Annotated in this window: 200 protein-coding genes and 1 other RNA gene (1 of these 201 running past the window's edge); 72 read left to right on the forward strand and 129 right to left on the reverse strand. The window is 31.7% G+C overall.

Going from position 1 to position 230,686, the window contains the following annotated elements; translation table 11 throughout:
• Nucleotides 1-354, forward strand: partial view of a hypothetical protein gene (locus tag QBK95_RS08045; protein WP_280932412.1) — the 3' portion only. It extends 75 nt beyond the left edge of the window; the window shows 354 of its 429 coding nt (coding positions 76-429); its start codon lies beyond the left edge, outside the window; its stop codon occupies nt 352-354.
• Between the two features lie 90 nt (nt 355-444).
• Here the strand turns inward: QBK95_RS08045 and QBK95_RS08050 are convergent, their stop codons facing one another.
• The 3 genes from QBK95_RS08050 to QBK95_RS08060 all read right to left on the reverse strand — a co-directional run bounded on the left by QBK95_RS08050 (nt 445) and on the right by QBK95_RS08060 (nt 2,447).
• Entirely contained in the window at nt 445-1,056 is a 612-nt protein-coding gene (locus QBK95_RS08050; protein ID WP_280932414.1) for a hypothetical protein, read from the reverse strand.
• A 5-nt stretch (nt 1,057-1,061) separates the two neighbouring features.
• Nucleotides 1,062-1,550 (reverse strand): RNA polymerase sigma factor, encoded by a 489-nt coding sequence (locus QBK95_RS08055; protein WP_280932416.1) that lies wholly within the window; start codon nt 1,548-1,550, stop codon nt 1,062-1,064.
• A gap of 252 nt (nt 1,551-1,802) precedes the next feature.
• Nucleotides 1,803-2,447, reverse strand: a complete 645-nt coding sequence (locus QBK95_RS08060) for a hypothetical protein (protein WP_280932418.1) — start codon at nt 2,445-2,447, stop codon at nt 1,803-1,805.
• A 199-nt stretch (nt 2,448-2,646) separates the two neighbouring features.
• Between QBK95_RS08060 and QBK95_RS08065 the strand changes: the two genes are divergently transcribed.
• Nucleotides 2,647-3,879 carry a response regulator gene (locus tag QBK95_RS08065; protein ID WP_280932421.1) on the forward strand — a complete coding sequence of 411 codons (1,233 nt, stop codon included), beginning with the start codon at nt 2,647-2,649 and terminating at the stop codon, nt 3,877-3,879.
• Between the two features lie 42 nt (nt 3,880-3,921).
• Here QBK95_RS08065 and QBK95_RS08070 read toward each other — a convergent pair whose 3' ends face one another.
• Both QBK95_RS08070 and QBK95_RS08075 read right to left on the reverse strand, forming a co-directional pair.
• Nucleotides 3,922-5,124, reverse strand: a complete 1,203-nt coding sequence (locus QBK95_RS08070) for a sensor histidine kinase (protein WP_280932423.1) — start codon at nt 5,122-5,124, stop codon at nt 3,922-3,924.
• Between the two features lie 91 nt (nt 5,125-5,215).
• Entirely contained in the window at nt 5,216-6,181 is a 966-nt protein-coding gene (locus QBK95_RS08075; protein WP_280932424.1) for a M23 family metallopeptidase, read from the reverse strand.
• Nucleotides 6,182-6,525: 344 nt separating this feature from the next.
• Here QBK95_RS08075 and QBK95_RS08080 point away from each other — a divergent pair, with 344 nt between their 5' ends.
• Nucleotides 6,526-7,359: an OmpA/MotB family protein gene (locus QBK95_RS08080; protein WP_280932427.1), complete on the forward strand. Its 834-nt coding sequence runs from the start codon at nt 6,526-6,528 to the stop codon at nt 7,357-7,359.
• Nucleotides 7,360-7,443: 84 nt separating this feature from the next.
• Here QBK95_RS08080 and QBK95_RS08085 read toward each other — a convergent pair whose 3' ends face one another.
• Together QBK95_RS08085 and QBK95_RS08090 are read right to left on the reverse strand one after the other, a co-directional pair.
• Nucleotides 7,444-8,499 (reverse strand): MJ1255/VC2487 family glycosyltransferase, encoded by a 1,056-nt coding sequence (locus QBK95_RS08085; protein WP_280932428.1) that lies wholly within the window; start codon nt 8,497-8,499, stop codon nt 7,444-7,446.
• A gap of 4 nt (nt 8,500-8,503) precedes the next feature.
• A complete protein-coding gene (locus QBK95_RS08090) occupies nt 8,504-8,692 on the reverse strand; it encodes a hypothetical protein (RefSeq protein WP_280932429.1) in 189 nt (62 codons plus the stop codon).
• Between the two features lie 238 nt (nt 8,693-8,930).
• Here QBK95_RS08090 and QBK95_RS08095 point away from each other — a divergent pair, with 238 nt between their 5' ends.
• The 4 genes from QBK95_RS08095 to QBK95_RS08110 all read left to right on the forward strand — a co-directional run bounded on the left by QBK95_RS08095 (nt 8,931) and on the right by QBK95_RS08110 (nt 13,167).
• The gene (locus QBK95_RS08095) at nt 8,931-9,380 is read left to right on the forward strand and encodes a hypothetical protein (RefSeq protein WP_280932431.1); all 450 of its coding nucleotides are present in this window, start codon (nt 8,931-8,933) and stop codon (nt 9,378-9,380) included.
• 321 nt (nt 9,381-9,701) lie between these two features.
• Complete coding sequence (locus QBK95_RS08100) at nt 9,702-10,538, forward strand: M57 family metalloprotease (RefSeq protein WP_280932433.1); 837 nt, start codon at nt 9,702-9,704, stop codon at nt 10,536-10,538.
• Nucleotides 10,539-10,757: 219 nt separating this feature from the next.
• Nucleotides 10,758-12,614, forward strand: coding sequence for a lipase family protein (locus QBK95_RS08105; RefSeq protein ID WP_280932436.1), 1,857 nt, complete (start codon nt 10,758-10,760; stop codon nt 12,612-12,614).
• 145 nt (nt 12,615-12,759) lie between these two features.
• Nucleotides 12,760-13,167, forward strand: a complete 408-nt coding sequence (locus QBK95_RS08110) for a DUF2541 family protein (RefSeq protein ID WP_280932437.1) — start codon at nt 12,760-12,762, stop codon at nt 13,165-13,167.
• Between the two features lie 94 nt (nt 13,168-13,261).
• On the opposite strand, the gene QBK95_RS08115 is transcribed toward QBK95_RS08110, so the two are convergent.
• Nucleotides 13,262-14,476: a class I SAM-dependent rRNA methyltransferase gene (locus QBK95_RS08115; RefSeq protein WP_280932439.1), complete on the reverse strand. Its 1,215-nt coding sequence runs from the start codon at nt 14,474-14,476 to the stop codon at nt 13,262-13,264.
• A 924-nt stretch (nt 14,477-15,400) separates the two neighbouring features.
• Between QBK95_RS08115 and QBK95_RS08120 the strand changes: the two genes are divergently transcribed.
• The 3 genes from QBK95_RS08120 to QBK95_RS08130 are packed head-to-tail and all read left to right on the forward strand — an operon-like array spanning nt 15,401 to nt 17,140.
• Nucleotides 15,401-15,712: an ArsR/SmtB family transcription factor gene (locus QBK95_RS08120; protein ID WP_280932441.1), complete on the forward strand. Its 312-nt coding sequence runs from the start codon at nt 15,401-15,403 to the stop codon at nt 15,710-15,712.
• 41 nt (nt 15,713-15,753) lie between these two features.
• Nucleotides 15,754-16,350, forward strand: coding sequence for a short chain dehydrogenase (locus QBK95_RS08125; RefSeq protein WP_280932443.1), 597 nt, complete (start codon nt 15,754-15,756; stop codon nt 16,348-16,350).
• A gap of 4 nt (nt 16,351-16,354) precedes the next feature.
• Nucleotides 16,355-17,140, forward strand: coding sequence for a PhzF family phenazine biosynthesis protein (locus tag QBK95_RS08130; RefSeq protein ID WP_280932445.1), 786 nt, complete (start codon nt 16,355-16,357; stop codon nt 17,138-17,140).
• A gap of 203 nt (nt 17,141-17,343) precedes the next feature.
• Here the strand turns inward: QBK95_RS08130 and QBK95_RS08135 are convergent, their stop codons facing one another.
• Complete coding sequence (locus tag QBK95_RS08135) at nt 17,344-18,858, reverse strand: DEAD/DEAH box helicase (RefSeq protein ID WP_280932446.1); 1,515 nt, start codon at nt 18,856-18,858, stop codon at nt 17,344-17,346.
• A 180-nt stretch (nt 18,859-19,038) separates the two neighbouring features.
• Between QBK95_RS08135 and QBK95_RS08140 the strand changes: the two genes are divergently transcribed.
• The 5 genes from QBK95_RS08140 to lpdA all read left to right on the forward strand — a co-directional run bounded on the left by QBK95_RS08140 (nt 19,039) and on the right by lpdA (nt 22,990).
• Nucleotides 19,039-19,908 carry an alpha/beta hydrolase gene (locus QBK95_RS08140; RefSeq protein WP_280932448.1) on the forward strand — a complete coding sequence of 290 codons (870 nt, stop codon included), beginning with the start codon at nt 19,039-19,041 and terminating at the stop codon, nt 19,906-19,908.
• A gap of 67 nt (nt 19,909-19,975) precedes the next feature.
• A complete protein-coding gene (gene msrB / locus QBK95_RS08145; RefSeq protein WP_280932450.1) occupies nt 19,976-20,464 on the forward strand; it encodes a peptide-methionine (R)-S-oxide reductase MsrB in 489 nt (162 codons plus the stop codon).
• Nucleotides 20,464-20,859, forward strand: a complete 396-nt coding sequence (msrB, locus tag QBK95_RS08150) for a peptide-methionine (R)-S-oxide reductase MsrB (RefSeq protein WP_280932452.1) — start codon at nt 20,464-20,466, stop codon at nt 20,857-20,859. Before msrB (QBK95_RS08145) ends, msrB (QBK95_RS08150) begins: the two co-directional genes overlap by 1 nt.
• Before the next feature lie 77 nt (nt 20,860-20,936).
• A complete protein-coding gene (locus QBK95_RS08155; RefSeq protein WP_280932454.1) occupies nt 20,937-21,407 on the forward strand; it encodes a hypothetical protein in 471 nt (156 codons plus the stop codon).
• A 191-nt stretch (nt 21,408-21,598) separates the two neighbouring features.
• The gene (lpdA, locus tag QBK95_RS08160; protein ID WP_280932456.1) at nt 21,599-22,990 is read left to right on the forward strand and encodes a dihydrolipoyl dehydrogenase; all 1,392 of its coding nucleotides are present in this window, start codon (nt 21,599-21,601) and stop codon (nt 22,988-22,990) included.
• 81 nt (nt 22,991-23,071) lie between these two features.
• On the opposite strand, the gene QBK95_RS08165 is transcribed toward lpdA, so the two are convergent.
• The 5 genes from QBK95_RS08165 to QBK95_RS08185 all read right to left on the reverse strand — a co-directional run bounded on the left by QBK95_RS08165 (nt 23,072) and on the right by QBK95_RS08185 (nt 27,233).
• Entirely contained in the window at nt 23,072-24,907 is a 1,836-nt protein-coding gene (locus QBK95_RS08165; RefSeq protein ID WP_280932458.1) for a hypothetical protein, read from the reverse strand.
• Between the two features lie 4 nt (nt 24,908-24,911).
• The gene (locus tag QBK95_RS08170) at nt 24,912-25,337 is read right to left on the reverse strand and encodes a hypothetical protein (protein WP_280932459.1); all 426 of its coding nucleotides are present in this window, start codon (nt 25,335-25,337) and stop codon (nt 24,912-24,914) included.
• A gap of 107 nt (nt 25,338-25,444) precedes the next feature.
• Nucleotides 25,445-26,173, reverse strand: coding sequence for a Dph6-related ATP pyrophosphatase (locus QBK95_RS08175; RefSeq protein ID WP_280932461.1), 729 nt, complete (start codon nt 26,171-26,173; stop codon nt 25,445-25,447).
• Between the two features lie 9 nt (nt 26,174-26,182).
• On the reverse strand, nt 26,183-26,596 hold the full coding sequence (aroQ, locus tag QBK95_RS08180; protein WP_280932463.1) for a type II 3-dehydroquinate dehydratase: 414 nt from the start codon (nt 26,594-26,596) through the stop codon (nt 26,183-26,185).
• Between the two features lie 4 nt (nt 26,597-26,600).
• A complete protein-coding gene (locus tag QBK95_RS08185; RefSeq protein WP_280932465.1) occupies nt 26,601-27,233 on the reverse strand; it encodes a porin family protein in 633 nt (210 codons plus the stop codon).
• A 195-nt stretch (nt 27,234-27,428) separates the two neighbouring features.
• Between QBK95_RS08185 and QBK95_RS08190 the strand changes: the two genes are divergently transcribed.
• The 4 genes from QBK95_RS08190 to QBK95_RS08205 all read left to right on the forward strand — a co-directional run bounded on the left by QBK95_RS08190 (nt 27,429) and on the right by QBK95_RS08205 (nt 30,872).
• Complete coding sequence (locus QBK95_RS08190; protein ID WP_280932468.1) at nt 27,429-28,010, forward strand: outer membrane beta-barrel protein; 582 nt, start codon at nt 27,429-27,431, stop codon at nt 28,008-28,010.
• Between the two features lie 70 nt (nt 28,011-28,080).
• Nucleotides 28,081-28,977 carry a site-specific tyrosine recombinase XerD gene (gene xerD / locus QBK95_RS08195; RefSeq protein ID WP_280932470.1) on the forward strand — a complete coding sequence of 299 codons (897 nt, stop codon included), beginning with the start codon at nt 28,081-28,083 and terminating at the stop codon, nt 28,975-28,977.
• A 1-nt stretch (nt 28,978) separates the two neighbouring features.
• Complete coding sequence (locus QBK95_RS08200) at nt 28,979-29,935, forward strand: hypothetical protein (RefSeq protein ID WP_280932472.1); 957 nt, start codon at nt 28,979-28,981, stop codon at nt 29,933-29,935.
• Nucleotides 29,928-30,872 carry a leucine-rich repeat domain-containing protein gene (locus QBK95_RS08205; RefSeq protein ID WP_280932474.1) on the forward strand — a complete coding sequence of 315 codons (945 nt, stop codon included), beginning with the start codon at nt 29,928-29,930 and terminating at the stop codon, nt 30,870-30,872. The genes QBK95_RS08200 and QBK95_RS08205 overlap by 8 nt, the downstream gene beginning before the upstream one ends.
• A 56-nt stretch (nt 30,873-30,928) precedes the next feature.
• On the opposite strand, the gene QBK95_RS08210 is transcribed toward QBK95_RS08205, so the two are convergent.
• Together QBK95_RS08210 and QBK95_RS08215 are read right to left on the reverse strand one after the other, a co-directional pair.
• Nucleotides 30,929-31,801: an anti-sigma factor gene (locus tag QBK95_RS08210; protein ID WP_280932475.1), complete on the reverse strand. Its 873-nt coding sequence runs from the start codon at nt 31,799-31,801 to the stop codon at nt 30,929-30,931.
• 107 nt (nt 31,802-31,908) lie between these two features.
• Complete coding sequence (locus QBK95_RS08215) at nt 31,909-33,450, reverse strand: NAD(P)H-hydrate dehydratase (RefSeq protein WP_280932477.1); 1,542 nt, start codon at nt 33,448-33,450, stop codon at nt 31,909-31,911.
• A 430-nt stretch (nt 33,451-33,880) separates the two neighbouring features.
• Between QBK95_RS08215 and thrA the strand changes: the two genes are divergently transcribed.
• Genes thrA through thrC form a run of 4 tightly spaced genes read left to right on the forward strand, consistent with a single transcriptional unit; the run spans nt 33,881 to nt 38,942 of the window.
• Nucleotides 33,881-36,325: a bifunctional aspartate kinase/homoserine dehydrogenase I gene (gene thrA / locus QBK95_RS08220; RefSeq protein ID WP_280932479.1), complete on the forward strand. Its 2,445-nt coding sequence runs from the start codon at nt 33,881-33,883 to the stop codon at nt 36,323-36,325.
• Between the two features lie 14 nt (nt 36,326-36,339).
• Entirely contained in the window at nt 36,340-37,263 is a 924-nt protein-coding gene (locus tag QBK95_RS08225; RefSeq protein WP_280932481.1) for a homoserine kinase, read from the forward strand.
• A gap of 1 nt (nt 37,264) precedes the next feature.
• On the forward strand, nt 37,265-37,630 hold the full coding sequence (locus QBK95_RS08230; RefSeq protein ID WP_280932483.1) for a RidA family protein: 366 nt from the start codon (nt 37,265-37,267) through the stop codon (nt 37,628-37,630).
• Nucleotides 37,631-37,652: 22 nt separating this feature from the next.
• Entirely contained in the window at nt 37,653-38,942 is a 1,290-nt protein-coding gene (thrC, locus tag QBK95_RS08235) for a threonine synthase (RefSeq protein ID WP_280932485.1), read from the forward strand.
• A gap of 41 nt (nt 38,943-38,983) precedes the next feature.
• On the opposite strand, the gene QBK95_RS08240 is transcribed toward thrC, so the two are convergent.
• The gene (locus QBK95_RS08240; protein ID WP_280932487.1) at nt 38,984-39,871 is read right to left on the reverse strand and encodes a M28 family metallopeptidase; all 888 of its coding nucleotides are present in this window, start codon (nt 39,869-39,871) and stop codon (nt 38,984-38,986) included.
• 105 nt (nt 39,872-39,976) lie between these two features.
• On the opposite strand from QBK95_RS08240, the gene QBK95_RS08245 reads away from it, so the two are divergent.
• From QBK95_RS08245 to QBK95_RS08260, 4 genes are all read left to right on the forward strand, one after another.
• Nucleotides 39,977-40,567: a hypothetical protein gene (locus QBK95_RS08245; RefSeq protein WP_280932489.1), complete on the forward strand. Its 591-nt coding sequence runs from the start codon at nt 39,977-39,979 to the stop codon at nt 40,565-40,567.
• Between the two features lie 101 nt (nt 40,568-40,668).
• A complete protein-coding gene (gshB, locus tag QBK95_RS08250) occupies nt 40,669-41,700 on the forward strand; it encodes a glutathione synthase (RefSeq protein ID WP_280932491.1) in 1,032 nt (343 codons plus the stop codon).
• A complete protein-coding gene (locus tag QBK95_RS08255) occupies nt 41,693-42,529 on the forward strand; it encodes an N-formylglutamate amidohydrolase (protein WP_280932493.1) in 837 nt (278 codons plus the stop codon). Before gshB ends, QBK95_RS08255 begins: the two co-directional genes overlap by 8 nt.
• A 50-nt stretch (nt 42,530-42,579) precedes the next feature.
• Nucleotides 42,580-43,737 carry a peptidase MATCAP family protein gene (locus QBK95_RS08260; RefSeq protein ID WP_280932495.1) on the forward strand — a complete coding sequence of 386 codons (1,158 nt, stop codon included), beginning with the start codon at nt 42,580-42,582 and terminating at the stop codon, nt 43,735-43,737.
• A gap of 22 nt (nt 43,738-43,759) precedes the next feature.
• On the opposite strand, the gene aspA is transcribed toward QBK95_RS08260, so the two are convergent.
• The 11 genes from aspA to QBK95_RS08315 form a co-directional block, all read right to left on the reverse strand.
• Nucleotides 43,760-45,178: an aspartate ammonia-lyase gene (gene aspA / locus QBK95_RS08265; protein WP_280932496.1), complete on the reverse strand. Its 1,419-nt coding sequence runs from the start codon at nt 45,176-45,178 to the stop codon at nt 43,760-43,762.
• A 128-nt stretch (nt 45,179-45,306) separates the two neighbouring features.
• Entirely contained in the window at nt 45,307-46,629 is a 1,323-nt protein-coding gene (locus QBK95_RS08270) for a dicarboxylate/amino acid:cation symporter (protein WP_280932499.1), read from the reverse strand.
• A gap of 146 nt (nt 46,630-46,775) precedes the next feature.
• Nucleotides 46,776-48,062 carry a M20/M25/M40 family metallo-hydrolase gene (locus QBK95_RS08275; RefSeq protein ID WP_280932501.1) on the reverse strand — a complete coding sequence of 429 codons (1,287 nt, stop codon included), beginning with the start codon at nt 48,060-48,062 and terminating at the stop codon, nt 46,776-46,778.
• A 45-nt stretch (nt 48,063-48,107) separates the two neighbouring features.
• Entirely contained in the window at nt 48,108-50,909 is a 2,802-nt protein-coding gene (locus tag QBK95_RS08280) for an alpha/beta hydrolase family protein (protein WP_280932505.1), read from the reverse strand.
• Between the two features lie 145 nt (nt 50,910-51,054).
• The gene (locus QBK95_RS08285) at nt 51,055-52,509 is read right to left on the reverse strand and encodes a hypothetical protein (protein WP_280932507.1); all 1,455 of its coding nucleotides are present in this window, start codon (nt 52,507-52,509) and stop codon (nt 51,055-51,057) included.
• Nucleotides 52,510-52,616: 107 nt separating this feature from the next.
• Complete coding sequence (locus tag QBK95_RS08290; RefSeq protein WP_280932509.1) at nt 52,617-54,311, reverse strand: IPT/TIG domain-containing protein; 1,695 nt, start codon at nt 54,309-54,311, stop codon at nt 52,617-52,619.
• Between the two features lie 41 nt (nt 54,312-54,352).
• Nucleotides 54,353-55,513: a hypothetical protein gene (locus QBK95_RS08295; protein ID WP_280932511.1), complete on the reverse strand. Its 1,161-nt coding sequence runs from the start codon at nt 55,511-55,513 to the stop codon at nt 54,353-54,355.
• A 14-nt stretch (nt 55,514-55,527) separates the two neighbouring features.
• The gene (locus tag QBK95_RS08300) at nt 55,528-57,126 is read right to left on the reverse strand and encodes a SusD/RagB family nutrient-binding outer membrane lipoprotein (RefSeq protein ID WP_280932512.1); all 1,599 of its coding nucleotides are present in this window, start codon (nt 57,124-57,126) and stop codon (nt 55,528-55,530) included.
• A gap of 144 nt (nt 57,127-57,270) precedes the next feature.
• On the reverse strand, nt 57,271-60,573 hold the full coding sequence (locus QBK95_RS08305) for a SusC/RagA family TonB-linked outer membrane protein (protein ID WP_280932514.1): 3,303 nt from the start codon (nt 60,571-60,573) through the stop codon (nt 57,271-57,273).
• A 155-nt stretch (nt 60,574-60,728) separates the two neighbouring features.
• The gene (locus QBK95_RS08310) at nt 60,729-61,703 is read right to left on the reverse strand and encodes a FecR family protein (protein WP_280932515.1); all 975 of its coding nucleotides are present in this window, start codon (nt 61,701-61,703) and stop codon (nt 60,729-60,731) included.
• Between the two features lie 67 nt (nt 61,704-61,770).
• A complete protein-coding gene (locus QBK95_RS08315; protein WP_280932517.1) occupies nt 61,771-62,343 on the reverse strand; it encodes an RNA polymerase sigma-70 factor in 573 nt (190 codons plus the stop codon).
• Nucleotides 62,344-62,538: 195 nt separating this feature from the next.
• Between QBK95_RS08315 and QBK95_RS08320 the strand changes: the two genes are divergently transcribed.
• On the forward strand, nt 62,539-63,486 hold the full coding sequence (locus QBK95_RS08320; protein WP_280932520.1) for a DUF547 domain-containing protein: 948 nt from the start codon (nt 62,539-62,541) through the stop codon (nt 63,484-63,486).
• Here QBK95_RS08320 and QBK95_RS08325 read toward each other — a convergent pair.
• The 4 genes from QBK95_RS08325 to QBK95_RS08340 all read right to left on the reverse strand — a co-directional run bounded on the left by QBK95_RS08325 (nt 63,483) and on the right by QBK95_RS08340 (nt 68,850).
• On the reverse strand, nt 63,483-64,604 hold the full coding sequence (locus QBK95_RS08325; protein ID WP_280932521.1) for a metallophosphoesterase family protein: 1,122 nt from the start codon (nt 64,602-64,604) through the stop codon (nt 63,483-63,485). The genes QBK95_RS08320 and QBK95_RS08325 overlap by 4 nt on opposite strands.
• 96 nt (nt 64,605-64,700) lie before the next feature.
• Nucleotides 64,701-65,258: a hypothetical protein gene (locus QBK95_RS08330; protein WP_280932524.1), complete on the reverse strand. Its 558-nt coding sequence runs from the start codon at nt 65,256-65,258 to the stop codon at nt 64,701-64,703.
• Nucleotides 65,259-65,445: 187 nt separating this feature from the next.
• The gene (gene sthA, locus QBK95_RS08335) at nt 65,446-66,873 is read right to left on the reverse strand and encodes a Si-specific NAD(P)(+) transhydrogenase (protein WP_280932525.1); all 1,428 of its coding nucleotides are present in this window, start codon (nt 66,871-66,873) and stop codon (nt 65,446-65,448) included.
• A 6-nt stretch (nt 66,874-66,879) separates the two neighbouring features.
• A complete protein-coding gene (locus QBK95_RS08340) occupies nt 66,880-68,850 on the reverse strand; it encodes an adenylate/guanylate cyclase domain-containing protein (protein WP_280932527.1) in 1,971 nt (656 codons plus the stop codon).
• Between the two features lie 204 nt (nt 68,851-69,054).
• Between QBK95_RS08340 and QBK95_RS08345 the strand changes: the two genes are divergently transcribed.
• Complete coding sequence (locus QBK95_RS08345; protein WP_280932529.1) at nt 69,055-69,423, forward strand: DUF3307 domain-containing protein; 369 nt, start codon at nt 69,055-69,057, stop codon at nt 69,421-69,423.
• Nucleotides 69,424-69,431: 8 nt separating this feature from the next.
• On the opposite strand, the gene QBK95_RS08350 is transcribed toward QBK95_RS08345, so the two are convergent.
• The 3 genes from QBK95_RS08350 to QBK95_RS08360 all read right to left on the reverse strand — a co-directional run bounded on the left by QBK95_RS08350 (nt 69,432) and on the right by QBK95_RS08360 (nt 73,816).
• On the reverse strand, nt 69,432-71,027 hold the full coding sequence (locus tag QBK95_RS08350) for a phytoene desaturase family protein (RefSeq protein WP_280932531.1): 1,596 nt from the start codon (nt 71,025-71,027) through the stop codon (nt 69,432-69,434).
• Between the two features lie 274 nt (nt 71,028-71,301).
• Nucleotides 71,302-72,039: a YARHG domain-containing protein gene (locus QBK95_RS08355; protein ID WP_280932533.1), complete on the reverse strand. Its 738-nt coding sequence runs from the start codon at nt 72,037-72,039 to the stop codon at nt 71,302-71,304.
• A 331-nt stretch (nt 72,040-72,370) separates the two neighbouring features.
• Nucleotides 72,371-73,816 (reverse strand): glycosyltransferase family 2 protein, encoded by a 1,446-nt coding sequence (locus QBK95_RS08360; RefSeq protein ID WP_280932535.1) that lies wholly within the window; start codon nt 73,814-73,816, stop codon nt 72,371-72,373.
• A gap of 337 nt (nt 73,817-74,153) precedes the next feature.
• Between QBK95_RS08360 and QBK95_RS08365 the strand changes: the two genes are divergently transcribed.
• Nucleotides 74,154-75,170, forward strand: a complete 1,017-nt coding sequence (locus QBK95_RS08365) for an adenylate/guanylate cyclase domain-containing protein (RefSeq protein WP_280932537.1) — start codon at nt 74,154-74,156, stop codon at nt 75,168-75,170.
• A gap of 32 nt (nt 75,171-75,202) precedes the next feature.
• Here the strand turns inward: QBK95_RS08365 and QBK95_RS08370 are convergent, their stop codons facing one another.
• The 3 genes from QBK95_RS08370 to QBK95_RS08380 all read right to left on the reverse strand — a co-directional run bounded on the left by QBK95_RS08370 (nt 75,203) and on the right by QBK95_RS08380 (nt 79,145).
• Nucleotides 75,203-75,874, reverse strand: a complete 672-nt coding sequence (locus QBK95_RS08370) for a hypothetical protein (protein ID WP_280932539.1) — start codon at nt 75,872-75,874, stop codon at nt 75,203-75,205.
• 48 nt (nt 75,875-75,922) lie between these two features.
• On the reverse strand, nt 75,923-76,357 hold the full coding sequence (locus QBK95_RS08375; protein ID WP_280932541.1) for a hypothetical protein: 435 nt from the start codon (nt 76,355-76,357) through the stop codon (nt 75,923-75,925).
• 178 nt (nt 76,358-76,535) lie between these two features.
• Nucleotides 76,536-79,145 (reverse strand): S8 family peptidase, encoded by a 2,610-nt coding sequence (locus QBK95_RS08380; RefSeq protein ID WP_280932543.1) that lies wholly within the window; start codon nt 79,143-79,145, stop codon nt 76,536-76,538.
• Nucleotides 79,146-79,445: 300 nt separating this feature from the next.
• On the opposite strand from QBK95_RS08380, the gene QBK95_RS08385 reads away from it, so the two are divergent.
• Nucleotides 79,446-79,871 (forward strand): hypothetical protein, encoded by a 426-nt coding sequence (locus QBK95_RS08385; RefSeq protein WP_280932545.1) that lies wholly within the window; start codon nt 79,446-79,448, stop codon nt 79,869-79,871.
• A 110-nt stretch (nt 79,872-79,981) separates the two neighbouring features.
• Here QBK95_RS08385 and QBK95_RS08390 read toward each other — a convergent pair whose 3' ends face one another.
• Both QBK95_RS08390 and QBK95_RS08395 read right to left on the reverse strand, forming a co-directional pair.
• Nucleotides 79,982-80,377 carry a lipocalin-like domain-containing protein gene (locus tag QBK95_RS08390; protein ID WP_280932547.1) on the reverse strand — a complete coding sequence of 132 codons (396 nt, stop codon included), beginning with the start codon at nt 80,375-80,377 and terminating at the stop codon, nt 79,982-79,984.
• Nucleotides 80,378-80,465: 88 nt separating this feature from the next.
• Nucleotides 80,466-80,873, reverse strand: coding sequence for a DUF3052 domain-containing protein (locus QBK95_RS08395; RefSeq protein WP_280932549.1), 408 nt, complete (start codon nt 80,871-80,873; stop codon nt 80,466-80,468).
• A gap of 200 nt (nt 80,874-81,073) precedes the next feature.
• Here QBK95_RS08395 and gcvT point away from each other — a divergent pair, with 200 nt between their 5' ends.
• The 3 genes from gcvT to QBK95_RS08410 all read left to right on the forward strand — a co-directional run bounded on the left by gcvT (nt 81,074) and on the right by QBK95_RS08410 (nt 83,545).
• Nucleotides 81,074-82,156, forward strand: coding sequence for a glycine cleavage system aminomethyltransferase GcvT (gene gcvT, locus QBK95_RS08400; protein WP_280932551.1), 1,083 nt, complete (start codon nt 81,074-81,076; stop codon nt 82,154-82,156).
• 94 nt (nt 82,157-82,250) lie between these two features.
• Nucleotides 82,251-83,066: a sugar nucleotide-binding protein gene (locus QBK95_RS08405; RefSeq protein ID WP_280932552.1), complete on the forward strand. Its 816-nt coding sequence runs from the start codon at nt 82,251-82,253 to the stop codon at nt 83,064-83,066.
• Nucleotides 83,067-83,125: 59 nt separating this feature from the next.
• Nucleotides 83,126-83,545, forward strand: a complete 420-nt coding sequence (locus QBK95_RS08410) for a thiol-disulfide oxidoreductase DCC family protein (RefSeq protein ID WP_280932554.1) — start codon at nt 83,126-83,128, stop codon at nt 83,543-83,545.
• On the opposite strand, the gene QBK95_RS08415 is transcribed toward QBK95_RS08410, so the two are convergent.
• The 5 genes from QBK95_RS08415 to QBK95_RS08435 all read right to left on the reverse strand — a co-directional run bounded on the left by QBK95_RS08415 (nt 83,542) and on the right by QBK95_RS08435 (nt 86,895).
• Nucleotides 83,542-83,688: a hypothetical protein gene (locus tag QBK95_RS08415; protein WP_280932556.1), complete on the reverse strand. Its 147-nt coding sequence runs from the start codon at nt 83,686-83,688 to the stop codon at nt 83,542-83,544. The two genes, QBK95_RS08410 and QBK95_RS08415, sit on opposite strands and share 4 nt — an antisense overlap.
• A 355-nt stretch (nt 83,689-84,043) precedes the next feature.
• On the reverse strand, nt 84,044-84,223 hold the full coding sequence (locus tag QBK95_RS08420; RefSeq protein WP_280932558.1) for a hypothetical protein: 180 nt from the start codon (nt 84,221-84,223) through the stop codon (nt 84,044-84,046).
• 238 nt (nt 84,224-84,461) lie between these two features.
• Entirely contained in the window at nt 84,462-84,851 is a 390-nt protein-coding gene (locus tag QBK95_RS08425) for a hypothetical protein (protein ID WP_280932560.1), read from the reverse strand.
• 82 nt (nt 84,852-84,933) lie between these two features.
• Nucleotides 84,934-85,329 (reverse strand): hypothetical protein, encoded by a 396-nt coding sequence (locus QBK95_RS08430; protein WP_280932562.1) that lies wholly within the window; start codon nt 85,327-85,329, stop codon nt 84,934-84,936.
• A gap of 123 nt (nt 85,330-85,452) precedes the next feature.
• Nucleotides 85,453-86,895 carry a pyridoxal phosphate-dependent decarboxylase family protein gene (locus tag QBK95_RS08435; RefSeq protein ID WP_280932565.1) on the reverse strand — a complete coding sequence of 481 codons (1,443 nt, stop codon included), beginning with the start codon at nt 86,893-86,895 and terminating at the stop codon, nt 85,453-85,455.
• 98 nt (nt 86,896-86,993) lie between these two features.
• On the opposite strand from QBK95_RS08435, the gene QBK95_RS08440 reads away from it, so the two are divergent.
• Nucleotides 86,994-87,875: a LysR family transcriptional regulator gene (locus tag QBK95_RS08440; RefSeq protein WP_280932567.1), complete on the forward strand. Its 882-nt coding sequence runs from the start codon at nt 86,994-86,996 to the stop codon at nt 87,873-87,875.
• Nucleotides 87,876-87,894: 19 nt separating this feature from the next.
• Here QBK95_RS08440 and QBK95_RS08445 read toward each other — a convergent pair whose 3' ends face one another.
• The 3 genes from QBK95_RS08445 to QBK95_RS08455 all read right to left on the reverse strand — a co-directional run bounded on the left by QBK95_RS08445 (nt 87,895) and on the right by QBK95_RS08455 (nt 91,700).
• Nucleotides 87,895-89,217 carry a dicarboxylate/amino acid:cation symporter gene (locus QBK95_RS08445; RefSeq protein WP_280932569.1) on the reverse strand — a complete coding sequence of 441 codons (1,323 nt, stop codon included), beginning with the start codon at nt 89,215-89,217 and terminating at the stop codon, nt 87,895-87,897.
• A 108-nt stretch (nt 89,218-89,325) separates the two neighbouring features.
• Nucleotides 89,326-90,390 carry a chorismate synthase gene (aroC, locus tag QBK95_RS08450; protein WP_280932571.1) on the reverse strand — a complete coding sequence of 355 codons (1,065 nt, stop codon included), beginning with the start codon at nt 90,388-90,390 and terminating at the stop codon, nt 89,326-89,328.
• A 146-nt stretch (nt 90,391-90,536) separates the two neighbouring features.
• Nucleotides 90,537-91,700 (reverse strand): pyridoxal phosphate-dependent aminotransferase, encoded by a 1,164-nt coding sequence (locus QBK95_RS08455; RefSeq protein ID WP_280932573.1) that lies wholly within the window; start codon nt 91,698-91,700, stop codon nt 90,537-90,539.
• A 153-nt stretch (nt 91,701-91,853) separates the two neighbouring features.
• Between QBK95_RS08455 and QBK95_RS08460 the strand changes: the two genes are divergently transcribed.
• The 5 genes from QBK95_RS08460 to QBK95_RS08480 all read left to right on the forward strand — a co-directional run bounded on the left by QBK95_RS08460 (nt 91,854) and on the right by QBK95_RS08480 (nt 96,538).
• Complete coding sequence (locus QBK95_RS08460; protein ID WP_280932575.1) at nt 91,854-94,154, forward strand: type IA DNA topoisomerase; 2,301 nt, start codon at nt 91,854-91,856, stop codon at nt 94,152-94,154.
• A gap of 177 nt (nt 94,155-94,331) precedes the next feature.
• Nucleotides 94,332-94,787 carry a hypothetical protein gene (locus tag QBK95_RS08465; protein WP_280932577.1) on the forward strand — a complete coding sequence of 152 codons (456 nt, stop codon included), beginning with the start codon at nt 94,332-94,334 and terminating at the stop codon, nt 94,785-94,787.
• A 36-nt stretch (nt 94,788-94,823) separates the two neighbouring features.
• Complete coding sequence (locus QBK95_RS08470) at nt 94,824-95,327, forward strand: SLATT domain-containing protein (RefSeq protein ID WP_280932579.1); 504 nt, start codon at nt 94,824-94,826, stop codon at nt 95,325-95,327.
• A gap of 55 nt (nt 95,328-95,382) precedes the next feature.
• Complete coding sequence (locus tag QBK95_RS08475) at nt 95,383-95,976, forward strand: hypothetical protein (RefSeq protein ID WP_280932581.1); 594 nt, start codon at nt 95,383-95,385, stop codon at nt 95,974-95,976.
• 28 nt (nt 95,977-96,004) lie between these two features.
• Nucleotides 96,005-96,538 (forward strand): hypothetical protein, encoded by a 534-nt coding sequence (locus QBK95_RS08480; protein ID WP_280932583.1) that lies wholly within the window; start codon nt 96,005-96,007, stop codon nt 96,536-96,538.
• 32 nt (nt 96,539-96,570) lie between these two features.
• Here QBK95_RS08480 and QBK95_RS08485 read toward each other — a convergent pair whose 3' ends face one another.
• From QBK95_RS08485 to QBK95_RS08505, 5 genes are all read right to left on the reverse strand, one after another.
• Nucleotides 96,571-97,323, reverse strand: coding sequence for a hypothetical protein (locus QBK95_RS08485; protein WP_280932585.1), 753 nt, complete (start codon nt 97,321-97,323; stop codon nt 96,571-96,573).
• 146 nt (nt 97,324-97,469) lie between these two features.
• Entirely contained in the window at nt 97,470-98,513 is a 1,044-nt protein-coding gene (locus QBK95_RS08490) for a helix-turn-helix domain-containing protein (protein WP_280932587.1), read from the reverse strand.
• Between the two features lie 109 nt (nt 98,514-98,622).
• Nucleotides 98,623-99,966, reverse strand: a complete 1,344-nt coding sequence (locus QBK95_RS08495) for a GntP family permease (RefSeq protein WP_280932589.1) — start codon at nt 99,964-99,966, stop codon at nt 98,623-98,625.
• 5 nt (nt 99,967-99,971) lie between these two features.
• Nucleotides 99,972-101,879 carry an NADP-dependent phosphogluconate dehydrogenase gene (gene gnd, locus QBK95_RS08500; protein WP_280932591.1) on the reverse strand — a complete coding sequence of 636 codons (1,908 nt, stop codon included), beginning with the start codon at nt 101,877-101,879 and terminating at the stop codon, nt 99,972-99,974.
• 13 nt (nt 101,880-101,892) lie between these two features.
• Nucleotides 101,893-104,094 (reverse strand): glycoside hydrolase family 3 N-terminal domain-containing protein, encoded by a 2,202-nt coding sequence (locus QBK95_RS08505; protein ID WP_280932592.1) that lies wholly within the window; start codon nt 104,092-104,094, stop codon nt 101,893-101,895.
• A 439-nt stretch (nt 104,095-104,533) separates the two neighbouring features.
• Here QBK95_RS08505 and QBK95_RS08510 point away from each other — a divergent pair, with 439 nt between their 5' ends.
• From QBK95_RS08510 to QBK95_RS08520, 3 genes are all read left to right on the forward strand, one after another.
• On the forward strand, nt 104,534-105,364 hold the full coding sequence (locus QBK95_RS08510; protein ID WP_280932595.1) for a UDP-2,3-diacylglucosamine diphosphatase: 831 nt from the start codon (nt 104,534-104,536) through the stop codon (nt 105,362-105,364).
• Nucleotides 105,365-105,489: 125 nt separating this feature from the next.
• On the forward strand, nt 105,490-106,074 hold the full coding sequence (locus tag QBK95_RS08515) for a MiaE family protein (protein ID WP_280932597.1): 585 nt from the start codon (nt 105,490-105,492) through the stop codon (nt 106,072-106,074).
• A gap of 274 nt (nt 106,075-106,348) precedes the next feature.
• On the forward strand, nt 106,349-107,350 hold the full coding sequence (locus QBK95_RS08520) for an adenylate/guanylate cyclase domain-containing protein (protein WP_280932599.1): 1,002 nt from the start codon (nt 106,349-106,351) through the stop codon (nt 107,348-107,350).
• Between the two features lie 55 nt (nt 107,351-107,405).
• Here the strand turns inward: QBK95_RS08520 and QBK95_RS08525 are convergent, their stop codons facing one another.
• From QBK95_RS08525 to QBK95_RS08545, 5 genes are all read right to left on the reverse strand, one after another.
• Nucleotides 107,406-109,073: a serine hydrolase gene (locus QBK95_RS08525; protein WP_280932600.1), complete on the reverse strand. Its 1,668-nt coding sequence runs from the start codon at nt 109,071-109,073 to the stop codon at nt 107,406-107,408.
• A 211-nt stretch (nt 109,074-109,284) separates the two neighbouring features.
• On the reverse strand, nt 109,285-109,836 hold the full coding sequence (locus QBK95_RS08530; protein ID WP_280932602.1) for a DUF4494 domain-containing protein: 552 nt from the start codon (nt 109,834-109,836) through the stop codon (nt 109,285-109,287).
• A gap of 186 nt (nt 109,837-110,022) precedes the next feature.
• A complete protein-coding gene (locus QBK95_RS08535) occupies nt 110,023-112,116 on the reverse strand; it encodes a prolyl oligopeptidase family serine peptidase (protein WP_280932604.1) in 2,094 nt (697 codons plus the stop codon).
• Nucleotides 112,117-112,220: 104 nt separating this feature from the next.
• Entirely contained in the window at nt 112,221-115,142 is a 2,922-nt protein-coding gene (locus QBK95_RS08540; protein WP_280932606.1) for an FAD-binding and (Fe-S)-binding domain-containing protein, read from the reverse strand.
• Nucleotides 115,139-115,618 (reverse strand): Lrp/AsnC family transcriptional regulator, encoded by a 480-nt coding sequence (locus QBK95_RS08545; protein WP_280932607.1) that lies wholly within the window; start codon nt 115,616-115,618, stop codon nt 115,139-115,141. The genes QBK95_RS08540 and QBK95_RS08545 overlap by 4 nt, the downstream gene beginning before the upstream one ends.
• A gap of 162 nt (nt 115,619-115,780) precedes the next feature.
• Between QBK95_RS08545 and QBK95_RS08550 the strand changes: the two genes are divergently transcribed.
• The 3 genes from QBK95_RS08550 to QBK95_RS08560 all read left to right on the forward strand — a co-directional run bounded on the left by QBK95_RS08550 (nt 115,781) and on the right by QBK95_RS08560 (nt 117,878).
• On the forward strand, nt 115,781-116,593 hold the full coding sequence (locus QBK95_RS08550; protein WP_280932609.1) for a DUF1338 domain-containing protein: 813 nt from the start codon (nt 115,781-115,783) through the stop codon (nt 116,591-116,593).
• 121 nt (nt 116,594-116,714) lie between these two features.
• Nucleotides 116,715-117,206 (forward strand): hypothetical protein, encoded by a 492-nt coding sequence (locus tag QBK95_RS08555; RefSeq protein ID WP_280932611.1) that lies wholly within the window; start codon nt 116,715-116,717, stop codon nt 117,204-117,206.
• Between the two features lie 135 nt (nt 117,207-117,341).
• Nucleotides 117,342-117,878 carry a hypothetical protein gene (locus tag QBK95_RS08560; protein ID WP_280932613.1) on the forward strand — a complete coding sequence of 179 codons (537 nt, stop codon included), beginning with the start codon at nt 117,342-117,344 and terminating at the stop codon, nt 117,876-117,878.
• A gap of 84 nt (nt 117,879-117,962) precedes the next feature.
• Here QBK95_RS08560 and bshA read toward each other — a convergent pair whose 3' ends face one another.
• The 3 genes from bshA to QBK95_RS08575 form a co-directional block, all read right to left on the reverse strand.
• Complete coding sequence (gene bshA, locus QBK95_RS08565; RefSeq protein ID WP_280932615.1) at nt 117,963-119,090, reverse strand: N-acetyl-alpha-D-glucosaminyl L-malate synthase BshA; 1,128 nt, start codon at nt 119,088-119,090, stop codon at nt 117,963-117,965.
• Nucleotides 119,091-119,189: 99 nt separating this feature from the next.
• Nucleotides 119,190-119,501, reverse strand: an RNA gene (gene rnpB, locus QBK95_RS08570) — RNase P RNA component class A.
• Between the two features lie 45 nt (nt 119,502-119,546).
• Entirely contained in the window at nt 119,547-120,008 is a 462-nt protein-coding gene (locus tag QBK95_RS08575) for a hypothetical protein (RefSeq protein WP_280932618.1), read from the reverse strand.
• Nucleotides 120,009-120,171: 163 nt separating this feature from the next.
• On the opposite strand from QBK95_RS08575, the gene QBK95_RS08580 reads away from it, so the two are divergent.
• The 3 genes from QBK95_RS08580 to QBK95_RS08590 all read left to right on the forward strand — a co-directional run bounded on the left by QBK95_RS08580 (nt 120,172) and on the right by QBK95_RS08590 (nt 123,676).
• Entirely contained in the window at nt 120,172-121,971 is a 1,800-nt protein-coding gene (locus QBK95_RS08580; protein WP_280932619.1) for a DNA polymerase III subunit gamma/tau, read from the forward strand.
• 58 nt (nt 121,972-122,029) lie between these two features.
• Complete coding sequence (locus QBK95_RS08585; protein WP_280932623.1) at nt 122,030-123,013, forward strand: SAM-dependent methyltransferase; 984 nt, start codon at nt 122,030-122,032, stop codon at nt 123,011-123,013.
• Between the two features lie 81 nt (nt 123,014-123,094).
• Nucleotides 123,095-123,676: a MiaE family protein gene (locus tag QBK95_RS08590; protein WP_280932625.1), complete on the forward strand. Its 582-nt coding sequence runs from the start codon at nt 123,095-123,097 to the stop codon at nt 123,674-123,676.
• A 67-nt stretch (nt 123,677-123,743) separates the two neighbouring features.
• On the opposite strand, the gene QBK95_RS08595 is transcribed toward QBK95_RS08590, so the two are convergent.
• From QBK95_RS08595 to QBK95_RS08610, 4 genes are all read right to left on the reverse strand, one after another.
• Nucleotides 123,744-124,301 carry a porin family protein gene (locus QBK95_RS08595; protein ID WP_280932629.1) on the reverse strand — a complete coding sequence of 186 codons (558 nt, stop codon included), beginning with the start codon at nt 124,299-124,301 and terminating at the stop codon, nt 123,744-123,746.
• A gap of 126 nt (nt 124,302-124,427) precedes the next feature.
• A complete protein-coding gene (locus tag QBK95_RS08600; protein WP_280932631.1) occupies nt 124,428-125,327 on the reverse strand; it encodes a Ppx/GppA phosphatase family protein in 900 nt (299 codons plus the stop codon).
• A 5-nt stretch (nt 125,328-125,332) separates the two neighbouring features.
• The gene (gene ppk1 / locus QBK95_RS08605) at nt 125,333-127,438 is read right to left on the reverse strand and encodes a polyphosphate kinase 1 (protein ID WP_280932633.1); all 2,106 of its coding nucleotides are present in this window, start codon (nt 127,436-127,438) and stop codon (nt 125,333-125,335) included.
• Nucleotides 127,439-127,924 (reverse strand): SixA phosphatase family protein, encoded by a 486-nt coding sequence (locus QBK95_RS08610; protein ID WP_280932634.1) that lies wholly within the window; start codon nt 127,922-127,924, stop codon nt 127,439-127,441.
• A 413-nt stretch (nt 127,925-128,337) separates the two neighbouring features.
• On the opposite strand from QBK95_RS08610, the gene QBK95_RS08615 reads away from it, so the two are divergent.
• Complete coding sequence (locus QBK95_RS08615) at nt 128,338-130,494, forward strand: OmpA family protein (RefSeq protein ID WP_280932636.1); 2,157 nt, start codon at nt 128,338-128,340, stop codon at nt 130,492-130,494.
• Nucleotides 130,495-130,525: 31 nt separating this feature from the next.
• On the opposite strand, the gene pdxH is transcribed toward QBK95_RS08615, so the two are convergent.
• From pdxH to hisG, 21 genes are all read right to left on the reverse strand, one after another.
• The gene (gene pdxH / locus QBK95_RS08620) at nt 130,526-131,176 is read right to left on the reverse strand and encodes a pyridoxamine 5'-phosphate oxidase (RefSeq protein WP_280932638.1); all 651 of its coding nucleotides are present in this window, start codon (nt 131,174-131,176) and stop codon (nt 130,526-130,528) included.
• A gap of 60 nt (nt 131,177-131,236) precedes the next feature.
• The gene (locus QBK95_RS08625; protein WP_280932641.1) at nt 131,237-132,142 is read right to left on the reverse strand and encodes a ribonuclease Z; all 906 of its coding nucleotides are present in this window, start codon (nt 132,140-132,142) and stop codon (nt 131,237-131,239) included.
• A 63-nt stretch (nt 132,143-132,205) separates the two neighbouring features.
• Nucleotides 132,206-132,658 (reverse strand): thioredoxin family protein, encoded by a 453-nt coding sequence (locus QBK95_RS08630; RefSeq protein WP_280932643.1) that lies wholly within the window; start codon nt 132,656-132,658, stop codon nt 132,206-132,208.
• Nucleotides 132,659-132,712: 54 nt separating this feature from the next.
• Nucleotides 132,713-133,045 (reverse strand): ribonuclease Z, encoded by a 333-nt coding sequence (locus tag QBK95_RS08635; protein WP_280932645.1) that lies wholly within the window; start codon nt 133,043-133,045, stop codon nt 132,713-132,715.
• Between the two features lie 4 nt (nt 133,046-133,049).
• The gene (locus QBK95_RS08640) at nt 133,050-133,979 is read right to left on the reverse strand and encodes an aspartate carbamoyltransferase catalytic subunit (RefSeq protein WP_280932647.1); all 930 of its coding nucleotides are present in this window, start codon (nt 133,977-133,979) and stop codon (nt 133,050-133,052) included.
• Nucleotides 133,980-134,043: 64 nt separating this feature from the next.
• A complete protein-coding gene (gene pyrR, locus QBK95_RS08645; RefSeq protein WP_280932649.1) occupies nt 134,044-134,583 on the reverse strand; it encodes a bifunctional pyr operon transcriptional regulator/uracil phosphoribosyltransferase PyrR in 540 nt (179 codons plus the stop codon).
• Nucleotides 134,584-134,762: 179 nt separating this feature from the next.
• On the reverse strand, nt 134,763-136,589 hold the full coding sequence (gene rpsA, locus QBK95_RS08650; RefSeq protein ID WP_280932651.1) for a 30S ribosomal protein S1: 1,827 nt from the start codon (nt 136,587-136,589) through the stop codon (nt 134,763-134,765).
• Nucleotides 136,590-136,762: 173 nt separating this feature from the next.
• Nucleotides 136,763-138,799: an OmpA family protein gene (locus QBK95_RS08655; RefSeq protein ID WP_280932653.1), complete on the reverse strand. Its 2,037-nt coding sequence runs from the start codon at nt 138,797-138,799 to the stop codon at nt 136,763-136,765.
• A 3-nt stretch (nt 138,800-138,802) separates the two neighbouring features.
• Nucleotides 138,803-139,720, reverse strand: a complete 918-nt coding sequence (locus tag QBK95_RS08660) for a PorP/SprF family type IX secretion system membrane protein (RefSeq protein WP_280932654.1) — start codon at nt 139,718-139,720, stop codon at nt 138,803-138,805.
• Nucleotides 139,721-139,723: 3 nt separating this feature from the next.
• Nucleotides 139,724-142,498 (reverse strand): T9SS type B sorting domain-containing protein, encoded by a 2,775-nt coding sequence (locus tag QBK95_RS08665; RefSeq protein ID WP_280932656.1) that lies wholly within the window; start codon nt 142,496-142,498, stop codon nt 139,724-139,726.
• 155 nt (nt 142,499-142,653) lie between these two features.
• Nucleotides 142,654-143,250 carry a bifunctional phosphoribosyl-AMP cyclohydrolase/phosphoribosyl-ATP diphosphatase HisIE gene (gene hisIE, locus QBK95_RS08670; protein WP_280932658.1) on the reverse strand — a complete coding sequence of 199 codons (597 nt, stop codon included), beginning with the start codon at nt 143,248-143,250 and terminating at the stop codon, nt 142,654-142,656.
• Between the two features lie 80 nt (nt 143,251-143,330).
• Entirely contained in the window at nt 143,331-144,086 is a 756-nt protein-coding gene (gene hisF, locus QBK95_RS08675; RefSeq protein ID WP_280932660.1) for an imidazole glycerol phosphate synthase subunit HisF, read from the reverse strand.
• On the reverse strand, nt 144,086-144,601 hold the full coding sequence (locus QBK95_RS08680) for a DinB family protein (protein WP_280932663.1): 516 nt from the start codon (nt 144,599-144,601) through the stop codon (nt 144,086-144,088). The genes hisF and QBK95_RS08680 overlap by 1 nt, the downstream gene beginning before the upstream one ends.
• Before the next feature lie 2 nt (nt 144,602-144,603).
• Nucleotides 144,604-145,332: a 1-(5-phosphoribosyl)-5-[(5-phosphoribosylamino)methylideneamino]imidazole-4-carboxamide isomerase gene (gene hisA / locus QBK95_RS08685; protein WP_280932665.1), complete on the reverse strand. Its 729-nt coding sequence runs from the start codon at nt 145,330-145,332 to the stop codon at nt 144,604-144,606.
• A 2-nt stretch (nt 145,333-145,334) separates the two neighbouring features.
• Nucleotides 145,335-145,943 carry an imidazole glycerol phosphate synthase subunit HisH gene (hisH, locus tag QBK95_RS08690; RefSeq protein WP_280932667.1) on the reverse strand — a complete coding sequence of 203 codons (609 nt, stop codon included), beginning with the start codon at nt 145,941-145,943 and terminating at the stop codon, nt 145,335-145,337.
• Nucleotides 145,944-146,029: 86 nt separating this feature from the next.
• Nucleotides 146,030-147,166, reverse strand: a complete 1,137-nt coding sequence (hisB, locus tag QBK95_RS08695; protein ID WP_280932669.1) for a bifunctional histidinol-phosphatase/imidazoleglycerol-phosphate dehydratase HisB — start codon at nt 147,164-147,166, stop codon at nt 146,030-146,032.
• A gap of 83 nt (nt 147,167-147,249) precedes the next feature.
• Nucleotides 147,250-148,296: a histidinol-phosphate transaminase gene (gene hisC, locus QBK95_RS08700; protein WP_280932670.1), complete on the reverse strand. Its 1,047-nt coding sequence runs from the start codon at nt 148,294-148,296 to the stop codon at nt 147,250-147,252.
• Nucleotides 148,297-148,361: 65 nt separating this feature from the next.
• Nucleotides 148,362-149,222: a DUF3667 domain-containing protein gene (locus QBK95_RS08705; protein ID WP_280932672.1), complete on the reverse strand. Its 861-nt coding sequence runs from the start codon at nt 149,220-149,222 to the stop codon at nt 148,362-148,364.
• A 50-nt stretch (nt 149,223-149,272) separates the two neighbouring features.
• Nucleotides 149,273-150,556: a histidinol dehydrogenase gene (gene hisD / locus QBK95_RS08710; RefSeq protein ID WP_280932674.1), complete on the reverse strand. Its 1,284-nt coding sequence runs from the start codon at nt 150,554-150,556 to the stop codon at nt 149,273-149,275.
• A complete protein-coding gene (locus QBK95_RS08715) occupies nt 150,553-150,972 on the reverse strand; it encodes a GNAT family N-acetyltransferase (RefSeq protein ID WP_280932676.1) in 420 nt (139 codons plus the stop codon). Before QBK95_RS08715 ends, hisD begins: the two co-directional genes overlap by 4 nt.
• Nucleotides 150,972-151,829, reverse strand: coding sequence for an ATP phosphoribosyltransferase (gene hisG / locus QBK95_RS08720; protein ID WP_280932678.1), 858 nt, complete (start codon nt 151,827-151,829; stop codon nt 150,972-150,974). Before hisG ends, QBK95_RS08715 begins: the two co-directional genes overlap by 1 nt.
• A 336-nt stretch (nt 151,830-152,165) precedes the next feature.
• On the opposite strand from hisG, the gene QBK95_RS08725 reads away from it, so the two are divergent.
• The 4 genes from QBK95_RS08725 (at nt 152,166) to QBK95_RS08740 (ending at nt 156,426) form a co-directional block, all read left to right on the forward strand.
• Nucleotides 152,166-153,080 carry an OmpA family protein gene (locus QBK95_RS08725; RefSeq protein WP_280932680.1) on the forward strand — a complete coding sequence of 305 codons (915 nt, stop codon included), beginning with the start codon at nt 152,166-152,168 and terminating at the stop codon, nt 153,078-153,080.
• A gap of 12 nt (nt 153,081-153,092) precedes the next feature.
• On the forward strand, nt 153,093-153,581 hold the full coding sequence (locus QBK95_RS08730; protein ID WP_280932682.1) for a helix-hairpin-helix domain-containing protein: 489 nt from the start codon (nt 153,093-153,095) through the stop codon (nt 153,579-153,581).
• Nucleotides 153,582-153,706: 125 nt separating this feature from the next.
• Nucleotides 153,707-155,485, forward strand: a complete 1,779-nt coding sequence (locus QBK95_RS08735; RefSeq protein WP_280932683.1) for a sodium:solute symporter family protein — start codon at nt 153,707-153,709, stop codon at nt 155,483-155,485.
• An 89-nt stretch (nt 155,486-155,574) separates the two neighbouring features.
• Complete coding sequence (locus QBK95_RS08740) at nt 155,575-156,426, forward strand: hypothetical protein (RefSeq protein ID WP_280932685.1); 852 nt, start codon at nt 155,575-155,577, stop codon at nt 156,424-156,426.
• Between the two features lie 10 nt (nt 156,427-156,436).
• On the opposite strand, the gene QBK95_RS08745 is transcribed toward QBK95_RS08740, so the two are convergent.
• The 17 genes from QBK95_RS08745 to QBK95_RS08825 all read right to left on the reverse strand — a co-directional run bounded on the left by QBK95_RS08745 (nt 156,437) and on the right by QBK95_RS08825 (nt 185,434).
• Nucleotides 156,437-157,060 (reverse strand): hypothetical protein, encoded by a 624-nt coding sequence (locus tag QBK95_RS08745; RefSeq protein WP_280932687.1) that lies wholly within the window; start codon nt 157,058-157,060, stop codon nt 156,437-156,439.
• 221 nt (nt 157,061-157,281) lie between these two features.
• The gene (locus QBK95_RS08750; RefSeq protein ID WP_280932689.1) at nt 157,282-159,492 is read right to left on the reverse strand and encodes a tetratricopeptide repeat-containing hybrid sensor histidine kinase/response regulator; all 2,211 of its coding nucleotides are present in this window, start codon (nt 159,490-159,492) and stop codon (nt 157,282-157,284) included.
• A 313-nt stretch (nt 159,493-159,805) separates the two neighbouring features.
• Nucleotides 159,806-160,621, reverse strand: a complete 816-nt coding sequence (locus tag QBK95_RS08755; RefSeq protein WP_280932691.1) for a prohibitin family protein — start codon at nt 160,619-160,621, stop codon at nt 159,806-159,808.
• A 23-nt stretch (nt 160,622-160,644) separates the two neighbouring features.
• Nucleotides 160,645-162,675 (reverse strand): VWA domain-containing protein, encoded by a 2,031-nt coding sequence (locus QBK95_RS08760; RefSeq protein ID WP_280932694.1) that lies wholly within the window; start codon nt 162,673-162,675, stop codon nt 160,645-160,647.
• Nucleotides 162,676-162,804: 129 nt separating this feature from the next.
• Complete coding sequence (gene fabG / locus QBK95_RS08765) at nt 162,805-163,551, reverse strand: 3-oxoacyl-[acyl-carrier-protein] reductase (RefSeq protein WP_280932695.1); 747 nt, start codon at nt 163,549-163,551, stop codon at nt 162,805-162,807.
• A gap of 158 nt (nt 163,552-163,709) precedes the next feature.
• Nucleotides 163,710-166,694, reverse strand: a complete 2,985-nt coding sequence (locus tag QBK95_RS08770; RefSeq protein ID WP_280932698.1) for a M16 family metallopeptidase — start codon at nt 166,692-166,694, stop codon at nt 163,710-163,712.
• A 188-nt stretch (nt 166,695-166,882) separates the two neighbouring features.
• Entirely contained in the window at nt 166,883-167,695 is an 813-nt protein-coding gene (locus QBK95_RS08775) for a glycine zipper family protein (RefSeq protein ID WP_280932700.1), read from the reverse strand.
• A gap of 93 nt (nt 167,696-167,788) precedes the next feature.
• Nucleotides 167,789-167,986, reverse strand: a complete 198-nt coding sequence (locus QBK95_RS08780; protein ID WP_280932701.1) for a hypothetical protein — start codon at nt 167,984-167,986, stop codon at nt 167,789-167,791.
• Nucleotides 167,987-168,322: 336 nt separating this feature from the next.
• Complete coding sequence (locus QBK95_RS08785; RefSeq protein WP_280932704.1) at nt 168,323-168,523, reverse strand: hypothetical protein; 201 nt, start codon at nt 168,521-168,523, stop codon at nt 168,323-168,325.
• A gap of 311 nt (nt 168,524-168,834) precedes the next feature.
• Nucleotides 168,835-169,479 carry a hypothetical protein gene (locus tag QBK95_RS08790; protein WP_280932705.1) on the reverse strand — a complete coding sequence of 215 codons (645 nt, stop codon included), beginning with the start codon at nt 169,477-169,479 and terminating at the stop codon, nt 168,835-168,837.
• A gap of 384 nt (nt 169,480-169,863) precedes the next feature.
• A complete protein-coding gene (locus QBK95_RS08795; RefSeq protein ID WP_280932707.1) occupies nt 169,864-170,355 on the reverse strand; it encodes a hypothetical protein in 492 nt (163 codons plus the stop codon).
• A gap of 9 nt (nt 170,356-170,364) precedes the next feature.
• Nucleotides 170,365-175,635, reverse strand: a complete 5,271-nt coding sequence (locus QBK95_RS08800; protein WP_280932709.1) for an RHS repeat domain-containing protein — start codon at nt 175,633-175,635, stop codon at nt 170,365-170,367.
• Nucleotides 175,636-175,781: 146 nt separating this feature from the next.
• Nucleotides 175,782-180,983, reverse strand: coding sequence for a hypothetical protein (locus tag QBK95_RS08805; RefSeq protein ID WP_280932713.1), 5,202 nt, complete (start codon nt 180,981-180,983; stop codon nt 175,782-175,784).
• 4 nt (nt 180,984-180,987) lie between these two features.
• Nucleotides 180,988-181,623 carry a hypothetical protein gene (locus QBK95_RS08810; RefSeq protein WP_280932715.1) on the reverse strand — a complete coding sequence of 212 codons (636 nt, stop codon included), beginning with the start codon at nt 181,621-181,623 and terminating at the stop codon, nt 180,988-180,990.
• Nucleotides 181,613-182,146 carry an OmpH/Skp family outer membrane protein gene (locus QBK95_RS08815; protein ID WP_280932717.1) on the reverse strand — a complete coding sequence of 178 codons (534 nt, stop codon included), beginning with the start codon at nt 182,144-182,146 and terminating at the stop codon, nt 181,613-181,615. The genes QBK95_RS08810 and QBK95_RS08815 overlap by 11 nt, the downstream gene beginning before the upstream one ends.
• Nucleotides 182,147-182,276: 130 nt before the next feature.
• The gene (locus QBK95_RS08820) at nt 182,277-185,039 is read right to left on the reverse strand and encodes a CHAT domain-containing protein (RefSeq protein ID WP_280932719.1); all 2,763 of its coding nucleotides are present in this window, start codon (nt 185,037-185,039) and stop codon (nt 182,277-182,279) included.
• Entirely contained in the window at nt 185,039-185,434 is a 396-nt protein-coding gene (locus QBK95_RS08825) for a hypothetical protein (RefSeq protein ID WP_280932721.1), read from the reverse strand. Before QBK95_RS08825 ends, QBK95_RS08820 begins: the two co-directional genes overlap by 1 nt.
• A 134-nt stretch (nt 185,435-185,568) precedes the next feature.
• On the opposite strand from QBK95_RS08825, the gene QBK95_RS08830 reads away from it, so the two are divergent.
• Together QBK95_RS08830 and QBK95_RS08835 are read left to right on the forward strand one after the other, a co-directional pair.
• Nucleotides 185,569-186,111, forward strand: a complete 543-nt coding sequence (locus tag QBK95_RS08830; RefSeq protein WP_280932723.1) for an RNA polymerase sigma factor — start codon at nt 185,569-185,571, stop codon at nt 186,109-186,111.
• Nucleotides 186,108-186,908 (forward strand): tetratricopeptide repeat protein, encoded by an 801-nt coding sequence (locus QBK95_RS08835; RefSeq protein ID WP_280932726.1) that lies wholly within the window; start codon nt 186,108-186,110, stop codon nt 186,906-186,908. Before QBK95_RS08830 ends, QBK95_RS08835 begins: the two co-directional genes overlap by 4 nt.
• A gap of 83 nt (nt 186,909-186,991) precedes the next feature.
• On the opposite strand, the gene sucD is transcribed toward QBK95_RS08835, so the two are convergent.
• From sucD to QBK95_RS08875, 8 genes are all read right to left on the reverse strand, one after another.
• Nucleotides 186,992-187,864 (reverse strand): succinate--CoA ligase subunit alpha, encoded by an 873-nt coding sequence (gene sucD, locus QBK95_RS08840; RefSeq protein WP_280932728.1) that lies wholly within the window; start codon nt 187,862-187,864, stop codon nt 186,992-186,994.
• Nucleotides 187,865-188,029: 165 nt separating this feature from the next.
• Nucleotides 188,030-188,437, reverse strand: coding sequence for a nuclear transport factor 2 family protein (locus QBK95_RS08845; protein WP_280932730.1), 408 nt, complete (start codon nt 188,435-188,437; stop codon nt 188,030-188,032).
• On the reverse strand, nt 188,430-189,368 hold the full coding sequence (locus QBK95_RS08850) for a UDP-3-O-(3-hydroxymyristoyl)glucosamine N-acyltransferase (protein WP_280932732.1): 939 nt from the start codon (nt 189,366-189,368) through the stop codon (nt 188,430-188,432). The genes QBK95_RS08845 and QBK95_RS08850 overlap by 8 nt, the downstream gene beginning before the upstream one ends.
• A gap of 31 nt (nt 189,369-189,399) precedes the next feature.
• On the reverse strand, nt 189,400-189,966 hold the full coding sequence (gene efp / locus QBK95_RS08855) for an elongation factor P (RefSeq protein WP_280932734.1): 567 nt from the start codon (nt 189,964-189,966) through the stop codon (nt 189,400-189,402).
• Nucleotides 189,967-190,012: 46 nt separating this feature from the next.
• On the reverse strand, nt 190,013-190,795 hold the full coding sequence (gene lpxA / locus QBK95_RS08860; protein ID WP_280932736.1) for an acyl-ACP--UDP-N-acetylglucosamine O-acyltransferase: 783 nt from the start codon (nt 190,793-190,795) through the stop codon (nt 190,013-190,015).
• A 56-nt stretch (nt 190,796-190,851) separates the two neighbouring features.
• Nucleotides 190,852-192,255, reverse strand: coding sequence for a bifunctional UDP-3-O-[3-hydroxymyristoyl] N-acetylglucosamine deacetylase/3-hydroxyacyl-ACP dehydratase (locus QBK95_RS08865; RefSeq protein WP_280932739.1), 1,404 nt, complete (start codon nt 192,253-192,255; stop codon nt 190,852-190,854).
• Complete coding sequence (lpxD, locus tag QBK95_RS08870) at nt 192,248-193,276, reverse strand: UDP-3-O-(3-hydroxymyristoyl)glucosamine N-acyltransferase (RefSeq protein ID WP_280932741.1); 1,029 nt, start codon at nt 193,274-193,276, stop codon at nt 192,248-192,250. Before lpxD ends, QBK95_RS08865 begins: the two co-directional genes overlap by 8 nt.
• A gap of 25 nt (nt 193,277-193,301) precedes the next feature.
• A complete protein-coding gene (locus tag QBK95_RS08875; protein WP_280932744.1) occupies nt 193,302-194,531 on the reverse strand; it encodes an HD domain-containing protein in 1,230 nt (409 codons plus the stop codon).
• A gap of 243 nt (nt 194,532-194,774) precedes the next feature.
• Here QBK95_RS08875 and porX point away from each other — a divergent pair, with 243 nt between their 5' ends.
• The 5 genes from porX to QBK95_RS08900 all read left to right on the forward strand — a co-directional run bounded on the left by porX (nt 194,775) and on the right by QBK95_RS08900 (nt 199,559).
• Entirely contained in the window at nt 194,775-196,325 is a 1,551-nt protein-coding gene (gene porX, locus QBK95_RS08880; protein ID WP_280932747.1) for a T9SS response regulator signal transducer PorX, read from the forward strand.
• Nucleotides 196,326-196,418: 93 nt separating this feature from the next.
• The gene (gene tsaE / locus QBK95_RS08885) at nt 196,419-196,823 is read left to right on the forward strand and encodes a tRNA (adenosine(37)-N6)-threonylcarbamoyltransferase complex ATPase subunit type 1 TsaE (RefSeq protein WP_280932750.1); all 405 of its coding nucleotides are present in this window, start codon (nt 196,419-196,421) and stop codon (nt 196,821-196,823) included.
• A 262-nt stretch (nt 196,824-197,085) separates the two neighbouring features.
• The gene (locus QBK95_RS08890) at nt 197,086-197,277 is read left to right on the forward strand and encodes a hypothetical protein (RefSeq protein ID WP_280932752.1); all 192 of its coding nucleotides are present in this window, start codon (nt 197,086-197,088) and stop codon (nt 197,275-197,277) included.
• A 582-nt stretch (nt 197,278-197,859) separates the two neighbouring features.
• Nucleotides 197,860-199,059: an alanine dehydrogenase gene (locus tag QBK95_RS08895; protein WP_280932754.1), complete on the forward strand. Its 1,200-nt coding sequence runs from the start codon at nt 197,860-197,862 to the stop codon at nt 199,057-199,059.
• 125 nt (nt 199,060-199,184) lie between these two features.
• Nucleotides 199,185-199,559 carry a hypothetical protein gene (locus tag QBK95_RS08900; RefSeq protein ID WP_280932756.1) on the forward strand — a complete coding sequence of 125 codons (375 nt, stop codon included), beginning with the start codon at nt 199,185-199,187 and terminating at the stop codon, nt 199,557-199,559.
• Here the strand turns inward: QBK95_RS08900 and QBK95_RS08905 are convergent.
• From QBK95_RS08905 to QBK95_RS08915, 3 genes are all read right to left on the reverse strand, one after another.
• On the reverse strand, nt 199,556-200,080 hold the full coding sequence (locus QBK95_RS08905) for a GNAT family N-acetyltransferase (protein WP_280932759.1): 525 nt from the start codon (nt 200,078-200,080) through the stop codon (nt 199,556-199,558). The two genes, QBK95_RS08900 and QBK95_RS08905, sit on opposite strands and share 4 nt — an antisense overlap.
• A gap of 89 nt (nt 200,081-200,169) precedes the next feature.
• A complete protein-coding gene (locus tag QBK95_RS08910) occupies nt 200,170-200,460 on the reverse strand; it encodes a DUF1272 domain-containing protein (protein ID WP_280932761.1) in 291 nt (96 codons plus the stop codon).
• 114 nt (nt 200,461-200,574) lie between these two features.
• On the reverse strand, nt 200,575-201,237 hold the full coding sequence (locus QBK95_RS08915) for a pyridoxamine 5'-phosphate oxidase family protein (protein WP_280932762.1): 663 nt from the start codon (nt 201,235-201,237) through the stop codon (nt 200,575-200,577).
• Between the two features lie 73 nt (nt 201,238-201,310).
• Between QBK95_RS08915 and pdxR the strand changes: the two genes are divergently transcribed.
• Nucleotides 201,311-202,822, forward strand: coding sequence for a MocR-like pyridoxine biosynthesis transcription factor PdxR (gene pdxR, locus QBK95_RS08920; protein WP_280932765.1), 1,512 nt, complete (start codon nt 201,311-201,313; stop codon nt 202,820-202,822).
• 4 nt (nt 202,823-202,826) lie between these two features.
• On the opposite strand, the gene QBK95_RS08925 is transcribed toward pdxR, so the two are convergent.
• Genes QBK95_RS08925 through QBK95_RS08940 form a run of 4 tightly spaced genes read right to left on the reverse strand, consistent with a single transcriptional unit; the run spans nt 202,827 to nt 205,925 of the window.
• Nucleotides 202,827-203,735, reverse strand: a complete 909-nt coding sequence (locus QBK95_RS08925) for a TolB-like translocation protein (RefSeq protein ID WP_280932766.1) — start codon at nt 203,733-203,735, stop codon at nt 202,827-202,829.
• 12 nt (nt 203,736-203,747) lie between these two features.
• Nucleotides 203,748-204,320 carry a pentapeptide repeat-containing protein gene (locus tag QBK95_RS08930; protein ID WP_280932769.1) on the reverse strand — a complete coding sequence of 191 codons (573 nt, stop codon included), beginning with the start codon at nt 204,318-204,320 and terminating at the stop codon, nt 203,748-203,750.
• A 42-nt stretch (nt 204,321-204,362) separates the two neighbouring features.
• Complete coding sequence (locus QBK95_RS08935) at nt 204,363-204,740, reverse strand: VOC family protein (protein ID WP_280932772.1); 378 nt, start codon at nt 204,738-204,740, stop codon at nt 204,363-204,365.
• 9 nt (nt 204,741-204,749) lie between these two features.
• A complete protein-coding gene (locus tag QBK95_RS08940) occupies nt 204,750-205,925 on the reverse strand; it encodes a proline dehydrogenase family protein (RefSeq protein ID WP_280932774.1) in 1,176 nt (391 codons plus the stop codon).
• Between the two features lie 166 nt (nt 205,926-206,091).
• On the opposite strand from QBK95_RS08940, the gene aroB reads away from it, so the two are divergent.
• Together aroB and QBK95_RS08950 are read left to right on the forward strand one after the other, a co-directional pair.
• Nucleotides 206,092-207,162, forward strand: a complete 1,071-nt coding sequence (gene aroB, locus QBK95_RS08945) for a 3-dehydroquinate synthase (RefSeq protein ID WP_280932776.1) — start codon at nt 206,092-206,094, stop codon at nt 207,160-207,162.
• Between the two features lie 148 nt (nt 207,163-207,310).
• Complete coding sequence (locus QBK95_RS08950; RefSeq protein ID WP_280932778.1) at nt 207,311-207,925, forward strand: hypothetical protein; 615 nt, start codon at nt 207,311-207,313, stop codon at nt 207,923-207,925.
• A 45-nt stretch (nt 207,926-207,970) separates the two neighbouring features.
• Here QBK95_RS08950 and QBK95_RS08955 read toward each other — a convergent pair whose 3' ends face one another.
• Nucleotides 207,971-209,413, reverse strand: coding sequence for an SLC13 family permease (locus QBK95_RS08955; RefSeq protein ID WP_280932779.1), 1,443 nt, complete (start codon nt 209,411-209,413; stop codon nt 207,971-207,973).
• Nucleotides 209,414-209,938 (reverse strand): DUF8685 domain-containing protein, encoded by a 525-nt coding sequence (locus QBK95_RS08960; RefSeq protein ID WP_280932781.1) that lies wholly within the window; start codon nt 209,936-209,938, stop codon nt 209,414-209,416. It lies immediately after the preceding gene.
• Between the two features lie 153 nt (nt 209,939-210,091).
• Between QBK95_RS08960 and uvrA the strand changes: the two genes are divergently transcribed.
• From uvrA to QBK95_RS08980, 4 genes are all read left to right on the forward strand, one after another.
• Nucleotides 210,092-212,935 (forward strand): excinuclease ABC subunit UvrA, encoded by a 2,844-nt coding sequence (gene uvrA / locus QBK95_RS08965; RefSeq protein WP_280932783.1) that lies wholly within the window; start codon nt 210,092-210,094, stop codon nt 212,933-212,935.
• 94 nt (nt 212,936-213,029) lie between these two features.
• Entirely contained in the window at nt 213,030-213,719 is a 690-nt protein-coding gene (locus QBK95_RS08970) for an LOG family protein (protein WP_280932786.1), read from the forward strand.
• 38 nt (nt 213,720-213,757) lie between these two features.
• Nucleotides 213,758-215,008, forward strand: coding sequence for a T9SS type A sorting domain-containing protein (locus QBK95_RS08975; RefSeq protein ID WP_280932787.1), 1,251 nt, complete (start codon nt 213,758-213,760; stop codon nt 215,006-215,008).
• Nucleotides 215,005-217,830 carry a gluzincin family metallopeptidase gene (locus QBK95_RS08980; protein WP_280932789.1) on the forward strand — a complete coding sequence of 942 codons (2,826 nt, stop codon included), beginning with the start codon at nt 215,005-215,007 and terminating at the stop codon, nt 217,828-217,830. Before QBK95_RS08975 ends, QBK95_RS08980 begins: the two co-directional genes overlap by 4 nt.
• Nucleotides 217,831-217,881: 51 nt before the next feature.
• Here QBK95_RS08980 and QBK95_RS08985 read toward each other — a convergent pair whose 3' ends face one another.
• Nucleotides 217,882-218,586: a hypothetical protein gene (locus QBK95_RS08985; RefSeq protein WP_280932792.1), complete on the reverse strand. Its 705-nt coding sequence runs from the start codon at nt 218,584-218,586 to the stop codon at nt 217,882-217,884.
• Nucleotides 218,587-219,101: 515 nt separating this feature from the next.
• Here QBK95_RS08985 and QBK95_RS08990 point away from each other — a divergent pair.
• Nucleotides 219,102-221,516, forward strand: a complete 2,415-nt coding sequence (locus tag QBK95_RS08990; protein WP_280932794.1) for an alpha-ketoacid dehydrogenase subunit alpha/beta — start codon at nt 219,102-219,104, stop codon at nt 221,514-221,516.
• A gap of 5 nt (nt 221,517-221,521) precedes the next feature.
• On the opposite strand, the gene QBK95_RS08995 is transcribed toward QBK95_RS08990, so the two are convergent.
• From QBK95_RS08995 to QBK95_RS09005, 3 genes are read right to left on the reverse strand one after another with little or no spacing between them, the layout of a single operon-like run.
• Nucleotides 221,522-222,133, reverse strand: a complete 612-nt coding sequence (locus QBK95_RS08995; RefSeq protein ID WP_280932795.1) for a hypothetical protein — start codon at nt 222,131-222,133, stop codon at nt 221,522-221,524.
• Nucleotides 222,134-222,166: 33 nt separating this feature from the next.
• Nucleotides 222,167-222,943, reverse strand: coding sequence for a hypothetical protein (locus tag QBK95_RS09000; protein WP_280932797.1), 777 nt, complete (start codon nt 222,941-222,943; stop codon nt 222,167-222,169).
• Between the two features lie 31 nt (nt 222,944-222,974).
• On the reverse strand, nt 222,975-223,817 hold the full coding sequence (locus QBK95_RS09005) for a 1,4-dihydroxy-2-naphthoyl-CoA synthase (protein WP_280932798.1): 843 nt from the start codon (nt 223,815-223,817) through the stop codon (nt 222,975-222,977).
• Nucleotides 223,818-223,981: 164 nt separating this feature from the next.
• Here QBK95_RS09005 and QBK95_RS09010 point away from each other — a divergent pair, with 164 nt between their 5' ends.
• Nucleotides 223,982-224,467 carry a hypothetical protein gene (locus tag QBK95_RS09010; RefSeq protein ID WP_280932800.1) on the forward strand — a complete coding sequence of 162 codons (486 nt, stop codon included), beginning with the start codon at nt 223,982-223,984 and terminating at the stop codon, nt 224,465-224,467.
• Nucleotides 224,468-224,510: 43 nt separating this feature from the next.
• Here the strand turns inward: QBK95_RS09010 and QBK95_RS09015 are convergent, their stop codons facing one another.
• From QBK95_RS09015 to QBK95_RS09035, 5 genes are all read right to left on the reverse strand, one after another.
• Nucleotides 224,511-225,344, reverse strand: coding sequence for a CvfB family protein (locus QBK95_RS09015; RefSeq protein WP_280932802.1), 834 nt, complete (start codon nt 225,342-225,344; stop codon nt 224,511-224,513).
• A gap of 106 nt (nt 225,345-225,450) precedes the next feature.
• Nucleotides 225,451-225,792, reverse strand: coding sequence for a DUF2853 family protein (locus QBK95_RS09020; RefSeq protein WP_280932804.1), 342 nt, complete (start codon nt 225,790-225,792; stop codon nt 225,451-225,453).
• 103 nt (nt 225,793-225,895) lie between these two features.
• Nucleotides 225,896-227,620, reverse strand: coding sequence for a 2-succinyl-5-enolpyruvyl-6-hydroxy-3-cyclohexene-1-carboxylic-acid synthase (gene menD / locus QBK95_RS09025; RefSeq protein WP_280932806.1), 1,725 nt, complete (start codon nt 227,618-227,620; stop codon nt 225,896-225,898).
• 55 nt (nt 227,621-227,675) lie between these two features.
• Nucleotides 227,676-228,755 carry a chorismate-binding protein gene (locus QBK95_RS09030; RefSeq protein WP_280932808.1) on the reverse strand — a complete coding sequence of 360 codons (1,080 nt, stop codon included), beginning with the start codon at nt 228,753-228,755 and terminating at the stop codon, nt 227,676-227,678.
• Nucleotide 228,756: 1 nt separating this feature from the next.
• On the reverse strand, nt 228,757-229,182 hold the full coding sequence (locus tag QBK95_RS09035; RefSeq protein WP_280932810.1) for a PaaI family thioesterase: 426 nt from the start codon (nt 229,180-229,182) through the stop codon (nt 228,757-228,759).
• Nucleotides 229,183-229,268: 86 nt separating this feature from the next.
• Between QBK95_RS09035 and QBK95_RS09040 the strand changes: the two genes are divergently transcribed.
• The gene (locus QBK95_RS09040) at nt 229,269-229,832 is read left to right on the forward strand and encodes a TetR/AcrR family transcriptional regulator (protein ID WP_280932812.1); all 564 of its coding nucleotides are present in this window, start codon (nt 229,269-229,271) and stop codon (nt 229,830-229,832) included.
• 2 nt (nt 229,833-229,834) lie between these two features.
• Entirely contained in the window at nt 229,835-230,683 is an 849-nt protein-coding gene (locus QBK95_RS09045) for an alpha/beta hydrolase family protein (RefSeq protein WP_280932814.1), read from the forward strand.
• The last annotated feature ends 3 nt before the right edge of the window (nt 230,684-230,686 follow it).

The following is a 230,686-nucleotide window of genomic DNA, read 5'->3' on the forward strand; positions in this document are numbered from 1 at the left end:
GTCCTTGCTTATATTGGACAAGCTTATATGACAGAAGAAGTTCTTAATGCAATGCCAGAAGCAGATCAAAATTTTTACAATAATCTCCCAGCATGGGTAACTGCAGTTTTTGCAATTGCCGTTTTTTCTGGAGTATTGGGTTGTATTGCGCTTCTTATAAAAAAGAAATTTGCACTACCCCTATTTATAATATCATTATTGACAGTATTAGCACAACAAGTGTATAATTTCTTTATTCAAGATTTTATAAACTTGACAGGAGAAAGATTATATATGCCCATTGTAATAGTAGTAATGGCTATATTTTTAGTTTGGTTTTCCAAGTTTTCTAAGAGTAAATCCTGGATTTCATAAAACGATTAAATAAACTATAAATAAACTATAAATAAACCTGAATCTTACCAATAAGATTCAGGTTTTATGTTTTTATAAAAACTGATGGCGTTATTCTTCCGCCTGTAAATCTTTTAGAATATTTTCAGCTTCATTTATATTATTACCATAACATTTACGTACCCATTTTGTAAAAAACACAAAGAACAGGATACCAATAGGAATAAAAATTATCAAAGCCCAAAGATTTTTTATTCCTGTAAACATATCCTTACCTCCCATAATTTTTGATGTAACTGGAAGAATTAAAAATATCAAGATAAAACTTAGATAATACGCTACTTTCTGAAGGGACTGAAACTGTTTCTTATTCTTTGTGTATTGTATTAAAGTATCCTTATAGCTATTATTAGAAAAATTAATCCCACTCATTTTATTAATTGATCTTAAAGATAATATCGGTAAGGTGATTAGAATACTAGCAGAAGCTAATCCAAATAAAATGTTATACCAGGTCTCTAATTTATCAATGTTTATAAAGATTAATAGTGCAACGCTAAAGCAAATTATACTTCCGAATATTTCTGGGTAAGCAATTTTATTCCATTTTTTTCTATACTGTTCCTGTGTCATCATAATTATCATTTTATCCGTTAACTTTTTTTGTTTTTCTAATTGGCCACTTATTTCAGACCATACCGATTGCATTTCTTCTAATTCCATAGCCCTTATTTTTTTATTATTTGAGTTTTCAATTTTTGTTTAATTCTTGATATCCTTGTACCTACATTTGATGGAGTTAGACCAGTAATTACTGCAATTTCTTCATATTTCTTCCCTTCTAGAAGTAATAGAATCAGTCCTTTTTCCAGATCGTTAAGCATTTTAATGTGTCTATAAAGAATTTTTAATTTCTCCTCAAACTCTGTATTATAGTGTTCGGTTTGTTTTAAAATAACCTGATCGATTCCAACTCTATTTCCGTTCCGTTTTTCTTTTTTTAACCTTGTAATAGCCGTATTTAATGCTACACGATACATCCAGGTACTAATTTTGGAGTCTCCTCTAAAAGAATCATAAGCTTTCCATAATTGATATACAATCTCTTGATATAGATCTTTCTGATCTTCAGATCCATCAGTATATATGGTTGTTATTTTAAAAATAACCGCCTCATTATCCTTAATAATCTGAGTAAACTCTTTCTCTTTACTCATATTGAGTTTGTTTTTTTATTATTAGTATACCCTAGTTCAAAAAAATCACAAAAAATTAAAAAAATATTCTTTAAATGAATCTAAACTACTGTAAATCATATTAAATTATCATAGTAAAGAAATGAAATTGGTATAATTAATACCGTATTGTAGTAACTATCATATGTAGAAATAATATAATAGGGAATTATTTACTTTATAGTAATAAAAAAAATGTAGTTACAAGAAAATTTAGCTGGGATAGTAAAATAACTAATCTTTAACTATGATCATGGTTGCTTTAACGCCAGTAGTAAGATTCCATTCATTAGCAGTAATCAAATTACCCAGATCATCATATAACTGAAACTCTGCAGTATTAGGCCCAGAAGTACCTTGGTTTAATGCCTGAATATCAATTTTATTAAAACCTTTTATTAGATCAATTCTCAATCCTTGGAAAGTAGCGTCTAAAAAAACATTAGATCTTATCACATCGTCATTTACATAGATTCTAACTAAATCTCCATCTACAGATTCATGATCTCTATATAAAAGATGTACATATGTCGAGGAACTCTTAAAATCACCTAGATATTGATCAGTTTTGTACTCCTCCTTTATTTCTTTATCTTTTTTAAACCATTTAGGGATTACTTTATGATTGGGCTGTAATAAACCATTATTACCAGTCATATCAAAAGGTTTCTGAGTTCGGTTAAAACGCAAAGAATCTTTTGGGTTATTATATAAAGAGAAGTTGTTTTTAGGCTTGTTCAACCCAGAAGAAAGACTGTATTTACTTGTCTTCAAATTACTATTATCATCAATTTTTAGTGATGATAAAGGTTTTTCTATTTGAGCATTCATAGAAATCACAAAAAACATTGATAATATAGATATAAATGCAGATTTCATAATCATTATTCCTTTATACTATAAGGTCGTTAAATATAACCAATCCCTTACTTTTTTTCGTTATATCTATGCAAAAACTCGACCAAAGTACGTTGTTACTAAAATAAAAACGATAAAAATTTGAACTTATGACAAAAAATACAGTTTTAAACTTGTAAGATAAATCCGATATCTCTTATTTTGTTTAAAAATTACATCTATGTTTTATTATATCATCGGAATTCTGCTTGTTGCAATAATTCTTTTTTTAAGTTACAGATGCTATATCTTACATTCTAAACTTAATAATAGAAAAAAAGAATTAAGTGTTTTACGAGATGAAACAGAGAAAAAAGCACAGATCAATCAAGAATTTATTTCTTCTCTAAGTCAAGAATTAAGAACTCCCTTATATGGAATCATGGGATTGACAAATATTCTTGCTGATGAATACCCAGAAATCGAAAATAGCAAAAACCTAAAATCTTTAAAGTTTTCAGGAGATTATTTGTTAACACTGATTAATAACATATTACAAGTTAATATTATTGAGTCTAAGGCAGTAATTCCGGATAAAAGATCATTTAACCTAAAAGAACTAACGGAAAACATTATACATTCGTTTAGCTATGCAACCGAAAATAGTGATAATACTTTAGACCTAGATTTTGACAATGAGATTCCAGAAACATTAAACGGTAATCCTTTAATTTTATCACAAATATTAATGAACCTTATTAGTAATGCGCTAAGGTTTACGAAAAATGGAAATATTGTGTTTTCTGTAAGTCTTATTAATAAAAAAGGTAATGTTAATAATATTTCTTTTAAGGTAACACATGACGGAAACGAAGTTTCTGAGGAAGACGAAAACTCTATATATCAAGAATTTATAGATATTGAAAAGGTTAAAAAATCATATCTAGGTACTGGACTTAACTCTTCGATAGTAAAACGACTTGCAAAATCATTGAATGGTGAAATTATATTTCAGAATAACGTACAAGCTGGATCCGAATATGCTTTTGTTTTAGATATTGAAACTATTAATCAGCCTAATAAAACATCAAATTCTTCTGAAGGTGATCAGAATAAACCAAAGGCCCTAATAGTAGACGATAATAAACTCAACTTATTAGTCGCTGATAAAATACTCTCCAAAGAAAATTTTGATTGTACAACTATAGATAATGGTTTTGATGCTATAGAATTAACAAAGGAGAACTCCTATGATATCATTCTTATGGATATCAATATGCCAAAACTTAATGGTATCGGAACTACAAAAAGGATTCGAGAATTTGATAATAAAACTCCAATTATAGCATTAACCGCTGTAGATGTTACTCAGTTAAATAAACAGATTATACAAGCGGGTTTAAATGACTATATATTAAAGCCTTATGATAAAAAGAATTTATTAGAAATGATATCCAGACATATTCATAATTAAGAGCGTCACAGCTGTTAGCTATATCTTGCAATAGAAGACGTATTAATTTTTACATACGGTGAAACAAAATTCACTTCCTTTATTAATCGTTGAATCTACTGTAATCGCTCCATCTAAATAGCTTACGATCTTTTTGACCGTAGCGAGACCAATTCCACTACCTTGGTTTCCATTTCTATCTTGTTTTCCTAAAGTAGTAAACAGCTCAAAAATTTTGCTTTTATCGTCTTCAGAAATGCCATCGCCATTATCTAATATTGAAAACTTATAATGTTTTTGATCCTCTTCAAAGGAAATCTTCACCAAAACATGATCCTTAGAATTGTATTTTACAGCATTGGTTACAAGATTAAGAAATACTTGTTGTAATGCCGCTTTGTTTACAAAAATGACTGTTTCATCTTTCGGATATTGATATTCAACATCAATTCCAATGCCTGATAATTCCCTAATTTGTTCAAAAAAATGAATTAAATCAACATCTTCCTTTTTGTTATTAAGTGCATTATCACTTTTATAGAATTTTAACAAACCATCTATATAATCTCTTAAGGACAAGGAAGATGATTTTAAATACTCTAGATATTGTAAAGATTCTTCATTTAAATTGTCTTTATTTTCCTCTTCAAGAAGCTCTGTTAACGAGATGATATTTGCAAGCGGAGATTTAAGATCATGAGATACAATACTTGCAAATTTTCTTAAATTATTGTTGCGTTCTTCTAAACGGGTCTGAAATCTTTTTAACTCGTTGTTTTTATACTTTTGTTCATATAAGCTCATCACCTGCTTAGATAACGTAAGCATGGCTCCTATCTGGTTTTTTGTTAGTTTTCTTGGTTTATGATCATATACACATAATGTACCTAATTTATATCCATCTCGATCTACCAATGGAACTCCTGCATAGAATATAGCTCCATAATCAGCAACCAATGGATTGTCATGAAACCGTTCATCTTTCCTAGAATCTTCGACGATCATAATCTCATCCTCGCAGTTAATTGCGTGTCCACAAAAAGAGATTTCCCTTGGGGATTCATTAAAAGGTACACCGTGATGAGATTTCAAGAAATTACGATCTTTATCTAAAAGTGTTATTAGGGATATCGGTGTATCACAGATATAGCTTATAAGTTTTGTTATATTATCAAAACTTTCTTCTGGCAAGGTATCAAGAAGCCCATATTTTTCTACAGCTCTCTGCCTTTCAATCTCATTATCCGGGAATTGTGGGGCAATCATAGTTGGATTTTTTAGTTTGTACAAAATTACAAAATCAACCGATCAAATCACCTTAAAATGCATTGTTAACAATTACTTAGCTATATGAAGATTAATTTATTAAAATCTCCTGTCCAACATTCAAAACTGAATTATATCGAATCGCATTAATTTTGCATATTTCAGATACTTCTACATCATGTTTATTAGCAATAGCATGTAATGTATCACCTCTTTTAACAACATAAATACTTTTAACAGAAGCATCTTCTTCGATTTCCTCAGTCGTTTTATATATAACTATCTTACTTTTACGAGTAGATTTATGTGATCTAGGTGACATCCATTTTTTAGTTACTGCTATATCATTAGATCTTATTTTGGTTTCTTCTGAAAAATCAAAAAGATATTCTGGATGAACACTTTTACCATGATATCGTACCTCAAGGTGTAAATGACTTCCTCTAGCATTACCAGAAACACCGCCTTTACCTATAATCTGACCTTTTTCAACGATATCATTTTCCTTTACCAGATATTTAGAAAGATGTGCATATACCGTCTCTAATCCATTATTATGACGTATTACAATGGTTCTGCCGTGTCCTCCATGATATTTAGCATACCTTACTTTACCTGCTAATAAAGACTTTACATTATCTCCTGTTCTAAGATCAATGTCTATTCCCTGATGCGCTCTTCCCCTTCTCCATCCATATCTTGAGGTTACTACCATTTTATGTTCAACTGGAGAAGAAAAAACAGTATCTTCAAAATGTAACTCAAAAGGAATCGCTACACTCTTTTTACCATATGTATTAAAAACCGAGTTACTCCAAGCTTCATCAAAGACTATGCTTGCTGGTATATCATTTTGCACATCAGATTTTTCGGTTTTTAAAACTTCAATTTGCTTTGGTACCTTATACAAAGGCATAAACATTATTGTACCATCTAGTACCAATTCTTTATAATCTAATAATAAATTATCCTCTTGTTGTATTGATTGCTGCGCACTAAGCGTAGTAAATGAAATACACACCAGAATACCTAGTAGTGATCTTTTTCCTTTATTCAAAAACATGAATTTTCAAAAATTTTTAAATTTAAAGTAAAGCTGATTCTGGGCGTTGTGCTTTGTAATAAGACGACATAATTTTCATCTCGTTACAAAAGTAAAAAAATATGTGATTTATGAAATATATTTTAAACACTTAAGAAGTAAAATACAGAACGCTGGAATTCAATATTTTACAAAATAATACGAGATAAATTTACCGTAATAACAATACGGTAAATTCATTTATAAGACTTTTTTTAACACTTTTTAAGAATTTGATATGAAAAGTTTAGTAGGTAATATTATAATAAAACTAATCACTAATAGTTTTAGATAACGTATAAAAGATTAATTAAATAACCATGAAAAAAGTATTCACATTAATTGTATTATCAGGGGCTCTGATGACCACGTCTTGCGTATCGAAGAAGAAGTATTTAGCTTTAGAGACAGATTTGCAAAACACCCGAAGTACATTACAGAAAACAACCGTTGAAAAACAAGAATTAGAATCTAAATTTGCAAAAATTGAAGCAAGAGTTGCTGATTATAATGCAAAGATCAATTCGTTAAGAGATGCCAATAATGAACAAATGGTAATGGTTGATGACCTAGCTGTTATTTCTAATAACACAAAAGAAAAAATGAAGGAAACCTTAGCACAGGTTGATCCCGAAAAACTTCAAGGTGCGAGAACACTAGAAGATTCAATGAATCTAGCAGTTTCTCATAACCTAAAAAGCTCTTTGGATGATAGTCTAAAAGAAGACGATGATATTTCTATCGATATTGATAATACAGTTGTTATGATTTCTATATCTGATAAAATGTTATTTAATAGCGGAAGTTATAGAATAAGTAACAAAGCGAATGATGTTTTAGAAAAATTAGCACAAGTAATTAATTCTGAACCTAGTCTTGATGTAATGATTGAAGGACATACAGATCCTAGAACCATCAATACTCCTGCACTAGAAGACAATTGGGATTTAAGTGTAAAAAGAGCTACATCTATTACAAGGTTGCTACAGAAAAAATATAATGTAGATCCGGCTAAATTAATAGCTTCAGGAAGAAGTAGCTACCAACCACTGGTAGAGAACGATTCTGAAGAAAACATGGCAATAAACAGACGTACAAGAATTGTTTTATTACCAAACCTAGACAAGTTTTTCGCGATGTTATCATCAAATTAGGAAAAATCAACAATATAAATTTAAAAGAGGGATGTACTCAATAAGATACATCCCTCTTTTTATTTTGCATAATAAAGTACATAATTAGTGATCATACGCTTGTAAAAAATCATCTAGTATATGGAATAGTTCATTATTATCCTTTTGTTGAAACTGCTTTACATTATTACTAAATACTGGAAGATCGTTTAAAAACGCCCTGATTCCGTCCAATTCAAAATCTTTTAGCATTTTTCCGTATCCTAATTTTTGAATGTAGGCTCCATTAAGGTATTGTTCAAACTGATTTTTAATTGGGACTGTACAGATAGGTTTATTTAAGAACAATGCTTCAGAGATGAACGAATATCCTGCATTACAAAATACGGCCTTAGCTGTTCTAAAATGATCTATAAAATCAATTTCACTAAACTTTTTAAGCGTTACATTATCGTGGTTTGCTTCTTTATTAAAGCCATATACAATGAAATTCTCATTAGAAAGAGTATTAAGTAACTTAATTAGCTTTTTCTGACTACAAGAGGATTGGTATATTAGTATATGATTTTTGGTATCTCGTTTTGCGTTCAGAATTTCTGTTCTAATAATTGGTTGTACTAAAACACTATTTTTTTTCTTCAATTTAGCGTCAAAAAAAGTAGAAATCAAATATTGATCACAAAGTGGAAGTTTTGCTTTAACTACAGTTTTAGCAATATTGTAATTAACCCTTTCGGATTCAGGTATTTTAATATCTAAAATAGCTCGATCTAGAATTTGCATATTATCAATACTAAGTATGGGAAGCTTATAATATTTAGCATAGAAATAGGTAAAAGATTCAAAATCAGATATTATTATATCCGGCTTAAAATCTGTCTGAAGATCTTTACATTTCTTAAAATTAACTATTAAACTTTCAGGAAGGTTTTTAATAATATCAGTAGACGTTTTGGATTTAGAAACTACTCCATCCTTATAGGCAAAATTAAATCCCTTTATTTGATGTGTTTGATTTGGGAATATTTTCTTAAGAAACAAATATGCTTTCCCGCTGGATACTATTCTTATGTCATGATTTGTTATTAGGTGCTCTAGAATTACTTTTGCTCTAGTTGCATGTCCCATACCTTCTCCTGGAACTCCGTATAATATTTTCAAACTATTATCCTATATATGTATTCACACTAGTAGTTAATCTACAAGAATTATGCAGCATTTGTTTAAATTTTAAAGCCAAATTTTCATCATTAAACTTCATTGCTTCACTAATGCTATTTGACAAAATCAATTCTCCTATAAGATATTCTACAAAATAAGTTTGATCGTCAGTTAACAATACGTATTCTGTCATATTAAATCCCTGTTTTCGAGTTATAACTATATTTTAAATTTTTATTTAAAAATACAGAGCTCTTTTATTAAGAATCAAATTTAACTTTTAAGACGATCTCTTTTAATCATATTAACATAGGTTATCAAATTCTTATTCACAATCCCTCTCTTAAAGAAATAATAAAGCCAATTTAAAACAAATAAATCTCATCATTTTTTCGTAACTTATTGATGTTCAAAACTTAAATCACACAGTCATGAAAATATTTGTATTGATTCTACTCAGCCTCTTTTCTATTACAACTATTGACCATAAGAATACTAACACTCCTATTGATCTGTATAACCTAGAAGGTGTTTGGGAACTAAAGCATCAGTTTCTATATGATAGCGATAACCAGATTTCGGACACCATTTTTAATACTAATGGATATCGTCAGGTAAAAGTGTACAGTAAAGGTAAGGTCATGTGGACTCGTTTTGATCCTACGGATAGTAACGAATGGTTTGGATATGGTTCGTATATAATCAAAGGTAATATCTTAGAAGAAAGATTAGAATATGCATCAGGGCCAATGATGAAAATAGTAGATACTACACAAGTTTTTGTGTTTGAACTTGTAATGGATAAGAACTCCTATCAACAAATCACTGTAGATGAAACTGGTCATTTCTCGCAAGCAGAAAATTACGATAAGATAGAATAAAGCATATCTAAACTGGTTCCCATAATATGTTCTTTTGATGTAGAAATTCAAGAGAACATTTTTTTTGTCATAACTTATATTCACATTCTAAAATAAAGTTGATTACCCCCTGTTTTTGGGGCTTACACCTCTTTTTATACATGTAATTTCGTTCTATTTTTGATTCCAATATTAAATGTAGATTTCATACATTCTTATATATCCATCCTTATAACTTTTTTTATACATGCTGTTATTAATAGGTCTGTATAAAAAATCTACGTAAAAATAGTATCACAGCCAAGAACGAATTAATAATTAACCATAACTAAATATATTACAATGAAAACAATGAAATCGTTAGCGCTATTTGCGATCGTTTCGGTAATGATTATTTCTTGCCAAAAAAAAGAAATTACTGATGAAGTACAACAAGTTTCATCAGAACCTACAAAGGAACAACTTGATAAACTATTTAATATGGGAGTTAACATCGATGCTGTAACTATAGAAGAAATTACGATGTTGGATGGAAGCATTAATAAATACTTAGTATCAGGAGATATTTTAATTCCTGTAACAGATTTTGATAAGTATCCTGAATTGAAACCTCTTAGTGGAGATAATAAACAATATCGAGATGATAATATCGTATCTCCTAATTATAGAAACATCGATATTCTAGGATATACAGGTGGTAGTTTTGCTTTAACATCAAAGATGCAAACAGCATTACGTTGGGCCGTTAACAACTATAATGCACTATCTAATAGTTTAAATTTCAACTTGACTTTTGGAACCAGTTATGGCCCTGCAGATATTGTAGTATATAAAATTAATGTTGCTGGTGGAGGTGGAAATGCCGGATTTCCTAATCTTCTTGGACAACCTTATAAATGGGTACGTATTAATGCTGGAACAGATGGATTCAGTACGAATGTAAATGAACATGTAATTGGTCATGAAATAGGACACTGTTTAGGATTAAGGCATCAAGATTGGTATAATCGTCAAAGTTGTGGTTATACAGGTCCACTTCCTGCAGAACCGCCAGCAATTTGGATACCAGGAACCCCTATTTCTCCGTTTGCAGACTCTATTATGTTAGCATGTTTTGGTGCTGGCGAAGATGGAGAATTCACAGAAACTGATAAAAACGCTTTAAACATACTTTATTAGAAAAGAATATCAACTATAATATTATACTGCTTATTTATATTGTAGTTATTAAACAACTCACTCTAGATATGGTGTAATATCAAGGTTGTATCTAGAGTGAATTTTAATGATTTTTGTTTTATCAATCAAAGTAAAAAGTATCTTTTAACAGATTATTTTCTCATAATACTATCAAATATTTTATCGATCTTTAAGGAATTAAGAGTAAAGTCAATTTCAATGAAAGACGATATTTGGATTATTATTCCTGGAATAGGAAACCACCAACCAGGTGAAAATCTAACTGCTTTAACCAGAAGCCTTGGTGCTATAAACAATTCTCCTGTTCAAATTAACAAAGAATGTCATCTTATCGAACAGATAGAAAACAACCATCAAACAATAACATTCGAAGTACCTTTAACCACAGGAAAGGTCAATACACATACTACCCATTTCATGGAACTCTATTGGAATGATCTTTCTACTGTTAAATCATCTTGGTTAGGGATTGCCAAAGCTTTAATTAAAGTTATACTTGGTTTACGCCACCTTATTCCTCCTGTACAATCTGAGACTATACTAGGTAAACAAATACACTTAATCCAATTTTTTTTCTTGCTTTTACGTGGTCCTATTTTAGCAGGTTCTGCCTTAGTATTTATACTTTGGTTTCTTCTATTGACCATTTTTTCTGTTATGAAAATGACTATGAAAACAGGGAACGAAGAAATTATTTTGAATGAGAATTTAATCTGGATATTTCCTGTATTGTCAGCTTTAATAGGAATTGGAATATTAGTATTTCCTTTTAAGATTGGAGGTCAAAAACTCTTGAAAAACTGGACATTCCGATGCATGGCATTGCTAGCTTTTGCACTTATTATTGCGCTACCAATAGCTCTTAAAATAAATATAACTTGTTGCTGTTTTGTAACAGAAGTGATAAAAACATTACTCATTCAGCCATTGAAAATGTTGTGGGGATTGGCAAATATTACACTCATTTTGTTATTTATCACTATGATGATTCAATCAATACGTTATAAATTGACAGAGAAACCTTTTATAATAATTCCTTCTTTATTGGCAATGACTACTATGGCATTTTGGATTGCAGTGATCCCAATAGTTTTAATTGCCTCCAACTATTTTACACCAGAAAGTTTAAAATTTCAAGGAATGGAAGTTATTGTTAGAAATAGTATGCCTACTGTAGGATGGGTATGGATTGGAACGATGATATTAATACTTAGTGCAGCAATACTTTGGTATAATAGATCTATATGGTTTAAAAAGAATAAAAATGGAAAGAGTACTGCAAACTCTTCTCCAAGATTAGTTTTTAACAAGGCTCTTTTTTGGGTTATGATTTTCATCTCTATTAGCGTAATCATAATATTTCTTTTAACCAATGTACCTATTTTGAAAACAACCTTTATAGGAAACTTACTAGGAGAACAAACAGATGTTCTTAGAAATATTGTAATCATTTCGGTACCTATTTTGTTACCATTATTTGTTTATGGTAAACAAAACATTAGTCTGGGCTTGGATATTACTTTAGACATTATTAATTATTTCCGGCCAAGTGGATCACAAGAAAATATGGCTATAAGTAACCCTTATTCTTCACTTGATTTTGATCTTAGAAATCGTATTATTAATCGATTGGATAAGATTATTCAAATGGCAAATGAAAATTTTGAAATAAGAAAAATTGTTTTAGTTACACATAGCCAAGGCACAATATTTGGGTTAAATTATCTTTCTAATCCAATAAATAAAAAAAGATTCAAAGATTTAAAGGTCAAGTTAGTAACCATGGGATCTCCGTTTACACATATCTACCAACACTATTTTCCAACTCATTTTAATAACGATACTATTTATAAAAATATAAAAAACGTAGTCGGTGAAAATAACTGGACAAATATATATTGTTCTGATGATTATATAGGTACCTATATAAAGAATGCTCCTTCACAGCAAGATAAAAATGATCAAAGTTTTCCTAAAAATATTAAAAAAGAACTAGGTGGCCATACAGGTTATTTTCAAGATAATAGAGTTCTCAAAGAGTTATTACGAATTTGATTACCAAACATATAAGAATCAAACAACAAGATTAGATTTAGTTTTTTGTGAATATTTATTAATGAATGTAGTTATTTTAAAACTTCCTTAATTAAACCTTTTTTGAATTACAGAGTCTTAACATTAAACACTAAAGTTTAATATTATGAGATCTATAAAAATTCAAAAAATAGCATTACCATTATTAGTAATTATCTTTTTTATTGGAAGTAGTTTTACCACTAATATAGCAAAATGGGAACATTTAGGTTCTAGAACAGTAAATTATAAAATAGATCGAGATGTAGTAAAAGTGACAGCTAGAGATGGAGCTTTTAAAAAATTAAAAATAAAAGTTACTAATGGTTCTTTGAATATGCATAGGCTTGTAGTTCAATATGGAAATGGAGAAAAACAATTAATACAAGTAAGAAAGAACTTTGCCAAAGGTGGATCAACAAAACTTATTGATCTTAAAGGAAATAGAAGAATAATTAGAGACATTACATTTTACTACGACACAAAAAACATATCAAGAAAACGTGCTAAAGTTCATGTTTTTGGAAAACATTAAAAAAACAAAATAAGCTAGGCAAACGGTTGGGATATATCATACGTAATCTAATTATTCCCAACCAAGCTTGGCTTGTTTTACTTTGTTTACGTTTCTAGCTTAATTCATAATATCCACATTTCAAGTAAGCACCTTCAGGAAAACTAATTGGATGATCAATATCATGATATGTTTTATCTATTACATTAAAACTTCTACCGCTCATGGTAATATTCTCTTCAGAAATTTTAAAAAACTCTTCTGCAATTACTCTAGAAGAGCAAGATGCTAGCACTAAAACTCCCTTTCTAGTTACCAATTGCGCTCCAAGCTTAGCTAGTCTGGCATAACTATTTTTAGCTTTTTGTATCTCATTTTCTCTTTTAGCAAAAGATGGCGGATCAATTACTACAATATCAAATTTCTTACGTTGATTGATTAAATGTTGTAACCCTTCAAATGCATCCGCAACCATAATAGTATGTGTACCAGAATGTTCATTTAAAGCTGCATTATGTTTAGCCATTTCTAACGCATGCTTACTGATATCAAGACTTACAACTTCCCGCGCATCACCAGCCAAAGCATGAACAGAAAATCCTCCTGCGTAAGAAAACACATCTAATACTGTCTTACCTTTAGCAAAATCCCCTACTCTTTTACGGTTATGTCTATGGTCCAAAAAATAACCAGTTTTATGTCCTTTAATTACATTTGCCGAAAATCGAACACCGTGTTCTCTAAATACTACTACTTCTTGTTCAAGTTTTCCGTAAATAACTGAGCCATCTGTTAGGTTATAGGTTTTTCCTGAAGATTGTAAAGACCTGCTTAACCTCATAATTACAGATTTACAGGCTGTTTGTTTGATTAAATGTGGAATAACATCATTCAAGTAAGGAAACCAAATATGTGAATATAGTTTTACTACCAAAACTGTATCATATACATCCGCTATAAAACCAGGCATATGATCATTTTCACCAAATAATAATCGGTAACTATTAGTATCTGTTTCTAATAAAGGTTTTCTTTTATCATATGCTTGTTGAATACGGTTGCCAAACCATTCATCATTAATTTGAGCAGCTTTCTTAAATTGAATTAATTTTATTCTTATTGGAGAATATGGGTCGAATAACCCAATAGCCAAAATAATGTTCTTTTTATGATCATAAACAATCGCAAGATCACCTGCATTTCCTTTTACATTTTGTTTAGCTATACTATTTTCGAAAACCCAAGGATGCCCTTTTTTAACCATCTTTTCGCCAGCTGGTCTAAGTTTTATAGCTAATCGTTGAGTTGTAATATCTGGCACTATGTTCATAATATGCAAGATTAATAATATTTTTCAGCTTATTACAACATATAGTAAATAAAAACGGGACTGCTATTAACAATCCCGTATGTACCAAAACTTTTAAGTGTGCTAACCTAATTAATACCAATACATTGATTAAACTTCCCAATACACTCAATAGCTGATGTTTAGATTTTAAGAGATTTTTACATGCAATATAACATTGGTTAATGAAAATAGAATTTCATACAAAGCTTGGTGATGCAATAAAAGTATGACATTTATTCAACTTTTACCTGCGTGTAAACCTCAAAAAAAGTACTATAAATCGCTTGTTGAGAGTACAAAAAAGTAAAAGCGCTCATCCCAAGGTGTATCAGGATAAACGCCCAAAAAGTATTGTTCGAACTTGTAGTTGTTTGTAAAGAAAATCTCGTTTTTTGATCGTTAGATTACCTTATCATACCTTTTAGTTAAAAGCATCAATCCCAAGAAGTATCAGGATAAACCCTCTTTTCAGTATTTTAGCAAATCATATATCTATCGTAAATTGATATTGTTGATTTCTCTACTGCTTACACTTACTAGACGCATGTACCTATATTTTGTTACAGATTTATTTTATTTTTTTTAAAATTAAATTACTTAAAACTAGCCGTATACCATTTATAATAGGGGTTTCAAGAGTATAAAATATATTAAAAAAAATGTGATATTTAAATAAATCATATATTCAAAAGTTAATAACAGATAACATTTCGTAGCATTTTAACTTGGTATTTATGTATTATTATAACGATATATCTAGTTCATTAAGTAAGATTTTATCCTTTGCATTATGAAATAATATCTTTAATATATAATAGACCATATCTAAACCATTTTGTTTTAAATAAATCATAAAATCACATTTAATACATATTTATAAAATTAAATATGTATATTTGAACTGTGAATAAAGACAAAATCTTAGAAATTAATAAAGCGCTTGGCAATGCCACTCGATTGGATATTTTAAAATGGTTAAAAGATCCTGCATCAAATTTTCCTCCTCATTCTGAACTAGGTCACTTTGATTTCGGAGTATGCGGGCAATATATTAAAGATAAGTCTGGATTATCACAACCAACTATTTCACATTATTTAGCAATTATGAATAAAGCAGGTTTACTTACACCAACAAGGCATGGTAAATGGACCTATTTTAAAAGAAATGAACAAACTATACAAGAATATATTAAGCAAATAACGGACAGTCTATAAAAAATTTAATACAACATATTTATAAAATTAAATATATAATTATGAAAATACTAATTATCGGTGCAACAGGAACTATTGGCAAAGAAATTTATGATCATTTAAAGGAAAATCATGAAGTATATGCTGCACATAGAAATAGTGACTCCTACCCTATTGATATTACAAATAAGGATTCTATAAAATCACTTTTTGATACACTCCCAAAACTTGATGCAGTTATAAATGCAGCTGGTACAGCTTCCTGGAAACACTTTTCAGATCTTAGTGAAGAAGATTACTATGTAGGTATAAAAAGTAAATTAATGGGGCAGGTTAATCTCGTACATATCGCAAAAGATTATTTGAACGAAAATGCTGTTATCACCCTTACTACAGGGATTCTTGCAGAACACTATGAACCTAACACGACTGCACTTTCATTGGTAAATGGAGCCATCCATAGTTTTGTGAACAGTGCTGCAAAAGAATTGGAACGTGGCATACGACTCAATGTAGTTGCTCCTGGAGCAATTGCCGGAGATTTTCCAGAAGATCAAAAATTTGCAGGTTACCTACCTGTTCAAATTCAAGATGTTGTAAAAATATATGAATATACGCTCACGAGCACGAATACTGGTCAAATTCTAAAAATATACTAATCAAATGAAAATTCCGATATATCAAATCGATGCTTTTACGCAAAAACTGTTTGGAGGAAACCCTGCAGCTATATGTCATTTACCACATTGGTTGGATGATGAAACTTTATTAAAAATCGCTATAGAAAACAACCTTGCAGAAACAGGGTATTTTGTTAAGAAAAATGATAATTACGAGATTCGATGGTTCATGCCATATGCAGAAATTGATTTATGCGGTCACGCTACTCTAGCCGCTGCTTATGTAATTTTTAATTATATAGATACTTCAATTGATCTAATTTCCTTTTCTTCTAAAAGCGGTATACTTAAAGCTAAAAAAGAAGCTAATGGAGCTATAACCTTAGATTTTCCTTCGCGTCCGCCAGAACCTATTGATATTCCTAAAGAAGTGTTTAAAGCATTTAAATCTAATCCAACACACGCTTTTTCTGGAAGAGATTTAATAATCACTGTAGCTTCTGAAGAAGAAGTCTTAAATGAAGAACCTAAGTTAGAGTATTTAAAAGGATTACCATATTTATGTACAGTCATCACTGCTAAAGGAAATAATTCTGATTTCGTCTCAAGAGTGTTTGATGCTAATCCTGAAATCCCTACAGAAGACCCCGTTACTGGTTCTGCTCATACTGCTTTGGTTCCGTTTTGGGCAGAAAAACTTGGTAAGAAAGAACTAAAGGCATATCAATTATCAAACCGAGGAGGTGAATTAGATTGCAAACTAGAAGGAGATCGTGTTTTTTTAAGCGGATACGCTGTTCCTTTTTTGGTTGGAGAGATAGAAATATAAACCCGAACAATGAGTTAGAAATTTTCTTCGATAAAGTATCAATTAGCTAATAATAAAGCAAAAAACACTTTACGTCATCATACTGCAAAATCACTTATGGTTTCTGCTGATTTTGCAGATGTTGAAAAGGTTACCAGAAGCACTAAACATGCTATTTTTTGGAAAAAATATGGGTAAGCTTATTGTAAAAACTTAAAACTAAATTACAAAAACATTTGATTGATTTTGGATCTTAGTTTTCGACCATAATCTTCCTGTAACCATTCCCTATAGTTTTTAGTACTTTTGCTTATGCAGTAAGAATATCTTCGAACTCTATATTCAATATCCTGATCTAATAATTTACTAAGAATTCTGGCATCAAATACATCTTCACTATTTTCAGCACACATTTTTGCATGTTGTTCAATAGATTTTTCGAGTACGCTTTTACTACGTAAACCATATTTTTTAGTTTTTGCATATTCATTTTCAATATTAAAATCTATATCGATTGAATTGCTAAACTCTTTACGGATTTCTTCAGGCATAACGTACTTAAAATTACGCTCTATCTCATCATCACTAACCAGGCTTTCATAATAGAAATCTGGTGATTTAAAAATAGATTGCCAATCCATATCCCCACTCCATAAACCAAAACGAGCAGTATTATTTCCCATGTCAATAATTGAAAATTCTGGTTTCTTTGGTAATACCCTAGATCCCCTACCAATCATCTGAAAATATAATGTTAAGGACTTAGTTGCTCTATTAAGAATCACGGTTTCAACTGTAGGTTCATCAAAACCTGTTGTTAATATACTCACAGAGGTAAGAATCGCATTATCAGTATGTTTAAACCACTTAAGAATATCCGATCTTTCTTGTTTACTATTTGTATTGTCTAAATGTCTTATTGGGTATCCCGCTCTCTGAAAAACATCATATACCTGTACAGAAGTATTAATTCCATTATTAAAGATTAAAGTTTTTTGTCCTTTAGATCTTTCCTCGTATGCTCTCAATAGCTTATCCTGCATTAAGGCATTTGTATATAAATCTTCAGAAGATTTCACTGTATAATCTCCATTCATTCCAATCTTAAGAGATCCTAGTCCAACGTCATACGTATATGTAACTGGTTTAGCGAGAAAACCATTTTTAATCAAAGATGCAATCGTATCTCCTACAATTAACTCATGATAATTATCTTTCATTGGTAGTTTCATATTAGAACTTAGTGGCGTAGCTGTTACCCCTAAAATGAAACAAGAATCAAAAAAACGAAATAACTTTCTAAATGAATTATAATGTGCTTCATCGATAATAACCATACCAACATTATCAATTTCTAATTGATCATCATTGAGTCGATTATTAAGCGTTTCTACCATTGCTACAAAACACATATATTCATGTTGATCCTCTAATTTCTTTACATTACTGTTAATGATTTTGTTTTTTACATTAAACTCTGTAAGCATATTAGAGGTCTGATCACATAACTCTATGCGATGTGTAAGCACAACAACTTTCTTCTGTGTTGTCTCTATATATCTTCGTACGATTTCAGAAAAAATAACAGTTTTTCCTCCTCCAGTAGGTAATTGATATAGTAAATTGTAATTTTTAGGAAATTCTTGCAAACGTCCAAAGATTTTATCGATATCTCTGGCCTGATAGTCATAAAGTACTTTTTGCCTTTTTTTTTCTATTTCAGTGGGATTCACCCCCATTTGCTTTAGATTAAAAATAAGCTACAAAATTAAGCACTTTATAAAGTTATTTACAAGAATTATCGAAATATATTTTGTGTATAATAATTACATTTTCTTTAAAAATGTTAATTATTCATAATATTTCTTACCACTGCTATGGTTCTCTTTATTTTTAAAACTAAAACTGATAATTAATTAATGGCCAAAATTGATAAAAATTTAGTCCCTGTTCAAACATTACTGATTCCTAAATCAGTAATGTATGTAGGTAAATTTCTAAACTTAATTTCTCCTTTTTTAGCTTCTAGATTTGGTGCTCGAATATTTCTAACTCCGTTTAAATACAAAAGACCAGAACGAGAAAGAAATATGGCAGAAGAAAGTCTTAAAGAGAAAATTAAAATTGAAAATATCAATAGAGAAGTAATCGTGTATAACTTTGGTAATTCTAATAAAAAAGTGCTGCTGGTACATGGATGGTCTGGTAGTGGAACACAACTATCAAAAATTGCAGATCAATTATTAGAAAAGGGGTTTAGTACTGTCAGTTTTGATGCTCCTGCTCATGGAGAAGCTCCTGGTAAAAGAACTAATATGCCACATTTTATTGAAACTATTTATCAATTAGAAAAAACTCATGGCCCTTTTGAAAGCGCTATTGGTCACTCTTTAGGAGGAATGTCATTATTAAGAGCTACAAAATTTGGTCTAGGAATTAAAAAATTAGTCGTTATTGGTACAGCCAATAGTATCACCAAAATCACAAAAGATTTTACGAGAAATTTACAATTAAGTCAGAAAACAGGACGATTAATAAAGCTATATTTTGATAAACATTACGGAGAAGACCTTGATAATTATTCTGGTGGTGTATCTGCTGCTGGAGTAACTGTTCCTACATTGGTAGTTCATGATAAAGACGATATCGATGTGCACTATAGCGCTGCGCATGAAATTACTGAAAAACTAGCACAAGGAACATTATTAATAACAGAAAAATTAGGACACAGAAAAATATTAGGTAATAAAGATGTTATTGATAAGATAGTTCATTTTGTTTCAGAATAACTGTGATATATGTTATCGATTGGTGTTTTATACGACTATATAAATACTAAAATTTAATTAGAAAAAAATGAAAAAATTCGTATTACTTTTCATCAGTATACTGACTATAAGTTGTGCTGGTAACGCGCAGAAAGAAACAACCCAAGAAAAGAAAGAATATAAAGTTTCAAAAACAAATAAGGAATGGAAAGAAATCCTTACCAATGAACAATATTATATTCTTAGGCAAGCAGGAACTGAAAGACCATTTTCAAGCCCTCTAAACAAGATATATGCTTCAGGTACATTTCATTGTGCAGGTTGCAATACTGCATTGTATGAAAGTGAACATAAATTTGATAGTGGTACAGGATGGCCAAGTTTTGATCGTGCAGTAAAAGGAAATGTATCTTATGACACAGATCACAAACTAGGATATGCCAGAACTGAGTTATTATGTGCTACATGTGGAGGACATTTGGGTCATGTTTTTAGTGATGGTCCAAGAGAAACTACTGGAAAAAGACATTGTATAAATGGAGATGCATTAATTTTTGAACCAAAAAACACTAAATAATGAGCACGTATCCTTATAAAAAAACAGAAGAAGAATGGAAAAAAGAACTCACCGAGGAACAATATAGAGTATTAAGACAAAAAGGAACTGAACGTCCTTTTACTGGTACATATAATATACATTCAGAAGATGGTACTTATAAATGTCTGGCATGCCATGTTCCATTATTTGAAAGTACTTCCAAATTTGATTCTGGTTGTGGATGGCCTAGTTTTGATGAGTCTATAGAAGGAAGCGTAGAATATTTAAAGGATACTACCCATGGAATGATAAGAACTGAAATTTTATGTGCCAATTGTGGAAGTCATTTAGGCCACGTATTCAATGATGGACCTACTGAAACTGGTCAACGTTATTGTGTGAACTCGGTTAGTATTGATTTTGATAAATCGTAAAAAGATTTAAAATTAATATTTTTGGAACGCTTATTGATAACTACATAGAATATCAAAACAACAAATAATTACTTGCTATGAAAAAGATTTTCGCACTTTTATTTTTATCAACCTTTTTATTTACTTCTTGTGTAGATGATGATGATTTCGATACAATTGGGCTTACATTCGAATTTACTACAACGTTTAATAACGCAAATGGTTATGCAGATCGTTTCTTTTTTAATGAGAATATATTTGATTCAGACGTAGTATTAGTATATCGTTTAGAAGATGTTGATAACGGTCTTGATGTATGGGAACCATTACCTACTGCAACTATTTTATTAAATGATGTTGATGATACTACAGTACTGTATCGATTTAACTTTACTTCTGGAGATGTTGATATACTTCTCGAAAGTAATAATCCAGATTTAGTTCCTGCTGATTTAACCAATAATCAAACCTTTAGAATTGTAGTTGTTCCTGCATCTTTTGCTGAAAACACAGAAATAGATTTATTAGATTTTAAAGCGGTACAATCTGCTTTAAATCTAGAATTTTAAGAAAATATATAATTAAATTATTTATAATTGTATTCTAAAAAATTAGAATAGGACTTAAAAAATTAACACTATCATTACGATAGTGTTTTTTTATGCATTTATATTCTCATAAATGTAAAAATGGAATCCTTAAATCCTTTTTAGGTTAACCGAATTATGCGTAAATTCGTGTCTTCAAAAAATTCACATTTATGAGCGCATATGATATTATCGTATTAGGAAGTGGACCTGGTGGTTATGTTACTGCTATTAGAGCTTCTCAATTGGGGTTTAAAACAGCTATTATCGAAAAAGAAAGTCTTGGTGGTGTATGTTTAAATTGGGGATGTATACCTACTAAAGCATTATTAAAAAGTGCTCAGGTATTTGATTACCTTAAACATGCTTCTGATTATGGCTTAACCATTGAAAAGTTTGATAAAGATTTTGACGCGGTAGTAAAACGAAGTCGTGGTGTTGCTGAAGGAATGAGCAAAGGTGTTCAGTTCTTAATGAAAAAAAATAAAATTGATGTAATATCTGGTTTTGGTAAGCTTAAAGCTAATAATAAGGTTACTGTTACAGATCAAGATGGTAAAGCTACTGATTACGAAGGAAAACATATTATCGTTGCAACTGGTGCTAGATCCAGAGAATTACCAAACTTACCACAAGACGGTAAAAAAGTAATTGGGTATAGAGAAGCAATGACCTTAGAATCGCAACCTAAAAAATTAATTGTAGTAGGTTCTGGAGCTATTGGTGTTGAATTTGCACATTTTTATAATGCAATGGGTACAGAGGTAACCATCGTAGAATATCTTCCTAATCTGGTTCCACTAGAAGATGAAGAAATTTCTAAACAGTTCGGAAGAAGTTTTAAGAAAGCTGGAATTAAAGTAATGACTAATTCTTCTGTTGAATCTGTAGATACTAGTGGTAATGGAGTAAAAGCAACTGTAAAAACCAAAAAAGGCGAAGAAATTCTTGAAGCTGATATTGTACTATCTGCAGTAGGTATCAAAACTAATATAGAAAATATAGGGTTAGAAGAATTAGGAATCGCTACAGATAGAGATAAAATTGTGGTAAATGACTGGTACCAAACTAATATTCCTGGAGTTTATGCTATAGGTGATGTAGTATCTGGTCCTGCCTTAGCGCACGTTGCTTCTGCTGAAGGTATTACTTGTGTAGAAAAAATAGCTGGTATGCACGTAGAAGCTATTGATTATGGTAATATTCCTGGATGTACATATGCCACTCCTGAAATAGCAAGTGTTGGAATGACTGAAAAACAAGCTAAAGAAGCTGGTTATGAGATCAAAGTAGGTAAGTTTCCGTTCTCTGCTTCTGGAAAAGCGAGTGCTGCAGGAACCAAAGATGGTTTTGTAAAAGTTATTTTTGATGCCAAATATGGTGAATGGTTAGGATGTCATATGATTGGTGCTGGAGTTACAGATATGATTGCTGAAGCTGTATTAGGAAGGAAATTAGAAACTACTGGACACGAAGTATTAAAAGCTATTCATCCTCACCCAACTATGAGTGAAGCAGTAATGGAAGCGGTAGCAGATGCTTATGATGAAGTAATTCATTTATAGTAGTAACAATATATATTTAAAACAAAAAACACCTTACCAATTTTAATGGTAAGGTGTTTTTATATACAACAATTGTTTATTTTAATTTGAAGAGGTAGGTATAGAACCTATATTAAATGATGGTATCGGTAGTCTCAATCCAAAATACCAGTATGGATCACCTGTAAATACATTAATAGCAGCTCCAGTCTGAACATAATCGTGTAATATAGAAATTACTAACCCTGCTCCTAATTCTGGAACATCATCTCCATCAAAATCCGGAGCAGAAATATGAAGACCGATTCCCCAATCAAAGATTCTATTATACGTTACACTTGTTCTTCTTAATTTCTGATCCCAAAGTCCTTTTAGAATTAGATTATAATAAGGAGCCATTTGAAACTGAGTTTTTACGTTTGTTCTTGCAATTGGATCTGCAAAAATAACTCCAACAGTACTTTCAATATGGGGTAAAATTCTAAACATATATACTTCCCTATTCTCATTGTATATAGTTTTCTCTTTAGTAGCTACCTCAAACTTAAATGCAATTCGATCTCCACTTTGACGTATCCCAGCGGTATACAAATCCAAATCAGCCTCTTTAGGTAAATCTTTTAGTGATAATTTAAATACCTTATCACTAAACTTTAATAACTCAAAATCCACAGGAGTTCCTGCTAACAACTCCTTTATCTTAGAAATATTAGTTTTTTCTAGTGTAGTATTAAACCATGTTTTTAAATATTCAACAACTTTATTGGAGAATTTTTCTAATTCGTCAATATCATTAATAGTGCTATTCACTAAAGTTTTAATGTCATTATATAATTTAGAAGCTTGATCTAAAAGTTCCTGACCATCTAGTTTAATAAAATCTATGTCACTTTCGATTTGCGTGAGCACCTGTATTACAGAGGTTTGAGAGTTAATACTTAAATCTTCATAGTAAGAAACTCGTTGTTTGATTCCATTTTTAAAACTCTCAAGGTTATCTTTAAAAGATTTTAATTCTGTAGTGATCGGTTTGATTCTATCATCTATTATTTGTTGCGCTTGTGTATCTAAAGAATCTACAAGTGTGTTGAATTGACCTGTAAGTACTTCTTCTAATTGTTGTACCTGTATATCAATAGTTTCTTTAAGAACAGACAACCCTTGATTACTATTCTCTTGCGCCAGAGCACTTGCTTCTTGTAATTGTGTTAATTGATCTTTTGTTGGGAGTATCCTCCATCGATCCACCTCATATGGTGTTTGTGGTTTAATAGAATCAAAACCTGGAATATGTAATGCAATATCTTGATTATTCTTTTTATATAACCAAGCACCAAATTGCACATAAATTCCTTGGGTATCTGCAAATTCTTCTACCTCTTTAGTCATACGTTCCAGTTCAATCTGAGCTCTTTTGTATGTTGGACCAGGCCTTGCACTAACATTAGTATCATTAGGATCTCCAGATTCTATAAAAGGACTTACATCCCATAGATCCACTACAGAAATTGCTGATTGTTGCATCGCAGCTGCCCATTTTTTATTTAGATCATCAGATTTCTTGAATGCTTCATAATCATAACTTCCTAATAAACTATCAAACGTCTTTAGAACTTTTTTACGTTCTTTTAGTGCTTCAGTGAGTTTAGTAATTTTCTCACCAATTCCCTCAGGTAATCCAGTAGTATTATTCTCTACTTGTTCAGTAATTGCACCAAGATTTAAATTTATTTGTAGCACGCTATTGATGTCTACTATAGGATTATCAATATAGGTAGAATCTTTATCCTGATAGTTGCCGTCTCTATCTCTTTCTAAAATCGAAAACACTGATTTTTGATCTTCGCTATCACTTTTATCCTGAGCATATGATATAGTTATTGAAATACAATAACAACAGATGAAAATAAGTGCGCGGAAATTTATTTTTATGCTCATAAATTTATGTGTTTAAATTTTGGTCATAGGCCATCGCCAACATAATTGATTTTTCTATATAATAGGTTGATCGATTATCATACTTAGAAGCTAAAACAACATTCCCTATGTTATTAAAAACATTAGAAATTGATAATAACACATATGAATCGACCGAACTCCAATTTATAGCATCTAATCTCGGGCTAACCTTTAACTCTTCTAAAGTATCAAGAATAAAACTAATCGTGGGAGCTTGTACTACACGTACTGAATTATAAAAATGATCTTCAGAATTGATCAAAGAAGAAAGTTTTTGTACTGCACCATTAGATCGAGTACTATCCCCTATTACTAATATAATGGTAACAGGTTCATTAGTTATCGCATTTTTAAAGGTACTATTAGCAGCTGTGGAATCTGTTTTGGATAAAATAATAGGTTCTATCATAAGAGTATATTTTAGAATGTAAGATGATTAGCTAAATGTATGTAAAAATACTACCATAAAAAAGGGGGAAAACACCCGATTCTGTTGAAGAAAATACTACACCGATATTAGCATGGCACCAAATCACAATACCAAAATGAAGTATCCCAATGTTGATCATTATCATTGGTAAAACAATTGTCGTTATCGTCTTTAGAAGGCTGATAGTTACGTAACACCTTCTCTCCTATCTTAAAACGAATAGGGTTGTTAAATATAGGACCGTCAAAAACAAACGTATGAAACTCTCCATTTTCGCCGCAAGGATCTACATTTTCTGGTAAATCTTCTAAGAAACTCTCATCTAATATTCTTCCACAAAAAGATTCATCAAGATACTTAGCATTTACACATACCGTAATTGCTTTAAAACCAAGATTAATAAATTCAAGGAATAATTCTTTTGTATTTCTCTTCCATAACGGAAAAACACCTTTAATGCCAATACTATCTAGTTGATCTTCTCTATATTTCCTAAGATCTTCCAGGAAAATATCTCCAAAAACACAATGCGTATATCCTTCATCTTTTAATTCTTCTATGTTATCTTTCATAGCCTCATTATAAGAAGACATAGAAACATCAGCTGGAAGTTTAATTTTTTTTATGGGAAGATTTAAACTTGCTACTTGTAAGTCTAATAAGGATTCTCTTAAACCATGCATCGACACACGTTCAAAATCTTTATTTACTGTTGTAAGTAATTTGGTAATTTTATATGCATCCTGTTGTAACACATAGTACAATGCTACAGAAGAATCTTTACCACTGCTCCAATTAAAATAAGTTTTATGCATCTCTTTTAGCTATAAAAAACTTTGGATAGCTAACGCATAACTTTGCATACCAAAACCAAGAATAACACCTTTAGCATTAGGAGATATATAGGATTGATGCCTAAATTCTTCTCTACCAAAAGTATTTGATATATGCACTTCAATAACTGGTACAGATACCGCTTTTATTGCATCTCCTATACCAATAGAAGTATGCGTATAAGCGCCTGCATTAAGAATCACACCGTCAAAAACACCATCTGCATCTTGTATGGTAGTGATTAATTCTCCTTCTATATTAGATTGAAAATATGTTAATTCTGTATTGTTATAATGCGACTGTAACTCTTTATAGAATTCTTCAAAGGTTTGACTACCATAAATACCTGGTTCTCTCTTACCTAATAAGTTTAAGTTAGGTCCATTAATAATTAAAAGCTTCATATGTTTATTGTTCCTGTATTCTTCTTCGGTTATTTTTGGTTTTAAAAAGATAACCTATTGATAACTGAGCTATTGAATTTCTATTAGTTACATTAATAACTCCTGTATCATTAATATTTGTAATACCTAAATTATATCGTAGTTGAAAAAACATCCCACTTTCAAGCTTATATCCCACTCCAAAAGCCCAGCTAAAATCAAAATCATTGAAAGCATCGAAAAAAGGATCATTATCAGGCACATCTTCATTGGATACCGTACTTAATAAAGAAAACTGAGGGCCTGTTTCTAGGCTAATAGGGGTTGTAATATGAATCTTCGCTATAATGGGTAATGTAATATAATTCAAGCTAATTTTTTGCTCTACTCCACTTATATCAATCTTATAACCTTGAGAAGAGTACAATAATTCTCCTTGTAAAAAGAATTTTTGAGAAATTGGATATTCTATTACTGCACCTAAATGTATTCGAACTCTACCTTCTGGACTATCAGCATCTCCAATAATACTACTATAATTAACACCTCCTTTAAATCCTGCACGGGCATATAATGGATCCTCATCATCTAACTTCTGCGAATTAACAGTAATAAAGCTAAAAATCATGAGTACCAACAAAAAAATATTTCTCTTCATACTAAGAATGGTTTACAATCAAAAATAGTTTTATTTTTTAAGAACTAACACTTCCATATTACAAAATTCATTATTAACTGAATATTAGTAGATTAGAATTTAAGGATATTTTTATTCTAAATTTCTTTAAAAATACTAGTAACAAATTTGATCTTAATGTTACTAATGGATGTATTAACAAAAAAAACATACATCATGAAAAAAATGCTTTTAACTGCAGTTGCAGTATTTACATTAAGTTTTGTCCAAGCACAAGACGGAGGATTTGCTAAAGGAGATATTTTTGTATCTGGATCTGTTGGATACAATTCTCAATCTACAGGTGACGCTAAAACTAATTCATTTGAAATTACTCCTAGAGTAGGTTTTTTCGTAAGTGAAAACTTAGTTGTTGGAGCTAGAATCGGATATAATACACAAAAACAAGAAGTGCCATTTGCTGATGAAATAAAGCTAAACACTTTTACTGGAGGTGCATTTGGAAGATATTACTTTACTCCATCTAACAAGTTTTCAATCTTTGGCGAACTTGGAGTTAATTATTTATCTATCAAAGCAGACGTTGGAGCCGTTGACACAACTACTGATGGTTTTGGAATTGGTGGTGGACCAGGTGTTAGTTATTTCATTAGTGATAATTTTGCACTTGAAGCTTTTTGGGGTGCATTATCTTATGCATCTACGAAACCAGACGTAGATGGTGCAGACTCAACTGATTCATTCGCTATCGGAGTAAATCTAGATGATATTAACTTAGGATTAGTATACAAGTTCTAAAATTCATAGTATTCATTATAAAAAACCATCTTAATCATTTTAAGATGGTTTTTCTTTTTATATTAGAATAATGAAATGGAATCATGCTATCAAAGACTACGAGCATTATCTGCGCATTGAAAGAGGACTTTCAGACAATTCCATAATTAATTATAGTTTAGATATACAAAGGTTGCTAAAGTTTTTGGATGAAAATGATGATACTTCTACTCCACTTTCCATAGAAAAAGATGTGCTCCAGAAATTTATATATGAAACGGCAAAACTGGTCAATGCCAGATCACAAGCTAGAGTAATTTCTGGTTTAAAAAGTTTTTTTAATTATTTAGTTTTTGAAGATTATCGAGAAACCAATCCTATGGAATTGATAGAATCTCCAAAAATTGGCAGAAAATTACCAGACACATTATCTCTGGAGGAAATAGACACCATTATCGCTCAAATAGATCTGGGCAAACCCGAAGGAGAACGTAACCGAGCAATTATAGAAACATTATATGGTTGTGGGCTTCGTGTTACTGAATTAATAGAGCTAAAACTATCCAACCTCTTTTTTGATGAAGGTTTTATTAGTGTTACAGGAAAAGGTAATAAACAACGATTTGTACCTATTGGTGAGGTAACTCAGAAGTTTATTAATATTTATAAAAATGAAATAAGAAATCATCTCAATATCCAAAAAGGACATGAGGATACACTTTTTTTAAACCGGAGAGGTAAACAGCTCACCAGAGCCATGATTTTTACTATTGTCAAACGCTTGGTAGAAAAAGCTGGAATACATAAAAAAATAAGCCCACATACATTCAGACACTCGTTTGCAACGCACTTATTAGAAAATGGAGCGGATCTAAGAGCTATTCAGCTCATGTTAGGTCATGAAAGTATTACGACTACAGAAATATATATGCATATCGATAGAAGTCATTTAACCGAAGTTATAAATACCTTTCATCCCAGAAGATAATATGTCAATACATAACTTAAGAAAAAACCTTATCTACATACTATTCTTAAGTGGCTATATTATGTTTTCTCAGCGATTTAATGCTGATGGAGGCGTCATGCTGAAAGCTGAAATAACACTTGGAAATCAAAACCAATGGCTAAAAATTAGCACTTTTGCTTTTGGAACTTTAAATTATGGAGACATTTCTGTAGAAAGTGGATTGTCTTTTGCTACATATCAATTTTTAAAACGTCATACAGTAAATACATCTGGATTAGCATATTCCTATGAGTTTTTTGCATTAGGAGGCATCGGTAAAAACACTAATCTTTTAGGATCATCTGTTTCTAATATGAATACTTCCATTATATTCAATCCAAAAGGAAAAGGAGGATTTAATGGGTTAGGATTTGGTTTTAGCAAAGATTATCTGCCTAATTCCTTAAAAAGCTATGGATTAAAACGAGGAGCCTTTTTAATGCGCTTTAGTAATGCTTCGCATAATATTCACTTATCATTTCAAAATGATTTTAGTGTTGGTTGGTTTAGTGGTGCAGGTACAGATTATGGTGTTACAGGTTCCTTAGATATTGGTTTTACAAAAATTAATAATTTTCGAACAGTTCAACAACTTGGTATTGGGATCGATTTGTTTACTGCAAGACCTGATTATAGCCAATCTCCAAGAAATCCTATAAACTCTGATGATGGGCGCAAAAATGTGTGGTATACCTTACCTCCTTTTAAAGATCTTTTTTATGGGAATTTATATGCATATGCAACACATCAAGAACATAATTACACCTTACACAGTAAACTAGGTATCAATAGTCAAAAAACAGGTGCATACATACAAAACATATTACACGACGGGCTTGGGTTGAATCCCAGATTCCCTTGGCTTGTAGAAACCAAGGATAAAATTTATATCGAAGTAAGCGGAAACCTATTTGTTAAAGAGACTACCAATGATTAGAAAACTGCTATTCTTATTATCCATAACTATTATATTAAGTGGTTGTACTACCTACACTACTTTTTATGGTAAGACACATAAAGCTCTTGATTCTAAAAAACTAGCAAAGATTCATCGCTTAGACTTAAGTAACCAGCAATTAGAAATGTTACCATCTTCTATTCAAGAATTAGAAGATTTAAGAATGATAAATTTAAGCAATAACCATAAATTAAATATTGATAATGTTTTAGAAAAGCTAGCTATTCATAAGAATTTAGAAGTATTAATTTTGGATAGTCTACAAATCAAAACAATTCCAAAATCTATTACATTATTCCCTAAGTTAAAACAACTTTCTTTAGTCAATAATCCTGATTTAGATCTATCACACCTCTTTACACAGATTGCTGGGTTACCTATTGAGTTTTTGAATCTAAAGAACAATAAACTCTCTACACTTCCAGAAAATATAACTTCTCTGAAAAGCCTGAAAGATCTAAACTTATCCTATAATGCTATACATGATTCTAATAGCTATTCATACCTGGGAAAATTGCCTAAACTATACTCATTGTGGATCGATCATAATAACTTATCAGAATTGCCACAAACAATTGGAAGTTTGGATCAAATTAGGTTTTTATATATAGATCATAATAAACTAAAAACTTTGCCTGATCAATTAAAGCAAATGAAGAAAGTTTGGGTAATCCATGCAGGTTATAATCAATTCGCAGAACTGCCTTCGGTTTTTACAAAAATGAAAGCATTATTGATGGTACATATAAATAATAATAACATCACAACTATTCCAGAACTATATGAAACAGAAAAATATCCGTTAGCAGGATTAATTCTGGATAGCAATCCATTATCTGAACACGAAATAACTAAGGCAAAAGAGATTTTTGATGGCTTCTTTCTTTTATCCTTTGAACAAAAAGTCTATAAATAATAAACCCTTTGATATGTGTATATCAAAGGGTTTATTATGTATACTTTAGAAGTGCACTACATACTTGGTCTGGTAGCTCTACCAGAAGGCACTGATGTATCCGAAATCATTAAAACAGGATTCGCAGAACCTGTAGTAATTCCTGCAGTTCCACTAAGTGGTTCGATAAAAAATGGAGCAGGATCTTTATCTTCAAAAGGTTCTACAGTTATAAATACTCTTTTGCTTGTTACCGCTGCTGGAAACGTTATTCCAGTTAAAGGAATCTGACTAGGAATAATTAAAAAATCTTCACCAGGAAAATTCGGAACCACACCTCCAGATCCTTTAAAGAAATTAGCATCATCTGTAACATCAACATCAGAGAAAGTTCCTGTAGAGACTATTTTGTTTCCAAAATCAACCCATCCTTCATATTTCCAACCACTTGCTAATGCTGGAAGTGATAAACCTGCTGCAGATCCATTCATAAACCATACACCAAATTCGTCATTATCCGCAACATCATCTGTTGGTGTTGCAAGGAAAAATTGTCCTGATGTACTAGAAAGATCAGCAACAACTGGAGCAAAATTTAGCGTCGCAGAATTAGATCCATTAAAACTACCTGTCAATATTTTCGCATTAGAAGGTACATTATCAGTATCACCTACTGGTTCTATCGTTAGTACAAACTCTGAAGCGTCTTCTAAATCAGAAGCTAATACTGTTAGATTTACGGTTCCTGTTGGATTTGTAAATCTACTAGTAGGTACTGCTTGTCCATTAACTATTAACCATCCCTGATACGTTGATCCTCCAGTAAGTGTCTCTAAACCTATGGTTTCAATCGATACATTAGCAACTGGTGGTCCATCATCACTAGAACAGGAAACACCTAATAATCCCAAGGCAATTGTCATAATTGCCATCATCTTTTTTTTCATCATTTTTTGCTTTTTAAGTTTAATAATTGACAGTATAGATATCAATACTCAAATTAACTACAAAAAGTCAATAAAATTGTACGCGAAAACCACTATTTTTTTAGGTATAATCAGGCTTGCGGATTGATTTGCTCTGGTTTTTTAAATAACTCCAAATATGATTTTCCTATATTAGAAACTATATCACTTGCTAACAAACCCTGATAACCAGTTTCTTGTATAGCAATATCACCAGAACTACCATGAAGATATACTCCAAAAATAGTTGCATATAACGGTTCGTATCCTTGAGAAATCAATCCTGTAATTATTCCAGTCAGAACATCTCCACTTCCTGCAGTAGCCATTCCAGGGTTTCCAGATGTATTTACATATATATTATCTTGATATATTACTAAGGTATTAGCTCCTTTAATAACAACGATCGAATCATATTTCTTAGAAAATTCTTTAGTTTTTTTAATCTTATCAAAATCATCATTCCATGATCCCAACAACCTTTTTAATTCACCTGGATGTGGTGTTAATACCGTTTGTTTAGGTAAATACTCTAAGAATGTAGCTTCTTTAGATAAAATATTAATCCCATCTGCATCAATAACCAGTTTTGCTTTATTTTGTTTTAAAAACTCTTCAAAAGCACTTATAGTTTTTTCATGAGTTCCTAATCCTACTCCAATTGCTATAGCGGCAGGGTTTAAATCAAAATCAATTTTAGTAATATAATCATCCTCCTTGTCCGTAATTACCATAGCCTCAGGAACAGAAGTCTGCAGAATATCATATCCACATTCTGGAATGTATGTAGTGGCCAAACCTGCTCCTATTCGTAAAGCAGATTTAGTAGTTAACACTATACTACCTATTTTACCATAGCTTCCACCAATCAAAAGACAATGTCCGTAATCTCCTTTATGCGCAAACTTATGTCTTGGTCTATATAGAGAAAGTGCTTCATTTTTTCCTATCAAATCTGCAAATCCTGGAGTTTGAGCGATAAATCCTCTATCCAAACCAATGTCAATCACCTCTAAATCCTGAGAATACTGTCCAGTTTCAGGTAAGAAAAATACTAATTTTGGTAATTGAAATGCAACCGTTGTAGATGCATAAATTACTCCTTCTGGGTTATCAGGAGCTTTATCTGCGTATAAACCAGAAGGAATATCAATAGATAGTGTAAAACATCTAGAGGCATTAATTTTTTTAATTAATGCTACAACCCATGGTAATAATGGTCTATTCAATCCAATTCCAAAAATGGCATCAATAACCATATCCTCTTGTTTAATAGCAATATCAGAAAGATCATCTTCGGATTTTAATTGTATAGGCCATTCTGATAGAATAGCTTTTAATCGGTCATAATTTTCTAAAAAGTCTTTTGATCGGTTATCACTAAAGTTAACGATATAGGTTTTTACATGATACCCATGTTCAACTAACAATCTAGAAATCACCAATCCATCACCCCCATTATTTCCTAAACCACAAAATACATGAATTGGAATTGGAGCTCCTTGTAGTCTTTGATGTAATACATTGAATATTTGGGTGGCAGCACGCTCCATTAATTCTAAAGAAGTTATCTTTTGAGATTCTATAGTAACCTCGTCTGCTTTTCGCATTTGTTCTGCAGAGAATATTTTCACAAGTCTAAATTTTATTAATAATTAAATAATAGATGTTCTATAAAACTGAGCATATATATTCGTTTTAAAATCTATTACGATTAGTTTCATTTATTTTTAGGAATATTTTAACGAATCAATACATAAATTGTAGGATCAACAAAAGTTTATGATTACCTTCGTTTTTTATTTTGTTCAAATGTAAAAAATTATACATTTGAACCTTAATATAAAGCAAACTAATGTTTAGTACGGTTTCAATCTCGGTTTTACTTTTCGCGTTGGGAACAATTGTGGCTTCTGCTTATACTTCTATTACACGTACTACAATTACTATTATTACCCTTAGGGGTTAATCATTTATATATCATAGAAATCGAGTAGGTAGTTTGTTTTAAGTAAAGAAACTATCGAAAAGCTTTATCAATTACATCAATTTAAAAATTACAATATGAACGTTCTAAAATTTGGAGGTTCCTCTGTCGCAAATGCAGCGACTATAGAAAAAGTTATAGATATTATCAAAGAGCAATCTAATACTAAACCGCTATACGTAGTGGTATCTGCTCTTGGTGGAGTTACTGATCTTTTAATTCAAGCAGGAAAAGAAGCTTCTTCTAATAATGATATTTATAAAAACACCCTTGCTACTATTGAAACAAGACACCTTGAAGCTATCAAAGAATTAATACCTATTGTTTCTCAAAGTGCCATAATCAGTAAAGTAAAATCTGAACTAAATAAGCTAGAATCTCTATGTGAAGGAGTATTTTTATTAAGTGAATTATCTCCTAAAACAGAATCTGTTATTGCTAGTTTTGGTGAGATGTTATCTTCTTTTATAATTTCTGAAGCAGCTAAGATAAAAGGGCTGGACATTGTACTGAAAGATGCTAGAGACTATATCATTACTATTGATGGAACTAAAGTTACTATAGATTATGAAGAAACTAATTTTAGAATACAAAGATATGCTCAGGACAATAAACATCAGATTAGCCTTTTTCCTGGTTTTGTAGCTAAAACATCTGAAGGAGAACCAACTACGTTGGGAAGAGGTGGTTCAGATTTTACAGCTGCCATATTAGCTGCTGCAGTAACAGCAGATGCATTGCAAATATGGACTGATGTTAGTGGTATGTATACTGCTAACCCTAAACTAGTAAAACAGGCAAAACCTATATCTCATATATCGTATCAGGAAGCGATGGAATTATCTCACTTTGGTGCAAAAGTTATTTATCCACCTACTATTCATCCAGTTTTGGATAAGGATATTCCAATTGTCATTAAGAATACATTCCAACCAGAAGAAGTAGGGACTTTGATTACCAGAGAGGTTGGTAATAGACAAAAACCTGTAACAGGAATTAGTCATATTGATAATATTTCTGTGATATCACTAGAAGGAAGTGGAATGGTAGGTATACCAGGTTTTTCTAAACGATTATTCGAGGCTTTATTTCTGGAAAATATAAATGTAATCCTTATCACGCAAGCTTCTTCTGAGCATTCGATATGCTTAGCTGTTGAGGAAACGGATGCAGAAAGAGCTAAAATTATTTTAGATACTACTTTCGAATTTGAGATAACCAAACATAAGGTAGATCCCGTAAAAATTGAGAACAATGCAGCTATAGTAGCATTAGTAGGTGATAATATGTATCATCATCAAGGGTTGAGTGGTAAAATGTTTAGTACACTTGGTAAAAACAATGTAAACATTAGAGCAATTGCCCAAGGAGCTTCTGAAAGAAATATTTCTGTAGTTATAGAGAAAAAGGATATTAAAAAGGCCTTAAATATTTTACACGAACGCTTTTTTGAAGTAAAAACAAAACAACTCAATCTATTTGTTACTGGTGTAGGTAATGTTGGTAGTAAGTTACTTGATCAGTTAGCCCAACAAAAAACATATCTAAAAGAGAAATTACGTCTTAAGATCAGAGTTGTTGGAATCTCTAATTCCAGAACAATGGTTTTTGATGAAGGAGGAATAAAACTTGATTCATGGAAAGAAAAACTTTCGCAAGGAGAGAAAGCAGATTCTGAAGAATTCTTCAAAACTGCTCAAAAAATGAATATCCGTAACTCTATTTTTGTAGACAATACTGCTAATCCAGATATAGCGAAAGTCTATAAACATTATCTAGCAGAAAGTATGGCTGTAGTTACATGTAATAAAATTGCTTGTGCTGATGAATATGCCAATTATGAAAACCTGCAAGAACTATCTAGAAAGTTTAATGCCTCTTTTTTATATGAAACTAACGTTGGTGCTGGATTGCCAATCATTGATACTTTAAACAATTTAATTGCCTCTGGAGATCACGTTCGTAAAATTCAAGCAGTATTATCGGGTAGTCTTAATTTTGTTTTCAATAACTATAAACAAGGAGTTAACTTTTATGATGTTGTGAAACAGGCACAAGAAGAAGGATATACTGAACCAGACCCAAAAATTGATCTTAGTGGTGTAGATGTGGCTCGTAAAATTTTGATTTTAGCAAGAGAAAGTGGAAATGTCATTGAATTAAACGATATCGAAAAAGAAGCATTTTTACCACAAGAGAGTTTAGATACTACTAGTGTTGATAGTTTCTTTGATTCTTTAAAAGCTAATGAATCTCATTTTAAACAAATTCTAAATGAAGCTGATAAAAAAGAATGTCGCTTAAAGTATGTTGCTCAATATGAAGAAGGAAAAGCTAAAGTTGGATTACAACATATTCCTGCTGATCATCCTTTTTATAATTTAGAAGGGAGTGATAATATTGTTCTTTTTTATACGGATCGATATCCTGAAAATCCGCTAATAGTTAAAGGTGCAGGTGCTGGAGCAGAAGTTACTGCTTCGGGAATATTTGCTGATATTATAAGAATTGGTAAAAAGTAAATCCATTAAGTAAGATGAAAAGTATAAAAATCTTTGCTCCCGCAACCGTTGCCAATCTTTCTTGTGGATTTGATGTATTAGGATGTTGCCTTGATACTGTTGGAGATGAAATGATTATTACAATAACTTCTGTACCTGGCGTAAGAATCACTAAAATAGAAGGGGCAGATTTACCATTAGATACTAAAACGAATGTTGCTGGTGTGGCTGTAGAGGCCCTATTGAAAAATTATGAATCTGAGGTAGGTGTTGATATTGAAATTTACAAAAAAATAAAAGCTGGCAGTGGTATAGGTAGCAGTGCCGCCAGTAGTGCTGGTGCTGTATGGGCTGTAAATCATCTTTTGGATAAACCTTTTACAGCACAAAAATTGGTAGAGTTTGCTATGGAAGGAGAAAAACTAGCAAGTGGTAATGCACATGCAGATAATGTAGCTCCTGCTCTTCTTGGTGGATTTACATTGGTAAGAAGTTATGAACCATTGGATGTTATAAAGTTACACACTCCAAAGGATCTTGTAATGACTGTTATACATCCGCAGATTGAAGTAAAAACTTCGGATGCCAGGTCTGTTATCAAACAAAATGTTAGTCTTAAAAAAGCAATTCATCAATGGGGAAATCTTGGAGGTTTAGTATCTGGACTCTTTACAGAAGATTATGATCTTATTGGTCGTAGTCTAGAAGACGTAATTATAGAACCTATGCGATCTATTTTGATTCCTGAGTTTAATACTGTAAAAGATGCTGCTCTTGATCAAGGCGCACTTGGGTGTGGTATTTCTGGTTCTGGTCCTTCAATTTTTGCATTAAGCAAAGGACTGGAAACCGCAAAAAAAGTAGCAGATGCGATAAGAGCCATATATAATAAAACTGGTCTTGACTTTGATATTCATATTTCAGAAATCAATAGTCAAGGAGTAAAAATAATTAATTGATATGCAAGAAATTAAAAAAATAGCTACTGGTTCTCCATGGGAAGATATTGTAGGATACTCAAGAGCCATAAAAATTGGTAATACCATTGAAGTATCAGGAACAACAGCTCCAGGAATAAATGAGTATGATCAAACTGTTGCTATTATTGAATCTGTAAAAAAAGCCCTTAGTGAATTTAATGCAGATTTAAGTCATGTGATACGTACAAGAATTTATTGTACCGATATTTCAAAATGGGAAGACATTGGAAAAGCTCATGGACAATATTTTGGCGCTACCAAACCAGTAACAACAATGGTTGAAGTATCAAAATTAATAAATCAGGATATCTTAGTGGAAATAGAATTTTCTGCAATAGTTCCGTAAATACCAAAAAAATAAAATTCGAATGCAATATTATAGCTTACATAATAATTCACCTAAAGTCTCTTTTTCTGAAGCTGTTGTTAAGGGATTAGCACCAGATAGAGGTTTATATTTTCCAGAGGGCATAACTCCCCTACCTCAAACTTTTTTCGATAATATTGAAACCTTAGACAATATAGAAATTGGTTTTCAAGCAATTAAACAATTTGTAGGTGATGAAATTCCTGAGACTGAATTACGCGAAATTCTTACCGATGTATTAAGTTTTGACTTTCCTGTAGTTGATATTAAAGAAAACATTGGAACGTTAGAGCTTTTTCATGGTCCAACAATGGCCTTTAAAGATGTTGGTGCTCGATTTATGGCCAGGTGCCTAGGATATTTTAATAAGAATAATAAAAATAAGGTTACGGTGCTTGTAGCTACTTCTGGAGATACAGGAGGCGCGGTAGCGCAAGGTTTCTTGGGTGTTAAAGGTGTAGATGTTGTGATTTTATATCCTTCCGGAAAAGTAAGTGATATACAAGAAAGACAGCTTACAACTTTAGGTCAAAACATAACTGCATTAGAAGTAGATGGAGTGTTCGACGACTGTCAGGATATGGTTAAAAAAGCATTTCTTGACGAAACGATAACGAATCACAAACAACTAACGTCTGCTAATTCTATCAATATTGCCAGATGGTTACCACAATTATTCTATTTCATTTTTGCTTACAAACAAGTAAAAAGTAAAGGTAAGGAAGTCGTTTTTTCTGTACCTAGTGGTAACTTCGGAAATATTTGCGCTGGAATTGTAGCTCAAAAACTTGGTCTTCCAGTAAAACATTTTATAGCAGCAACAAATATTAATGATACAGTAGTGAGATACTTAAAAACGTCAGAGTATGATCCAAAACCCTCCAAAGCTACTATATCTAATGCCATGGATGTTGGTAATCCAAGTAATTTTATTCGTATTCAAAAGTTGTTTGATAATGATTTTGACAAACTAAAAGATAATTTTTCTGCTTATAGTTTCAATGATACGGACACAAGAGATGCAATGAAGGAAGTATATACTCAGACTAAATATGTTGCAGATCCTCATGGTGCTGTGGGATATCTTGGTCTTAAAAATTATGATTTACAAGAAAATGAGTACGGTATATTTCTAGAGACTGCACATCCAGTTAAATTCTTAGATATTGTTGAACAAACTATAGATATAAAAGTGACTATTCCAACGCAGATCCAAAAAGTAATGGATAAAGAAAAAGTACGTTATAAAATTAAGGATTATAAAGAATTAAAGGAGTTCTTACTACAATAGAAGAACTCCTTTAATTTTTATTTCTTGAAAAATACATATTATTACCGTGATAACGATCTCATTACCTTATACACGATCTCTGATGTAGACGCCAGGTATTTAAAGTTTACGGTAGTATATTTATCAGCTGTTTGATGAACATATGGTGAATTATCACCATTCATCAACTCTGCGGTTATTGTTATAGTATCATAGCCCAATGTAGAAAAGACTCTGGTTTCAGGAGTAGAAACTCTTCGTTTAAACACTGGAACACCAGATTCTAATCGATATGCAGATTCTAAACTTATATTCGATGCAAGTAACTCTATAGCTCTATCTTCATCATTATCCCATCCTACATAATCTACACGATGCATCGAATTTATATTGTAATTATCATCTTTTAGCTTTTTAACAAACATTCTGCATCCTATCATGTTTGTTTCCTGTTGATCAAAAAATACAATCATAAAATTAATTGATCTACTACTCAGTTTGGTTAGTTTTTCTGCAACATAACAGGTCAATGCTACTCCTGTAGCATTATGCACAGCTCCTGGACTATCTTCGGCAGTATCATAATGTGCACCTAAAACGATATATTCATCACTTCCATTCGTTGCAGGAATTTCTGCATAAATATTCGCTCCGCTATATTGTTTCCCTTTTTTATCCTGAACATTATATGAATTACGCTTAGGTTTAAGTCCCATATCTTTTAGCGTATTGTATAAATAATCTGCAGTAGTTCTTCTCTCAGAAGAACTTGATCTACTTGAAAGTTTTTTCTTACCTTTTATAGGAATGAATCCTGTAAGTTTACCAACGATATCCTTTTGCGCATTAATGATCTCAGCTTCTCTTACATCTGCCTCCGACTGAGCCATCGATACCTGAATGCAAAATAATAATAGGAGTAGTAATGTTTTAAATCTATAATTTTTCATTTATAAAATTTTGTATTCTTTATTTTTCCTTCTTAAAACAAATTTATAAAACAATAAATAATAATACAATTAGTATTTTTATTGTTTACAATTAATCATTCATATATGTCTTTTTCAAAAACTATACCATTTTTTATCATCATTATATTCTTATGCATACAATGTAAAAAAGAAGATTCTTCGATTAATCCATTATTAGCACCTGAAAACTGGAGAAAGGAAACAATAGAATTTCCTTTATCATTTGCATCTTCATTAGAGCACAAAGGTACAGAATATGTTCGATTTGCTCCTGGATGGAGCGTACAAGATTCTGAAGAATATTTTTCATATACATTTCTATGGTATATCGATGAAAACCCTAAATTGTCTGACAAGATGTTAGAGACAGAAATGGAAGCCTATTTTGATGGATTAATGAATATGGTCTCAAAAATGAATCTTAAACTCTTTAAAAAGATTCCTAAAACAAAAGCTTTTTTTGAAAAATTGAATGATCACTCCTATGCGGGCAAAGTAATTACTTATGATGCTTTCACAACAAAAAAAGAAGTAAAACTAAATATTATTGCAGAATACCTTCCTTGTAAAGCACTTAATAAACACTTAGTTTTTTTTAAAATTTCTCCTCAGCAAATTGATCATGTAGTATGGGACAGATTAGATAAGGTTGAGATAGATTTAAATTGTAACTAAATATCTTAATGTCTAACTAAATTTATTTTTAAGTTTTGGTGTTTTTTTATTCATCGAAACACAAAATTTATTATTTTTCTTTTCTAAAAATATAATTGATCATGAACGTTTGTTTTCTAATGTACCCATGGGAAGAAATTGATCCCGAAAATGACACAAGTCTCACTTTAATTCATGAATGTGCTAAAAGAAAACATGGAGTTGCCATTGCTACTCCATCAAATCTTACGATAAGAGATAGTGTAACCTATTCTTTCTGTAAAGTTATTAATCGACCAGATAAGGTATCATCATCTATGAAGTCATTTTATGCCAAAACAACTTTTAGAGATGAAATGTTACCATTAGCAGGATTTGATGTAATCATCTTACGAAGTAATCCTCCTTTGGATATGATCATGCTTAATTTTCTTGATTCTGTAAAAGATGATGTTTTTATCATGAATGACATAGATGGAATCAGAAGATCGAACAATAAGCTCTATACAGCTGCATTTGATGATATAGATACACATTTCATTCCTAAAACTCATGTAACTAAAAACAAAGATTATTTAATTAAAATGATTAAAGAGTCTCCTAGTGATAAGATGATTTTAAAGCCATTAAATGGCTTTGGAGGTTCTGGTGTTATTTTGATTGAAAAAGGCGCTATGACCAGTATTCGATCATTATTGGATTTTTATATCGATAATAAGGATGGAACTACAAATTATGTTATCCTTCAGGATTATATAGAAGGTGCAGATCAAGGAGATGTTCGTATTTTAATCCTTAATGGGAAACCGATTGGAGCAATGCGAAGGATTCCTGGAGAAGATGACCATCGATCCAATGTTACCGCAGGAGGTTCTGTTGTAAAACATTCATTAACTAAACAAGAAAAAGAATTATGCCGTTTGATAGGACCTAAACTTGTTAAAGATGGATTATATTTTGTAGGTATTGATGTGATCAATGGAATGCTTGTGGAAGTAAATGTTATGAGTCCAGGTGGAATTACATATATCAATAGAAAGTATAAAGTGAAACTGCAAGAAAAAGTGGTTGATTTTATCGAAGATAAAGTTGTACAAAGAGTTAGTAGGTTTGATCGTAAAGCGCTATTAAGAAAAACAGTAGATAATGCATAAGTTTTCTATTGATGAAATTATTAATAAAATTAATAATGAAGAAACTTTTCATGCGATTGCAGAAGATTACTCTTTCACACTTAAAATAGATAGTTATAGCTATTATATATGTGGTGCAATTCATGACGGACATCAGTTTAGAAAAGATCTATGGGAACTTTGTTTGCATACAGAATATGAAAGATGGTACGAGGAAGATCCATGTACAAAGCAAATGGTTCAAAGCCATCCAATTGTAATAGCGGGCTGCGATTCTAGATTTGAATATGACCTTAATAGAGATCCAAAACAGGCAGTTTATGTCGATGCTTGGGGAAAACAATTATGGAGAAGTCCATTGTCTCAAAAAGCTAAAGATAATTCACTTCAAAAGCATCATAATTTTTACAAAGTAATACATGCTTTAATTTCTAAAATTGAATCTAAGTTTGGCGCTGCCATTGTATATGATATGCACTCTTATAACTGGAGAAGATGGGATCGTAAAGTCCCTGTAATTAATCTTGGTACTAGTAATATTGACAATAAACGCTTCTCCCCTTTTGCTAACTCATGGTCCACATCTTTATCCAAAATTAAGCTCCCTAATAATATTGAAACTACTACAGCTATTAATGATACTTTTCAAGGAAATGGATATTTCTTAAAATATATTACCAACCATTTTGATAATACATTAGTACTAGCGACCGAGTTTTCTAAAATATATTGTGATGAACTGGAATATAAGATATATCCTGAAGTAGTCCATGCAATCGAACAAGAGTTAAAATCAAGATTACCTGCTCACGCATTATCATTTTATAAAAGCTTTATTGAAATAAAGTAGTGTTTTCCAAAAGTTAATCTATTATTTTTGCACTTAGCTAAAAGAAGATTATGATCGAAGATGTTGTAGATACATACACGGATTTATTTGAAATTGATCAAAACCTGGATAGATTGGTAAAGAATATTGAACTTCTTAACTATCTAAACCCATTAAATATTGAACTGGAAAAAAAGAACTTTTTTGCTTCAAAATATCGATTTAATCCAAAATTCAAATACAAAAAAATAAAATTCAATCCCTATAAATTACAACGATTATTCTTTAGTCAGAGATTAGAAAGAATAGAAGATGAAGAAATAAGGAAGTTATATCAAGATATTATATATGAATATTCGGGATTGATTCAATGTATCGAAACTATCGGTAACGGCAAGAGTTTTTATTATAATTCACTTAAAGTTTTTGGTACTCCTAAAGAGCGTGATGTAGAAAATGCAAGATTTATACTTCATTTTGAAGATGAACAACCAGGGCAAGAGCTTGAAAAAAAGAATACTGCAAATGATGCTGAAGAATATTTTAGAGAATTTGCCAAAAGATATGATTTTAATTTTCACATAAAGAAATCTACAAATATCTCAGCTTCTGCTATGGTTTTAAACGCTTCAGAAACTCTGGTTTTGAAGAAAAATTATAAGTTCAGTGATAATGAATTACAGGTATTAGCAAATCATGAGATTGGAGTTCATATGGTTACTACTTTTAATGGTAAAAAACAACCTCTTAAAATATTTTCTAATGGTTTTGTAAATAATACCGAAACCCAAGAAGGTTTAGCTGTTTTTAGTGAATATATGTCTGGATGTTTAACACTGAAACGTATGAAAGAATTAGCCTATCGTGTAATTGCGGCAGATAGTTTAATTAAGGGGTATGATTTTAAAGATACCTTTGATCTATTATACAGCCAGTATAAATTAGATCGAGATGCTGCCTGGCAAATTACACTTAGAGTACATCGTGGAGGCGGGTTTACTAAAGATTATCTATATCTAACTGGATTAAAAAAAATATATGATTACTATCATAGCAATCAGGATATGAGTACTTTATTAACAGGAAAAGTAACATTAGAGAATAAAAAGAGTATTGATCGATTGCAACAGCTTGCACTAGCAAATACAGGTGAATATATGACCGATTCTTTTGCTCAAAATCTGAATACCAATACAAAGCTTGATTTCATCCTCAGTAATTTAAAATAACTTTACGTTACAAACCTCTATTTCATTTATGTAAAGTAGCTTTGTATTTAGGGTTCATCATATTCTCTAAACTTAGAATTTTGTCCAGTTCCTTTTCAGATAAAAGTTTCTTTTCTATTACTAACTCACGTATTGTTTTACCAGTAATAACGGCTTCTTTACCTAAAAGATCACCCATATGGTGTCCAATATAAGGATTCAAAAATGTAATAATTCCAACAGAATTAAAGACCATTTGTCTTGTATGTTCCTCATTAGATGTAATACCATCGATACATTTTTTGGCAAGTGTAGTACACGCATTTGACAATAACTCTATCGATTCAAACATACATTGTGCGATAACTGGTTCCATAACATTTAATTGTAACTGTCCAGCTTCGGCAGCAAAGGAGATTGTAACATCATTCCCAATTATCTTAAAACAAATTTGATTCACTACTTCTGGAATTACAGGATTTACTTTTGCTGGCATAATGGAAGATCCTGCTTGCATTTCTGGTAAATTGATCTCGTTGAATCCGCAACGAGGTCCAGAAGATAATAAACGTAAATCATTACAAATTTTAGATAGTTTAACACTAGTTCGTTTTAATGCTCCCGAAATCATAACATATGCACCACAATCTGAAGTTGCTTCAATTAAATTTTCAGAAGGAACAAAATTGACTTTTGTATATTGTTTTAAATATTCAATGGATAACTTAGAAAAACCATCTGGTACATTAACACCTGTACCAATTGCAGTTGCTCCCAAATTAACTTCTAAAATAAGGTCTCGACAATTTTTTAAATTATTTATTTCTTCTTTTAAATTAGAAGACCATGCTCCGAATTCATCTCCTAAAGACATTGGAACCGCATCTTGTAATTGCGTTCTTCCCATTTTAATAATTTTTTTAAACTCTATAGTTTTTTTATCAAGACTTGAGCATAATATACCTATCTGTTCTATTAAACAATTGATATAATAAAAAATTGAAACTCTAAATGCCGTAGGATAAGCATCATTGGTTGACTGGGACTTATTAACATGATCATTAGGGTGTAGAATATCATAACTACCTTTTGCATGACCGTTTAATTCAAGAGCGACATTAGTGATTACCTCATTTGCATTCATATTTACAGAAGTTCCTGCGCCACCTTGAAATACATCAGAAGGAAAATATTTAGTATATTTTTCTAAATCACTTAAAATATGGTCACAGGCTTGAAGAATCATATCAGCTTTATCCTCAGGAATAGTACCTATGTCTTTATTTGCTGCTGCACATGCTTTCTTTGTTAAAATAAGTGCTTTGACAAAAATAGGAAAGTGACCAATTTTTGAGTTTGAAATTTGGAAGTTATTAATAGCTCTTTGTGTATGTATGCCATAATACGAATTTTCCAAAATTTCTAAGCTGCCTAAGAGATCTGTCTCTTTTCTTGTTTTCATATTTCGTTTAAATAATGATATATAATTTAGTATTAAACTATAGAGTATTGTTGAGTTTTAGAGATCCCTATAGAACACATTAATATTATATTCTTTTTTTGATACATAATAAAATATCAAAGTTTGAATTACTTTTCATAATGATCATCCCATTCTTTTACCTTAGGATCTCCTAATTTTCCAACAGATTTTGCTACGATCATAGATACTGTGGCATCTCCTGTTACATTTATAGTGGTACGTAACATATCTAATGGACGATCTACTGCAAAAATCAACGCCAGTCCAATTGGTAGTTTATCTGAAGGGAATCCGATAGCTTCTAAAACGATTACTAACATTACCATTCCTGCTCCTGGAACTGCAGCAGAACCAATCGAAGCTAATAATGCAGTTAAAACTATCGTAATTTGATTACTAAACGTAAGTCCTTCTGGCCATAATACTTGCATAATAAAAACTGATGCAACAGCCTGATATAAACTGGTACCATCCATATTAATGGTTGCTCCAACTGGTAATACAAAACTAGACACTTCTTTATCTACTCCAATATGTTCTTCTACTCTTTCCATAGTAACTGGTAATGTTGCAGCACTAGAACTTGTAGAAAATGCTAATAATTGTGCAGGACTGATCTGCTTTAAGAACCAAAAAGGAGATTTTTTAGTGATTACTGAAACCAAAATACAGTAAAATACAATCATTAATGCTAATCCAAATATTACTACACCTGCATAGCGCAATAAAGCCAATAATATGTCGGGATCATCAGAGGTCACTACTACATTAGCTAATAATGCAAATACAGCATAAGGAGCAGTAAGCATAATCAAATCAACCATCTTCAGGACAACTTCATTTAAACTGTCAAAAAACTTCTTTAAAGGTTCTGATTGTTCTTCTTTTATCAACAACATACTGATACCTAAAAAAATTGCAAAGAATATTACCTGCAGCATCATTTTATTATCACTCATTGCTTTTATAGCATTCTGAGGGACCATATCTACAACAAACTGTAACGGTCCACTTTCTTTTTGCCTTCCTGCTTCAGCGATACGTTCTGATATTTTTGCACTTCCTGCATATTCTGTGGTTAATTTCTCTATAGTTTCTGGAGTAATCCCATTTCCTGGTTTCATTACGTTTACTAATAATAATCCTATAGTAATGGCGATAACTGTAGTAATAATATATATGATGATCGTTCTTCCTCCAATTGTCTTAAATTTTGAAATATCTTTCAAATCAGAAATTCCCTTTATCAACGAGGCAAGAATTAAAGGAACTGCAATCAGTTTTAAAAGGTTAACAAAAATAGTTCCTAACGGAGCAATCCAATCTCCTGTAATTCCTTTTCCCCAAGAAACTTGGGTCATTAAAAATCCGAATAATATCCCAGCGATCATTCCGATCATTATCTGCCAATGCAATGCAAGTTTCTTCATGTGAATTATCTAGTTTTTTGAATACAAAAAGTCGATCTCTATAAAAAGACACTTAACCAGTTTACTTTATAAAAGATCTAAATATGAATTATGGAATTAATTTTTATGTAGAAAATCTAAAATAACCGTTCTGTAAAATCAATTTCTTACAAACCTGCCTCTATTAAAGTAATCATTAATGCCAATTTTATATTCTTGGCACCATCAATATTTGTCCATTTTTCAGATAAAGAATGAGCTCCTCCACCTTTCCCTCCTCTACTAAGAGTAATAGCTGGTATTCCTTTAGCAATAGGAATATTACTATTAGTTGAACCAGTTTTTAATTTTGGTTTTATTCCTAAGAAAAGACTAGACGCAAGTGCTCTTTGAATTAATGATGTACTAATTGGTAATTGACCAGATGGACGATCTCCAATAGGTAGCAAATCCACTGATATTTTATCCTTAACTCCCGTAGCATTATAAGATCTTACCGCTTCGTATATGGAGGATTTAAAAATTGTATCTATTTCAATTAAACGTTTTGGATCTAATGAACGCATATCTACTTCCATCCAAGATTCGAAAGGTATCGAATTTACAGAGGTTCCTCCTCCTATTCTTCCTATATTAAATGAGGTCTTTAGTCCATCTTTATCGGTATATTTTTTCGCTTCTTTAACAAACAAAGATATTGCTTCACCTAATGCGTGGTGAGGATTCGCTAGTCCAAATGCTCCCCACGAATGACCTCCTTTACTTTTAAAAACAGCTTTATACCTTTTTGAGCCTAATCCACCATTAATAATTCTACCATTACTACCTCCATCAATAGATATCCACGAATCAATTTTAATATCCGAAGCATCACTGAATAAATGTTTCACGCCTCTCAAATCACCTAATCCTTCTTCTCCTACAGTGCCTACTAAAACTACATTTTCTTGTGTTTTTATTTCTGCTTTATTCATTGCCTTCAATACTGTAAGGATCATCGCCATACCCCTTGTGTTATCACCAATTCCTGGAGCTATATAGGTATTTCCTTCTCTTTTTACCTTTACATTTGTTTCTTCAGGAAAAACGGTATCTATATGTGCATCCAAAACAATGGTTTTATTTCCTTTTTTTCCTTTACGCAATGCTAACACATTTCCCTCTGTATCAATCCAGGCACTATCAACACCAATAATTTCTAACATTTCTTTAAATTTTTCTGCTCTTTTCTTTTCTTTAAAAGGTGGTGCAGGAATTTCGGTAAGCAAGATCATATCTGATATTGTTTGTTCTTCAAAATCATCAACTGCATCCATCGCCAACTGAACGGATTTATTCTTACTTAACTTATCAATTTCTTTTACATATTTTTTTAAAGGAACATTTTCATTTTGAGCATTGACGCTTATTTGAAAAAATATAACTACTACTATTGAACCTACTAGGTATTTCATTTTCATTTGTGTACAATTAATCTTATTAGTATTTCTTAAAATTGTTTAATTCTTATTCTCTATATCAAGTTCGTATCCCAAGTCAATCCCTTTATTTACTCTAGATATCCCCTTAGTCATCCATCTAGGAGCTTGTTTATTTTTTAGATAATGATCAAAAAACTGCATCATCCTAATAGATAAATCTTGTTTGTTTTTCATTTTTTTTAAATTGTGTTCCTCATTATTGTAGACTAATAACCAAACAGGCTTTTCTAAACGTCTCATTCCCATAAACATCTCTATACCTTGATAATAAGGCACAGCTCCATCCTGATCATTATGCATTATTAACAAGGGTGTTTCTATATTTGGAATTCCGAACAATGGAGAATTTTTTATGTACAGATCAGGGCGCTCCCATAGATTTTTCCCAATCCTGCTCTGCCCTTTTTCGTATTGAAAAGCTCTACTTCTTCCAGATTCCCAGCGAATACCTCCGTAGGCAGATGTCATGTTACTTACTGGTGCGCCAGACATAGCTGCTTTAAATTTATTGGTAGTTGTTATAAGATATGCTACTTGATATCCTCCCCAACTCTGTCCTTGAATTGCTAAATTATTACTATCAATATATCCCAATTTTTCTACAGCTTCTACTCCCGATAAAATACAATTATAAGCGCTAGCTCCTGGTTTTCCTTCATTATAAATAATATTTGGAACAAATAGAACGTAGTCATTACTTACTAGATAGCTACGATTTACCGTTGATTTACTAGGTTTGGGAATATGATATTCTGAATATGTATCGGATTTTTTTTCATAAAAATGAGTAATCATAGGGTACTTCTTAAAAGGATCAAAATCTTCAGGTTTATAAATTATACCCTCAAGTTTTTTGCCATCATACGCTGTCCAATAGAAAAGTTCTGCTGTTCCCCACTTAAAATCTTTTTGTTGCGGATTTACATTTGTTATTTTTAGCACATTATCAAAATCTTTATAGGAAAAATATAGGTCTGTTGGAGTAGTGAAATTCTCTTTAGTAAAAGTTAAAACATCAGATTTTGGGGCCTTTGTATAATTCTTTATTAGAAAATTAGTAGGCTTTATTTTTTCTACTAATTGCCCTTTATCAAGTAGGTAAAGCCCAGAAGCTTTCGTTTTTTTATCAAAACTTGTTACTAGTAATTTGTTATTAAGGTAACTTGCACTTGTTTCTTGTTCCTTATCTAACATTTCTGTTCTAAATACTATTTTTTCACTATTACCGATTTTGGTAATATTCAATGGTTTTTTACTTCCATCAAGGAAAATTCTCCAAATATCAAATTGAGCATACACTAATGCATTACCATTTTGATCAAACCCTCCAAAACCGTGGGGCAAAGGCAATGAAGGGCGATCATTTTCCTTATCATAAAAGATTACATTAAGCTTATTTGTAAGGTTTCTAAGCTTTAGATTGGATAGTTCTAAGGAAAACCAATCTTTCTGGTTACTATCATAGTATACTGCATACTTATTATCAGGAGATAAAAATGGTCTATTTCTAGCATTCCGTATTGCTAATCTTTTTTCTCCTGTTTCTTTATTAATTACATAAAAATCTTTCATTCTCGGATATTTCCAAGAGTATTCTTTTTGATAAGGATTTTTATCCGATCCCAGAATATATTTTTGTTCTTTATATTCATTCATATATATCACATCAATATTTCTATCCTGAATATGAATAAATTTATTTGTATTTATATCATAAAAAGAAACATAGCTTTTTCTCTTTAGTTTAATAAGATTCGCTTCTTGTTCTGGTTGAATAAATTGGTCCTGCCAGTTCCAAATATCAACTTCCGGTATTTCACTTGACAATAAAGTTGTATCCTTTCGATGAATAGATTTTGGTTTAGAAAAAAAATAGAGTTTATCTCCAGATTTTGAGAACTTTGGACCTTTATTAGAACTAAGAATCCAGTCATTTTTTAAACCTTTACCAGATGTATCAGTAATTTTTTTTAAAGTATCATTAGTATATAAATTCAATGTAAAATTCAAAGAATCCATTGCTTTTGAATCTTTTACAGATAAAAATACCATGCTATTTCCTTGCTTATTTGAAGAAAGTTTAGTGTATCTATATTTTGTAGTATCAATAACCTTTATTGTTCCAAATTTAATATCATAAGCATAAACACCAAGATCACTTTGCTTAGCCTCTATTGTTTTATTATGTTGCATTGTTGTAGAATAATAAAACACATTTCCCGATTCAGGAATTGTAAATTCCTTGATTTTAAATATAGTATCTCTATTTTTCGATTTGAAATTATATATGATGGCATAATTTTGATTATACAGCTTTGGTGATGTCTTGTTTGACATATTTTTATTTGCATAACATTCCATAACTAAATAAGCAGAGTTACTCTTAGGAATTTTATACATTTTAATTCTTGGTATAAAAGCTTCTACTTTACCTTGTGCTACATTAAAAATCAGCAACTTACTTTTCGATCGTTCTTTTTGTTTTATATTATTTTTAATTTCATTTCTGATATCCTGATAATTAGGTCTTTGTTTAAAAATAACATATGCTTCATCCTTTGTTATGGAAGCATTATATCCATTTTTAAAAACATACTTTTTATTGGTTGTTGTATTATAGATTTCTAAATACCCATCACCTCTTTTAGTAACTGTTTCTATAGTTGAAATTATTAACTTACCATTTGTAGATATCTCTATATCAATGATATTTTTCCATAAATCATAATCCTTATGAGAAAGCGCTTTTTTTTGAGTGAATCCAAAATTTAAGCATAGAAATGATAAAAAGGTAACAACCTTAACTTTAACACTGCACAAATTTTTATTATAAAAATGAAAGGAATAATTTAGTTTACTTACAATAGAAAATGAGCCTGATTGATAAATCAAGTGTAATACAGGCTCATTTTAAAAGAACTGTGGCTAACTCTAAGTAATTTGTACTGTTTTAAAAAATATTAATCTAATTCCTAAAAATATTTCTTCTACCCACTTCTGAAGTATACATTCCATTACTACTGTGACCAATACCAGGAACAATCTCTAGTTTTTGGTTTTCTTCTATTGCTATACCATAGAAATCAATAAGATGACCAAAATAATTGATCGCTCTTTCAAATCTATCTCGACCTTGTAATATTGCATTACAGGAATCATCAAACCCTTCAAAATTAGGGTCATTATCATTTTGACCGATTAGATATGTTATCTTTCGTTGTAAGAGTCTGTCTCGTATTATATCTTCTCCTCCGATATCTCTTAAATAAGTTGGTAAATCATCTAAACCATACCTATATTCATTATATCCTGAACAGTTAACAGTAGGTATTTCGTATGTGTTCAATGTACCAAGAACTTTTCTCTTATTATCCATATATACATAAGACCCAGGATTATTCGAAATAAACTGAATATCAACCCCTTGAACCATCAATTCATCAGGATATGGAGAACTGGCCGAATATCTATTTACGAATTGTGCTCCTGCTGAATGTCCCGTAATTACAATAGTTTTTAGATTCGGATATTTTGATAGGTTTGCCAAAAGAGAATCCATAACGGTATAAGAAGATGCCCTTTCTGGTCTTGGATTAGTTTCTTCATCTCTAGAATTAAATCCAATTCGCCATCCTACAGAACTCCAGTATAAATGTTCTTCATCTAGCCTGAAATTATCAATATCTTCCTCTTCTAAAAATTGAGGTGCTATCAGTAAAAGTGAATCCAATTGATTACTTTCTAATCTAGCAGCTTCCATAATGTTCTCATATTGCCTGCTGGCATTTCTTCCTGAACCATGCAATGCAATAACTGCTCTTGTTATATTTCCATTGTTAGTATCTCTTATATTTTCACTATCAGAAAAATAAGGTATTTTTAATGTGGTAGTACCTACATTTATTACAAATTTTTTATCTCCAATAAAATCTCTAGGGTCATTAGGATCCGTTTCTTCAGGAGTTCCAGCTGGGTTTAAGTTAATTGTTATTGAACTTCTCATAGTAGAGGCATCACCTATAGTTAAACCGTTTGTAGGCTGTAAATTGAAAACAACAAACCTATTTTGTAATGCATCTTGATTATTGATTACTCTCTGTAACAGAGTTACACGTGCAACAGCAGTACCTCTTTTAATTGTAAAAAAGTCTGATTGAGGCAATAAAAAATCTTCTCCTTCGATAGCTGCATTTTCACTTGGAAAACTAACAGTATATGGTATCATGATATCTTGATTCCTTTTTGGGCCTTGATATAGCAATTCTACTATTAAAGGCTGAGAAGAGGAACGTTCCACATCAATAGTTTCAAAATTAAAGAAAACATTTCCACCTTCTTCAAGAATAACCTTATCATCACTTTCGCAACTAAAAAGAAGCAGTGATAACAGTATTATTATAGTATGTTTTAATTTAATCATTATATTTTCAGGTTTTAGAATTTGTTAACCTTTTTCTTTATTACTTAACTACTTCTATTATAAAGACTCAATATTCTGAAAATAGTCTATTGAGTCTTTATGTACTATCAATTAATCATATAAGTGATTAACAACTGTGCTCCTTCTTGTGGGTTATCTATATCATAAGTTTCTGCTTCACGTCCTACATTATTTTCAGTAGCTCCTGCGGATACTCCTGTTGCCTGAAAAATAAAATTCAGACTATTACCATTAGCCCAATCTCCTCTTGTAATAATCTCATTAATAATACTCGAAATATCTACAGTTGTTCTATCATCAATAGGTGTATCCGTTCCTATCCATTCTGGAATATTCCATACAGAATTGGCTGTGGTTAATGATCTAGCGGATAAATTTCCTATATCTTCTGTATAAGGTGACGCGTTACCTATATTTTCACCAAAAATTGTCATTTCTGTTGGGTTAGCGCCTTCTGTTTGATCGGCTACAAATATAATTTTAGCTTCCTGTATTGTGGCTCCTATAGGAATAACTATATTGTTAAAACGAAGTCCTATTTTTTGTAATCCAACATCAGGGGTACTAAACGTATCAAATTCTCCTAATTCCAGATCTCCACTTTCTAATAGCATTCGTCCATCCTCAGCTTCTTCTACGTCATCATTAACATCATTAATAGGAATAGTTATTGTTACTATACTATTATCTACCATAAAATCATTCGTGCTAGTAGCCAATTGACCGTTAACTTCTACTGTAATAGGACCTGTCTCAGATCCATCTGGAACTGAAGTTGTGATACTCGTTGTTGTACTTTGTGTTACAACTGCAGATACACCATTAAAGCTAACTGTATTATCTCCTGGAGTTGTACTAAAATTAGCTCCAGTTATAGTAATTTCTATTCCAGAAGCTCCGACCTCTGGAGTGAACGCTTCGATTGACGGTACTGTTATAAAATCATTTTCACTTGTAGCCAGTAAACTCTCTATTTCTACTGCTATTTTACCAGTACTTGCGTCTGCAGGTACACTAACAACTAATTCTGTAGTAGTGGCTGATATTACAGTAGCTAAAACACCATTAAAACTTACATTGTTAATATTAGGGTCTGTATTAAAATTTGTCCCAGTAATAGTAATCTCATCATTAGCTATTCCACTTTCTGGATTAAAAGAAATAATTTCTGGAGCTATATTGAATACTTCAAGTGTACCTATCTGCCCCATAACTTCTACGGTTAATGGCCCAGTTGTTGCACCTTCTGGAACAATTACTATTATCTCTGTATTAGAAGCAGATACAATTTCTGCCTCGGTTCCGTTAAATGAAACCGTATTATCCGAAATAGTTGCTCCAAAATTTGCACCACTTATAATAATAGTTTCACCAACTGCGGCTCCTATAACGTTAACTTCAGTTATTTGCGGTGCACTTACAATACTAAAAACAGGGCCTTCTACAGTAATTATTTTTCCCACTGAAATTGGGCCTGTAGTTGCTCCTTCAGGAACGGTTACTTTTAATTCTGTTTTAGTTGCAGATGAAACAGAGGCTCTTATTCCATTAAAGCTTACCCTATTATTTGATGGGACTGGACTAAAGTTAACCCCTATAATAGTTATCATAGATCCTATGTCACCAAACGAAGGTTCGACACTACTAATAACCTGATTTTCTTGAGGTTCTGGAATAATTCTAAAATCATCATCATCACAAGAGAATATTGCAAATGACAGCATTGTTGTCATCAAAATCAATATCGATGATACTTTTGAAAATATATGTTGTTTTCTCATTTTTTTAAAATTTAAGTATTCAAACTATTAATGAAACAGTTCTATCCTGGTATATAAACCAGCATTTGATCAAAATAAGTGTCTTCAGAACCACCGTCTACGGCTACTTCAATAGTTAATGTATACGCCGATACATTTGTAAGAAAACCTGAATCAACTAAATTCCATCTATCTAACCCATTATTTATAAATAAACCATCTACATCTAGTAAAACTAAAGTTTCTGAACTTCCATCTGGTCTTTCGATAAGCGCTGTAATACGAAGAAAGTCGTCATCTTCCCGATTATTTCCACCAATTGGAAAATATTGAATTTGAATCCCTGTAGTGGGGTTTTGCGCAACGTCTATTGGTACTCTATCAAATTCTATTGTAATTGTTCCGTCTGTATCTTCTATTTGATATGCTTGATTTCCATCTAAAAATGAACCTCCTGTTGGCCCTCCGTCATTACTAACCCCAATTTGTTCGGAAGTAAATCCTGGGCTACTTACTGTAGTATTAGGATCAGAGAAAAAGGATCTAAAACCAATTTCATCATCTACACCTGTGCCAGTTGCAGTATGCATTACGTGCCTTTCACCTGGATTATTTAGCAATTCTCCAATTGCTACTGCATCATCTCTTGTATAGCGATCATCGGTACCAAAAGGTTCTTCAAAAGAAGTGCCTCTTAACTTCTGTGGAGGTGGGATAAACAATGATAAATTAAAAAAGATAGCTTGATTAAACGCTGGGTTATCAAATAATTCTGGCCCTGAATCTCCTCCTTCATTGGTGTTATCATCACTATTAAAAACCGTTGGAGCTCCATTAAAAACACCATTAGTAGTAGTAATTGTTGCAACAAATCTTAGCGGGACAGCAATATCTAGTTCGTCTTTTGTTAGATTTAAAGCATTTAACACATCTGTTCCTGAAAAACTTAAAGTACTCGGAAAAGAACTGATAGTAATAAATTTGTCTACCGTTATGTCTCCATAACTCATGCTTAAATCATAAGAAATAATATTATTATTAGGATCTTCTACTCCATGAGAAAATTCAACAGTTTCAAACTCTAAAAGATTTAATCTAAACGATTCTGGTATTTCTTCCCATACCACCAATCCACCTCTTGTAAAATTTTCTTCCAAAACATCGGTAGAATCATCGCAAGATGTTCCTATGATCAATAGTATTAGTATATATATGTATTTCATAATATTTTAAATTATTAGTTAATAAAACCAGCAGGATTGGTATCCCAAAAAACCTGAGTTGTAATAGGTCTTTGGTCTATTTGTGTATTATTAATTACTGCATCGCTTGGATAAGAAAAAGATCTAGGGAACGGTGAATTAGAATCAAAAATTGGAGCACTAAATACCGATGGAAAACCAGTTCTTCTATATCCATTATAAGATTCTGTAGAATTTCCATAGGATGCTAAATAATACTCGGTTAGAATGATATCCAATTTGCCATTATCATCTGCCGCTATAAAATTGGTCATCACTTCAGTAACATATGCATCTATATCACTTTGGTTTGCAGCAAAAGAAGAAGAAGTAGCTACTCCTCCAGCAAAATTTAAAACTTTATTCATAGATTTTCTGATACCAGACTCTAACAAAGCCGCTGCATCATCATTGGTTCCTAAGGAAATTGCTGCTTCTGCACGTAAAAAATCTACAAATGACGATAGTAATATTGGTAAAATTCCAGCTCCTGATTGATTCTCTGTATCTATAGCGAAGTTTGGAGCACTGGGATTATCTTCATCAAAAGCACCACCGACTGGATACAATCCATACGTAACTCTGAAAATTGCATCTGCACCTCTAGATCTTGTATCTCCATGATCTCTTCCATAATAAGCATTTCCTAAAAAACAAAAATTAAAATTAGGCTCTCCAACACATCTTATCAAAGTATCAGATGGGTCAACTCCATTCTGTCGATATACATAATATCTAGTTCTGGGATCGGTAATTGTTTTATCATTTAACAACAAGTTTAGGAATGAATTTCCTAAAAATTGCCCAAATCCTCCAGGAGTATATCCTGCATTAAAATCGGGGTGACGACTATTAGGGTCAGCTTGATTAGTACCATACTGAAATTCAAAATCTTCTGTTGGAGAAATAAAATCATTTTCTGCTAACAAAACGTTTATCTTATTAGTGTCTCCGATGTTAACTAACATTTTCAGCTGTAGAGATTTTGCTACACGTATCCAAGCTCTTTTTCTATCCTCAATACCAGATATTTTACCATAATACAAATCATCTAAAGGAAGAATTGTAGCATTTTGTATATCAATAATCGCATCATCTAAACGTTCTAAAACTGCATTATAAATAATTTCATCATCATCCGTCGCGGGATTAAAAATAAGTTCACTTGATCGTATTGCTTCAGAAAAAGGAATATCACCAAGGTAATCTACCATGGTAACCGTAGCATAAGATGCTAAAATATTATACATCCCTCTATGAAATAATAAATCATCATCATTAGCAGCTAGATTTTCGATAATCGTAGCATCTTGTAAAAATGCATAATAGTTAGTATACTCTCCATTTAAAGAGTTATCACTTGCTACATCTCCATAAGTTTCATTGAGTACAGTATATCGCATTACTTCATCTGTGGTTCTATTTAGATCCTGTAATAAATCTGCAGTTTCTTTTTGTATATTATTTAGAATAAAGTTAGGGTCTGCTTGATCTGGTGTTAATAGGTTTGGATTTACCTGAAGGTTTTCTCCAAAATCGCCTAGTTCACAAGATGCTAATAGTACAAGGCAAAATCCATATATTATTTTTTTCATCATGTTTATTTTTTTATCATTAGAAATTAATTCCTACCGAGAAAGAATATCTTTTTGTAGTAGGAGTTGTAAAACCTCTTGTTTCTGGATCGAAATTGAGGCCACTAGGAAATCCTGGAGCATAGAAAAATAAGTTTCTACCACTTAATCTAAGATCCAGGCTATCAAAAGGTAATTTTTGAATGTTTTTTTATCTAAAGTATAAGATAAAGCTACTTCTCGTATTCTAAACACTGAAGCGTCAAAGACTGCATTCTCATTTGGATCATAAAAGTTATTAAAAACCGCATTATTACCTGTTACTTGTATCGTATTTGGTATAGTGTTACCATTAGCATCTAATAGCGGCTCTCCAGATCCTGACGATATGTCTCCTAAAACTCCTGGAATTACAAAACTTCCTTCTCTATTTCGGGTATCAGTCGTAACTCCTCTCTCTAATAAAGTTTCAAGGAATGCTTCTCTTCGTTCACCACCATGTGTATATTCTAATTGAGTGGATAGATTAAAGTTTTTATAGCTAAAAGTGTGAATTGATGTTGCTCTGAAATCTGGCGTAACATTACCTATAACCTCGTCTTGTAAACCGACATCATCACTGGCTATTACAATACCAGTAGCTGGGTTGATTAAAGCATTTCCTTCTGAGTCACGTACTACATAACTCCCCAAAAAAGAACCTAATTCTTCTCCGACTATTAAATCCAAGTTACCTTCAAGTCGATCAGCATTATTTGCCAATTCAACTACAATAGTTTTAAAAGTGGTAAAAATGTTTCTAATATTCCATTTGAAATCAGAGTTCTTAAAAAACTGAACTCCTAAATCAATTTCTAAACCTTCCGTATCCAACCTACCTGCATTTATAAAAGTACTATCGAAACCAGTAGCTGGTGCAATGTTAGTTTCAAAAATTTGATTTTCAGATATTCTGGAAAACACAGATGCTTGCAAGGTTACGCTATTTCTAAAAAAATTACCCTCTATTCCAAATTCAAATTCTTTATGTAATTCTGGTTTTAAATCAGGATTTGCTAACGTGCTAAAAAACGAATTTGTTACAATTAGATCATTATCAAAATCACTAAATTCTCTTGGGTCAGATGATAAACTATTTCTAGTATTAAATGGTCCAGGAAAACCTGCTGAAGTTGCATATGCACCTCTTAGTTTAAGATAATTTACAAAACCTTTCTTCATACCAAAAGCAGATGTAGGAATAAACGATATAGAAACACCAGGATAAAATAAATTTTGATTATCCTTTTCTACAGTAGATCCTTTATCGAACCTGCCTGATAAACCAAGATATAAGTAGTTTTTGTAATCAAATTGAAATTGACCAAATACACCTAAAAGATTTTCTTTGAATTCATCATAATCCCCTTGTCCAGGTGTACGAAAATTATTAGGTCGTAATACTCCAAACACAATTTGATCTGTATAATCAGAATCTAATGATTTAAATGTTTCATATCTAGAATTAATTCCGATTTGGGAGTCAAAACTGATATTATCAGATAGTTTATAATTAGATTCAAAAATCAATGTATTGTCCACATCAAATTCTGTATTTGCCGTATATTCTAATTCTCCTAAAGTAGCTACAGCACCTAATCCTCCTCTATTTCTGAAATCATTAGTATCTGCAGATTCAAATTGAAAACCTCCTCTATACTTTATACTATGATTATTATTAAGTTTATAACCCAGGTTAATTGTTGTATTTATTCTTTGTACTACTCTCTCTCTACCTGTATTGTTAAGAGTCCATAATGGATTAAGGCGATCACTCCTATAATACACATTTGCTCCCGTTACAGGATCTTGAAATGGTAAATTTTGTATATCTAAACTTCTAGGAATAACATATAAACTTTCAAGAATATCTTGCTGGGCTGCATCGCCAGAATCTACAGAGGTATATGAATCTCGTACTCTTGTACTATACGATATAGAACTGGACAATCTTATTTTATCTGTTAATTGTGAAGTGCCTCCAATACTAATATTAAATCTTTTGAACTCATTATTACCTAAAATACCTTCTTCTGATGTGTATCCTGCAGAAAAATTTAGAGAGGTATTCTCACCTGTAGCATCAAGGTTTAACGATGTTATTTGACCAATACCAGTTCTAAAAAAATCATTTACATTATTACGAGCCGCTACATACGGTACTTCTTGATTAGCGAATTCTGGAAAACTAGGATTTCCAGCAAGTGGATGCGGTATAAAATCAATATCAGTGAAACGAGCACCATTACTACCTATATTACCTATTGTTCCTGAATCTGTAACCAAATTATTACCCACACCATAGGTATTTTGGAAATCTGGTAAATTAGCCACAATGTTTGTATACGTAGTTTGGGTAACCGTTGCTTTAAAGCTTTTTTCACCAGTAACTGCGCTTCCAGATTTAGTTTCAATGATAACGACACCATTTTGTCCTTGACTTCCATATAATACCGCCGCATTTAATCCTTTTAAAACTGTTATATTCTTTATTGAATTAGGGTCAATATCTAATAAGTTTCCTGAAAAAGGAACATTATCCAATACTATTAAGGCACTATTTCCTTGAGTCAATGACAAACTACCTCTAATAGTTATATCTGTCGATGCTCCACTACTTCCGCTGCTTGGTGTAATTTGAACGCCAGAAATTTTTCCTTGTAACGTTCTTGAAATGTCTACTTCAGGTCTACTCTCTGTCTCATCAGTATCAATTTGTGATATTGCAAAACCTAAAGCTTTCCTTGATTTTTTTATCCCTTGTGCTGTTACTACAACTTCCTCAAGACTATTAATATCATCTAGCATAGTTATATTAATGATATCAGAAGATGATTCTACTGTAATTTCTTGAGTTTGAAAACCTACATAAGAAAAAGTTAAGATATCCCCACCTTTTGCTTCTACTTCATACATTCCATCAAAGTCCGTTAATGTACCAATATTTGTTCCTTTTACAAGTACATTTACTCCTGGTAAGGGTAGACCATCTGATGAAACCACAGTTCCCTTTACCAACTGTTGTTGTATTATTGTTTTTTTTAAGTTATCCGATTTCTGTATTTGTTCTTTTTTATACTGCTCTTCTATATTATCTAAGAGTTTTTGTATGTCCCTAATAGATGCTTTAGAGTTTTTAGGAAATAACACAATACTTTTTTTGTAAATTTTGAAATCTATATCGGTTCCACGAAAAAGTTTTTTTAGTACAGTTCTAATTTTCTCGTTTGCAACTTTTACAGATACTTTTCTTGAAACATCAACTAAGCTATTGTTATAAAAGAAACTGTATTCACTTTTTTGCTCTATTTCTGTAAGCGCCATTTCTAATTTAACTTCGTTTACAGAAATCGAAATATTCTGAGAATAAGAATTGAATGAAAACATCTTCGAAATAGCAATACAAAGCAAGAACGAGTAGATTTTCATAATTCTTATTAGGTCTTTCCCGGATAGGAAACTACCGGATAGATTTTTTTTCATAATTTTGTTTGATTTTAATTATTCAAATTTTCGAGACTAATTAAATGATCTTGAAAGAGGATGTTGCCGCATCCTCTTTTTTTATGGATCAAGTTTTCTGACTATTGTGATTCTAACATAATTTTATTATTTAAGCGTTTATAATTAATTGGTGATGAAAGTTTAAGAATTTCTAAAGCTTCTTCTAAAGAAAGATTATCAAACTCTCCTGTATATTTATATTGTAATAGCGTATCAGATTTTATTATAAACTCTGTATTATATTTTCTATTTAAATCTAATACCACTTGTTTTAATGGTGTTTTATCAAAAACTAACTTTCCTTGTTTCCAGGCTATTATTTGTTTAGAATTGACACGATCTACTTTTATACTACTTACTTCTTTATTGTATATTGCTCTTTGAGAAGGTTCTAAGACAATGGGATTTTCATTTTTTTGATTCAAAACTTCTACTTTTCCAGTTACCAATGTAGTTTCTACTTTTTCTTCATCTGGATACGATTTTATATTAAAGGAAGTTCCAAGTACACGAATCTTAATATCATCCGCATGTACTATAAACGGTTTTGTAGTATCACGTTTAACATCAAAAAAAGCTTCTCCTATTAATGTTACCATTCTAATACTATCTGAAAATTTTTTAGGATAGGTTATATGACTTTCTGCATTCATGGTTACTGTAGAACCATCTGGTAAAATAATTGTTTTTTGATCTCCCAGATTTGTGGCGATACTTTTTACATCACTACTAAAAAAATCAACTGTAGTTACAATTAAATTATTTCCTTTAGTAGAATTAAATGTATAACCAGCGATACATAAAATAATAATAGAAGCCGCAACTGCTATATATTTATATCTATTGCTTTTATTTTTTCTAGCATAAAACTTTCGATATGCTTCATCAGTATTTTTGTCAGTTTCGACATTCAGTGTAGTAGCAATATATTTAGCTTTAAGAATATTATACTGTTCTTGATGTATATTATCTTCTTTGATCCACTTTAATATAGCTTCTCTATCTACAGGATTAGTTTCTCCTTTAATAAATTTTATAAGCTCACTTTCTTTCATTAATTATCGCCTTATACTTATAAAGACGTATAAAAATGAAACCACCCCTATCACATTCTTAAAAATTTTAGAAAAAAGATAAAAATTCTCGAAGATGAACTTTCATATGCTTGATAGCTTTAGACATATGATTCTCTACAGTTTTTACAGAAATATCCAATTCATCTGATATTTCTCTATTTTTTTTGCCTTCTAACCTACTTTTAACAAAAACATTTTTACATTTTTCTGGAAGTAATTCTATAGCCAATTTTATTTTTTGTGCTAACTCTTTTTCTATTATAGAAGAAGATTCTGTATCGGTAAGAGCTTCATGATTTATAAATGCTTCTAATTGGATCAATGTATTAGAGCTACTTAATTTATGTTTTTTGGATCTTAAATAATCTAGACATAGATTTTTTGTTATCATAAATAAATATCCGTTCACATTACTTTTAATGTCTTTTCTTTTCTTCCAAGCTTTTAGAAATACATCTTGTACAATTTCTTCAGCATCTTCAGAATTAACAACATATCCTTTAGCTATGTGTAACAATTTACCATAATAAAGCTCAAAAAGAATCTTGAAAGTTTCTTCATTACCTTCTTTTAGATTCTTAATGAAAAAGTTATTCTCTATTTTTTTTTCGTTTTCCAATTACAAAAATTCTATATAAAGGTAAAAATTTTTTGCTATAAATCCTTACAATAATAAATAACTGATCTTATATTGGTTATTAAATAATTTACAAAGTTATTGAGTAAATATTATCAATTAATTTAAAAAATTTAAAAACTAAGTATTAACTTTAAAATCGGACTTCTATTTTTTTAATAGTATGAAATAATCAATATGCAAAAAATTTATACCCTATTAGTTTTCTTAATCGCATTAGGATGTGCGAATGATAATAAAAAAAAGAAAACAGATATTATAATTGAAGACACAATACTTTCTGAAACCTCAATCTCTCAACCTGAACCAGATGACACCGTCAATAGTATTGAAAAACCTCTAGTTAATGAGATTAAAGATTCTATTGTAATCGATAATGAAATAACTGAGCTAGAAGAAGTAACCGAAAATATTATTGAGAAAACAACTACATCAAAAATTGAAAAAAAAGAAACTGTTAAAAAAGAACCCAAGAAAATCAGACCAAGTCATTCTAGTTGGGATGCACTTACTAAGAAATATGTTTCTTCTACTGGTAAAGTAAATTATAATGGGTTTAAATCGGATATTTCTAAAATTGAGTCTTACCTAAAACAATTAGAGCAAACTCCTCCACAAAAAGGTTGGACTAAAAATGAAAAACTGGCCTATTGGTTTAATCTATATAATGCAGCAACAATAAAACTTGTAGCCTCTTCTTACCCTATAAAAAGTATCAGAGATATTAATGGCGGAAAACCTTGGGATAAAAAATTTGTGAAATCTGGCAATAAAACGTACTCATTAAATTATATTGAAAACAAAATTGTTCGACCTAATTTTAATGAACCTCGACTACACGTTGCCTTTAACTGTGCAGCAATCTCTTGTCCTAAATTAATGAAAGGAGCTTTCTTTTCTAATAAATTAAATACACAATTAAATACATTATCTAAAGCCTGGATCAATGATCCAAGCAATAATAAAATTACTAAAAACAAGGTTGAAATCAGTAAAATATTCGAATGGTATTCGATTGATTTTAAGAAAGGAATTATTCCTTTTTTAAATATCCATGCAACTAATGAAATAGCTGCTGATGCAACGATTACTTATTTAGAATATAACTGGAACCTTAATGATTAGTTCCCTTGATATGGATTTGCATTGGCAGACCAAGTTAATGTAGTACTGTCTTGAATCTTTATAGGATTACCAGGTACATCTTGATAGTATGGAGTACCTTTATCAAATCCTCTTGAAACAAATTGAACTTTTCCACTACTCATAATATTGATCATACTATAGCCAAAAAAAGCAGCAGGTCCTTTACTTCCTCCATTTCCCGCGATGATTTGATAGGTTCCTGTCGTATCTGGTTGCATACGCTGATAATCATGAACATGAGCAGATAACATCGCAATTACTTTATTTTTTTGTAATTGTGGCCAAAGAATTGGACCTTCAGGAAACCCTTTATGACCAGTTTCTGGCTTACCATCAACATAATAAGGCTTGTGTCCTAAAACAAAAATATGATCGATATCTGGATTGTCTTTAAATTGTTCTATTTGATTAACAATCCATTGTGTTGGTATTAATCCCTCAAAACCATACATTTTCCCGCTTGTAGGAGGATTGTATGTATCTGTATTCATAACTACAAATCCAACATTATGTCTTTTAAAAGAAAAAGTCATCTGATTTACCACACTATCAGTACCCATAATATAATTACGATCCGCTGGCATATATGGTTTCATATATTTCATCCAAACAGGTGTAGCACCTGCCAAGGGATATTCTTTACTATCTTTTGTATTATAAAATAACATTTCATGATTGCCAGGAACGGCAACAAGCTCTATTCCTGAATTACTAAATTCACTAAACGCTTTGTCTTTATATAATTCAACCCATGCTTTCAATTGAGCATTTAAATTAGTAGTATCAGATTCAGCTAATACTAAATCTCCTAAAAAGAAAAACAATGAGGGTTTCTGTGTTAATCCTGTCATATCATCAAAAATTCTTTTAAGAACAGAAAGGTTAGCCGTTGAAGCATTCGTAGCACTATCATTATGCCAATCTCCATATTGTACCCTATTACATCCAACAAAAGAAAAGCTAAATACCACTGAATCTTTTATAACTTCGATATCTTCTGCTACTATGGGTTTCTTTTTATTATGTTTATTACAATTACTAAAGGTAATTACAGATACTAAAAAGAATATAACAAGGCCTATTCTGGAATTTATCATCTTAACAAGGTTTTAGAAACCTAAAATTAATAAGATTATATGTTCTATATATGAGTAAAAATACGTGATTCTAGTATTTCATGATTAGAATCCCTACTACCAATCCTCTGTAGCAGGAGGTGGAGGTGGTGGTGGAACAAGACCATACATGTCTGCCCATTCATCTCTTCTACAGGTTTTTTCGGTATAAGATCTCATAAAAGAATACCACCACTTTTTAAAACCTACATGATCCTTTAAAATTCTTTGTTTAACTGCCGTAACCTTATTAGATGAATCGTCGTATGTAAAAGCAAGCTGTAAAACAAAAAGATAATCACTTAAACCCCATTCTGTATTATTATCTATCCATTTATTCGCATAAACGGTATAAATATATTCGTCACCATAAGGATTATAAAAAATATTGGGTTGACTTAGTTCATATTGTTCATGACGTATGATATCATCTTCTACAATTTCTAAGAGGTATTCTATATTAGGAATATTAACAAAAACTTTTTTTAGTTTTTCTGTATTGGAGTCTTTTATTAATTTCGAAATAGCTTCTCCTTTTTCTAAGCTTGCAAATACTGCTTTTTTATCCGCGTTTCCCCTATTACAGGATTGCATTAAGATTAATAATACAAAAAGCTTAACAATGTTTTTTATCATATAATATGATCAATATGATTTAAAATATTCTGTTATATGTTATCTACCGAACTATTTCAATAGAAAAGGAAAATCAATCTACAGAATAAAATTAAACCTTCCAACATTAAATTCTAAAAGTACGATATGATATTGTAAAAATGATTTCAAAACAAAATTGACATGAGAAGATGACTAAAAAATAATATTATATGACTTCTCCAGCAGTTTTCACCTTTTTTCCTGCAATATTTCCTAAACCGTCATAGCTAGCATATTTGTATAAATCATGTAATGTTGGATAATTAAAAACAGTTTCAATTAGGTGATCTAATGTCTTTTTTTCTTGTACTAATTGCATTCCGAAGTGAATCAGTTCTGTAGCAAAATGCCCCATAATATGCACGCCTTTTACAATTCTAGTTTTTTTATCAAAAATCAACTTTAGATATCCATTATCAGTATCACCCATTATTTTTCCTCTTGCTGTATCTCTAAAATAACTGTACCCTACTCCATAGTCAATATTACTTTTCTTTGCTTCTTCCTCAGTAATTCCAACCATAGATACTTCTGGAACCGTATAAATACCGTAAGGAAAAACATCTGCAAGAGATTCTAAATCTGCTGTATTAAACATATGAGTAACAGCTATTCTTCCTTGTTCCATACTGGTACTGGCTAATGCTGGAAAACCGATTACGTCTCCAACCGCATAAATATTAGGGATATTAGTCTGAAACTTATCATTAACTAATACAGTTTCTCGTTTACCAGTTTCCAAACCAATTCCTTCGCAATTCAATCCTTTAATATTTCCACTTCGGCCGGCTGCAAATAAAAACATCTCAACATTAAGAAATTCTCCTGATCTTAATTTTAATCGCAAGGGTTGCATTTCGTCCTCTGAGACATCAAACTCTGTAACCGAATTATTAAATAAGATTTTAATTTCGTTTTTGCGCATCTGTGCTACCAATGATTCAGATATTTGAGTATCCAAAAACCCTAAAATCTTATCGTGATCATTCACAATAAATGTTTTAACACCCATTGCACCAAAAATAGTAGCATATTCACAACCAATAACTCCAGCGCCTAATACACAAATAGATTTTGGAAAATTTTTAATATTTAATACCGAATCAGAATCCAAAACTCTTTTGTTATCAAAAGGTATATACTCTGGATGATACGGATAAGATCCTGTAGCAATTAATATAAAACTGCCTTCTATAGTTTGTTCTAACTCTCCTGATATTTTAATATGATTTGCATCTATAAAACTTGCAAACCCTTCAAAAACCTCTATTCCATGCTTTTCAAGGTTATAAGCCACCGTTTTATGCATATGATTGGTTACTACATTTTTACGGTATAAAAAATCATGAACACCTGTTTCTCGTCCTATTTCTTTATCAACTCCAAAAACTCCTTTTTGATAAATACCAGACAAATACAAAGCAGTTTCTTTTAATGTTTTTGATGGTAACGTACCTGTTTGTACTCCTGCACCGCCATATCTTCTTTCTTTTTCTATTATAGCTACTTTATAACCAAAATATGCCGCTTTTACGGCCGCTTTTTCACCAGCTGGACCTGAGCCAATGACAATAAGATCAAATTTCTTTTTCATTAATTATTATTTGGTAATCATATGTGTAATTTCATCCCAAGAGGATGTTTTCTTTTCTAAATAATTTTCACATCTATCAAAAAATATTTTTACAGCTTTATCTTCTGGATATTTACTATGTAATTCAGAAAATATTACTACAGCTTCTTTTATTTTTTTATTTTCTATAAATGCAACTCCTTGATTATAAATATCTAAATAACTCAACTTTGTTTTCTCTCCTGGACATAAGAATTCATATACAGATAATGTTTTTGTTTTTCCCTTTACTTTTACGGTATCAAGAAATCTATACCGAAGCGGTTTTTTATTCTTAAGATTTGATAAAGTATGTTCGGTACCTATAATTTTTGCATCATAAAACTTAGTAAGCCCTTCTACTCTAGAAGCTGTATTTACGGCATCCGAGATTACTGTGGTTTCAAGTCTATCATCATGTCCAATTGTACCCAAAATCAATTTGCCCGTATGAATTCCAGTTCCTATTTGTATCGGAAGTGCTATATTTTTATGTAACGTTTTATTATACTGTTCTAAAAACTCCTCAAATTCAAAAACTGTTTGTATTGCTTGATCAGGAGTATCTGGAAACAATGCCATTACAGAATCTCCTATAAATTTATCTATAAAGCCTCCATTTCGTTTTATTATTGGCACAATACCACTTAAATATCCATTAATGAAGTCAAAATTTTCTTGCGGACTTAGAGATTCTGATATTTTGGTAAATTCTCTTATATCAGAAAAAATCACAGTCATTTCGCGTTCTACTTGGTCCCCTAATTGCACTTCTTCTATACTTTCTCGACCCAAACTATGTAGAAACTCTTGAGGTACAAAACGACTATTAGCTTCACTGAGACGCAGCAATCTTTTGTTTGCAGTTGCTAACTCCTCTGTACGTTCATCGACCTTTTGCTTAAAAAATTTCAATCTAGAAATTACTTCATCTTTAAGAAATGAAAAGTTACGGGTAAGACTACCTATTTCATCTTGTGTTCGTATCAGCGGATGTTCTGTTTCTAGGGTAAAATTACTATCTACAAATCTTGTAATATGCATTGTAAGTTCCGTAAGTGGTTTGGTAATTTTTTTAGAAATTAATGAGCTTATAATGACACTTACTACTAATAATAAAAATGATATTATTCCAAAATAGATTGTGAGTTGCTTAAATTCTGCCTTAGCCCACTCTTCTGTATACAAAACAAGGTTACTAAAATCTTCTTCACATATAGTAATACGCTGATCTAGTTGCTGTTTCAGGCCAGAATTGTCACGTATTCCAATACGCTGGTCTAATTTTACTAATTGAAGAAATTTATTACGATATCCATCCAGATAATATATAATAGAATCTTTTCGAGCTTTTGGGATTCTATAATTATTTGCGGTTTGTTTTCTTAATGTTGTGACTAATGCATTAAGTTTAGTTACATAGATAGATTCATTGCGCATAATATAATCTTTCTCGTAACGTCTTAAGAAAAGAATGTCCTTTGTATCAATTTCGGGTATTTGCTCCAACCAATGAGCGTCTCTTCTCATAGAACCTTCAAGATTATAGTTTTTATAACCTCTTGCCTGAATTTGTTCAATAAGTTCTAAAAAAACTGCATCTATCTCAGCGATATCAGATCTAATAAAATCAATTCCTCCTACCAAAGCTGATTCTTCCTCAAAATTAACCTGCATCAAAAAAGACCTTGTACTATCCAATAAGGTAAGATATTGGTCTAAATATTGACTATCTCCTGTACGAAAGAACTGAGAATCTCTACTTGCATGGCTAAAAAAATCTTGTTGCGCTTTAACACTTTTAAGAAGCATTACATAAGATTTCTCAATTGATTCTGTTCGTTTAAGGACACGTTCACGTTTTTGAAGATACGTAACAGAAAGCATGATAATCACAAAGCTAAAGCTGATGAAAATCAGGAACCAAAATAACAATCGATGACGGAACGTACGAAACATCTGATAGTTTTTAAATTGGAAATATCAATTACACATTAGTGTATATTCAACTCATAAAAAGAGTAAGTGGCTCACAATTTGGTTCAAAAAATCTATACTACAATATACTTAAGTTTGCGCTCTTTTTGTTCCTTTTTAACCACAATTATTAAAACTTTATATAAACAATTAGGTTATAACATCCTGAATTGATATCTTTTAGGTATGATCTTTAGTTGGATTCTTTTAGCACATTGGATGGGGGATTTTGCTTTTCAAACCTCTAAAATGGCTATGGGTAAAGGCAAAAAAATCAAATGGTTATTTATTCATGTAATTGTGTACACAATTATATTAACCATATTTTCGCTCTTTTTATTTCCTATAAAAACGGCTATTGGTTATATTTTAATTAATTGCATCTTACATGGTTTTACTGATTTTTTTACCAGTAAACTTACTATACAATATCGTGATACACCACGCATATTTTTTACAATTCTTGGATTAGATCAATTAATTCATTCTGTTACCTTATATATCACGTATTTACATATTGATTCATTGATACAATATTGGATGGATAGCTTTTAATGATTTAACTAGGATTTTGGAGCAAAAATCTTATTCTTAAAATTAGTTCCTGTAACAGCAGAAGCTGTGACAACACCAGCAAACAAAGCTCCTCCTAAACCAGCAGTTACTATATCTTGTCCTGTAAGGTACAATCCTTTAATAGGAGTTCTAGGTTGTAAAAACCTTTGTCGAAAACGATCCGGCGTATGGTCAATACCGTAAATTTCTCCTTTATCATAATTCACAAAATGCTGCGTACTCAATGGAGTAGAAAGCTCATAATGATCCACTTGTCCTTCTAAATGCGGAAGTTGTTTGAACAGTTCTTTCATAAGTCGTTGAGCAATCTTTTCCTTCCAAGTGTCATAATCTTCTCCACGTTTCATCCAACGAGTACCTTCCCATTGTTTACAGGTTTCATAAGGTACTAGTGTAATAATATCTATAGTACTACGTCCTGGATATCTGTTAGACCAATCTGGATCTTTTGCAGACGGAAATGATACATACACTACAGGAAAAGGTGCATTATTATCTTCTAGATATTGTTGTACAATAGTATCATGATCTCCTTCTTCTGGATAAATCCAAAAATTAGTTTTTGGTAATTGTAATTCTTCAGGAGTTTTCTTAAATCCCATATACAAACAGGCATGTGAAACCGAAGGAGTAACTTTTTGAAGTTGATCTTGTAATTTATGTTGTTTATTAACTGATTCAGGAATTAGTTTTTCAAAAGTATTGAAAACACCAGCGCCACTGATGATCGTATCGGCATAAAACTCTTTACCATCAATCATACGAACTCCTTTGGCCTTATTATTATCTATTATGACTTCTTCTACAGCAGCATTGATCAATATTGTCCCAGCATTTTCTTCAATTACTGGATCAATAGTATCCACTATTCGGGAAGATCCACCAATTGGAAAGTTACCTCCTCCAAAATAGTGTCTTGCAACAGATGCGTGCATTGCAAAGCTACTTTGCTTTGGCGGCAAACCATAATCTCCATATTGTGCAGATAGTACCTTGATTAATTCTTCATTTTTTGTCAATTTACTCAATACACCATAAGTGGTTTGATCTGCATATTTTAAATAAGGTTTTCTCATAAATCCTCCTAACAAGAAACGTAAAAACCCAGGCAAAGCTTTTTCTTTATAAAAACTACCCATTGCCTTATTTGCCTTAAATACCAAATCAATATATGTATCAATTGCTTTTTCCTCATTGGGAAAATAGCTAACCATTTGGTTTCTAAAATTCTCAACTCCCTTTACAAAATCATATGATTTTTCGCCAATAATAATTCTATCATATACAGAACCCATATCTGCCCATTCTAATTTATTATTTGATACGTAATCAAATAATCTTTTTATAGGACTATTAGGTTGTTGTACACCACCTATATAATGAATTCCTACATCCCATTCGTATCCTTTTCTTTTAAATATATGAGTAAAACCTCCAGCAGTATAATGACGTTCGAGTATTAGAACCTTCTTTCCTTCTTTAGCGAGAATAGCACCTACGGTAAGACTTCCCATTCCTGATCCAATAATAATCGCATCATAATTTTCTTCTAGAACCGGACGTTTTTTATAGGATTGTATCATAATTTATTTATTAGTATTGTGGTTGATTCTCAAATCTAAGAAGAATCTACATACTATACTTTACAAACACCTAAAAATGATTTTCATTGCAATCCGAATATTGAACACAATTATTAAGATAAAATAAAAAAGATGTAGTTAAAACAGGTATTCAGGTCAATACCAGGCAACATTTTGACAACATTCAGAAATTAAAGTCGTGATATACTTAATCATGTATTTAGATGTAAGAAACATATGATCTTCTACTAGTTTCTTATGTATTTCTCGATAATTATCCTGCTATAATATGTTGATCAAGTCTTAATTTTTGTCCATCAAACTTAAAAATCCATACTGATTGGTATTCATCTTCAGAATAATAATTACTGCCAAACTTAAATGGATCAGTCATAATTTCAGAATGTTTAATATCTCCTGCACTTATAATAACCTCATTACCGTTAATATGTAATTCTGCTTTACGAACTAAGAATCCATTATCTGTAGAGACTTTATATATAGCTTTATCTTTATACCAATTGACATCTTTCAGATCTATTTTAGAAAAAATAGCATGCAATTCCTTCATAGCTCCTATGGTAGTTACTCCATCCGATAATGCACCATCCAAAAAAAGATTGATTGTAATAGTATCTTTTTGCTTTAACACTCGCTTTAGTTCACCTAACTCATTAAACAATCTTTGTCGTTTTTTCTTAATTCGTCCCTCACCATTTTTGAAAAGAGTAATATTTGCGTTTTCTATAGAGTTCAGAGTGACTTTTGCAGGATTATTATGATCTGGTTGATACCATAAATATTCCTGAAAATACTCTAATAAACGTGCATCTTTAAAAACATATTGATGTCTTGCAAAAATTTCATTTCGTAACAGTTGTAAATCATACAGTGTGTTTTTTGCTATATCAGCTGGAGCATACGTAATCGTATCACACTCTGAACAATCTTTCAATTGAGCTTGTAAACTAATGGTAAATAGTATTAGGAATAAGAGTATAGTATGTCTCATAAAAATAAGATTAACTTGGTTGATAATACAAATATAAGGTTTGTAATTCATCACTTGCTTAGATTATTATGATCTATACTCTTGCCAATTCTAATTTAGTATTAATAGCAAAACTCCTCTTATTTGGGATAGGAGGAGTTTTAGTAGGTTAGTTACCATTGATAAAAATGATAGTGCAAAAAAAGTCTATTGTTGAGTTTGTGTGTGTGTTATTATCGTATTTCTAAAAAAACAATTGAATATTCTCAAAGTATGAATGTCTATTAAAAAAGACATTCAATACTCTGAAAAAATAATTAGCTGGTTAACTTATAATTAGAAATTACTTATTTTAGGATGGTATAGAAACAACTGGTTCTCGTTGTTTTAATTCTTTTTTGGTTAAATCTCGGGTTAACCAACCACCTTTGCCTGCTGTGGCAATTGCATACGGTGTAATCCAAAATAAGGTAAATGCATAAAATACGCTATATGGATATGCCCAAAGAGATTCAACAAAACTATGTTTCTTAGCATAGAAGAAAGCTTGTATACTTGAAAAAATTAAGATACTAACTAATGTAGAACTGAAGAATAATATTGGATAGGTTACAATGAAAAATAACATTAATAACATTCCTGGATAGGCCATTATCATTTTCAGCCATTGGTTAGCTAATAAAATTCTAGTACCTATTTTTGATCCATCTCTGAAATTACTAAAAGCAAATTTAGTCATCGCAATATTTTCGCGAATATTACTTCGTTCCCAACGAATAAACATCTTATATAGATTTTTAAAACGTTCTGGAGTATTGGTATACACATATGCCTTGCGTTGAAATAGCACGTTATATCCTTGTTTAAGAATCATATTTGTCATCGCACGATCTTCTCCAATTTTAGAAACTTGTCCCATAAAAGTTTGTGTGATCCAAGCTGCTCTACAATTCATAACAGCTTCTCTTCGATATGCAGATAATGCGCCTGGAGTACACAGCACAGAGCCTATTGCACTTTGCGCAGAACGAATGAATTCAAAACTAAAAGCAAAACTTACATTAAGCATTCTTGGAATGAAGGCTTTATCTCTATTAAGAACCCGCACATTACCAGCTACTGCTCCACATTTTTCATTAGTAACAAAAGGTGAAGCCATTACACGTAAAGTATCTTTCTTTACAATAGAATCACTATCCACCGTAATAAACACATCTCCAATACCCAGATTAAACCCTCTATATAAAGCATGTCTTTTTCCTCTATTCTCTGGTTGTTGGTAAATAGAAACACGATTACCTAATTCTCTTTGAGCTTTTTTCATCCAATTCCATGTATCATCCTGGCTACCATCATCAATCGATATAATTTGTAACTTTTCTATTGGATAATCACTTCTCACAAGACTTTGTAGTGTCTTGTATACCAATTCGCCTTCGTTATAAGCGGGTACAATAACCGTACATAAGGGTAACTCCTCATCAGAAACTACATCAATAACTTTATAACGGAGATATAGAAACAAAATATATACTAATAAACTAACTTTAATTAGTAGCAATGAGATACCAGCTACCATAATAGTTACTCCCCAAACAGTATTCATTCTTTCTATATAAATCTGTTCAAAATAGGGTTGTAAAAAATAGAATAATGAAACTGCGCTAAAAAGCAAAAGAAATGTTCCTAGTAAAATTAAAAAAGATGATGCTTTAATAAATCGATTCTTAAAGCGGTTATAAACTGAATCAACACTGATTGGTGTTTCTGTTAAATCAAAGGATTTTGATATTGCCATTAGGTTTTTTTATTTTCCACTCTGGCAAACCAAAATTAATACCATTATCAAATACCACTGAAAAACAACTGTTTATAAATATTAAGACAAAAAAGAAGTGTGTACATTTTCTACAACTGTGTATTTTTGACACAGTATTTTAAAGGTTTTCTACTATTCTTTGACATAATTCTAATTAGTACTGTTTGTATAAAGTAATACTAAAAAGGTTTTAGTTATTTTTGTTTGAACATTATATGTTTAATATAAATGCATCATAGTATTTGCTTAGATGAAACGTAGCTTCAAAAAATATATACACCTGCTTTGGCAGTCTGTACTCTTTTGGTCACTAGCCATGGGATTTTTTTCAATCATTAGATATTATGGAATTGATGAAGAGGAAGGTTTTACAGTTATCGAAGATTTTTCTGGACATCAGGGTACTTTAAAGGCTTTAATAGGTTTTACTAGTATTGGAGCGTTAATTGGTATTGTATATGCCAGTATTGATATTCTTTTCGATAAATACACTTCTAATAAGATTTCGCTAGCATACAACCTGATCGTTAGAACATTATTGTATTTCATCACTACTGTTCTAATCTTTACGTTAATCATGGATTTGTTTTCTGAAATTTATAATATTAACCTAAATACAGATCGAGGATGGTGGAAAAAAAACAAATCTTTTTGGGCTACGATATTATATATTGTTATGGTATCTTTTGTGTTTTCTTTTATAAAAATAGCAACCGAAAAGTTTGGAAAAGGTGTTTTTATTAAAATGTTACTTGGGAAATATAAAAAGCCACAAGAGGAAAAACGAATTTTTATGTTTTTGGATCTCAAGGATTCTACAGCTATTGCAGAAAAACTGGGTCATTTTAAATACAGTCAGTTCATACAAGATTGCTTTTATGATCTCAATACTGTAGTTCCTAAGCACGAAGCAGAAATTTATCAATATGTGGGAGATGAAGCGGTATTAAGTTGGCCTTACAAAAAAGGATTAGCTAATAATAATTGTGTAACATTATTTTTTGCTTTTCAACACAAAAAACAGAGTAAGGCAACGTATTATCAAGAAAAATATGGGATTATCCCTGAATTTAAAGCAGGATTGCACGGTGGCAAACTTATGGTCACAGAAGTTGGTGTGATTAAAAAAGAGATCGCATACCACGGTGATGTGATTAATACATCTGCAAGGATTCAGGCGGAATGCAATAATCGTAAAGTAAAACTTCTTATTTCTGAAGAGTTATTACAAGATCTTAAAATAAGTGATCATTTATCTTCTACTTTTTTGGGCAGTGTTTTATTAAAAGGGAAACAAGAGGAAGTAAATATTCATACCATAGCAAAAGTGTAAACAGATTCATCCGTAAACACTAAAAGTATTAATCAATAATATCTGATCGTATTAATCCAGTTCTCTACCATTGTATCAGATAACAGTTTACCGATAACTCTGTATTTTGAATATTTTAGCGGGTTTTCGGAATCTAAAACTTCAGACATTACACCTATTTCTGGTTTGTAATAACTTGCATGAATAAATCGTACCTTTTTATTTTTGACCACTATAAAGCCCGTATGATCATCTAATCCTACTAAATACAATCCATTACCATGCTCTAAAAGAAAATTTTCGATCACAATAACTGGTTTGTTCGTGAAACGTGTTACTTGATCCACTGCTAATTTTTTAATAAATACTTCTGAAGCCGATTGTGCCCATTTAAAACGAGGAATAGCAAACCCTAAATCTTCTAAGGTAGTCGTCACAAAATAGCCGCAAGCAATCTTACCTTTTCTAGGTATCGTAGTATGCCCATTAAAATCCCAGGGAGTTTCATACCAATACTCAAAAATATCATCAACTAGTGTCTTGAAAAGATATTTTCTGGTTTCCTTAAGTATTGAATCTTTAGCTTCACTATTTGCAATAGTGTATGAGGTTTTAATTCTATTTCTTTCAGCAAGTATTTCTTGTAAAGTTACCGTATACTCCTTGTTTTGAGCATAATTTTGAGTTAACATTAAAACACTAAGAAATAGTAAAATTCTTTTCATAAACAATGTTCAATGAAACATTATATTTTTAGTAATCATAGAATGTTATCAACTGGCTTTGGATTTTGAGGCATTATTCATTGCTCTCGCCCAGTCAATTGCATCAGATAAATTTTCAAAACCTTTGATTTTATTTTTCATAAAAAGTTTTTCTATCAAAACATTCAATAAACCTCTTGGAGTATAACTAATGATTCCATACGCTTTCATTTTATAATCACTTTTATAAAACTTTAACCAATCACTTGGTTTTACTGCATATGAGTGTACTCTATTTGTAATATAAATCACATTTTCTCCATTATGATCATATAGATTAGTAAGATCTTCTACTAAAAATTTAGCATGATCATCCCACGTAAAAACAATGTCTTCATTGATTTCACCGACTACAAACCCTTCAAACAAATAAAAATTACCAAAAGAGTAATTCAGCTCTTGTATTGCTTCTTGATAAAAAGGGGAATTCTTAACATACTGCATGCGGCAAAAGTATTATAATTCAAATTGTAAATAAACATTTATTGTACTAAATATCTACAATTAATCGATAAATTCATCATAGTATCGATTAATTACTTGAATTGATTATTCCTATGATAAAATACGAAAAAAACCGCTCTTATTAAGAGCGGTTGTATTTTCATCAAAAATAAAAGAATTAGTTTTTAATCAGTTTCATCGTTTTTGTACTACCATCAGCAGTAATAATTTTCACAAAATAAATGCCTTTATAACCATCTAGCTCAAAAGAAAATTGATCCGTTTTATCTTGATGATCAGCATAAATTACTTCTCCCATCATATTACGAATTACAATACCTACATTGGTATATATATCATTCAATTTTACCGAAACTGCTCCTTGAGATGGGTTTGGATACACGCTAAAATCAATAGTTTTTATGGTTTTTGGTAATACTTCTCTTTGATCAGTTCCTTTACCATCAAAATTACCGATCATGAATTCTTCTCCACCTGTAGGTTGAAATTCTTCGTCAGTTTGGATTATATTATAATTTAAATATGTCCCTCTTTTCATTTCTACCTCTGGCTTTACCAATAACTGTAAACTAAATGTTTCATAAGGCTCTGCTCTAAGCTGATATATCTGTGCCTTGGGCTCATATACTCTATATACATTCCTGTCGACTCGTTTGATACCTTCCATCTTGGCTTCTGCCATAATCTCATTAAGCTTTTCATCTGGGATAATATAGAATGCTCCTAGTTTTTCAAAAGGAATTCCAGTTTTGTTTTCTGTCACTACCAATGAAAGATTAATAGTTCTGGATCTCTTATCTACATTTCTAATAAAAACGTATGGAGGTGAATTATTAAATGCATTAACATCGTAAACACTAATATTTTTCCAAGCAATATTATTATTGTTTTTAGTATTATTCCAAACAGATGTCCCTTCTATTCCGATAGGATCTGTAGCAGATTCAATACGAGCTAACAAACAAAAATGATGAATATCATTAGTAAAATCGGCTGGATTAGGTGGATACCAAGGAATTTTCACTATAACTTCATTATCTGGCGAGGTAGGAATAGGTACATCTCCAATAAAATCTCCATGCAGAATATTATTAGGCCCAACCATTTGGTAGTAATTATTCCAATGAATTGGCCAAGATAAACCAGTAGAAGCTTTACTAAAATATAATTTTAATGTTCCATCATCAAGATTTGAACAATCTTTTCTATTTATTCGTACATAAATCCAATTGGGACTTAGTAATTTATATTCAGGGTTTTGATGGGTTAAAACTCCATCATCATTGTTACGTACCCATATATCTGGGCTTGTATACATGGTTCCAGAAGATGGTTCTGTTCCATCATCAGCCAATGTATCTCTTATGTAAATGTCTGCCGTATTTACAGCTATTAATGCCTGATTAGCATTAAGTCTTCCATACCCTAACTCCTGTGAATGTCCAGGTTGTGTAGCATCCCAATTATAATTATAACCTCCTACTTTGTCTGCTGTACATTTTAAAATATCCTCTATTTCCTGATTACTCAGCGAAGGGTTTACAGAAAGCATTAAAGCTGCCGTTGCAGAAACTGCTGGCGCTGCAAAAGAAGTACCATCACTATTCGCGTAGGTATTTCCTATTTGAGTACTTCTTATACCAACACCAGGAGCAGCCAGATCCAAATTACTACCAAATTGAGAAAAACCAGCTTTAGCATCTGCTGCCGTTGTAGCTCCTACAGAAAATACATTGACATTAGATGCTGGATAAGAAATGGATCCTGCTCCAGAATTACCAGCTGCACTTACAATAAAAACACCATTATTATATGCGTTTTGTAAGGCTGTATTTATTGCTACGCTACTTCCTACACTTAAACTAAACTGAATAACATCAGCACCATTATCCATAGCATAGATAATAGCATCGTCGATAATTGCACCATTAGGAGCGTTATCTCCTACTCCTTCGAGCATCATTCTACAACCTACCGCATTATTACCACCAGCAATTCCAGATATACCAGTATTATTATTTGTTTTGGCACCTACAATTCCAGCCACATGGGTTCCATGCCAAAAAGGACCTCTGGAATCATTATCTCCATTATGAAAGTCCCAACCTTTCCAATCATCTATAAAACCATTTCCGTCATCATCGATTCCGTTTCCTGTAGTTGGATCATTGGGATTGGCCCAAGCATCTTCTCCTGGATTAAGATATACGTTCTGATATCCATCTGTTCCTAAACCAATATCTTCATGAGTCCAATCAGTACCACTATCAAGTATTGCCACAATCACATTACTATTACCAGTACTGATATCCCAAGCATCTTCTGCATCAATATCCGCATCACTAACTTGTTCTAATCCCCATTGAATACCAAATTGAGGATCATTTGGCGTAAGGATGTACGTTCCCATTGTATTGGTAAAGATTTGTTCCGCATCTACTTCCTTAGTCATTCGCTCATAAGATGAAAGGATTTTACTTTTGGTGGTAATCTTAAAATCATAAAAACCTAATCGATTACTTCTCATAAGTTTCATTCCGTATTGGTATTCCAGTTTACGAATTTCCTCTTTACTTGGTGGTTTGTTAAATTGAATAGTAATCTCATCGCTGAGTGTAAACTTTTGTCCAGTTTGTTGGTCAATCATTTTCCAACCATCTTTATCTTCTAAAAATTGTTGTTGGTTAATGGTCTTTGTTTTTTGAGACCACATTACAGTAGTGAATAATAGCATTACACACCACATCATAGTTGTTGTTGATTTCATTTGTATAATATTTAAAAGTTGATGGATTAAACCTACATCAAAGAATGACAGCCATCAATAGGGGTTATACCCATTTTAAACAGGGATTTATCCCTTAATTCATAAGGTAAACCTGTAAGATTCTAAGCATTAAATAATATCAAGAACTTTTACTAACTATATCATGAGTATATACTAAAACACCCTGAATACAGGGTGTTTTTTTCACTGAAAAAGGTGTTGGGTATAGCTATGAGCTAATGCATCTTTGTACTGTTTAATAATCAAAACCAATCACTTTAATTAACACTTATAAAAACCATGAAAAAAACAATTCTAAATTTCGTATTAATAATCGCTGTTCTATTTTCAGCTTCTTGCAAAAACGAAACTAAATCAGAAACGTCTGAGAATTCAAACAACACTGAGGAAGTTGCAAAAACTGAAGAGAAAAGTAATGATGATACATCTAAAACCACAGCATCTGAAGGTGTGCCTAGTTTTAGTGACCAAAAAGTACAAGATTATGTAAACTCATATGAAGCTTATATAGAAGAATATAAGAAAGTTGTAGAAAGTAAAGACATGACGGCTTTTGCGTCTTTAGGTCAAAAAGGGCAAGAACTAGGTACTAAAGCACAGGAAGTAATGGGGAACCTTTCTGGTGATGATGTAAAAAAACTAAATGATTATATGATGGCTAAGTCAGCAGAATTACAAGAGCTGTCTAAAAAGTTAATGCAATAATTATTTAGAACTAATTAAGTTTAGTTATCATTAATTGATGGGGGTTATTTAGAAAACCTCATTTGTTTACACAAATGAGGTTTTTGTATTATTTATGATATGTAATCTAATTAAAAAAGTTTACGATACTGCTGAGCACAACCTTCTATGCATAGAAAATACAAGAACAAGCTCCCTTCTTTAATCTCATAATTAATTGTTACAGGATTTTCACAGCTGACATTTATTTCATTTTCATCTACATCATAATTTTCTGTACTATTTCCTTCTGATGGAATAGTTAAAGCGCATAGATCACCATTAGATACTTTAAGAACTCCGTCTGCAAGAAATTCTAACTCCATATCGCTATTTATTGGTTGAAATGTTCCACTACCATCTCCTGGATCAACTAGTTGCGCTACCAACCTCCATTTCCCCAGTAAATCGGGATTCACAACATCATCATTGTTGCAAGAGAAAACACATAAAAGGAATACCGAAAATAAAAGCACGTATTTTTTCATAAGTAAAGTGTATACTTGATAGATACCAATTTTCAAATATGGTTGCTTTACAATACAAATATTAACAATGAACTGGGATCATTCTTTTCTATCTATCTTTTACTCTGTATACAAATTTTAATCCGCTCCAGTCTTCATCAATAGCAGCAACCTTTACATCCACTAGTCCTATTTTGATTAGACATTCCCTAACAGGTTCTCTTTTCAAATCTGTTGATATTTTAGAACTTCCCTTTGGCCAACTTACCCATAACATACCTGCCTTCTTTAATGCTAGTTTATATTTCGATGCTGTATTTTGTAACTCTTCATAGGTGGTACAAAAAATATGAATAAAATCAGCTTGTTCTGATTCGATAGAATTCAATTCCACAATCTTCGGTAAATCAGCAAAAAGATCTAAATAATAATCAGGTCGATTATAAAAAAGACATTTAAACTCTTTTTTTATTCCTAATTTTTTGGCTAGTGGTGTTCCAGAATATCCTGCTGGCATCTTGTAGTTTATTAATAGTGTTATTGTATAAAGTTATTAAAAAACATCAAAAATCTAATAGTATATTATCATATCAATAATTATAACCTCTTGGATTCTAAAAAAGTTGATAATTTATCATACAAAAGCATTGTTTGTCAACACAAAGTTTTTTACTTTCGGCATCAATTTGATACTTAATTTTACAAATTCATCTCATTATGAAAAACACTGCATTAACAGAGACTCATACTGCTTTAGGAGCTAAAATCGTTCCGTTTGCTGGATATAATATGCCTGTATCCTATGAAGGAGTAAATATAGAACACGAAACGGTTCGTAACGGAGTCGGAGTTTTTGATGTTTCACATATGGGCGAGTTCTTGATTACGGGTCCAAATGCTTTGGATTTAATTCAAAAAGTGACTTCTAACGATGCTTCTAAACTTGTAGATGGTAAAGCACAATATAGTTGTTTACCTAACGACAAAGGTGGTGTTGTAGACGACCTGATTGTGTACAAAATTAAAGATGAAAAATATCTATTAGTGGTAAATGCTTCTAACATACAAAAAGACTGGGATTGGATTAGTAGTCATAATACTATGAATGCAGAAATGCGTGATCTTTCTGAAGATTATTCTTTATTAGCAATTCAAGGTCCTAAAGCTGCTGAAGCTATGCAATCTCTTACCTCTGTGGATTTAGAAGCGATGAAATTCTATACATTCGAGGTTTCGGATTTTGCTGGAATTGAACATGTAATTATCTCTGCAACTGGTTATACTGGAAGTGGTGGTTTCGAAATTTATTGTAAAAACTCTGAAGTTCAACAAGTTTGGGATCGTGTATTAGAAGCTGGTAATGATTATGGTATAAAGCCAATTGGTTTAGCTGCCAGAGATACTTTGCGATTAGAAATGGGATATTGTTTATACGGTAATGATATCAATGATGAAACCTCTCCTATTGAAGCTGGTTTGGGATGGATCACCAAATTCTCTAAAGATTTTGTAAATGCAGAAGCTTTAGCAAAAGAAAAAGAACGTGGAGCAACACGTAAACTCGTAGGTTTCGAACTTGATGAAAGAGGAATTCCTCGTCAGGGTTATGATATAGTTGATGGAAATGGTAATACGATCGGAATCGTAACCTCTGGTACCATGTCGCCATCTTTAGGAAAAGGAATTGGATTAGGGTACGTACCTACTGTTTTTGCTACACCAGGAAGTAAAATCAATATCCAAGTACGTAAAAAAGCTATTCCTGCGACTGTGGTAAAATTACCTTTTTATAAAGGATAGTTATATTTTATAACAATAATAAAGCTTAAGTTAAGTTTCAGGATTACGTAATTTTGTAATCTTCGAAACTTAATTTTTTTAGAGCAATATAATAGTGAAAAAAATTCTGATCATTGGCGCTAGTGGTTTTATAGGAAACGCTCTTTATAAAGAGCTAAATTCCTATTTTGATACCTATGGAACATATCATAGCGATAACGTTTTTTACGAGAAAAATCAGAAATTTTTTCAATATGATATGGAGTTAGAGGATATCTCTATATTATTAGATAACCTGAAGCCCACAATTATTGTTTCTGCTGTAAGAGGTAATTTTAATGCCCAATTAGATGCACATCAACGAATTATACAATGGATTCAAAAACATCGTTGTAAACTTATATTTTTATCTAGTGCCAACGTTTTTGATACATTTAGTAACTACCCTTCTTACGAATATGACAAAACATTAAGTCATAGTGTTTTTGGAAGATTAAAAATTAAGATTGAAAACGCATTAATGCGTTTACCTACTCATAAATATGTGATCGCCAGAGTGCCAATGATATTTGGATCAAGCACTCCTAGAGTCCAAGAATTAAAAACTTTGTGTGATTTAAAGGCTCCCATAGAAGTTTTTCCTAATGTAATCATTAATGCTACATCTATTTCTAAACTAACACAACAGCTGCATTATATTATAAATCGAAGCAAAAAAGGAGTCTTTCATTTGGGTAGTACAGATTTGATATACCATCTCGATCTGATCACAGAAATATGTGATATGCTACAGTTAGAAGATCCAACTTTTAAGCAGGTTTTTGATTCTAATAACGATCGATACCTAGCTGTATTACCTAAAGACAACCTTTTACCAAAGAACCTACAGATTACTACAAAACAAGTGATTGATTCTGTTGTAATTAAATGATTCTTAATGAAATTATAATTACCTATTAAGAAATCATATTTCGTGCTTATCTTTGTACTATGAATATTGAAGGTAAAAAAATTGTGTTATTCGATGGTGTCTGTAACCTATGTAACGGAGCAGTTAATTTTATCATAAGACATGATAAAAATGATGTATTCAGGTATGCATCTTTACAAAGTGATATCGGTCGCACATTAGCAGAAGAATTTAATATAGATACTTCTAAGTTAGATACAATACTCCTTATTGAACCTAAGAAAAATTACTATCATAAATCAACAGCTGCCTTGCATATTGCAAGGCAGCTGTCTGGTGGCTATCCCTTAATTTTTGTTTTCCTTATTCTTCCTAAATTCTTAAGAGATTCAGTGTATGATTTTATTGCCAAAAACAGATATAAATGGTTCGGCAAAAGAGAAAGTTGTGTTATCCCCACACCAAAACTTAAAGCTCTTTTTATCGACCAAATAGGTTAAGAAGTAATATTTAACTCTGGTTCTTCAACCACAATAACCTCTTTATCTATATCTTCTAACTTATCCATATTATCAATATGTACAAATCCTAAACAGAATATTGTAAAACATATTAACATTACTGGTAATAAAAATTGCTTCATTTATTTTATTTTGGGATTAAAATAACTTGGGAGCAAAAAAAGACCATTCTTTAATTACGGTTTAAAAGTAATATATGTAAAGCCTTTAACTTGATACAAATTTAGAATTCGTAAGTAATGAATTAGAATTCGTTAAATTGATATACAACAACAAATAAAAATGTACTGATAGTTATTTAAATATCGTGTATTCATAGATAATCTACCTACTTAATATGCAAAAACTGCCTTACCATATTTTGGTAAGACAGTTTTTACGATTTCCGATACTTTTATGTTTTCCCTATTATTTTTTTAAGTCAGGAGTGTTTACCTCCTTTTGTGTATTTGTCTCTAATGAATCCTTATCAGCTGTTCATTTAGCATTTAATTTATCGATTGCTGTAATTTCAGTATCTGAACTACCATCTGTTTGATGTTTCTCTCTTAATTGATGATATTCTTCATCTAGCTTATTTACATTATCTATATGCACTATACTAAGGCATATTACTGCAAATGATATTAAAGCTATGGGTAGAAAAAGCCGTTTCATAATGAGTTATTTAAGGTTTATTAATAAGTGTGGTTCAAAAGTATATTTATCTTTCACACAAAATAAGGGGACTTTAGCTAGAAATCATATAGGGGTTTTCCCCCATATTTACGTAGTAAAACCTAATAAACCTCAACAAAACAACAAGTTACACTTATTTCCTTACACTAAATCCATTAGAAATATAATGTATTATTAATAGTATTTTTAGAATCGTTACTCTAATAGAATTCAATAATTATCGTTCAAAACGAAATGTAAAACCATCTGTAAATGTTTCTTGAACTGTAAACGCAGCTTGTTCTAAATTTAAACGACCATAGTCCACTTCATTTACAATAAGTAGATCTGCATCGGCTGGAGCTGAAACACTATATGTATATGTTCCAGATTCTAGTATCGTATTAAAAGAAGAATCAGTAATATCATTCATGATAGTTACCATACCTGTTGTTGTGTTAAAATCCCAAACTATTACTCCTTTAGCAATATCTTCATCTAAACCAGTAAATCCACCTGAAACATTAACAAGATTCCATTGTCCTTGAAGAGTTGGTTCTGAATTATCATCATCATTACTACAACTGAAAAGTAATACCGAAAACAAAATAAGATAAAAGCGTTTCATAAATTTTTATGTATTAGTTAATTTATTTAATAGATGAAGCTCTTCTATATTGGTTGCGTATAAGTACGAGGTATTACTGAATTTATCGCTCAAATTGAACCTGAAACCCATCCCTAAATTGTTGACTAACGGTAAAACTACTGGATGTAATAGTAAAAGTTCCAAGGTTAATCTCATTAACAACAAGTTCATCTGTATCAGCTGGCGCCACTATTGAATATGAATACGTACCAGTAGGAAAACCATCATACACACCAGTAATTGTACTATTATTAGTTACAACAACGGTATTATTAGATTCGTTAAAATTCCAAACAATGGTTTCTCTTTCAAAATCCTGATTTATTCCTGCAAATCCACCAGTAACATTTACCAGATTCCAGGTTCCTTCTAACATAGTAGATCTATTGTTGTTGTTATCATCATTACTACAACTACATAAAATAATCGAAAGAAATAAAATGCATAAATATCTCATTGGTAATACATATAAGGTTAATAAACATATTACTGTAGATGAGTAGCTTTAGCGTGCGTTGCGCACAAAAAAGTTAATTATATAATAATAAATATTAATAATATCTAAATATAATATAGAACATTAGGTAATAGTATTGGCTATTCTTTCTATTTCATCCAACAATGCACTAAAATCTTCTTCTTTAGTCAATGGGTTCATAATAGATGTTCTCAGGTATCGGCTCTCTCCTATCATCGTTTGTACGATATAAAATTTTCCAGACAGGATAAGCTCATCACGTATTTTAGAATTAAAAGAATTTATTTCTTCTGAAGGTACATTTGTATATCTAAAGTTCACAATATTCGCCGCAGGATCAATCAACAATTCAAATCCATCTCTATCTTTTATAATAGATGCAAATGCTTTCCCTAAATCATACAATCGATCTATATTTTTCTCAAAAATATCCTCTCCATACATTCTAAGGTTGGTATACACCTTAAGTGACATCATTAATTTAGTACATTCAAAAGTCCTTTTTCCTGAATTATACCATTCTCTAGATTGTTGAGAATCCCAAAGGTATTGTGCTTTTTGCTCAAAGGTTTTATAAGAAACTTCATTGTTTTTAAAGATTAAAGCAGTGTTTAAAGCAGGTGTTAGTAACATTTTATGAAAATCAATAACTACAGAATCTGCCTCTTCAATACCCTTTGCTAAGTGCTTATATTTTTCAGAAAAAACAACTCCTCCGCCATGTGCGCCATCGATATGGAACCACAAATTATTATCTCTAGCAAACGTTCCTAATGCTTCTAAATCATCATAGGATCCAGTAGCTGTTGAAGAAGCGCAGCCAACAATCGCAATGACCACAAGTCCTTTGCTTTTTGCTTTTTCCAGATACTCATCTAATAATGATGTTTCTAATTGGTATGATTTATTTGCAGGTACTTTAATGATTCCTTCTTTACCAAATCCTAGTATCCTTGCTGCTCTATCGATACAATAATGAGCTTCTTCAGATACTAATACTGCTAATTTTTCATCATGACCATCTTCCCATACCATACTCGGGGCTTTGGCTTTTCTTGCTGCGAGCAATGCGGTTAAATTTGCTAGTGTTCCACCAGAAGTTAAAAAACCTGTAGCATCTAATCCATATCCTATTTTTTTTGCAACAAAGTCGGTAACAGTTCTTTCTATTGCATTTGATGCCATACCCATTTCATAAACTCCAGTACCATTACTTAATAGATCTGTTACCAATCCAGAAAGACTAGCCACCATTGAAGGTACAGCTACCTGATGTCCCATATATCTGGGATGATGTACATGTATCGATCTCGCTAATACCTCTCTATAAACATCCATTATATCAGAATCCGAAGACATGTCTTTTTTCCAATATGATAACTCTTCTTCAGGATCACGGTATTGAAGAACAGGTAACTCTTTATTTGATTGTACCAGATCCAAATGATCGGATAACATATCTACTAATTGATGCCCTAATTTTCTAAAATCAGAAGGGGCATATATCTTTTCTAAAGCATTCTCTAATCGATCATCATTCTTCATCTCAACTATATTTTGTAGTTCCAATACATCAAAGTTACCAAGTTTAATTAATAATAAAAAATGCTTATTTTTGATATATTAATAACAAAATTTTATTAATGAATATTCAGCAATTAAAAAACGTACTTCTTCTTTCGGAGAAATTAAATTTTACGCGTGCCTCTGAAGAACTTAATATTGTACAACCGGCTCTAAGTAGACAGGTTAAACAAATCGAAGAGGAAATCGGTGCTGTTTTATTTCAAAGAAATAAGAGAAATGTAAAACTCACACGTGCTGGTGAATATTTTGTAAAAGAAGTAGATAAATTAGTTACACAAATAGAACGCATATCCAAACATACAGCTTACATACATGATGGACAAGTTGGCGAAATCAGAATTGGTTTTACACATTCTATCATGCAAACCATCTTACCCAAAATACTAAAAACTATAAATGAAAAGATGCCAGGATTAAAAACGATCTTAAAAGAAATGAATAATCATGATCAATACTGGGCATTACAACAAAGTGAATTAGATATTGGTTTTGCTACAAATCCATTAGTTCCTTCTAACTTAGAAAGTAAAGTTTTTCATATCGATAATTTTGTGGTTATACTACCAGAAAACCACCCAATAGACAAAAGCAATTATCAGGATTTTTCCATATTTGAAAAAGAAGAATTTATTTTTCCTTCCAGAACAGATGGACCTAATTACGTACAAATAGTAGAATCTATATGCACAGATGCTGGTTTTAAGCCAAAAGTGATTCACGAAACTGATTCCGCTAGTACTAGTTTTAGATTAGTAGAAGCTGGCATCGGTATATCACTAGAACCAATATCTTCACTGAGAGATCATGAATTTCCCATAAAAAGTATCGAACTAAAAGACATCAAACAAAAGGCGGAACTTACGATGATGTGGAATCAAGAACGAGAACAAGAATATCCAGTACTTTTTGAACTACTAAAAAACTGGGAAGTACATTGAGTATTCCAAAATAAAAGGCTTATCCTTCATAATGATCATCCCATTCTTTTACCTTAGGATCTCCTAATTTTCCAACAGATTTTGCTACAATCATAGATACTGTGGCATCTCCTGTTACATTTATAGTGGTACGTAACATATCTAATGGACGATCTACTGCAAAAATCAACGCCAGTCCAATTGGTAGTTTATCTGAAGGGAATCCGATAGCTTCTAAAACGATTACTAACATTACCATTCCTGCTCCTGGAACTGCAGCAGAACCAATCGAAGCTAATAATGCAGTTAAAACTATCGTAATTTGATTACTAAACGTAAGTCCTTCTGGCCATAATACTTGCATAATAAAAACTGATGCAACAGCCTGATATAAACTGGTACCATCCATATTGATGGTTGCTCCAACTGGTAATACAAAACTAGACACTTCTTTATCTACTCCAATATGTTCTTCTACTCTTTCCATAGTAACCGGTAATGTTGCAGCACTAGAACTTGTAGAAAATGCTAATAATTGTGCAGGACTAATCTGCTTTAAGAACCAAAAAGGAGATTTTTTAGTGATTACTGAAACCAAAATACAGTAAAACACAATCATTAATGCTAATCCAAATATTACTACACCAGCATAACGCAATAAAGCCAATAATATATCTGGATCATCAGAGGTCACTACTACATTAGCTAATAATGCAAATACAGCATATGGAGCAGTAAGCATAATCAAATCAACCATCTTCAGGACAACTTCATTTAAACTGTCAAAAAACTTTTTTAAAGGTTCTGATTGTTCTTCTTTTATCAACAACATACTGATACCTAAAAAAATTGCAAAGAATATTACCTGCAGCATCATTTTATTATCACTCATTGCTTTTATAGCATTCTGAGGGACCATATCTACAACAAACTGTAACGGTCCACTTTCTTTTTGCCTTCCTGCTTCAGCGATACGTTCTGATATTTTTGCACTTCCTGCATATTCTGCGGTTAATTTCTCTATAGTTTCTGGAGTAATACCATTTCCTGGTTTCATTACGTTTACTAATAATAATCCTATAGTAATGGCGATAACTGTAGTGATAATATATATGATGATCGTTCTTCCTCCAATTGTCTTAAATTTTGAAATATCTTTCAAATCAGAGATTCCCTTTATCAACGAGGCAAGAATTAAAGGAACTGCAATCAGTTTTAAAAGGTTAACAAAAATAGTTCCTAACGGAGCAATCCAATCTCCTGTAATTCCTTTTCCCCAAGAAAATTGGGTCATTAAAAATCCGAATAATATCCCAGCGATCATTCCGATCATTATCTGCCAATGCAATGCAAGTTTCTTCATGTGAATTATCTAATTTTTTGAATACAAAAAGTCGAAGATATAAATTAAAAACAAAAAAACGGCAACCTTATTAAGATTACCGTAATATTAACTATGCTTTTTAATTTCCTATTTCTTAATCGTTCGATTCATAAGCCAATAATCTACTAAAACCAATGCTGCCATTGCTTCTACAATAGGTACAGCTCTTGGTACGACACAAGGATCATGTCTTCCTTTACCTTGCATATTGACTATATTACCATCTTTATCAATCGTATCTTGATCTTGCATGATTGTAGCTACAGGTTTAAAAGCTACATTGAAATAAATATCCATTCCGTTAGAAATACCTCCTTGTATACCACCAGAAAGATTGGTTTTAGTAGTTCCGTCAGTATTAAATAAATCATTATGCTGACTACCTTTAAGTTCTGCTCCAGCAAAACCGCTACCATATTCAAATCCTTTTACTGCATTAATGGATAACATTGCTTTTCCTAATTCTGCATGTAACTTATCAAAAACTGGTTCTCCCAATCCAATTGGAACTCCAGATATTGCGCAACTCACAACTCCACCAACGGTATCCCCTTCTTTTCTGATTTGCTTGATATATTGTTCCATTTCTAAAGCCTTCTCTGTATCAGGACAACGAACGATATTACTTTCGGTTAATGAAAAATCAAGTTCAGTATGAGGTTTGTCTAATTTTATAGTTCCAACACCACTCACATAGGCATTAAATGTTACTTCAGAAAGTATTTGTTTTGCTATCGCACCAGCTACTACTCTACTTGCTGTTTCTCTGGCAGATGAACGTCCACCACCACGATAGTCTCTAACACCATATTTCTGATCATAGGTATAATCAGCATGAGAGGGTCGATAAGAATCTTTTATATGAGAATAATCTTTAGATTTTTGATTGGCATTTTTAATAACAAAACCTATTGGAGTTCCCGTAGTTACTCCTTCAAAAATTCCTGAATAAAACTCAACCGTATCGGGTTCTTTACGTTGGGTAACGATTGCCGATTGTCCTGGTTTACGACGATCTAATTCACTCTGTATTGCTTCAAGATCTAATTGCACTCCAGATGGACATCCATCAATAATTCCTCCAATTGCAACTCCATGAGATTCTCCAAAAGTGGTTACCTTAAATAGGTTTCCAAATGTATTTCCTGCCATTAAAAAACAATTTTCAACAAATGTACTTGTTAATCTTTAAAAACACAGTAGTTATTTGACAGAAAAACTTATGATTATTTCCTAAAAACGCAACTCTATTTCAGATTTCAAACTCTTTTTTATATAATCATTGGTTTAAATCAAATCTAAGCTTTTATCCATTCCATCTGTTGTAGAGCTTTTAAGAAGATTTTCATCTGTTCTAATGTCCCAATACTAATTCTTACCCAAGTAGGATAATGAGTTCCTCCACCAGGAACGATAGCAATACCGTACTGTTTTACTTCGGATCTAAAACGTTTTGCATCCTTTACATTCATTAGAATAAAATTGGTGTTACTCTTTAAATACTCTATCCCCAATGCATCCAAACTTTGTTCTACATAAGTTATAACTTCTGAGTTCTTCTTTCGATATTGATCGATATAGGCATTATCATCTAAAGCAGTCATTGCAGCTACAACACCAGGATTAGCAATCAACCCTCCAAAGCTAAAAAACTCATGAGTAAGCTTGGCTATCGTTTCTGATGATCCCATTGCATACCCCACACGCAATCCAGCTAAACCGTATGCTTTAGAGAAAGTTCTAATAATTAATACATTATACTTTTCTTTAAGTAATTGAACAGTATCTAATCTTTTCGAAGGGTTCATTAGCTCTATATATGCTTCATCTATGGCGACCGTGCACGTATCTGAGGCTACTTCTTTACAAAAAGAAGCGAGTTTATCTGCCGATAGTGCTTTTCCTGTTGGATTATTAGGATTGCATATATATACCAACTTTGTATTCTTTGTTATGTTTTTTTTGGTAGCATCCAGATCAATATCCATCTCTTTAGTCAGTAATACTCTTTTTACTTTATGATCAAATATTCTGTCTGCAAAAGCTGCCGTTACATTAAAGGTTGTTGCAGGAACAATAATACTGTCTTTTTCCTTTCCGAAAGTTCTGGTAAGCATGCATAGGATTTCAAAAGAACCATGTCCTAAAATCACTTGATTTTCTTCAATTCCATTAATCTGAGCAATCTTTTTCTTAAGATTATCAGTATCATAGGTATGAAATGATGCATATCTATTTACTCGATGCGTATGTTTAGTTATAGCTTCCAAAACTTTTTTAGAAGGTCCATAAGGGTTTTCATTGGAAAATAACCTTAAATCCTTATTTGATTCATCGATTACTGTTATTGGTTCGTTTGGTAGTAACGAGGCTCCGTATGCTATTGGAGCAATTGTAGTTGCAGCAGCAAAAGTACTTCCTACTTGTAAAAATTTTCTTCTGTTAAATCCTTCAGTATTCATATAGTATAGGTTTTATACAAAATTGACTGATCTACAACTAGTTTCCTATCCAGATCGTGATTCTGGCATACTAAAACGTGATATACTCAAAAGATGTTGTTATCATATTATCTTAAAATTCATTAATTTTCGGCTCCATTGAAAATAATATCCATGAAGGTTTGTATAGCTGAAAAACCAAGTGTTGCGCGAGAAATAGCTTCTGTTTTAGGAGCAAATACAAAACATGATGGATATTATGAAGGGAATGGATATGCTGTAACCTATACTTTTGGCCATCTCTGTACCTTATATGAGCCTAATGATTATAAACCATATTGGAAAAGCTGGGATCTAAATAATTTACCTATGCTTCCAGACAAGTTTAAAACTAAAGTGGTAGATAATCAGGGAATCCAAAAACAATTTAATATTGTAAAATCCTTATTTGATAAAGCTAGTTTAGTAATTAATTGTGGTGATGCAGGACAAGAAGGAGAATTGATACAACGATGGGTAATTCATCAAGCAGGTTATACAGGAGAAATACAGCGTCTGTGGATTTCTTCATTAACTACAGAAGCCATAAAAGAAGGTTTTAATAATCTAAAACCTTCTGAACAATATGATAATTTATATTATGCAGGATTCTCCAGAGCGATTGGTGATTGGTTATTAGGAATGAATGCTACTCGATTGTATACAGTAAAACATGGTGGCTACAAACAAGTACTATCCATTGGTAGAGTGCAAACTCCTAGTTTGGCCATGGTTGTCAATCGATATAAGGAGATCTTAAATTTTAAACCACAACCATATTGGGAACTACAAACCTTATACAGAGATACATTATTTAGCTATGAAGAGGGACGTTTTTTAAAAAAAGAAGATGGAGAATTATTAGCTAATAAGGTAAAAGAAAGTGATTTTGAAATTGTCTCTATCACTAAAAAAGATGGAAAAGAATATGCTCCTAAATTATTTGATCTTACGGGATTGCAGGTATATTGTAATACTAAATTTGGTTTTTCTGCAGATGAAACATTAAAAATTGCGCAGAAACTATATGAACAAAAAGTGATAACCTATCCTAGAGTTGATACCACTTTTTTACCAAACGATGTATATCCTAAAGTGTCAGGAATACTGGAGAAATTAACCGAATACAATTCCTTAACCAAACCGCTGCTAGGTGAAAAAATTAAGAAATCTGCTAAAGTTTTTAACGATAAAAAAGTAACTGATCACCATGCTATTATCCCTACTGGTGAACAAATGAACTTGCAATTTAATCAGAAACAAGTATATGATATTATTGTAAAACGATTTATAGCAGCGTTTTATGATGACTGTAAAGTAGCCAATACTACAGTAATTGGTACTGCGGATTCTGTTTCTTTCAAAACCACAGGTAAAGTCATTGTAGAGAAAGGTTGGCGCGTTGTATTTGAAAATCCAAACGCTCCCACTAAAAAAGAAACTGGGATTCTTCCTGATTTTATTAAAGGAGAAAAAGGCCCTCATGAACCTTCTTTTCTTGAGAAAGAGACAAAACCTCCTAAGCAATTTACAGAAGCTACCTTGTTACGTGCTATGGAAACTGCTGGGAAACAGGTAGATGATGATGAAATGCGTGAACTAATGAAAGAAAATGGAATCGGAAGACCTTCTACTCGTGCTAATATTATAGAAACATTATTTAAACGTAAGTATATAGAACGTAATAAAAAACAAATTTTACCTACCAGTACTGGCATACAACTAATAGATACGATTCAAAACAAACTATTAACTTCTGCAGAGTTAACTGGTAGATGGGAAAAGCAGCTTAAAGAAATTGAAAAAGGCGCTTTTAATGCTGGAGCGTTCATAAAGAACATGAAAAAGATGGTAGATCATTTGGTATATGAGGTAAGAACCGAAAAAGTAAGAGCCAATATATCACATACTACCGCTCAAAAGCAACAAAAATCAACTAAAAAAACAGCAGGAATCACTACTGAATTATGCCCTAAATGTAATAAAGGAAAAATCTTAAAAGGAAAATCCGCTTATGGCTGTAGTAATTTTAAAACAGGATGTAGTTTTCAGTTACCATTTAGCTATCTGGGTAAAAAAATATCTGAAAAACAATATATACGATTGTTAAAAAAAGGCTGTACTGTGAATCTAAAAGGTTTTAAAACAGAGGCTGGTCCTACAGAAGGTCTATTGCGTTTGGACAATGATTTCAATATACTTTTGGAACCTAAGAAAGTTACCAAAACATCTAAATCTGATGAAACAACCGATCAAATGCCTTGTCCTAAATGTACTAAGGGATCTATCCTTAAAGGCAATACTGCCTATGGATGTAGTGAATTTAAAAATGGTTGTGATTTTAGGTTTTCTTTTGAAATGGTTAGAACTAAAGCTTCTGGAAAAACCTTAACCAAAAAATTAGTATATACTATTTTAAAGGAATTTCATGTTTAAAATCATTCATTAACAAATACTTATATTTTCTTTAAAAAGAGTAATTCTAGTTTCCCTTCTTTATTAATTAGGGAATTTTCCTTTTCTTTATAAAAAATAGTACTCCCCATATAGCAAAAAATTATATAAAAATATCTGTAACGTATTACTAAGTAATTCTTAAGCTTGTTCAATATTATGAAAAAACTATTGCGATCAATACTAAGAATCCAAAAAGAGCAGATTCAGGTAAATGGAGAAAATGATGATAAAGAGAATGTATCAATTCCTGTAAGATTTTCGAAATGGATAAAAGAAATTGAATCAACTAAAGCTCCGAATGATAAAATCATTGCTTACAATTTTGGACTTTTTGAATCTAATGGTTCATATATGATGTACCTAATTGGATGCAAAAAATATGACACAAAAAATGAAGACTGGGTCTGTGATGTTGACTATGAACCAAAAAATAAATACTTTGACTTACACAATGCAGAGTTAAATAATTCCAAATGGGAATTTGTTCTGGAATATGCTGTAAAACTTGTTAAGGGATTTATGAAAACAGAAAATTATTATCAAAGTTTTTTAGTAAAATCTGAATATATAACTATTGGATTTGATGATGGAAACTTGATTCAATTAAAATAGAAAGGCATACAATATAAGTTACAATAAGACATTGTTATGGAAGAACAGATGAGATTATTACAAGAATGGCAACAAAGAATACGAAAATCGCAGAAAGCTCATTATCAAGATGCTGAACGACTAAAAAGGAATAAGTTATATCTTGGTATTCCTACTGTAATATTAACTTCATTGGTAAGTGCAGGTGTTTTTACATCTATGAATGATAGTGGTGATACCATACAAGTAAACCCTCTTTTTATTGGTTTAATCAGTGTTTTAGCGACCATATTAGTATCATTACAGACATTTCTTAATTACGCAGAAAATAAAGAGAAACATCTTAATGCAGCAAGAAGATTATCTTCACTTAAAAAAGAAGTACAACAAAACATAATTACTATAGAAAAAACAACAGAAACTCTAAATGTATTTATAGAAGAAGTAAGGTTAAAATGGGAAGAAATTATTAACGAGGCTCCACTAATATCCTCGGCAAACTTTGATCGTTTCTTTAGAAAAAAGAATACAACAAAAAATAAAAACCAAAGACAACTTTAAAAAAGCAGGTGGCTAAATACCATATCACTATTATAAATCATCAAATTTGGAGCACATGGATACTATAGAACTCACAAAATTAACATTGACTGGTATTGGAATCATATTGACTTTTATCACTTTAGTTTTTGGTATTTCAAAGTTTTCTGAAGAAAAAAACAGAGAGTTTCAAAAAACTTTTTTCTCTGCTCAACTAGAAATATATAAACAAGCTGCTCATCACTCATCATCACTATATGTATATCCAAAATCTTCTAATGAATACAAAACACATTATTCTAATTATAAAAGTTTATTTTTTGGTGAAATGTGTATTGTAGAAGACAAAGTTGTAGAAGAACGAATGGTACAATTTAACATCATTTTAAATCTATATGACGAAGCTGAAGATTCATTACAGTCGAGTATATTAAAGAATGAACTTAAACATTTTTCGCTTGTATTGGCCCATACTTTGAGGAATTCTAGTATTGAAACTTGGAAAATTAAGGAAGATGTTTTGGGAAAATTATTTAATGATTATTCTAAAACCCCTGACGAAGATAAAATCAGAATTGAAGTTTGTCATAAGATGGTTTCAGGCGAGCTTAAACCAGAACTTTTTACCACAGAGCTCAATAAACGATTGAGTGCATTACAACCTAAGTAAAAACTACAGTAATCAAACACAAATCAAAATGGATGAAAAAGAATTCGAACTCAAGAAAGAAGAATTAGAATTACAGCGAAAACAAATCCAACATAATATAGATGCTTCAAAAAGTAAGAATAGAGAACGTATCTCCTTGTATATAGGATTAGTTGTCGCAATTATTGGGATTTTCGGAAATCTCGCCAATAATGTGGTACAAGGTAATATTAATGAAAAACTAGATAAGCAAACCTTCGAATCAGATTTGATAAAATGGGCTCTTGAATCTGATGATCGAACTCAAAATCGTTTAAATCTAAAATTTTTGCTAGATGGATCTCTAATTAAGGATAAAGACGGAGCTATACTAAAACTCGTTACCGATACTACATCCATAAACATTCCATATAAGGCAAACTTTCGCTGTATAGAAATTGTATCAAAAGATGATACTGGTAAGGTTATAAATGTCAAAAGGAAATGTTCTGAGGATGCCCAGTTCTTAAATGAGTACATTAAAGATTTTATGAAAACATCGGCAGGAGAAAGAAGTGTTACTTGTAAATGGATCTTACCGTAACAATAATATCTTACGGTTTTCTTTTGATAATATTACATTCTACGAGATTTTTTCTTCTTCTTAGGTTTTGATGATTTTGATGATTCACTAGCATCAGAATTAGAACTTAAACTTGAAGCTGAATTCTCTCTTTTTAATGAACTTTCTTTGCCTAAAACCAATGCACCGTGTGGTTTCAACTTCACCTTGGATTCGGTAGCTTTTGCTCTTGAGACTTGAGCAAATTCTACTATTCTGCCTTCATGCACTACCGTTTTCCCTTCTTTTAGTTGCTTTCTTGCATTACGAGCAACTTCTTGTGATACTTTCTGCACATCTTTAACTTCCATGATTCTCGACTTATCAATTCCTCCTTTTGTAAGTACTTCTTTTGATGCTTTGGCACTATTAACAGCAGTTCCTTTTTCGACTTTCAAATGCTCTTTCACTCCTTTAGTCGTAGATATGTCCATATCATCTTTGGTCGCTTTTATTTTAGCCACTCTTCCTGTTCCTGTTGGATTTGTAAAAGCAGCCCAAGCTATTGCAGTTCTTTTACTTTTTGTGGTAGATACAAAAGCACTTTTTGTTTTGGCTCTACTACCAGCACCCACATGCTGAAGAGGTGTTTTGCTTTGATCAGCTCCTTCTGGTGGTTGAAGACCTTGTTCCAAAGGTTTCTCTTCACCTCGTAATGCTCTATAATTTACCGATTCACTGATATCAGAAGACTCGCTATCGGATTCTTCATGTCTAGCTCTATGAACTCTTCCTTTTTCATCTTCTGTATTTTTATTCTTTGGCATAACGTTGATATTTAAAATTTTCAACATAAAGTTATTTGATTATTCTCTAAAAACGTCATACCAAGTTATAACTGCTTAATTTGTTGTAATAACTGGAACTATTGTACTATGATAATGATTTAAAGATTGCTATTATTAAAACATTTTTAGATTGATTTTAATAAAGACTGACGATACTGTACTGCTGTAGTATTCGTTAACTTTTTAAAAGCAGTATTAAAAGAAGAAATACTGTTAAATCCACTTTCATAAGCGATTGCCGAAATCTTAAAATTCCGATATTCTGGCAATCCCAATAATCGTTGTGCTTCAGCAATTCTGTATTCTGAGATATATTGTGAGTAGTTAATATTTCTATTCTGATTGATTACCTGAGATAACTGCTTAGAAGTTATTCCCAGTTGTTTACTAAGTTTGGTAAGGGTTATTTCTGGATCTAGGAATAGTTTTTCTTTCTCCATCAGATACGTCAACTTATCCAAATATGAAATTGCATTTTCATTGCTTAAAGATGAATTCGCATATTTTTCATTTCCGATAGTAAATAAAAACGAATGCCTTAATCCCCAAATGGATAATACCAATATAACCACTGAAAATAAAAATGCAGTGCTTAGATAAGGAACTATATTCATAAATACTCCTATTTGTACAAGCGACAAGGCAATGGTAAGAAGTGTAAAAAATAATAACCATCGATATACTATATGAGATTTATTATTTGATTGCGACTTATGTTTGAATAACCAAAGTAATGTGAACATACCATATAATAAAATATGTACCAATAAACCAATAAATATAATTCTGGATGCTGTGGAGGCATTATTTGGGATAATCCAGCAGCTTACCACAAACAATAGCAAGGGAATATATTGAATTAGCATTATTGTTCTGTTAACAGAATTCCTGGATAACCATAATCCTCTTACATAAAACCATAATGATGGTCCAATAGCTAATAACATTCCTAGAAATACATTCCGAATAATTGGATCAATAGGAAAATAATTATAAAATAAAGATTTACCGATCCTAAGGCTAAAGGCTAAGAGGTATATTGCCAGGAAAATGTTAGCTCCTACCCTTTTTTCCTTAGTAATCATAAGGAATATCCCAAAGAACAATGCAATAATAAAACCTATACTGCCTAATAATAACTCTATGTGTTTAAAAATATCTGGATTCATTATCATACAAAGTAAGTAATTTTTCGTCTGTCTGTATGCTAAGAATTCTATAAAGAATAATAGAAAATGGTAATAAAATAATCCACGGTTTTATAATTAATATTATAAATCAGAATACATACCAAAATAACAAAGACATCAGAACTCCAGTAATTGCAATTAGCGTAGTCATCACAGTCCAAGAACGGAACGTTTGCTTTTCTGTAATACCCAAATATTGCCCCACTAACCAAAATCCACTATCATTTACATGTGACAAAATGGTTGCTCCTGAAGCAATAGAGATTACAAAAAGAGCAATCTGAATAGCACTAAAATCTCCAGCCATAATTATCGGCGATGTAATTCCAGCTGCAGCGATCATTGCGGTAGTTGCAGAACCTTGTAATACTCTTATCAAAGCCACTACTATAAATGCGAATAGTAAAGGATGAATATAAGAGCTTTGTAACGATGAGGCTAACAACTCACCAGCTTTGGTATCCACTAGAATTTGTTTAAAAGCACCTCCTGCACCTGTCAATAAAATTATAGCACCAGCTGGTCTAAAAGATTTCATAGACATTTTTAATAGATCATCTCTTGTAGTACCTCTTTTAATACCTAAAAAATACCAAGCAATTAAATTTGCTATAATTAAAGCCGTAAACGGATGTCCTAATAACGCAATTATGTAGATTAAAAATTCTGGAAACGTATCATTCGCAAACCAATCTCCTAACAACACTGTTTTTAAAACAATCAATACAATAGGTAAGGCGATAATTAAGATGATACCAATTGGATTTGGTGGATTATCATTCTTTGTCTCTAAAACACTTTGTTCTGGTATTTCGATATTTATTTTATCAGATAAATATTTACCTAATAAGGGTCCGCTTATAATTGCTGCAGGAATCCCTGTCAAAAATCCAAATACAATGACCCAACCTAAATTGGCACCTAAAATATCAGCTACTGCTACAGGACCTGGTGTAGGTGGAATAAAACTATGCGTAATAGCCAATCCTGCAAGCAGTGGTATCGCATACAACAATAAAGACTTCTTTGTCTTACGTGCAATTGCATATACAATAGGCACTAAAATGATAAATGCCACGTCAAAAAATACAGGAATCGCAATTATAAATCCCGTAATCATTAATGCCCAGGAAGCATTTTTTTCTCCTGCTAATTTTAAAATATAATTCGCCAATCCTTGTGCTCCTCCAGAATGTTCTAACAATCCACCAAACAATGCGCCCAAACCTACTACTGTGGCAACAAAACCTAGTGTACCTCCCATTCCGTTTTTTATACTATTTAGTATATCCTCAGCAGGTAACCCAGCAACTATTCCTACTAGCATACTAACAATAAGCAAAGCAATAAATGCTTGGATTCTTAATCTAAGAATCATAAATAGTAAGGCAATTATCCCTACTCCAACCGCAATTAATAATTGATATTCCATAGGTGTTATTTCCAGTTTGTATGAAAGTATTGATCATTTGGTTTATCCACTCTTTGATAGGTATGGGCTCCAAAATAATCTCTTTGTGCTTGTATCATATTTGCAGATGATTGCGCAGATGTATATCCTATAAAATAGTTAGCCGCAGCAGAAAAAACTGGTATAGCACAACCAGATTTTAGTCCAGTAGACACAACCTCCGAAAGTGCACTTATATTGGATTTCATTACAGTAACTATTTCTGGAAGCATTAGTAAAGAAGTAGCAGTATCCTTATACAACAAATCGCATATTTCTTCCATCAAATCACTTTTAATAATACATCCATTGGTCCATACTCGTGCCACCTCAAAAAGATTAAGATGCCAGTTATATTCTTTGGAAGCTTCTTGTAGTAATTCGAAACCAATGTGATGATTTACGATACTGGTGGCTTGAAAAGCTTTTTCTAAATTTTTAATAAATGTATTCTTAGAAATATCAGAAGTTTCTAATTGATATATTTCTGAAGCAGCTACACGCTGGGATTTCATTGCCGAAATATTTCGTGCCATCACGGATTCAGAAATCGTAGATAAAGACATTCCTATTTCTAAAGCTGCATTCGTAGACCATCCACCAGTTCCCTTCTGTCCAGCTTTATCTAATATTTTATCTATTAAAAAATGATCTCCTTCCTTTTTCTTAAGAATCTCCACAGTAATCTCCAACAAATAACTTTTCAATCCATTTTCAATCCAATTACTAAAGATATCTGATATTTCAATTGGGGTTTTCTTTACGTAAAACCTTAATAAATGATAGGTTTCTGCTAATAATTGCATTTCTGCATATTCAATTCCATTATGAACCATTTTTATATAATGACCAGATCCTTCTGGACCAAGGTATGTACAACAAGGATTACCGCTTTTATCTTTTGCCGCTATAGTTTCTAAAAATATTCCAGATATATCATATCCTTTTTTTGATCCACCTGGCATTATTGATGGTCCTTTTAACGCCCCTTTTTCTCCACCCGATATTCCTGCTCCTAAAAAATGAATACCAAACTGTTTTAGATCTTTTTCTCTTTGTAAAGTATCTTTATAATGCGAATTTCCTCCATCTATCAAACAGTCATCCTTTGATAACATTGGTAATAAGGCATCAATTACCATATCTACTGCTTTTCCTGCATTGACCATAATCATAATAGTTCGAGGTTGTGCTAAGGAATCTACAAACAACTGTAAATTATCAAATCCAAGTATACTATCATTAAGTTGTTGTTCCTGAACAAACTTTTTAGCAATGTCGACTTCTGTTCCTTTTACTTGTCTATTAAATACAGAGAGCTTGATATTCTTAGATAAAATATTATTAGCCAGACCTTTACCCATAACTCCCAAACCTATTAATCCTAATTGTGATGTATTCATATGTAATTTGGATTTGATTTCTTTTATCAGTGCTTTACAACTATTGTCAACATTTATAACAATTGCATCTTCTGGTTTTTCTAATGTTTCAAACTGAGAAGTCAACATCTCTTTTTTGAAAAAATGATCTTTCCTTGCTTCTATCCGACTAGAAATTAAATCATAGCTTCCGTCTAAGAAAATCCATCGGATATATTGTTTATCAATGGATTGAAGTTTTTTTCTATATTCTTTTTTTAATGCAGAGCAGGCCAATACAGCGCCTTTATGAGCATTCCAATTAATAATTTCTTGTGCTAGTTTTTGCAACCAAGGTCCTCTATCATTATCATCCAATGGGATTCCTTGCGACATTTTATTAATGTTAGCTTTAGGATGAAAATCATCAGCATCATAAAAAGGAATGGTAAGATCATTGGCCAGCGATTCCCCAATAGTTGTTTTCCCACTTCCAGATACACCAAATACTATATATACGATTCCTGTATTCACTACAATGTAATTATTATCTTAATACAAATTCTAATTCATTAGTTTCATCCAATGAATGTTTTGCTACCCATAATTTAAAGGCACCTGCTTCGGTAATCCATTTTTTATCTGGTCCATAAAAAGCCAGGTCATCGGTAGAGAAAGTAAATATTACTTCTTTAGAAACTCCTGGATCCAATGTAATTTTTTCAAAACGTAATAGTTCTTTCACTGGTCGAGTTAAACTACCTACTAAATCTCTAAAATATAATTGTACTGTTTCTTTTGCTTTCATTTTTCCAATATTGGTAATCTTAACCCTTACGGTAATAACGTCACCCATATTAGGATTGGTCGTAGATATTGTAACATCAGAATATGCAAAATCGCTATAACCCAACCCATATCCAAAAGGGTACTGTGGTAAAAATCCTGCATCCAAATAATGTGATGTATTCCCAAGGGAGCTTTGCCAAGCTGCAATTGGTATAGAATCCATATGTACGAACTCTTCGGGAATCACAGGTCTTCCTGTATTTTTATGATTATAATGTATTGGAATCTGTCCCACTTCTTTTGGCCAGGTAATTGGTAGCTTTCCTGATGGAGAAACCTTACCAGTTATGATATTTTTTAAAGCTGATCCTCCCATAGTTCCTGGATGCCAAGCCATTAATATTCCATCTACCTTATCTATAATATTACCTAAGGTTATCGGTCGACCAGCCATAAGTATCAATACTATTGGTTTATTCGTTTTTGCTAGTTCTGAAATAAGTTTTTCCTGGGCGCCAGGAAGATTAATATTAGCTCTACTATGTGCCTCTCCAGAAAGAATGGCTTCTTCTCCAGCAAAGAACAAGATTACATCCGAAGCTTTTGCTGCTTTTATTGCCTCTCCGAAACCTGTTGTAGATCTATCTCTACTATACGATAATCCAGCACTATATTGAACACTATAATTACTATCCTTTTTAAATACATCTAATGGTGTTACAGTATGTTCTTTTTCTCCATCAAAAGTCCATGTTCCTAACTGCTCGTGTGGTGCGTTTGCTAATGGGCCTATGATAGCAACTTTGCTAGTTATTGGTATCGGTAAAATATTATTTTTGTTTTTTAACAGTACCGTACTTTCTATGGCTGTTTCTTCTGCAGAAGCCAAATGTTTTTTATCATATAATATATCTTCATTAGGATTAAAATATGGATTTTCAAAGAGTCCTAGTCTAAATTTTATACGAAGGATATTTTTAACCATATGGTCAAGTTTCTTTTCAGAAAATTTCCCCTCTTGAATCAACTCTTTCATATGATCTTGATATGCGGTACTTGTCATTTCCATATCCAGCATAGCATTTGCGGCTTTTTCTGCAGCTTCTTTAGCATCCTTAGCAAATCCATGATTTACCATTTCGATAACCGAATTCCAATCGCTTACCACAAAACCTTCAAAATCCCATTGGTCTCGTAATATATCTTTAAGAACATATTGATTAGCAGAAGCAGGAATACCATTGAGGTCATTAAAGCTAGTCATAAAGGTAGCTGAACCTACATCTACAGCAGTTTTAAACGGTTTTAAGTATACATTATGAAGCAGATACTCATTGATGTTTGCTGTATTATAATCCCTTCCTCCTTCTGCAGCTCCATAACCTATAAAATGCTTTGCACAAGCTGCCATACTAGTGGGTGATGACAGATCTTCTCCTTGAAAACCTTTTATATATGCTTCTGCCATTATACTAGTCAAATAAGGATCTTCTCCAGCAGATTCTGCAATTCTTCCCCATCTGGGATCTCTGGAAATATCTAACATAGGTGCAAATGTCCATCTGATTCCGCTAGTACTTGCTTCTATTGCAGCTATTCTAGAACCTTCTCTTACCAATTCTGGATTAAACGAAGCTGCTTGCCCTAGCGGAATAGGGAAAATTGTTTTGAAACCATGGATTACATCTCGTGCAAAAATTAATGGAATCTTGCTAGGGCTTTCTTCTACAGCTATTTTTTGTAATTGCTTGGCATCGTTTTTATCCATGATGTTAAGAAAAGAACCTATTTCACCTTTTCTAACTGCATTTATAAGGTTTTCTGGTAATTTCTTTACTCTACTGGATTTACCACGTTGTGCAGTTTGTCCTATTTTTTCTTCCAAAGACATTCTAGAAACAATACTATCTATTTTATGTTCTATAGGATCTATTACATCATTGAGGGCTGTATTATCCATTTTATCATTGTTACAAGACATCAATACAATTGATATAGACAAAAAATAAAATAGTTTAGAATGGTGGTATTTATTTTTTAAGATGATCATGAAAATGTGAATATTAAAAAATTAATTCTCAACAAATTGCAGTAAGAATAATGTTAAGATGTACAAGGCGAATTTAGAGATACTTTAGGATAACAAAAAAGCAAAACATAGCAAACCATTCATTGTTAAGAAAGTTTATAGAAGCTTTTACTGAAAGTTTTAAAGGTACTTGAGAACAATTTCGGGAATGTTATAATTTGGATTTTTCATTACAATCATTTAACTATTTTCAACAATTAACCTTAGCATAACAAAGCTTCAAAATCTTTATTTATTTATAACAATCTCTTTATAATCAGTTAATTGTTTTGGTATTTAAAGAAGTTTTATTTGTAGTAATACAATATATATGAAGAAACGAAATGTTGAAGTTGTAGTTGTTTCAGATATCCATTTGGGAACTTTTGGATGTCATGCAAAAGAATTACTAAATTATTTAAATAGCATAAACCCAAAAACACTTATTCTTAATGGTGATATTGTAGATATTTGGCAATTTCGTAAACACTACTTTCCAAAATCACATCTAAAGATTATTAAAAAAATCATCAATTTCGCTTCTAATGATACAGAGGTAATATATATTACGGGTAATCATGATGAAATGCTGCGTAAATTTAGCGATACCAAAATCGGTAACTTTGATTTGGTTGACAAACTTGTATTAGAACTAGATGGTAAAAAAGCCTGGATTTTTCACGGAGACGTTTTTGATGCTTCAATACAAAATGCAAAATGGCTTGCCAAACTTGGCGGTTGGGGATATGATCTGTTAATTCTTATAAATCAAATTATAAATTGGTCCTTAATAAAATTTGGAAAAGAAAAATTCTCACTCTCCAAAAAAATTAAGAATAGCGTAAAAAAAGCTGTAAAATATATTAATGATTTTGAACAGGTTGCAGCAGAATTAGCCATAGACAATAACTATCAGTATGTAATTTGTGGGCATATACATCAACCGCAAATAACAGTAAAATCCAATAAAAATGGTTCTTGTTTATACCTTAATTCTGGAGATTGGGTTGAAAACTTAACCGCTCTGGAGTATCATAATAAAAAATGGAATCTGATTACCTATCAAAAGGAAGAAATGGAATCTAATACCATTTCTGATGAAATTGAAGAAATGGATATTAGTTTAGAAAGCCTTCAGACATCACTTATGCTTTTAAAATAATTCTATCTATCAAAAAAATGTGATATTAATCTTCTAAATTATTTGATTACTAATAAGATATTAAAATAAAGCTTGTTATCCGTACCTTTGATGTATATTCCAAATCACCATTAAAAATAATAACTATGCTTGGTTTAAAATTAGCTACAGATCCGCGATGGGCCGCTCTTGTAGAGTCCAATATTGAAGAAATTCTTACTGATCATGCGTGGTGCGAACAAAAGGCAGCTACCAACGCAATTACAATCATTACCTTAAACTCTGAACATGAGGATTTAGTAACAGATTTATTGGTTTTAGCTCAAGAAGAGTTAGAGCATTTTCAAATGGTTCATGAACTAATAAAAAAACGAGGTTATAAATTAGGGCGTGAACGTAAGGACAGTTATGTAAACGAGTTATTTAAACATAAAGTAAAACAAGGTGGAAGTCGGCAACAAGGTTTGGTAAGTCGGTTACTTTTTTCTGCGATGATTGAGGCACGTAGTTGCGAACGTTTTAAACTTCTTTCGGAAAAAATAAAAGATCCAGAACTCTCTAAATTCTATCATGATCTTATGATAAGTGAAGCTGGACATTACACTACTTTTATTGGTTTTGCCCGTAAATACGGAAAAGGAATAAATGTGGATAAGCAATGGCAAGATCTCCTAGAGTTTGAAGGAGAATTAATCCAGAACTATGGTAAGAAAGAAACAATCCATGGATAAGGAGTAGTTTATAAACAACCAAATCATATTATATTTAATTATACTTTTAAGATGTATTAATAATCTAAATCCTTTGGTTTAATTTTTTAGTTTTAAAATGAGCTAATTAGATAATAATTTTTATTGTTAAATTTGGTATGTAAGATTCTTTATTAACCACCAGATAATCTCTATACTTTAGATGAGTCTATTTTCTCCATCGAATAAAAGATTGATTTATAGAATTATTCCCTTTTGTTTATTTTCCCTTTTTGCTTCTTTTATTTATTTGTTTTTGGAAAAAGGAATACTTGGCGATTCTAAATTTTACCCTTCTACTAATAATCCATATAATTTTAATAATAGTCTTTTTGTTACGGTAATCGCTGCAAGTCTTTTTGGTGCAATTATAGGTTCCTTTGAGGTACTTTACTTTAACAAATTCTTTTCTTCTAAGAGCTTCTTAAAGAAAATAATCTATAAAATAATCTTTTATCTTACCATTGTAATCTTCTTTTTGATTTGTACAGCAACTATATCCTTTATGATTGAATTTGACACCAATATTTTGGATAAAGAAGTATGGATTAATTTGCGAAACTTTATAACGAATTTAGCTTTTCTAAGCGTCCTATTATATATAATTACGTCCATAGGTATTTCTTTATTTTACTTAGAAGTAAGTGATAATATTGGACAAGAAGTATTGTTTAAGTTTTTTACTGGAAAATATCATAAACCTATAGAAGAAGAGCGTATTTTCATGTTTTTAGACATGAAATCTTCCACTACAATCGCAGAAAAATTAGGGCATGTCAAATATTTTGAAATGCTTGCTGAATATTATGCAGATTTATCTGATGCTATCATTCAACACTCAGGCATTGTATATCAGTACGTTGGAGATGAGATCGTTGTATCCTGGAGTTTAAGCAAAGGACTTAAAACTAGCAATTGTATCCATTGTTTTTATTCTATGCAGAAAGCATTAACTAAACAATCTTCTAAATATCTAGAACGATTTGGAGTTTTACCAACATTTAAAGCAGGATTTCATTACGGCAAGATAACAGCTGGTGAAATTGGGACTATTAAAAAAGACATTGTATTTACTGGTGATGTTCTTAACACTACAGCACGAATTCAGGGACTTTGTAATAGCTACGAAGTAGTTATATTGATTTCGGATACATTAACAGAACAATTAAAAGTAAATACAGATTTTAAATATACAAGTTTGGGCATGAATTCTTTAAGAGGAAAACATGAACAAATAGAGTTATTTACTATTGCATAAAAAAACCTACCAGTTTTAAACTGATAGGTTATCTAGTATATATAGAATTTTTCTCTTACTCTATTCGTTTTGCTGGCATTTGTCTACCACCTTGATTTAAGGTAATACTATCTATAGTTCCAGTATCACTTTTATTAAAAACTATCTCAGCAGGAACAGCTTTTAAAAAAAACAAAGTTTCACTTTCTGCAAAAATTTCTAGTTTAGGCTGACCTGTTGCTTGTGCAAATATCGAATTTCCTTCAACAGTTATATCGATAATAAAGTTAGGTTGTAATTCATACTTACCAATATATTTCTGTAAGATATCGGTAGCAACTGAAATAGTTTTTCTTTCTGCAGGAGGTGCTTTTTCGATTCCTTTTCCTATGAAACTTTCTTGTGCAGTTTTAAAAACCGTTTGTCTTTTACCCTCATCAGTTAAAGAGAAACTATAGGATATGGTTCCATCGTCGAAAATAAATAAATCCTTTTTCATCGGATAAATCTCAAATTCCCTTGAATTTGGTCCTTCTCTTAAACTAAATAACTTACCATCTCTATATGTAATATGTCTTATTACATCTCCTTCAAACTGATAAGCTCCTACCCATTTTTTTAAGTTATCCTCAGATAACTCAATAGCATTCTTCTTATCTGGAATAGGTTTTCCTATCGCTATAGCAGCTACTTTTCTGGTTATTTGACCTACATTTTTGCAATTACAATTTGTAAGACCAATTACATATACGTTTTCCTTTTCTAGAAAAACACCATTGGTTGTATACCCAAAAATACCGCCGCCATGCGAATACCCCTTAGATCCTTGTACGTTTGCTTTACCCCAACCATAACCATAATCTATTTTTTCACCATTATTAAGGGTAGAACCATTAATCGCTTTTTCTAAACTCGCTCTTTTAATAAAGGTGTTCGCGCTTACAGCATTTTGCCATTTTAGCATATCATCTACCGTAGACATTAACGAACCTGCAGCATATGGTAAGGTTAAACTGAGATAATCTGCATTTAAATAATCATCTCCCGATTGCTTATATCCAGAAGCTCTATTTTTAATAAGCTGAGACATACTACCATAATAAGAAGAGTTCATTCCTATTTTTTCAAAAATATTTTTCTCAATAAAATTTTCATAGGTGTCTCCAGTGATCACTTCTATGATATAACCTAATAATATATAACCCGAATTATTATAACGAAATTCTTCGCCAGGATCAAAATCCATAGGTTCATTTTTAAAAACATCTATTAGTTCTTTTGGAGTCATATCGGTTCTTGCAGACTTCATAAAACTATCCATACCAGTATAACTTTTTATACCTGAGGTATGATTCAACAAATGATGAATAGTTATTTTTTTATCGTTGGTAGGATAATCAGGTATATATTTAGTGATTTCATCTTCTACGGTAAGTTTTCCTTGTTCTTCTAACATTAGGATGGCAACTGCTGTAAACTGCTTGGTTATAGATCCAATCTCAAAAACATTTTCTGGTATTAGAGGGACACCAAGCTCAAGATTCGCTTTTCCGTATGCTCTGCGAAATACCGATTTACCATCTTTTGCTACTAAAATTGATATTCCGGGTCCTTCTTGAGTATACATCGAAGAAACAATAGCGTCAATTTCTTTTTCTAAACTTTGAGCTTGTACAGTTGTGTATAGACTTATTGTAAAAATACCAATAAGCAAAAGGGATTTCATTCTTTGTAGTGATTTCATGTGATTTATAATTTTGATTGATTTGTTGGTTACCTATATAATCAATATGACGATTAATTAAATAATTAGTTACCAAAAAGTATCTAAATTTATTTAATAATATGTAAAGCATTCTTATAGAAACAAAAAAGTTTTTACATTATCAATGTAAAAACTTTTTTTATCGAAATCAGCCTTAAACTGGGTTTCTAAAATATCCTCATAATATTACCTACTCTTCTTCTTCTCCTATAAAACCTGGAGCAGCAGGTACATTCTCGTCAATCTCGACTTCCTCTACTACCTGGATAGAATCTCGTAATATTTTAAACTTCTCTAATTGCTCTTCTTCTCCTGTAAAATATGGAAATACATCCATAATCGGTGATTCTGAAATTGCAGGGATTGTATAATCTCCTGTGGTACCTTTCATCATTTCATTTGTATTATCAAATGCTTCTTTTACATCATTAGCCTGAACTAAAAGATACATATTTGTTTTTCGTTCTTTTCCACTTTCTTCGTCATAAGCGATTAAAGATACCTTTGACTTAAACCAACGATCAGAATTCTCAAAAGGGTGTATCTCGGCAAAATTTGCAACCTTTATATTAGTAATGATAAATTCTTCACTAACATAAGCGGCCATTTCTTCATTAATCCTAGTTTCTGCTTCTGTATAAGATATAGCATCAACCAGATATGGTTCTGTAGTAACCTTCTGTACTCCAGAATCATTTATTTTTCTATACTTTACTTTACATTCGTACCAAGTAGCGCTCATATATTTCTTTTTTTAGGATGCCAAATATAAATCTTAAAAAAAGTTCTGAATACGAATATTAAGAATAGATATTCACAATTTAAAAATCATCCAGTTTAGAAGAATTACACAATATAAAAACATAAAAAAGCACAATCAAAGTAGATCTTTGATTGTGCTTTTAAATTATTCAATAAAAGTACAGTCTTATTTTTTCAATTTCATATTTAAATATGTATAAATACTTGACAACATATATGCACTTTGCTCATTAGTAGAAGCTCCGCCATGACCTCCTTCAACAGTTTCATGATATAAGAAAGGATGTCCCATATCTTTCATTTTTGCTGCCATTTTTCTTGCGTGTCCTGGATGCACTCTATCATCCTTAGTTGATGTTACAAAAAGAACTTCTGGGTATTTTTTATCTTTAAAAACATTGTGATATGGTGAATATTTTTTGATGTATGCCCATTCTTCAGGAATATCTGGATTGCCATACTCTCCCATCCAACTCGCGCCAGCAAGTAATTTAGAATATCTTTTCATATCTAATAAGGGTGCACCTACAACAACCGCATTATAAAGGTCAGGCCTCTGCGTAAAAATAACACCTGCTAATAAACCTCCATTACTCCATCCATAAGCACCCAGATGTGCTGGAGCTGTTATTTTCTTTGCTATCAAATCTTCACTAACTGCATAAAAATCATCGTACGCATTTTGTCTTTTTTCCTTCAAAGCTGCTTGATGCCAAGAAGGTCCAAACTCACCACCTCCACGAATATTAGCTAGAACATAAACTCCTCCTTGCTCTAACCATCCAATACCAACTGTAGAACTATAACTAGGTTGTTCTGCAGAGTTAAAACCTCCATATGCATATATTAACGTTGAATTAGACCCATCTAATTCTAAATTTTCTTTATGAACGATAAAATAAGGAATTAGTGTTCCATCTTTTGAGGTAACCATATTTTGTTTTACCACCAACCCTTTTGAACTAAAACTCTCTTTACGTTTTTTGGCAATTTTAATGGTAGTATCCTGAACAAAATATAAAGTTGTAGGAGTAATAAAATTGCTATAAGTAAAAAAGTAATTATTATTCTCTCCACCACTTGCAGATCTTAGGTAAATACTTCCATATTGTGGGGCATCAATTTTTTCACCAACCCATGTATCACTTTCTAATGTGTACTTAATCAAATTGTTCTGAACATTCTCCATGGTATTGACAACTACAAAATCCTTTGATAATGAAGTAGAAACGAAACTTGATTTATTGTTAGGTTGATAAATAGTCTTTACATCTAACTCTCCTGAAATACTTTTTGTGAAATTTAAACTAACCAGTGATCCTTTTTTATAAATAACATCTTTTACTTTCCAATCTGATTGCAAAGAAATTATAAACTGATTTTTATGATATCCGCTAAGTTGTGCGTCTTTTGGTATATCAATTTTTATTAACTTTTCACCTTGTATATTATAAAGTTCTATATCATAAAAAGTTTTCGCATTGTACACAAAAGCATGTCTTTTCTTATCACTAAAAAAAGTTCCTCCAAAAACTCCCACATTAGTCTGATCTGTTTCGAAAACAAACTTAGCTTCTTCGATAGCAGTTCCTCTTTTCCATATTTTAACCTGTCTAGGGTACCCTGAATTGGTTAAAGTTCCTTCTCCAAAGTTTCTGTATATGAGAATGTTATCCTTATCAATCCATGATGCTCCTCCTTTGCTTTCTTTCAATCTAAAACCATTTTTCACAAAGGATTTAGTTTCTACATTGAATTCTCTAATTTCATTTTCATCTTTTCCTCCATCTGATAAGATTATTAAACAAATTTTGTTATCAGGTTTAAGCCAATCTACTCCTTTATATACCCATTTTTTATTTTCTTCTTTTGACAATAGGTCTAAATCAAGAATTACTTCCCAATTATTTCCATTGTTAGTATAATCGGTAAATAACATTCTTCTAAGTACTCCTCTTTCATTATGTTCGTCTCTCCAAAAATTATACACATAATCTCCTACCATAGAAGGGTAAGCTATCTTATCTTTATCATTAAATGTTTCAAGATACTTTTGCTTCAGTGGGTCAAAAAGTGCATTAGACGTAATTGTATTTTTCGAAATTTCATTTTGAGCTTTTACCCAATCTAACGATTTTTCACTTTCTACTTCCTCCAACCATAAATATGGGTCTTCTTCTACTTTGATTTGAGATTGAACAAATTCAATATGCAATAGTGTTAAACCAATTACAATCAGAGCTAATTTTGTTTTTTTCATGTCATCTTTTTATTTACCGACTCATAATATTAAAATACATGTGTCATTATTATTGAAAATGTTACCCATTTATTTAGAAAAATATTTAAAATAACTCAAAATCCTTATCTTAAAGCTTCTTTTAATATACTTACTGGATGCCGCGCAGTGCGCTTTGTTCCATCTTTGATTTGATGCCTGCAACTAGTGCCTACTGCAGCAATTGTAATAGTTCCTGATGTTTTTCTTATAGCAGGGAACAAGGTTTGTTCTCCTACTTGCATACTAAGTTCATAATGTTCTTTTTCATACCCAAAAGATCCAGCCATACCGCAACATCCAGATGGAATGATTGTTACTTTAAAGTTTTCTGGTAAATTTAGATATACAAAAGTTGAATGAATAGTAGATAATGCTTTTTGATGACAATGACCGTGAAGTTTTATTACTTTTTCTTCTTTAGTAAATTGTGCAGCTTTGATGTTTCCTAGTTCTATTTCTGACTTTAGAAATTCATCAATAAGAAATGAGTTTTTAGAAAGCGATATAGCCATCTCTTTATCATCTGATAATCGTAGATACTCATCTCTAAACGTTAATATTGCAGATGGTTCTAATCCAATGAGAGGAAATTGATCCGAAACTATTCCACTAAAAATATTTACATTATAATTTGCTATTGCTTTTGCCTGTTTTAGTAATCCTTTGGATATAAAAGTTCTTCCGCTTTCTTTATGATCAACAATTCTTACTTCGTACTCTAAACTGGTCAATAATTCTATCGCATCAATACCAATATCAGTATCTAAATGATTTGTAAATTCATCAATAAAAAAGTAAACTGTTTTGATTGGTTTTTTGGGTTGTAGTAAAGCTAAATTCCTTGTACACCAACTTCTATGGGATTGTTTACTTAATGTAGGTAATTCTCTTTCTTTTGCTATGCCTAAGGTAGATTTTAAAATCCCAGAAGTAAGCTTATTTTTGAAAAAGAAGTTTGTAAACCCAGGAGCTATACTACCGAAACTATTTAACCTATTATTATAGGCAAACAATTTCGTTCTAAGAGAGACTCCGTTTTCTTTTTGATATTGATATTCAAACTCAGCTTTAAGTGTTGCTACATCAACATTAGAAGGACACTCACTAGAACAACCTTTACAGCTAAGACAAAGATCAAAAACTTCTTTTAATTCTTCTTGATTGAACTTATTAGCTTTTTGGTTATTCGTTAAAACTTCTCGAAGCGCATTGGCACGTCCTCTGGTTGTATCTTTTTCATTCTTAGTTACTCTATAACTCGGACACATCGTTCCTCCTGCTTCTACAGATTTTCTACAATCTCCACTACCATTACATTTTTCTGCAGCTCGTAAAATACCGAAAGAATCCTCAAAGTTTAATATCGTTTCAATTGCTGGTTCCTCTCGATCTACTTCATACCGAAGTTGTTCATTCATAGGATATGCATCGACTATTTTACCTGGATTAAAAATATTATTAGGATCAAATACCTCTTTAATATTTTTTAATAATCTATAGTTATCCTCTCCAATCATAAATGGAATATACCCTGCTCGTACAATACCATCTCCATGCTCTCCACTTATGGATCCATTATATTTCTTAACAAGAGTTGCTACATCATCTGTAATTTTTTTAAACAATACTACATCTTCTTTTTGTTTTAAATCAAGAATTGGTCTAAGATGAAGTTCTCCTGCGCCAGCGTGAGCATAATACACAGCTTGCTGATTATATTTTTTCATTAGATCAGAAAACTCAGCAATATAATTTGCCAAGTCAGGCAATGCTACTGCCGTGTCTTCAATACAAGCAACTGCCTTTTTATCTCCTACTATATTTCCAAGTAAACCTAAACCTGCTTTACGAAGTTCTAAAGCCTGATCAATCTCATTACCCAATAATATAGGATTCGCATATGATAATTTTGAGGCAATTAAAGTCTGTAATAACTTATCTTTTTGTTTTTCAAGTTGATCTTTATTATCAGCTCTTAACTCTAACATTAAAATAGCTTGTGGATCATCGACTATAAAGAAACGGTTTTTAAGCTGTTCTGTATTATTTTTGGTACAATCTAAAATGGTTTTATCCATCATTTCACAAGTAAATAATGAATGTTTCATTACTGGTGCGACAGCATTTAAACAATCTTCAATTGACCTAAAATGAGCGGCAATCATCAATGATTCTTTCGGAGGTAACTCATCTAATTGTAACATTATCTCAGTAGTAAAAGCCAATGTACCTTCACTTCCAGATAGTAATTTACACATGGTAAAACTATCTTCTTCCTTAGAAAAAACGTTAGATCTTATTAACTCATCAATGGCATATCCGGTATTACGTCGATGTATTTCTGGTTTTGGAAAATTAGTTTTAATTCTATGTTGTACTTCCACATCAGAAAGTTCATCAAAGAGTGTTCTGTAAATCTTACCTTCTAATGTTTCAACACTTTTTTTAGCTTCAAAATCCTCTACAGAAACATCAGAAAAAACCGCTTCACTACCATCGGATAACAATGTTTGCAACGCTAACACCTTGTCTCTTGTTACTCCGTATTGGATAGAAGTGGTACCGCTACTATTATTACCAACCATTCCTCCTATCATACAGCGATTAGATGTAGAAGTATTTGGTCCAAAAAATAATCCTAAAGGTTTCAGATATCTATTAAGATCATCCCGTATTACTCCTGGCTGAACAGTTACAGTTTTCTTTTGCTCATCAACAGAAATAATTTTTGTGAAATATTTAGAAACATCAACCACAATACCATCACCAACGCATTGTCCTGCAAGAGATGTTCCTGCTGTTCTAGGGATTAAACCACAATGTTTTGTATTAGCAAAATGAATAATTTTCTTTAAATCACTAATATTTTTTGGAAAGGCTACAGCTGTTGGAATTCTGCGATAAACCGATGCATCTGTAGCGTATAATGATTTAGTAAGGAGATCAAATTGTACTTCTCCTTCTAACTGATCTTGTAATTCTTTTAAATCAGTTTCTTTTATCATAATTGATTTCCTTTTACCAATGTATCCAACGTAATTTGTCTTTTGAAATTAGTATCAAAACAAATAAAACTATCAGTTCCTGCTACTCCATCAATCTGATGCACTTGCTCATAAAGGATGTTTCGTAAGTGATGATTATCATAGGCAAAGATCAGAATAAAAAGTGCATAATTACCCGAAACATAATTACATTCCAGAATTTCGGGTATTTTTCCAAGATCATCAACTACTGATTTTGCATATCTAGCTTCTTTAAGTCGAATTCCAACGTATGATTTTGTCTTATATCCTATCTGTTTCTCATCGATTACAAATTCTGCCTTTTGAATTACATTATTCTCTTTTAATTTTCGAATTCTTTGATGTACTAAAGAATTTGAAATTTTTAACTCTTCAGCAATCTGAGAAAAAGGTTTTCTGGCATCCTCTCTGATCTGAAGAAGTATTTGCTGATCGATATAATCAAAATGATTCATAAGCCTTATAATTTTAAATGATCTACTCTTAAAAAAACTAATTCAGTTTTTAAGTAAAATCAATTTGACATAAAAAAATTACATTACTGATTAATTTAAATATTAAACATCAATAAAGTAGTCAAATGTATTAATTTTGTATCAAAATAAAACATACAAGAAATGAATTCTACATTTTTTTTTGAAGAGCTTTGGAAACAATACACCTTAAAGACTCCATCTGCTAAAAAAATTAAATCGATTTTAGAAACAGCTGGCAATACCGTTTCTAATGATCATATCGCAATTAGAACTTTTGACGATCCTAGAATAAATATCGAAGTTCTAGCTAAACCATTCTTGGCTATGGGATATGAAGAAATGGGAGATTATCATTTTGAAGCTAAAAAACTTTATGCAAAACATTATGAGCATAAGACCGATCTCAATGCTCCTAAAATTTTTATAAGTCAACTACTTACCTATAAATTCTCTGATAAATTACAGCAAACAGTAAAGCACATTCTTGATAGTATAGATCCTGAGCTGTTTGCGCAAGAGTATCTAATTTTACAAGGTAGAATATGGGATATCCCTTCGTTAGCGATATATGAGAAATTGCAAGAAGAATCAGAATATGCAGCCTGGATGTATGTAAATGGCTTTTGTTCTAATCATTTTACAATCGATGTTAATAAACTCGAAAACTTTGATACGTTATCTGAAGTGAATGATTTTCTTAAAAACCACGGATTTAAAATGAATACTTCTGGAGGTGAAATAAAAGGTACACCTTCTCAATTATTAGAACAATCAAGTATTCTTGCTGATAAAATAGAGGTAACATTTAAAGAAGGAGTACAAGAAATCACTTCTTGTTATTATGAATTTGCATATCGATACGCTAAAGAAAATGGTGAGTTATTCACTGGATTCATAGCTAACTCTGCGGATAAAATTTTTGAGAGTACAGATATGAAGCTACAGGCAGTATAAGATTCATTGAAAAAAATTAACAAACAAGCTAACACTAAATTAACAAAACCTTAGGTAATCTCGTCACATTAAAAAATAAGATCAAACGTTATAAAGGGATAACAATAAAAACAAAATTATAATGACGAATCGTATTTTTATAGTGATTACATTATTATTAGGTTCATTTTTCACTGTTCAATCCCAAAACATATCAGAACATGCTATCGGTTTACGTTTAAGTGAAAGTGATGGTTTCTGGGCAGAGGCTTCTTATCAAGCAAGATTAAGTTCTAAAACAAGGGCAGAATTGGATTTAGGAGTTCAAGGAAAAAGTACTTTTAATGCTCTTAAGCTAACAGGTATATATCAATGGGTATTTAATATTGATGGTGGTCTTAATTGGTATGTAGGTCCAGGAATTGGAGGAGGTCTCGTAGATTTTGATAATGATGTAAATAATAGAGATGATCTAGAATCTTTTGGTTTTGTAACAGGAAATGTTGGTATTGAGTTTAATTTTGACTTTCCTTTATTGATATCTCTAGATTTTAGACCTGAAATTTATTTTGATGATTACACAAACGATGATATCATATTTAATTTAGGTTTAAGTGCTCGATATAAGTTCTAAAAGCATCTAACAATAAGATATATAAAATCCTTATACTTAATTGTATAAGGATTTTTTTTATTTTTTTCTCAATGTATATGTTAACCTCTTCCATTAATATTCCACAAAAGATAAATCTTAAAAAAACTTACAATCATGAAAAAATTATTTTTTATAGTATCCATTATCACTTTAACTATTAGTTTACAAGCTCAAGAAATTCCTAAAAATGCCATAGGAATACGTATTTCTGAGGGAGTTGTTGGTGATGAAGGGTTTGGTCCAGAGATCACATACCAACGACAAATGTTTGGTGAACACAATCGAATTGATATTAATCTAAGTTGGAGAACCAATTCTTTTATCAATACATATCGCGGTGGTGGATATTTTCATTGGAGCTATAATATATGGGACAATTTAAACTGGTTTGCTGGTCCAGGAATAGGAGCTGGATATATAGATTTTAGAAACAGTCTTTTTGGAATAGGAATTTCTGGTGATAGGGATAGTGAGTTCTTTCCTTATGTAGGTGCAGATTTTGGAGTTGATTATCGTTTTGATTTTCCTCTTCAAGTAGCAGTAAGTATACGTCCCACATATGACATTCATAGTATAGAAAACGCTGCAGGAATCGAAGATGTAGATAATTTTGGAGTAAATATTGGGATTGCAGCTAGGTATACTTTTTAAAATGTGTAGAAATCAAATAGTTTGATTTACTTTAGTTGTTATATAAAGCGCTTTGATACAATTTGATCTCAGCGCTTTATTTTTTTATACCATTTCTAAAGCATTCTCATATAAAGCTAAATATAGAGGAACTATCTTATCTATATCAAATTTCATAGCCTCATTAAAAGCACCTTCTTTAAACTTCTCCAAAATATAGTCTTCTTTTAAGATACTTATTGCTTTTTCTGACATATCTTTTACATCACCAACATCACTTAAATATCCTGAAATCCCTTGTATATTTACTTCGGGTATTCCTCCTGCATTACTAGATATTACTGGCACTTTATTGACCATAGCTTCTAATGCTGCTAACCCAAAGCTTTCTCTTTCTGAAGGCAATAAAAACAAATCAGAAAAGCATAATATTTTATCTATTTCATTACTATTTCCTAAGAAAATAACTTTATCCTTAATACCTAATTCTTTACACTTTTGTTCTGCTGGTTCCCGTTCAGGACCATCTCCTACCATTAAGAGCTTGGCAGGAATCTCTTTTTGTATATTGTAAAATATATCTACAACATCGGTAATTCGTTTTACAGGTCTAAAGTTACTTATATGTGTTACAATTCTCTCATCGGGAGTTGCCATTAATTCACGTTGACAATCTGTAAAGCTAGTTTTGCGAAGGTTAGCATCAATAAAATTAGGTACTACTTTTATCTCCTTTTTAATGTCAAACAATCGTAATGTATCTTCTTTTAGGCTTTGGGATACAGAAGTTACAATATCACTTTTATTAATACTAAAAGTTACTGCAGGCTTATAAAAAGGATGATTACCAACTAAGGTAATATCTGTTCCGTGTAAAGTAGTTACCATTGGAATATGAATTCCTTCTTCCACCAACATTTTTTTAGCCATATATCCTGCATACGCATGCGGAATCGCATAATGTACATGCAGTATATCTATTTCATATTTTTTTATTGTATCGACTAACTTACTTGATAACGCTAATTCATACGGTTGATAATGAAAAAGCGGATATTCTGGGACATTCACTTCATGAAAATGAATATTAGGACTTAAAAGACCTAGACGTACAGGTTGTTTATAGGTAATAAAATGTACCTCATGATTTAATTTAGACAATGCAATCCCCAATTCGGTAGCCACTACTCCACTACCTCCAAAAGTTGGATAACAAACAATAGCAATTTTCATTCTTTTGATAATTTTTCCGTGGTACAAGGTACAAGAAAATTAGTATTACCTATTGTTAAAGGAGTTGTAAAAAAGTTGTTTGATTGTGTGTTTAAAAATAAAAAAAGCAGATCATAAGCCGGATTCTGTAACCACAAAAGATGGGTCCTTATCATTTATCTAGCTCTGATATTACTATCAGAATCAAACCGCCTACCCTCCAACATTGGGCGCGCAACCCTCAGACGTTGGTTTACATGACGTTGCACCGTATAGAGTTTACCTGGTTTCACTACAGCATTACCTGTACATACTTTCTGCTGCACTTGTCCTCGTCTCACGACGGACGGGAATTACCCGCTATACTGCGCTATGGTGTCCGGACTTTCCTCTCTTTCGACAAATCGAAACAGCGATAAGGTGATCTGCTTGCTGCAAAAATAGTATAATTAAAATATTAAAAAACTAAACTTAGTTTTATTTATTCTCTCCTGTATTATTCATTTTTTTTACAAAATATTCTCTTCTCTTTTGTAGGCTATCCATATTAATTACTTTACTAAAGGAATCATCAAACATGCTCGATTTTTGATTAATGATAGTTGTAATATTATTCAGTACAGAATCCATTTGATATTTTTGTTTATCAAATTCTGACTTAGTAATTCGATCTTTTCTGAGTTTTCTTTTTAATCTCTTAAGATTAATTTGATTTTTGATTTTAATATCTTCTGCTAATTTTAGGTAGGGATTTAGTGCTAAATTATTAGCAATTTTAAAAATTCTAATTTGGCTATTTCCTTTATAAATAAGACTATCAATAACAGTTATAGAATCTTTATAATTTATTTTCAATTCATCTTCCTGTGCAATTACATGGCTTAAAAACATGGATAAAAAACATACCATCAACTTTATGAATAATGATTTTACAATCATGAATAATAGATTTATAATTTTAGGAGGTAAATATATTTTGGTTCAAATAAAAAATACTCACCATATTTGGTGATATTGTTTTTTTGCCAATCTTGTTAATAACTCGGTATAAAAACCAAATCCAACAATTCTTTATTTCCAATCAATTTTTAACTTTGTATCGATGGAGCATTTTATAGTTTCTGCGCGTAAATACAGACCTCAAACCTTTAAGGATGTTGTGGGGCAACAGGCTATTACCAATACGTTACTTAATGCTATTGAGAATAATCATCTTGCTCAGGCCTTATTATTCACTGGTCCTAGAGGTGTTGGTAAAACTTCTTGTGCTCGGATTCTTGCTAAAACTATTAATCAAGATGGTGATGAACATGCAGATGAGGATTTTGCATTTAATATTTTTGAGTTAGATGCAGCTTCAAATAATTCTGTAGATGATATCAGAAGTCTTATTGATCAGGTTCGTATTCCTCCACAAGTTGGTAAATACAAGGTATATATTATAGATGAGGTGCATATGCTCTCTCAGGCAGCTTTTAATGCTTTTTTAAAAACATTAGAAGAACCACCTAAACACGCAATTTTTATTCTTGCAACCACAGAAAAACATAAAATTATACCAACGATATTATCTCGTTGCCAGATTTTTGATTTTAAAAGAATTACTGTTACAGATGCAAAAAATCATCTAATGCAGGTTGCCAAAAGTGAAGACATTACTGCAGATGAAGATGCGTTGCAAATTATTGCTCAAAAAGCAGATGGTGCTATGCGTGATGCCTTATCTATTTTTGATAGGGTTGTAAGTTTTAGTGGTAAAAACCTGACAAGACAAGCGGTTACAGAGAACCTTAATGTATTAGATTACGAAACATATTTTAAGACAACAGATCTGATATTGCAAAATAACATTCCGCAGCTTCTCATAGAATTTAATGAAATTCTTGCTCAAGGATTTGATGGTCATCATTTTATTGCAGGACTGGCATCTCACTTTAGGGATCTATTAGTGTGTAAAAATCAAGCGACTATTAATTTGCTAGAAGTAGGTGAACAAACTAAAGCAAAATATCTAGAACAATCACAGCAATCTCCTCATCCTTTTCTTATAAAAGGTATTGAGCTCGCTAACGATTGTGATCTAAAATATAAAACAAGTCGCAATCAACGACTTTTGGTTGAACTCTGTTTAATGCAACTTGCCTCTGTTCTTACTAAAGACGGAGAAAAAAAAAATGACCAGCCCTACATAATTCCTCCAGATTATTTTAAGGAAAAAGGCATACAACCTATAAAGATTTCACCAGAACTTAAGGAGAAAGCTGAAGAAAAAACAGTCAATACAGCACCCGAAAATGATACGGTTACAGAAATTTCTAAAACACCTATCATATCCAATTCAATTGATACAGAAGTGCTAGAAAAAGCTGCTGTACATACTATTTCTGAGAAAACAGAAACTGCGGCAGCCTCAGAACCTAAACCTATATTAAAACAAAGAGAACACAGAACATCTGGATTATCTCTTAGTAGTATTCGAAAGAAAAAAGAACACGAAGAGAAAAAAGTAGATACTATTGTAGACCCTAAAAACCTTCCTAGTGATGATTTTACAGAATCTGAAATGCAAACTGCTTGGGAAGAATATGGTAAAATGCAGGATAAAAAAGGAGAAAGAATCATTGGATCCATGTTTGCCATGAATATCCCAACATTAGTTGAAGGTAAAATTCACTTAGAATTACCAAATCAATCCATGAAAGTCGATATGGAAAGTGCACTTCCTGGGTTATTTCAGTTTCTTTACAAAAAACTAAATAATTATAGTGTTGCACTAGATATTAAAGTAAATGAGGAAGCTTCTAAAAAATATGCCTTTACTCCACAGGATAAATATGAAAAACTTAGAGAGAAAAATCCACTAATTGACAAATTACGATCTGATTTTGATTTGGATATATAAGTTAGTTTACAAGATATAATATTACTACTCTCTCTAATAATAAAAGGAATAACTAACTATGAACTCTCTAAAACCAATACCAAACCTAAAAAAATTATCTACTCAACTACTAGAAGAAGATTTAACTCACGAAGATAGTATTACGATTATCAATGAGATTCATGGATATTTTAATGAAATAACTACTATTTCTGGGTATGATATGGAATTTAAACATTTAGCTGCAGTTCCTACTGCTAGTGGTATGGCATTATCTTTAAATCATGCAGCGCAATGCTTGTTAGATTATAAAAGAACCATTAAGTTTTTAAAGGGACTTGTTTCCGCTATAAAGGATGCTCAAAAAGAAAAACCAAACCAAACTATCCAAATATTCTATGCTGGTTGTGGTCCTTATGCTCCATTTATCACACTGGTAGCGCCATTATTTGATATATCAGAGGTACAATTTTCTTTATTAGAAATCAATAAAGAATCGCTCGATTATGCAAAAAAGCTAATTAATGAATTATCATTGACAAAATACATCAAAGGATATTATCAAGCTGATGCTGTAACTTTTACAATTCCTGATCCAAATACATTTGATATTCTTTATAGTGAAACTTTAGACGCTTTATTATTTAGAGAATCCTATGTACCTATTTTAGCTAGTATGCTTCCTCAGTTATCTCCTGATATTACAGTAATCCCTACTAATGTATTATTAAAAGTGGATGTAATTAGTAATAACACTAATGATGCATCTTCTGATACTAAAACATACACTATTTTTGATACTCGCCAAGCTATAGGTTCTATAGAAACAGAATTGCCTCAGGGATTTACTGCTACAGATATATTATTCGAATCTAATAAGAGTAATGATCAAATCATTATTGATACTGAAGTACATATCTACGAAAATCTACGATTGACAAGAGGAGAATCTTCTTTGACCATACCCTATGAGATACCCTTAGAAAATCCAACATCACATAAAAAAATATCCTTTACTTACCTGCTTACACCTCAAGTAGGTTTAAAATATGAGTTTTTATAATTAAAAAGCTTCTCTTTGCTGAATTAGTTTTAAAGGCTTCAAAACATTAATTTTGCTTTAATAAATTACAAAAGATAGTATATGCTTGGTCTAAAACTTCCTACCGACCCAAGATGGGTAAATATTGTAGAAAAAAACATTGAGGAAATCCTTACGGATCATGCATATTGTGAACAAAAAGCTACTTCTACAGCGATATCATTAATTGTCAGTTTTCCAGAATATACTGAGCTTGTTCAAGAAATGACAAAATTGGTAAAAGAAGAGATTAGTCATTTTAAAATGGTGCATGATAAAATTATCGCCAGAGGCTGGACATTGGGCCGAGATCGCAAAGATGATTATGTGATCCAATTAGTTACTTTTTTCCCAAAAGGTGGTAGTAGAACTACCCAATTGGTACATCGTTTACTATATGCTGCTTTGATAGAAGCCAGAAGTTGTGAACGTTTTAGATTGTTATCTGAAGAACTAAAAGATCAAGAGCTAGCAAAATTTTACAAAGATTTAATGGTAAGTGAAGCCAATCATTACACTATGTTTCTTGGTTTTGCGCGTACATATGGAGACCGTGAAGAAGTAGATCAAAAATGGCAAGATTTACTTACTTATGAAGCTGAGATTATGAAGGACTTAAGTAAGAAAGAGTCGATCCATGGTTAATAAAAAAAGCCCACATAAAAGTGAGCTTTTTTATTATATGAAATTTGAATTTATATATTCATTTTTTTTATAAACGATACCCAACAGATAATTGAATATTTCTGCTGTTACCATCTAATTCGATAGCAGAGCCATCTTTATCAAAAACATTAGACAAACCAAATGCGTAACGCAGATCAACAAAGAAATTATCTGTAATATTAACTCCTACTCCAGCAACAGCAGCAAAATCAAATGTTCCAAAATCAGGAATATTAGCCTGGTTATCTTCCCATTCCCATATCTTGATTCCAGCTTGAGGTCCTAATTGAACATTAAAAAGATCTGTGATATTATATTTCAATATAATCGGAACTTGAAGGTAGTTTACACGTAAGTCTCTATCCTTATTTCCTTGACCAGAATACTGAAATTCTGGTTGAAGTCTTAATTTTTCGGTTAAGGCAAAATCTGCCAAAAACCCTACTACGACTCCTATTCTACTCTTATCAAGATCACCTGTTATATCATCAGAACTAATTGAGCTAAAATTTGCTCCAACCCTAATTCCATATCTAGATTCTTGCGCTTCGATAGAAGTAATTAAAGTAAAAAAAACGAAAAGTAAAAGTAAAGTTTTATTCATAGCATAAGTATTAATACATATTTGGTTACAAAGCAATTTAAGATAAAAAAATCATTTTTTTAAATCTTTTACAATTTATCGGGGAATTTTCCACTATTTTATTTAAATAAATATCAAAAAAAAGTGTTAGTTGTTGTTTAATTTTTCACTGTATAAAGATTTTATAATACCATCCGTAAGCCCTATTTTAGGAACATAAATTTTTCTGGCATTACTCCACTTCATAGCTGATAAGTATATTCTGGTTGCAGGTAAAATAACATCTGCTCTATCTTGATTTAGATTAAGCTCCCAGATACGCTCTTCATAAGACATTGAATTAAGTAGCTCATAATAGGTACTTAAGTACAAAAATGACAAAGGCTTACCTATACTTTTACCACTATTTTTAAATATATTATTAATATTTCCACCAGACCCTATTAAAGATATCCTAGGATACATAGCTGTAACTCTTTTAATCCAAGCTTCTACTTCTTTCCAAATAGTTTCGGAAACTACATTATTTAAGAGTCTTACTGTTCCTAATTTAAAAGACCTGGAATCGATAGTTTGACCATTATGATATAGAGTGAACTCTGTACTACCACCACCTACATCCACATAAAGATATGTTGCATCAGAATTGATTAATTCATGAAGATCGGTCATTGCAATAATTGCAGCTTCATTAGAACCATCAATAATATCAATCTGTATTCCCGTTTTTTCCTTGATAAGAGCGACCACATCTTTTCCGTTTTGAGCTTCTCTCATCGCAGAAGTTGCACACGCTTTATACCGAACTACTTTATGAGTCTTCATTAATAGTTGATACGCTTGCATGGTATCAATCATCCTATTTATATTCTCCTCAGAAACCTTATTCGTAAGAAATACATCAGCTCCTAATCGGATAGGTACACGAACCAAACTTGTCTTCTTAAATCTGGTTGTTTTTCCTTTCTCCTCATGAACACTGCTAATCAATAATCTAACCGCATTCGAACCAATATCAATGGCTCCATATTTTTCTATAGTCAACAAAATACTTAATTTCCTAATTTTCTTAAATAATAGTCATATGTGGCAATCTGTGATCTCACTTTTACTTTATCGTTTCTAATATAACTATTATCTTGATTTTCTGAAAGTTTCCTTGCTTTGATATTATCGCTCCAACAAATTTCAAAAGAGTCCATTAATTCTTCTTTAATATCATCATCATAAATAGGGCATGATATTTCGACGCGTCTGTCCAAATTTCTACGCATCCAATCTGCAGAAGAAATATATACTTTTGGTGCTCCATCATTATGAAATATATACAACCTAGGATGTTCTAAAAACTTATCTACTACGCTAATAGCTTCAATATTCTCACTCATTCCAGGAATTCCGGGAATTAAACAACAAATACCTCTAACAATCAAATTAATTTTCACTCCTGCTCTACTTGCTTCATAGAGCTTATCAATCATATCATAATCACTAAGACTATTCAATTTTAATTTAATACCAGATGGTTTGCCCGCTTTGCTATTTTGTATTTCATTATCTATTAATTTTACTAATGAGCTTCTGGTATAATGAGGAGAAACTAATAAATGTTTATATCTGCTTACTTTATAATTAATTTCAAAAAATTTAAAAACTTTATTCGTTTCTTTTAAAATCGCTTCATTAGTAGTAAACAAGGTATAATCTGTATATATTTTTGCCGTAGATTCATTAAAGTTTCCAGTACTAATAAATCCATATCGTTTTAACTTTCCACCTTCTTCTCTTTCTATAATGCAAGCTTTACAATGTACTTTCAATCCAGAAACTCCAAATATAAGATGTACGCCTTCTTGCTGCATTTGTTCTGCATAACCAATATTAGCTGCTTCATCGAAACGCGCTTGAAGTTCAATTTGTACGGTAACATTTTTACCATTTTTTGCAGCATTAATCAAAGAACTTGCGATATGAGATATATTCGCCAATCGATAAATGGTAATTTTAATTGTTTTTACCTTAGGATCAATTGCTGATTCTCTTAAAAACTTCACAGTATATGAAAACGTATGATATGGTGTATACTGTAAAAAATCTTTTTTGGCAATTTTTTCTAATAAACTTCCTTGCAAACTTAACCCAGGAATTGGTAACGGCAGTAGTGGTTGGTATATCAAACTCATTTTACCTAAATCAGGAAAATTCATGTAATCTCTACGATTGTGATATCTACCTCCTGGAATAATACTATCCGTATTATCTACTCCCATTTTTTCCATTAAGAAATTAAGAGTATCCTTATCAATCATCTTATCGTACACGAATCGGACAGGCTCCCCATCTCTTCTAGATTTAACACTACTAGATATTTTTTGTATAAAACTTTTACTAAAATCATTGTCAAAATCGAGTTGGGCATCTCTTGTGATCTTAATCATATGTGCAGATGCACTAACATAATCAAAAATACTGAAGTTGATCTGCATACAGTATCTAATAAGATCATCCAATATAATAATATATTGTTTTCCATCTTTTTCTGGTAAAACAACGAAACGATCTGTATTTTTCGGAATCTCAATTAAGGCATAAATTTTCTCCTTAGTTTTTTGATTTAAAATCTTTGATATCGTTCCCTCCTTAGGTACTTTATCTCTTAAAACCAATTTTACCGCAAGATACGCCACACTGTCTTTAAGATGTGGAATCTTATCCAGATCATTTAGAATATAAGTAACCAATGCAGGGCTAACTTTGTTTACAAAATATCCTCTAATAAAGCTATCTTGTTCTGGAGTAACTTGATTTTCATTTATCATGAAAATATTATGCTCTTCAAGTTTTTTTCCAATGGTTTCTATCGTTTTTAAGCTTTCTGACTGTTGCTTAATCACAGTTTTGGTAATATGTTCTAATAACTCACTTGCAGTTTTACCTTTTAGTACATTTTTACCATCTTTTCCTGCAAGATCAATTCTCTTAATAGCTGCATATCGAACCTTGAAAAACTCATCCAAATTATTAGAAAATATACCTATAAATCTTAGCCTTTCTAATAAGGGTACACTATCATCTGATGCTTCCTGTAAAACTCTGGCATTAAATTGTAACCAGCTTAATTCTCTGTTAATATACTTATTCTGTTGATTTTCTGACATTTAACGCAATTCTTTAGGGAATAATGTAAGAAAGGTATTTCCTACAGATATACTTTTCCAATCATTTACTTCAAACTCTATTCCTACCAATCCCGCTGTTGGAAGATTATCAATCACTTTATTTCCATATAGATTTGCTATTGAAGTAAATGCATGATTATGACCGAAAATCATCAAAGTATTAATTTCATCACTACAACCTTTAATCACCTCCATTACCTGATGGCCATTAAAATCATAAAGTTTTGGTTCTAAACTAAATATCGAATCATCAAAATCAAGGTTGTCTAAAATAATTTTCGCAGTTGTTTTAGCTCTTTCGGCATCACTACTCAATATCTTATCTACTGATTTTACTATAGTTTTCAGCTTTTTCCCAATTAAATCAGCATCCCTAAGACCTCGATTATTTAAAGGCCTCTTGTGGTCATCAACATCAAACTCCCAAGAGGATTTTGCATGCCTGATAATATATAAAGTTTTCATAATTACTAAATAATTTTGATTGAGATCGGTTTTATATACGCAAGTTTAAGAATTAGGTTTTACAATTCTGAATATAATAACATAAAAAAGTATTTAATTAAAAAGAGGTTTAACAATAATACAAATGAAACAAAGTAAACAACACATCCAATCTCATAGTACCTTTTAAAAAAAAATGCTTTAAATCAATGAAAATGAGGCCAATAATCACATGCAGTTAATCGATAAAACCGCATTTTATATCGAAAAGAGCACTTTTTCCTTACATAATTAAATGTTAAAATTTAAATTTACCTACGGTTTCCCCTTAGTATGAAGTTGTTTACCCTTATCAATTAATACAATTTATTCGCACAAATTAAGTTAAACAAATAGGGAATAAAAAAGGAAAAGTGGAGAAAGTTTTTTATAAAATGGAGAATCTAACAAAGGTTCATTTCAGCCTCATTTTTATCATATTATATTTTTCTTATAATATATATGGTCAGGTTGAAGTACCTCTAGAAAAAAGGACTGAATTTACCATTAAGGGTGATTTCAAGTTCGTTTCTAATACCATACTAGGTAAAGTTAGTAATGATGATGGAACAGATGTGTTTAATCCTAATAAAAGTTATAATAACGGAGGATTAAATAATCAGTTTAGAATGGGGTTTATCGATATTGATAATAACCCAAATACCTTTAACTCCAGTAGTGCGGATTTAAATATCCCATCTGGTTGTGCCTCAATCAAGCATGTAGGAATCTATTGGACAGCGTCTTATGCAGATGATGTACGAAAAAACGATATTACTTCTATAAAAATAAAGTATCCTGGCAGTTCTACATACAGTACGATTAATAACGGTACGGTTATTCATGATTATTATAACGACCCTAAATCTTTATTTAAGCAATACTCTTGTTATAAGGATATTACCAATGAAGTAATAAACTTAAACGATCCAACAGGAACATATACCGTAGCTAATATTCCAGCAACCACTTCTGAGGTTAATGATGATGAAGTTTTAGGAAATGGGTTAATTGGAGGCTGGACTATGGTTGTGATTTATGAGGATAATGCTAAACCTCGCAAACGATTTTATGTATACGACGGATTTGTAAATATTGATTCTAAGGCAAAACCAGTAGAGTTTTCATTTGATAACTTCCAGACCATTCCTGAAGGAGCAGTACACGGAAAAATTGGTGTGATTTCATACGAAGGGGATAAAGGAATTCGAGGAGATCGTTTTCAGGTAATGTCTAATGAAACAAATAAATATAAGGGTATTACAGACAATACCAATCCTATGAACAATTTCTTTAATGCCAACATTACTGAAAATGGAAAGGATATTACTACTAGAGTTCCTGCCAGTCAAAATACCTTGGGATATGATGCAGATTTATTTGATATAAAAAACCCAAGAAATAGTATAATTGGTAATAATCAAACAAAATCTAGTTTTAGATTATTGACTGATAATGATGGATATTCTGTGATGGCTGTTGCTTTTAGTGTTGAAATTTACGAACCTGCTATTCAGATTATAAAAAGATCTCAATACACAGATAATAATTTTGTTTTTCCGAACGACTTACTAACTCCTAATCAAGAAATAGTATATAGTTTAACAATCAACAATGATGGTAACGACAATGCCAAAAACACAGTTATTAAAGATATACTGCCAGAACATGTGATATTCTCTAAGGAATCGGTTGTTTTACCTTCTAAAAGGATTAAAGTAGCATACGACAAACCTTCTAGAACTGTAAGTTTTACTATTCCTGACAAAATGGTAAAAATAGATAGTGAACCTTTTGAAATCCGTTATTCTATTCAAGTAAATACCAGCTGTGACCTATTAAATGAAACGGGAGAAGTAACTATTGTAGACCAACCCGTTATTGCTGAGTTTAATGGTTCTCTTAATGAAACCAAAAAACAATCTGAAGGGTATAATCATATAAACAAATGTAATCTACCTGATTATTATCAGTTAAAATTAGCTGTCGATATGAGTGGATTAAATTGTCCGAATGCCAATACAGATTTTGTTACAAGAACCAAGGAATTAGAAAAGAATCTTGTAGAAATAAATACAGCAAATAAATCTGAAAATACCGAAAGTACTGGAATTAACAATGAAGATCTAGTACAAATAGAGCAAGATCCTAAGTCTGGATTAACTTCTAATATCAAATTGAGTAAAACTCTAAATGATCTTATAAAATTAAATGAAATCTATTTTGAATTTGATAAATGGGATATTACACCAAGAGCTGAAACTGAATTAAATAAGGTTGTCACTTTAATGAAAGAGGATTACCCAGATATGCTTATCAAAATAGAAACACACTCTGATAGTCGTGGTGATACCGATTATAATCTAACACTATCACAAAAAAGAGCTGAATCTATATACAAATACCTTATTAGCAAGGATATTTCGCAAAACAGAATTTTATCTTATGTTGGGTTTGGAGAAGCTAAGCCTGTAAATAAATGTAAAGATGGAAAAGACTGTTCGGAAGAAGAGTATAGAAAGAATCGTAGGTCAAGTTTTGTGATTATGTAAATCATCATAAAGAATGATATTCTTTATGATATCAAGGAGATAATCTATCAATTTTCCAATTTGTATTTTCTTTATCCAATGTATATCGTATTCTATCATGTAATCGATTAGGTCTGCCTTGCCAAAATTCAAATTCTACTGGCTTAATACAATAACCTCCCCAAAAATCTGGTTTTGGTATTTTCTTATTTTTATATTGCTCTTCTAATGCCGCAAGTTTCTTTTCCAGATTTTCTCTCGAATCTATAATAGTACTTTGATCAGACGCCCAAGCACCCAATTGACTTCCTCGTGGACGAGATTGAAAATATTCAGTGCTTTTTGTTTCTGATATTCTATCTACGAACCCCTTAATTATTACTTGACGTTCTAAATTAGGCCAAAAAAAAGAAATACAAACATTTGTGTTAGCTTCTATGGCTTTCCCTTTTTCAGATTCGTAATTTGAATAAAACACAAACCCTTCATTATCAAAATGTTTTAACAAGACAATTCTTGCTTTTGGGAAACCATCCAGTCCAGTTGTAGCAAGAGTCATTGCATTAGCTTCATCTACTCCACCAGCCTCTTCTACTTCCGTAAACCAATTAGAAAACAAATTAAAAGGAGATTCAGGAAGCTCACTTTTTACTAAAGCCTTTTTATCATAAGACTTTCTATACTCTGAAAGATCTCTATTCATTGTTATTCAATTAATTCTTTTTTAGTATAAATGTAATGCGAAATACTAAATTTTATGTATTCAAAATTCAAAAACTTTACCATCATCTCCAACTTCTACATTATCAAAAACAGTTCGAGCTTCATCTTTAAATTGCTCAATATTATCATAACGTGTAGAGTAATGTCCTAAAATCAAGTTATCCACATTAGCTTTCTTCGCAATTGTAGCAGCCTCTATCGCAGTGCTATGACCTGTTTTATGGCATAAATGTTTATGGCTTTCTAAAAAAGTAGATTCGTGGTATAAGGCAGTAACGTTATTAATTATTGCAATTTTATCTTCATCATATCTCGTGTCACTACAAAAAGCATAACTTTTAACAGGATTCGGATCTTCTGTTAATTCCTCATTTGGAATAACCTCTCCATTATCTAATACTGCATCTTTACCTTTCTTAATTGATTTATAGTAGGATCTATCTATATCATAATTTAACACCTTACTCATCAACAACTTTCTATCTCCAGTTTTTTCTCTAAACAAAAACCCATTACAATAGATGCGATGTTGTAGTGGGATTGTATGCACAATCACTTTTTCATCTTCAAATATTACTTCTGATTCTGAATTAGTTAATTCATGAAAATGTAAAGGATAATCAGTCCATGAACTAGAAAGCTTCAATTGCAGTGTAATTGCTTCCTTTATTCCTTTTGGGCCATAAATATGTAATGGATTTTCTCTATTAAGCATCCTAAACGTAGAAACTAGACCTACTAATCCAAAAAAATGATCTCCATGTAAATGTGAAATAAAAACATGGTTAATTCTAGAAAATTTAACCTTATTTCTTCTAAGCTCTACTTGAGTACCTTCTCCACAATCAATAAGAAAAATATGATTATTAATTTCTAGAACCTGAGAAGTTGGATTTGTAAATGTTCTTGGTGTAGCAGAATAGCAACCTAAAATTGTAAGTTTCAAAATTATTTTACATCTTAATTAACAACTGGGTGAAGATAATCTAATCTCTTATATAAACCAATATCAGCCTCCAAAAGAATTAAAAGTAGTTAGTAATTCCATATAACGTTTTGCCGACATCTTCCTATATCCTGTAGCACCTAGAACTTTACCTTCATTATTTATTACCAAAATTACTGGAAACACCATCCTTTTATTATATCGTTCGGCTAGTTGCATATTTTTCTCTTGCTGAACTTCTGAAAGTCTATTTTTTTTTCTCTTTGGAAAATCTGCTTTTACCCAAATAAAGTTTTCATCTGCAAAATCTTTAAATTTAGGATCAGAAAATATTTTTCTTTCTAGTTTTATACAAGGAGGACACCAATCCGATCCTGTAAAAAGTAATACAATATTTTGATTTTTTTCTTTTGCCAAAGCGGTTGCTTCTTCAAAATCATATTTCCAGTCTTGTGCTTTGGCGGTACCAAAAAACATAGATAATAGCACAAGAATAAATGGGGCGTATTTATTCATAAACGTTAAGACGAAAAAAAACCATATAGATTACAAAATCAAACTACTTTTTTTTTAGAAATCGAGATCTCTTTCTATTTCCTCCATTTCTATAAGATCTAATGCTTCAATAAGCGTAGGAACAATCGTAATTTCCTTAGGAGTTTCATCGTATGAAATTTTATCTGTAACAATAACAAAGGAATGTTTATTCGCTTTATGTTTGTTAGAAATTCTCAAAAACTCATTAATATCATCTATTGAGATTTTTTCTAACGAAAACAGATTAGCAACAATATTATCATTTTTCATAGATTCGTATCTATCTTCAATTCCTTTTACGAACTCTATAATAGTAGTCTTTTCTTGTGTAATTATGGTAGTAGAACCTTCTTTATTAAAAATCATATGTCTATTGTTTTATTTTTGAAGCTAAAAGATAAATAACAGCCATTCTCACTGCCACTCCATTCTGTACCTGATCTAATATAATGGCCTGATTAGAATCAGCAACATCACTCGTGATTTCCACTCCACGATTGATTGGTCCTGGATGCATTATTACAATCTCTTTATCAAGACTATCCAATAGCCTCTTGTTTACTCCAAATTGTTGTGTATATTCTCTGGTAGAAGGAAAATAACTAATTTCCATTCTCTCATTTTGAACTCGCAGCATATTTGCTACATCACACCATTCTAGCGCTTTTACTAAATTAGTCTCTACTTCAACCCCTAACTTTTCTATGTATTTAGGAATCAACGTTTTTGGACCACAAACTTTTACTTCTGCTCCTTGCAGTTTAAGTGCAAAGATATTAGATAGTGCTACTCTAGAATGTAAAATATCTCCAACAATAACTACTTTTTTTCCCTGTATTTCTCCTAATTTTTCTCGTATCGAATACGAATCTAGCAATGCCTGAGTAGGATGTTCATGAGCTCCATCTCCAGCATTTACAATACTTGCATTTACATGTTTAGAAAGAAAAACACCTGCACCTGGATTAGGATGCCTCATTACGACCATATCAACTTTCATAGAAAGGATATTATTAACCGTATCTATAAGTGTTTCTCCTTTTTTAACTGATGACGACGCTGCAGAAAAATTAATTACATCTGCAGACAATCTTTTTTCAGCTAGTTCAAATGATAATCGTGTTCTAGTACTATTTTCGAAAAAAAGGTTAGCAATAGTTATGTCTCTAAGCGAAGGAACCTTTTTTATCGGACGATTAATCACTTCTTTAAAATGATCAGCTGTTTCAAAGATAAGGTTTATATCTTCTTTATTAAGATATTTAATTCCCAGTAAGTGATTTACACTTAATTCGCTCATTCGTTTTTAGTGTTAGTTTATTCTTGAAAATACTATGTGTTAGTGTTTCAAAAATTATTCAATTTTAATTGTTAATTAAATACACTGCATCTTCTCCTCCATTTTCTATCCAGTTAACCTTGACTTTTTCTTGATTGATAGCATCAACTTGTCGTCCTCGATAATTAGGTTGTATGGGTAAATGTCTACTAAAACGTCTATCTATTAATGTCAATAATTCGATTTCCTGCGGTCTGCCAAAAGACTGGATGGCTGTTAATGCAGATCTTATACTTCGTCCAGTATACAATACATCATCAATAAATACCACTCGCTTGTCCTCTACCGTAAATGTTATGTCTGTTTTATTTGCCTCTAATGGTTTTTCTCCTCTTCTAAAATCATCTCGATAAAATGTGATATCCAGATACCCTAATTTAATATCGGTAACCTGATAATCTTTAATTAAAATATCTTTTATTCTATCTGCTAAGAAAATTCCTCTTGGCTGAACACCTACTAGTACAGTATCTTTAAAATGAGTATGGTTTTCTATTAGTTGACAAGCCAAACGGTGCAGAATAATATCTATCTCTTTTGCACTAAGAAGTAATTTTTGACTCATAATCTCCAAATGGATATCTGGAATACAAAAGTAATAAATTTTAGAATGATAATACTAGTATCGCAATAAGTTTTATGATCTATAGATCATATTATAGTTTACCAAAGTACTAGTAAATCCATAAACAAAAAAGACCGTTCAATCGAACGGCCTTTTTAATATATCTGGAAAAGAAAAGATTAGTTTCCTCCTTTTTCCATTTTAGCTTTAAGATCAGCTAGTGCATCGATATCACCAAGAGTGGTTTTTTCTGATGAACTTGCAGCGGCTTTCTTAGCAGCTTGCTTAACTATCTTAGCTTCTTCTTCTTTAAATAAAGCAGTGTGAGACGCTACTACTCTCTTGAATTCTTTGTTGAACTCAATGATTTGGAATTCTGCCTCATCACCTTTAGTAAGCTTCTTACCATCTTCTTTTTCTAGATGACGTGAAGGTACGAAAGCAACGATATCTTCATTGAAGTCAATAGTAGCTCCTTTGTCTACGATCTCTGCAATAGTATTTGTATGCTTAGTTCCTACAGCAAATTCTTTTTCATATTTATCCCAAGGATTATCCTCAGTTTGCTTATGTCCAAGACTTAATTTACGTCCTTCAACATCTAACTCAAGAACTACAACGTCAAGCTTATCACCTACATTAGTAAAGTCTGATGGGTGCTTGATTTTCTTAGTCCAAGAAAGATCAGAAATATAAATTAATCCGTCAATACCTTCTTCTAACTCAACAAATACACCGAAGTTAGTAAAGTTACGAACGATACCAGAATGCTTAGATCCAACTGGGTACTTAGTAGTAATATCTGTCCAAGGATCTGGAGTTAATTGCTTAACACCTAGAGACATTTTACGTTCTTCTCTATCTAATGTAAGAATTACCGCTTCTACTTCATCTCCAACTTTTACGAAATCTTGTGCAGAACGTAAGTGTGTTGACCAAGACATTTCAGAAACGTGAATCAATCCTTCTACTCCTTCTTCTACTTCGATAAATGCACCGTAATCTGCGATTACAACTACTTTACCTTTTACTTTATCACCAACTTTAAGTTCGTTATCTAAAGCTTCCCACGGATGTGGTTTTAATTGCTTAAGACCTAACTGGATACGTGTCTTAGCCTCATCAAAGTCTAAGATTACCACGTTTAATTTCTGATCAAGTTCAACGATCTCATTTGGATGGTTGATTCTAGACCAAGAAAGGTCTGTAATATGAATAAGTCCATCAACTCCTCCAAGATCAACGAATACACCGTAAGAAGTAACATTCTTAACAGTACCTTCTAATACTTGACCTTTTTCTAATTGACCAATAATTTCTTTCTTCTGTTCTTCGATATCAGCTTCGATAAGCGCTTTGTGAGATACAACAACGTTTTTGAATTCGTGATTAATCTTAACCACTTTAAATTCCATTGTTTTACCAACGTAAGCATCATAATCACGGATAGGCTTCACATCGATCTGAGAACCTGGTAAGAACGCTTCGATACCGAATACGTCTACGATCATACCTCCTTTAGTTCTACACTTCACAAAACCGTTTACGATTTCGCCAGTATCATGAGCATTATTTACTCTATCCCAAGCCTTAATCACACGTGCTTTACGGTGAGATAATATTAATTGACCTGTAGCATCTTCACGCACATCAATTAATACCTCAACCTTATCACCTACTTTAAGATCTGGATTGTAACGAAATTCATTTAATGAAATAACACCTTCACTTTTTGCATTAATATCAATAATAGCATCACGATCTGTAATATTGATTACTGTTCCTTCTACTACTTCATCATTTAAGGTGTCAACAAAGTTTTCTGCAACTAGCTTTTCAAACTCTTCAAGTTTAGCATCTGCGATTGGGTCAATACCTTCTTCGTAGTTGTGCCAGTTAAAATCTTTTAAAAATTGCTCAGGATTTTCTTGTTGAGGAGATGCAGCTGGAGCTGCCTTTGGAGCCTCTACTTCCTGAACGTCTGTGTTTTTTGTTTCTTCAGACATTGAAGATAAAATTTGTATTCTGTACTTACTTGAGAATCAAAACGAAAGTATATACAGAAGCGTTAAATTAAATTATTTTTTATCCTTTTTTATTCTCTTATTCGCTAAAAAGGGCTGCAAAAATACAATTTAATTTATTAGAAAACAAAGTATTATCTATTATATCGAATTCTTTAATATTTAATTATCTCAAACTCACTTCTTCTATTGATTTGATGCTCCTCTTCTGTACAAACCTTATCCTTACATTCGATCAAAGGTTTAGATTCTCCGAATCCTTCAAATTGCATTCTTCGGGCATTTACATATCCTACCAATGCAAGATAATTACGAGTAGATTCTGCTCTTTTTTCAGACAGAACCTGATTATACGAATCAGTTCCTCTACTATCTGTATGAGAATCAATCTTAATATAAACGGTTTTATATTTATCCAATTTTAACGCAAACTCATCCAATACCTTTTTAGAATCAGCTCTAATGTTCCATTTATCGTAGTCAAAATAAATCGGTGGAAGATCAAAATAGAGTTTACCATTTCTTTCAATTACCTGTGGACCTACTTTATCTGAAAGCAATTTAAGTCTTAATTCTTCTCCTGTAAGTTCAGCATTCTTCGTTTGTTTACCATCCTTTTGGGTCTTAGCAATTTCTGTTACATTTTCTTCAGAGTTTTCTACTACCTCAGTTTCTTTCTTCTTTTCTAAATAAATAATATAAGTCTCCTCATCTTTCTCTTTAATCAAAATAGGTTTGATTTTAGTATCATACCCATCAGAAGAGGCCTTAAAATTATATTTCCCTGGAAAGATACTCATACTAAAAGACGCAATAGAGTCTAGATCTTTTTCATAAACTGTATTCTTATCATTATCATATAGAATTACACTAGCATTAGGAATGTAATTATCCGTAGCGAACTCCCTTACCTCAAAACTTACCAGATACTCTTTTAAAAATATCTCCCCAATTTGAGAAAAAGAATAAATATCATCATTGGTTTTATGTTTTCTGTTGGATGCATAAAAACCATCTGTTTCATTATAATAGGTTAATGAAAAATCATCATATCCAGAATTAATTGGAGCACCTAAGTTTACTGGTTTAGTAAATCTTCCTTCTTTTGATTCTGAAACAAAAACATCCATCATCCCCAACCCTAAATGTCCATTAGAAGAAAAGAAAAGGTGACCCTCTTTAGAAATAAAAGGAAATTGTTCTCGATTAGCAGTATTTATTGTTTCACCGAGATTGTCTGGTTTTCCGTATGTTCCATCTAGATTAATCTCTGTCACATAGATATCAAATCCTCCAAATCCACCTGGCATATTAGATGCAAAATATAGTTTACTTCCGTCCTTACTTACTGTAGGATGTTCTATACTATAATTTACATTATTAAAACTAAGTTTTTCTGGTGCAGACCATACTCCATTTACTTTTTGTGATTTATATAAATGAATGGCATTATTCTGAATGCTATCAAATCGTTTTCTGCCTTTTTCGGTATTACTTTTAGAAATATATAAGGTATTGCCATCATCAGCAAAGCAAAAATTTCCTTCATGAAGTTTTGAATTGATTTTACCTGGTAAAGAAACAACCTCTGTATTCGTAGTCTTCTGATAAATATTTAAAAAAGGACGATGCGTCCATTTATAATTTTTATCTAATAAGCTATTCGGCTTTCTGTCTGAAGAAAAATAGATTATACTATCTTTCTTAACAGCTCCAAATTCGGATGCATCCGAATTAAAATCTACTGCCATCACTGTATAGTCATCATCCTTTAATTTAAAAGCTTCTATCTCAGCTATAGCATTAGATCTAGAAAGTTCTCTGCCTTCATTTTTTGAATATAATATTAAAAAATCAACTGCTTTTTCATACTTGCCTAGGGAAGATAACACTTGATGCATCATAAAATTAAATGAATTATCATAGGTTTTATCCTTTCCATAAAATTTTCCAGAAGTCAAAATTTTAAGATATCGATAGGCTTGTTTAAATTGAAAGGTGTTATAGTATGCTGTAGAAATATTTTTAAGAATATGTTTTGTATACCCTTCTTGATTTAATTCTTGTTCATATTGTAAAGCTGCATTTACATAATCTCCATTTTCAAAAAAACGATCTGCTCTAGTTTTTCTTTGTGAAAACGTCATCTGTGCGATCAATATAGCTAATACAAGTAGTATTTTAGTTTTCATAATCTAGTAGAATCTTGGAGATGTATATTTGTTACCGAAATTGAGTAAATCAAAATTATATAATAAAATAATTTCGTGACTTCCATTATTATAACCGCTTAGTTGGCTTGTACTAAAATCATACGAATAACCAACCTTTAGATTTTTAGTTATATTAAAACCTGCTAACGCAATAAAAGCATCTTCATAACGATAAGAAACTCCTAACTCAAATCTATTATAAAGCAAAGAGTTCAAAGAGATATCAAATGTTAACGGAGAATCTAATACTTGCTTAATTACCATAGAAGGTTTTAATTTAACCTCATCAACTACATCAAACACAAAGCCAGTTACTCCATAAAGATGTGTTTTAGATTCTGAAACTCCTATCCCATCAATATTTACATCATTAGGTAATAAATTAGGAGAAGATATACCTGCATAAAAATTATTAGAAAACAAAAACAAACCTGCTCCTATATTTAATTGCAGACTGGAATTATTAGCGGCAAATGCTGGATCATCTGCTACATCAGAACCAGAAGCATTGAGTGTAAAACTGTTAATTCCTGCTTTCAATCCATAGGATAGCTTAAACTGGTCAGAAATACGAGTGATATATGCAAAGTCAATATTGAAGAAATTATTATTTGTACTAATTGCTTCACCTATTCTATCATTTACATAATTAACACTTAACTCTATTTTTTCACTCAACGGAATATTTCCAAAAACATTTGCTGTCTCAGGCGAACCATCAATTCCTGTCCATTGCTTTCTGTATAACAAACCTGTTGAAATCAATCCACTCTGGTTAGTAACATAAGCAGGGTTCACCGTACTCATGTTATACATATATTGAGAATATTGTGGTTCCTGCTGCGCATATAATACCGAGCAGAAAACTATCGCTATACTTAAAATTAATCGTGATTTCATTGCTTATCTACTTAGGTAAAAGCTTCCTTGGATTGGAAAATTGTTTTCAAAATTTGGTGTAAAAATGTAGAAATAGGTTCCAGATGGAAGATCATCTCCTAATCGAATCGACACATTACTCTCGCCTCTAAACTCTCCTGTATTTCGATTGCCTTCGTAGACTGTAGCTCCATATCTATTGTAAATTTTTAGATCAAAATCTGGGAATGCAACAGGAATATTAAACTCATCTTCTACAAAAAGATCAAAGGTGTCGTTTTGGTTATTACCATCTGGTGAAACTCCATCTTGAAAATCTAAAGAACATAAATCGCCATTTGAGAATCTTTCTCCCATATTAAGTATATTGATTGCAACAGTTACCCTTTCGGATTCACAATTATCTGCATCAACAGTAGCTATATAGTATACTTGATTATCAAAAAGTAATGGATTGTCGATAATTGGCATATCACTCTCTAAATTAGCATACCAATTGTAATTAAGTACATCCACTTCAATATCATCCAATCTTTTCCCATCAAGAATACAAAATTCTTGATCTGGCACATTGGGTTCTGGTAAATCTACAATCTGTACAGCAACATTTAAAGAAGATTCATCACATGGTAATGCGTTTACAACTACATATCTAAAATTAAAAATACCATTGGTTAACGTTTCGAATTCTAAGACTCCATCTGGTGACAGCGCTTCGGTATTATCAGTATCTTCAAAAACACCTGTTCTAACTGTGTCACTATCTAATAGAGAATATAAATTAACCCGACCATCTATTTTACAGAATGTTTCGTTTCTATCATTACCGATTTCTATAGGTTCCACAATAGCAATACTTACTGTTGTTTGATCTTGAGCACTACAACCAATATTACCGCCAACGGTATACACATAATCACCTGGACCAAGAATTGGTAAAGTATCATCAGAAGCATCAAAAACACCTAGATGATCCATAGAAGTATATCCAAAAGGACCTGTCCAAATTCCCGTAGTATCTGGATCACCTTCTAATAATTCAAAAAGCGTTACGGTTAGATCATCTGAACATAATGTAGTGCTTGTTCCACTTCCTGCTCCTGCATTTGCTTCTTTAAAAATAGTAAAGGATAAATTTGCACTATCTGCACACCCATCATCACTTGCTGTTGAGTATGTAAACGTAAAAGTTTGTTGATTATCAATCTCTGGAAACACAAAAGTGTTATCAATCACATCTCCATTATTATTTGTCCAAACACCAGTTGTTACAATTGTATTAAACCCATTGGTTCTTAACAAGCTTCTTAAATCAACACTTTCTTCAGTCTCACAGAAATTAAGTCCATCCGTATCTTCTCCAGGATAATCAACTCCCAATATCTGAATGGTTACCTGCGTAGTGAGTATTGAACAATAAGGTTCACAATACCTAATACCATCTGGTTCTGAAAATGGAAAACAAATTTCTGACAAAGAGTTTGGACAGTTGATACTAGGATGCACAGCATACTCAAACACATAAGTACCAGAATCATTTCTACCATAGGATACTCTTCCTAAATATTTATCAGGGTCATCGAATGTAGTATTAAGATTTAAATCAGAAGGTCCTGACACCAATCTCCATTGAACATATCGATAATTATCATAAATAAAATCTACTCCATTTTGGTTAGTAAATTCTAATAAATTGAATAGTCTCAATGTTTGTGTCCCACTATTAGGGCACAATTCTACAGGCGAATTAATTTGCTGAAACGGCTTGAGACGTTCATGAATCCTAAAAGTAATATCTGTAAATTGATCCATACAAACTCCTGATCTTTGTTCCACTGTATATCTAAACACAAAACTCTCACATCCAAAATCCAAATTATTACCGCCATCAATAATATTCTCATATATTTCTTTAATATTAATGGTAGAATCTCCCACATCAGAAATTTGGTTTGTTGGGTCAAAAAATGACGACCAAAAACCTTCTATATCTTCGTCTTCTAAATATGTGTCATCTCTAAGATCTATATCTAAATCATATACTCCTGCTAAAATATCTTCCTCACAAATTTCTATAAAAGCTCCAGTTCCAGCATCTACTTCTCTCACCACGGACACCCTAACAGTAGTTTCCATACTCAGAGCACAAGGAGATATACCTGGAACTTCATATGTAAATTCAAAAACTTCTTGATCAACCAATGGCAAACCAGGTTGGTATGGAATTTCCACCATTAATTCAGATCCAGAAATGCTTATAAAACTTGGGCTTGTACCGTTATAAGTCCATTCTCCATTTAGATGCGGTGGCGGGATTAAATCATTAGAAATTAATGCATTATAAAGATCAAAAGGTTCTGTATCACAGGTCTCTACATTTACATTATTTATACCAAATGGAGGTAAGGCCACTCCAGAATATGGCCCCAGAATTAGGCGAATAGTTAAGGCAACATCATCTCCGCAATCCATATTACGAAGTTCAAACGTATAATCACTGATAACTTCTGTAGACCGTTCTAATGACCATAAAGATACATTTCCTGTATTAGGATCGAGTGAAATAGAAAATCTTGGATTAACAGACCAAGTACCGTTCTGAATGGTTAATCCTGTTGCGGTTGTATATTCATCATACAAATTAATGATTCCATCAGGATTACCATCAGTATCAAAATCAACGGTGGTCATATCACACACCGATATTTCCTGAACTAGATTACATTGAGAAATGATTTTCCCAAAGCCTCCTAAGAATATTAATAAAATGAATAGTAATCTTGTTTTATATTGTTTCAAAGTTTATTGGTTTATATGTTAGTGTCATTTCGACCCTATTTGTTACTAGCCAAAATGAAATAAAATTTTCGACCAATACGCAAAAAGCGGCAAAAATATGAAATATCATTAACATATTGTTAACACATTGTAATATGTTTCTGTAAAAGTGTTTTTTAAACTCTTGATTTTAAAACAGCTACAATATCATTTAACTTATAACCCTTTGCTTGCAATAAAATTAGATAGTGAAAAAGCAAATCTGCACTTTCATCTAAGAATAGTTTTTCATTATCATCTTTTGCTTCTATGACTACTTCTACTGCTTCTTCTCCTACTTTTTGAGCAACTTTATTAATTCCTTTTCTGAATAATGAAGCTACATAGGATTTTTCATCATCTTGATTTTCTTTTCTATTCTGTATGGTATTTTCTAAATCAGTTAAAAAGCCAAAAGATTGCTCATTAGTTTCATTCCAGCAGGTATCAGAGCCTTTATGACAGGTAGGACCTACAGGATCAACCATAACCAACAGTGAATCCTGATCACAGTCATTTTTGATATTTACCAAATTCAGAAAATTTCCACTTTCTTCTCCTTTTGTCCAAAGTCGATTTTTGGTTCTACTAAAAAAAGTGACTTTTTTAGAATCTAACGTTTTTTGATAAGCCTCTTCATTCATATAACCTAACATCAAAACATTCTTAGTAGTTGCGTCTTGTATAATTGCAGGAACAAGTCCATCATTATTTTTATTGAAATCTATTTTCATATCTATTTCTTATACACTTCGACAAGCTCAGCGTGACAGGAAAAAATCCATCAGTCTGAATTTATCAAAAATTTATATTGTTATAATCTTACAGGAATTTTATTTGTTCTTAATTCCTCTTTTAAATCTTTAATTTCTATTTCTTTAAAATGAAAAACACTAGCGGCTAATGCAGCATCAGCTTTTCCTTCTTTAAATGTATCTACAAAGTGTTGTACATTTCCTGCTCCGCCTGAAGCGATTATAGGGATATTTAGTTCTTCTGATAATTTAGACAATGCTTCATTTGCAAAACCATCTTTAGTCCCATCATTTTCCATAGACGTGAATAAAATTTCTCCAGCACCTCTTTCTTCTACTTCTTTCGCCCAATCGAATAAATTAAGTGCTGTTGGTACCTTTCCTCCTACCAAATGTACTTTCCATTCTCCATCGATTCGTTTCGCATCAATAGCGACGGTAATACACTGGCTACCAAATTTACCTGCTAAATCATTGATTAACCGTGGATTTTTAACAGCCGATGAGTTTACTGACACTTTATCTGCTCCATTTTGAAGTAATATATCAACATCTTCAATTGAAGAAATACCTCCACCTACTGTAAAGGGGATATTCACTTTTTCTGCTACCCTAAGTACTAAATTCGCAAGTGTTTTTCTTCTTTCTTCGGTTGCAGAAATATCCAGAAACACTAACTCATCAGCTCCTGCTTCAGAATATATTTGTGCAAGCTCTACAGGATCTCCCGCATCTCTAAGATCTACAAAATTGACACCTTTTACTGTACGTCCGTTTTTTATATCCAAACAAGGAATAATTCTCTTTGTAAGCATTAGTTATTTTTATTTTTTGTGTTTAGATCGATTCCTTCATAAAAACCTAAACTTTTATTTTTTAATTGTTTTGTCCAAAACGCAATTTGTCCTGTATGATAAGAATAATGCTCAGTAACATGGATAGCAATCCCAATACCAGAGAAATTAAATCCTTGAACCTCTCGTTTTCTCATCCATTCACTATACGTACAATCCTGTATAACCTCTTTTGCTTCTTCAACGATATTTGTAAGTTTATACAACAGTTCTTTTTTTGAAAAACCTTCTTGAGCAGAAAACTCAGCATCTCGCTCTCTTTTATCTTCTTTATTTCCCAAAGATGAAATCGCATACTGTGTTATATTTCCGCATAAGTGCAGTATAAGATTACCTATACTATTAGAGGATTCATTAAATCGTTTCCAAATATCATTTTCAGAAAGTTGATTAAAGCTAATAGTCACCATTCTAGTACTTTCATTTAATCTATAAATGATCTGTTCTGTAAACTCATTAATTACCTCTTCGCTCATCCTTATATCTTTTCTAGTATGTAATTTTCTAATTGCTTTAAACTAATACGGTTTTCATAGATTGCTTTTCCAATAATAGTTCCTTCACAACCAATTTCTGCTAGTTTTGGTAGTTCATCAAAAGTCGATATTCCACCAGATGCGATTAGTTTTATACCTTCTATTTCTGTCAGCATTTTTTTGTACAAGTCAAAAGAAGGTCCTTCGAGCATTCCATCTTTGCTTATATCTGTACAAATTACATACGAGACACCTTCTTTTTTATATTCTCTTACAAAAGGAATCAATTCCTTATCACTTTCTTCTAACCAACCACTTACCGCTATCTTTTCATTATGCGCATCTGCACCAAGAATAATTTTATCATTCCCAAACTGAGATAACCATGATTTAAAAGTTTCTGGTTTTTTTACAGCGATACTACCTCCTGTAATTTGATTCGCGCCACTATCAAAAGCTATTCTTAAATCCTCATCTGTTTTTAAACCTCCACCGAAATCAATTTTCAAACTTGTTTTAGATGCGATTTGTTCTAACACTTTATGATTTACAATGTGTTGGGACTTTGCTCCATCTAAATCAACTAAATGTAAATATTGAATTCCATGATCTTCAAATTCTTTAGCTACTTCTAATGGATTTTCGTTATATATTTTTTTAGTGTCATAATCTCCTTTAGCGAGCCGAACACATTTTCCGTCTATGATATCTATTGCTGGTATTATTCGCATGTTTAGTTGTTGGTTTTTAGTTGTTGGTTTGATAACGAAAGAAAGTTCTCAAGAATTTTTGAACCTATAGCGCTACTTTTTTCTGGATGAAACTGAGTTCCATAAAAATTATCTTTCTGCAATGCTGTGCTATATGTAATTCCATAAGTAGATTGTGCAATGGTTTCTTCTGTTATTGGTGCATAGTAACTATGAACTAAATAGATATATTCTTTTTCTGATACTTTATCAAATAATAGAGATTTTAAAGATTCTATCTGGTTCCATCCTATCTGTGGTACTTTAACATTATTATTAAACCGTACTACATCTGTATTAAAAATTCCCAAACCTTTTGTATCTCCTTCTTCGGTATAATTACACATCAACTGCATTCCTAAACAAATTCCTAATACAGGTTGTTTTAATTGAGGAACCAAAACATCCAATCCAGATGCTTTTAACTTGCTCATTGCACTACTTGCTTCGCCTACACCAGGAAAAATAACTTTATCCGCTGCTTTAATTACTGATGGATCATCGCTTAAAACTGCTTCATACCCTAATCGTTGAATTGCAAACTTAATAGATTGAATATTTCCCGCTCCGTAATTTATAATTACTATTTTCATTTATATTAATGAGTATTAAGTTATGAGTACAAAGCATTACGTATTCTTTTTTTTAAATAAAAAGTTTTGTACTCAATACCATCGTTTTACAACATTCCTTTTGTACTTGGCAAAATCATTTTCTCTGGATCTCTTTTTACTGCTACTTTAATTGCCTTGGCAAAAGCCTTAAATATAGCTTCTATTTTATGATGTTCATTGATTCCTTCTGCTTTTACATTCAGATTAGCTTTGGCACCATCTGTAAAAGATTTAAAGAAATGATAAAACATCTCTGTAGGCATTTTACCGATCATTTCTCTTTTAAAATCGGCATCCCAAACAAGCCAATTACGCCCTCCAAAATCAATAGCTACTTGGGCTAAGCAATCATCCATTGGTAAACAAAAGCCATAACGTTCTATTCCTAGTTTATTTCCAAGTGCATTACTAAAAACCTCACCTAATGCTATTGCTGTATCCTCGATAGTATGATGTTCATCTACTTCCAAATCTCCTTTAACCTTAATATCGAGATCCATCTGTCCGTGACGAGAAATTTGATCCAACATATGATCAAAAAAATCTAATCCAGTGGCAATATTACTCTTGCCAGTTCCATCGAGATTTAGTTTAATATAAATATCGGTTTCATTCGTCTTTCTACTAATTTCTGCTACACGTTCATTGAGTTTTAAAAAGTCATAGATTTTTTCCCAATCATTACTTTCTAAAGCAATATGATCTTTTAGTTCATCTTGTTTGATCGTAATTTCTCCTGTTCCCAAATTAGTATGATCGTTAATAAAAATTCCTTTGGAACCAAGGTTTTTTGCCAGCTCCATATCTGTCAATCGATCGCCAATTACGAATGAATTTGTAAGATCATATTCTTCAGAAAAATATGCTGTCAACAATCCTGTTCCTGGTTTACGAGTATTGGCATTTTCATGAGGAAATGTCCTATCCAAAAAAACTTTATCAAAAACGACTCCTTCATTTTCAAAAGATGTCATAATAAAATTATGCACTGGCCAGAAAGTATCTTCGGGAAACACGTCCGTTCCCAAACCATCCTGATTAGTAATCATTACTAATTCATAATCCAATTCTTTAGCAATCTTTCCTAAATAGGTAAATGCTTTTGGATAAAAGATCATTTTTTCAAACGCATCTATTTGTTCGTCTGCAGTTTCTTTGATGATCGTTCCATCACGATCTATAAATAGTACTTTCTTTTTCATTATTCTATTATTTCAGCAATGCTGAAATCTTTTTAAATTAAACCTTTTTTATTTTTTAAGCCATAATCGTATTAGGATGAAAATCATATCCTTTTTAGTGCTTCAATTAATTTTTTATTCTCTAAACTTGTTCCTATGGTTAATCGCAATGTATTTTCACATAGCGGCTGAGTTGTCCTATTACGAATAACAATACCTTCTTTAAGTAATTGATTATACCGTTTGTCTGCATCATCTACTTTTACCAATATAAAATTAGCATCTGTTTTATATACTTCTTTAATCAATTTTATATCCTTCAAATTAGCTATCATTTTTTTTCTTTCAGTAAGAATATTTTCAACCTCAGATTGAACAGATGTCACATCAAGTACACGTTCTAATGCTTTTTGCTGTGTCAATTCATTTACATTATATGGTGGCTTAATCTTATTTAATACTGAAATGACCTCTTGCGATGCATAACACAGTCCTAATCTGATACCAGCCATACCATATGCCTTAGATAATGTCTGCGTTACTACTAGATTTGGATATTTTTCTATATTATTAATCCAACTTTGTTCAGTTGAAAAATCAATGTACGCTTCATCAACTACTACCAAACCTTTAAAATTTTCCAAAATTTCAATCATCTTTTCATTAGAGAAAGAATTTCCAGTTGGATTATTAGGAGAACATAAAAATATAATCTTTGTAAACTCATTTACCTTTTCCAAAATTTTGGAAACATTAGGCTCGAAGTCTTTATTCAATACTACTTCTTGTTCTTTAATATTATTAATATTGGCAAGTACTTTATACATACCATATGTTGGAGGTAACGTAATAATGTTATCTCTACTAGGCTCACAAAAAGCTCTAAATAAAAGATCCAAGACTTCGTCACTACCATTCCCTAATAGGATGTTTGAAGAAGTTACACTTTTTTGTTGGGCTAATACTTCTTTAAGGCTACGCTGTTGAGGGTCTGGATATCTATTCACTCCATTTTCGTATGGGTTTTCATTTGCATCCAGAAAAATCATTTTAGAACCATCTGAAACATACTCATCACGAGCAGATGAATAAGGTTTTAAACCTAATACATTAGCTCTTGTCAATTGATTTATATCAAACATAGTTTTCATTAACTATTTGTTTCTATTTAGTATTATTATTTATAGTCACTTTTACTAATTATAATTTAAGAAAATTAGGTATTCAAAATTTTAATTGCAACTACTACTATTACGCTAATTATAAAAACTACAATCATTAAAATTATAACGGTTATTAGTAATATTCCTAAAAACTTTAACAACATTAAAAATGAACGTAACCAAGAAATCTCATACATTTTTTTATACGTAAACATGTAGTAAAAAATTGTAACCAAAATACTAATCGGATATAGCGATGGGTTTACCAAAAAACTCAATCCAAAAAACAACAATGTAGATAGTGTTGAAAACCCTTGTATATATGAATTTATAACTAAATGTTCTGCATAATTAAAACGTTTTCTACCAAAAGTCAAAAACGCCATATATGTATATAATGGCATGGTTAACAAAACCATGATATTGAAATACTTTACGGTAAATTCACTATATTTTTTATTGGTCTCTACTTGATTATTTTTGAACTCTATATACTTCTGATTGTATTCTTCTGAAGTAAAATAACTTTCAGGTTTTTCTTTATCTATTCTTTCTATAGAATTAAACATGGTCTCATAAAAAGAATCATTTATCATAGCAGAAGATAAATCCGCGTATTCTTCAGAAAAAGAATTAAAGAGAAATGTAATCAGTCCCACACCAATAGCCAGAAACGTAAATGGTGCTATAAACTTCTTTCTTGTTCCATCAATATAGTTTTTAACCACAACATCTGGATGCATAAAAAAGATTCTAAGGGTTTTAAAGTATTTATTATCCCATCCAACAACGTCATTAAAAAAATCTTTTCTTAACTTCTTCGTAGTAATACGTTCTCTGATCACTTTGGCTCCACAACCATAACAAAAATCAGCATTTTCTATTAAAGTACTATTACAATTTTTACAATCCATATATTCTATTTTAAAACACTATGGTGTTACTTTTTTAATATGAGAATACATTATTTTAAACTTTCTATTCTTAAGGTAACTGCATTTTTATGAGCTTGTAAACCTTCTGCTGCAGCCATTATTTCAATAGCATTACCTATATTTTTAATTCCTTGTTCTGATATTTTCTGAAATGTCATTGATTTCATAAAACTATCCAGATTCACGCCGCTATACTGCTTAGCATATCCATTAGTCGGCAATGTATGGTTAGTTCCTGAAGCATAATCTCCAGCGCTTTCTGGAGTATAATTTCCAATAAAAACAGAACCAGCATTCATTATATTATCAACATAAAAATCTTGATCGGCTACACAAACAATAAAGTGTTCAGGACCATATTCATTAATCAACTCAATTGCTTCGGCATCATTTTCGACATAAATAAGTTTAGAATTATCTATCGCCGCTTCTGCAATTTCTTTTCTTGGTAACACATTACATTGTTTGGTAATTTCTTTTTCTACGTCTTCGAGTAGTGTTTTTGATGTAGTAATTAAAATTACCTGACTATCCTTACCGTGTTCTGCTTGGCTTAGTAAATCTGAAGCCACAAAAGAAGCATTTGCCGTATCATCAGCCACAACTAACAACTCACTAGGACCAGCAGGCATATCAATAGCAACTCCAAACTTTGTAGCTAACTGTTTAGCCACTGTTACAAATTGGTTTCCTGGACCAAAAATCTTATAAACTTGAGGTATTGTTTCGGTTCCAAACGTCATTCCTGCAATTGCTTGAATTCCTCCTACTTTAAAAATGTTCGTTACTCCACACAGATTCGCAGCATATAATATTGCTGGATTTATTTTTCCATCTTTATCAGGTGGTGAACACAACACTATTTCTTTACAACCTGCAATATTAGCAGGTACTGCAAGCATTAAAATTGTAGAAAATAATGGAGCAGTTCCTCCAGGAATATATAGTCCTACTTTCTGGATAGGTCTTTTTTCTTGCCAACAGGAAACTCCATCAATGGTATCTACTGATATTTTATCTGTTTTCTGAGCAGCATGAAAAGCTTCTATATTTGATTTTGCCAATACAATGGCTTCCTTTAATTCTTTACTAACTAAATTCTGAGCTTCCTGTATTTCTTCTGATGATACTAACATAGAATCCAGGGTCACTTTGTCAAATTTTTGAGTATATCGATCAATTGCTTTGTTTCCTTCGGTCTTCACTTCATCAAAAACATTTAAAACAATATTTTCAATATCTGCAACTGTTTGTGTGGGTCTTTTTAGCAACTCAGACCAGGTATTTCTTTCTGGTTTATATATTTTTTTCATAATTTCTTTTGATAGTGGAAAGCGATACGTTCATACCCTAGGTTTTCCCAAAACTGTTGTCCTGCTTTATTTCCTGTATACACATTTAATTCAGAAGCAATGCACCCTTTGGATTTTGCATATTCGAAAATCCAATTCATCAACAATTTTCCAATACCTTTTCCTTGATATTCTGGTAAAACATATACGTTATCAGGTTCTACATGACGGCCAATATAATATTTAGTCAAAAACCACATTCCAGAGATACCAACTAATAATGTTTTGTCATAAACACCAACACATTCATAACCTGAAGAGATCATTTCTCGAAGCCGTGATTTTAGTTCTTCTAGAGGTATTTTATTATTAAGTTCTTGCAACAGCGGCAACACAACCTCGATATTTTTCTCTGGTATAAGCTTAATATCAAACATTACAACACCATTTTTTCTATTGGGCAAACTAAAATACCTTCAGCTCCTTCAGCTTTTAATTCATCTAAAATATCCCAAAACTTATTCTTCTCTACAACGGTATGTATCGAACTCCATCCTTTTTCTGCAAGTGGTAATACTGTTGGACTACGCATTCCTGGAAGAATATCCACAATGCGATCAATTTTATCATTAGGAGCATTAAGCAACACATATTTAGATGCTCTCGCCTTTAGTACTGCCTGTATTCTAAATTGTAATTTTTCAAGAATCTCTCTATTGTCATCACTTATATTTGGAGAAACTGCTAATACAGCTTCTGAAGTAAGCATGACTTCTACTTCTTTCAGGTTATTTTTAAACAAAGTACTACCACTAGATACGATATCACAGATAGCATCTGCTAAACCAATATTGGGTGCTATCTCTACAGATCCTGAAATCTGGTGTAATTCGGCAGAAATCCCTTTGTTACTTAAATATTCCTTCACCGTATTCGGATATGAGGTTGCTATTCTTTTTCCATCAAGATCTTTTATAGAAGTATACTTTACATCTTTAGGAACGGCTAAAGAAACTTTACATTTAGAAAAATTTAGCCTTTCTGCAATGGTGATATCTTTGCCTTTTTCTACCAATACATTTTCTCCAATAATAGCAATATCCACTACTCCATCTCGCAGATATTGTGGTATATCTCCATTTCTAAGAAACATAACTTCCATAGGAAAATTTCTTGTTGCAGCTTTTAATTGATCTTTACCATTATCAATAGAAATTCCACAATCCTTTAGAATTTGAACAGAATCCTGATTAAGTCTTCCACTTTTTTGAATAGCAATTTTAATTTTTGACATTATCTTTTTAGTTGTTGTGTTTGATCAGTTCGAAACAAGCTTTAAAACAAAAAACCCGTTTGAAAATGCTCAAACGGGTTATTATATATGATTAACTTATACACATATCAACTTACCACGCCTGGGCGGAGATGTAAGAATGATGATGATGTACAAGAATATTTTTCATGGTCTTCTTTAATTCTTTGCGAATGTATAAAAAATATTTTTTTCTGAAAATGTATTTCAGCTTAAATTTTTGCAATTCATCTTTTTTCCAAGTATAAATATCTCAATCATAATAATTTAATAAAAACATTTTTATAACTTTAAAAGACTAATACTAATCATCAACATATGAAAAATTTAATTTCGTTCCTTATTTTTCTCTTGTTCGCTTTATTGGGGATGTGGTGGTACTACTCCTGTAATTGGTGTCTCGGAGATAGAAATAAAGGATCTTCTATTGTAGAAGAACAAATTGATCCTGAAGCAGAAGCCAAAGCCAAAAAGGCTTATGAGGATAGTTTAGCGCTAGCTCATGGGCTATATGCTAAGGATAATCAAAATGCTGATATTTTCAGGTATCCTGAAAATTTGCAAATAAACAATACTGACTTCGAGGTATATATACCAGATGGTATTCAAGGTTTTGAAGATAAAATTGCTAATTATCTTGGGCAACATCAGGATCAAGAATTGGTTATTTATGGTTATGAAACCTCTACAGAAAGTGAAATGGATACAATTCATGGAGTTTCAAGGGCAAATTTCATTAAAGACCTTTTAGTGAATGCTGGTATCAATGGAGATCGAATTGTTTCTAAAGCGAAATTACATAACTACGAGTATGATGCTAACGGTACATATGATGGAGGAATCCTTTTATATTTTAACAAAATAGATGCTTCCAGATTAAAGGAAGTTGAAAAAGGTATCGCAAATAAAACTTTATACTCAGATTTTGGTTCCAAAGAATTTAAACCCGATGCAACCCTTACAAATTATGCATTGGAACTAAAAACTTACCTTGATAAATATCCAGATAAAAATGTCATAATTACTGGACATACCGATGATATTGGTAGCGATAAAGACAATCTATATTTTGGATCAGTCAGAGCAAAAAATGTAAAGCAATACTTAGTTTCTAAAGGTATTTCTGCAAACAGACTCACAGCTAACTCCAAAGGGGAATCAAGTCCGATAGTTCCTAATGACAATGAAGAAAACAAAGCAAAAAACAGAAGAATAGAAATAATTGTAAACTAAATAACTACAACTATGTTAGATTTTTTAAACGAAGCAAATTGGTGGTGCCTTCTACTATTGTTATTCATAGCCTTCTTATTAGGTTGGCTTTTATCAAGGTGGTCACTCAAAAATAAATATAAAGCAGACTTAGATAAATGTTTAAGAGAAAAAGAAAAGCTTAGAAATGCCAGTATGAACTATAAAAAGGCGAATACTACTTTTAGTAATCCCGTAGCTGTTATCCCTGCAGAAACAGAATCAAATGATGAAAAACCTAAGCTTAATTTTGCAAGTTTTGGTACAGCAGATGAATCTCAAAAAGATGATCTGAAATTGATTAGTGGTGTTGGTCCTTTTATTGAGAAAAAATTAAATAGTATTGGAATTTATACTTTTGATCAAATTAGCAAATTCACCAAAGAAGATATTGATACTGTTACCGAATTGATTCAGTTTTTCCCTGGAAGAATTGAACGAGATAATTGGAAGGATCAAGCAAATACTCTGAAAAATAAATAGTAGTAACACAAACCACACTTCTATCTATTAAAACCTCTAAAGTAAATATACTTAGAGGTTTTTTTGATTCCTATAAGTATGATAAAAAAATAGTAGATTTACGAAATCTAACTAACTTATATTTTATGTCATTATCTACACTGGATTGGATTATCATTCTTAGTTTCTTTGTCATTTTTGCCATTCTTGGAATTGCCGTTTCTAAGAAATCAGGAGAAAACGCACAAGAGTTCTTCTTATCAGGAAGAAATATGCCTTGGTGGTTGTTAGGGATTTCTATGGTGGCTACTACTTTTTCGGCAGATACACCTAATCTGATAACTGATATTGTGAGACAGAATGGAATTTCTGGGAATTGGGTTTGGTGGGCTTTCTTGCTTACAGGAATGCTTACTGTTTTTGTCTATGCAAAGCTTTGGCGTAGATCAGAAGTACTTACTGATCTCGAATTTTATGAGATACGATATAGTGGTAAAGCAGCGGCTTTTCTTAGAGGTTTTAGAGCTATTTATCTAGGCGTATTTTTTAATGTTATGATTATGGCTTCGGTTTGTCTTGCTGCTATTAAAATCGGAGGAGTTTTGTTCGGTTTAGCGCCTTGGCAATGTGTATTATATGCATCAGTAATCACTGTATTATATAGTGCTTTGGGAGGATTAAGAGGTGTTATATTTACAGATTTTTTACAATTTATTGTAGCTATGATTGGATCAATCGCCGCTGCATATTATTTAATTAATCTTCCTGAAGTTGGTGGTTTATCAAACCTGTTGGAACATACTAACGTTAAGGATAAACTTAATTTTTTACCAGATTTTAATGATACCAAAACTTTAATCCCTTTATTAGTAATACCTCTGGCAGTTCAATGGTGGAGTGTTTGGTATCCTGGTGCTGAACCTGGAGGTGGTGGCTATATTGCACAACGAATGTTATCTGCTAAGGACGAAAAAAATGCAATAGGAGCCACACTTTTATTCAATATAGCACATTATGCTTTAAGGCCTTGGCCTTGGATATTAATAGCCTTAATATCTCTGGTAGTTTTTCCAGAATTAGATACTATACAACAAGCATTTCCTAATGTAGATTCTAGCATCATAGGTCATGATTTAGCCTATCCAGCAATGTTAACCAAACTACCAAGTGGGTTATTAGGTATCGTTGCTGCTTCGTTAGTAGCTGCTTTTATGAGTACTATTTCTACTCATTTGAATTGGGGTTCTTCATACATCGCCATTGATTTTTACAAACGATTCATTTCTCCTGAGGCTACTGAAAAAAAATTAGTTAATATAGGTCGTCTTAGTACTATAGTATTAATGGTTTTTGCAGCATTAATCGCGCTGGCTTTAGAAAGCGCATTAAGCACGTTTAATATCTTATTACAAATCGGAGCTGGAACTGGATTAATTTTTATTCTAAGATGGTTTTGGTGGCGTATTAATGCATATAGTGAAATCACTGGTATGATTGTTTCTTTTGTTATAGCCCTATGGTTTGAATTTGCTCACGAAGCTGTTTTTGGATCGAGATTAGAAGGATATCAGGAATTAGTAATTGGTGTGATCTTTACTACCATCAGTTGGATTACTGCAACATTAATTACTAAACCAACGGATAGTGATACTCTGAGTAAATTTTACAATAAAGTAAAACCTTATGGTATTGGTTGGAATGGTTTTAAATCCAAAATATCACAAACCGATATTAACCTTGATAAAAGTACTGATAAGTTCACCATTGACCTCGCTTCAATGCTTCTAGGAGTATTGTTAGTCTATTGTGCCTTATTCGCTACTGGATATTTTATATATGGAAATATTACCAGTGCATTAATACTATCTGCTATTACAATTACTGCAGTATTAATCTTAATGAGAATTAGAAGAAAACGTTCTTGATTTGATTGTATTTTCTTAAAGCAATAAAATCGTAGGAATTTACTTGTTATTTTTTTCTTATATTTAAGTAATTCTTACCCTAAGATTTTATGAAAAAAATTATACTCCTTTGTCTTATAATACTTTCTGTTCAAATAAAGGCTCAAGAAAAAACGGTGGTGGTTGGTAATTCGACTACAACCTATGTAACTATTACTGAAGTTCAGAATACAGGAAACTGGACCGAAATTTCTTTAGAATTTAAGCCTACCAATGATATAAATGGTACTTTACATCCACCTACCAGCAGGTCTCCTTTTGTTCTTAGTGACCAAAAAGGCAATAGGTATGCTCTTAAAAATCAAATGGGATGGGAAGGCCCAGATGCAGGAGGTTACGGAACAGTAAAACTAGTTCCTAATCAAAAAAAATATTTGAAATTATTTTTTAATAAATTAGAAAAAATTGATGACATATATTCATTAACAGAACTTGGTTGTGAAAAAGGTTGTTGGAATTTTTATGACATTAGTCTAAAAGATAAAATCATAGAAACTCCTAAGAAGGAAAATGTATCCACTAAGTTTACCAGAACCTGGGTAGATTATAATGTCACCGAGGATGAAAAAAAAGGTATGCGCATTCATGCAGAATTCACAGTATTTAACTTGAAAGATACAGAATGTTATATGTTAGTGCGCTTTGCTGATAAGAATGAAAAATTTCTCACCACCACTAAAATAGCTTATAAAAATGTTTCTGGTCAGATTTCATTATATAAAAAGCTCACGCCAAAATTCGATAAAACTTATTATGCCGATGTAAATGTTTTTATGCCGTATACAGAATTTAATCTATCAAAAGAATATCATGACTTGAAATATGATGTAGATTTGATTTACAAAGACGGAGGAATAATTAAACATTTTGAAATGGTAAGTTTTTACTACGACAATAAATAATATTTAATTACTAATCAACATAATAAATTGCTTCTAAATATTTATTTGAAGCTGATTTTTCATCTTTTTTGGATTTTAACTCCTTAAGAACTCCTGCTACCTGTATTTTTTTTTCTGGAAGTTTATGAGAGCCTTTTGCATGCGCTATTATAAACGTATCTGTTGTTCCCTCTTCTACTACTTCATATACATCATACGTATCAATAATAGGGATCATGGTAAAGGTAGTTACTTTACCTGTTACAATGGGTATCATTATAAATCCATTAAAATCAGATTTAGATTCTAACTTTTTAGGTATGCCTGTTATAATAGTATTACAAGATAATTTTCCTATGGAATTTGCTTGAGAAGGTAATAATGCTACACAGGTATGTTCTATATACATAGACTGTAAATCATCTGTTAACAATGAAATCACTTGATTTTTATCATTTTCATTTAGTAATGAAATTGACAAATCTAAAAAAAGTATCATTGTTTGTTTATTACTAAAAAGTCCTGCTACTTTACCAAGTTCTGATTGAGATATTACTCCATCATCAGCTTTGGTTAAAATATTATAAAATCTTCCTCCATTATCTAATGAAGTTTTGGCCTCACTAATATCTTTATAAGGTTCTAATCTTTTCATACATTATAATATACGGTTACTTTATATTAGTATAAAATTGAGAGAGATAGTTACAACTAAATATTCTTTTTTAATGAAAAGCAATGGTAGGCTTAGCGAAGAAAAAACATTTGCCATCTAGTTATACAAAAAACTTATACAAACTCCCTTCTGAAACACCTTTGTCAAGGTATATTAATTTGATAAAATGAAATAACTATTAAGATCGGATATAAACATTCTTACTTCACATTCTTTTTTTGATTCACTAAGGTATCAAAAAGTCTATCTATCTGTAAAGGCTTCCATAAAAACCCATTAAAAAAGGTTAAGTAATCTTCATTATTAACTGCGGTCACATCTGCAGTAAGTGCATAAATAGGAGTATGTTGATTTTCGTTTTTTGAATTTCTAATGAGCTTTGCTGCATCAAAACCATTCATTTCGGGCATATGGATATCCATTAAAATAAAATCAACTTTTACCTTTTTTGCAGCCTCTACCGCATCCATACCATTCTTAACTCGTTCTATTTTTACACCCCATTTTTTAAGTAATTGCCCCATAACCAAAGCATTTACCTCATTATCTTCAGCAAGTATGGCTGTTTTATTTTTTAGTTGATTTGTTTGTTTTTGATCTATTTTGACAATATCCTTAGACTTTTGTAAAACTAATTCAAAATAAAAAGTAGAACCTTTGCCTTTTTTACTAGTTAAATTCACGGTACTGCCGTATAGCTGTACTATCTTTTTTACAATGGCAAGACCTAGTCCTGTACCTCCATTATTTCTTGTGGTTATAGTAGATGGTATATAAAAACTATCAAAGAGTCTATTTTGTTCATCTTTAGCTATTCCTACACCAGTATCCTTTACACCAAAGTATACCGTATCCTTATTTCCTGCTGAGGAAATTAACTCTATATCAATATCTACTGATCCTTTATTGGTATATTTTATAGCGTTACTGACTAAATTTCCTAAGATTTGAAATAATTTGGTTTCATCTAGTTTATAAAATTTACTGAGTCCTATATCTATATTAACATTAAGTTGTATTCCTTTTTCTAAGGCCATTCCCAAATAGGTTTCCCTAATATTATTAATCAACTCTGCAAAATTAACGGGATGCATTTCCAGTTCCATTTTATCAGAATCCAACTTGGAAAAATCTAAAATATCATTAATAATTCGCATCAAATTTTTTGAAGAAAACTGCAATGAAGTCAGTAATTTCTGATCATCTGCATCGGCCCTTTCTTTAAGAAGGGAAATAATACTAGTTACTGCATTTAATGGAGTTCTTATCTCATGACTCATCGCAGATAGAAAGGATTGTCGCATTTTTGCGGTTTCATCCGCTTGCTTTTCCTTTACTAAAATAGCCTCTTTTTCATGTCTAAGATTTTCTTCTTGTTGTTCGTATTTTATTTTTGAAATACGCTCGTAATTTTCGATAACTTTTAATGTCTGAGAATTAACAGAAGCATCTTTTTCCATTAAATAACTTTCAAGATATTTTAAAGCTTCTTTATGTTCGTTTTCGCTTCTGTATGTTTCATAGAGAAGATGACTGGCTTTATATTTTGTTCTAGAAAGATTAAATTTTGTACTATGAGCAACAACTTCTTTAAGCAAAGTTTTTGCTCGTTCAATCTCTCCTGTTTCCAGGTATAATTGAGCCAGTTTATGCTTAGCCATTCCAATACCGTACACTTCATTATACTTTTCATGTATATCCAATGCTTTTATAAAATCAGCACAGGCTTTTTCATACTTTTTGTTATAACTATACACTTTGCCACGACCATAGATAGCAAAAGCGAGACCTCTATCATCTCCTGTTTCTGATTTTAACGTTATCGACTTATTAATCATGTCAAGAGCCTCTTTTGGTTTATCTTGTTTAAGAAGTATCCCAGACATAGGATTATAAGCGTTTGACTCGAAGTTCTTGTTTTTACATTTCTTTGCCGATTCTATTGCTATTCTATATGCTTCAGCAGCATTATTTTTATCTCCCAAAATTTCATAAATAGCACCTAGTGACTTTTGGGTTCTGGATACGTTATGCCAATCATTATATTTTTGATAGATAACTAATGCATCTATCAAGTAAATCATTCCTAGATGGTAGTTATTTGTCTTATAATGAATACCAGCTATACTATATTTAGCATCCGCTACTCCTATTTCATCTTCTAATAATTCGAAACAGGTAATTGCTCTCTCAGCAAAAGATAATGCCTCGCTACCTTTTCCACAAATCATACTAAATAATGAAAGCATGTTTAAACTTTTACCAATACCTGCTTTATCCTGTATCTTTTCGCTTAAAATCAATGCTTCATTAGCTAACATTACACTTTCTTCTAAGTTGTTAACCCTAAGTTTATAGGATTCCTCAAGTAAGTGTTTAATTTTAGATAATGTATTATCCTGTTCGTTCATATGAATGAATACGTACTATAATTCGTGTTAAAAATATACTAAAAAAAGACTAAATGATCATTAGCGAGGTTAAAAATACTTTTTCTTTAAAGTTTTCAATCAAAAAACATCAACCTTTGACGCATAATAAACACAATATCAAGTATTTATAGTAAAGGCTAATGCAATTAGCTTTTAGCATTTAAATTTATAAAAACAAGTAATAGGTCATTTGGGATGCTATTCTTTTGATATATAGGTATAAAAAAACCACCATATAATAGTTATTATATGGTGGTTACATATTAAATTATTTTTTAAATGATGGTTCTTCTTACTGATTACCAAGAATCAAAGGCATTCCATCTTTTCCGGAACCTACTACAACTACTTTTGCATTTGGAGATTTCGCTAATTGCAATGTAGCTTCTATTCCTTTTTCTTTAAGAATTTTATCAGTTAGCGAAGCACTAAGAATCTGGTTAGCAATTGCTTTACCTTCTGCATCAATCTTTTGTCTTTCTGCTTCCTTTTTAGCTTTTTCTAATCTAAATTCATACTCTAAGGCTTCTTGTTCTTGCTTTAACTTTCGTTCTATAGCCTCTTTAATAGTTGGTGGTAATGTAACATCACGCACCAAAACTTCATTTAATTGTATAAATTGATTGCCTACAATTTTTTTAGTCTCTTCAAAGATTTCTTTTTGAATAGCATCTCTTTTACTAGAATACAATTGTTCTGGTGTATATCTACCTACTACACTACGTGCAGCTGAACGAATTGTTGGTAACAATACTCTTTGAACATAATTCTCACCTTTTTGTTGATGTAATAAACCTAATTTAGCGTAATCAGGCTGAAACCAAGCAGAAGCATCTAATTTGATCTCCAGTCCGTTAGAAGAAAGTACTTGCATTTTCTCAAAAACTTCTTGTTGCCTTACTTCATATACGATTACTTTATTCCAAGGAGCAACCAAGTGAAATCCTTCGCCCAAAGGTGGTTGATCAGTTACAACTCCACCTGCAAAAGTTTTATACAAAACTCCTGCTTCTCCAGAACCAATCGTAACAGTTGATTTTGAAATAAACACAATAGTTAATACAATAATAATAAGAATAGGTAACCCTATTTTAGGTAATTTTTCCATGATAAATGTTTAGTTTTTAAATTTTAAATAAGCCCATTATATTTTCTCATAAACCACTCTATTGCGAGCAATAATATGATAATTGCCAAAAGATATTTCCAGTCTATTAAAGATACAATATTTTCTTTGCTCTTCTGGATTACTTGATATCTTTGATCTATTACTAAATCTTTAATTATGATATCATTTTGACTCATAAAATAAGCCTTTCCATTAGTATTAGTCGCTACTTGTTCTAGTTTTGTTACATCTGCATTAAGCAATTGTTGTTCTACATCATAATCCAAAATACTAAAGCTTCCAGAACGTGATATATTTTCACCTAAAACCGTCACAGTAAAATCATAGTTTCCAGATGATAAGCTACTCAAATCAGCTTCATATGAATTATTTTTTAATAACATTGGTATTGTTTGAGAAGCTTCAGTTTCTTTATTCTTAATTATAATATTCAGGCTTCCTCTACGGTCAAATTCATATGTTTTTGTAAAATACTCCGCCTTTATTTTAATACTAGCATTACCATAATAAAAAGATTCTGAGATCGTATTTAATCTACTTTTTCGTTTATTCGATGCTAAATACTGTATCAGTTTTCCGAAAAAATCATCAAAACTTTCGAAGTTTTTAGTATCCAGATAATTCTGTGCTCTCCAACGCCATATTCCTTCACCAATTAATAATGCTTCGCGAGTTCCACTCTCTTCTATTGTCGCTAGTAAAGGTTCATCTGTTGTTACATTACCAATATTTCTATGCAACAATATATCATGAGAGGCAGTTATTCTTATTTCTCCAAACGTTCCTATTAATGGAGGGTATTCATTAAAACCAATATCATCTAACAAGAATGTTCCATAATTAGTATTAAATCTTGGAAGGTAATACTCTGTTTGCCTGGTAATTTCTTGCCTATATTTATTCTGAATTTTATTGAGAAATACCCAATCCGTTCTGGAACCAATTATAGTAAAGTGATTTTTTCGAAGGTTTTCTAACTTTTCATAAACTCCTCTAAATCTTGCATTAGGTTGATATAATATTATAAGCTGATAATCATCGATATCTTTTATTTCAGATGATTTACGTATTGTAAGGCTTCTACGTTCATTACTTTCAATACTTTTTTTAATAGCACCCAGATCAGGATGCACAATATCGCTTACTAACAGTACATTTGTTTTCTGATCAATAACCTCTACTGCAAAAGATTTTACATTATTAACCGTATTTTTTTCTCCTTGCACTGGAACCAAGGATGCTCTATATTGTAATACTCCAGCTGTGTTGGCTGCTAATGTAAAATTAATTACTTTGGAATTATCTTCTCCCGAAAAAGAAACTGGTTGAGAAAATATAGTACTCTGTCCAGATTTTATTTCAAATTTAGTGTCAACGGTTTCATTTCCTGAATAGGTAAGAATAACTTCTACAGGAAATTTATTTTTTAAGTATGCATATCGATTGACATTAAGCTGCTGAATCTTTGTATCAGTAACTTCTGTAGTATCTCCTGTAATTATGGGATAAATCTGCTGTTTATATGTATTGCTACTAAACTGATAGTCTTTACCATAGGTTTGATTTCCATCGGTAATCAATATTGTAGGAGCATTTGTATTTTTATAGATTTGATCCAAATCATCCAATGCCTTGGAAATATTAGTCTGTTTTTGATCAAAAGTCAAGCTGAGTGTATCTCGTAATTCATCCGAAAAGGAATAATACTTAACATCAAATCGCTTATTTAGATCTTCATTTTCTTGAAGCCTAGTAACGAATTCTGTAACTGAATTATCTTGATTAAGATGTTTTATAGAAGCAGAATTATCAGTGGCAACTACCAATGTTGGTTTTTCTGTGTAGTATGTGTTTTTTTTGAAAGTAGGATTAATCAACAATACCAGCAATGTAAATACACTAAGAAAACGTAAAAAAGCAAAAAACAGATTTCTTTTGGTTCTGTTTTTTGCTTTATACATATATTGATATAGCGCTATAATTAATGCTATTATAACAGCTGCTATGATCAATCCTATATTTTGTATCTGCATTATGAAAACTACGATCTATACGGTTCTAGAATTATAAAGATTATTTTAAATCGAATTTAACGACTTTGAAACAAAATAGTATTAAAATCTTCAAAAATGATTCTAAAACCATGAATCGTAATTCTATATTTAGGTTAGCATTCCTCCATCAACGTTAAGTACTTGTCCAGTAACATAACCACTTAGATCACTTGCTAAAAACAGACAAGCATTTGCTATATCATCAGGAGATCCTCCTCTTTTTAGAGGAATTGCTTTTCTCCATTCTTCTACAACCTTTTCATCTAGTTTTCCAGTCATTTCTGTTTCTATAAAACCTGGAGCAATTACATTACTTCGTATATTTCTAGAACCTAGTTCAAGAGCTACTGATTTAGAAAAACCAATAATTCCTGCTTTAGAAGCTGCATAGTTTGCCTGTCCTGCATTTCCTTTTACTCCAACTACAGAACTCATGTTGATAATACTTCCACTGCGTTGTTTAAGCATAGTACGTTGCACAGCTTTAGTCATATTAAACACACTTTTAAGATTAACTTCGATTACTTTATCAAAATCATCTTCACTCATTCTCATAAGCAAATTATCTTTAGTGATACCTGCATTATTAACTAGTATATCGATTCCACCGAAAGTTTCCAGAACATCCTTTATTAAGTTTTCGGATTCTTCAAAACTGGCTGCATTACTTTGATATGCTTTTGCCTTAATTCCTAAATCATTTAATTCTTTTTCTAACGCTGAAGCTGCCTCTACAGAAGAACTGTATGTAAATGCAACATTTGCACCTTGTTTTGCAAAAACTTGTGCTATTCCTTTTCCGATACCACGAGTAGCACCTGTGATAATTGCGGTTTTACCTTGTAAGAGATTCATTCGCTCTATAATATTTTTTTGGTATGCATACCTTTCTGATAATGGTATGCTTGATTTTGTGATTTCAAATATAAGAATTACTAACAGGTCACCAACAATAAACCCTGTGATTTCTCACAGGGTTTATTCATAAAAATCTCCTTACGATTTTTGACTGATTATAATTTAATGTCTTTTTTATCTTTTTCGTAGTTAAAAAGGTAATCAATATCCATTTCTTTAACATCACCTAATTTACCTAATGCTTTCATATCCACATCTTTCTTATTACCAATCACAAGTACATTATAGTTTTCTCCTTTGATATTTTTATCAAAGAATCCTTTAAGATCTGCAAGTGTCATATTTTTAATCGTATTATACATTTCTTCACGATTATCATTATCAATACCTCTTTTCTTTAAACTTTCATATGTCCAAAAGATATTAGATTTAGTAATTCGTTGTGCAGCAATCTTTTTTAATGTAGCTTCTTTTGCCTGATTAAACTGTTCTTCAGCTTCTGGCATATTAGTCATCAACTCCATCATTGCATCAACCGCTTGAGGCATTTTATTTGCTTGCGTACCTATATATGCATATACCAAATCAGATTTTCCTTTTTCAGAAGCATTTCCATATGCAGAGAATGCAGAATACGCCAGTGATTTAGATTCTCTAATTTCCTGAAACACGATAGATGATAATCCACTTCCAAAATAAGTATTAAACAATCTAGAAGCTGCCATTTTCTTAGGGTCAAATTCTGCTCCTTTTGCTAATAGCAACATTTCACTCTGCACCATATCATAATCAACAAAATATACGTTCCCTCCTGTTTCTTTCTCTAAATAGATCGTTTTTTCTGGATAATCAGACAGATCAGCATTCACTGTATGATTTTTATCCAAAGCAGCAACAGCGGCATCAATATCTTTTCCGTAATAAAAGATTCTTTGTTTATAATTACGTAATTCTTTTACTTTATCTACAAGTTCTTGTGGTTTAAAACTTTGTAATTCTGATGCTGTATAAATATTACGTAATCTAGAATTTTCACCATAAAGACCATAATTCATCAATCCAGTAAATAAAATATTTCCTTTCTGGGTTTTACCATCCTGACGCCCTTTTAGGATCTTATCTACATACTTATTATAGGTATCTTGATTCGGAACAGCATTATTCCATAAATGCTCTAGCAATGCTAATCCAGCATCTAAATTTTCTTTTAATCCAGATAAACCTACATATGTTTTATCATCTGCAGCAAAAACATAATAGCTAATTCCTATTTTATAAAATTCTTGTTTTAATTGTTCTGGAGTGTATTTATCAGTACCCAAATAATCTAAATAACCAGCTGCTAAAGATACCTTACGATCATTATCTTTCCCCATATCAAAAATAATATTTAGGTCAAAAAGATCATTGTTAGGATTATCAATATAAGAAACACTCAATCCATTATTTGTTTTACTTTCTTTGATCGCAGATTTATAATCCACAAATTGAGGAGTTAATGCTGGAGTACTAACTTTGTTAAACTCCTGAATAAAAGTAGATTCTTTATCTCTATTTAACTCAATCGGAGTAATTCCAGGGTTTTCTACTTTTACTATATTATTATCTTCACCTTTTCTTTTGTAAGTAACTACATAATTATCCTTATAAAAAGTGTTAGCAAAGTCTACAAGTTCTTGCTTAGTTATTTTCTTCAATTCACTTAAAAAAGCAACCTTATCTTTCCAATCCTGATGATGTATAAACGCATTGTAATATGCTGAAGCTAATGCAGTACTATTCTCATAACTTCTAGTTCTGTTTAATTTCAAATCATTGATTACAGCTGGAATCATCCATTCTTCGAACTCTCCTTTTTTAAGTTTCTCGATTTGAGCTAGTAATAAATCTTTTACTTCATCCAGTGTTTGATCCGTTTTTGGTGTTCCATTAAACGAATGATAACCGTAGTCATTTAATAATGTTGGAGAACATCCAGCACGTTGTACTAATTGTTTTTGATTTAGATTTAAATCAATAAGTCCAGCATTACCGTTTGATAATATCATATCTGCAAGTGTTAGCAACTTTTCATCTCTTGTTCCTAATCCTTCAGAACGGAAAGCCACTGTAACAGATTCTGCTGTTGGTCCAAAAACTTCTTTAACTATAGGACTCGTAATAGGTTCTTCTTTTGGTAGAACAGGATGTGTCACATCTTTTCTTTCCATTTTTCCAAATGCAGCATCTACTTTTTTAATCGTGCTGTCAAAATCAAGGTCACCCACTAACACCATTGCCATATTATTAGGCACATAATATTTATCAAAATAATTATGAATCGCTACCATAGATGGATTCTTAAGGTGTTCTGATGTTCCTATTGTTTTTTGTTGCCCATATGGGTGGTTTGGAAACAACCCATCTAACATAGCATAATAAGACTTTCTGAAATCATTATCCTGAGTTCTGTTAAACTCTTCATATACAGCCTCTAACTCTGTATGGAATAGACGTAATACTAACTGACTAAAACGCTCACTTTCTACCTTTAACCACTTATCCAATTCGTTAGCTGGTATTTTGTTTTTATACACAGTTTCTTCGAACCAAGTATGTGCATTCGTACCTTCTGCTCCTAATGAGTTAACCATTTTATCATATTCATTAGGAATTGATATTTTAGAAGCTTCTAAAGATACTTCATCTATCTTTTTATAAATTTCTTTCTTTTTTTCTGGATCTTGTTCTAATTTATGTTGTTCATATAGATCAGAGATTTGTTTTAGATATACGCTCTCTTTCTCAAAATCCTGAGTTCCGATCTCGTCAGTACCCTTAAATACCATATGCTCTAAGTAATGAGCTAATCCTGTAGCTTCTTTAGGATCATAATTAGAACCTGCTCGCACGGCAATATAGGTTTGGATTTTAGGTTCTTCGATATTCTTACTTAAGTATACTTTCAGCCCGTTTTCTAAGGTATACAATCGTAAACCTGTAGGGTCATTAGTAATAGTTTCATAAGAGAATCCTGCAGCATCTGTATGATTCTCTACTTTTAATTCATCTTTATCTTTTGTTTCTTGATTTGATGAATTCTTACAATTGCTAAGTACTAATACCATTGCAAATAGTAAGAGTGATTTTAATGATTTCATTGAAATAGTTTAAGTTAATGATCTTTGATGTTCTATTAAACGTAAAATGTTAAGGAGTGTTACGTTTTTTAAGAGTAATTTAACAGGAAAACATAAAGAATCTAGAAGTTCTCCTTTATTCTAAGTTTTTTTAACTAAAAAAAGGAAGTCCGTTATAGACTTCCTTTTACTCATTTTAATTAATAGAATTAATCACAAGAAGCAGCTGCACCAGTTAAAGCACCACCTATTATCCCAACAGCGCCTACTGCTCCACAACCTATAACAGCTCCTACGCCAGCACCAACAGGAGCAGCGATACCTGCACTTGGGGCTGCGGCTATTGCAGCGCCAACTCCAGCACCAACTCCAGCACCAACTCCACATCCAGCGATTCCACCTGCAATTGCTCCTCCAATTGTACCAGCAACACATGCTCCCCAACAAGACCACCATCCCTCGCAATCTTTCTTGCTAAAAGAACTAAACTTAACTAATTTGGAATCTTTTATTGTTTCAGTCCAGTCCGTAAATTCAACTAAAAAACCAATAGTATCAACCAATAATTGTTGTTCTTCAATGGACATTTTAGATCGTGTTACATCATTTTTCAATTCCATTAAACTCTTTACATACTCATCTTTAGTATCATAATTATTGGCCGTTTGAAGTTTATTCAATATCGAAATATATTTCTTTGAAAATACTGGACGATTATTTTCATCTTGTTTAATTTCTACAATTCTTAAACCATTTTTTTTAGATTCTTGAATAAATAGCTTACTTAAATCTTCATCACTAAGCTTTGGGTTAGCGATAGATTCTTTAAGTATAATATCGAAAGAATTTATTAGTGCAGCAATATTTCTTGAATTATCAACAAGCTCTTTCTGCTTTTCAATATTTTTTAAAGCATCAACCGACTGCTCCTCTACACTATCAGTTGAACAACTAATAGCAAATAGAGATAAACAAAATATTAAGATGAATTTTTGAAGTATATTAAAATTTAAAGTTTTCATTTTTTTTATGATTTGTATTTATAAAATTACTTGTGATTATTTATAGACATTCACAATTACAGTCTTATTGTTTTATAATTTGGTACTTAGAGATTATAAAACACACATTTCGTGATTTTCAGAAATATTAGCACAATTACAACTTGTAGTGTATACCAACATCCCAATTATATTTTTGCATAGATCATCGGCTGGTTCGATCTCATCTGTAGTAGATAGCCTTCCACCAAATACAATTTTTTGTTCTTTTTTATCTAAGACTTTTCCTAGTCTCGCAATACTCTCTAACATGATTTATGTTTTAAAATTTAAATTTTCTATGATCAATTAAAGACACTCACAGTATATGTCTATTCTTCGCGAAAGAATATTTATAATTAGAAAAAAGAAAATGATTCGATTTTACTAATTATACTGCCCTGTTACCATAAATAAGATTCTGTTACCCAAGAAAATTATCTTTTATTGTTAAAAAAAATATTAAACTAATTATCAAAGCAAAAAGCTCTTACGTTTTTGTAAGAGCTTTTTGGTTGTTTAAATACGATACGAGGTCAGAAACTTCTTAAATATTTTATTTCTTACCCGGAATTAGGTACTAGTTATAAACTAGCATCAGCGTGGGTACTACTCCTCACAACAAAATGAGTGAATTTGAGGATTACAAGGTGTTAAACCTATAACTAGTCCACTATCAGCATCAACAACTGTTACATTATAAAAACAAATATGCTCATCTTCTGAAGGTGCATGTCGCAAACCTCCAAGAATTGACTTCTGTTCATTTTTGTTTAATGTTTTACCTAAGTTTGAAACGTTTTTTAACATGATTAAAATTTAAATTACGATGAATACTATGATCACTATAATGACACTCATAGCTTATGTCTATTCTTCGCGAAAGAATATTTTATAATCAGATAAAAGAAAATGATTCGATTTTACTAATTATACTGCCCTGTTACCATAACTAGGATTCTGTTACCCAAGAAAATTCCATTTTATTGTTAAAAAAGTATTAAACTAACAATCAAAACTAAAAAGCTCTTACATTTCTGTAAGAGCTTTTTGATTATTTTTTTTATCTGCTTCGAAGTTGCAAACTTCAAAGAGCAAGTCTTTTAGCTTTATATTTTAACCTAACTACAATATAAATCATCACATAGGTCCCACGCATATGTCACACCAATATAGCATAATGTATAACAAGCAGGTCCACCTATACCTAAACTACATCCTGCATGACATATCAGCGTTCCAGCATAAGCCGCTCCCATACATAGATAATATCTCCAATTACAACCATCAGATCCTCCTCCTGACAATATTGTATTTGTCCCAAGTACTTTTGCAAAGGAAGACTCTAGATTACTTTGCTTAATATTTCCATATCTTTCTTTTATCATATTCCATCTTTTGGAAAAAGCTTTAGTATATGCCGTTGTTCTTACCGATACAGAATACCTAAATAGCTTATCTATTTCCTTGGATTGTTCATCAAGCTCTAATCCTTCTTGTTGTAATTGAATCAGTTTTTTTTCCAATTCATTAACATTTAAAGAATTTTTATTCATTACATCTTCCAGAAAAGAGGCATAATTTTGCATTTCGATAGTTAAAGCAATAAAGTCTTTATCATCACTAAGAGAAATTTCTGTTTCCCTAGCGTCTTTTTCTAATGCTTGTGTTTCGATACTATCGTCCTTAGAACAGCTAATAGCAAATATTGATAGGCAGAATACTAAGATTGATTTTTGAAGTATGTTGAGATTTAATTTTTTCATGTTTTCATGTTTTAAAAATACTACGATAATTTAATGACACTCATAGCTTATGTCTATTCTTCGCGAAAGAATATTTATGATTAGAAAAAAGAAAATAATTCGATTTTACTAATTATACTGCCCTGTTACCATAATTAGAATTCTGTTACCCAAGAAAATTATCTTTTAGTGTTAAAAAAGTATTAAAGTGATAATTGAAATAAAAAGCTCTTACATTTCTGTAAGAGCTTTTTATTATTGTTTGTTTTTCTAACAATATGCTTCGAAGTTGCAAACTTCGAAGAGCGAGGTAAAATATGTAAACTTTTTTTAGGACGAGACACTCATACCGGTACTAGTTACAAACTAGCACCAGCGTGGGGTTACAAACTTCGAAGAGTTAACTTAGATTGGATTATTAACAAAATTCGCAATCTCTTTTTTATATTTTAGAAATTTTATTCTAAATGTATTAAAATCATCATTACTAATTTTATTTAACTCTGAATATTTTAACAAATCATTACTCGTCGTTAACAATTCATTTATAAATTCTATTAAATTAATTGTAATGACTTCATTATTGTAATAATTCTTTTTAGTAAATACATTTTCATATATATCTAATCTACCTAAATAAACATAATAAAGAAAACCTTGTTTTTTTTCAAATTTAAAGGCGAAATCACCTTCAACAAAATTTAATACACATTCGCTTTTTTGTGTTTTTAACATTTCTAACAGGCTATAATTCCATATATTTAAAACTGAATAAATAAAATCATACCAATTATTTTCTGGAAACTTTTCACCTTTAATTTCAATCCAAATTGGAGCATACTTTTGTTCCATACTTTTTAATTTGAATATGTTCGTTTCTATTTTTAAATATTCCATAAATAGAATTTAATTTTTAATAATAGGATATGCAGTCTCAATTATTTTTGATTGTCTATTCACTATAAATTCAACAGTCCAACTTTTGTATTGTCCTATCATTTTTGTCTTAGTTATTTCATGAACCATTTGACTGTGTTTTGTAATATTAGAATATGCATTTTTAACTACATCTTTAATTTGACTTTCATCTAGCCCTGCAAATATCGTTTTTTTATTACTTTGATTTGCTATTTTCCCCCAATCAGAATGAGAATCAAAAATATGTTTCCAGTCAAATTTGGCTTTTTTCAATGAAGGAACACCCATAGGTAACTTCTTTGAAAAATTTAGTAAGTTTTTACCTTTTGAAAACTTATTTAGATGCAGTAAATTCCAAGGATTATCAAGGTTTACAAAATCAAAACCTGTAAATGTGGTGGACATTTCACTTGCCAAACCTCTAAATATATCTACAACAAATTTACTATATGCTTTTTGCGTATCGTATGTATTTATTCCAGTTTTCTTTATTCCAAGTTCTGAAATATTGTCATTTATAGTTCCAATATTTGCGTTATCTCCACCAACATTAATTAAACCAAAACTTGATAAATCTTGACTCCCTTCATACCACTCTACTTTACCTGTTTTTAAATTCAAATAATAATCTTCTGTATGCCCTCCATTCGGATCAGTAAGTCTTATTGGATTATTACCCATACCGAGGTATGGACTTGCAAACTCCTGCATTGGATCCGTAGTTAGCCAACGTCCAATACGACTATCCCAAAGACGTAACTCAAACGCTTCTTTTCCTGTTTCTGGATCTTTCTCTGCAAATTCTCCTTGATACCCATATCGATAATCGCCTTCTATATTTTTATTAGGCATTGGCATCCCAAAAGGATAGTAATCTGTCTTGCTAGCTAAAGACAACGCATTGTCACCATCTTTCATCACCACAGCTCTTACATTCCCTAAATGATCTGCTAGTTGGTATACATAGTTACCACCAGAACGGGATCCGTTATCTCTCTTAAAGACACCTATCCTACCGGCACCATATACTGGATGTTCTTCTAGTTTCATCTGTGAACGTCCTGGTCTATAATAAATCGCCATTGGATTACCAGCTACATCTCTTACATAGATCGTTTGTAGTAATTCACTGCCTATAAATGATTCCTTACGTACACGTTGTCCTCGATCATTATAGTAAAACGCAACTTTTTCTTTATTGGCTACTTGTAAGTGTACATTATCTATCTCGGCACTCTGATATAATTTATTAAAGGCATTTACTATCCCGAAACCATTAGGGATTTCTCCATCATTTGTAATATCTATGGTTACATACACCTTCACTCCTGTAGCCAGAAAATCAAAATTAATATGATCTACAATTCGATCGCAATAACCATGGGTATGATCCTGTGGGTTTATTACTATAGTTTCAATAATAGATCCATCTTCTTGTTGTAGTGTAATTGTAGCGCCTGCATTCATATCAATAACTTGATCTGATATGATTCCATCATTAAAGACAGATCCCAATAATTGCTTTTGGAATAATAATACATCAAACTCTAATTTATGATGCGCATTTGCTACCGTTTTAAAGTCTGTTTTAATCGTATAGGTATTATTGGGCTGTACTTTGTTGTAAAAATTAAATTGTAGTCTACCTTGATATGGGTCGCTGTTATCAAAATCTACGCAATATGGCGGTATATTGACTTCTTCATGAGAAATTGGTTCTCCATTTATAATTTGTGGTAGTAACCCTGTAAAAACATCTTCCTGATCAGATTGGTTAGCAATGGAAACATGTCTCAATCCTTCAGATACCATCCAATTACTATGTCTACCAGCTGTATTAAAATCTTCAAAAGAAAGCGTATGATAATTATTGGTACTTGTAGTACTTAACTCACTAATTTTAGTTACCAATCCTGCAGCATTGTAGGCATATAATACTTTATCTTGTTTATTAATCACCAATTGCCCTATGCTATTATAGATATAATTATCTGGTGATTGATTTTTCAAATCGTTATATCGGTTTATATTGGTATTGTCATTTGTATCTTCTACCTGGTTTAATTGGTTATTAATGCTACCGTAATGATATGTAAATTCATCCATCGCATTTGTACCATTGGCATCGGTAAAACCATTACGTTTTAATGTTTTTATATTACCATTAGCATCATAGGTAATGTTACTTACCTGATAATCTTCAGCATTGCCCGCATTCTCGTTTCTATAGTTTGCATTAGTTAGCCAATTGTTTTTATTATAACTATATGAATAGGTACTTGGTTGTCCTGTTTGATTTTGCCACTGTATCGCTTGTATATTGCCATTAAACTGGTTTGGACTAGATGCATTTACTTGGGCAATAGGTGTTGGTGTATTTGTTCTTGTATAATCGTTTCTATAATACTGTAGTGTCATACCAAAAACATCTGCAATAAAACCATTGGCACCATCCTGTCCAGGATCATTTTTAGTTTGTAATGAAGGGTGATTTATAGCTTTAAGTTGTCCGTTAAGATTATATACGTAATCTACACCTTGTAAATTTTCAGCTAATTCTTTTCTAATTAACTGTCCTGTCTCATTATAAAAATACTTTGCCTGCTCTTCAAAATTCTCATTATTAATCGATGTAGCAACTCGTATCAATTGTCCACCTACATTATACTCATAGTTGTGAATAAATCGTTCATCTTTGCTATGTCTTTGATAATCCACTTGTATTACTTGACCTGTAATAGCATCATAGGTATAATCTATTGTTTTCAAACAATCTAAACCTGGTATATGTTGTATAATCCATGTTACTCTTCCGTATACATCATAACTGTACCAAGTTGTCGTTGTTTCTGGAGATTTTGTTTGGGTTTTTGATACATTTCCTGATAAAAAGGTTTGCTTGTATTCTTTTTCGGATAAACCACATTTATTTAAATAATCAGCTAAAGATTTGTCTGGCATATCATACAACGTAAAATGCTGTTCGAAACAGTTTCTATCATCTAATCCATCTTGCACATCCACCAATGTCTGTATATCTATCCCAATAGGTACTGGAGGTAATGCAGGAGTTTCTGTAATAAAGACTGCATTAATCGCATTATTATTATAGTTAAAAGAAGCATCTACTGATAGAGGTCCAGAAGAATTGCCTGTACTGGTATAAAAAACAGTTCCATTTTTTTTATATGTCACTGTTCCATCTTCTCTTTCTACCATAAAAGAATCCAATGGGGTAAAGGTTCCAAAACTTATAATCTGGTTGTTTCCATCACTTACAAAATCTCCATTTTCATAAATCTGAATTGCACTTACACCTCCTACGTTTTTTAAATTAATTCCATGTTTAATCGTTTGATAACCTAGGTCTAAAGCTGCGTCTATTGGTGATAATCCTATTACTACATCATAATCCCCTAATTGAACTTGCCCTATTTGGGGTTTGAATGATAGATTTCCGTTTTCATCAATTGTTTCTACCGAATGAAATCCTGCATTCCATCCATCTGGAGCCAACACTTTTTTGTAGGTTGCAGATAAACTTTGTTGACCGCTTATCACCTGAATATATTCTGAAAAAGCTAAGGTAATTGTAGATATTGTTGGAGGATCTGGAGTGACAGGATCTACAGGAGTTTCTGGTGCTAAATAAAACTCAATATCATCAGACTTATATACCCCACTTTCGATAGGTCTTCCTAATCTATCATAATTAGTATATGAAAATTCATCATTCGAATCTTGCTTTATGTTCTGAGAAAAACGTATTTGACCATCTTTTCTATAAATAAACTTAGCTTCACCTTCATCTGGACTTTTAGTCTCCAATAACTGTCCTAATGAATTGTATGAGAATTCACTTTTAAGATTAGAACTTTTAGGCTGTGTAGATTTTGTTAATCGTCCCGTTTTATCATAATAATTCAATGCATAATCATAATAGTTTTGGCAATGACTTACCCCATATTCTCTATTTTCTAGATCAAATAAACTAGGATTATCATCTAAACTATAGGATACATGATAAGTTCCACTCCAAGGTGCAGGAAACGTATGTGTAATACCATATCTTAATTCTGCTCTATAAAATCCGTTAGTAGCTGTATATACTCCTGGATTGACTTGCATGATTACCTCTTCAGTAATTAGATCATATACTCTATAATAAAGACCTTCTGGTAGATTATCATATGAGATTTCAATACGTTCAAAACTATCTGCAAATTCTTCTTTTTTGTCTTTTATACTCTTTTTAGAATTTACATTTTTTGATTCATACTCTTGAATTCGAGCACCAATGCAATCATTAATATCATCATCCAAGTTTATGGTTCCATCTGCATTAGAAAAACAATCAGAGCTACCACCTGATCCTCCTCCAGAGGTTGTTGTAGTTGTTGTGTTCGTACTAATGCTCGTGTCCAATAATGCTATATTTTGACATCCTTGTGGTACATGAAAATCTACCCAACCTTGGTCTTTTATTATAATTCTATTGTTAGTTGTATAGTTATTGATTCCTTCTTCGTTCCCACTTCTTGCTGAAGCCAATACATTGCCATCATTATCTGTAAAAACAACATTTTCAATTCCATGTGCATCTCTACTAACGGTTTTTGTGGTAATTATATCCTCGTAATTAGGATTATTAAATGCTCTCGATTTAGAGAGTTCTTGCCCTGCTGGCATGCTAAATACATAAGTTTGGAGCCAATCACCTTCGATTTTATTTGCTCCTACAACTTTTTTTACAGCGCCAGGATTGAGTTTGCTATGGATAGTTCTGCTAAAGGGATAGCTTGTATTATCCTGATATTCATTTGTAGTATTGTTAGTATAATATGCTCCTAATTTACTAGAGGTACTTACTATTTTAGGGTTTTCTATAAAACTACCTTGGTCAAAATCTAACACATCATAATTTCCAGAATTTTCTTTCAAAAAATTGGAATCATACGTGAATAATCCTGTACTGTTTAGTGGTGCTGTTAGTGTACTAAAAGATGTCCTACCATGAAAATCATAGAGCACTTCATTGCCCCAGACTTTTCCAGAGATAACATCCCATGTTTGGTTTTGAGTTGCTTTTCCTAGGTTATTAAAAAAACCAACGCTTTTATGTAAAGTCTGTCCAGAAATATCATAACTAATACTACTTATCCAATTGGAGTTATCCGTTGGACTAGGAGGTGCCTCTTGTGCAAACAACATATTTACACAAAAAAGGCAGCTATATATAAAAAAGAATTTAAGTTTCATGGAATCATTTTTTTATTGTTTTTATTATAAAATGTTGCAAGCATTCGCTTCTAGATTACTGATATCTATTTTCACAACATTGTTAATTTTGTATTTTGAGAGATTGTAATGGTTATCCCTAAGAGGTTATTGATCCTATTATAATTTTAGTTACTATCATTATAATTGTATTTATATTGATTAATTAACTTGAAACCACCATTAGTTCCTGGCATATCTGTTTTTACTTCTTTATACTGTTTACTTAACCTACCAGCATTATCGTATTCATATTTTACTGCCATATTATTAGCATCCAATATATATGTTAATTCATCTGTATATTGATCATACACATAGGTGTTAACACTAGCATATACTGGATGTATCCTAAAATCATCTATATTTATTTGAACTCCTTTATATTGCTCTGAAAGCGTCAAATACAGTGTGTTATCCGAGCCATCCAAAAACTCATAATGATTAAATTGATACCATCTTCCAGCTTGTACGATTTCTCCGTTAAACGCTATTAATTTTCCATTAATATTGAGCCTCATCATGGTTGCTGCTCTAAGAGAATTAGCCCAAACAGAAATCTTATAATTATCTTTAGCGTATTCATCAGATCGCATTCTGGTTTTAAAGCCTTTATCGCCTGCTCCTATTCTTAAAGAAAACTGTCCTGTATGTGCATCACTTTCATCTCTTAAGTTTGCTCCTTCAATACCTTGATCTAGATACTCACCATCAATATTGTATTCTGCTCCAGAAGCATATAATTCTGTATAACTAGCATTACCACTGGTAACTACTAAAGTGTTATTTTTTGCCATTTTAGAGGATACATAATTGCCGTTGATATCTTTGTTTTCCAAAGGTGAAGACCAATGTGTATAACGTGTTGTTTCTGACACATTATTCCATTTTTGATCTGTAGGAGTTCCTATTGCCCAATCGAAATAGTTGTTGTATTTATTAACATTTGTAACATAAGCACCAGTAGTTTCATCAATATCATCTTTCCATACAAAAGACTTGTGCTTACGCCATACATCATTTAACTGTGTTTCATTTCCTTTATAATCGATATAGTTCCAGGAATTATTCCAAGTTGTTATATTGGCATTGAGCGTTTTCCAAGCCGCTGAAGATCCAGATCCATTATAAGACCAATAACTCAAATTCATTGTTTCCTGAGTTAACATATGTTTATTAGTTGGATCATCTACTTTAGAACCCATTTCTGGATATTTGGTATAGGCTGGTACTTGTTCTGTTTTTATGAATGAACCATCTGCTAATTGCGATTTCACAGTAAGAAAGCCTCCTGTTTTTGGGTCTATATTGCTATATTCTTCAGTTTGCTTAATCCCATTTTGAATTTGTATCGACCTTTTATGAACTACAGGGTATATTATTTTAGAAGAAGAATTAATTAATCTTTTTCTAAGAACTCTTCCTTCGCTTTCAACACATTCAACACTTGTTTCATATATAGGTGTATGCGAACTACCATGAATCGTATTCTTATAATAATTGTAAACCGATTTCATATTAAAAAACGATTCTTGAAGTACTCCTGGTTTTTCCATGGTACTATATTCTAGCTCTTCTAAATTTAAATATTCATTTAACTGCTTACTCATTATATGTCCTTCTTCATTAAAAACAGTTGTTTCTAGTGTATTACCAATAGAGGCTGTATTATCTTTGAGTAAAATTTGGTTGGATATGGTTTTTCTACCAGAATCAATGTAACTAGAATTATTTCCTGCATTATTGACGACTGAAGCTTTAAATATGTTATCAATTTCCATATTCTCATCAAAAATATTTAGAGCAGGTGTTAGAACATTAAAATGGTATTGCCTACTACTTATTACTCTATCATTAATATCAACATCTGATGCTGTAACATATTCGTAGGTAACTCTTGGAGCAGGTAACTCTGATTGATACGCTACATATTTTTCTGATCTAATAGGTGCATACGAAGTAATTCCTGATGTCCTATTTTTTATTGGATGATTATAATCATATTTTGTTTTATAGATATTGTTATTCTCGTCTATAGATGCTAAGGAAGCAACTCTTATTCCTCCTCCAGTTCCAGAACCAGGCACTCTATTTGCTAGTAGATTATAAACTACATTCCAACTATCTCCTCCACAACCACTTTCATCATGACATTGCCCTCTATCTTTAGCATGATATTCAATTGTCCCTGAAAAATAATCATGATGTTTGGCAAAAGCTCTTGATAAAACCTGATCCTTACCACTATCATCACCTACTACATCCCAATAGTTAAATTTAAAAACCAAACGATTAGTTTCTACTAAATGTGGAATATAGCCTTGTGGAGGGATATTAACTCTAAAAACATTAGTAACACATCCTTCGAATACTTTCCAATCTTCATCATGCGTACAGAACCAATAATCTAAATACACTTGCTCATTAGGGTCAAAATAATCGGTAAAATTAATATCATCTAAACTAGCATCGTTCCAATGATCTTTTTTAATTTCTAAAAGTAATGATCCTCCATCTTTGAATATTTTAAATTCTAATCCATTCGTCCAGTATCTTCTAGAAAATGCTTCTGTCCAATACTCATCTTCTTCATATTCTATTTGTATTTTTCCTCCGGTAGGAGCTGTAATTTGATTTAATGCCCATAATGAAGGGTTATTTCCATTAAAACCCCATGGATCCTTCTCACAACCTTCTACTTTCAAACATTGAGAATAGTTTACATCTTTACCTATGTAATCAAACTTATATCCAGGCATATAATCATACCCATTTCTTCCTAATGTCTTTACCTCATTTAATGTTAATCTACCTCGTTCTCCTTGATCGTTTACAAAATTAGAAGTAGAATTTAATGATTGTTGAGCGAGTTCATAAGAATGGTCAAATTTTATAATTTTCTCCGCTTTTTCGTATATCTGATATTTTTGGGTAGCAGAATTGACTAAGAAATCACCTGTATCAAGTATTTTACTCTGTTGGTTAATAGAATAATTTTTGTCAGCCATACTAGTCCAATTCACATAATGGGTTCCTTCTGTTGCAATAGAAGTATGTTGACTACTTTCATTTAAATAATTCTCATCATAATATTCATTACTAAGTAGAATTATTTCATTAAGCTTTAATGGCTTTTGAGTAACATAATTTACTGTTTTATCATTTTCATGACTAGGAAACCCTCTAGGATCACCTCCTACATTTTTACCTTTATTATCTTTTCTAATTGATTTAACAAATAAGGCAGTATGAGTTCTAGTAACGATTTTATCCAAATAAACTAACTGTTTCCTCCCCCAACTGTATTCTTTTGCCGTTTTATCCTTAGTTATTGATAGATCTATATAGCCATCATATGGATTTCTCCATACATATCCATCTGTCCATTTTCCGTAATCAAACCTCACCCAATATCCGTAATCACCTTCATCAGGATAACTTCTATTAACATCCTTTTTCACATAATCTGGACCTGTAATTGATGTTAGATACCAATGAGTTGCATAAGGCTCTTCTTTTCTTTTTTCATGATAGTATTCTCCATTATCAGCACAAAGAAAACATCCATTATCTTCACCATATTCATCATACACTTCCGAATTATTAATGTTTTTTGGGTATAGTTGTCTATAAAATTCTTCAAAATGATACACTGGTCTGGAATAATGATATGTTTTACCATCAGCTGTAGTAATTCTATATCCGCCTATACCATGATCTCTAAAACCTTCATCTTGGGTTCTATCATATCCTTTAGCCTCCAAAAAATTATTTTGAGATTTCAACACTTCTATTTGGGCATTCGTAAAAGTTTCAACAAAATTCCCCGATTGACTTCTGGTATTTATAGCATTATAGCTACTAGATATATAGCTCTCTAAGTTTGATGCATAATTTGATGTATTTATTTCTTGAGGAGATATGTTTAAATTCGCTGGAAATTGATTTTCAAAATAAAAATTAATCCCTCCAGAATTTGCACTACTCGTTCCAAATTGTTTTTTGAATTTATATGAAGAACTTGGATAATGAGAATTCACCAAAATCCTATCACTTCTATATGGTGTCCCCAATGCCTCAGGAGAAAGGTTTGGAACTCCATAACAATCCCACCAACCATTTGTTTGACCTCCTGTTGGTTCAAAACTATACTCAATATCATGACCTTCATTTACTATCATTCCACTTTCTAGCAAAAAAGGTTTAATTGAACCTGATAAACCTTGTGCATTTACTACATAATTATCATAAGCTGCATAGGTGAAATCATTTTTTTGTTTATCATATATATCCTCGAATGCTACAAAATCTTTTTCTAATTGAGGTAATTTTTGACTATATGAGTCCATAAAAATATCTCTATTTTGCTCATTAGCTATTTCATTCCCATAGCTTCCATCTGCTCCATTTATATATGTCATTTCTGAATAATATAAAGGACCGTAGACAAAATTATTCGATTTTTTATTAATTGTCATTGTAGTTTTACTGTAGCCTAGCGAACCTTTGAACCCTGCATAATAAGCGGACAATCCATACGAATGACTTTTCATTGTTCCTTGGCGTGATGAGCTTACTGAATGTGATTGACCTCCCATACTAAAACCAACACTAACATTTGATTTCCCTCTCCTTGAACTAAACGATATACCAATACTACCACTTCCAAAATCATCAGCAGCCGTTCCTTTAGCAAATGATCCACGAATACCTGCACTAACAAGTCCATCTGTTCCTAATTGAACGCCTATTCCAACTCTTCCTTTACCATAACCTAAACCAATAGAACCATTTAACCCTGAGTCATTCCCATAACTTGCGCCTAACCTCGCAGAGGCACTAGAGCTTTGAGACGAAACTCCTACTGAAGTTTCTCCTTTCATTGTTTTATTAGAATCTGCTGAATAACCAACAGAAAAATCCCAAGCTCCCCAACCTCCAGAAGAAGTAATACTTTGTGATGTATATTTAAAAAACTCTGTTTCTCTTATTTTTGCGTGTTTCCAATCATCAGGATAGCCCATTACATTTCTATTTATAGATCCAGGATTAATATTCCAACCTAAACCTATCCATGAAGCTTCTTGATCATATCCTATTCCTCCGTGATATGAGAGTGCTATTGGGTAACCTCCTTCTGGCGAAGGTATATTCAAAAGAGGTACAACATAACTAATATCTCCGCTAACTAAATCAATCATATCCATAGCATCAATAGGTTCAAACGCACCTGCCTCTGGAGCGTTTGGACCTTGTCCATACATGTTGATCGTACTAATTAATACAATAACTGTAAATACTATTTTATTAAACTTCTGTAATATTCCCATTAACCTAATTTTTAAATGATAATTGTGGTTCATTTTTTATAATATTGGTGTCAATTTTAAACTTGACTTCTCCCGTGTATAATCCTAAATCTTCTATCGTAAAACTTAAAGTTTCTTCTTTTAATTTATTCTCTTCTTTAGGGTAGATAAATAGTATGCTTGTACTCCTACTCATTCCGTACATACGTGGGTATACGAAATCTACCAGCGCAATTGTATCTTTACTTTGTGTATATAAATGCACTTTTTCATTCATCCCAAATGCTAGTTGATTAACCATAACTCCAAACTCGTTTCTATCTCCAGCTCTTTCATTAAGTAACTCCTGGTTATTTTTACTCATGCTTAAAATAAAATATAGGTGTTTGTTATATTTCTCTCTTAATATTTTGACTTTAGCATCTGTAATAAGATTTCCTATTTCTTGCTCTACCAAAAGATCCGTGGGTTTATAGGTCAGCTGAAAATCATAGCCATTAACCGTTTTACTTTGAGTAAATCCATTTTCTTCAATCATTATATAATCTAATAGTTCTTTTTCTGTAGTAAAGGTTTCACTATTGCAACCATATAAAAACACTCCGAGAAATAGTAATACCACTGATTTAACATAAATGATGATTCCCTTTTTATTTCCCATCAAAATCTGTATTTAAACCTTGTAAAACATCTTCTGTTAAATCTGATTCTTCTGAAGCATACATGACATTTCCAGCACCACTCGCCCCAAAAATGATCTTGTATCCATTTTTATTTCCGTATTCTTTTACATAGTCATTAATATCATTAATCACTGTTTGTGTAGATTTTTTATCCTCTTCTTGGATTTGTTTTTGAATAGCTTGTTGGTAATTATTAATCTGTTGTTGTTTGTTTGCTAATAATTGCTGTTTAAATTCTAATTCTTTTTTAGATAGTTTAGAACGTTCTTTTTCATAGGTTTTAATTTCGTTTTGCCAATCGGTCATTAAACTATCCACATTGGCATTCAGCGTTTTTGCTTTTTCTTCAAAAGCTGCTCGAACTATTTTTGTTCTATTATATCCATCTAATAACTTATTAACATCCACATACACTTGCTCTGAAGAAGATTGGAAATGAAAAAACGAGAAAATTCCGAAAGCTAATGCTAAGACAGAAATTGGTAATGACAACTTGTTCATAGTTATATTTTAAGGTAAATCATACTGTTATATATTATCTTTTGCAGAAGGTATTACTACTGCTTAAAAGACAACTTTTACTAATTATGCTGTCTTGTGACCATAATCAGTATTTTGTTACCCGAAAAAATTATCTTTTTTTGAAAGAAAGTATTAGAACACTGATAATCAGTATTAAAAGAAGAGGTAATATGATCCAATAAAAAGTATAATTGGACGGAAATAGTTTAGTTTCAGCATCACCAATCAATACAAATGTTGCCCAATAATGAGGTGAAGCATCTGATAAAGAAGAAGATTTTAGGTAGTTAATTTTGGCATTATGCAAAGCTTTGGATTTAGACTGCCCTTTAGCTAAATTACGGTAGAAACTTTCCATAATTTGCGTTGTGGATTTATCATTAGCATTCCACAATGAAGAAATTACGGTATTCGCTCCTGCATAAAAGAAACCTCTAGCTAAACTCATTACTCCTTCGCCTTTAGCAATTTCACCTAAAGAGGTATTACAAGCACTTAGCACCACTAATTCTGCTTGATTTTTGGATGTATATAGCTCATGATACTCCAGATTAGTGTCATGAAATGCTATCTGTAGATTATCCGTAAAATTAGCATGTGTTGCTAGATGAATTATGTTATAATCATCTGTTTTATTAAGGAAGTTGAATTTTGAGGCATTACTTTTACTAAAATTATTTCCAACAACGCTACGAGTGACACCTTCTATTTCTTTGTTACTATTAGCAATATCCTCTAAATCACTATGAGTAAAGGTTATTGGAGCAAAACTAACTACATCCTGAGAAGGTTTTCTCTCCACTTTAGCATTATGTTGCAAAAAGGACATTGAATACGCATAACTTATTTCGTTATTTTCTATCAAATATCGATTCGTCTTTTTATCTATTATTAAAGATTCAAATGGGATGTATTGTAATGAACCATCAGGAATTATAACTAAATGTTTTTGATCCAAACGAATAGAAATTTTATCCTTAGGTATCAATAAAGTATATAACCTGGAAGCAGTTTCGTTATAATTTAACTTATCCTCTTCAGTTTCAAATGGTTTAGATAATTGTTCCCTATAACGGACAATCAGTTTTTCTATAGCATCTATATTGCCTACTTTAATTACTTCTGTTTGGGTATTAGAAATTATAACAGCGTACAACATATTAAAAGAATCATCATTTAGATCCTTATTTGTTACATAGGATATAATGACACTGTTTTTATCCAAAGATTCCTGAACATCCTTTAAATCTTCTATCCTTATGATTTCTTTATTCTTAAAATAATCTGGAAACAAAATCTGTAAAGAATCTTCTAATCTTTGGTATTCTTGTTTTAGATCAAATCTTTTGTTTTCTAATAACCTACTACTGTCTATATGTTTTTGATTTGCAATATCATTTTCTAAATCTAGAATTTTCTTTTTAAGCTTACTATCTCGTTCTAATATCTTGACAGGCAATGGTAACTTATCTGTATTCTCCAGAATATCTTCTATCAAAAGTAATGCCTTCTTCTTTTCTGAAAAATAAAATGCATTTTCTTGATCCTTAAGAGTTTCACTAACAAGAATTCCTTTTAGATAAATTTCTGAAGCTTCTTTTCTCCAATATAATTTAGAGCCATCTTCTTCACTAACATCTATTAAAATATCAACTAATTTATCAGCTGATAACAAATTAGCAAGTGCCAATTCAAGATATTTAATGTTATATTCTTTCTGATGTAATTTTATAAGAACGGTAGCTTTCTGAATTAATGCTAATAAAATATTATATTGATTATCAGAGATTGTTAAATCATTTAGTTCTGGTAAAACTTCAATATTTTGATTCAAATCAGCACTTAGCATTAGTGTTTTATGAATATTATTAAGTGCTTTTAAATACTCTTTCTTGATTACATAATAATTACTTATATTATGAAAAACATCAGCTTTCTCATCATTATCAACACAATACCTTAGGGAGTTATTCAAAAAATAGAGCGCGCTATCCTTTTGAGTTTCAAATTTAGAATCCTTGTATAAATTACCCAAATTAGTATATGAAGCATTTACTATTGTAGAATCTTCGACCTCAATCGCCTCTTTTAAGTTTTTAAAATAATATTCTTTTGCCTTATCAAAATTAAACCTGGAATCTGTATTGTAATAATTTGCATATCCGTTATTCATTAGAAAATAGTTCCGTAATCCATAGAAAGAATAAGAGGTCGCCTCACTAAAAAGTCTATTAGTTTTATTTAAAATTTCAAACTGTAGATCCAAACTGTTTTCTGTATCAATTTCGCTTAAAACTTGGGAAAAAGCAATATATTTTCTTACCAAAAGTTGTTTTCTATCTAATTTTTCTAATAAAAAAATACCACGTGTATAATAATCTTTAGACTTAAAAAAATCTCCAAGATATCTATAATACTGCCCTATTTCGCAAAAAGATTTTGCAGTACTAAACTCATCCTCATTTATATTAATTACTTTTTTATGATTGACAAACGATTCTTCATAGAATCCTTCATTAGAATAAAAAAGTGCCAGATTATACAATGCTCCAGCATATTTATTATTTGTTATTCCTAGTTCTTCATATATCGCTATTTCTTGTTTTGAGTATTTAATAGCTTGTTGATAGTTATTACTTATATAATACTGTATAGAAAAATGATGAGCCATCTGTATTATTTTAGATGGCTCATCATTTTTATGATATTTAATTATTAGACTGTCGACTATTTTTCCTATTTCAGGCATACTCATAGTATCATTATCAAACAATGACAGATAGTATTCATACGCATCGTCTTGAGCATTGACAGATTGCCAATAACAAAAGAATAGTAAACAGATTAACAGTCTTCTAATATATCTCAACACTAATTTCCTTTATAATCCTCACAGTTATTATCAAAATAAGCTTTGGTTACTGGTTCATTATCGGATTGTGGATTTCGTTTAGGCTTTCCTTTGTTATACTTTATCAAATCAAAAATCCATGTTTCGACATCTTCAAACTCACATTGTTCTACATTCAATAACAGTCTAATATCTATATACTGTTGTCGTATCCTTTCTTTAGTTCTTTCATCGGTTCCTTTTGCATATACAATCAAGATTTCAATTGTTTTATCATCTTCTATTAAAGATCTATTCTTTTCTATTGTAACCTCATTAGCTACAACATCATTGGTAACTGGGTCAGTACTACAACCAACCATAAAAAACATTGTACAAATAATTGTAACTTTATTTACAAAAAACTGTCTATTCATTATCTTACTTCTTTAAATTAATTTAATTTCACCTTATTGGTTACCAAAATGTACTTTTTGTTACCCAGGCGAATATAAAAAAATTATTTTTGCTACGGATTTACAATCATTTAATGACGGAAAAAACGCAACACTTGACTAGCTTATTGAATAATGATACCAAAGGTATCATGAAAATATATTCTTTAGTCTTTCCTAGAGTTAGGAAATTTGTAATACAAAATAAAGGTATTCAGCAAGATGCAGAGGATATTTTTCAAAAAGCTTTGATACAAATCACCGTTAGATACCGAAAAGAAAAGTTTGAAATCAATACCAGTTTTGAAGCTTATTTATTCACCGCTTGCAAAAATTTATGGCGTAAAGAATTAAAAAAATCTAAAAACAGGGTAACAAATACAGAAATTATAGAACTAGTCCCTGAAGAGCGAGATATGGCATTAAGCATTTTAGAGCAAGAGAGATGGGAACTCTTTACAGAAAAGCTAGATCTAATCTCAGAAAACTGTAAAAAAGTATTAACCATGTTTTTTAATAATATCTCATATGGTGAAATTGTAAAAAAAATGGGATACAATTCGGAAACTGTGGCAAGACAGCGTGTTTTTAAATGTAAAGCAAGATTATCTGAATACATCAAAGATGATCATCGTTATAATCCGCTCAAAACATTATGAATATAGAAGAAGACATATTAATTCAAAATTTCCTCAATGGTAAGCTTTCTGAACAAGAAAGAAATGAAGTATTGTCGAAAATCGAAGAAAATCCTGATTTTAAGGAAAAAGTAAATTTTGAGAAGCAACTACATCTTAATTTAAATCATACGGATTGGAGTATTGGCAGCAACCATTCACTACCCGAAGTAAAAGAATATGAAGAATTGCTAAAAGATGCAACTACTCAAGAGTTAAAAAATACACTAAAAACAGTTAATTCGGATTATCAGAAAAAGCAAATTAAACAACCAAGATCTTGGTTGTTATATTCTGGTATTGCTGCGATCCTGTTACTAATTGGAGTTACTATATTTTCAACTTCTAACAATCTATCATCAGAGGAATTATATGCAAGCTATATTAATCATTCAGAACTTCCATCGCTGATAGATCGTGGTTCGACGGATCAAACAGTTTTGATAAATGCTCAAAAACTTTTTGAAGCAAAGCAATATGATCAGGCTTTAGATATCTTAACTAATGATATTGATAGTGTTCAACAAAATAAAGCAATCGTTTATTTGTATACAGGAATTTCGCAAATGGAATTGAATCAATTTGACCAAGCCGAAAACACCTTTAACAAACTAATTAACAGCAAGTTTATAGATGCTCCAAAAGGTATTTGGTTTAAAGCGTTATTACTTCTTAAACAAAATAAAATTAAGGATGCTAAAGATTTACTTATGCAAATCGCAAAATCTCCTAGCAATTATAAATCCAAAGAAGCATCAGAGCTTTTGGAACAATTATAAACTAAAAAATCCATGAACAAGTCATGGATTTTTTAATTTATTAAAATTAGTTATCTCTATTTTAAAAGATCTCTAATTCAATATTAGCCTAATACTTCGGCTACTTTTTTACCTATTTCTGCAGGAGAATCTACTACGTGAATTCCACATTCTCTCATAATTGCTTTCTTTGCTTCAGCAGTATCTTCACTACCACCAACAATTGCACCAGCATGTCCCATAGTACGTCCAGCAGGAGCAGTCTCTCCAGCAATAAATCCAACAACTGGTTTAGATGTTCCACTTTCTTTAATCCATCTTGCTGCATCTGCTTCTAACTGTCCACCGATCTCACCAATCATTACTACACAACTTGTTTCTGGATCATTGATTAATAATTCAACTGCTTCTTTTGTAGTGGTTCCGATTATTGGATCTCCACCAATTCCAATTGCAGTAGTGATTCCTAACCCTTGTTTTACAACTTGATCTGCTGCTTCATATGTTAGGGTACCTGATTTAGAAACAATACCTACATTCCCTTTTTTAAATACAAAACCTGGCATAATACCAACTTTTGCTTCTCCAGGAGTAATTACACCTGGGCAATTAGGTCCAATCAAACGGCAACCTTTATTTTTTATATAATCGGATGCTTTAATCATATCAGCAACAGGAATACCTTCAGTAATTGTAATAATAACTTTAATTCCTGCATCAGCAGCTTCCATGATTGCATCTGCTGCAAATGCCGGTGGAACAAAAATAATAGTAGTATCAGCTCCTACTTCTTTAACAGCATCTTCTACAGTATTAAAAACTGGTTTATCAAGGTGAGTTTGTCCACCTTTACCAGGAGTTACACCTCCAACAACATTGGTACCATACTCGATCATCTGACCAGCATGAAAAGTACCTTCGCTACCTGTAAACCCTTGTACTATAATTTTAGAATCCTTATTTACTAGAACACTCATTGCGTTATGATTTTTATATTTTTTTGCAGTCCCAAAAGTACGGTTTTGAATACTATAGTTAAAATGAAAAAACAAAAAAATATTATTTTTTGTTTTTTACTATTTTCATTGTACCAAGAACACGTGTTTTTGAGAGTTCAGCATATATTTTGATTATTAAATCTCTTATTTAGAAAGAAACGATTTTAAGTTTTCGGGAGTATTATCTCCTTGTTGACTAATCTGGTATCCTCTATATAGTTTATCATCTTTTAGCTCCCATATAGCTATAAAATGTGCAATAGCTTCTTCCTTATCAGGTCTTTCTATTGTTTTTGCTATATATGTATATCTAATGGTAACCATATCACCTTCTTCTAAAAGATGGCTAATTTCACATCTAAAGGTTTCAAAAGAGCTAGACATTTCTTTAAACATGCTCTTGATGTCTTGAAAACTCTTTTTGTTAAACCCAAAACTACTATTCCAATTTAGTTCTACTTCAGGATGTAAATAATCAGAAAAGGCTTCTATATTATGTATTAAATCCGTTTGATAGAAGGATTTAACGACGTCTTTTGCTGTTTTACTCATTATTCTTTAATTTTTCAATTATTTCAGGGATTTGCCGGATCGCGGCAATTTCTTTATACTTTTTTCTAAAATCATCTGCAGGAGTTCCAAAATAGCTTTTATTTCCTTCAAGAGATTTACTTATTCCAGATTGTGCGGAGATAACTGCTTTGGTTCCTATAGTAATCCCACTAGTTACTCCTACTTGTCCCCATAAAGTAACTTCATCTTCTATAACAACACAACCCGCAATTCCCACTTGCGAAGCTATTAAACATTTTTTTCCAATTACGGTGTCATGTCCAACATGTACTTGGTTATCTATTTTAGTACCTTCTTTTATTGTAGTATCTCCTGTAACACCTCTATCAATCGTACATAATGATCCTAAGTCTACGTGATCTTCTATCACTACTCTACCTCCAGAAATCAACTTATCAAATCCTTCTGGGCGTTTTTTATAATAAAAAGCATCTCCTCCTAGCACTGTTCCCGCATGTATAGTAACATTATTTCCTATAATGGCATTATCATATATACTCACATTTGCATGAATCAAACAGTTATCTCCAATTACCACATTATTACCTACAAAAGTACCTGGTTGAATTATCGTGTTTTTTCCAATTTTGGCAGTTTCCGATATTCTAACCGTTGCCTTTTCAAAGGGTTTAAAATATGTAGTAAGGGTATTGAAATCTCTGAAAGGGTCATCAGAAATCAGCAGTGCTTTTCCTTCAGGACAATCAACTTTTTTATTGATCAATATTACAGTAGCTTCACTTTCTAAGGCTTTATCATAATATTTTGGATGATCAACGAAGACAATATCTCCAGGAGTAACCACATGAATTTCGTTCATTCCTAAGACAGGAAAATCAGGACTACCAATAAATTCGGAAGATATTATTGTAGCTATTTGCTTTAAGGTGTGTTTTTGAGGAAATTTCATTATTTAAAAATTCAGAAAATTTACTTCTGAATTATTCTTTAATACGTTCTTTATATGTACCCTTTTCAGTTTCCACTTTGATTTTATCACCTTCGTTAATAAAAAGTGGAACCATTACCTCTGCTCCTGTTTCTACCACTGCAGGTTTTGTTGCATTTGTAGCTGTATTTCCCTTTACTCCAGGCTCTGTCGAAGTTACTTCAAGAATTACACTAGCTGGCATTTCTACAGAAAGTGGCATCTGATCCTCAGAGTTTATGATCACTGTAACAACCTCTCCTTCTTTTAATAATTCTGGAGCGTCTAATGTAGATTTCTCTAAAGTTATTTGATTATAATCTTCTGTATTCATAAAATGATGTGTATCACCTTCTGCATACAAAAACTGAAATTTATGCGTCTCTACTCTTACATCATCAATTTTATGACCTGCAGAAAATGTATTATCAATCACTTTCCCTGTAGTAACACTTTTTAATTTTGTACGCACAAAAGCAGGACCTTTTCCTGGTTTTACATGTAAAAACTCTATAATCTTATATATATCGTGATTGTACTTAATACACAATCCATTTCTAATATCACTTGTACTTGCCATTGTTGTTTTTATTACTTATTCCTATTCGTATAATTCTCTATTACTATTAATTAGAGAAATATCCTTTCATTATACCTCTTTGAGAATTTTTAATAAATTCTAAAACTTCATCTCGTTCTGGAGTAGCTTCCATTTCTGCTTCTATAATTGCCACAGCCTGAGAGTTATTATAATTACTTTGGTATAATATTCTATAAATTGACTGTATCTCTCTTATTTTTTCAGTACTAAAACCTCTTCTTCGTAATCCAATTGAATTAATACCTACATATGAAAGAGGTTCACGAGCTGCTTTAGCATATGGTGGTACATCTTTACGCACTAAAGAACCTCCTGTAACAAAAGCATGATTACCGATACTACAAAACTGTTGTACCGCTGCCATACCAGCCAAAACTACATAATCACCAACATTAATATGACCTGCTAATGTACTGTTATTAGAAAATATACAGTGGTCACCCACAATACAATCATGAGCAATATGGCAATATGCCATTATCCAGCAATTCTTACCTATTTTAGTTTTCATTCTATCGGTAGTACCTCTATTTATGGTAACACATTCACGAATTGTTGTGTTATCACCTATTTCGGTAGTAGTATCTTCATCATTAAACTTTTTATCCTGCGGAACTGCAGATATAACTGCTCCAGGAAAAATACTGCAATTTTTACCAATACGAGCACCTTCCATAATAGTAACATTAGAACCTATCCAGGTTCCTTCTCCAATGACTACATTATTATGAATCGTAGTAAAGGGTTCTATAACTACATTTTTTGCGATCTTTGCGCCAGGATGAACGTATGCTAAAGGCTGATTCATTGATTTTATTTTGATATTTCTAGATACAATATAGTATTATATGGTATTCTAAATAATTATTTTGATTTTACAATTTGCGCCATAAGTTCTGCTTCGGTAACTAATTTTCCATTAGCATACGCGAAAGCCTGCATATGACAAATCCCTCTTCTTATAGGTGTAAGTAGCTCTAATTTAAATATTAGTGTATCCCCAGGCAGCACTTGTTGTTTAAATTTCACCTTATCTATTTTCATAAAATAGGTCAAATAGTTTTCTGGATCTGGTACTGTACTTAATGCTAAAATACCTCCTGTCTGTGCCATTGCTTCTACCTGCATTACTCCAGGCATTACAGGAGCACCTGGAAAGTGTCCCACAAAAAATGGCTCATTCATGGTCACATTTTTCATTCCAACTACATGACTGTCAGACATTTCTAAAATCCTATCAATCAATAAAAACGGTGGTCTATGCGGAAGCATAGTCATGATTTTATTAATATCCATTAAAGGCTCTTTATTTAAATCAAATTGCGGAACCTTATTTCGTTTTTCAATTTTTATAATTTTAGAAAGTTTTTTTGCAAACTGGGTATTTACATAATGCCCAGGTTTATTTGCAATAATTTTCCCTCTAATTCGCGTACCGATAAGGGCAAGATCTCCTATTACGTCCAACAATTTATGTCGTGCTGCTTCATTAGGATAATGAAGTGTAAGGTTATCTAATATTCCATTAGGTTTTATAGCTATAGATTCTTTACCAAAGGCTACCTTTAACTTTTCCATTGTACCAGGACTTAACTCCTTATCTACATATACGATAGCATTGTTTAAGTCTCCTCCTTTAATTAAACCGTGCTCTAATAGCATTTCTAGTTCATGTAAGAAACTAAAAGTTCTAGCATCGGCAATTTCTTCTTTAAACTCTGAAAGATGTTTTAAAGATGCATTTTGCGTTCCTAATACCTTGGTACCAAAATCTACCATAGTAGTTACCTGATACTCATCAGATGGCATTACTATAATTTCGCTTCCAGACTCCTCATCAGTATAAGAAATCACATCTTTTACGATATATTCGTCTCTTTCTACTTCTTGTTCTACAATTCCTGCTTCTTCTAAGGCTTGTATAAAAAACTTACTAGAACCATCCATAATTGGTGGTTCTGAAGCATTAAGTTCTATTAAAAGGTTATCTATTTCTAGACCTACACAAGCAGCAAGTACATGTTCTGAAGTTTGAATACTAACACCATTCTTTTCTAGATTGGTACCTCTCTGTGTATTCACCACATAATTAGCATCTGCCTCAATAATTGGGCTTCCTTCTAAATCCACACGACAAAAAGCATATCCATGATTCTCTGGAGCTGGTTTAAAAGTTAAAATAACTTCTTTTCCTGTATGAAGTCCTACTCCTTTGAGTTCAACTTCTTTTTGTATGGTCCTTTGTTTATTTGCAACGGCATTACTCATTGTCATTTATCTTTTTCTCAAGTTTGTATACTCTATCTACAATTTTGGGTAAATTTTTAAAATGTACGTAAGATTTGTTATAATCTGAATATCCTAGTGCTGGAGAACCTTGAATCGCTTCTCCATCTTTTATATTCCTTCCTATACCAGATTGCGCCTGGATTCTTACTCCATTACCAATAACAAGGTGCCCTGCAATACCAACTTGTCCACCAATCAAACAATGTTTTCCTATTTTGGTTGATCCTGCTATACCAGTTTGTGCCGCAATTGCTGTATGTTCTCCTATTTCTACATTATGTGCTATCTGAATCTGATTATCCAGCTTCACTCCTTTACGAATCACTGTAGATCCTAAAGTTGCTCTATCGATGGTAGTTCCAGCTCCAACATCTACATTGGATTCTATAATAACATTTCCTGTTTGTGGTACTTTACTATATTCTCCTTTTTCATTAGGGGTAAAACCAAATCCATCTGCACCGACAATGGCGCCACTATGAATAACACAATTATCCCCAATAATGGATTCAGAATATATTTTGGCTCCTGCAAAAACTACAACATCATCTCCTATTGTTACATTATCCCCTATATAAACATTCGGGTAAATCTTTGCATTTCTACCAATACTTACATTATCGCCTAAATAAGAAAATGCACCTAAGTACATATTTTCTCCATATTTGGCTGTGTCAGAAATAAAACTTGGTTGTTCTATACCCGTTTTATTCATCTTAACCATATTGTAATAATCCAATAACTGAGAGAATGCTTTATACGCATCATCAACCCTTATCAGTGTTGTCTTAATATCAGACTCAGCTTCAAACTTTTTATCCACAATAGTAATGGATGCATCAGTAGAATAGATATATGGAGTATATTTGGGATTAGACAAGAATGTTAGTGAACCTTTAGTTCCTTCTTCTATCTTTGCTAGTTTTGATACTTCTACGGTTTCATCTCCTTCGATTTCACCATTCAAAATACCTGCAATCTGTGTGGCTGTAAAAATCATTAGCAACAAAAGTATAAAAAATGTGTTAATCTTTATGCTTTGGATAACATATAAAATATTTAGTTACTGGTTTTGACAACGCCTTCAAATTGAATTGATCCGTAGCACTCACAATATCAACTATTTTCCTCGATTTATACAAAATGTTTATATTCTGTTTATTTTGGTGATATGCTTGATTAGAAATGGTCCCAGTAAAAACAAAATAGCTTGCCTCTTGATCAGAAATATCATATTTCTGTTTAAATTCATCAATATGCTTATTTATTTTATCTGTGCTAAAAACTTTCTTCTTTATCTTTATTCGTAACAAATCTCTATTAATAATCATAGAGCAAAGGTTACGTAATACAAAATCTTCTGATGTTGCCCAATCTTTCATGGCCGATACGATATCGTAATCATCCAAATTAGAAAACGTATTCAACACATCTTCTGTAAAATTATCTGCTGAAATCTTATTTTCTAAAAAGAACTTCAACGCTTTGCTTGCTTGCAATTCAAATCCTTGTTCTACTAATTCTTTAGCTCTTTTAAGCACTCTAATTAATAGATTTTCTGCAACCAGACTCGTTTTATGCAAGTATACCTGCCAATACATAAGACGTCTTGCTAATAAAAATTTTTCTACAGAATAGATTCCTTTCTCTTCAATTACCAACTCATCATTAACAACGTTAAGCATGGTAATCAAACGTTCACTATTTATATTTCCTTCTGCTACACCAGTATAAAAACTATCTCTTTTCAAGTAATCTAACCGATCCATATCCAATTGTCCAGAAATTAACTGATGAAGGAAGTTACGATGATACTCGCCCTTGAAAATTTGAATCGCAAGCGTTAAACTACCGTTAAATTCTTCATTAATCTTCTCCATAAACATAAGCGATATGGACTCATGACTTACTTCATTTACAATGCTATGTTCCATAGCATGAGAAAAAGGTCCGTGACCAATATCATGCAACAAAATGGCAATACACAATGCATCTTCTTCTTCTAAAGAAACACTAACTCCTTTAAAACGAAGCACTCGTATAGCATTTTGCATCAAGTGCATACATCCCAGCGCATGATGAAATCTAGTATGATGTGCGCCTGGATAAACTAAATAAGAAAGTCCCATCTGAGATATTCTTCGTAGTCTTTGAAAATATCTATGCTCAATAAGATCAAAAATTAGTTCATTGGGTATGGTAATAAAACCGTAAATTGGATCGTTTAATATTTTAAGCTTATTTCTTTTTTTCAAGTTTACTCTACTTTTATAAACAAATATATATGTATGGATTCAGAATTACGAATTAAGGAATACGAATTATCAAATAACACGTTTATTTTATAATTAAAATTGTAATTATTAAAAGAAAGAAGAGTCAATTAAATAGATATTGTTATTTGACTTTAACTTACAACTAAAAATTAAATGCTATATATTGCATTTAAACAATATTAAACATAGGCATCTTAATAATAGATAAAAAAATAGCGCACGATGAGCAGTATAAAAATACTTTGGGTGGACGATGAAATTGATTTATTAAAACCACACATATTATTTCTAGAAAAGAAAAATTATGAAGTTACTAAATGCCAAAGTGGTACAGAAGCTTTAGAAACATTAGAAGAAAAGAATTTTGATATTGTTTTTCTTGATGAGAACATGCCAGGACTTTCGGGTATTGAAACTTTATCAGAGATTAAAGAAAAAAATGATAGTCTTCCTGTAGTTATGATCACCAAAAGTGAGGAAGAGTATATTATGGAAGAGGCTATCGGGAGTAAAATTGCCGATTACCTAATAAAGCCTGTTAATCCAAATCAAATTTTACTAAGCCTTAAGAAGAATCTGGATCATTCTAGATTGATTTCAGAAAAAACAACTTCCAATTATCAGCAAGAATTTAGAAAAATAGCAATGGATATGGCTATGGTAAATTCTTATGAAGAATGGGTAGATTTATATCAAAAATTAGTGTATTGGGAAATACAGTTGGAAGACATTGAAGATTCAGGTATGTTCGAAATTCTGGAATCTCAAAAAGTAGAAGCAAATTCTCAATTTTGTAAATATATTGACAAAAATTATCCAGATTGGTTTAATGGAGATGAAGACGCACCAATTATGTCTCATACATTATTTAAAGAAAAAGTAGTTCCTGAAATTAGTAAAGAGCAACCTACCCTATTTATTGTAATAGATAATCTAAGGTACGATCAATGGAAAGCCTTTGAGCCTATTGTAAACAATTATTACAAAAAAGAAGAAGAACTATCGTATTGCAGTATCCTACCAACGGCAACACAATATGCACGTAATGCTATTTTCTCTGGGCTTATGCCTGCAGATATGAAAAAAAGACATCCTGATCTTTGGTTGGACGATACAGACGAAGGTGGTAAGAATATGAATGAAAATGAGTTTCTCACCGCTCAATTACAACGATTAGGTCTAGACATTAAGCATGAATATTACAAAATAACGAATGAAAGATCTGGTAAAACACTTGCGGCAAATTTTAAAGGATTAAAGGATAATGACCTAACTGTAGTAGTTTATAATTTTGTAGATATGCTATCTCATAGCAAAACAGAAATGGAAGTAATCAAAGAATTAGCTTCTAATGACAAATCATACAGATCATTAACTCAGAGTTGGTTTAAAAACTCTCCTTTGTTAGAAATGATACAACAAGCTCAACAAATGGGCTTTAAACTATTAATTACGACAGATCACGGAACAATTAATGTAAAAAACCCGTCAAAAGTAATTGGTGATAAGAACACAAGTTTAAACTTGCGTTATAAAACAGGTAAAAGTTTAACGTATGAAAACCGAGAAGTACTGGCAGCTACCAATCCAAAGTCTATTCATCTTCCTTCTATAAACATGAGTAGTTCTTTTATATTTGCTAAAGGAGATTATTTCTTTGCTTATCCTAATAACTATAATCATTATGTAAGTTATTATAGAAACACATATCAACATGGAGGTGTTTCTCTAGAAGAAATGATTATACCTTTTGCAGTATTGAAGCCAAGATAATCGAAGTAACATCAACAGCACGTATTGCACTAAATAAGAGCAATACATGCTGTTATCATAATGTCCCCGATTATATTAAAACAATATACCTTCGTGAAAATAATATATACTTTAGAAGAACTTTCGCAAGCTGCTCAACAGATCATTACTAACGCAGCACACAAAATAATACTCTTTGATGCAGCAATGGGAGTTGGTAAAACTACATTAATCAAAGAAATCTGTACACAACTAGGCGTACAGGATGTGATATCCAGTCCAACCTACTCACTCGTGAATGAATATAAGGGAAAACAAGAAACTATATTTCATTTTGATTTCTATAGAATACAGGATGAAGAAGAAGCCTATGATATTGGATTTGAAGAATACTTAGATACCAATGCCTGGATATTCATAGAATGGCCAGAAAAAATAGCGAACTTATTACCAGAAAACACTGTTAAAATTAAAATTGACCTACTAGACGACGGTAAAAGAGTACTTTTATTAAGGTGAAATTATGTTAAAAAAGCGATTTTAGTAAATTTTAACAATTTTACTCTTTTTCTTACAACTATATTAGACTATTTTTATTATTGTTTTTTACTTGTACTTAATCAGCAAAAACATGTGTTTTAACAGAAACAGCATATCTAGTTTACTTTTTTGTAGTAGAAAAAAAGCTGCCTTACAGCTTGCAAAATTACAATTTTTTTGAATTGAACAACTGTTATAATTTCATCTATGTTTGGGTCGTAACTAATTAAACCCTATAAAAATGAAAATTACAACAACTATCTTTTTAAGCTTTTTCTTTGCATTAGGAACCTACATCATTACAGATGCAGATGGCAATAACAACACACAAATCAATACTCCAACCACACAAAATGACGACATCGGAAACAAAGGAAAAAAATCAGCCGCTTTCGGAAAAAAAGCACCACTCAAAATACCTACGAAAAAGTAGTTTTATAGCTCTCGCAATAGCGATAATACCTTTTTTATTTTATACAACAGATATTTTCCCAGATGGTGCCATCTGGGAAAATTCTTTTTTCACCTATAAGAGTATCTATTTTGAAAGTGTAAGAACTTTTGCTTGGATGATTATGAGTAAACTAATTCCTCTTATTTTACTTTTAATTTGGTTTTTAACATGTCGACATTGGTGGTATTTAGTTTTATTAATACCTATATCGATGTATTTTTTTCAATTAATATCACTTATAAATGATGACATAGAATATTACGACGAAAATGAAATTTATCTTGTAGTCCCGATTATCATATTAATTCTTGGAATCTTATATAAGATTCGAACAAAAATTTTCGATAAAATTCATGGTATAGATTTATCTGAATTAAGTACATTCAAAAAATCAAACAAAAAATCTTGGTGGAATCGCTTTCGCTAGTGATTTGTTGAATATTTAGACAAGAAGGTTATTAACTTTTATCTTCTTACAAACTACACCAATCAGATACTCTATGACTAAATTTGCATACTATCCTTTTTTATTCGTAATTTGAGATACCGAATATCGCACAAATGAACAAACCAACCTCTCCTTTTACAAAAGAGCAATTACTGCCACAAGAAGAAATGATCGAAGTGGCTCGAAAAAAAGGAAAACTTTTTATCGGTATCCCAAAAGAAACCAGCTATCAGGAAAAACGAGTGTGCCTTACTCCAGATGCTGTTGCGGCGTTGACAGCTCATGGACACCGTGTTATGATCGAAGTTAATGCAGGGCTTGGAGCAAGTTTTACAGATCGTGATTATAGTGAAGCTGGAGCAGAAATTACGAATGATGCGACAAAAGTATTTGGATGTCCTATTATACTTAAAGTAGAACCACCTTCTATAGAAGAATTAGCGCATATCAATCCACAAACCGTGTTGATCTCTGCCCTACAACTAAAAACGCAATCCAAAGAGTACTTTCAGGAATTGGCAAAAAAGAGGATTACTGCCTTAGGCTTTGAATTTATCCGTGATGCTGATGGTGCATATCCCGCAGTGCGTGCTTTAAGTGAAATTGCTGGTACCGCAGCAGTGTTAATCGCCTCAGAGCTTATGAGTAATGCTACTATAGGTTCTGGATTGATGATGGGTAATATTAGTGGTGTTCCACCTGCAGAAGTAGTAATTATTGGTGCTGGGACTGTAGGAGAGTTTGCTGCTCGATCTGCTATCGGATTAGGTGCTAATGTAAAAGTGTTTGATAATTCTATAACCAAATTAAGATGCATACAAACTAATATAGGACGACCTTTATACACCTCTACCATACAGCCTAAAAATTTACTAAAAGCTTTACGTCGATGCGATGCTGTAATTGGTGCCGTTAGAGGTAAGAATCGTTCTCCAATTATTGTATCAGAAACCATGGTAGAAGGTATGAAAAGTGGTTCGATTATTATTGATGTAAGTATCGATATGGGTGGTTGTTTTGAAACTAGCGAAGTTACATCTCATGACCATCCAACCTTCGAGAAACACGGAGTAATACATTATTGCGTACCTAATATCCCATCAAGATATGCTAAAACATCTTCATTATCTATCAGTAACATTTTCACCCCATATTTGATGCAGATTGGTGAAGAAGGTGGTATTGAAAATGCTGTGCGTTTTGATCGTGGATTAAAGAATGGGTTATATTTCTATCACGGTATCCTAACCAGTAAATCTATTGCGGATTGGTTTGACTTATCCTATCGGGATATTAATTTATTAATCCTTTAAAGAGTATAAAAACCTTGTTTTCAAGCTAAAGAATTGCACTTTATTTAAGCTTCGAAATTTTGCTGTTATCAAACTCCTAAACTCATAAACTTTATTTACTTTTGAGCTCAGAATTTTTATAAGGCATGAAACTAGCGCATCGACTGGGATTTTACTTTTTTGGTTTTATTATTGGATTGTTTTTACTCTTCTTTTTCTTAGGTGGTAAAAAAGCTTCTTGCGACTATACTCCTACCGCCAGAGTCTTAAAGAACATACGATTAAAGGATCGATCATTTTCTGAAGAAGTTTTAACTGCAATGCATAATTACAGCATAGATACTGCAGATATTTCTAATATATTAACATCTGGAAGCGTAGATTTTGGAAAAAGTAATACGAAGTTAGATTCTTGTAACACCTATTTTATAGAAGGAGAAGCCAAAGAAAAAACAATTGGGTTAACAATTGCTAATTGTGATTCTATTGCAAAGGTAAATAGTTTGGAAATAATTAATTAATGTATTTTTTTGGACATTACCCAAAACTCAAAATTCTCTTTACCAATACTAAAAGGATGTTCTCCTATGATTTGGTAGTCATTTCTCTTATAAAAAACTACTGCTTTTTCATTAGACTTTAGAACAGACAGCCAGATAAATTCAATTCCACTAGTTTTAACCTTATCAAAAATATGTTCTTGTAATTGAGCTCCTATCCCCATAGATAAATATTCCTTGAGCATATAGATTTTTTGGAGTTTACATACTTTCTTGGATGAAATAAACTCTGAAGGTGAATTCAATTGTATTTTTGCATATCCAACAGCCACATCTCCATAATATACAATCCAATATACATTATCCGATTTAACCATACTGGTATGTAATTTTTCGATTGAAAATGTTGTCTCCAAATACCCTGTAAGATCATTTCTATCTCTGAATAAGTGTCCAAAAGATTGATCAAAAGTTTTCTTTCCTAAAAAAGAAATATCACTCGCTTCTTGAACTCCTGCTATTCGTATAGTAATATCATTCATACACAATTTATTAAATCAATCACAAAAAAATTAAAACCCTTAGACAGAAAGTTATAAAAAACATCTTCAATCTTAATTACAAGATCCCACTATCGTTCTCTAGGGCTTATATTTCTGTATGTATCCATCAATTCTTTAAACACTTTTTCATCAACAGGTTTATGGATTGTTTTGGTACTTAGAGGATATTTTGATAATAAATGAGAAGGTCTAGTAGGCCTTTTTGTAAAACCTCCTCCACAATTAGGACATACATTATGCAAAATAGTATCTACACAATCTTTACAAAATGTACACTCAAAAGTACATATCATAGCTTCCTTACTATCATTAGGCAAAGGGATATTACAATTTTCGCAAGTGGGTCTTATTTCTAACATAATAGTGTAATAGTAGTTTTAAATTAAAAAAATCAGAAAATATCTCAAAAGACAAAAACCAACTCTTAATCTGTTGAAGACTATCTTAGAACAATGTATAAAAAACTTTGACAATTATACCTTATTTCTTTTTACATACTTTATTACCGCATCAGGAACGCTAACACCTTCCAGCAAATCATGTTCGGCAATAGGATCGCTTGCTACTTGCTTAATAGGGATTACTCCTGCCCAAATCGGTAAATCATGATCTTCTTTTTCATCTACAACACCTTCAGCTCTTATTTTAGCAGACGCAGTATCAATCTTAATTGCCATTACCAAGGTCGCATTAAACTCTTTTTTATTAGGTTGTCTAATATTATCCCAATGTCCAGGAACCATATGATCAAGTATACAAGCTAATGCATCCATTTTTTCTTTAGGATCATCTACTTTACGTACTTTACCAAAAATGGTTACAGATCGATAATTAGCAGAATGATGAAAAGCAGATCGGGCTAAAACTAAACCATCAAGATGGGTAACTGAAATACTAATTTCACCAGTTTTTAATAAGCTAGTCATCATTCTGTTTTTTAATGATCCATGGATATAGATTGTATCCTCTTTTCTACCATATGCAGTAGGAATCACAACTACTTTATCTTGCCAGAGATACCCAATATGACATAAAAAAGCATCATCTAAAATCGTATTAATTTCGTTTACATTATAATTCGCTCTTTTAGAACCTCTAACTACTTTATTAAGATTTTCGATTGGATATTCTGACATTACTTGCTCGTTTTTTGATTTATTTCAAAATTAGTAGTTTTGTGGTGTGTTATATTAATCCAGTTTTAACATTATGAGTAGTCCAGTTGTATTTCCTTTTAAAAGTAATATTCTACTTGATCGAAAATCAAGTAGACATCTATACTTACAGTTATGTGACCAAATCATTGGTTACATAAAATCTGGAAAAATTGCACCATCAACCAAGCTACCTGGATCACGAAAATTATCTGAAGACCTTTCTATACATAGAAAAACTGTTATAGCAACATATGATGAATTAATGTCTCAAGGATGGATAGAAAGTATTCCAGCTAGAGGAACTTTTGTAAGTAAAGATTTACCCATTATTAGTCCAAAAAAATTGAAAGAAACGTCTACAATTGATTCTTTAAAAAACACATCAGGTTTTGAATTTAGGAAACGACATCATTTGGTTAGAAAAGGCATTGAAACCATTCAAGCAAGCTTAAAAATAGATGATGGAGTACCCGATCATAGACTAGCTCCAATCGAAGATATTGCAAAGATCTACAGAAATATTACTAAAAAAACCTATCATCAACACCTTTTAAATTATGGCGATACTTATGGCAACATAGAACTTCGTAGAGCCTTGGTTATTTACCTCAATCAGACAAGAGGGTTAAAAATCACTGAAGATAATGTATTAATTACTCGAGGAAGTCAAATGGGAATCTATCTCGCTAGTCAATTGTTGCTAAATGATCGCAAAACGATTATCGCAGGAAATACCAATTATATGACAGCGGACAATACTTTTACAGAAGCTGGAGGAATTATAAAACGTGTTTCTGTAGATGAATATGGTATGAATACCCAAGAAATCGAATCAATATGTAAACAACAACCAATCCATGCAGTATATGTTACATCACACCACCACCACCCTACTACTGTTACCTTATCAGCAGAGCGACGTATGCATTTACTTGACATAGCTCATAAATACAACCTAGCAATAGTAGAAGATGATTATGATTATGACTTTCATTATAACAATGCACCTATACTTCCTTTAGCAAGTAATGATCACCATGGAAATGTGGTTTATATTGGTGGTTTTACAAAAATTATTGCTCCAGCACTAAGAATCGGGTATTTTATAGCTCCTAAGGATATGATAGATGAGGCGGCGAGATTAAGGCGTATCCTGGATCGACAAGGAGACACATTGTTAGAACAAACATTGGCTAGAATGATTCATAATGGTGATGTACAAAGACATAGTAATAAGGTGCGGAGAATTTATAAAGCACGTAGAGATTTATTCTGTACATTACTAAGGGAAAAACTAGGTGATTTTTTTGATTTCAAGACTCCTAAAGGAGGTATGGCTGTTTGGGTGCAACTAAAGAAACCTTATCACTGGGATATTGTAATAGCTGAAGCATTAAAACAAGATATTGCTTTTAATCCTGAATGGAGACGTTATGACAATGATAATTCTGGTCATAATGGGATACGAATAGGATTTGCTGCTTTAAATGAAAAGGAAATCATAGCATTTATTGATAAAATGATATTGGTAATGAAAATAATCAAAGTGAAACCTACCGAATGAACAGTTATTTCTCGTTACTTAATTTGAAAAGTTTCGTACTTACCCAATTAATCTTCCAACCTGTTCCAGAAGATTCATTTTCCTCGCAATAAAAAAGAAATGCTTCATCTGGTGTTATATATGGATTCCCTTTTCCTTTTACATTAATGAAAGAAGGTAATTTTATGGGGCTAGACCAATTATCAGCACTCGTTCGATAACTAATATGTAGATCCAAATATTCATTAATAGATGCAAAGATCAAATAATCTTCATTAGATGAAATATAAGGAGTACAATATTCATTAGTATCAACACCACTAAAATTTACTTTTTTTGCCTGCTGATATTTTCCTTGTATTTGATTCGAATAATAGATTTCCATATTGGTATAATCAATATCACTGGAATGAAAATATATCGTACCATCTTTTGTCAATGATGGATGAGAAACTAATTTATCCCTTAAGTTTGGAATATCTACATATTCAGGTGTACTCCATGTTCCATTTATTTTTTCAGATTTCCATATATGCCAGGTATTCGATACATGATTAGAATCCACTGGTCTGGTAGAACTAAAAACCAATATATTTCCATTTGGCGAAAAACTCATTCCATGCTCATTAAATTCACTATTAAAAAACGCATCTTCTGGAGCAGACCATTTACCATTATGTTTTTTAATATATTTCACATCAAAACTACTAAAACTGGTATCTGATATAGTATAATAGTATTCCTCAAAATCATTAGAAAACACTCCTCTATGTACTAAAAAATCCTTTGGAATTAGATCTGATTTGAACTCCATAGGCTCATTAACAGGAATTTCATGGGTCAAAAATCGATCCACATATTCCAATCGATTATTCTTGGTTTTACAACTCAATGTTATCAATACAACACTTATATATAATAAAAAGTATTTCATCAATTGCCTTTATTATGTAATCTCTAAATCATATTTCTTTAACAATCCAGGCAATCCTTTTGTAGAAAACTTTGCTTTTTTTAATCTATTTTGAGTTGGATCAATATCAAAATTAAAAGCAGTACTAAAATCGACTTTTTCTGCTATAGTTTGATCAAAAATAGTATTAGCCAAATCACAATCTCTAAACAAGGAACCTGTAATTATAGCTTGGGTAAAATCTGCTCCGACAAGTTTACAATCAGTAAATTGGGTGTTTTTTATTTCAAACCCATAAAAAGAGACATAGTCCATAATACAACCTCTAAATTCTGCCGAGAACATAAAGTTATCACAACTACTAAAATTTGCTCCCAACAACTTACAATCCTTAAAAGAACATGCATCTCTAAATGCAGTTTGTTTCATCATCACTTTAGTAAAATCACAATCCATAAATGTGCACTCTAAAAACACTACTACTGCTATATCCGCTTGTATAAAACTACAATTAGCAAATGTGCAATTATCATATTCCTTCCCTGCTAATTTCTGGTTAGAAAAGTCTTGGTTGGTAAAGGTTTGATTAGCAATTAAGTCATTCATTTATTAAGAGACTTATGTTATTTAGAACGGTTGTAGAATAATTCAATTCATCCTCCAAGGTGGATTCTTTCTATTATCTCCTGCAAAATACAAAATGATTTGATTTCCATCTGGATCTTTAAGTCTGGCTTCTCTCCACAACCAGCTCTGGTCTTCTGGTAATTGATCAAAGTGAACTCCCGATTTCACTAATTTTTCTACATCCTGATCCAATTGTTCTGTTTCAAAATAAACATAAACCCCATCACCATTAGGTAATTTTTCTACCTGATGGATAGAAAATGTTGCTTCTCCTTTTTTACATTCAAAACGGGCATAATGCGGTAAAGCTTTAACGATTAACCGTAATCCAAGTTTTTCATAGAAGACAATAGATTGTTCTACATCAATGGATGGAACTGTAACTTGATTTAGATTCATAAGCTAAAACTACAACTTTCTTCTTTTTCTTTCTTTCGACAACAAATCCAATTCTCTGGTAGTTTGTCCAGCAACAGAAGTATTTTCTTCTGCTCTGCGAATTAAGTAAGGCATTACGTCTCTAACAGGGCCAAAAGGTAAATACTTAGCTACATTATATCCTTCAGCTGCAAGGTTAAAACTGATATGGTCACTCATACCATACAATTGACCTAACCAAACTCTAGGATCATTTTTTAATATTTTTTGTGCTCTCATTAGTGCTATCGCCTGATAACAACTGTCTTCATTATGAGTACCGATAAACACAGAAATACTGTCAAGATTTTGCAGTATATATTCTAAGGTAGTATTAAAATTAAGATCAGTTGCTGCCTTACTTTCACAAATTGGAGTTGGATACCCTTTTTCCTCAGCACGATCATTTTCTTTTTCCATATAGGCACCACGTACGATCTTCATTCCTATTTTAAAACCTGATTCTTTAGCTTCCTCTTGTAACTTCTTAAGATACTCAAATCTATCATGACGATATAACTGTAGCGTATTATAGACAATTGCTTTTTCCTTATTATACTTGCGCATCATCTTAGCTACCAAATCATCTGCTGCATCTTGCATCCAGCTCTCTTCTCCATCAATCAATAATGGAACATCACACTCATATGCTTTCTTACATACCTGATCAAAACGTTCTTCTATTCTAGCCCATTCTTTTTCTTCATCGGCAGTTAAAGCAGTACCTTCTGTTTTCTTTTGCCAAACTAAAAATCGTCCAAAACCCGTAGGTTTAAATACACCAAAAGGAATTGCCTCTTTTTGATCAACAAAATCCAAAATCTCCATGGTTTTATCCAATACATGATCAAACTGTTCTTCTTCTTCTTTCCCTTCTACAGAATAATCTAATACAGAAGAAACTCTACCTTTAGCATACATTTTATCTACTACTGGTAGACAATCTTCTTCATCTACACCACCGCAAAAATGATCAAACACTGTTGCACGAATCAAACCCTGTACAGGTAAATGAGCTTTTAGAGCAAAATTAGTAACAGCAGTACCAATGCGTACTAAAGGTTCGTTTGCTATCATTTTAAAAAGAAAATAAGCTCTCTCTAGTTCAGAATCACTCTTTAGTGCAAAAGCAATTTCTGTATTATCAAACAAGGAATGTTCTTTCATCAAGTTTTAACTTTAAAAATTCGTAACTATTACGGTAAATTCACTAAAATTATAATGGTATTATCAAATACCAAGTATTTGTTTTAAGATATCTGCAAATATAGAACTTGGAAGTTTATTTTATTACAAATTCTGCTTAATTTCACAGCCTGTTAAATCACCTTTTATGAAGCCCATAGTTTCTAAAGATTCGATCGTATATTTTAACGATGAATGTTACACTGCTCTTAATGCTTATTTAGAAAAAGCAAACCACTCTAAAATATTTATTCTAGTAGATAGCAATACCTATCAGAACTGTTATGCTCATTTCATGAGTAAAATTGAAAAAGAATATGAGTTTGAGGTTCTTGAAATTGAACCAGGAGAAATCAATAAAAACATCGATACCTGTAGTAGTATCTGGAGTGTACTAGCAGAATATGGTGCAGATAGAAAAAGTTTATTAATTAATCTTGGTGGCGGAGTTGTAACTGATCTTGGTGGTTTTATCGCTTGTACGTACAAAAGAGGAATCAGTTATATCAACGTTCCTACTTCATTGCTAGCCATGGTAGATGCCTCTGTTGGAGGGAAAACAGGTGTAGATCTTGGAAATCTTAAAAATATGGTTGGTGTTATCAGTGAATCCGAAATGGTTTTAGTGGACACTGAATTTTTAGGCACATTACCAGTTAATCAAATGTGTAGTGGTTTTGCCGAAATGCTAAAACACGGATTAATACAAGATAGAGCTTATTGGGAAAAAATGAGTGACCTTTCTAAGCTTACTACAGATGATTTAGATCAGTTGATCTATGATTCTGTAGTCATTAAAAACAAGATTGTATTCGAAGATCCAACTGAACAAAATATTCGTAAATACCTTAATTTCGGTCATACTTTAGGACATGCTATCGAATCTTTTTACCTGACACACCCAGAAAAACCTGAATTATTACATGGAGAGGCGATAGCCATAGGGATGATTCTGGAAGGATTTATCTCTGCAGCTCAATTATCCCTAAAGGAAGAAGAACTCATAATAATAAGCCAAGTAATCTTAGCCACATTCCCTAAAGTTGATATTGATCCTAAAGATTATAAGACAATTATGGAATTATTGGTTCATGATAAAAAGAATGAAAAGGGAAATATCTACTTTGTATTATTAAATACGATTGGTGAGGCAAAATATAACTGTACAGTTTCTGATGATATCATCATTGATGCTTTTGAGTATTATGCTTCTCTTTAATATCAATTTGATTTAATACCTTTAAAACGAATAAAAGTACAATATCTTGAAAAAAAGACTCTTTAAACTCCTTAAAATATTCTTAACCAGCATATTGGTTATTATCGTATTTCTGATTACAATCTTATATTTCTCATTACACAAAAAGATGCCAGAAGGAAAAATTGGAACAGAAGCAGATAATTTTGCATTACGTATTCAAGAAGCTGTACAACATGATAAATATGTAAACACCGATTATATACAATGGACTTTTAGAAATAAAAACCATTATATATGGAACAAAAAATCTGGAACTGTTGAAGTTAAATGGGAAGACTACAAGGCAAACCTAGATCTTCAAAACCCAGAAAACACTACTATTTTAAAAAATAACACAACTGTTGATCATCCAGAAAAAGAGCAGTTATTAGGGAAGGCACTCTCCTATTTTAATAATGATTCATTTTGGATAGTAGCACCTCATAAACTATTTGATAAGGGAGTTACCAGAAAAGTAGTAGATCTTGAAGATGGATCTAAAGGCTTGCTGGTTACCTATAGTTCTGGCGGCACCACACCAGGTGATTCTTACTTATGGAAAGTGGATAAAAATTACCTTCCAACAAGTTATCAAATGTGGGTTTCTTTAATACCTATTGGTGGTATCGAAGCGAGTTGGGAAAACTGGACCACTACAGAAAGTGGTGCTTATTTGTCACAAAAACATAAAGCATTAGGTGTCGGCATTCCAATAAATAACTTGAGAGCTTGGAATGAATAATATTTAGTAGTTAATAGCGAATCAAACATTTAACTCTTAGAAAAGCTAAAACAATAGGGATACATAAAATTTAAACATCAGGACCAAAAGTATCACAGAGATAATATTAAGAATCAATCCTGCTTTTACCATTTTAGATACTTTTACATAACCGCTAGCAAACACAATAGCATTTGGAGGTGTCGCCATTGGTAGCATAAATGCGCAACTCGCTGCCATAGTAACTGGAATCAACAAATGTAGCATCGGTATATCAAGCCCTAATGCAATTCCTGCAACTACAGGAACAAAAATAGCCACCAAAGCTACATTGCTCATCAATTCTGTCATAAAGAGCATAAAAACAATCAGCAATAAAGTAACCATCAATAAACTTAAACCTTTATTGGCTGCAATCATATTAGCTACCAACTCTATCAAGCCTGCGTGAGACAAACCACTTGCCAATGCTAATCCTCCTCCAAATAAAATAAGAATTCCCCAAGGTAGTTTCTGAGTATCTTTCCAAATTAATGTAAATTCACCTTTACTCAACCGAAACGGTATTACAAACAAGGCGAAAGCACCCATCATACTAATTCCTGTATCAGAAAGTTTTAAATCTGGAAAAAAACCATTGATCGTAGTTCTAGAAATCCATAAAAATATAACTGCGCAAAAAATGGTCAAAACCCTACGTTCTGTGCGTTTTATTTTTCCAAGTTTTTTTAATTCTTGATCAATAACATCTTTAGAGGCTGTAAAACTTGTAATACGATTAGGATATATCCATTTGACAATTACCAAATAGACAATTCCGATCATCAATACAGAAAAAGGAAATGCAAGCAACATCCAATTTAAAAAAGAGATTTCTATTTGGTATTCATTTTCTAAAAACCCTACCAACACAGAGTTTGGAGGTGTTCCTATAATTGTAGCCACTCCACCAACGTTAGCAGAAAATGCAATACCCAACATAATACTTAATGCAAAGTTTCGATCGTTTTTAGTAAATCCATCTTCATCATTTACCAATAACTGGATCACCGATAATGCAATAGGTAACATTACTACCGTACAAGCTGTATTACTAATCCACATACTCATAAAAGCGGTAGCAATCATAAATCCAAGAATCACTCGATCTGGGCTTGTTCCAGTGATCTTAATGATCGTCAAGGCAATGCGTTTATGAAGATTAACTTTTTCTAAAGCCAAAGCCATTACAAACCCTCCAAAGAATAGAAAAACTATAGGACTTCCATAACTTTGAGAAACTGTTTTTAAGTCCAACACACCAACAAGTGGAAATAATATCAAAGGAATCAGAGCAGTTACCGATATAGAAACCGCTTCAGTAATCCACCAAATGATCATCCAAACGGCTACTGAAAGTACTTTGTCTGCAATTTCTGAAACTAGTACGATAGGAAGATTAATCAATAATAGAAACAGTAATGGCCCTGCAATTAATCCTATCTTTTTAATTAATGGATACTTTGTCATTTATTTTTTACTACTGCCTGTAAACTGTTGAGATTTATTTTTAAAAAGCACATTAAAGGTTGTTAAACTCCCATACATACGTGTAATGTATTGCTGTAGATCAACTTTATCCTGATCATCTATCACCTTAGAACTATTGATCTTTTGTTCCATCACCCGAATACGATCTCGTACCATCACAATTTTATGAAAAAAGGTATCCATCGGAATTTCTTTAGAGGCTAAATTCGTATCTCCTGGTTCTAAGATAATCTTTCCGCCTTTCCATTTATCAGCTATAGGTACAATTTCAGAAATATCGCTATAACGTTTTAATAGGTTTCTAAATGTTTGTTCGACTTCATAGAAACTTATGGTATCAACTTCATCTTCTACTCCATCAATGATTTCAAAATCATCATCTACATCAATAGTTTCTAATCCGTTTTCTATAAAAGTTACCCAATACATTTTTGCTGTGACATTGGTCACTACACCCAATCCATATGTTGGATGTTTTATTCTGGAGCCTATTCCTAATATCATTGATTTATGTTTTTAAGCTAAAATATAAAAGTATGATGATTAAATTCTTCTGTTTATTGAGAAATTATAACACCTATTTAACAATTGTAAAAGACGCAGCCATTTTACTAACACATTACAAATAACTACATTTGCAATCTTGGTTAAAAATTTATGGCTGTATTAGAGGAAAATATTGAGGTTTTAGGTGCAAGAGTTCATAATCTTAAAAACATTGACGTAAAAATACCTCGTGAAAAATTAGTAGTCATTACTGGGCTTTCTGGTTCTGGTAAATCTTCATTGGCTTTTGATACTATTTATGCAGAAGGACAACGAAGATATATTGAAACCTTTTCTGCATATGCCAGACAGTTTCTTGGTAGTTTAGAACGTCCTGATGTGGATAAAATTGATGGTCTTTCGCCCGTAATAGCGATAGAACAAAAAACTACCAGTAAAAGTCCAAGGAGTACTGTTGGAACTATTACAGAGATCTATGATTTTTTAAGGTTGTTATTTGCTCGTGGTAGTGATGCATATAGTTATAACACTGGTGAAAAAATGGTCAGTTATAGCGATGAACAAATCAAAGACTTAATTCTTAAAGATTTTAATGGAAAAAGAATTAATATTCTTGCTCCTATTATTAGATCCAGAAAAGGACATTATAGAGAGCTTTTTGAGCAAATAGCGAAACAAGGGTTTGTAAAAGTACGTACGGATGGTGAAATAAAAGACATCACCAAAGGCATGAAATTAGATCGTTATAAAACTCACGATATAGAGATTGTAATTGATCGTATTGCTGTAAGTGATGACAAAGATAATTCTAAACGCTTGATGGAAACTATCAATACCGCAATGTATCACGGTGATGATGTATTAATGGTTATTGAGCAAGAATCGCAAGAAGCTCGATTTTTTAGTAGAAATCTAATGTGTCCTTCCAGTGGAATCTCATATCCCAATCCAGAACCTAATAACTTTTCTTTTAACTCTCCAAAAGGTGCTTGTCCTAAGTGTAATGGTATAGGGAATCTTTACGAAGTAAACGTAAAGAAAATCATACCAGATGATTCTAAATCTATTAAAAATGGAGGATTAGTACCTCAAGGACCACAAAAAAACAATTGGATTTTTAAACAATTAGAATTAATCGCGCAACGATTTAATTTTAAGCTAAGTGATCCTATCAAAAAAATCCCTAAAGAAGCAATGGAAGTGATTCTTTATGGAGGAAAAGAAAAATTTAGTGTAGACAGCAAAACCTTAGGAGTTACTAGAGAATATAAAATTGATTTTGAAGGCATTGCCACCTTTATTGATAATACATATACTAATAACGACTCCACTTCTTTACGAAGATGGGCAAAGGATTTTATGGATAATATTCAATGTCCTGAGTGCAATGGATCAAGACTTCGTAAAGAATCTTTATACTTTAAAGTTGGTGAAAAGAACATTGCCGATCTAGCAAATATGGATATTAGTGAATTGGCAGAATGGTTCTTAAATCTTCCTAATCAATTAAATGAAAAACAACAAAGAATTTCTGGAGAAATTCTTAAAGAAATAAATACCAGGCTTCAATTCTTGATTGATGTAGGTCTTACTTATTTATCATTAAACCGAAGTAGTAAATCACTTTCTGGTGGAGAAGCACAACGAATTCGTCTTGCTACCCAGATAGGATCTCAATTGGTAGGTGTATTGTATATCTTAGATGAGCCAAGTATTGGTTTACATCAACGTGATAATGAAAAATTAATCAATTCACTTGTACAACTAAGAGATATTGGAAATTCCGTTATCGTGGTAGAACATGATAAAGATATGATTGAACGCGCAGATCATGTTATTGATATTGGACCAAGAGCTGGAAAACATGGTGGCGAAATCATTAGTGAAGGCACTCCAGATGATCTTAGAGATCATGATACCCTTACTGCTGATTATTTAAGTGGTAAAAAGCAAATTGAAATCCCTGCAAAAAGAAGAAAAGGAAATGGCAAAACTATTTCTTTAAAAGGGGCTACAGGAAACAATCTAAAAAACGTATCTATAGATATTCCTTTAGGAAAAATGATTGCAGTAACTGGTGTTTCAGGTAGTGGTAAATCCACACTTATCAATGAAACACTCTACCCTATTCTTAACGCCTATTATTTTAATGGTGTTCGTAAACCAATGCCTTACAAAAGTATTAAAGGACTAGAACATGCAGATAAAGTAATAGATATTAATCAATCGCCTATTGGTCGTACACCCAGATCTAATCCCGCAACTTATACTGGAGTTTTTTCTGAAATCAGGACATTATTCTCTAAAACTCCTGAAGCCATGATTCGTGGTTATAAACCAGGTAGATTTAGTTTTAATGTTACTGGAGGAAGATGTGAAACGTGTAAAGGTGGTGGTTTACGCGTAATTGAAATGAATTTCTTACCTGATGTATATGTAGAATGTGAAACATGTCAAGGAAAAAGATTTAATAGAGAAACTCTGGAAATAAGGTATAAGGGAAAATCCATCTCTGATGTACTAGAAATGACGATTAACGAATCCTGCGAGTTCTTCGAGCATATCCCTAAAATTTTCAGGAAACTAAAAACTATTAGAAGCGTTGGTTTAGGATACATTACTCTAGGTCAGCAATCTACTACATTATCTGGTGGTGAAGCACAACGCATTAAATTAGCGACAGAATTATCTAAAAGAGATACGGGCAATACTTTTTATATATTAGACGAACCAACAACGGGCTTACACTTTGAAGATATCAGAGTATTAATGGAAGTATTAAACGAGCTAGTAAACAAAGGAAACACTGTATTAATCATAGAACATAATCTAGATGTAGTAAAAATGGCGGATTACATTATAGATATAGGATACGAAGGAGGGAAAAATGGCGGTGAAATAGTCGCAAAAGGAACTCCAGAGGATATTATTAAAAACAAGAAAAGTTATACCGCTAAATTTTTGAAGAAAGAATTAGTAATTAATAAAAACTAAAATAATTTACTATTAAATTCTTCATTTTTAGAATCAATAAACAACCAATCAAAAGCTCTATGTCATTGACAAAAAGCTGAAAAAATATCATAATATGAGAAAAGAACAACGTCACAAAGGATGGAATGAGATTAAAACAAATGATTCATGGGCAATTTTTAAGATCATGGGTGAATTTGTTAATGGATTCGAAAAAATGAGTAAAATTGGACCTTGTGTTTCTATCTTTGGATCTGCAAGAACCAAAACAGATGATAAATATTATCAATTAGCCGTAGATGTAGCCCACAAGATAGTGGAACATGGATATGGAGTAATTACTGGTGGTGGTCCAGGTATTATGGAAGCGGGTAATAAAGGAGCACATTTAGGAGGAGGAACCTCTGTGGGGCTTAATATAGAACTACCATTTGAGCAACACGATAATCCTTATATAGATAGTGATAAGAGCTTAGATTTTGATTATTTCTTTGTTCGTAAAGTAATGTTTGTAAAATATTCTCAGGGATTTGTAGTAATGCCTGGTGGATTTGGAACATTGGACGAATTATTTGAAGCAATTACACTAATACAAACCAAAAAAATTGCAGTATTTCCAATCATTTTAGTAAGTACTGAGTTTTGGGGAGGACTAATAGACTGGGTAAAAAGTACGTTATTAGATAAATTTGGAAATATTAGTGCTGTAGACATGGATTTAATTCACGTTGTAGACACACCAGAAGAGGTATTGAATATATTGGATAAGTTCTATACAGAATACAATTTAAGTCCAAATTTCTAATACCTATATCTTTTCACACAAACTCAACAAACTCTAGAATGAAAAGAATATTTATAAATATAGTAGTATTTAGTATTGTTCAAACGGCATTAGGTCAGGCAACAATTAAAACGATGTTTTATAATGTCTTGAACTATCCTTCTGCTCCTCCCACAAATAGAGAGGAAATATTGGAAACAATTATAGACAGTTATGAACCTGATATCTTTATGATTTGTGAATTAGAAACTGAAGCAGGCGGCGACGAAATACTTAATAGTTCTTTAAATGATGACCATACCAACTATTCTAGTGCCCCTTTTCTAAGTAATTTCTCTAATTCAGATGTAGAACTGCATCAGTTATTATATTATAACAATCAGAAGTTTACCTTAATACAAAGCCAACGACTAATAACTACAATTCGAGATATCAACTGGTATACTCTAGAATTAATTTCAGTAGATCAAACGAATAACCCAATTAGAATAGAGGTTTTTGTTGCACATCTTAAAGCTAGTCAAGGTGCAACTAATGAGACTAAACGACTCAATATGGTAAAAGAGTTTACAGATAACTATGCAAATCTCGATGAAAACGACTATGTCATTTTTGCTGGTGATTTTAATGTATATTCCTCTAATGAGCCAGCATACCAAGAACTACTTGATGTAAATAATAAAATCATCATGGCTGATCCAATAAACACTCCTGGTAATTGGACCAGTAACAGTACTTTTGAAGATATCCATACGCAAAGTACACGTTTAAGTAACAATGACTTTGATGATTTTGGAAGTGGCGGCGGTTTAGATGATAGATTTGATTTCATTCTTATATCAGAGAATATGATAAATAGTACTGAGTTAAGCTATATTCCTAACACCTACGGATCTTATGGAAACAATGGTAATTGTTATAATCAACGTATTGATGATGTGGATTGCACAGGTGTTTATGATAATGCGTTAAGAGATGCATTATACAATATGAGTGATCATCTTCCTGTAGTTATGGAACTGCAAGTTGACCAACAATTCCTTAGTACTCCAGATTTTGTAGAGACTCCAAGAACAATCCAACTAAATAACGGTACTATAATTGAGGATCACTTATCTTTACAAATTAACAATAATTCTGATTTCATTAATTTCAAAATATATAATACTTTGGGACAAGAAATAAAATCGTTTTCTTTAAAAGGTAACAGTGTTACGGAAATTTCAGTATCCGAACTCAGTAATGGGTTATATTACCTTATTCCTACTAACATTGATAATAATGTAATTAAATTTTTAAAGAGAAATTGATTAAGTTTCGAATACTATATATAATTATTGCATTTTCGCTTCATACTGTATCTGCACAGAACAGTATTGTAATCGATGGTATTCTGGATACAGAAAACAAAGTCATTTCGATTACACAAGAGATAACATATACCAATACATCGAGGGATGCATTACAGGAAATTTTCTTACAAGATTGGGCAAATAGTTTTGTAAGCAAAACAACTCCATTAGGTGAACGTTTTTCCGAAGACTTTCTAAAACGATTCTATTTTGCTAAAGAATATGAACGTGGAGGTACTGCAATCATGTCTATTAAAGATAAATCGTTGAAGGATATATCTTGGGAACGGTTTAACCAAACTCCTGATATTATAAAACTGGACATTAATAAATCCTTACATCCAGGAGAAAGCATTACCTTTAATTTAGACTATAAAGTAAAAATTCCGAGCGAAAAATTTACTCGTTATGGATATTATAAAAATGGCGATTTTAGTTTAAAATATTGGTACATAGTTCCAGCCGTATATGATTCCAAGTGGAACACCTATAGCCATAAGCATCTTGATGACTTATATGCTCCGCTAGCTGATTATAAGGTGAATCTAACTATACCTTCTTCATATACCCTAACTAGTGAGTTTGATCAAAAAGAATCTTCTGATCCTGATAATGAAACTAAAACAGTTCAACTTTTTGGTAAAAACAGAAACGAAGTAAATCTATACTTAGAAAAAAACAGTTCATTTTATGATTTTAGAATGAACGGCGTTAAGCTTATTAGTAATATTGAAGACAATGAGTTGATGCCAGAAATGAAAAGTGTAGCGACTAAAAGGATCATTAAGTTTTTAGAAGATCGGTTAGGACCATACCCATTCGATAAAATTTTAGTTTCAGAAAATGACTATAAAAATAATCCTGTGTATGGTTTGAATCAACTACCTGATATCCTAAGACCATTCCCAGACGGCTTTCAATATGAAATCAAACAACTTAAGTCTATTACAGAAAGTTATTTGGAAAAAACATTAATTATCAATCCCCGATATGATGCCTGGATAAAAGACGCTATGCATATTTACCTAATGATGGCATATACAGAACAGTATTATCCAGATATGAAAATCATTGGGAACCTAAGTAAAATTATTGGGATTAGATGGTTTCACGCAGCAGATTTAGATTTTAATGACCAGTATTTTTTAGGATATAAAAATATGGCTAGATTATTTCTGGATCAATCGCTTACCACACCACAAGATAAGCTAGTAAAATTCAATAAAAATATTGCTAATGCCTATAAAGCAGGAATTGGTTTTAAATACCTAGAAGATTATCTGGAGGATGATAACATTTTAGCAGAAGCAGTTAAGAGTTATTATACTAACAATACTCTAAAACTCACAAACTCTAAAGACTTTGAAAAAATCCTCAATAATCTAACTCCAAAAAATATTGATTGGTTTTTTGAAGATTATATTCCTACCAACGAGAAATTAGACTTCAAAATCACTTCGATCAAAAAAAGAAATGACTCTCTTGAAGTAACCATAAAAAATAAAAGAAATAATGACATGCCCGTTTCTTTAGCAGGATTACGAGATGGACAGTTGGTTTCTAAAACGTGGGTTACTGGCATTACAGGTAAGAAAAAAGTAAAAATTGCTAATGAAGATATTGACAAACTGATATTAGATTATGATCAGAATATTCCTGAGGTAAACAGAAGAAACAATCATAGAAATCTAAAAGGAATCTTTAATAAGCCAATACAATTCAGGTTTCTACAAGATGTTGAAGATCCTACAAGAAGTCAGGTTTTTTATATTCCAGAATTCGAATTTAACAATGTATATGACGGTTTTACGATAGGGTCTAAATTTTATAATAAAACATTTATAAGAAGAGATTTTGATTACAGAATCACTCCTAGTTATGGCTTTCTTTCGAAAAAACTACTAGGTTCTGCGTTTTTTCAATATAGAGATCAGATTGCAGAGTATGATCTTTACCAAATAAAATATGCGGTAAGTGGTAGTATGTTTAGTTATGCTCCTGACTTATTATTCAGGCGCTTCTCCCCTTCTGTTGATTTCTACTGGCGACCACAAGATTTAAGATCAAACAAAAGACAACGTTTATCTATAAGAAGTATAAATGTTTTTAGAGAACGAGACGATATAAATCCTGTAGAAACACCCGATTATAGTGTTTTTAATGTTAGGTATAGATACTCTGATTTCAACCTATTAGACTTAAGTTCTTATATAATTGATTATCAAATAGCCAAAAACTTTAGTAAATTCTCTGCTACTTTCAATTACAGAAATGTATTCCTGAATAACAGGCAATTAAATCTTCGTTTATTTGCAGGAGCTTTTATATATAACGACACTGAAAGAGATGGTGATTTTTTTAGTTTTGCTTTAGATAGACCAACAGATTATCTGTTTGATTTTAGTTACTTGGGCCGCAGTGAAGAAACGGGATTGGTAAGTCAGCAAATTATTATTGCAGAAGGAGGATTTAAATCTCAGCTTGATTACCCCTTTGCTAATCAATGGATCACAACGCTCAATGCCAATACAAACATCTGGAATTGGATATATGCTTATGGTGATGTAGGACTTGTTAAAAACAAGGGAATATCACCAAAATTTGTGTATGATGCTGGTGTGCGCGTAAGTCTTGTTGCGGATTATTTCGAACTTTTCTTTCCAGTAGTTTCTAATAATGGATTTGAGATCAATCAACCCAATTACAATGAAAAAATCAGGTTTATCATAACCCTAAGTCCACAAACTCTAATTAGTCTCTTTACTAGAGAGTGGTATTAATACTTATTTTTCAAACAATTTTCTATTGGGAGAAATTACAATAAAAGAGTTTTAAAGATATTTTTCCTTATTCGTAGTTACCTTTTCTTCATGAGTTTCAATTAGAAATTTCATAAAAATATAAAGACTTAATACATGTGCTATATTAATAAATACGGTGAAAATCTTATTTGGATAAAACAATTCATTGATAGGTAATAATGACACTATGAATATACACAAAAAAGCAACGACAATCAGCTTTAAACCTTCTTTATACCTATCATGTATATATATTAAATATGCCGTTAAAACATATAATGTAGTACTTAATATACAAAGAGTAACCTGTGGTATAATTTCTATCACCACATCAATCAATAGTTGAGAAATAGAATATATCAAATAACAAATTAAAGCAGCACTCACTACGATCGGAACGGTCCAAAAAGTTTTTCTTTTAATGTCTTTAATTAATATATACTTTCTTAGAGCTAAAGTACAGGCAACAAAATATACAGATGTTAGTAAACAAATTATTCCAAAATTCGTAACGAAATCTGTATAAATAATAACATCACAAACAATCATTGTCAATAAACTCAATATATACCAAAAGTTTATCTTGTCAATATACTGAAGATAAATTATCCCTATTGAAAGAATAACAACTGGCAATGCGTACGCTAAATATTTCTTATCAAAAAAAACAGCAATAATGATAACTACTACAAAAGCAAAGTAGAATAATATATCTGTAAGTTTTATATCTTTCAAAAAATAACGTATTTTATTTCTTAGAATCCTCGATCACTAAAGAAAAGATCTAATGATTCCTGTATTGTTTTCTACGTATGTTCTAAAATATGCTATTTTTTTCAATTCCTTGGATAATTAATAAATCCTTTGATTAAAAATTAAAAAAATCAGGTTTCTATGGTATGACAAAATGTGTAATAATTGTGATAACTAACGAATAAAAAACAGGTTTTTACGCAACTAAAAAGCTTTATAACAACACATAATCAACTTATTACATATGATATAGATAGAAAAATATTTATATCATTAAAAATTTATAAAATATTCAATTGTATATAAATAATCAGAGTATTATTACAAATGTGAAAATTTTGAATATTTGTTAACCAAGTCTTAAAATAAACCACTAAAACAATAATTCAATAACAAAAATACGTTTTAACTGAATTATCATCAATAAATTTAAGACTTTCACACTTGGAAATGGCGTTAATTTTAGCTAAATTTGCACACCGTAAAACATCGTTCACATGCAGCCTGAAACAACTATTACACCTAATATTTCTTTTGAAGAATATAGAAATCAAATACTTAGAGATTACAAAATCGCTTTAATAAGTAGAGAGTGTAGTTTGTTGGGCCGAAGAGAGGTTCTGACTGGAAAATCTAAATTCGGAATTTTTGGTGGTGGAAAAGAATTACCACAGTTAGCGATGGCTAGAGTTTTTCGTAATGGAGATTTTAGATCTGGATACTATCGTGATCAAACCTTTATGATGGCTATAGAACAATATTCTGTAGAACAGTTCTTTGCAGGTCTATATGCACATACTGATATAGAAAAAGAGCCTTTTGCCGCTGGAAGACAGATGGGTGGTCACTTTGCGACTCATAGTCTTAATGAAGATGGTACCTGGAAAAACCTTACCAAACAAAAAAACTCTAGTGCCGATATCTCTCCTACTGCAGGTCAGATGCCTAGATTATTAGGGTTAGCTCAAGCATCTAAAGTATACAGAAACGAAAAAAGTGTCTCTGAGCATACTAATTTTTCTATCAAAGGTAATGAAGTAGCTTGGGGAACTATTGGTAATGCCAGTACAAGCGAAGGGCTATTTTGGGAAACTATTAATGCAGGTGGTGTATTACAAGTTCCTATGGTAGTTAGCATTTGGGATGATGAATATGGTATTTCTGTACATGCAAAACACCAGACTACAAAAGAAAATATATCATTAATCCTTGAAGGATTCAGACGTGATGAAAAACACGATGGATATGAAATCATTGTCGTAAATGGTTGGGATTATCCTGCACTGGTAGAAGCCTATGAAACTGCAGAAGACTTAGCCAGAGAACAACATATCCCTGTTATAGTTCATGTAAAAGAATTAACACAACCCCAAGGACACTCTACTTCTGGATCTCACGAAAGATACAAAAGCGAAGAACGTTTAAACTGGGAGCGCGAGCATGATTGTAATAAGAAATTCAAAGAATGGATAATTGAACATAACGTAGCTACAGCGGATGAATTACTAGAAATAGAAAAATCATCTAAAAAAACAGTAAGACAAGGTAAAAATAGTGCCTGGAATGCTTATTTATCAGAAATTAAAGATGAACAAAAGCAAGCACTGATTCAATTAGAAGCAGTAGAAAATAAAAGTGCTAATAAGAATTTTATATCTCCTTTAGTAAAAACCTTAGCTGATAAGGATGAACCTATTCGAAAAGATATTCTTGAAGCTACTAGAAAAACACTAAGATATATTACTAAAGAAGATTATCCTGAAAAAACAGCTCTTCAGAACTGGATTAATCAGTATACCGCAAAAATTAAACCTAAATATAGTGATCATCTTTATAATGATTTCGACTCTAATGTAACCAACATTAAAGAGGTAAGGCCAGAATACTCTGAAGATGCGGAAATGGTGGATGGTCGTGTAATTCTTAGAGACAACTTTGATCAAATATTTAGTCGAGTACCAGAGTCTTTAATCTTTGGAGAAGATAGTGGTAAAATTGGTGACGTTAATCAAGGACTTGAAGGTTTACAACAAAAGTATGGTGAAATAAGAGTTTCTGATGCAGGAATCAGGGAAGCTACCATCATTGGACAAGGAATAGGCATGGCAATGCGAGGTCTTAGACCAATCGCAGAGATTCAATACTTAGATTATATATTATACTGTATACAAGGATTAAGTGATGATCTTGCTACCTTAAGGTATAGAACATTTGCTAAACAAAAAGCCCCTTTAATCATTAGAACCAGAGGACATCGATTAGAAGGAATATGGCATTCTGGTTCCCAAATGGGTGGTTTAGTTCATTTACTAAGAGGTATTCATATTCTTGTTCCTAGGAACATGACTAAAGCTGCTGGGTTTTATAATACTTTATTAGATAGTGATGAACCAGCTGTGATGGTTGAATGTCTTAATGGATACAGACTTAAGGAAAAAATGCCTGCTAATCTGTCTGAAATAAGAACTCCTCTAGGCGTGGTTGAAACTATAAAAGAAGGAAATGATATTACTCTTGTTTCTTATGGGTCAACACTAAGACTGGTTGAACAAGCTGCTAAAGAGCTGTTATCTGTTGGTATTAATGCAGAAGTAATTGATGTGCAATCTCTTATTCCTTTCGATTTAACTCATGACATCGTAAAGAGTGTTGCTAAAACGAATAGAGTTATGATCATTGATGAAGATGTTCCAGGAGGAGCTACAGGATACATATTACACAAGCTAATTGATGAGCAGAATATATATCAGTATCTTGATAGTGAACCGCAAACACTAAGCGCACAACCACATCGCCCAGCTTTTGGTACCGATGGAGATTATTTTAGTAAACCATCTACAGAAGACATTTTTGAGAAAGTATATGAACTCATGAATGAAGTTGATCCAGCGAGTTATCCTAAATTAAGATAATAGTTTTAAAAAGGGTTTTCAATTCTGATGCGCTCACCTTCTTTATAAGATATCACAAAGATATTCTTATCAATAACTCCTGATCGTATTAGAGTTTTTCTAAATTCTTGGGCTTCTGTTAATGTTTCAAAAATTCCAAGACTGAATTTGTAATAAGACGAATCATTATAAAACAATGCATTCGTGAATTTTTCTGACACCAATGAAATCTTATCATCTGTAAAAGATTGAATCTGCACAGAGTATACAGTATCTTTATTAATCAAACTCCTATACAAATAGAGCTCTTTTAAATCATTATTCTTTAATTGATCATTTTTTAATTGACTCAATTCTTTCTTAAGCGTATTTATTTCTAACTGAAAAGAGGATAATTCTTTATTATTATTTGTAATAGGTTTATCATTGTCCACCCAAAAGACAGCATACACTATCAAAGTGAGTGTAGTTATCAATAAAACTGAACAAAGTATTTTAAGCATCATCTTAGATGCTCTATTTTTTTTAAGTTCTACTGATTTATCATTTAATAGATCTTCCAGCTTCCTTTGTTCTATCTCAGCTTTTTCTATTTGATAGTGTAATGATAAAAGATCTTCATTTTTAATATCTGGCATTTTACAGGGGATTAAGAGCAGTTTATTAAAAGTTTATGGTAATTTTTGTTTAGTCATTTTATATACTATTCCATCACGTATCTCTATAATCATAATCGGATTATCCTTAATAATTCTCTGGAAGGCCTTTAACGGAAACCCATTCGAAATTTGATTTACGTCTTGGATTCTTATCTTATCATTTAATTCTAATCTAATTAACTTAGTATCTTTATTATATACATAATAGTTATCATATAAAAAATACAAGGTATCACCTTCTTTATTGATATCATACTCTGCATCATTGTTTTCCTTAGCCTTCTTTACTGCTCTTTTCCCTTTAAAGTACTCAATAAAATCTACTTCGATAAAAACTACTCCATTATTTCTGAAAACTCTTTTTACAAAACAGTGTTTCCGTATATATTTTAATTTTGTTTTATCCGTATCGGTTGTATCAACAACTGATGTTTTAGTACTATCAGTAACAACAATAAACTCTTTACGATAATCAGCAATATCAGACTTTAGCTTTGTTAATTCTTTTCGGAGCGAATCGTTAATTCCCTTTATTTCATCCAAATCAGTTTGTGTATTCTCTTCTTGGCTCAAAGGAACTGCGTCATTGTTTTGATTTAAATAATACATCCCGCCAGCCATCACTGCTATTACAGTGAGAAAAAAAATCATGAAGACTAAACTATTTCTCTTACTTCTCTTTAATTCTTCTGAAATAGATGCAAGACGATTCTCCAGCTTTTGCTGTTTCATTCCAGATTTTTCGATCCTATATTGTACAGATAATAATTCGTCTTCTTTATTTTCCATGATGTAATGCAAATTTAGAGCACTTTTAATATTAAGGGATCCATTTTACATCCTTAAAATCAGGTTTTCTTTTTTCCAAAAATGCATTTCTACCTTCTTTAGCTTCTTCAGTCATATACGCTAGTCTGGTAGCTTCTCCCGCAAAAACCTGTTGACCAACCATACCATCATCTGTAAGGTTCATAGCAAATTTTAGCATTTTTATAGATGTTGGTGATTTTTCTAAAATCTCCTGCGCCCATTGATATGCTGTCTCTTCTAATTCTTGATGAGGTATAACTGCATTGACCATCCCCATTTCATATGCTTCTTGTGCCGAATAGTTTCTTCCTAAAAAGAAAATTTCGCGAGCCTTTTTTTGCCCTACCATTTTTGCTAAATATGCAGAACCATATCCGCCATCAAAACTAGTTACATCAGCATCTGTTTGTTTAAATATCGCATGCTCTTTACTAGCTAGTGTAAGATCACAAACCACATGCAAGCTATGTCCTCCACCTACAGCCCATCCTGGAACTACAGCTATTACCACTTTTGGCATAAAACGTATAAGCCGTTGAACTTCTAAGATATTTAATCTATGCATACCGTCTTGTCCCACATATCCCTGATGTCCTCTAGCTTTTTGATCACCTCCACTACAAAAGCTATATACACCATCTTTTGTAGACGGACCTTCCGCGGACAATAAAACCACTCCAATTGAAGTGTCTTCTTGTGCATCATAAAAAGCGTCATACAGTTCACTAGTTGTATTAGGTCTAAAAGCATTACGAACATTCGGTCTATTAAACGCAATGCGTGCAACTCCATTTGATTTTTTATAGGTTATATCTTGATATTCTTTTGCAGTTTTCCAGTTTATTGAACTCATTGTATTTTATTTAGTGCTATCAAAAATAATACAATATATTGTATCAAGCTATACGATCAGTAGAGTTAAATCAAGTTAAAAAATCGATATTTTGTATATTTCACTTAAATTAACATAGGTTTTGCACGATTTTTGATACTTTTAAAAAAAATACATCAGTTAGAATGGTTAAGAATATCTTTTTCGGATTGCTTTTTAGTACAGTAAGTTTTGTTTCTTTTGGACAAGAAAAACCAATTTACATAGTAGAATGGGAAGAATTAGACAATAAATTATCTGAAGAGGAATTGTACTATGTGATAGAATTAAAGGAGATCACTCCTTCACTTTCATTCATAAACCAAAGAATTGCTACAGGAAATTACCAGTTAATGGAAATAGACCTTACGATAGATTTACGTACGCAACATCTAAGAAAAGACTCCACTGACTTTCTTCAACTACCAGAAAATAAATATATCCAATCTGATTATGCCCTAGCAATTCCATCTGGGTTAAACGAAAGAAGAGGGAGAATAACAATTACTGGAAGCGGTGGTTATAATAGTAGCTCAACCAATAATGGTGGTATTAAAAACACAGCTTATAGAGATGCTGGTTCTTATACAGGAATATATTGTCCTGTAACTGGTGTACCCCTAACCTACTAAATTTTGATAGCTATCTTATAATAAACCGTAAATAATAAAAAGATTATTCTACTAATCGAATTCCATCTTTTTCTATTACAATCTTTTTTGCCTTATATAATGACCCTATAGCTTTTTTAAAACTTTTCTTACTTAATTGAAAAACTTCTTTAATATCATTAGGATCTGATTTGTCGTTAAGGTCAATAAAGCCTCCACTAGATTTTAATTCATCTAATATTTGTTGAGCATTAGGTTCTATTGCTCTAAATCCATGTCGCTGTAAAGTAAGATCAATTTTACCATCTGGACGAACTTTTTTTACATATCCCTTAAGTTGATCACCAGGAGTAATTTTCTGAAAAACCTCATCTTCATATACCAATCCTAAATATTTTTGATTTACAATCATGTTCCAACCATAAGGAGATGGATGTGAAGCTATCAAATCTACTTCATCGTATGGTGATAATAACACCAAAGAATTATCTAGGAAAGCATTCGTCTTACTAGAACCTACTAACCTGTTTGTTTTTTCATCAAGATATACAAAAACCAGATACCAACTACCAGCTCTCATTTTAGAAGCTTGCTCTTTATAAGGAACAAAAAGATCTTTCTCCAAACCCCAATCCATAAAAGCACCAATCTCGGATACATTAGTGCATTTTAGATATGCAAATGAGTTCACTGTAGCATAAGGCTCTAAAGTTGTGGCAACAATTCGTTCCTCATGATCTAAATACAAAAACACTTTGATTTCATCCCTAATCATGAATTCGCTAGGAACATATTTGTTTGGCAATAAAACTTCATTTCCATCATCATCACTGAGATAAACTCCTTGATCTCTTTCTCTAACTATTTCTAAAGTATTATATACACCAAGCTTAAGCATGTCTTATTTTTTTGCGCAAAGATAATTCTTTAATTGTCCTATTAATCAATTAAAACAAAAAAGGTGCTCCAATAGGAACACCTTGTATTTTTTTCTGAACCGTTTTCTATTTGTAAACAGATTCTTTTCCGAAATGCTTAGCCAAAAGGTAATATACTACTGCTCTATATTTATTACGGTTAGATTTACCATACGCATCCATTACAGAAGCAATTCCTTCGTCTAACTTTGGTCCATCAGAAAGACCTAATTTTTTGATTAAGAAATTTTTCTTTACTGTATCTAATTCTGCCTGATCACTTCCAGATACTGTAGCAGCATCTTTATTGTAAATAGAAGGTCCACAACCTATAGTAACTTTGGTTAAAAAATCCACATCTGGTGTCTGACCAATTTTATCTTTGATATCAGCAGCATACTTAGTAATTAATTCGTCTCTTTTACTCATAAGATGATAATGTTTTAGGTTTTAGTTAATTTATTATGTTATCTCAAATATAATCTTTTTATAAATGAATAATTCATTTATAAATTATAATAAAAGGAGATTTTTAGATAAAATGCTTGAAATAATCGATTAAAGCACTATCATTCCTTTTTCTTGGTGTAAAAACCTCTAATAATTGAGGACGATTATTCTTAACATACAGTTCTTCTACTTCATGTACTAAACTTTGCATTTCATTCGCTTCATGATATTCGATCTGAAACATCTCACATAATTTCTTAGCAGTAAGATTATGCGTAGTTTCAAAATAAGTACTGAAATTATTGCTTTCTGTTTTTCCAGGTAAAATTCTAAAAATACCTCCTCCTTCATTATTAATTAAGATAATCTTAAAATTAGAAGGGATGGTATCATTCCATAATCCATTGCTATCATAAAAAAAACTAAGATCACCCGTAATAAGCGTTGTAGGTAACCCAGAAGCAACTGCAGCTCCAATTGCAGTAGATGTGCTACCGTCAATACCACTAGTACCTCTATTACAATACACTTTAAAACTTGGGTTTAAAGAGAACAATTGAGCATAGCGAACTGTTGAACTATTACTTAACTCAATCAATTGTCCATCAGGAATAAAATTAAAAATAGTTTCAAACACTTTAAGGTCTGTGAAATCAACTTTTTCCAAATATTCTTTATGTTTTAACCTTCTTTGATCTCTTATCGTTAACCAGTAAGATTTATAATCATTTTTAATTGGTTGCGTATTTGGTAAGAAATCAGAAAAAAATGAATTAGGTTTCATTTTTATATGTTCTGTTAAGCAGAAATAGGTATCATATGCCTTTTTCTTATCGATATGCCAATGTACCTTGGGTTGATAATTTCGTAAAAAAGCCTTTATACGTTTAGAAACCACCATTCCTCCAAAAGTCAATAAGATTTCAGGCTGTAGTTCTTTAAATTCATCTTCTTGCAATGATGTTATTAATTGATCAATACAGTTTATATGAGAAGCATGATGAATATTCGAAGTTGTTTCTGTTAACACTAATACTGAAGGGTCTTCTGCAAAACAATCAATCCATTGTTGATCAATATGATCAGGTGAGTTTACACCTATCAAAATGATTTTTCGTTTCGCTTTATTCCATTCAGTAAGCATTTTTGATTGCAAAGTTTCAGAAATATGATGCTCTACAGTTTCTACAGGAATATTTTTGGGAACGATTGTAGGTTCATTCACTGTATCATATAGAGGTTCATAAAAGGGAACATTAATATGAACTGGACCACTATTTTCTATTGCCGCATTAAGCGCCAAATTAATTTCTCTTTCATTATGTTTCTGTGCTTCATGCTGTTTCTGCTTGATTTTAAGATCCCCTACTTCCATTTCGGGTACAATCTCAGAATATAAATTTGCGGAGTACAAGATATGATTCTGGAACACATTTTTCTGGCGTATTGTTTGTCCATCTCCAATATCAATGCGCTCAATAGGGCGGTCTGCACTTAATACCACAAGAGGAATATCACTGTAAAAAGCTTCAGCAATAGCTGGATAATAATTTAATAATGCACTACCTGAAGTACATACTAAAACCACAGGCTTCTTTACTTGTTGTGCAATCCCTAATGCAAAAAATGCAGCGCACCGTTCATCTACAATGCTATAACAATGCATATCAGGGTTTTCAGTAAAACCAATGATTAATGGTGCATTTCTAGATCCAGGAGATATAACTATATGATCAATTCCCTTTGCTTTACATAAAGCAACAATGGTCTGCGACAAAGGAATTTTGGAATATAAATGTTTCTTCATTCGAAACGCTAAATTACGATATAGGCTTAATTAAAGCCAACCTTTTGGAAGTAATTTACTGCAAAACCTTTTTCATGGTTTCAGTCTTCTTTACAGTTTCCTCCCATTCTTTTTCTGGAATAGAATCTTTAGTAACTCCTCCTCCTACATAGACTATAGCTTTATCAGCTTTTAATTCCATACAGCGAAGGTTCACAAATAAATTAGACGCTGTTGTTCCGTTTTGATTGAAATTCAGCTCTCCTAAAAATCCTGTATAAAATTTTCGATCGTATTGTTCTTTTTCAACTATAAAAGATTTTGCCTCGTTTTTAGGTAAACCGCATACGGCAGGAGTAGGATGTAATGCTTTTATAACTTCTCCAATACTTGTTTTTTCATTCAGAGTACCTTTTATATCCGTTCTAAGATGCAAAAGTGTTCCTGCCTTATAGGTATATGTTTCAGATTTTTTGATGTCATTCACCTTGGTTGATAATTCCTGTAACACAAAATCCGTAACCATTGACTGCTCTTCTATCTCTTTTAGTCCCCAATCTACATGAACAGTATCTACATAAGGCTGCGTACCCGCCAAAGCCATTGTAAAAAACTGATTCCCTCTAATTTTCACCAAAGTTTCAGGTGTAGCACCAAGCCATGTTCCTACCAAAGGATGATACCAATAATAAACAAAGGCATTAGGATAACTACGAATCAATCGTTTAAACACCATTAAAGGACTATCCGAAGAATACTGTATTTCCTCTTTACGGGACAATACTACTTTTTTAAAAAAATCATCCTGAATTGCCTTAACACCTTTGTCAACCAGCTCTATATGTGCTTTTTTAGCCGCTATACTCGTATTAATCGATTGCTTTTTCTTCTTTACATCAATAGACATTTTATTATTATTCGGAATAGTAATATCATAACAATCGCTATTTTCTGTCGGAATCAATATTGACTTCTTTATACTATCAAATGGTGCAAATACAAACCCAGAATCACTGGTTGTTTCCAATAGATACATGTCATCATCATGCTGCAGAAGAGCATGTAACTTTTGTTCTCCTGATTTTCGATATACCACAAAAGGTAATTGATGATCCAATTGAGATTGGATTTTGATATAAATATCTTCGACATCCATATTACTTGGATTTGGGAAGTGCAATCGTTGTTAATTTTACAATAGAAATCAAATTATCTTCTTCGTCTCGTATTTTGATATCCCATAATTGAGTAGTCCTTCCTGGATGTACTATTTCTGCTTTTGCATATACATACCCTTCTTTAACACTCTTTACATGATTAGCAGATATTTCAATACCACGAATATAAAATTCTTTAGAATTCAAAAACATATAAGAAGCTGCACTACCAACACTTTCAGCAAGAGCCACCATTGCTCCTCCGTGCAAAACACCATCAGGTTGATGAACTCTTGGTGTAACTGGCATTTTGGCTATTAAATAGTCCTTCCCCACTTTACAAAAAGAAATCTCCAATGTCTCCATTAGCGTATTCTCGCACATTTTAGCACATTGTTTAAGTATTTCTTCTTCGGTTAAATTCATAGTGTTTAAATTTTAAGTAAAAATAAACAATGACATTAAATAATTCTAACTATATTTATTTATTATTTTAACGAACGTTCAATAAAATGCCAATAACAAAAACATCCAAAGAAGAAGTCTTGCAAACAGTTATTCCGATACTTAGAGAACGTGGTATCTGTAAAAGCAGCATGAGCGAATTAGCTAAAGCTTGTGGTATTCAAAAATCACATTTCTATTACTATTTCAGTAATAAAGAACAACTGATAAAAGAAGTTCTTTCTACGGTGAATAGTTATTTTAAGTACAACCTATTTAAGGTTATTGAAAACAACGATTTAACTACTAAGCAAAAGTTGGATAAATTACGCAAGCTTATAGATAAAATGTTTCGAAATGCAAACAGTGGTTGTATTATGGCCAATACCGCTTTAGAAACTGCTCATCTAAATCCTGTCTATAAAGATGAAATAAAACACTTTTTTGAAGATTTTATTAATGGACTTCAAATATTGTTAGCGCCAAACTATTCTAAACAAGAATCACTTGCTTTAGCAGAGCAAATGGTTCAGGATTTGGAAGGTGGTATTTTATTGATGAGAATATACAACGATCATAAATACATTAATAATGCTGTTTCCAGAATGGAAAAAATAATTCTTAAAGCTTAATTATGAAATCATACACTATCGAATCTATTGATGGACATCCCATTTCTGTACATGAATTCGTTCCTGAATCATCTATACACAAAAGCATTGTTTTTGCACCTGCAGTTGCGGTTCCGCAGAAATTCTATTTCAGTATGGCAACATATCTTGCTAAAAAAGGGTGTAATGTAATTACATTTGATTATCGCAGCATTGGCACTTCTACATCCCAAAGTATTAAATCTCTAAAAGATCATGGTTTCTTTTCATGGGCAATGGATTTTAAAGCTATTTCTAAATACGTAAAAGAGAAATTTCCTGATAATTATCAATATATGATTGGACATAGTTACGGAGGGAATAGTGTTGGATTTAGTGATGCATATCAATATTATGACAAATATATTACTATCGGATCTCAATTTGGTTATTACAAGCATTTTACTACAAGAATGCAGCTTTTGATTTATCTAAACTTTAAATTCTTTGTACCTATCACAACTTCCATATTAGGGTATTACCCATCAGGATGGTTTGGACTAGGAAGGCCATTAACTACTAAAGCTGCAAATGATTGGGCTACATTTTTGTTACATCCTGATTCTATGCTACATTTTACTAAAGATAATTCTGAAACCCATTATCGAGATATTAATGAACCTATGTTACTAATTAGTATTGAAGATGACCTTTTTGCTCCGAAAAAATCAGTTGACATCTTGGGAGATCGTGTTTATAAGAATGCAAAAACAATTCGAAAACACTTAAAACCATCAGATTACAACCTGAAAACAATTGGTCATTTTGATTTTTTTAGAAAGAAAAATCAGAATATCTTGTGGTCAATTATAGATGAATGGTTTCAATTATAAAAA

Origin of the sequence: Aquimarina mycalae (genome assembly GCF_029906345.1) — a bacterium.
Lineage (GTDB): Bacteria > Bacteroidota > Bacteroidia > Flavobacteriales > Flavobacteriaceae > Aquimarina.

Excerpts from the sequence above, each read along its gene's own strand:
- QBK95_RS08050 (WP_280932414.1), bottom strand. The coding sequence starts at position 1,056 with ATGGAATTAGAAGAAATGCAATCGGTATGGTCTGAAATAAGTGGCCAA.
- QBK95_RS08055 (WP_280932416.1), bottom strand. The coding sequence starts at position 1,550 with ATGAGTAAAGAGAAAGAGTTTACTCAGATTATTAAGGATAATGAGGCG.
- QBK95_RS08060 (WP_280932418.1), bottom strand. The coding sequence starts at position 2,447 with ATGAAATCTGCATTTATATCTATATTATCAATGTTTTTTGTGATTTCT.
- QBK95_RS08065 (WP_280932421.1), top strand. The coding sequence starts at position 2,647 with ATGTTTTATTATATCATCGGAATTCTGCTTGTTGCAATAATTCTTTTT.
- QBK95_RS08070 (WP_280932423.1), bottom strand. The coding sequence starts at position 5,124 with ATGATTGCCCCACAATTCCCGGATAATGAGATTGAAAGGCAGAGAGCT.
- QBK95_RS08080 (WP_280932427.1), top strand. The coding sequence starts at position 6,526 with ATGAAAAAAGTATTCACATTAATTGTATTATCAGGGGCTCTGATGACC.
- QBK95_RS08090 (WP_280932429.1), bottom strand. The coding sequence starts at position 8,692 with ATGACAGAATACGTATTGTTAACTGACGATCAAACTTATTTTGTAGAA.
- QBK95_RS08095 (WP_280932431.1), top strand. The coding sequence starts at position 8,931 with ATGAAAATATTTGTATTGATTCTACTCAGCCTCTTTTCTATTACAACT.
- QBK95_RS08100 (WP_280932433.1), top strand. The coding sequence starts at position 9,702 with ATGAAAACAATGAAATCGTTAGCGCTATTTGCGATCGTTTCGGTAATG.
- QBK95_RS08105 (WP_280932436.1), top strand. The coding sequence starts at position 10,758 with ATGAAAGACGATATTTGGATTATTATTCCTGGAATAGGAAACCACCAA.
- QBK95_RS08110 (WP_280932437.1), top strand. The coding sequence starts at position 12,760 with ATGAGATCTATAAAAATTCAAAAAATAGCATTACCATTATTAGTAATT.
- QBK95_RS08115 (WP_280932439.1), bottom strand. The coding sequence starts at position 14,476 with ATGAACATAGTGCCAGATATTACAACTCAACGATTAGCTATAAAACTT.
- QBK95_RS08125 (WP_280932443.1), top strand. The coding sequence starts at position 15,754 with ATGAAAATACTAATTATCGGTGCAACAGGAACTATTGGCAAAGAAATT.
- QBK95_RS08130 (WP_280932445.1), top strand. The coding sequence starts at position 16,355 with ATGAAAATTCCGATATATCAAATCGATGCTTTTACGCAAAAACTGTTT.
- QBK95_RS08135 (WP_280932446.1), bottom strand. The coding sequence starts at position 18,858 with ATGGGGGTGAATCCCACTGAAATAGAAAAAAAAAGGCAAAAAGTACTT.
- QBK95_RS08140 (WP_280932448.1), top strand. The coding sequence starts at position 19,039 with ATGGCCAAAATTGATAAAAATTTAGTCCCTGTTCAAACATTACTGATT.
- msrB (WP_280932450.1), top strand. The coding sequence starts at position 19,976 with ATGAAAAAATTCGTATTACTTTTCATCAGTATACTGACTATAAGTTGT.
- msrB (WP_280932452.1), top strand. The coding sequence starts at position 20,464 with ATGAGCACGTATCCTTATAAAAAAACAGAAGAAGAATGGAAAAAAGAA.
- QBK95_RS08155 (WP_280932454.1), top strand. The coding sequence starts at position 20,937 with ATGAAAAAGATTTTCGCACTTTTATTTTTATCAACCTTTTTATTTACT.
- lpdA (WP_280932456.1), top strand. The coding sequence starts at position 21,599 with ATGAGCGCATATGATATTATCGTATTAGGAAGTGGACCTGGTGGTTAT.
- QBK95_RS08165 (WP_280932458.1), bottom strand. The coding sequence starts at position 24,907 with ATGAGCATAAAAATAAATTTCCGCGCACTTATTTTCATCTGTTGTTAT.
- QBK95_RS08170 (WP_280932459.1), bottom strand. The coding sequence starts at position 25,337 with ATGATAGAACCTATTATTTTATCCAAAACAGATTCCACAGCTGCTAAT.
- QBK95_RS08175 (WP_280932461.1), bottom strand. The coding sequence starts at position 26,173 with ATGCATAAAACTTATTTTAATTGGAGCAGTGGTAAAGATTCTTCTGTA.
- aroQ (WP_280932463.1), bottom strand. The coding sequence starts at position 26,596 with ATGAAGCTTTTAATTATTAATGGACCTAACTTAAACTTATTAGGTAAG.
- QBK95_RS08185 (WP_280932465.1), bottom strand. The coding sequence starts at position 27,233 with ATGAAGAGAAATATTTTTTTGTTGGTACTCATGATTTTTAGCTTTATT.
- QBK95_RS08190 (WP_280932468.1), top strand. The coding sequence starts at position 27,429 with ATGAAAAAAATGCTTTTAACTGCAGTTGCAGTATTTACATTAAGTTTT.
- xerD (WP_280932470.1), top strand. The coding sequence starts at position 28,081 with ATGAAATGGAATCATGCTATCAAAGACTACGAGCATTATCTGCGCATT.
- QBK95_RS08200 (WP_280932472.1), top strand. The coding sequence starts at position 28,979 with ATGTCAATACATAACTTAAGAAAAAACCTTATCTACATACTATTCTTA.
- QBK95_RS08205 (WP_280932474.1), top strand. The coding sequence starts at position 29,928 with ATGATTAGAAAACTGCTATTCTTATTATCCATAACTATTATATTAAGT.
- QBK95_RS08210 (WP_280932475.1), bottom strand. The coding sequence starts at position 31,801 with ATGATGAAAAAAAAGATGATGGCAATTATGACAATTGCCTTGGGATTA.
- thrA (WP_280932479.1), top strand. The coding sequence starts at position 33,881 with ATGAACGTTCTAAAATTTGGAGGTTCCTCTGTCGCAAATGCAGCGACT.
- QBK95_RS08225 (WP_280932481.1), top strand. The coding sequence starts at position 36,340 with ATGAAAAGTATAAAAATCTTTGCTCCCGCAACCGTTGCCAATCTTTCT.
- QBK95_RS08230 (WP_280932483.1), top strand. The coding sequence starts at position 37,265 with ATGCAAGAAATTAAAAAAATAGCTACTGGTTCTCCATGGGAAGATATT.
- thrC (WP_280932485.1), top strand. The coding sequence starts at position 37,653 with ATGCAATATTATAGCTTACATAATAATTCACCTAAAGTCTCTTTTTCT.
- QBK95_RS08240 (WP_280932487.1), bottom strand. The coding sequence starts at position 39,871 with ATGAAAAATTATAGATTTAAAACATTACTACTCCTATTATTATTTTGC.
- QBK95_RS08245 (WP_280932489.1), top strand. The coding sequence starts at position 39,977 with ATGTCTTTTTCAAAAACTATACCATTTTTTATCATCATTATATTCTTA.
- gshB (WP_280932491.1), top strand. The coding sequence starts at position 40,669 with ATGAACGTTTGTTTTCTAATGTACCCATGGGAAGAAATTGATCCCGAA.
- QBK95_RS08255 (WP_280932493.1), top strand. The coding sequence starts at position 41,693 with ATGCATAAGTTTTCTATTGATGAAATTATTAATAAAATTAATAATGAA.
- QBK95_RS08260 (WP_280932495.1), top strand. The coding sequence starts at position 42,580 with ATGATCGAAGATGTTGTAGATACATACACGGATTTATTTGAAATTGAT.
- aspA (WP_280932496.1), bottom strand. The coding sequence starts at position 45,178 with ATGAAAACAAGAAAAGAGACAGATCTCTTAGGCAGCTTAGAAATTTTG.
- QBK95_RS08270 (WP_280932499.1), bottom strand. The coding sequence starts at position 46,629 with ATGAAGAAACTTGCATTGCATTGGCAGATAATGATCGGAATGATCGCT.
- QBK95_RS08275 (WP_280932501.1), bottom strand. The coding sequence starts at position 48,062 with ATGAAATACCTAGTAGGTTCAATAGTAGTAGTTATATTTTTTCAAATA.
- QBK95_RS08285 (WP_280932507.1), bottom strand. The coding sequence starts at position 52,509 with ATGATTAAATTAAAACATACTATAATAATACTGTTATCACTGCTTCTT.
- QBK95_RS08290 (WP_280932509.1), bottom strand. The coding sequence starts at position 54,311 with ATGAGAAAACAACATATATTTTCAAAAGTATCATCGATATTGATTTTG.
- QBK95_RS08295 (WP_280932511.1), bottom strand. The coding sequence starts at position 55,513 with ATGAAATACATATATATACTAATACTATTGATCATAGGAACATCTTGC.
- QBK95_RS08300 (WP_280932512.1), bottom strand. The coding sequence starts at position 57,126 with ATGAAAAAAATAATATATGGATTTTGCCTTGTACTATTAGCATCTTGT.
- QBK95_RS08305 (WP_280932514.1), bottom strand. The coding sequence starts at position 60,573 with ATGAAAATCTACTCGTTCTTGCTTTGTATTGCTATTTCGAAGATGTTT.
- QBK95_RS08310 (WP_280932515.1), bottom strand. The coding sequence starts at position 61,703 with ATGAAAGAAAGTGAGCTTATAAAATTTATTAAAGGAGAAACTAATCCT.
- QBK95_RS08320 (WP_280932520.1), top strand. The coding sequence starts at position 62,539 with ATGCAAAAAATTTATACCCTATTAGTTTTCTTAATCGCATTAGGATGT.
- QBK95_RS08325 (WP_280932521.1), bottom strand. The coding sequence starts at position 64,604 with ATGATAAATTCCAGAATAGGCCTTGTTATATTCTTTTTAGTATCTGTA.
- QBK95_RS08330 (WP_280932524.1), bottom strand. The coding sequence starts at position 65,258 with ATGATAAAAAACATTGTTAAGCTTTTTGTATTATTAATCTTAATGCAA.
- sthA (WP_280932525.1), bottom strand. The coding sequence starts at position 66,873 with ATGAAAAAGAAATTTGATCTTATTGTCATTGGCTCAGGTCCAGCTGGT.
- QBK95_RS08340 (WP_280932527.1), bottom strand. The coding sequence starts at position 68,850 with ATGTTTCGTACGTTCCGTCATCGATTGTTATTTTGGTTCCTGATTTTC.
- QBK95_RS08345 (WP_280932529.1), top strand. The coding sequence starts at position 69,055 with ATGATCTTTAGTTGGATTCTTTTAGCACATTGGATGGGGGATTTTGCT.
- QBK95_RS08350 (WP_280932531.1), bottom strand. The coding sequence starts at position 71,027 with ATGATACAATCCTATAAAAAACGTCCGGTTCTAGAAGAAAATTATGAT.
- QBK95_RS08355 (WP_280932533.1), bottom strand. The coding sequence starts at position 72,039 with ATGAGACATACTATACTCTTATTCCTAATACTATTTACCATTAGTTTA.
- QBK95_RS08360 (WP_280932535.1), bottom strand. The coding sequence starts at position 73,816 with ATGGCAATATCAAAATCCTTTGATTTAACAGAAACACCAATCAGTGTT.
- QBK95_RS08365 (WP_280932537.1), top strand. The coding sequence starts at position 74,154 with ATGGGATTTTTTTCAATCATTAGATATTATGGAATTGATGAAGAGGAA.
- QBK95_RS08370 (WP_280932539.1), bottom strand. The coding sequence starts at position 75,874 with ATGAAAAGAATTTTACTATTTCTTAGTGTTTTAATGTTAACTCAAAAT.
- QBK95_RS08375 (WP_280932541.1), bottom strand. The coding sequence starts at position 76,357 with ATGCAGTATGTTAAGAATTCCCCTTTTTATCAAGAAGCAATACAAGAG.
- QBK95_RS08380 (WP_280932543.1), bottom strand. The coding sequence starts at position 79,145 with ATGAAATCAACAACAACTATGATGTGGTGTGTAATGCTATTATTCACT.
- QBK95_RS08385 (WP_280932545.1), top strand. The coding sequence starts at position 79,446 with ATGAAAAAAACAATTCTAAATTTCGTATTAATAATCGCTGTTCTATTT.
- QBK95_RS08390 (WP_280932547.1), bottom strand. The coding sequence starts at position 80,377 with ATGAAAAAATACGTGCTTTTATTTTCGGTATTCCTTTTATGTGTTTTC.
- QBK95_RS08395 (WP_280932549.1), bottom strand. The coding sequence starts at position 80,873 with ATGCCAGCAGGATATTCTGGAACACCACTAGCCAAAAAATTAGGAATA.
- gcvT (WP_280932551.1), top strand. The coding sequence starts at position 81,074 with ATGAAAAACACTGCATTAACAGAGACTCATACTGCTTTAGGAGCTAAA.
- QBK95_RS08410 (WP_280932554.1), top strand. The coding sequence starts at position 83,126 with ATGAATATTGAAGGTAAAAAAATTGTGTTATTCGATGGTGTCTGTAAC.
- QBK95_RS08415 (WP_280932556.1), bottom strand. The coding sequence starts at position 83,688 with ATGAAGCAATTTTTATTACCAGTAATGTTAATATGTTTTACAATATTC.
- QBK95_RS08420 (WP_280932558.1), bottom strand. The coding sequence starts at position 84,223 with ATGAAACGGCTTTTTCTACCCATAGCTTTAATATCATTTGCAGTAATA.
- QBK95_RS08425 (WP_280932560.1), bottom strand. The coding sequence starts at position 84,851 with ATGAAACGCTTTTATCTTATTTTGTTTTCGGTATTACTTTTCAGTTGT.
- QBK95_RS08430 (WP_280932562.1), bottom strand. The coding sequence starts at position 85,329 with ATGAGATATTTATGCATTTTATTTCTTTCGATTATTTTATGTAGTTGT.
- QBK95_RS08435 (WP_280932565.1), bottom strand. The coding sequence starts at position 86,895 with ATGAAGAATGATGATCGATTAGAGAATGCTTTAGAAAAGATATATGCC.
- QBK95_RS08440 (WP_280932567.1), top strand. The coding sequence starts at position 86,994 with ATGAATATTCAGCAATTAAAAAACGTACTTCTTCTTTCGGAGAAATTA.
- QBK95_RS08445 (WP_280932569.1), bottom strand. The coding sequence starts at position 89,217 with ATGAAGAAACTTGCATTGCATTGGCAGATAATGATCGGAATGATCGCT.
- aroC (WP_280932571.1), bottom strand. The coding sequence starts at position 90,390 with ATGGCAGGAAATACATTTGGAAACCTATTTAAGGTAACCACTTTTGGA.
- QBK95_RS08455 (WP_280932573.1), bottom strand. The coding sequence starts at position 91,700 with ATGAATACTGAAGGATTTAACAGAAGAAAATTTTTACAAGTAGGAAGT.
- QBK95_RS08460 (WP_280932575.1), top strand. The coding sequence starts at position 91,854 with ATGAAGGTTTGTATAGCTGAAAAACCAAGTGTTGCGCGAGAAATAGCT.
- QBK95_RS08465 (WP_280932577.1), top strand. The coding sequence starts at position 94,332 with ATGAAAAAACTATTGCGATCAATACTAAGAATCCAAAAAGAGCAGATT.
- QBK95_RS08470 (WP_280932579.1), top strand. The coding sequence starts at position 94,824 with ATGGAAGAACAGATGAGATTATTACAAGAATGGCAACAAAGAATACGA.
- QBK95_RS08475 (WP_280932581.1), top strand. The coding sequence starts at position 95,383 with ATGGATACTATAGAACTCACAAAATTAACATTGACTGGTATTGGAATC.
- QBK95_RS08480 (WP_280932583.1), top strand. The coding sequence starts at position 96,005 with ATGGATGAAAAAGAATTCGAACTCAAGAAAGAAGAATTAGAATTACAG.
- QBK95_RS08485 (WP_280932585.1), bottom strand. The coding sequence starts at position 97,323 with ATGCCAAAGAATAAAAATACAGAAGATGAAAAAGGAAGAGTTCATAGA.
- QBK95_RS08490 (WP_280932587.1), bottom strand. The coding sequence starts at position 98,513 with ATGAATCCAGATATTTTTAAACACATAGAGTTATTATTAGGCAGTATA.
- QBK95_RS08495 (WP_280932589.1), bottom strand. The coding sequence starts at position 99,966 with ATGGAATATCAATTATTAATTGCGGTTGGAGTAGGGATAATTGCCTTA.
- QBK95_RS08505 (WP_280932592.1), bottom strand. The coding sequence starts at position 104,094 with ATGGATAATACAGCCCTCAATGATGTAATAGATCCTATAGAACATAAA.
- QBK95_RS08510 (WP_280932595.1), top strand. The coding sequence starts at position 104,534 with ATGAAGAAACGAAATGTTGAAGTTGTAGTTGTTTCAGATATCCATTTG.
- QBK95_RS08515 (WP_280932597.1), top strand. The coding sequence starts at position 105,490 with ATGCTTGGTTTAAAATTAGCTACAGATCCGCGATGGGCCGCTCTTGTA.
- QBK95_RS08525 (WP_280932600.1), bottom strand. The coding sequence starts at position 109,073 with ATGAAATCACTACAAAGAATGAAATCCCTTTTGCTTATTGGTATTTTT.
- QBK95_RS08530 (WP_280932602.1), bottom strand. The coding sequence starts at position 109,836 with ATGAGCGCTACTTGGTACGAATGTAAAGTAAAGTATAGAAAAATAAAT.
- QBK95_RS08535 (WP_280932604.1), bottom strand. The coding sequence starts at position 112,116 with ATGAAAAAAACAAAATTAGCTCTGATTGTAATTGGTTTAACACTATTG.
- QBK95_RS08540 (WP_280932606.1), bottom strand. The coding sequence starts at position 115,142 with ATGATAAAAGAAACTGATTTAAAAGAATTACAAGATCAGTTAGAAGGA.
- QBK95_RS08545 (WP_280932607.1), bottom strand. The coding sequence starts at position 115,618 with ATGAATCATTTTGATTATATCGATCAGCAAATACTTCTTCAGATCAGA.
- QBK95_RS08550 (WP_280932609.1), top strand. The coding sequence starts at position 115,781 with ATGAATTCTACATTTTTTTTTGAAGAGCTTTGGAAACAATACACCTTA.
- QBK95_RS08555 (WP_280932611.1), top strand. The coding sequence starts at position 116,715 with ATGACGAATCGTATTTTTATAGTGATTACATTATTATTAGGTTCATTT.
- QBK95_RS08560 (WP_280932613.1), top strand. The coding sequence starts at position 117,342 with ATGAAAAAATTATTTTTTATAGTATCCATTATCACTTTAACTATTAGT.
- bshA (WP_280932615.1), bottom strand. The coding sequence starts at position 119,090 with ATGAAAATTGCTATTGTTTGTTATCCAACTTTTGGAGGTAGTGGAGTA.
- QBK95_RS08575 (WP_280932618.1), bottom strand. The coding sequence starts at position 120,008 with ATGATTGTAAAATCATTATTCATAAAGTTGATGGTATGTTTTTTATCC.
- QBK95_RS08580 (WP_280932619.1), top strand. The coding sequence starts at position 120,172 with ATGGAGCATTTTATAGTTTCTGCGCGTAAATACAGACCTCAAACCTTT.
- QBK95_RS08585 (WP_280932623.1), top strand. The coding sequence starts at position 122,030 with ATGAACTCTCTAAAACCAATACCAAACCTAAAAAAATTATCTACTCAA.
- QBK95_RS08590 (WP_280932625.1), top strand. The coding sequence starts at position 123,095 with ATGCTTGGTCTAAAACTTCCTACCGACCCAAGATGGGTAAATATTGTA.
- QBK95_RS08595 (WP_280932629.1), bottom strand. The coding sequence starts at position 124,301 with ATGAATAAAACTTTACTTTTACTTTTCGTTTTTTTTACTTTAATTACT.
- ppk1 (WP_280932633.1), bottom strand. The coding sequence starts at position 127,438 with ATGTCAGAAAATCAACAGAATAAGTATATTAACAGAGAATTAAGCTGG.
- QBK95_RS08610 (WP_280932634.1), bottom strand. The coding sequence starts at position 127,924 with ATGAAAACTTTATATATTATCAGGCATGCAAAATCCTCTTGGGAGTTT.
- QBK95_RS08615 (WP_280932636.1), top strand. The coding sequence starts at position 128,338 with ATGGAGAATCTAACAAAGGTTCATTTCAGCCTCATTTTTATCATATTA.
- pdxH (WP_280932638.1), bottom strand. The coding sequence starts at position 131,176 with ATGAATAGAGATCTTTCAGAGTATAGAAAGTCTTATGATAAAAAGGCT.
- QBK95_RS08630 (WP_280932643.1), bottom strand. The coding sequence starts at position 132,658 with ATGAATAAATACGCCCCATTTATTCTTGTGCTATTATCTATGTTTTTT.
- QBK95_RS08635 (WP_280932645.1), bottom strand. The coding sequence starts at position 133,045 with ATGATTTTTAATAAAGAAGGTTCTACTACCATAATTACACAAGAAAAG.
- QBK95_RS08640 (WP_280932647.1), bottom strand. The coding sequence starts at position 133,979 with ATGAGCGAATTAAGTGTAAATCACTTACTGGGAATTAAATATCTTAAT.
- pyrR (WP_280932649.1), bottom strand. The coding sequence starts at position 134,583 with ATGAGTCAAAAATTACTTCTTAGTGCAAAAGAGATAGATATTATTCTG.
- rpsA (WP_280932651.1), bottom strand. The coding sequence starts at position 136,589 with ATGTCTGAAGAAACAAAAAACACAGACGTTCAGGAAGTAGAGGCTCCA.
- QBK95_RS08655 (WP_280932653.1), bottom strand. The coding sequence starts at position 138,799 with ATGAAAACTAAAATACTACTTGTATTAGCTATATTGATCGCACAGATG.
- QBK95_RS08660 (WP_280932654.1), bottom strand. The coding sequence starts at position 139,720 with ATGAAATCACGATTAATTTTAAGTATAGCGATAGTTTTCTGCTCGGTA.
- hisIE (WP_280932658.1), bottom strand. The coding sequence starts at position 143,250 with ATGAAAATAGATTTCAATAAAAATAATGATGGACTTGTTCCTGCAATT.
- hisF (WP_280932660.1), bottom strand. The coding sequence starts at position 144,086 with ATGCTTACAAAGAGAATTATTCCTTGTTTGGATATAAAAAACGGACGT.
- QBK95_RS08680 (WP_280932663.1), bottom strand. The coding sequence starts at position 144,601 with ATGAGCGAAGAGGTAATTAATGAGTTTACAGAACAGATCATTTATAGA.
- hisA (WP_280932665.1), bottom strand. The coding sequence starts at position 145,332 with ATGCGAATAATACCAGCAATAGATATCATAGACGGAAAATGTGTTCGG.
- hisH (WP_280932667.1), bottom strand. The coding sequence starts at position 145,943 with ATGAAAATAGTAATTATAAATTACGGAGCGGGAAATATTCAATCTATT.
- hisB (WP_280932669.1), bottom strand. The coding sequence starts at position 147,166 with ATGAAAAAGAAAGTACTATTTATAGATCGTGATGGAACGATCATCAAA.
- hisC (WP_280932670.1), bottom strand. The coding sequence starts at position 148,296 with ATGAAAACTATGTTTGATATAAATCAATTGACAAGAGCTAATGTATTA.
- QBK95_RS08705 (WP_280932672.1), bottom strand. The coding sequence starts at position 149,222 with ATGGATTGTAAAAATTGTAATAGTACTTTAATAGAAAATGCTGATTTT.
- hisD (WP_280932674.1), bottom strand. The coding sequence starts at position 150,556 with ATGAAAAAAATATATAAACCAGAAAGAAATACCTGGTCTGAGTTGCTA.
- QBK95_RS08715 (WP_280932676.1), bottom strand. The coding sequence starts at position 150,972 with ATGTTTGATATTAAGCTTATACCAGAGAAAAATATCGAGGTTGTGTTG.
- hisG (WP_280932678.1), bottom strand. The coding sequence starts at position 151,829 with ATGTCAAAAATTAAAATTGCTATTCAAAAAAGTGGAAGACTTAATCAG.
- QBK95_RS08725 (WP_280932680.1), top strand. The coding sequence starts at position 152,166 with ATGAAAAATTTAATTTCGTTCCTTATTTTTCTCTTGTTCGCTTTATTG.
- QBK95_RS08730 (WP_280932682.1), top strand. The coding sequence starts at position 153,093 with ATGTTAGATTTTTTAAACGAAGCAAATTGGTGGTGCCTTCTACTATTG.
- QBK95_RS08735 (WP_280932683.1), top strand. The coding sequence starts at position 153,707 with ATGTCATTATCTACACTGGATTGGATTATCATTCTTAGTTTCTTTGTC.
- QBK95_RS08740 (WP_280932685.1), top strand. The coding sequence starts at position 155,575 with ATGAAAAAAATTATACTCCTTTGTCTTATAATACTTTCTGTTCAAATA.
- QBK95_RS08745 (WP_280932687.1), bottom strand. The coding sequence starts at position 157,060 with ATGAAAAGATTAGAACCTTATAAAGATATTAGTGAGGCCAAAACTTCA.
- QBK95_RS08750 (WP_280932689.1), bottom strand. The coding sequence starts at position 159,492 with ATGAACGAACAGGATAATACATTATCTAAAATTAAACACTTACTTGAG.
- QBK95_RS08755 (WP_280932691.1), bottom strand. The coding sequence starts at position 160,621 with ATGGAAAAATTACCTAAAATAGGGTTACCTATTCTTATTATTATTGTA.
- QBK95_RS08760 (WP_280932694.1), bottom strand. The coding sequence starts at position 162,675 with ATGCAGATACAAAATATAGGATTGATCATAGCAGCTGTTATAATAGCA.
- fabG (WP_280932695.1), bottom strand. The coding sequence starts at position 163,551 with ATGAATCTCTTACAAGGTAAAACCGCAATTATCACAGGTGCTACTCGT.
- QBK95_RS08770 (WP_280932698.1), bottom strand. The coding sequence starts at position 166,694 with ATGAAATCATTAAAATCACTCTTACTATTTGCAATGGTATTAGTACTT.
- QBK95_RS08775 (WP_280932700.1), bottom strand. The coding sequence starts at position 167,695 with ATGAAAACTTTAAATTTTAATATACTTCAAAAATTCATCTTAATATTT.
- QBK95_RS08780 (WP_280932701.1), bottom strand. The coding sequence starts at position 167,986 with ATGTTAGAGAGTATTGCGAGACTAGGAAAAGTCTTAGATAAAAAAGAA.
- QBK95_RS08785 (WP_280932704.1), bottom strand. The coding sequence starts at position 168,523 with ATGTTAAAAAACGTTTCAAACTTAGGTAAAACATTAAACAAAAATGAA.
- QBK95_RS08790 (WP_280932705.1), bottom strand. The coding sequence starts at position 169,479 with ATGAAAAAATTAAATCTCAACATACTTCAAAAATCAATCTTAGTATTC.
- QBK95_RS08795 (WP_280932707.1), bottom strand. The coding sequence starts at position 170,355 with ATGGAATATTTAAAAATAGAAACGAACATATTCAAATTAAAAAGTATG.
- QBK95_RS08800 (WP_280932709.1), bottom strand. The coding sequence starts at position 175,635 with ATGAAACTTAAATTCTTTTTTATATATAGCTGCCTTTTTTGTGTAAAT.
- QBK95_RS08805 (WP_280932713.1), bottom strand. The coding sequence starts at position 180,983 with ATGGGAATATTACAGAAGTTTAATAAAATAGTATTTACAGTTATTGTA.
- QBK95_RS08810 (WP_280932715.1), bottom strand. The coding sequence starts at position 181,623 with ATGGGAAATAAAAAGGGAATCATCATTTATGTTAAATCAGTGGTATTA.
- QBK95_RS08815 (WP_280932717.1), bottom strand. The coding sequence starts at position 182,146 with ATGAACAAGTTGTCATTACCAATTTCTGTCTTAGCATTAGCTTTCGGA.
- QBK95_RS08825 (WP_280932721.1), bottom strand. The coding sequence starts at position 185,434 with ATGAATAGACAGTTTTTTGTAAATAAAGTTACAATTATTTGTACAATG.
- QBK95_RS08835 (WP_280932726.1), top strand. The coding sequence starts at position 186,108 with ATGAATATAGAAGAAGACATATTAATTCAAAATTTCCTCAATGGTAAG.
- sucD (WP_280932728.1), bottom strand. The coding sequence starts at position 187,864 with ATGAGTGTTCTAGTAAATAAGGATTCTAAAATTATAGTACAAGGGTTT.
- QBK95_RS08845 (WP_280932730.1), bottom strand. The coding sequence starts at position 188,437 with ATGAGTAAAACAGCAAAAGACGTCGTTAAATCCTTCTATCAAACGGAT.
- QBK95_RS08850 (WP_280932732.1), bottom strand. The coding sequence starts at position 189,368 with ATGAAATTTCCTCAAAAACACACCTTAAAGCAAATAGCTACAATAATA.
- efp (WP_280932734.1), bottom strand. The coding sequence starts at position 189,966 with ATGGCAAGTACAAGTGATATTAGAAATGGATTGTGTATTAAGTACAAT.
- lpxA (WP_280932736.1), bottom strand. The coding sequence starts at position 190,795 with ATGAATCAGCCTTTAGCATACGTTCATCCTGGCGCAAAGATCGCAAAA.
- QBK95_RS08865 (WP_280932739.1), bottom strand. The coding sequence starts at position 192,255 with ATGAGTAATGCCGTTGCAAATAAACAAAGGACCATACAAAAAGAAGTT.
- lpxD (WP_280932741.1), bottom strand. The coding sequence starts at position 193,276 with ATGATTTTTACAGCCACACAGATTGCAGGTATTTTGAATGGTGAAATC.
- porX (WP_280932747.1), top strand. The coding sequence starts at position 194,775 with ATGAGCAGTATAAAAATACTTTGGGTGGACGATGAAATTGATTTATTA.
- QBK95_RS08890 (WP_280932752.1), top strand. The coding sequence starts at position 197,086 with ATGAAAATTACAACAACTATCTTTTTAAGCTTTTTCTTTGCATTAGGA.
- QBK95_RS08895 (WP_280932754.1), top strand. The coding sequence starts at position 197,860 with ATGAACAAACCAACCTCTCCTTTTACAAAAGAGCAATTACTGCCACAA.
- QBK95_RS08900 (WP_280932756.1), top strand. The coding sequence starts at position 199,185 with ATGAAACTAGCGCATCGACTGGGATTTTACTTTTTTGGTTTTATTATT.
- QBK95_RS08905 (WP_280932759.1), bottom strand. The coding sequence starts at position 200,080 with ATGAATGATATTACTATACGAATAGCAGGAGTTCAAGAAGCGAGTGAT.
- QBK95_RS08910 (WP_280932761.1), bottom strand. The coding sequence starts at position 200,460 with ATGTTAGAAATAAGACCCACTTGCGAAAATTGTAATATCCCTTTGCCT.
- QBK95_RS08915 (WP_280932762.1), bottom strand. The coding sequence starts at position 201,237 with ATGTCAGAATATCCAATCGAAAATCTTAATAAAGTAGTTAGAGGTTCT.
- pdxR (WP_280932765.1), top strand. The coding sequence starts at position 201,311 with ATGAGTAGTCCAGTTGTATTTCCTTTTAAAAGTAATATTCTACTTGAT.
- QBK95_RS08925 (WP_280932766.1), bottom strand. The coding sequence starts at position 203,735 with ATGAAATACTTTTTATTATATATAAGTGTTGTATTGATAACATTGAGT.
- QBK95_RS08930 (WP_280932769.1), bottom strand. The coding sequence starts at position 204,320 with ATGAATGACTTAATTGCTAATCAAACCTTTACCAACCAAGACTTTTCT.
- QBK95_RS08935 (WP_280932772.1), bottom strand. The coding sequence starts at position 204,740 with ATGAATCTAAATCAAGTTACAGTTCCATCCATTGATGTAGAACAATCT.
- QBK95_RS08940 (WP_280932774.1), bottom strand. The coding sequence starts at position 205,925 with ATGAAAGAACATTCCTTGTTTGATAATACAGAAATTGCTTTTGCACTA.
- aroB (WP_280932776.1), top strand. The coding sequence starts at position 206,092 with ATGAAGCCCATAGTTTCTAAAGATTCGATCGTATATTTTAACGATGAA.
- QBK95_RS08950 (WP_280932778.1), top strand. The coding sequence starts at position 207,311 with ATGCCAGAAGGAAAAATTGGAACAGAAGCAGATAATTTTGCATTACGT.
- QBK95_RS08955 (WP_280932779.1), bottom strand. The coding sequence starts at position 209,413 with ATGACAAAGTATCCATTAATTAAAAAGATAGGATTAATTGCAGGGCCA.
- QBK95_RS08960 (WP_280932781.1), bottom strand. The coding sequence starts at position 209,938 with ATGATATTAGGAATAGGCTCCAGAATAAAACATCCAACATATGGATTG.
- uvrA (WP_280932783.1), top strand. The coding sequence starts at position 210,092 with ATGGCTGTATTAGAGGAAAATATTGAGGTTTTAGGTGCAAGAGTTCAT.
- QBK95_RS08970 (WP_280932786.1), top strand. The coding sequence starts at position 213,030 with ATGAGAAAAGAACAACGTCACAAAGGATGGAATGAGATTAAAACAAAT.
- QBK95_RS08975 (WP_280932787.1), top strand. The coding sequence starts at position 213,758 with ATGAAAAGAATATTTATAAATATAGTAGTATTTAGTATTGTTCAAACG.
- QBK95_RS08990 (WP_280932794.1), top strand. The coding sequence starts at position 219,102 with ATGCAGCCTGAAACAACTATTACACCTAATATTTCTTTTGAAGAATAT.
- QBK95_RS08995 (WP_280932795.1), bottom strand. The coding sequence starts at position 222,133 with ATGCCAGATATTAAAAATGAAGATCTTTTATCATTACACTATCAAATA.
- QBK95_RS09000 (WP_280932797.1), bottom strand. The coding sequence starts at position 222,943 with ATGGAAAATAAAGAAGACGAATTATTATCTGTACAATATAGGATCGAA.
- QBK95_RS09005 (WP_280932798.1), bottom strand. The coding sequence starts at position 223,817 with ATGAGTTCAATAAACTGGAAAACTGCAAAAGAATATCAAGATATAACC.
- QBK95_RS09010 (WP_280932800.1), top strand. The coding sequence starts at position 223,982 with ATGGTTAAGAATATCTTTTTCGGATTGCTTTTTAGTACAGTAAGTTTT.
- QBK95_RS09015 (WP_280932802.1), bottom strand. The coding sequence starts at position 225,344 with ATGCTTAAGCTTGGTGTATATAATACTTTAGAAATAGTTAGAGAAAGA.
- QBK95_RS09020 (WP_280932804.1), bottom strand. The coding sequence starts at position 225,792 with ATGAGTAAAAGAGACGAATTAATTACTAAGTATGCTGCTGATATCAAA.
- menD (WP_280932806.1), bottom strand. The coding sequence starts at position 227,620 with ATGAAGAAACATTTATATTCCAAAATTCCTTTGTCGCAGACCATTGTT.
- QBK95_RS09030 (WP_280932808.1), bottom strand. The coding sequence starts at position 228,755 with ATGGATGTCGAAGATATTTATATCAAAATCCAATCTCAATTGGATCAT.
- QBK95_RS09035 (WP_280932810.1), bottom strand. The coding sequence starts at position 229,182 with ATGAATTTAACCGAAGAAGAAATACTTAAACAATGTGCTAAAATGTGC.
- QBK95_RS09040 (WP_280932812.1), top strand. The coding sequence starts at position 229,269 with ATGCCAATAACAAAAACATCCAAAGAAGAAGTCTTGCAAACAGTTATT.
- QBK95_RS09045 (WP_280932814.1), top strand. The coding sequence starts at position 229,835 with ATGAAATCATACACTATCGAATCTATTGATGGACATCCCATTTCTGTA.